Annotated in this window: 207 protein-coding genes, 3 tRNA genes and 2 pseudogenes (1 of these 212 cut by a window edge); 136 read left to right on the plus strand and 76 right to left on the minus strand. The window is 41.7% G+C overall.

The features are described 5' to 3' along the window. Positions 1-184 precede the first annotated feature (184 nt). Positions 185-697, plus strand: a complete 513-nt coding sequence (locus ACXJY6_RS10315) for a hypothetical protein (RefSeq protein ID WP_458768267.1) — start codon at positions 185-187, stop codon at positions 695-697. Positions 698-826: 129 nt separating this feature from the next. Next, positions 827-1,363 carry a HEPN domain-containing protein gene (locus ACXJY6_RS10320; protein ID WP_458768268.1) on the plus strand — a complete coding sequence of 179 codons (537 nt, stop codon included), beginning with the start codon at positions 827-829 and terminating at the stop codon, positions 1,361-1,363. Positions 1,364-1,628: 265 nt separating this feature from the next. Here the strand turns inward: ACXJY6_RS10320 and ACXJY6_RS10325 are convergent, their stop codons facing one another. Then, positions 1,629-1,874 (minus strand): transposase, encoded by a 246-nt coding sequence (locus tag ACXJY6_RS10325; RefSeq protein WP_458768269.1) that lies wholly within the window; start codon positions 1,872-1,874, stop codon positions 1,629-1,631. Between the two features lie 12 nt (positions 1,875-1,886). Further along, positions 1,887-2,105: pseudogene (locus tag ACXJY6_RS10330) on the minus strand (IS110 family transposase); the annotation flags it as partial. 113 nt (positions 2,106-2,218) lie between these two features. Between ACXJY6_RS10330 and ACXJY6_RS10335 the strand changes: the two are divergent. The 14 genes from ACXJY6_RS10335 (at position 2,219) to ACXJY6_RS10400 (ending at position 16,537) form a co-directional block, all read left to right on the plus strand. Then, a complete protein-coding gene (locus ACXJY6_RS10335) occupies positions 2,219-2,863 on the plus strand; it encodes a hypothetical protein (RefSeq protein WP_458768270.1) in 645 nt (214 codons plus the stop codon). A gap of 111 nt (positions 2,864-2,974) precedes the next feature. Further along, the gene (locus tag ACXJY6_RS10340; RefSeq protein WP_458768271.1) at positions 2,975-3,454 is read left to right on the plus strand and encodes a GNAT family N-acetyltransferase; all 480 of its coding nucleotides are present in this window, start codon (positions 2,975-2,977) and stop codon (positions 3,452-3,454) included. A 103-nt stretch (positions 3,455-3,557) separates the two neighbouring features. Continuing rightward, positions 3,558-3,971 carry a hypothetical protein gene (locus ACXJY6_RS10345; protein ID WP_456050142.1) on the plus strand — a complete coding sequence of 138 codons (414 nt, stop codon included), beginning with the start codon at positions 3,558-3,560 and terminating at the stop codon, positions 3,969-3,971. Positions 3,972-4,672: 701 nt separating this feature from the next. Continuing rightward, the gene (cyoA, locus tag ACXJY6_RS10350; protein WP_456050143.1) at positions 4,673-5,557 is read left to right on the plus strand and encodes a ubiquinol oxidase subunit II; all 885 of its coding nucleotides are present in this window, start codon (positions 4,673-4,675) and stop codon (positions 5,555-5,557) included. 28 nt (positions 5,558-5,585) lie between these two features. Further along, on the plus strand, positions 5,586-7,634 hold the full coding sequence (cyoB, locus tag ACXJY6_RS10355) for a cytochrome o ubiquinol oxidase subunit I (protein ID WP_458768452.1): 2,049 nt from the start codon (positions 5,586-5,588) through the stop codon (positions 7,632-7,634). Then, positions 7,635-8,270, plus strand: coding sequence for a cytochrome o ubiquinol oxidase subunit III (cyoC, locus tag ACXJY6_RS10360; RefSeq protein WP_456050144.1), 636 nt, complete (start codon positions 7,635-7,637; stop codon positions 8,268-8,270). After that, positions 8,270-8,608 (plus strand): cytochrome o ubiquinol oxidase subunit IV, encoded by a 339-nt coding sequence (gene cyoD, locus ACXJY6_RS10365; RefSeq protein WP_456050145.1) that lies wholly within the window; start codon positions 8,270-8,272, stop codon positions 8,606-8,608. Before cyoC ends, cyoD begins: the two co-directional genes overlap by 1 nt. A 13-nt stretch (positions 8,609-8,621) precedes the next feature. Next, on the plus strand, positions 8,622-9,536 hold the full coding sequence (gene cyoE / locus ACXJY6_RS10370) for a heme o synthase (RefSeq protein ID WP_458768272.1): 915 nt from the start codon (positions 8,622-8,624) through the stop codon (positions 9,534-9,536). After that, positions 9,536-10,165: an SCO family protein gene (locus ACXJY6_RS10375; protein ID WP_456050147.1), complete on the plus strand. Its 630-nt coding sequence runs from the start codon at positions 9,536-9,538 to the stop codon at positions 10,163-10,165. Before cyoE ends, ACXJY6_RS10375 begins: the two co-directional genes overlap by 1 nt. Next, positions 10,165-10,683, plus strand: a complete 519-nt coding sequence (locus ACXJY6_RS10380) for a copper chaperone PCu(A)C (RefSeq protein WP_458768273.1) — start codon at positions 10,165-10,167, stop codon at positions 10,681-10,683. The genes ACXJY6_RS10375 and ACXJY6_RS10380 overlap by 1 nt, the downstream gene beginning before the upstream one ends. Positions 10,684-10,762: 79 nt before the next feature. Then, a complete protein-coding gene (locus ACXJY6_RS10385; protein ID WP_458768274.1) occupies positions 10,763-11,260 on the plus strand; it encodes a hypothetical protein in 498 nt (165 codons plus the stop codon). Positions 11,261-11,322: 62 nt separating this feature from the next. Beyond that, positions 11,323-11,676, plus strand: coding sequence for a DUF6787 family protein (locus tag ACXJY6_RS10390; protein WP_458768275.1), 354 nt, complete (start codon positions 11,323-11,325; stop codon positions 11,674-11,676). 1,061 nt (positions 11,677-12,737) lie between these two features. After that, positions 12,738-14,336, plus strand: a complete 1,599-nt coding sequence (locus tag ACXJY6_RS10395; protein ID WP_458768276.1) for a dsDNA nuclease domain-containing protein — start codon at positions 12,738-12,740, stop codon at positions 14,334-14,336. Beyond that, entirely contained in the window at positions 14,333-16,537 is a 2,205-nt protein-coding gene (locus tag ACXJY6_RS10400) for a DEAD/DEAH box helicase (protein ID WP_458768277.1), read from the plus strand. Before ACXJY6_RS10395 ends, ACXJY6_RS10400 begins: the two co-directional genes overlap by 4 nt. Before the next feature lie 120 nt (positions 16,538-16,657). Here the strand turns inward: ACXJY6_RS10400 and gcvP are convergent, their stop codons facing one another. Together gcvP and gcvH are read right to left on the minus strand one after the other, a co-directional pair. Then, positions 16,658-19,522: an aminomethyl-transferring glycine dehydrogenase gene (gene gcvP, locus ACXJY6_RS10405; protein WP_458768278.1), complete on the minus strand. Its 2,865-nt coding sequence runs from the start codon at positions 19,520-19,522 to the stop codon at positions 16,658-16,660. A 124-nt stretch (positions 19,523-19,646) separates the two neighbouring features. Further along, a complete protein-coding gene (gene gcvH / locus ACXJY6_RS10410; protein WP_456050152.1) occupies positions 19,647-20,027 on the minus strand; it encodes a glycine cleavage system protein GcvH in 381 nt (126 codons plus the stop codon). 243 nt (positions 20,028-20,270) lie between these two features. Between gcvH and ACXJY6_RS10415 the strand changes: the two genes are divergently transcribed. From ACXJY6_RS10415 to ACXJY6_RS10430, 4 genes are all read left to right on the plus strand, one after another. After that, the gene (locus ACXJY6_RS10415; RefSeq protein ID WP_458768279.1) at positions 20,271-20,894 is read left to right on the plus strand and encodes a helix-turn-helix domain-containing protein; all 624 of its coding nucleotides are present in this window, start codon (positions 20,271-20,273) and stop codon (positions 20,892-20,894) included. A gap of 241 nt (positions 20,895-21,135) precedes the next feature. Next, the gene (gcvT, locus tag ACXJY6_RS10420) at positions 21,136-22,269 is read left to right on the plus strand and encodes a glycine cleavage system aminomethyltransferase GcvT (protein WP_458768280.1); all 1,134 of its coding nucleotides are present in this window, start codon (positions 21,136-21,138) and stop codon (positions 22,267-22,269) included. Positions 22,270-22,372: 103 nt separating this feature from the next. Continuing rightward, positions 22,373-23,479, plus strand: coding sequence for a S1 family peptidase (locus ACXJY6_RS10425; RefSeq protein ID WP_458768281.1), 1,107 nt, complete (start codon positions 22,373-22,375; stop codon positions 23,477-23,479). Between the two features lie 171 nt (positions 23,480-23,650). Then, complete coding sequence (locus ACXJY6_RS10430; RefSeq protein WP_458768282.1) at positions 23,651-25,087, plus strand: S1 family peptidase; 1,437 nt, start codon at positions 23,651-23,653, stop codon at positions 25,085-25,087. Positions 25,088-25,193: 106 nt separating this feature from the next. On the opposite strand, the gene ACXJY6_RS10435 is transcribed toward ACXJY6_RS10430, so the two are convergent. Then, positions 25,194-25,664: a CreA family protein gene (locus ACXJY6_RS10435; RefSeq protein WP_456050156.1), complete on the minus strand. Its 471-nt coding sequence runs from the start codon at positions 25,662-25,664 to the stop codon at positions 25,194-25,196. A gap of 122 nt (positions 25,665-25,786) precedes the next feature. Between ACXJY6_RS10435 and ACXJY6_RS10440 the strand changes: the two genes are divergently transcribed. From ACXJY6_RS10440 to ACXJY6_RS10450, 3 genes are all read left to right on the plus strand, one after another. After that, entirely contained in the window at positions 25,787-26,290 is a 504-nt protein-coding gene (locus tag ACXJY6_RS10440; protein ID WP_456050157.1) for a hypothetical protein, read from the plus strand. Positions 26,291-26,397: 107 nt separating this feature from the next. Then, the gene (locus tag ACXJY6_RS10445; protein ID WP_456050158.1) at positions 26,398-26,559 is read left to right on the plus strand and encodes a hypothetical protein; all 162 of its coding nucleotides are present in this window, start codon (positions 26,398-26,400) and stop codon (positions 26,557-26,559) included. 366 nt (positions 26,560-26,925) lie between these two features. Then, the gene (locus ACXJY6_RS10450; RefSeq protein ID WP_456050159.1) at positions 26,926-28,119 is read left to right on the plus strand and encodes an acetate/propionate family kinase; all 1,194 of its coding nucleotides are present in this window, start codon (positions 26,926-26,928) and stop codon (positions 28,117-28,119) included. A gap of 88 nt (positions 28,120-28,207) precedes the next feature. Here the strand turns inward: ACXJY6_RS10450 and ACXJY6_RS10455 are convergent, their stop codons facing one another. Continuing rightward, positions 28,208-28,837 carry a DUF2238 domain-containing protein gene (locus ACXJY6_RS10455; protein WP_456050160.1) on the minus strand — a complete coding sequence of 210 codons (630 nt, stop codon included), beginning with the start codon at positions 28,835-28,837 and terminating at the stop codon, positions 28,208-28,210. 163 nt (positions 28,838-29,000) lie between these two features. Between ACXJY6_RS10455 and ACXJY6_RS10460 the strand changes: the two genes are divergently transcribed. Continuing rightward, positions 29,001-29,639, plus strand: coding sequence for a DNA-J related domain-containing protein (locus ACXJY6_RS10460; RefSeq protein WP_458768283.1), 639 nt, complete (start codon positions 29,001-29,003; stop codon positions 29,637-29,639). Positions 29,640-29,686: 47 nt separating this feature from the next. Here ACXJY6_RS10460 and ACXJY6_RS10465 read toward each other — a convergent pair whose 3' ends face one another. From ACXJY6_RS10465 to ACXJY6_RS10475, 3 genes are all read right to left on the minus strand, one after another. After that, a complete protein-coding gene (locus ACXJY6_RS10465; RefSeq protein ID WP_458768284.1) occupies positions 29,687-31,336 on the minus strand; it encodes a P-loop domain-containing protein in 1,650 nt (549 codons plus the stop codon). 109 nt (positions 31,337-31,445) lie between these two features. Next, positions 31,446-33,305: a putative bifunctional diguanylate cyclase/phosphodiesterase gene (locus ACXJY6_RS10470; protein WP_458768285.1), complete on the minus strand. Its 1,860-nt coding sequence runs from the start codon at positions 33,303-33,305 to the stop codon at positions 31,446-31,448. Between the two features lie 475 nt (positions 33,306-33,780). Continuing rightward, the gene (locus tag ACXJY6_RS10475) at positions 33,781-34,398 is read right to left on the minus strand and encodes an arylesterase (protein ID WP_458768286.1); all 618 of its coding nucleotides are present in this window, start codon (positions 34,396-34,398) and stop codon (positions 33,781-33,783) included. Between ACXJY6_RS10475 and ACXJY6_RS10480 the strand changes: the two genes are divergently transcribed. The 6 genes from ACXJY6_RS10480 (at position 34,397) to ACXJY6_RS10505 (ending at position 41,952) form a co-directional block, all read left to right on the plus strand. After that, positions 34,397-35,074, plus strand: a complete 678-nt coding sequence (locus tag ACXJY6_RS10480; protein ID WP_456050165.1) for an ABC transporter ATP-binding protein — start codon at positions 34,397-34,399, stop codon at positions 35,072-35,074. The genes ACXJY6_RS10475 and ACXJY6_RS10480 overlap by 2 nt on opposite strands. Further along, positions 35,075-37,501: an ABC transporter permease gene (locus tag ACXJY6_RS10485; protein ID WP_458768287.1), complete on the plus strand. Its 2,427-nt coding sequence runs from the start codon at positions 35,075-35,077 to the stop codon at positions 37,499-37,501. Between the two features lie 304 nt (positions 37,502-37,805). Further along, positions 37,806-39,257, plus strand: coding sequence for an FAD-dependent oxidoreductase (locus ACXJY6_RS10490; RefSeq protein WP_458768288.1), 1,452 nt, complete (start codon positions 37,806-37,808; stop codon positions 39,255-39,257). 81 nt (positions 39,258-39,338) lie between these two features. After that, the gene (locus ACXJY6_RS10495) at positions 39,339-40,172 is read left to right on the plus strand and encodes an HAD family hydrolase (RefSeq protein ID WP_458768289.1); all 834 of its coding nucleotides are present in this window, start codon (positions 39,339-39,341) and stop codon (positions 40,170-40,172) included. Positions 40,173-40,292: 120 nt separating this feature from the next. After that, positions 40,293-41,309, plus strand: coding sequence for a UDP-glucose 4-epimerase GalE (galE, locus tag ACXJY6_RS10500; protein WP_458768290.1), 1,017 nt, complete (start codon positions 40,293-40,295; stop codon positions 41,307-41,309). A 46-nt stretch (positions 41,310-41,355) separates the two neighbouring features. After that, complete coding sequence (locus ACXJY6_RS10505; RefSeq protein ID WP_458768291.1) at positions 41,356-41,952, plus strand: acyl carrier protein phosphodiesterase; 597 nt, start codon at positions 41,356-41,358, stop codon at positions 41,950-41,952. Here the strand turns inward: ACXJY6_RS10505 and ACXJY6_RS10510 are convergent. Both ACXJY6_RS10510 and ACXJY6_RS10515 read right to left on the minus strand, forming a co-directional pair. Further along, entirely contained in the window at positions 41,931-42,668 is a 738-nt protein-coding gene (locus ACXJY6_RS10510) for a TetR/AcrR family transcriptional regulator (protein WP_458768292.1), read from the minus strand. The genes ACXJY6_RS10505 and ACXJY6_RS10510 overlap by 22 nt on opposite strands. A gap of 77 nt (positions 42,669-42,745) precedes the next feature. Beyond that, positions 42,746-43,264, minus strand: coding sequence for an NUDIX hydrolase (locus tag ACXJY6_RS10515; RefSeq protein WP_456050195.1), 519 nt, complete (start codon positions 43,262-43,264; stop codon positions 42,746-42,748). Between the two features lie 245 nt (positions 43,265-43,509). Between ACXJY6_RS10515 and ACXJY6_RS10520 the strand changes: the two genes are divergently transcribed. The 5 genes from ACXJY6_RS10520 (at position 43,510) to ACXJY6_RS10540 (ending at position 48,921) form a co-directional block, all read left to right on the plus strand. Next, positions 43,510-45,177: an ATPase RavA domain-containing protein gene (locus ACXJY6_RS10520; protein ID WP_458768293.1), complete on the plus strand. Its 1,668-nt coding sequence runs from the start codon at positions 43,510-43,512 to the stop codon at positions 45,175-45,177. 11 nt (positions 45,178-45,188) lie between these two features. Then, positions 45,189-46,634: an ATPase RavA stimulator ViaA gene (viaA, locus tag ACXJY6_RS10525; protein ID WP_458768294.1), complete on the plus strand. Its 1,446-nt coding sequence runs from the start codon at positions 45,189-45,191 to the stop codon at positions 46,632-46,634. 238 nt (positions 46,635-46,872) lie between these two features. Further along, positions 46,873-46,959: transfer RNA gene (locus tag ACXJY6_RS10530), tRNA-Leu, on the plus strand. A gap of 14 nt (positions 46,960-46,973) precedes the next feature. Next, positions 46,974-47,047: transfer RNA gene (locus ACXJY6_RS10535), tRNA-Cys, on the plus strand. Between the two features lie 335 nt (positions 47,048-47,382). Then, positions 47,383-48,921: a methyl-accepting chemotaxis protein gene (locus ACXJY6_RS10540; protein WP_458768295.1), complete on the plus strand. Its 1,539-nt coding sequence runs from the start codon at positions 47,383-47,385 to the stop codon at positions 48,919-48,921. Between the two features lie 122 nt (positions 48,922-49,043). Here the strand turns inward: ACXJY6_RS10540 and trxC are convergent, their stop codons facing one another. Both trxC and ACXJY6_RS10550 read right to left on the minus strand, forming a co-directional pair. After that, on the minus strand, positions 49,044-49,487 hold the full coding sequence (trxC, locus tag ACXJY6_RS10545; protein WP_458768296.1) for a thioredoxin TrxC: 444 nt from the start codon (positions 49,485-49,487) through the stop codon (positions 49,044-49,046). 89 nt (positions 49,488-49,576) lie between these two features. Continuing rightward, complete coding sequence (locus ACXJY6_RS10550; protein ID WP_456050200.1) at positions 49,577-49,894, minus strand: DUF496 family protein; 318 nt, start codon at positions 49,892-49,894, stop codon at positions 49,577-49,579. Between the two features lie 187 nt (positions 49,895-50,081). Between ACXJY6_RS10550 and ACXJY6_RS10555 the strand changes: the two genes are divergently transcribed. The 4 genes from ACXJY6_RS10555 to ACXJY6_RS10570 are packed head-to-tail and all read left to right on the plus strand — an operon-like array spanning position 50,082 to position 52,484. Continuing rightward, on the plus strand, positions 50,082-50,282 hold the full coding sequence (locus ACXJY6_RS10555; RefSeq protein WP_458768297.1) for a hypothetical protein: 201 nt from the start codon (positions 50,082-50,084) through the stop codon (positions 50,280-50,282). 21 nt (positions 50,283-50,303) lie between these two features. After that, on the plus strand, positions 50,304-50,951 hold the full coding sequence (locus tag ACXJY6_RS10560; RefSeq protein WP_458768298.1) for a YceH family protein: 648 nt from the start codon (positions 50,304-50,306) through the stop codon (positions 50,949-50,951). A gap of 3 nt (positions 50,952-50,954) precedes the next feature. Beyond that, positions 50,955-51,254 (plus strand): GIY-YIG nuclease family protein, encoded by a 300-nt coding sequence (locus ACXJY6_RS10565; protein ID WP_456050203.1) that lies wholly within the window; start codon positions 50,955-50,957, stop codon positions 51,252-51,254. A gap of 57 nt (positions 51,255-51,311) precedes the next feature. Then, the gene (locus tag ACXJY6_RS10570) at positions 51,312-52,484 is read left to right on the plus strand and encodes a conjugal transfer protein TraF (RefSeq protein WP_458768299.1); all 1,173 of its coding nucleotides are present in this window, start codon (positions 51,312-51,314) and stop codon (positions 52,482-52,484) included. A gap of 115 nt (positions 52,485-52,599) precedes the next feature. On the opposite strand, the gene ACXJY6_RS10575 is transcribed toward ACXJY6_RS10570, so the two are convergent. Together ACXJY6_RS10575 and ACXJY6_RS10580 are read right to left on the minus strand one after the other, a co-directional pair. Further along, positions 52,600-53,295 (minus strand): flagellar brake domain-containing protein, encoded by a 696-nt coding sequence (locus tag ACXJY6_RS10575; RefSeq protein WP_456050205.1) that lies wholly within the window; start codon positions 53,293-53,295, stop codon positions 52,600-52,602. Between the two features lie 8 nt (positions 53,296-53,303). Beyond that, positions 53,304-53,825 carry a hypothetical protein gene (locus ACXJY6_RS10580; protein WP_458768300.1) on the minus strand — a complete coding sequence of 174 codons (522 nt, stop codon included), beginning with the start codon at positions 53,823-53,825 and terminating at the stop codon, positions 53,304-53,306. Positions 53,826-54,027: 202 nt separating this feature from the next. Between ACXJY6_RS10580 and ACXJY6_RS10585 the strand changes: the two genes are divergently transcribed. Beyond that, a complete protein-coding gene (locus ACXJY6_RS10585) occupies positions 54,028-55,506 on the plus strand; it encodes a cobyric acid synthase (RefSeq protein WP_456050207.1) in 1,479 nt (492 codons plus the stop codon). 71 nt (positions 55,507-55,577) lie between these two features. Here the strand turns inward: ACXJY6_RS10585 and ACXJY6_RS10590 are convergent, their stop codons facing one another. Then, positions 55,578-56,828 carry a hydroxymethylglutaryl-CoA reductase gene (locus tag ACXJY6_RS10590; RefSeq protein WP_458768301.1) on the minus strand — a complete coding sequence of 417 codons (1,251 nt, stop codon included), beginning with the start codon at positions 56,826-56,828 and terminating at the stop codon, positions 55,578-55,580. Between the two features lie 161 nt (positions 56,829-56,989). Continuing rightward, positions 56,990-59,155, minus strand: coding sequence for a YccS family putative transporter (gene yccS / locus ACXJY6_RS10595; RefSeq protein ID WP_458768302.1), 2,166 nt, complete (start codon positions 59,153-59,155; stop codon positions 56,990-56,992). Between the two features lie 177 nt (positions 59,156-59,332). Here yccS and helD point away from each other — a divergent pair, with 177 nt between their 5' ends. Continuing rightward, entirely contained in the window at positions 59,333-61,396 is a 2,064-nt protein-coding gene (helD, locus tag ACXJY6_RS10600; protein ID WP_458768303.1) for a DNA helicase IV, read from the plus strand. A 6-nt stretch (positions 61,397-61,402) separates the two neighbouring features. Here the strand turns inward: helD and ACXJY6_RS10605 are convergent, their stop codons facing one another. Both ACXJY6_RS10605 and glgC read right to left on the minus strand, forming a co-directional pair. Further along, positions 61,403-61,858 (minus strand): methylglyoxal synthase, encoded by a 456-nt coding sequence (locus ACXJY6_RS10605; protein ID WP_456050211.1) that lies wholly within the window; start codon positions 61,856-61,858, stop codon positions 61,403-61,405. Between the two features lie 171 nt (positions 61,859-62,029). After that, positions 62,030-63,244, minus strand: coding sequence for a glucose-1-phosphate adenylyltransferase (gene glgC / locus ACXJY6_RS10610; RefSeq protein ID WP_458768304.1), 1,215 nt, complete (start codon positions 63,242-63,244; stop codon positions 62,030-62,032). A gap of 405 nt (positions 63,245-63,649) precedes the next feature. Here glgC and ACXJY6_RS10615 point away from each other — a divergent pair, with 405 nt between their 5' ends. Beyond that, entirely contained in the window at positions 63,650-64,330 is a 681-nt protein-coding gene (locus tag ACXJY6_RS10615) for a hypothetical protein (protein ID WP_456050213.1), read from the plus strand. A 99-nt stretch (positions 64,331-64,429) separates the two neighbouring features. Here ACXJY6_RS10615 and ACXJY6_RS10620 read toward each other — a convergent pair whose 3' ends face one another. The 5 genes from ACXJY6_RS10620 to ACXJY6_RS10640 form a co-directional block, all read right to left on the minus strand. Next, entirely contained in the window at positions 64,430-65,062 is a 633-nt protein-coding gene (locus ACXJY6_RS10620; protein WP_456050214.1) for a LysE family translocator, read from the minus strand. Positions 65,063-65,182: 120 nt separating this feature from the next. Continuing rightward, positions 65,183-66,580, minus strand: a complete 1,398-nt coding sequence (locus ACXJY6_RS10625) for an efflux transporter outer membrane subunit (protein ID WP_458768305.1) — start codon at positions 66,578-66,580, stop codon at positions 65,183-65,185. A gap of 3 nt (positions 66,581-66,583) precedes the next feature. Further along, positions 66,584-68,530, minus strand: coding sequence for a MacB family efflux pump subunit (locus ACXJY6_RS10630; protein ID WP_458768306.1), 1,947 nt, complete (start codon positions 68,528-68,530; stop codon positions 66,584-66,586). A 3-nt stretch (positions 68,531-68,533) separates the two neighbouring features. Continuing rightward, a complete protein-coding gene (locus ACXJY6_RS10635) occupies positions 68,534-69,715 on the minus strand; it encodes an efflux RND transporter periplasmic adaptor subunit (protein WP_458768307.1) in 1,182 nt (393 codons plus the stop codon). A 296-nt stretch (positions 69,716-70,011) separates the two neighbouring features. Next, positions 70,012-71,163 (minus strand): alanine racemase, encoded by a 1,152-nt coding sequence (locus ACXJY6_RS10640; protein WP_458768308.1) that lies wholly within the window; start codon positions 71,161-71,163, stop codon positions 70,012-70,014. 350 nt (positions 71,164-71,513) lie between these two features. Here ACXJY6_RS10640 and ACXJY6_RS10645 point away from each other — a divergent pair, with 350 nt between their 5' ends. The 5 genes from ACXJY6_RS10645 (at position 71,514) to ACXJY6_RS10665 (ending at position 77,867) form a co-directional block, all read left to right on the plus strand. After that, on the plus strand, positions 71,514-73,667 hold the full coding sequence (locus ACXJY6_RS10645; protein ID WP_458768309.1) for a dihydrolipoyl dehydrogenase family protein: 2,154 nt from the start codon (positions 71,514-71,516) through the stop codon (positions 73,665-73,667). 2 nt (positions 73,668-73,669) lie between these two features. Further along, the gene (locus ACXJY6_RS10650; RefSeq protein ID WP_458768310.1) at positions 73,670-74,437 is read left to right on the plus strand and encodes a DUF547 domain-containing protein; all 768 of its coding nucleotides are present in this window, start codon (positions 73,670-73,672) and stop codon (positions 74,435-74,437) included. 201 nt (positions 74,438-74,638) lie between these two features. Beyond that, the gene (locus ACXJY6_RS10655) at positions 74,639-75,262 is read left to right on the plus strand and encodes a CDP-alcohol phosphatidyltransferase family protein (protein WP_458768311.1); all 624 of its coding nucleotides are present in this window, start codon (positions 74,639-74,641) and stop codon (positions 75,260-75,262) included. Beyond that, entirely contained in the window at positions 75,259-76,053 is a 795-nt protein-coding gene (locus ACXJY6_RS10660) for a sterol desaturase family protein (RefSeq protein ID WP_456050222.1), read from the plus strand. Before ACXJY6_RS10655 ends, ACXJY6_RS10660 begins: the two co-directional genes overlap by 4 nt. 212 nt (positions 76,054-76,265) lie before the next feature. Beyond that, the gene (locus ACXJY6_RS10665; RefSeq protein WP_458768312.1) at positions 76,266-77,867 is read left to right on the plus strand and encodes a diguanylate cyclase domain-containing protein; all 1,602 of its coding nucleotides are present in this window, start codon (positions 76,266-76,268) and stop codon (positions 77,865-77,867) included. 61 nt (positions 77,868-77,928) lie between these two features. Here ACXJY6_RS10665 and ACXJY6_RS10670 read toward each other — a convergent pair whose 3' ends face one another. Continuing rightward, positions 77,929-79,131, minus strand: coding sequence for a putative manganese transporter (locus ACXJY6_RS10670; protein WP_458768313.1), 1,203 nt, complete (start codon positions 79,129-79,131; stop codon positions 77,929-77,931). 450 nt (positions 79,132-79,581) lie between these two features. Here ACXJY6_RS10670 and ACXJY6_RS10675 point away from each other — a divergent pair, with 450 nt between their 5' ends. The 6 genes from ACXJY6_RS10675 to ACXJY6_RS10700 all read left to right on the plus strand — a co-directional run bounded on the left by ACXJY6_RS10675 (position 79,582) and on the right by ACXJY6_RS10700 (position 89,418). After that, complete coding sequence (locus ACXJY6_RS10675) at positions 79,582-81,489, plus strand: methyl-accepting chemotaxis protein (protein WP_458768314.1); 1,908 nt, start codon at positions 79,582-79,584, stop codon at positions 81,487-81,489. A gap of 159 nt (positions 81,490-81,648) precedes the next feature. Further along, positions 81,649-83,409 (plus strand): sensor domain-containing diguanylate cyclase, encoded by a 1,761-nt coding sequence (locus ACXJY6_RS10680; protein ID WP_458768315.1) that lies wholly within the window; start codon positions 81,649-81,651, stop codon positions 83,407-83,409. A gap of 244 nt (positions 83,410-83,653) precedes the next feature. Continuing rightward, the gene (locus ACXJY6_RS10685; protein ID WP_458768316.1) at positions 83,654-84,961 is read left to right on the plus strand and encodes a malonyl-CoA decarboxylase domain-containing protein; all 1,308 of its coding nucleotides are present in this window, start codon (positions 83,654-83,656) and stop codon (positions 84,959-84,961) included. 5 nt (positions 84,962-84,966) lie between these two features. After that, positions 84,967-86,499 (plus strand): AMP-binding protein, encoded by a 1,533-nt coding sequence (locus ACXJY6_RS10690; protein WP_458768317.1) that lies wholly within the window; start codon positions 84,967-84,969, stop codon positions 86,497-86,499. A 153-nt stretch (positions 86,500-86,652) separates the two neighbouring features. Further along, positions 86,653-87,330: a GntR family transcriptional regulator gene (locus ACXJY6_RS10695; RefSeq protein WP_456050229.1), complete on the plus strand. Its 678-nt coding sequence runs from the start codon at positions 86,653-86,655 to the stop codon at positions 87,328-87,330. 411 nt (positions 87,331-87,741) lie between these two features. Then, entirely contained in the window at positions 87,742-89,418 is a 1,677-nt protein-coding gene (locus ACXJY6_RS10700) for a methyl-accepting chemotaxis protein (RefSeq protein ID WP_458768318.1), read from the plus strand. A 133-nt stretch (positions 89,419-89,551) separates the two neighbouring features. On the opposite strand, the gene ACXJY6_RS10705 is transcribed toward ACXJY6_RS10700, so the two are convergent. The 3 genes from ACXJY6_RS10705 to ACXJY6_RS10715 form a co-directional block, all read right to left on the minus strand. Continuing rightward, positions 89,552-90,841: a diguanylate cyclase domain-containing protein gene (locus tag ACXJY6_RS10705; protein WP_458768453.1), complete on the minus strand. Its 1,290-nt coding sequence runs from the start codon at positions 90,839-90,841 to the stop codon at positions 89,552-89,554. Next, positions 90,822-91,532, minus strand: coding sequence for a PDC sensor domain-containing protein (locus ACXJY6_RS10710; RefSeq protein WP_458768319.1), 711 nt, complete (start codon positions 91,530-91,532; stop codon positions 90,822-90,824). The genes ACXJY6_RS10705 and ACXJY6_RS10710 overlap by 20 nt, the downstream gene beginning before the upstream one ends. A gap of 258 nt (positions 91,533-91,790) precedes the next feature. After that, positions 91,791-92,060 carry a hypothetical protein gene (locus ACXJY6_RS10715; RefSeq protein ID WP_458768320.1) on the minus strand — a complete coding sequence of 90 codons (270 nt, stop codon included), beginning with the start codon at positions 92,058-92,060 and terminating at the stop codon, positions 91,791-91,793. Between the two features lie 372 nt (positions 92,061-92,432). On the opposite strand from ACXJY6_RS10715, the gene ACXJY6_RS10720 reads away from it, so the two are divergent. The 9 genes from ACXJY6_RS10720 to ACXJY6_RS10760 all read left to right on the plus strand — a co-directional run bounded on the left by ACXJY6_RS10720 (position 92,433) and on the right by ACXJY6_RS10760 (position 99,738). Further along, a complete protein-coding gene (locus ACXJY6_RS10720) occupies positions 92,433-92,738 on the plus strand; it encodes a FeoA family protein (RefSeq protein WP_458768321.1) in 306 nt (101 codons plus the stop codon). A gap of 63 nt (positions 92,739-92,801) precedes the next feature. Then, positions 92,802-94,808 (plus strand): ferrous iron transporter B, encoded by a 2,007-nt coding sequence (gene feoB, locus ACXJY6_RS10725; RefSeq protein WP_458768322.1) that lies wholly within the window; start codon positions 92,802-92,804, stop codon positions 94,806-94,808. A 9-nt stretch (positions 94,809-94,817) separates the two neighbouring features. Further along, the gene (locus tag ACXJY6_RS10730) at positions 94,818-94,991 is read left to right on the plus strand and encodes a FeoB-associated Cys-rich membrane protein (RefSeq protein ID WP_456050235.1); all 174 of its coding nucleotides are present in this window, start codon (positions 94,818-94,820) and stop codon (positions 94,989-94,991) included. A gap of 302 nt (positions 94,992-95,293) precedes the next feature. Continuing rightward, positions 95,294-95,749 (plus strand): BLUF domain-containing protein, encoded by a 456-nt coding sequence (locus ACXJY6_RS10735; RefSeq protein WP_458768323.1) that lies wholly within the window; start codon positions 95,294-95,296, stop codon positions 95,747-95,749. Positions 95,750-95,788: 39 nt separating this feature from the next. Further along, a complete protein-coding gene (locus ACXJY6_RS10740; protein WP_458768324.1) occupies positions 95,789-96,508 on the plus strand; it encodes a DUF7847 domain-containing protein in 720 nt (239 codons plus the stop codon). A gap of 43 nt (positions 96,509-96,551) precedes the next feature. Further along, positions 96,552-96,920 carry a DUF1304 domain-containing protein gene (locus tag ACXJY6_RS10745; RefSeq protein WP_458768325.1) on the plus strand — a complete coding sequence of 123 codons (369 nt, stop codon included), beginning with the start codon at positions 96,552-96,554 and terminating at the stop codon, positions 96,918-96,920. A 66-nt stretch (positions 96,921-96,986) separates the two neighbouring features. Then, positions 96,987-97,295 carry a hypothetical protein gene (locus ACXJY6_RS10750; protein ID WP_458768326.1) on the plus strand — a complete coding sequence of 103 codons (309 nt, stop codon included), beginning with the start codon at positions 96,987-96,989 and terminating at the stop codon, positions 97,293-97,295. A gap of 128 nt (positions 97,296-97,423) precedes the next feature. Further along, the gene (locus ACXJY6_RS10755; protein ID WP_458768327.1) at positions 97,424-99,022 is read left to right on the plus strand and encodes a methyl-accepting chemotaxis protein; all 1,599 of its coding nucleotides are present in this window, start codon (positions 97,424-97,426) and stop codon (positions 99,020-99,022) included. 224 nt (positions 99,023-99,246) lie between these two features. Beyond that, entirely contained in the window at positions 99,247-99,738 is a 492-nt protein-coding gene (locus ACXJY6_RS10760; protein ID WP_456050241.1) for a cupin domain-containing protein, read from the plus strand. 67 nt (positions 99,739-99,805) lie between these two features. Here the strand turns inward: ACXJY6_RS10760 and ACXJY6_RS10765 are convergent, their stop codons facing one another. Continuing rightward, positions 99,806-100,960 (minus strand): winged helix-turn-helix domain-containing protein, encoded by a 1,155-nt coding sequence (locus ACXJY6_RS10765; RefSeq protein WP_456050242.1) that lies wholly within the window; start codon positions 100,958-100,960, stop codon positions 99,806-99,808. A 225-nt stretch (positions 100,961-101,185) separates the two neighbouring features. On the opposite strand from ACXJY6_RS10765, the gene ACXJY6_RS10770 reads away from it, so the two are divergent. Both ACXJY6_RS10770 and ACXJY6_RS10775 read left to right on the plus strand, forming a co-directional pair. After that, positions 101,186-102,208 carry a polyamine ABC transporter substrate-binding protein gene (locus tag ACXJY6_RS10770; protein WP_456050243.1) on the plus strand — a complete coding sequence of 341 codons (1,023 nt, stop codon included), beginning with the start codon at positions 101,186-101,188 and terminating at the stop codon, positions 102,206-102,208. A 14-nt stretch (positions 102,209-102,222) separates the two neighbouring features. Further along, entirely contained in the window at positions 102,223-105,051 is a 2,829-nt protein-coding gene (locus ACXJY6_RS10775) for a bifunctional diguanylate cyclase/phosphodiesterase (protein WP_456050244.1), read from the plus strand. A 404-nt stretch (positions 105,052-105,455) separates the two neighbouring features. Here the strand turns inward: ACXJY6_RS10775 and ACXJY6_RS10780 are convergent, their stop codons facing one another. Next, on the minus strand, positions 105,456-107,315 hold the full coding sequence (locus tag ACXJY6_RS10780) for a methyl-accepting chemotaxis protein (RefSeq protein WP_458768328.1): 1,860 nt from the start codon (positions 107,313-107,315) through the stop codon (positions 105,456-105,458). Positions 107,316-107,647: 332 nt separating this feature from the next. Continuing rightward, a complete protein-coding gene (locus ACXJY6_RS10785) occupies positions 107,648-108,307 on the minus strand; it encodes a pyridoxamine 5'-phosphate oxidase family protein (RefSeq protein ID WP_456050246.1) in 660 nt (219 codons plus the stop codon). A 126-nt stretch (positions 108,308-108,433) separates the two neighbouring features. Between ACXJY6_RS10785 and pdxR the strand changes: the two genes are divergently transcribed. Continuing rightward, positions 108,434-109,855, plus strand: coding sequence for a MocR-like pyridoxine biosynthesis transcription factor PdxR (gene pdxR, locus ACXJY6_RS10790; protein WP_458768329.1), 1,422 nt, complete (start codon positions 108,434-108,436; stop codon positions 109,853-109,855). A gap of 23 nt (positions 109,856-109,878) precedes the next feature. Here pdxR and ACXJY6_RS10795 read toward each other — a convergent pair whose 3' ends face one another. From ACXJY6_RS10795 to ACXJY6_RS10820, 6 genes are all read right to left on the minus strand, one after another. Then, complete coding sequence (locus ACXJY6_RS10795; RefSeq protein ID WP_458768330.1) at positions 109,879-111,072, minus strand: multidrug effflux MFS transporter; 1,194 nt, start codon at positions 111,070-111,072, stop codon at positions 109,879-109,881. Between the two features lie 140 nt (positions 111,073-111,212). Continuing rightward, complete coding sequence (gene argE, locus ACXJY6_RS10800; protein ID WP_458768331.1) at positions 111,213-112,355, minus strand: acetylornithine deacetylase; 1,143 nt, start codon at positions 112,353-112,355, stop codon at positions 111,213-111,215. Between the two features lie 13 nt (positions 112,356-112,368). Continuing rightward, positions 112,369-113,862: a tripartite tricarboxylate transporter permease gene (locus tag ACXJY6_RS10805; RefSeq protein ID WP_458768332.1), complete on the minus strand. Its 1,494-nt coding sequence runs from the start codon at positions 113,860-113,862 to the stop codon at positions 112,369-112,371. 9 nt (positions 113,863-113,871) lie between these two features. Continuing rightward, entirely contained in the window at positions 113,872-114,291 is a 420-nt protein-coding gene (locus tag ACXJY6_RS10810; RefSeq protein ID WP_458768333.1) for a tripartite tricarboxylate transporter TctB family protein, read from the minus strand. Between the two features lie 62 nt (positions 114,292-114,353). After that, complete coding sequence (locus tag ACXJY6_RS10815; protein ID WP_458768334.1) at positions 114,354-115,301, minus strand: tripartite tricarboxylate transporter substrate binding protein; 948 nt, start codon at positions 115,299-115,301, stop codon at positions 114,354-114,356. A 62-nt stretch (positions 115,302-115,363) separates the two neighbouring features. Then, complete coding sequence (locus tag ACXJY6_RS10820) at positions 115,364-115,861, minus strand: MarR family winged helix-turn-helix transcriptional regulator (protein ID WP_458768335.1); 498 nt, start codon at positions 115,859-115,861, stop codon at positions 115,364-115,366. A 618-nt stretch (positions 115,862-116,479) separates the two neighbouring features. Here ACXJY6_RS10820 and hisC point away from each other — a divergent pair. Further along, positions 116,480-117,556 (plus strand): histidinol-phosphate transaminase, encoded by a 1,077-nt coding sequence (gene hisC, locus ACXJY6_RS10825; RefSeq protein ID WP_458768336.1) that lies wholly within the window; start codon positions 116,480-116,482, stop codon positions 117,554-117,556. Further along, positions 117,553-118,536 (plus strand): NAD(P)-dependent oxidoreductase, encoded by a 984-nt coding sequence (locus tag ACXJY6_RS10830; protein ID WP_458768337.1) that lies wholly within the window; start codon positions 117,553-117,555, stop codon positions 118,534-118,536. The genes hisC and ACXJY6_RS10830 overlap by 4 nt, the downstream gene beginning before the upstream one ends. Before the next feature lie 110 nt (positions 118,537-118,646). Here the strand turns inward: ACXJY6_RS10830 and ACXJY6_RS10835 are convergent, their stop codons facing one another. The 3 genes from ACXJY6_RS10835 to ACXJY6_RS10845 are packed head-to-tail and all read right to left on the minus strand — an operon-like array spanning position 118,647 to position 120,093. Then, positions 118,647-118,997, minus strand: coding sequence for a hypothetical protein (locus ACXJY6_RS10835; RefSeq protein ID WP_458768338.1), 351 nt, complete (start codon positions 118,995-118,997; stop codon positions 118,647-118,649). 32 nt (positions 118,998-119,029) lie between these two features. Then, complete coding sequence (locus ACXJY6_RS10840; protein ID WP_458768339.1) at positions 119,030-119,701, minus strand: RES family NAD+ phosphorylase; 672 nt, start codon at positions 119,699-119,701, stop codon at positions 119,030-119,032. Continuing rightward, the gene (locus ACXJY6_RS10845) at positions 119,692-120,093 is read right to left on the minus strand and encodes an MbcA/ParS/Xre antitoxin family protein (RefSeq protein ID WP_456050258.1); all 402 of its coding nucleotides are present in this window, start codon (positions 120,091-120,093) and stop codon (positions 119,692-119,694) included. The genes ACXJY6_RS10840 and ACXJY6_RS10845 overlap by 10 nt, the downstream gene beginning before the upstream one ends. A 207-nt stretch (positions 120,094-120,300) precedes the next feature. Here ACXJY6_RS10845 and ACXJY6_RS10850 point away from each other — a divergent pair, with 207 nt between their 5' ends. Beyond that, positions 120,301-121,044, plus strand: coding sequence for a DUF4931 domain-containing protein (locus ACXJY6_RS10850; RefSeq protein ID WP_458768340.1), 744 nt, complete (start codon positions 120,301-120,303; stop codon positions 121,042-121,044). A 91-nt stretch (positions 121,045-121,135) separates the two neighbouring features. Here the strand turns inward: ACXJY6_RS10850 and leuA are convergent, their stop codons facing one another. Further along, the gene (gene leuA, locus ACXJY6_RS10855; protein WP_458768341.1) at positions 121,136-122,800 is read right to left on the minus strand and encodes a 2-isopropylmalate synthase; all 1,665 of its coding nucleotides are present in this window, start codon (positions 122,798-122,800) and stop codon (positions 121,136-121,138) included. A 223-nt stretch (positions 122,801-123,023) separates the two neighbouring features. Here leuA and ACXJY6_RS10860 point away from each other — a divergent pair, with 223 nt between their 5' ends. Beyond that, positions 123,024-123,500 carry an Lrp/AsnC family transcriptional regulator gene (locus ACXJY6_RS10860; protein WP_458768342.1) on the plus strand — a complete coding sequence of 159 codons (477 nt, stop codon included), beginning with the start codon at positions 123,024-123,026 and terminating at the stop codon, positions 123,498-123,500. A gap of 246 nt (positions 123,501-123,746) precedes the next feature. On the opposite strand, the gene ACXJY6_RS10865 is transcribed toward ACXJY6_RS10860, so the two are convergent. Next, positions 123,747-124,034, minus strand: coding sequence for a hypothetical protein (locus tag ACXJY6_RS10865; protein ID WP_458768343.1), 288 nt, complete (start codon positions 124,032-124,034; stop codon positions 123,747-123,749). 634 nt (positions 124,035-124,668) lie between these two features. Next, entirely contained in the window at positions 124,669-124,938 is a 270-nt protein-coding gene (locus ACXJY6_RS10870; protein WP_458768344.1) for a hypothetical protein, read from the minus strand. 1,095 nt (positions 124,939-126,033) lie between these two features. On the opposite strand from ACXJY6_RS10870, the gene ACXJY6_RS10875 reads away from it, so the two are divergent. From ACXJY6_RS10875 to ACXJY6_RS10885, 3 genes are all read left to right on the plus strand, one after another. Next, positions 126,034-127,116, plus strand: a complete 1,083-nt coding sequence (locus ACXJY6_RS10875; RefSeq protein WP_458768345.1) for an SH3 domain-containing protein — start codon at positions 126,034-126,036, stop codon at positions 127,114-127,116. Positions 127,117-127,257: 141 nt separating this feature from the next. Further along, positions 127,258-127,629, plus strand: coding sequence for a hypothetical protein (locus ACXJY6_RS10880; RefSeq protein WP_458768346.1), 372 nt, complete (start codon positions 127,258-127,260; stop codon positions 127,627-127,629). 276 nt (positions 127,630-127,905) lie between these two features. Further along, a complete protein-coding gene (locus ACXJY6_RS10885) occupies positions 127,906-130,386 on the plus strand; it encodes a DEAD/DEAH box helicase family protein (protein ID WP_458768347.1) in 2,481 nt (826 codons plus the stop codon). A gap of 285 nt (positions 130,387-130,671) precedes the next feature. Here the strand turns inward: ACXJY6_RS10885 and ACXJY6_RS10890 are convergent, their stop codons facing one another. From ACXJY6_RS10890 to ACXJY6_RS10910, 5 genes are all read right to left on the minus strand, one after another. After that, on the minus strand, positions 130,672-130,818 hold the full coding sequence (locus ACXJY6_RS10890) for a hypothetical protein (protein WP_458768348.1): 147 nt from the start codon (positions 130,816-130,818) through the stop codon (positions 130,672-130,674). A gap of 40 nt (positions 130,819-130,858) precedes the next feature. Next, the gene (locus ACXJY6_RS10895; RefSeq protein WP_458768349.1) at positions 130,859-131,377 is read right to left on the minus strand and encodes a hypothetical protein; all 519 of its coding nucleotides are present in this window, start codon (positions 131,375-131,377) and stop codon (positions 130,859-130,861) included. After that, a complete protein-coding gene (locus ACXJY6_RS10900; protein ID WP_458768350.1) occupies positions 131,361-131,495 on the minus strand; it encodes a hypothetical protein in 135 nt (44 codons plus the stop codon). The genes ACXJY6_RS10895 and ACXJY6_RS10900 overlap by 17 nt, the downstream gene beginning before the upstream one ends. 209 nt (positions 131,496-131,704) lie before the next feature. Further along, a complete protein-coding gene (locus ACXJY6_RS10905; protein WP_458768351.1) occupies positions 131,705-132,061 on the minus strand; it encodes a hypothetical protein in 357 nt (118 codons plus the stop codon). A gap of 83 nt (positions 132,062-132,144) precedes the next feature. After that, positions 132,145-132,232 (minus strand) — tRNA-Ser (locus tag ACXJY6_RS10910). Between the two features lie 330 nt (positions 132,233-132,562). Here ACXJY6_RS10910 and ACXJY6_RS10915 point away from each other — a divergent pair. Both ACXJY6_RS10915 and yghU read left to right on the plus strand, forming a co-directional pair. After that, a complete protein-coding gene (locus ACXJY6_RS10915) occupies positions 132,563-133,243 on the plus strand; it encodes a MaoC family dehydratase (protein ID WP_458768352.1) in 681 nt (226 codons plus the stop codon). 213 nt (positions 133,244-133,456) lie between these two features. After that, positions 133,457-134,317 carry a glutathione-dependent disulfide-bond oxidoreductase gene (gene yghU / locus ACXJY6_RS10920; RefSeq protein WP_456050270.1) on the plus strand — a complete coding sequence of 287 codons (861 nt, stop codon included), beginning with the start codon at positions 133,457-133,459 and terminating at the stop codon, positions 134,315-134,317. Positions 134,318-134,429: 112 nt separating this feature from the next. Here yghU and ACXJY6_RS10925 read toward each other — a convergent pair whose 3' ends face one another. Continuing rightward, positions 134,430-135,716: a hypothetical protein gene (locus tag ACXJY6_RS10925; protein ID WP_456050271.1), complete on the minus strand. Its 1,287-nt coding sequence runs from the start codon at positions 135,714-135,716 to the stop codon at positions 134,430-134,432. A 311-nt stretch (positions 135,717-136,027) separates the two neighbouring features. Here ACXJY6_RS10925 and ACXJY6_RS10930 point away from each other — a divergent pair, with 311 nt between their 5' ends. Continuing rightward, the gene (locus ACXJY6_RS10930; RefSeq protein ID WP_456050272.1) at positions 136,028-136,372 is read left to right on the plus strand and encodes a DUF3024 domain-containing protein; all 345 of its coding nucleotides are present in this window, start codon (positions 136,028-136,030) and stop codon (positions 136,370-136,372) included. 82 nt (positions 136,373-136,454) lie between these two features. Here the strand turns inward: ACXJY6_RS10930 and rnb are convergent, their stop codons facing one another. Then, positions 136,455-138,455, minus strand: coding sequence for an exoribonuclease II (gene rnb / locus ACXJY6_RS10935; protein ID WP_458768353.1), 2,001 nt, complete (start codon positions 138,453-138,455; stop codon positions 136,455-136,457). 544 nt (positions 138,456-138,999) lie between these two features. On the opposite strand from rnb, the gene ACXJY6_RS10940 reads away from it, so the two are divergent. From ACXJY6_RS10940 to ACXJY6_RS10970, 7 genes are all read left to right on the plus strand, one after another. Next, complete coding sequence (locus ACXJY6_RS10940) at positions 139,000-140,859, plus strand: DEAD/DEAH box helicase (protein WP_456050274.1); 1,860 nt, start codon at positions 139,000-139,002, stop codon at positions 140,857-140,859. Between the two features lie 232 nt (positions 140,860-141,091). After that, positions 141,092-143,020, plus strand: coding sequence for a threonine--tRNA ligase (thrS, locus tag ACXJY6_RS10945; protein WP_456050275.1), 1,929 nt, complete (start codon positions 141,092-141,094; stop codon positions 143,018-143,020). A gap of 27 nt (positions 143,021-143,047) precedes the next feature. After that, positions 143,048-143,581, plus strand: coding sequence for a translation initiation factor IF-3 (gene infC / locus ACXJY6_RS10950; protein ID WP_456050276.1), 534 nt, complete (start codon positions 143,048-143,050; stop codon positions 143,579-143,581). Positions 143,582-143,699: 118 nt separating this feature from the next. Next, positions 143,700-143,894 carry a 50S ribosomal protein L35 gene (gene rpmI, locus ACXJY6_RS10955; RefSeq protein WP_456050277.1) on the plus strand — a complete coding sequence of 65 codons (195 nt, stop codon included), beginning with the start codon at positions 143,700-143,702 and terminating at the stop codon, positions 143,892-143,894. A gap of 42 nt (positions 143,895-143,936) precedes the next feature. Then, a complete protein-coding gene (gene rplT, locus ACXJY6_RS10960) occupies positions 143,937-144,290 on the plus strand; it encodes a 50S ribosomal protein L20 (protein WP_456050278.1) in 354 nt (117 codons plus the stop codon). A gap of 71 nt (positions 144,291-144,361) precedes the next feature. Continuing rightward, positions 144,362-145,558 carry a sugar efflux transporter gene (locus ACXJY6_RS10965; RefSeq protein ID WP_458768354.1) on the plus strand — a complete coding sequence of 399 codons (1,197 nt, stop codon included), beginning with the start codon at positions 144,362-144,364 and terminating at the stop codon, positions 145,556-145,558. A gap of 273 nt (positions 145,559-145,831) precedes the next feature. Beyond that, positions 145,832-146,365: a GNAT family N-acetyltransferase gene (locus tag ACXJY6_RS10970; RefSeq protein WP_458768355.1), complete on the plus strand. Its 534-nt coding sequence runs from the start codon at positions 145,832-145,834 to the stop codon at positions 146,363-146,365. Between the two features lie 102 nt (positions 146,366-146,467). Here the strand turns inward: ACXJY6_RS10970 and ACXJY6_RS10975 are convergent, their stop codons facing one another. Further along, a complete protein-coding gene (locus ACXJY6_RS10975; protein WP_456050281.1) occupies positions 146,468-146,944 on the minus strand; it encodes a BamJ family beta-barrel-assembly machinery protein in 477 nt (158 codons plus the stop codon). Positions 146,945-147,173: 229 nt separating this feature from the next. On the opposite strand from ACXJY6_RS10975, the gene ACXJY6_RS10980 reads away from it, so the two are divergent. Next, positions 147,174-147,797 carry an OmpA family protein gene (locus ACXJY6_RS10980; protein WP_456050282.1) on the plus strand — a complete coding sequence of 208 codons (624 nt, stop codon included), beginning with the start codon at positions 147,174-147,176 and terminating at the stop codon, positions 147,795-147,797. Positions 147,798-147,880: 83 nt separating this feature from the next. Here the strand turns inward: ACXJY6_RS10980 and tal are convergent, their stop codons facing one another. After that, complete coding sequence (tal, locus tag ACXJY6_RS10985; protein ID WP_456050283.1) at positions 147,881-148,831, minus strand: transaldolase; 951 nt, start codon at positions 148,829-148,831, stop codon at positions 147,881-147,883. 429 nt (positions 148,832-149,260) lie between these two features. Between tal and ACXJY6_RS10990 the strand changes: the two genes are divergently transcribed. Continuing rightward, positions 149,261-150,244, plus strand: coding sequence for a sugar-binding transcriptional regulator (locus ACXJY6_RS10990; protein WP_456050284.1), 984 nt, complete (start codon positions 149,261-149,263; stop codon positions 150,242-150,244). Positions 150,245-150,250: 6 nt separating this feature from the next. Here ACXJY6_RS10990 and ACXJY6_RS10995 read toward each other — a convergent pair whose 3' ends face one another. Genes ACXJY6_RS10995 through moeA form a run of 3 tightly spaced genes read right to left on the minus strand, consistent with a single transcriptional unit; the run spans position 150,251 to position 153,130 of the window. Continuing rightward, positions 150,251-151,087 (minus strand): sulfurtransferase, encoded by an 837-nt coding sequence (locus ACXJY6_RS10995; protein WP_458768356.1) that lies wholly within the window; start codon positions 151,085-151,087, stop codon positions 150,251-150,253. 21 nt (positions 151,088-151,108) lie between these two features. Next, the gene (gene moeB, locus ACXJY6_RS11000) at positions 151,109-151,870 is read right to left on the minus strand and encodes a molybdopterin-synthase adenylyltransferase MoeB (protein WP_456050286.1); all 762 of its coding nucleotides are present in this window, start codon (positions 151,868-151,870) and stop codon (positions 151,109-151,111) included. A gap of 18 nt (positions 151,871-151,888) precedes the next feature. Beyond that, positions 151,889-153,130, minus strand: a complete 1,242-nt coding sequence (gene moeA, locus ACXJY6_RS11005; RefSeq protein ID WP_458768454.1) for a molybdopterin molybdotransferase MoeA — start codon at positions 153,128-153,130, stop codon at positions 151,889-151,891. Positions 153,131-153,406: 276 nt separating this feature from the next. Between moeA and folE the strand changes: the two genes are divergently transcribed. Next, a complete protein-coding gene (gene folE / locus ACXJY6_RS11010) occupies positions 153,407-154,060 on the plus strand; it encodes a GTP cyclohydrolase I FolE (protein ID WP_456050287.1) in 654 nt (217 codons plus the stop codon). A 109-nt stretch (positions 154,061-154,169) separates the two neighbouring features. On the opposite strand, the gene eutC is transcribed toward folE, so the two are convergent. Next, complete coding sequence (eutC, locus tag ACXJY6_RS11015) at positions 154,170-155,018, minus strand: ethanolamine ammonia-lyase subunit EutC (protein ID WP_458768357.1); 849 nt, start codon at positions 155,016-155,018, stop codon at positions 154,170-154,172. After that, complete coding sequence (locus ACXJY6_RS11020; RefSeq protein ID WP_456050289.1) at positions 155,015-156,415, minus strand: ethanolamine ammonia-lyase subunit EutB; 1,401 nt, start codon at positions 156,413-156,415, stop codon at positions 155,015-155,017. Before ACXJY6_RS11020 ends, eutC begins: the two co-directional genes overlap by 4 nt. Before the next feature lie 190 nt (positions 156,416-156,605). Here ACXJY6_RS11020 and ACXJY6_RS11025 point away from each other — a divergent pair, with 190 nt between their 5' ends. The 7 genes from ACXJY6_RS11025 (at position 156,606) to ACXJY6_RS11055 (ending at position 164,741) form a co-directional block, all read left to right on the plus strand. Next, positions 156,606-157,622 (plus strand): helix-turn-helix domain-containing protein, encoded by a 1,017-nt coding sequence (locus ACXJY6_RS11025; protein WP_458768358.1) that lies wholly within the window; start codon positions 156,606-156,608, stop codon positions 157,620-157,622. Positions 157,623-157,744: 122 nt separating this feature from the next. After that, entirely contained in the window at positions 157,745-158,443 is a 699-nt protein-coding gene (locus ACXJY6_RS11030) for a UTRA domain-containing protein (protein WP_458768359.1), read from the plus strand. An 89-nt stretch (positions 158,444-158,532) separates the two neighbouring features. Beyond that, complete coding sequence (locus ACXJY6_RS11035) at positions 158,533-159,054, plus strand: NUDIX hydrolase (protein ID WP_458768360.1); 522 nt, start codon at positions 158,533-158,535, stop codon at positions 159,052-159,054. A gap of 128 nt (positions 159,055-159,182) precedes the next feature. Beyond that, entirely contained in the window at positions 159,183-161,000 is a 1,818-nt protein-coding gene (locus ACXJY6_RS11040; protein WP_458768361.1) for an extracellular solute-binding protein, read from the plus strand. Between the two features lie 13 nt (positions 161,001-161,013). Continuing rightward, entirely contained in the window at positions 161,014-162,102 is a 1,089-nt protein-coding gene (locus tag ACXJY6_RS11045) for a microcin C ABC transporter permease YejB (protein WP_456050294.1), read from the plus strand. Then, positions 162,103-163,149, plus strand: coding sequence for an ABC transporter permease (locus ACXJY6_RS11050; protein WP_458768362.1), 1,047 nt, complete (start codon positions 162,103-162,105; stop codon positions 163,147-163,149). Continuing rightward, entirely contained in the window at positions 163,149-164,741 is a 1,593-nt protein-coding gene (locus tag ACXJY6_RS11055) for an ABC transporter ATP-binding protein (RefSeq protein ID WP_456050296.1), read from the plus strand. Before ACXJY6_RS11050 ends, ACXJY6_RS11055 begins: the two co-directional genes overlap by 1 nt. A gap of 50 nt (positions 164,742-164,791) precedes the next feature. Here ACXJY6_RS11055 and ACXJY6_RS11060 read toward each other — a convergent pair whose 3' ends face one another. Then, complete coding sequence (locus ACXJY6_RS11060) at positions 164,792-165,373, minus strand: TetR/AcrR family transcriptional regulator (protein ID WP_456050297.1); 582 nt, start codon at positions 165,371-165,373, stop codon at positions 164,792-164,794. Between the two features lie 299 nt (positions 165,374-165,672). On the opposite strand from ACXJY6_RS11060, the gene ACXJY6_RS11065 reads away from it, so the two are divergent. The 7 genes from ACXJY6_RS11065 (at position 165,673) to ACXJY6_RS11095 (ending at position 171,305) form a co-directional block, all read left to right on the plus strand. After that, a complete protein-coding gene (locus tag ACXJY6_RS11065; protein WP_458768363.1) occupies positions 165,673-166,113 on the plus strand; it encodes an RNA-binding S4 domain-containing protein in 441 nt (146 codons plus the stop codon). Between the two features lie 121 nt (positions 166,114-166,234). After that, positions 166,235-167,209 carry a response regulator gene (locus ACXJY6_RS11070; RefSeq protein ID WP_458768364.1) on the plus strand — a complete coding sequence of 325 codons (975 nt, stop codon included), beginning with the start codon at positions 166,235-166,237 and terminating at the stop codon, positions 167,207-167,209. Then, on the plus strand, positions 167,206-168,177 hold the full coding sequence (locus ACXJY6_RS11075; RefSeq protein WP_456050300.1) for a GGDEF domain-containing protein: 972 nt from the start codon (positions 167,206-167,208) through the stop codon (positions 168,175-168,177). Before ACXJY6_RS11070 ends, ACXJY6_RS11075 begins: the two co-directional genes overlap by 4 nt. Before the next feature lie 131 nt (positions 168,178-168,308). Beyond that, positions 168,309-168,665 (plus strand): DUF805 domain-containing protein, encoded by a 357-nt coding sequence (locus ACXJY6_RS11080; RefSeq protein ID WP_456050301.1) that lies wholly within the window; start codon positions 168,309-168,311, stop codon positions 168,663-168,665. 32 nt (positions 168,666-168,697) lie between these two features. Next, complete coding sequence (locus ACXJY6_RS11085) at positions 168,698-169,522, plus strand: DUF4197 domain-containing protein (RefSeq protein WP_456050302.1); 825 nt, start codon at positions 168,698-168,700, stop codon at positions 169,520-169,522. Between the two features lie 320 nt (positions 169,523-169,842). Then, positions 169,843-170,670 carry an AraC family transcriptional regulator gene (locus tag ACXJY6_RS11090; protein ID WP_458768365.1) on the plus strand — a complete coding sequence of 276 codons (828 nt, stop codon included), beginning with the start codon at positions 169,843-169,845 and terminating at the stop codon, positions 170,668-170,670. A gap of 14 nt (positions 170,671-170,684) precedes the next feature. Continuing rightward, the gene (locus ACXJY6_RS11095) at positions 170,685-171,305 is read left to right on the plus strand and encodes a LysE family translocator (RefSeq protein WP_458768366.1); all 621 of its coding nucleotides are present in this window, start codon (positions 170,685-170,687) and stop codon (positions 171,303-171,305) included. On the opposite strand, the gene ACXJY6_RS11100 is transcribed toward ACXJY6_RS11095, so the two are convergent. Then, positions 171,302-172,318, minus strand: coding sequence for an SDR family oxidoreductase (locus ACXJY6_RS11100; RefSeq protein WP_458768367.1), 1,017 nt, complete (start codon positions 172,316-172,318; stop codon positions 171,302-171,304). The two genes, ACXJY6_RS11095 and ACXJY6_RS11100, sit on opposite strands and share 4 nt — an antisense overlap. Positions 172,319-172,390: 72 nt before the next feature. Here ACXJY6_RS11100 and ACXJY6_RS11105 point away from each other — a divergent pair, with 72 nt between their 5' ends. Beyond that, positions 172,391-173,041: a TetR/AcrR family transcriptional regulator gene (locus ACXJY6_RS11105; protein WP_456050306.1), complete on the plus strand. Its 651-nt coding sequence runs from the start codon at positions 172,391-172,393 to the stop codon at positions 173,039-173,041. Positions 173,042-173,225: 184 nt separating this feature from the next. Here ACXJY6_RS11105 and ACXJY6_RS11110 read toward each other — a convergent pair whose 3' ends face one another. From ACXJY6_RS11110 to zwf, 5 genes are all read right to left on the minus strand, one after another. Beyond that, positions 173,226-173,480 (minus strand): EF-hand domain-containing protein, encoded by a 255-nt coding sequence (locus ACXJY6_RS11110; RefSeq protein WP_456050307.1) that lies wholly within the window; start codon positions 173,478-173,480, stop codon positions 173,226-173,228. Positions 173,481-173,988: 508 nt separating this feature from the next. Then, on the minus strand, positions 173,989-174,174 hold the full coding sequence (locus ACXJY6_RS11115; RefSeq protein WP_458768368.1) for a hypothetical protein: 186 nt from the start codon (positions 174,172-174,174) through the stop codon (positions 173,989-173,991). 153 nt (positions 174,175-174,327) lie between these two features. Next, complete coding sequence (gene gnd, locus ACXJY6_RS11120; protein ID WP_458768369.1) at positions 174,328-175,776, minus strand: decarboxylating NADP(+)-dependent phosphogluconate dehydrogenase; 1,449 nt, start codon at positions 175,774-175,776, stop codon at positions 174,328-174,330. 13 nt (positions 175,777-175,789) lie between these two features. Then, on the minus strand, positions 175,790-176,506 hold the full coding sequence (gene pgl, locus ACXJY6_RS11125) for a 6-phosphogluconolactonase (RefSeq protein WP_458768370.1): 717 nt from the start codon (positions 176,504-176,506) through the stop codon (positions 175,790-175,792). Then, positions 176,503-178,005 carry a glucose-6-phosphate dehydrogenase gene (zwf, locus tag ACXJY6_RS11130; protein ID WP_458768371.1) on the minus strand — a complete coding sequence of 501 codons (1,503 nt, stop codon included), beginning with the start codon at positions 178,003-178,005 and terminating at the stop codon, positions 176,503-176,505. Before zwf ends, pgl begins: the two co-directional genes overlap by 4 nt. A 417-nt stretch (positions 178,006-178,422) precedes the next feature. Between zwf and ACXJY6_RS11135 the strand changes: the two genes are divergently transcribed. Continuing rightward, a complete protein-coding gene (locus ACXJY6_RS11135; RefSeq protein WP_456050312.1) occupies positions 178,423-179,169 on the plus strand; it encodes a phosphatase in 747 nt (248 codons plus the stop codon). Positions 179,170-179,273: 104 nt separating this feature from the next. Continuing rightward, a complete protein-coding gene (locus tag ACXJY6_RS11140; protein WP_456050313.1) occupies positions 179,274-179,642 on the plus strand; it encodes a cytochrome b562 in 369 nt (122 codons plus the stop codon). A 216-nt stretch (positions 179,643-179,858) separates the two neighbouring features. Here the strand turns inward: ACXJY6_RS11140 and ACXJY6_RS11145 are convergent, their stop codons facing one another. From ACXJY6_RS11145 to ACXJY6_RS11165, 5 genes are all read right to left on the minus strand, one after another. Further along, positions 179,859-180,005 carry a hypothetical protein gene (locus ACXJY6_RS11145; protein ID WP_456050314.1) on the minus strand — a complete coding sequence of 49 codons (147 nt, stop codon included), beginning with the start codon at positions 180,003-180,005 and terminating at the stop codon, positions 179,859-179,861. A 299-nt stretch (positions 180,006-180,304) separates the two neighbouring features. Then, positions 180,305-181,387 carry a BMP family ABC transporter substrate-binding protein gene (locus ACXJY6_RS11150; RefSeq protein ID WP_458768372.1) on the minus strand — a complete coding sequence of 361 codons (1,083 nt, stop codon included), beginning with the start codon at positions 181,385-181,387 and terminating at the stop codon, positions 180,305-180,307. A gap of 254 nt (positions 181,388-181,641) precedes the next feature. Next, positions 181,642-182,571, minus strand: a complete 930-nt coding sequence (locus ACXJY6_RS11155) for an ABC transporter permease (RefSeq protein WP_456050316.1) — start codon at positions 182,569-182,571, stop codon at positions 181,642-181,644. After that, positions 182,571-183,680 carry an ABC transporter permease gene (locus ACXJY6_RS11160; protein ID WP_458768373.1) on the minus strand — a complete coding sequence of 370 codons (1,110 nt, stop codon included), beginning with the start codon at positions 183,678-183,680 and terminating at the stop codon, positions 182,571-182,573. Before ACXJY6_RS11160 ends, ACXJY6_RS11155 begins: the two co-directional genes overlap by 1 nt. After that, on the minus strand, positions 183,673-185,205 hold the full coding sequence (locus ACXJY6_RS11165) for an ABC transporter ATP-binding protein (protein WP_458768374.1): 1,533 nt from the start codon (positions 185,203-185,205) through the stop codon (positions 183,673-183,675). Before ACXJY6_RS11165 ends, ACXJY6_RS11160 begins: the two co-directional genes overlap by 8 nt. A gap of 337 nt (positions 185,206-185,542) precedes the next feature. On the opposite strand from ACXJY6_RS11165, the gene narQ reads away from it, so the two are divergent. The 3 genes from narQ (at position 185,543) to ACXJY6_RS11180 (ending at position 188,860) form a co-directional block, all read left to right on the plus strand. Beyond that, the gene (gene narQ / locus ACXJY6_RS11170) at positions 185,543-187,288 is read left to right on the plus strand and encodes a nitrate/nitrite two-component system sensor histidine kinase NarQ (RefSeq protein ID WP_456050319.1); all 1,746 of its coding nucleotides are present in this window, start codon (positions 185,543-185,545) and stop codon (positions 187,286-187,288) included. Then, positions 187,278-187,907, plus strand: a complete 630-nt coding sequence (locus ACXJY6_RS11175) for a response regulator (RefSeq protein WP_456050320.1) — start codon at positions 187,278-187,280, stop codon at positions 187,905-187,907. The genes narQ and ACXJY6_RS11175 overlap by 11 nt, the downstream gene beginning before the upstream one ends. Positions 187,908-188,080: 173 nt before the next feature. Further along, complete coding sequence (locus ACXJY6_RS11180) at positions 188,081-188,860, plus strand: EAL domain-containing protein (protein WP_456050321.1); 780 nt, start codon at positions 188,081-188,083, stop codon at positions 188,858-188,860. A gap of 47 nt (positions 188,861-188,907) precedes the next feature. Here ACXJY6_RS11180 and ACXJY6_RS11185 read toward each other — a convergent pair whose 3' ends face one another. After that, positions 188,908-189,348, minus strand: a complete 441-nt coding sequence (locus ACXJY6_RS11185) for a DUF3069 domain-containing protein (protein ID WP_456050322.1) — start codon at positions 189,346-189,348, stop codon at positions 188,908-188,910. 152 nt (positions 189,349-189,500) lie between these two features. Here ACXJY6_RS11185 and ACXJY6_RS11190 point away from each other — a divergent pair, with 152 nt between their 5' ends. Further along, positions 189,501-190,478: a diguanylate cyclase domain-containing protein gene (locus tag ACXJY6_RS11190; RefSeq protein WP_458768375.1), complete on the plus strand. Its 978-nt coding sequence runs from the start codon at positions 189,501-189,503 to the stop codon at positions 190,476-190,478. Between the two features lie 92 nt (positions 190,479-190,570). On the opposite strand, the gene ACXJY6_RS11195 is transcribed toward ACXJY6_RS11190, so the two are convergent. Further along, the gene (locus ACXJY6_RS11195) at positions 190,571-191,203 is read right to left on the minus strand and encodes a hypothetical protein (protein ID WP_456050324.1); all 633 of its coding nucleotides are present in this window, start codon (positions 191,201-191,203) and stop codon (positions 190,571-190,573) included. Positions 191,204-191,744: 541 nt separating this feature from the next. On the opposite strand from ACXJY6_RS11195, the pseudogene ACXJY6_RS11200 reads away from it, so the two are divergent. The 8 genes and pseudogenes from ACXJY6_RS11200 to ACXJY6_RS11235 form a co-directional block, all read left to right on the plus strand. Then, positions 191,745-192,566 (plus strand): annotated as a pseudogene (locus ACXJY6_RS11200) (discoidin domain-containing protein); the annotation flags it as partial. Positions 192,567-192,623: 57 nt separating this feature from the next. Continuing rightward, entirely contained in the window at positions 192,624-194,504 is a 1,881-nt protein-coding gene (locus ACXJY6_RS11205) for a polysaccharide lyase family 7 protein (protein WP_458768455.1), read from the plus strand. Positions 194,505-194,841: 337 nt separating this feature from the next. After that, complete coding sequence (locus ACXJY6_RS11210) at positions 194,842-195,423, plus strand: DedA family protein (protein ID WP_456050325.1); 582 nt, start codon at positions 194,842-194,844, stop codon at positions 195,421-195,423. Next, positions 195,420-196,553 (plus strand): ATP-grasp domain-containing protein, encoded by a 1,134-nt coding sequence (locus tag ACXJY6_RS11215; protein WP_456050326.1) that lies wholly within the window; start codon positions 195,420-195,422, stop codon positions 196,551-196,553. The genes ACXJY6_RS11210 and ACXJY6_RS11215 overlap by 4 nt, the downstream gene beginning before the upstream one ends. Before the next feature lie 42 nt (positions 196,554-196,595). Next, positions 196,596-197,171, plus strand: a complete 576-nt coding sequence (locus ACXJY6_RS11220; RefSeq protein WP_458768376.1) for a DinB family protein — start codon at positions 196,596-196,598, stop codon at positions 197,169-197,171. 2 nt (positions 197,172-197,173) lie between these two features. Further along, a complete protein-coding gene (locus tag ACXJY6_RS11225) occupies positions 197,174-197,929 on the plus strand; it encodes a hypothetical protein (RefSeq protein ID WP_458768377.1) in 756 nt (251 codons plus the stop codon). A gap of 10 nt (positions 197,930-197,939) precedes the next feature. Then, a complete protein-coding gene (locus tag ACXJY6_RS11230) occupies positions 197,940-198,377 on the plus strand; it encodes a YHS domain-containing (seleno)protein (RefSeq protein ID WP_456050329.1) in 438 nt (145 codons plus the stop codon). A gap of 23 nt (positions 198,378-198,400) precedes the next feature. Then, positions 198,401-200,158 carry a bifunctional lysophospholipid acyltransferase family protein/GNAT family N-acetyltransferase gene (locus ACXJY6_RS11235; RefSeq protein ID WP_458768378.1) on the plus strand — a complete coding sequence of 586 codons (1,758 nt, stop codon included), beginning with the start codon at positions 198,401-198,403 and terminating at the stop codon, positions 200,156-200,158. Between the two features lie 78 nt (positions 200,159-200,236). Here the strand turns inward: ACXJY6_RS11235 and ACXJY6_RS11240 are convergent, their stop codons facing one another. Both ACXJY6_RS11240 and ACXJY6_RS11245 read right to left on the minus strand, forming a co-directional pair. Further along, on the minus strand, positions 200,237-201,148 hold the full coding sequence (locus ACXJY6_RS11240; protein ID WP_458768379.1) for a LysR family transcriptional regulator: 912 nt from the start codon (positions 201,146-201,148) through the stop codon (positions 200,237-200,239). Positions 201,149-201,335: 187 nt separating this feature from the next. After that, positions 201,336-202,595, minus strand: coding sequence for a flavin-containing monooxygenase (locus ACXJY6_RS11245; protein WP_458768380.1), 1,260 nt, complete (start codon positions 202,593-202,595; stop codon positions 201,336-201,338). A 405-nt stretch (positions 202,596-203,000) separates the two neighbouring features. Between ACXJY6_RS11245 and ACXJY6_RS11250 the strand changes: the two genes are divergently transcribed. From ACXJY6_RS11250 to ACXJY6_RS11275, 6 genes are all read left to right on the plus strand, one after another. Next, a complete protein-coding gene (locus ACXJY6_RS11250; protein WP_458768381.1) occupies positions 203,001-204,536 on the plus strand; it encodes a 4-hydroxyphenylacetate 3-hydroxylase family protein in 1,536 nt (511 codons plus the stop codon). A gap of 313 nt (positions 204,537-204,849) precedes the next feature. Next, on the plus strand, positions 204,850-205,971 hold the full coding sequence (gene ald, locus ACXJY6_RS11255) for an alanine dehydrogenase (protein WP_458768382.1): 1,122 nt from the start codon (positions 204,850-204,852) through the stop codon (positions 205,969-205,971). A gap of 465 nt (positions 205,972-206,436) precedes the next feature. Further along, a complete protein-coding gene (gene argE / locus ACXJY6_RS11260; protein WP_458768383.1) occupies positions 206,437-207,618 on the plus strand; it encodes an acetylornithine deacetylase in 1,182 nt (393 codons plus the stop codon). A 59-nt stretch (positions 207,619-207,677) separates the two neighbouring features. Further along, positions 207,678-209,105 carry an APC family permease gene (locus tag ACXJY6_RS11265; RefSeq protein ID WP_458768384.1) on the plus strand — a complete coding sequence of 476 codons (1,428 nt, stop codon included), beginning with the start codon at positions 207,678-207,680 and terminating at the stop codon, positions 209,103-209,105. 144 nt (positions 209,106-209,249) lie between these two features. Further along, positions 209,250-210,641, plus strand: a complete 1,392-nt coding sequence (locus tag ACXJY6_RS11270) for an aminotransferase (protein WP_458768385.1) — start codon at positions 209,250-209,252, stop codon at positions 210,639-210,641. Positions 210,642-210,816: 175 nt separating this feature from the next. Then, the gene (locus ACXJY6_RS11275) at positions 210,817-212,304 is read left to right on the plus strand and encodes an aldehyde dehydrogenase (protein WP_458768386.1); all 1,488 of its coding nucleotides are present in this window, start codon (positions 210,817-210,819) and stop codon (positions 212,302-212,304) included. A 111-nt stretch (positions 212,305-212,415) separates the two neighbouring features. Here the strand turns inward: ACXJY6_RS11275 and ACXJY6_RS11280 are convergent, their stop codons facing one another. Continuing rightward, positions 212,416-212,601: a YgaP family membrane protein gene (locus ACXJY6_RS11280; RefSeq protein WP_458768387.1), complete on the minus strand. Its 186-nt coding sequence runs from the start codon at positions 212,599-212,601 to the stop codon at positions 212,416-212,418. A 158-nt stretch (positions 212,602-212,759) separates the two neighbouring features. Here ACXJY6_RS11280 and ACXJY6_RS11285 point away from each other — a divergent pair, with 158 nt between their 5' ends. Genes ACXJY6_RS11285 through ACXJY6_RS11295 form a run of 3 tightly spaced genes read left to right on the plus strand, consistent with a single transcriptional unit; the run spans position 212,760 to position 217,294 of the window. Beyond that, positions 212,760-213,068 carry an ArsR/SmtB family transcription factor gene (locus ACXJY6_RS11285; RefSeq protein WP_456050341.1) on the plus strand — a complete coding sequence of 103 codons (309 nt, stop codon included), beginning with the start codon at positions 212,760-212,762 and terminating at the stop codon, positions 213,066-213,068. A 55-nt stretch (positions 213,069-213,123) separates the two neighbouring features. Then, positions 213,124-214,128 (plus strand): efflux RND transporter periplasmic adaptor subunit, encoded by a 1,005-nt coding sequence (locus ACXJY6_RS11290; RefSeq protein WP_458768388.1) that lies wholly within the window; start codon positions 213,124-213,126, stop codon positions 214,126-214,128. 1 nt (position 214,129) lies between these two features. Beyond that, positions 214,130-217,294, plus strand: a complete 3,165-nt coding sequence (locus ACXJY6_RS11295; protein WP_458768389.1) for an efflux RND transporter permease subunit — start codon at positions 214,130-214,132, stop codon at positions 217,292-217,294. A 79-nt stretch (positions 217,295-217,373) separates the two neighbouring features. Here the strand turns inward: ACXJY6_RS11295 and ACXJY6_RS11300 are convergent, their stop codons facing one another. After that, a complete protein-coding gene (locus ACXJY6_RS11300; protein ID WP_458768390.1) occupies positions 217,374-218,474 on the minus strand; it encodes a zinc ABC transporter substrate-binding protein in 1,101 nt (366 codons plus the stop codon). A gap of 164 nt (positions 218,475-218,638) precedes the next feature. On the opposite strand from ACXJY6_RS11300, the gene ACXJY6_RS11305 reads away from it, so the two are divergent. From ACXJY6_RS11305 to ACXJY6_RS11335, 7 genes are all read left to right on the plus strand, one after another. Continuing rightward, entirely contained in the window at positions 218,639-219,364 is a 726-nt protein-coding gene (locus ACXJY6_RS11305; RefSeq protein ID WP_456050345.1) for a metal ABC transporter ATP-binding protein, read from the plus strand. Then, complete coding sequence (locus tag ACXJY6_RS11310; RefSeq protein ID WP_458768391.1) at positions 219,358-220,167, plus strand: metal ABC transporter permease; 810 nt, start codon at positions 219,358-219,360, stop codon at positions 220,165-220,167. Before ACXJY6_RS11305 ends, ACXJY6_RS11310 begins: the two co-directional genes overlap by 7 nt. Before the next feature lie 92 nt (positions 220,168-220,259). Beyond that, positions 220,260-220,925, plus strand: a complete 666-nt coding sequence (locus ACXJY6_RS11315) for a DUF1826 domain-containing protein (protein WP_458768392.1) — start codon at positions 220,260-220,262, stop codon at positions 220,923-220,925. A gap of 59 nt (positions 220,926-220,984) precedes the next feature. Further along, complete coding sequence (locus tag ACXJY6_RS11320; protein WP_458768393.1) at positions 220,985-222,319, plus strand: dihydroorotase; 1,335 nt, start codon at positions 220,985-220,987, stop codon at positions 222,317-222,319. A 35-nt stretch (positions 222,320-222,354) separates the two neighbouring features. Beyond that, the gene (locus ACXJY6_RS11325; protein ID WP_458768394.1) at positions 222,355-222,915 is read left to right on the plus strand and encodes an LbetaH domain-containing protein; all 561 of its coding nucleotides are present in this window, start codon (positions 222,355-222,357) and stop codon (positions 222,913-222,915) included. Between the two features lie 22 nt (positions 222,916-222,937). After that, complete coding sequence (locus ACXJY6_RS11330) at positions 222,938-223,552, plus strand: DUF1007 family protein (protein WP_458768456.1); 615 nt, start codon at positions 222,938-222,940, stop codon at positions 223,550-223,552. A 19-nt stretch (positions 223,553-223,571) separates the two neighbouring features. After that, the gene (locus ACXJY6_RS11335) at positions 223,572-224,663 is read left to right on the plus strand and encodes a nickel/cobalt transporter (protein ID WP_458768457.1); all 1,092 of its coding nucleotides are present in this window, start codon (positions 223,572-223,574) and stop codon (positions 224,661-224,663) included. A gap of 67 nt (positions 224,664-224,730) precedes the next feature. Here the strand turns inward: ACXJY6_RS11335 and ACXJY6_RS11340 are convergent, their stop codons facing one another. Then, entirely contained in the window at positions 224,731-225,606 is an 876-nt protein-coding gene (locus tag ACXJY6_RS11340; RefSeq protein ID WP_458768395.1) for an aspartoacylase, read from the minus strand. A 210-nt stretch (positions 225,607-225,816) separates the two neighbouring features. Between ACXJY6_RS11340 and ACXJY6_RS11345 the strand changes: the two genes are divergently transcribed. From ACXJY6_RS11345 to ACXJY6_RS11370, 6 genes are all read left to right on the plus strand, one after another. After that, the gene (locus ACXJY6_RS11345; RefSeq protein WP_458768396.1) at positions 225,817-226,563 is read left to right on the plus strand and encodes a LysR family transcriptional regulator; all 747 of its coding nucleotides are present in this window, start codon (positions 225,817-225,819) and stop codon (positions 226,561-226,563) included. Beyond that, complete coding sequence (locus tag ACXJY6_RS11350) at positions 226,547-226,744, plus strand: hypothetical protein (RefSeq protein WP_458768397.1); 198 nt, start codon at positions 226,547-226,549, stop codon at positions 226,742-226,744. Before ACXJY6_RS11345 ends, ACXJY6_RS11350 begins: the two co-directional genes overlap by 17 nt. A gap of 215 nt (positions 226,745-226,959) precedes the next feature. Beyond that, entirely contained in the window at positions 226,960-228,450 is a 1,491-nt protein-coding gene (locus ACXJY6_RS11355; protein WP_458768398.1) for an ABC transporter substrate-binding protein, read from the plus strand. A 66-nt stretch (positions 228,451-228,516) separates the two neighbouring features. Continuing rightward, positions 228,517-229,461, plus strand: a complete 945-nt coding sequence (locus ACXJY6_RS11360; RefSeq protein WP_456050353.1) for an ABC transporter permease — start codon at positions 228,517-228,519, stop codon at positions 229,459-229,461. Further along, positions 229,458-230,276, plus strand: coding sequence for an ABC transporter permease (locus ACXJY6_RS11365; RefSeq protein WP_458768399.1), 819 nt, complete (start codon positions 229,458-229,460; stop codon positions 230,274-230,276). Before ACXJY6_RS11360 ends, ACXJY6_RS11365 begins: the two co-directional genes overlap by 4 nt. Further along, a protein-coding gene (locus tag ACXJY6_RS11370) for an ATP-binding cassette domain-containing protein (protein WP_456050355.1) crosses the window boundary here: on the plus strand, positions 230,273-230,686 show its 5' end (the start). The gene runs 414 nt beyond the window's last position; only the first 414 of its 828 coding nucleotides appear in the window; it begins with the start codon at positions 230,273-230,275; the stop codon falls past the right edge of the window. Before ACXJY6_RS11365 ends, ACXJY6_RS11370 begins: the two co-directional genes overlap by 4 nt.

Raw genomic sequence — 230,686 nt, forward strand, 5'->3', positions numbered from 1 at the left:
GTCGTTTGATGAAAATGACGAACCATATATCTATAATCAAGAGCGTTGGACTTTAGGTGAAAGTACCTTATAACAAGTCACTTAAGTAGGACAAAAAACAGCTGGTTTTTGCTCGTGCCTCGCTAATTTTAACCAGCTATTTTATTGCCTCTTAATGAGGCGTTATGCATAAAAAGGAATCTAAATGTTTGTAACTCAATCATATATCGGTTCATCAGACCCTAGAGCCAATATTCATATCTATTACATATTTCAAGCATACGATGAGCAAAACGAATTCTCTCGTAATGTCCAGCTTGAATTGGAAAAGCTTGGCGAAATGTACGAAGAGAAAGTGGCGCTATATATGCCAAATCCAAGGAGTGCAAATAAGATAGCTGGTCAAATATTGGGTGTGTGTTTAAAACTAGAAAACAGCTTTCCAGGCCTTCTCATCACAAAAGACCCAATTGATCAGATTGAAGAGTCGTCAGATGACTGTATTTATATTCCATTTGATAGTGAAACTGCTGAAACTGCTGCTTCAATAATTTCTCAAGTTAGAACTTTGTGCTGGGAACAGCTTAGCTGGGATCATAGCCAACCTAAAAAGGTAGTGAAAATGGGTGTTATCGCTAGGTTAGGAGACGCAATGGAAGTAAAGCCAGGAGTATTTGGGATAAGGCTGGACTTGAAAAAGTTTTTCAATAAAAAATGAGCATAACAAGGCCAAGCAGTCGGACTGCTTTTCCGTTGCTTGGTTTATGTGCTTTGACGCTACGCTAGCGCACACCAATCAACTACAAGGCAGCCGCTGTTGGCGGCGTTATGTGAATATGGAGAGTTTATGTCAATCGCTAAAGATGCGTTCAATTTTGCTATATCTGATTCTGAAGAATTAATTTCATGCTACGACGCTATGAATGCGGGCGGTTGTACTGACCAACCACCGGAAGTACTAAAACGAGCAACATTAATAATGACCTTAACTGCATGGGAAACGTATGTTGAAGATGTCGCAAGTGAGTTAATTGAAGCTAAGTACGGCATGGTTATGGGATCACAAGTTGGCAATATCATTAACAATAGGCTTCGAGACCATTTAAAAATTTTTAATAATCCTGATTCTAAAAAAACAAAAGACCTATTTTTAGAGTTTTTCGGAATTGACGTAACAGAGAGCTGGATTTGGGGTAATTACCAAACAGCAAAGGATGCCAGAACAGCATTGAATTCTTGGTTAAAGAAAAGAGGCGAAGCTGTTCATCGAGCTCAAACTGACAAACAATCTACGCATATTGTTAAACGTGATGAACTTGATAAATGTATTCGTTTTTTTCGAGAGTTAGTTGATGTAACCGACCGTACATTGATGGCTTTATAATTCACATAACAGATAAGGATAGATGTCGCGCAGCCGGCATCTTATCTGGGTGTTGAACAAGCCCGAAGCCACTCTTTATAGTAAATTGTACGATTGGATTTTATGGGTGACTTAACCTTGGTTCTTTTCTCAAGGCGAGCGGTATCAAGATAAGGTTACGAAGGTAACTTTATCAATGGGTTAGCATTATTTTTTGCTTGTTAGTGTTGTGCTGACTCCTTTCGTTCTAGTGAATGCCATTATCCTTATAAGGTTTGCCTTTCGGCTAAGTCGGTCGGCTGATTCCGACACAGTTCATCTCGTGCTGACAGCACGGGCAGGCTCTGGTTGGTTTGCTCCTTACCTGCGTGGCTTTAGTCGGTATTTGATAAAACAGCGGCAGCAATAACATTTGTATCCGTTGTCGCAGCGTTTTGGCATTTCCTCGTAAAAACCCGTAATCTCTCACTCGCTGAAGCCCTTTTTTTAACACATGCTGCAAGATAAGGATCAAGAACTTGAATGGGGGCAAAGTTCGTGTCTACCATAATTTGGTTTGGCTGTCTTTATAGCGGAAGTTGACAGTGTTGGTATTGGGATACTTGGATTGAAATTGCCGAGCAAATTTTGTTATGGATGCTTTCGCACTAGAAACTCTGCCGTAATGAACTGGAAGTGCTCCACGTTATTCTTCGATATAAGCGATTTCAACAAATTCTTTATGGGCATCAAGGACGATGAAAAGTATGTTATGTTTTGACATGCTGATCTCCAATTTTTAGTTTCATTTACAAAAACTATTATGGCTCTAGCGTTCAGCTAATCCACGATTGATTGGAGATGGGGAGTAATTATGTCTATGAGTAAAGGATTAGCATGTCGATAACTAATGAAGAAAATAGTCTTTTTGGTGAATGGAAAGGAAATCGAAAAGGTTTTGTTTCTGATGGCTTAGTTTCGGAACAGGATTACTTAAATTCCGAGAAAAAAATATGCATAGTATTAAAAGAAGTTAATGATCCCGATGGAGGTGGTTGGGATTTAAGAGGATTTCTAGCTGAAGGGGCTAGATCTCAGACATGGAATAATGTTACCCGCTGGGTAAAGGGAATCAGGAGTATAAATCGCGATATACCCTGGAAAGAGTTTGATGAAATTAATGAAATAGACAGACAGACTTCTTTAAAATCAATATGTGCAATGAATTTAAAAAAATCACCAGGTACGCACACCACAGATAAAGCTTCTCTTAATAAAGTAGCTAATGAAGACCGTAACTTTATTGAGCAACAGTTTTCTCTTTATAATCCCGATATAACAATATGTGGAGGTACAGGTGACCTGTTTAAGGATACTTCAGGGCATAATGAATATGAATGGAAGAGGACTAATCGCGGAATTTGGTGGTATGAGAGAGCACCAAGGAAGTATGTCATTGCATATTGCCACCCAGAAGCACGAGTAGATAACCCACTAATTGTATACGGCTTAATTGATGCCATACGAGAAATTTACTCATAACAAGAATCTAAAATCGCAACAAAAACATCGGGCTATGTTTCGTGCCTCAATAAATTTTAGCCCACAATTTTTGTCCAATTAAGTGGGCGTTAGTTTCTATACGGAGTATCAATGTCAATTATAATACGCAAAGCAAAGAGAGAAGATTCAACTCTAATCCTTCGGTTTGTTAAAGAACTCGCAAGATATGAAAAAGCTGAACATGAGGTTTTAGCTACAGAATCTTCAATTGAAAACTCAATTTTTGGTAAAGATTCGTCTACTAAAGCCATCATTTGCGAAAAAGATGGTGAGCCTATTGGTTTTGCCGTCTACTTTTTCAATTATTCTACTTGGTTAGGTAAAAACGGTCTTTATCTTGAAGACTTGTATGTCAGTCACTCTGAACGAGGTAGTGGTGCGGGGAAACTACTTTTAAAACATTTAGCAAAGATTGCGGTAGAAAAAGACTGTGGCAGATTTGAATGGAGTGTGCTTGATTGGAATGAACCAGCAATTAAATTTTATGAATCCTTGGGCGCTAAACCCAAAAGTGAATGGCTAGGTTATCAATTAACAGGAGCAAACTTGCAAGCTTTTGCAGAGTCTTAAACATCAAGCCGGATTCGTCACAGTTGGCTCGAATTCACTTCGTTCAAAAAGTTTAGTCAACTGCTTCTCACCTTTTAACGCGCGTCAAACTCAAGGAGAATAAATGGGACTCATAATCGGGCCAGTCGTGATCTTTTGGATTGTTTCTTTCTTTTATACTTGGCGTATGGGATACGTTTTGTTTACAGGTAAGGCATTCTTCCCCTATATATTATCAGTAATCTTCATTGGGTTGCTCGGAGCATTAATATATGTCTTTGGCGGCTTGTCTACGTTTATAGGCCGCAGTGAGCTTTGGGCTTTTGAGATTCCTTGGTTCTTTCTTTTGAATAAGTATGCGTTTATTGGGTTTGCTGTCTCTATGCTGAGCTACTTTTTTGGAGGCAGTATCTTTAGTGGGGACATATCCAAGGCAGTCATTTTTATTCTTGCATTTTCAATATCATTAGGAAGTTTAGTCGGGTGTTTTAGTTCTAGTGCATTTATGCAAAAGTACGATATATCTGAGACGTACTAATAAATTTAACCAACCCACCTCCGAATAAAAACAAAAAGCGAACCAAATGGCTCGCTTCTATGTCTATCGATAACCTTACCACAAACAGTATCGTGGCTATACCAATCTCTACTCTTCGTAACTCTCAATACTCGGGGATGAACAAATCAAATTACGGTCACCGTAGACATTATCGACACGGTTCACGGTTGGCCAGTACTTCGACGCCTTGGTTTGTTTGGTTCAGCGATCAGATCTCTCGACTAAAAAACCCGCTATTCGTAAACTTGTTACTTATATTGCCATGTCGATGACGTTTGTAAGGCTTTGTAACCTAATTCGGTTATAAAGATTAACCTCTAAGAAGCAATTTATTTTCATTCTGATTACACTCCTGCCCATTATTCTTTTAAATTTTAGTAATAAAATTCAATAATATAGACTAAATCCTAACTAGTAAGTCTAGATATATAAACAAAGCAAAACCCAATATATTAGTAATTAATATTATAGATATTAGCCACTTAGCCCTATTAAAAGTATGGTTTTAAAGCTTGATTTATCTATGGATTTGATGAACTAACCTGTCATAATATAGAGTAGAGTTAATTAATTTAATTAAATGTCCATTAAAAACATTTTAAGTACCTGGACGCCCATAAACACTACGCATTGTTAACAAATAGTTTACACAGTGTTAAATATGTTAAATCGGAGAGGCAATGAAAATAAGGGTTAGCAAGAAAACAGCGCTGGCACTGGTGGCTTTAGCCATAGTTGGCTTTTTTCTTATATTGTTCAGTAGTCACATGGTGCTATTTGACCCTAAAGGAAGCACTGGAGAAGCGCAAAGCGATCTGATAATCACGTCGGTTTTGCTTATGGGTATTATTATTGTTCCAGTGATATTTATGGTGTTTTATTTTCCTTACAAATATCGCCATAGCAATACAGATGCAGAATATAAGCCCGACTGGGAGCATTCGACTTCGATTGAAATCGTTGTTTGGACCGTACCATGTCTAATCATTCTTGCATTGGGTTGGGTGACTTACAAAACATCTTATTCTTTAGATCCCCGACAAACAATCGAATCTGAAAAGCCGCCATTGACCATTCAGGTTGTTGCGATGAATTGGAAATGGTTGTTTATTTATCCAGAGCAAAATATTGCTACGGTAAACGAAGTCGCGTTTCCTGTTGACCGACCGGTAGAATTTTTAATTACCTCTGACGCCACCATGAATTCATTCTTCATACCTCAATTAGGTAGTCAGGTTTATGCCATGGCAGGTATGGAAAACCGCCTCAATCTGATGGCGTCGGAAATCGGTGTCTACCGAGGTATTTCTGCAAACTACAGTGGTTTTGGGTTCGCAAACATGCGCTTCCAAGCTCACGTAAAAGACAATTCTTCATTTAATCAATGGGTTGAGAACATTCAGTCCACAGAGAATATTTTAGACGATACAACGTACGCTGCGTTGGAGGCGAACTCGAAAGAGCAGATTAAGACGCCTCACCCCGTAACGTACTATCAATCCATTGAACCGCTTAGATTCAAGGACATCATCGAGAAACATTCAGGAGTAATCAATGGCTTATAAAGGTGATGTTTATGCTGCACCCGATCCGATCTTCGGTAAGCTAAACTGGGACGTCATTCCCTACACAGATCCCGTTATTTTACCAGTAATGATAATTGCTGTTTTAGGCGGAATAGGTCTATTCGGCCTCATTACCTATCTAGGTAAATGGAAGTATTTATGGAGCGAGTGGTTTACCTCAGTTGACCACAAGAAAATCGGCGTGATGTATATGATCGTGGCATTGGTAATGATGCTACGGGGATTTGCTGATGCCTTTATGATGCGAACCCAACAAGCGGCCGCGACTGTTGATGCCTCATATTTACCGCCGGAACATTACGATCAAATTTTCACCGCTCATGGTGTAATTATGATTTTCTTCGTCGCGATGCCTTTAGTTGTTGGTCTGATGAATGTCATCGTTCCACTGCAAATTGGTGCGCGAGATGTTGCCTTTCCGTTTTTAAACTCATTGAGTTTCTGGCTATTCGTCGTTGGTGCCATATTAATTAATGCATCACTTTTCATCGGTGAATTTGCAGCAACTGGATGGTTGGCTTATCCGCCACTTTCAGGAATGGAGTATAGCCCCTGGGTTGGTGTCGATTATTGGCTCTGGTCATTGCAGATATCCGGTATTGGTACTTTGCTAACTGGTGTTAACTTTGTCGTTACCATCATTAGAATGCGTGCTCCAGGCATGAAATTGATGCAAATGCCGGTGTTCACTTGGACATCACTTTGTGCAAACGCATTGATCGTTTTAGCCTTCCCAATCCTAACGGTAACCTTGGTGTTACTAACTTTAGATCGTTACATCGGCACCCATTTCTTTACCAATGATATGGGCGGTAATCAGATGATGTACGTGAATCTGATTTGGGCTTGGGGTCACCCTGAAGTTTACATTCTGATCTTGCCGGCATTCGGTATTTTCTCCGAGATTACCGCTACCTTCTCACGTAAACGCCTATTTGGTTACACCTCTCTGGTTTGGGCGACTGCCGTTATTATGGTGCTGTCGTTTATCGTGTGGCTTCATCACTTCTTTACGATGGGGGCAGGAGCAAGTGTAAACGCGTTCTTTGGTATTGCGACCATGATTATTTCGATACCCACCGGGGTTAAAATATTCAACTGGTTGTTCACCATGTACAAAGGGCGAGTCGAATTTACCGCCAGCATGTGGTGGACCATTTCGTTCCTATTCACCTTTACTATCGGTGGTATGACGGGCGTAATGTTAGCCGTACCTGCAGCCAACTTCTTACTGCACAACAGCTTATTCGTTATTGCCCATTTCCATAACGTTATTATTGGTGGCGCAGTATTTGGATACTTTGCCGGTTTCACTTACTGGTTCCCTAAAGCGACTGGCTTTAAGTTAAACGAAAAGTGGGGAAAAATCTCGTGTTCATTATGGACACTCGGTTTCTTTGTTACCTTCATGCCGATCTACGTACTTGGTTTCAGTGGTATGACTCGTCGATTAAACGTCGCTGATAACCCTGATTGGGCGCCTCTATTATGGTTGTCTGCACTCGGTGTAATGATCATTGCTTCAGGCATCGCCTCACAGGTGTATCAGGTGTATATCAGTATTCGAGATAGAAAACAGAACCTCGATACCACTGGCGACCCATGGAATGCGCGTACTTTAGAGTGGGCGACCTCGTCACCACCTCCATTTTACAACTTTGCTGTGTTACCAAAAATTCATGATCGCGATGAGCACTTTTACCAAAAAGAGAACGGCACTGCTTATCAAAAACCAGAACGCTATAAGCGTATCCACATGCCGAAAAATACTTGGGCAGGTGTTGTGATTAGTTTGTTTTCCTTAACACTTGGTTTTGGCTTTGTTTGGTACATATGGTGGTTGGTAGCCGTTAGTTTTGTCGGAATTTTAGCGTCTTGGATAATCTACAGCTTCCAACGTAGTAAAGACTATTACGTGGAAATTGCCGAAGTTGAAGAAATTGAAGGTCGCCACTTAGAGCGTGTTGCTCAAGCAAAACAAGAAGCCAGCGATTCTGAAGAAAAAAACAACTCGGGTAATACCGATGCCTTCAATACCGCTAAGGAGGGAGTATAGATGACCGTTACAAATGAATTACTCGATACTGACTCGGTAAACACTCAACAAGACAGTCATGATGATCACGATCATCATGACTATGCTGGAGACACCCTGTTTGGCTTTTGGATTTATATCCTGAGCGACTGTCTTCTATTTGGAACACTTTTCGCGACTTTTGCTGTGTTTTCTAACAGCTTCGCGGGTCAAGTCGATCCGCAAACGCTATTTAACTTGCCATTTGTCATGGCAGAAACCGCACTGTTGCTTGCGAGTAGCTTTACCTTTGGCATCGCGATGTTGAAAGCAAACGCTGAAGATATGCGCGGTCTCGTAAAATGGTTACTGATTACGTTTGCGCTCGGCTTTGCTTTCTTAGTCATGGAACTCTATGAGTTTTATCACTTTAGCCATGAAGGGGCGACTTTCCACAGTAGCGCTTACTGGTCTTCTTTCTATACGCTAGTGGGTACGCACGGACTCCACGTCTTAGCGGGCCTAGTATGGATGTTAGTACTGTTTGCTCACTTTAAACGTGATGGTTTTACAACCGAAAACAAAACCCGCTTGGCTTGTTTAAGCTTATTCTGGCACTTCTTAGATGTTATCTGGATTTGTGTCTTTAGCGTTGTTTACCTGATGGGGGTCATCTAATGAGTCAATCTTCTGAACAGCACCATGGCGGTCAAGCACATGGTAGCGTTAAAGAGTATAAGATGGGACTAATTCTGTCCGTCATACTCACCCTAATTCCATTTATTCTGGTTGGAGCTGAATTAGGTTCTCCACAGTTCCTAATTCCTGTCATTCTAGTGTGTGCTGTGGCCCAAATACTTGTACAACTAGTGTTCTTTCTTCATATGAACACATCATCTGATCAGATGTGGAACACCACTTCTGCTGTATTTGTTGTGGTTATTGTTGCCATTATTCTGATCGGTTCACTTTGGATCATGCAGCATTTGAATCACAACATGTTGATGGGACACTAAACGGATGTTCTCTATGTGGAAACACTATATAAGCTTGACGAAACCCGGCATTATTCGTGGCAATTTAATTGCCACTGCTGGCGGGTTTTTCTTAGCTTCACAGGGACATATTGACTGGCAACTGTTTCTTGCAGTTTCAATCGGTGTGGTTTGTATCGTCGCATCAGGCTGTGTGTTCAATAATTATATTGACCAAGACATTGACGCGCTGATGAAGCGAACGTGCGAACGTGAGTTAGTACAGAAAATTGTTCCAGCATCGCACGCTCTAATCTATGCCGTAATACTCGGTATTATTGGTTTTGCTGTACTGTCAATTTATACCACACCATTAGCAATTGTCTTCGGTGTATTAGGAGTGCTAATTTACGTAGGGTTTTATTCGCTCTACTACAAACGTCATTCTGTTCATGGCACCTTGATTGGTGGTTTATCTGGAGCGTGTCCACCAGTCATTGGTTATTGTGCGGTAAGTAATCAGTTTGATGCTGGTGCGGCAATCCTGTTTTTGACATTCTGTATTTGGCAAGTTCCTCACTCATATGCCATTGCGATATATCGATTCAATGACTACAAAGCTGCTTCGATTCCTGTATTACCGATTCAATCTGGAATCTTGAAAGCACGCACACATATCATTGCTTATATTGTCGCCTTTGCACTTGCAGCAATGGCACTCACCTATATGGGGTATGTCGGTAGCTGGTACGCATTAGGAATGGGTTTGGTTAGTCTTTATTGGCTCTATATTGCAAAAGTACGGTTCGAGAAAATGCCTGCTCAACAATGGGGTAAGCAATTAACGATTTTTTCTATCGTCAGTATTTTTGTATTTTGTATCTTAATCTCGCTCGATTTTTCAACATTAAATAGTGTCGAACAAACTGTGGCAAGCTTGGTGCAACCAATTCCTACTGGAAACAGCTAATGAGCATGAACCCTTCACGTTGGGCGATAGCCGTTGGTTTGCTCATATTGTTAGGCTTATTGTCTTTGTATTTCAACAATACGACGGTTCCCATCGGCGAAACACCAAGGTCTATCGATGAGCTTGGTGGTCGGTTTGAACTAACCAGTCTAAATGGTCCCGTTGATTCAGATGATTATAAAGGTCAAACCGTCGTCCTTTATTTCGGATTTCTAAATTGCAGCGAAGTCTGTCCTTCTTCAATGGGTGTTATGTCTGCGGCATTTAGTTTACTTAAACCAAGTAGTTATGAACAAGTCCAAGGCTTTTTTATCAGTGTTGACCCTAGCCGGGATGATTATGAATCCCTATATCAATTCTCTCAGTATTTTGACAAACGGATACTCGGGTTAACTGGCACTCAGGAAGAAGTTGATGTGGTAACTGATAATTATGGGGTCTATGTTGATATCGTAAGTATGGAATCATCAGTACTCGATTATACAGTTGATCACTCTTCACGCTTTTTTGTGCTCGATCCAAATGGCGGGCTAGTTGATGCAATGAGTCACAGTACTACTCCTACTGAGTTAGCCTCCCGTATTGAAAGAGTCGTTAAACAGTACACGGTTTCAAAAGGAAACGAATAATGAAATCCATGGTTCTTAGCTTCGCTATTGTATTTGGATCTATCCACTTTCCGGTCATTGCGGATGACCATTCAGCGCATCATGCTCATGAGCCCACGACAACCAAGTCGATGGTAGCCACTCACAATACGACTAGTGAAGTCAGATCAGGTTTAGCGATTAGCCATGTGGTGGCAAAACCGACCATTCCCGGTGTAAAAGTCAGTTCTGGTTATTTGAGGATCACCAATGAAAGCAAAGCACCAATACGATTGGTCGGTGCGGAAACTCCAGTAGCCAGCCATACTGAGCTTCATCGAATGTTTATGAGAGAGAACAAAATGGCAATGCGTAAGGTCGACGTCATTGAATTGGCCCCTAATGAGTCGCTTGAATTCGGTCCTCATGGCTACCATTTAATGTTTATATCTATAAAAGAACCCTTCAAGGAAGGACAGTCTTTTCCTTTAGCATTGATAAGTGAAGATGGCGCCCGTTATGAGACAATCATGAAAGTGGCTCCAACGCCTTCTCATTAATAATTAAAGACGATAGCTCTAATTCAAGATATCGTCTCTCTCCTAATGGTGTTACGCTCGTTGTTTATTTGGAGCTAGTATGAAAACAAAATCTACTTCCTTGGTATGTTTGCTCTCGATCGGTTTTTCTACGCTCACATACGCTCAAGAAACCTCGATGGAGCATATTGCTGCTGAGCAGGCTATCCCGTGTTCTGAAGAGTTAATAGATCTTGCTCGAGTCAGCCTTAAAGAAAACCCTCATCGGATGCTAGAGCAGAAAACTGGTATTGATGATGTTCACCTATTTAATGCTCTAGCGGTGACCAGTTATCGCGATCGAGATAGCCATGTTACCTTTCATGGTGTTCGAAATTCACTGGGAAAATGCGATACGTCGGTAACAGAAAGTTACGTACTGCAAACTCCCTGCTCGGATGCCAGACATGAAGCGTTCAGTAAGTGGACATTTGAAGGCAAGTTAAACGAGCGCACCGTCGTACTAGAGAGTAAAAGAACGCCCGGGAAAGAAGCCTTTTTAACCGATCAGTTTTCGACATTGTGCTTGGTTACAACTCGGCAAGTTGTGAACAACTAACGATTGATTAACGGATACTATTCATGTTGTAAACAAGTGTCCCAAAACAAAGATGAATCTATATGAATAGTGAACCCAAACTCGCCTCAAAACCCGAAAGTAATGGTTGGGCAGCAAAGCTCAAAACCAAGTGGGGAGTCGAAAGTCACCTTCAATTTTGTATTATTTTAATTGTATTTTCGATTACCGGATCCGTTACTGGTTGGTGCGTCGTTCAGTACTTTTCCTGGTTTGGGATTGAGAGTGAGTCGCACACACTTTTAAAAGTAATCCCGTATGTTTTGGGCTTTTTCACCTATCAATTACTGCTGCTGATTTTTGGGTCTATTAGTGGTCAGTTTCGTTTTTTCTGGAAGTTTCAAAAAAAAACAATTGGCCGTATCGCTCAACTCGTCTTGCGCTTTAAAAGAAAATAATAGGGGAGTGCTCGCTAGCTAGCGACACACTTGCAAACCAAACGGTTCGCTTTTATGTCTATCGCTAGTCTCACCACACCGTGTTGTGGCGTTACTGATCACAGATAACTAAGATTTAAACTTGCTAACTTTCTGTATCAATCGTTTGGAAATCACGTTAAGGATAACCAAGTTGGAAACTTTTGGTAATTTGGGTATCTGGTTGAACTTCGTAGCGATAACTAAAATGGAAACTAAGAGGGAGTAGTGATTAGTCTGTTTTAGCTTCCATACAGCGAAACCGACACTGTTTGATATAGTTAAGTTAATGAGAACATTATTGAGAATTGGCCTGCTAGAGTTTCACTTTTTGTGGCACTCTCTTTCAAACCACTTATTCTGATGTTTTTCGCAAACTAGCTTCTTAATCTGATACTTTTCCCTTTAGCTACATTTACTCTGATGTTTTTCTCAGGTAAGCGCAGAAAGATTTATCAGTATGGCATGGGAACTAGAGTTTACTATCTGCTCATTGATAACTGAGCATACATCAGAGGGCTACTTGGATGTGTGTAGAGACCGAGCTAAGAGTAGAGGCATAGATGTCTTTAATCTGAACTTTAATGAGTATGAATCCCCCCTAGCTGCTTTCGCAGCAGAAGAGAATCGAGAACTGGTTGCTACTTTGGAAGGTTGTAGACGCAAGACACTTGTCATCTTTGAAGGAGCTGACGCGCTGGCACCTTTGGAGTGTAATGAAACATTTTGGTTAAGATCTTTACTGATCAATAGTAATGTTATTGGGCTTGTTGTTGTTTTCTTGGTTACGAATGAGGGGAAGGTAAGGTTATTTCAGAATAGTGAGGGAGCGTTCTATCTAGATTGCCTGCACTTGGACTAGAAATCGCTCTTGTAGATCTATCCAATCGAAGCGGATGAAAGTTACGCATATTGATGTGTAGTAATTTGATTTATGAGAAGAACACATTCTTACTTTATACATCTGTATGCATTAACAAATAGACTTATCAAATATAAGGGATAAAATGAGTCAAACTGGTAAATGACAGCAGAATACCTTTATGTATCAGATGGATGAGAATAATGGCGGTGGAGTCGGGGCTAAGAAAGGTTTTTTCTTTCAAGACTACGTAGCAACTTTGTTTGCTTCGGAGATGCTCCTTGATAATCGAATTAGTGGAGTTGGCTGTGAAGTCGGAGATGACATAGAACTTTTTCACCCAAAGAACATTGTCACACACGTACAGGTAAAAACAGGTACTGTAGACAACGGGTGGAATTTGAAAGAGTTAAAAGAGTGTCGCAACTTCACTCAAGATAAGAAACCAAAACGTTACTCATCTGTATTACACAAGAGCTTGGAGCTAGACAAAGATACTAACCTAGTAAGCAAGTTTATGATGGTCACTGATCGTGTAGTAAAAGGGCCTTTAAGCTTTTTAGAGATACCTTTAGAGAACAGAGCGGCTAAGACTGGGCGGGAACAATTAGTTAAGTCAATCAACTCAGCATTAGGAAAAAACTTTACCTCTAAGAATGGTAATAGAGGTGATTATTGGGTTGATAACACGGTATGGCGCGTATTTTGTTCTACAGAGCTGGTTGTCCTGCAAGTTGAGCACAATTTACGAGCTGCAAGTGAAGAGTTATTAAACTGCGTACTTACAAATGAATCAGTGAGACAACTCGGTGAAATCTTATGCAATAGAATTTATGGAAAGAGTCAATTGTGTAAGAAAACTTGTTCAGTCCAAGATAAGACTCTATCTCGAAATGAGGCTATCGACTTATTACGCGATTTTGCTTTGAAGAATGCTTTATTACCCAAAGCTTATCCTGACATCGACTTGCCAGATATAGTTACTCCGTTGTTTGATGAACGTGTTGAGAATCGAAGAAAGCGAGGATTCGTACAAGGATTCAATTTTAATGCATATAGGTATGACCATGTGGTAGACATGCTTGTCGATTGGGTTGACGAAGTATTTCTCAGGCCGTCGGAACTTACGGCTAATTCTCAAGCAATAAGCAAGTCGATTGATCTTCGCTCTAGGATTGCGCAGTTCGATTTAAAAGTCGTTACGTCTAGAACAATCTTGAACAGCATTATGAGAAAGCAGCATGTCTCACAGCCAATACCCATGGTGATGTTTGCTGCAAATAATGCTAAATGCCTGAAGTTTGACTCTGTACATATAGTGCGTGGAAATGATAACAACCATGAACTGTGGATAGGCGTCACTGAATTTATAGAGAATAGCGATGACATTTTTGAAGTCATCGAACGATTGTGTGAGAAGATGAATGAACTAGTGTTTATTGATATGGACAAAGACCGACAAATAATTTTGGAAGGTAAAGATGATAAGTATCTGTTTAAGCATGATATTGATACCATTCTAGATACTTCAAATAGTTTCTCTTCTCATCTAGAACGATTCAAGTTTGTTGTTTTTATTTCTTACAGGTTGCCTTCATATGACTACACAACTAGTGAGGGCGATTTAACCCAAGAAATAAAAGACAAAATCAAATATATGTATGATTCAATGATTTCCAAGAATGCTTTCTTCAATCAAATTCGTCTAGGGTTCTATGTTTTCCCGACCCCGTGTAACGATACGATATTAAGCAAATTGAAAGGCAAGATATCTTCATGAGCATTGATGTTAAAGATAGTATCAACCCAATTGTTTACCTAAAAACTGCTTCAGAGCTCCTATCTAATCCAATAAGTACTGCAAGTGGCCGTGATATGGTGATAAGAGCCTTAGATGAGAGGAAGAAGTATCACCGCTACGACTCAATTCTTAAGCATCTAGTTAAGAAAGCAGGATTGTTTCCTTACCTTCAGAGTGAATTTGATGAGCATGATCTTGAAGACATTGTAACAATCGAAGCAAACAAACCTGTAGCAGGGAATGATATTGTGTTTCATGCTACTCAGACACGGGTTTTCAATCAGTTGCGTGATGGTAAAAACGTTGTGCTGAGTGCTCCTACAAGTATGGGTAAAAGTGAAATACTAGCAAATATGCTCAGTAATGATAGATATCATACGGTTGTTCTAATAGTCCCTACTATTGCGCTCATTGATGAGACAAGAAAAAAGTTGGCAACCTCATTGGATGGTCTATATCGGATTATTCACCATAACAGTCAACACTATGATGATACCGTACCTACAATTTTCGTTCTGACTCAGGAGAGAGCCAACCAAAGGGGTGATATCGAGAATGTGGATCTTTTCATCATTGATGAGTTCTATAAGTTGGGCTTTAAGTACAATAGTGAAGGCTTTCTGAAGTATGACGAACGAGCCATATCTCTAAATATTTCTCTGTCTCAGCTACTTAAGAAGTCTAAGCAGTGGTTCTTTATTGGGCCTAATATAACGAACGTTAGAGGCTTATCGCGTTTAGTTGGAGACTTTACTTTTATTTGTAGCGACTTTCGGACTGTGTCAGTGGATGTTAAGGACTATGATATTGCTGCAAGCGATGCCGAAATGAAGAAAAAAGTACTGCTACAGATTTTAAAAGAGTGCGAGGGAGAAAAGACGATAGTCTACTGCCGTTCTCCAAAATCCGCCAATAAACTAGCTCAGTTATTGATGACTGAAGGAGAATTTGAAGAACAGTTCGAGGGTGAGTTTATCGATTGGTTGTCGAAAACTTATGACTCTAGATGGAACTATTGTAAAGCTCTGAAGCATGGAGTTGTATTACATCATGGTGTATTGCCACGAGCGTTGCAGCACTTCTCTGTTGATATTTTTAATCGGTCAAGAAGGCACAATGTCTTAATCTGCACTTCAACAATAATAGAAGGAGTAAACACCCGAGCTAAGAATGTTGTTATATACGAAAACTATAACGGGCTTGAGAGCATAGATAAATTTACGCATAACAACATCAAAGGCAGAGCTGGGAGGATGTATAAGCATTTTGTGGGTAGAGTTTATTGTCTGCAATCTCAACCAGACGATGACGCCTCTGACGAGTTGGTTATTCCAATTGGAGATGAGGACAGTGAATGCCCGTTGAACTTATTGGGTTCAATAGATCGTGAGCACTTATCTTCTGGAGGTTTAGAAGCATGGGAACGTTTCAGTCAAGAAACCGATATTCCTACAGAGATAATCCGCAACAATTCTTCATTTGAGGTAGAGAAGATAGAGTGCTTGTTAAGGGCTATAGAGAATGTTCAGCTCTCTGATTTTGAACTGTATAAGCAGTTGAATTTTTTTAAGCTACCAACCACAGATGCTTTGTACTTTATTATGGAACAGTTTATTGAAGCTAGGAAAAAAGTACTTACAAGGAATGGTTTTTCCGTAACGCCAAAAGACGGAAAAGATCCTGTAACAAGTATTTGTGGGAAGTTTCGTGCATTTTTAGCGGCTGACTCCGTTGAGCATTACCTCAAGCAACAAATGGAATGGATACACAAACAACTCCTAGAAGATGATTGTCCTCAAAATGAGTTTGATGAGCAAATGTCAGGTGTAATTGATGATGAGCTCAAAATAATCTCAAATGTCTATGGGTTTAGCTTCCCGAACTTTTTGTCATTATTTGCTGATATTTTGTATTTCTTGAATAAGAAAGAAAGTACAGGCTTAACCTTTGATTACAGTCACATAATCAGTGACATGGAAAATCAGAAGCTTACGGCGGGCTATGCAGCTATTCATGAAATGGGTGTACCCCATCAAACACTCAAACTTCTTCGGGAAAAGTTGATAGATGTAGATGAGGCATCTGTGGATGATATTAGTCTTGCAATTAAAACAGCCCAGCCCTTAATCGAGTCTTTCAGCCGAGTAGATAGATACTTCATTAAAGCAGCAAAGTTGTAGTAAAAGCAGAGCTACAAATTTAGTTTAGAAAGAACTTTTGCGTTCGCCTTTTTACTTAAGTTAGTTTTCAACTCGGTTATCACAGTTTCCAACTTGGTTATCTGTGATCATCACTGATCTCTACTCTTCGTAATTCTCAATACTCGGGCATGAACAAATCAAGTTACGGTCACCATAGACATTATCGACACGGTTCACGGTTGGCCAGTACTTCGACGCCTTAGTTTGTTTGGTTGGGAAGCACGCATTTTCACGAGAATAAGGGCACTCCCAGGTCTCGGATGATAAATCAACTTGAGTGTGAGGCGCGTTAACCAATGGGTTATTTTCGATTGGCCATTCACCGGCTTCCACTTTGTCGATCTCGGCACGAATGGCGATCATCGCGTCACAGAAACGATCGATCTCTTCAAGATCTTCAGATTCCGTTGGTTCAATCATCAACGTACCCGCAACTGGGAACGACATGGTTGGCGCGTGGAAACCAAAATCCATCAAACGTTTTGCAATATCTTCTTCGCTGATGCCGCTGCTTTCTTTCAACGGACGAATATCGATAATACATTCATGAGCAACACGCCCATTGCTGCCACGGTAAAGAACCGGGTAGTGTGGCAATAAACGCTCCATCATGTAATTGGCGTTTAAAATCGCGACTTGTGTGGCTTCGGTGAGACCTTGTTCACCCATCATAGCGATGTACGCCCAAGAGATTGGAAGAATGGATGCACTGCCTAGATCTGCTGCTGATACTGCGTAATCGCTTCCTTCTACACCATTTTCAATGTGACCCGGTAAGAAAGGCGCAAGGTGAGATTTCACCCCAATTGGGCCCATTCCCGGACCGCCGCCACCATGAGGAATACAGAAAGTTTTGTGTAGGTTTAAATGCGACACATCTGAACCAATAAACCCAGGCGACGTAAGGCCGACTTGCGCGTTCATATTAGCGCCATCAAGGTAGACTTGGCCGCCAGCAGCATGAACTAAATCGCATACTTCGCGAACGTGCTCTTCGTACACGCCATGTGTCGATGGATAGGTGATCATGATGCTCGCAAGATTGTCTTTGTGTTTCTCAATCTTCGCGGTTAAATCATCAATATCGATGTTGCCATCGGCATCACACTTAACCACGACCACTTTCATCGACACCATAGAGGCTGTCGCTGGGTTAGTTCCGTGTGCAGAACTCGGAATTAGACACACATTACGATGGCCTTCACCTCGGCTTTGGTGATAACGCTGAATCGCAATCAGTCCCGCGTATTCGCCCGATGCCCCTGAATTTGGCTGTAGAGAAAAATCGTCGTAGCCGGTAATTTCACACAGCTTCTCTTTTAAATCTTTTGCTAATGCGGTGTAACCCGCCGCTTGCTCAAGGGGAGCAAATGGGTGAATCGCACCGAACTCAGGCCAAGTAACAGGAATCATCTCTGCCGCGGCATTGAGCTTCATGGTACAGCTGCCCAGTGGAATCATGCCGTGGGTCAGCGAGAAGTCTTTGTTCTCAAGCTGTTTTAGATAACGCATCATTTGGGTTTCGCTGTGATGCGTGTTGAATACGGGGTGAGTTAAGTACTTAGATTCGCGGCGACAGGCTTCAGGAATCGCGGCAAACTCATTGTCGGCAATCGCTGAAGACAACGCTTCGATGTTTTCCTTCACGTCGAAGATAGCAAACAACGCCGCGATATCCTCGGTAGTGGTGGTTTCATCTAAGCTGATGCCAAGTTTACCCGGTAGCAAACGTAAATTGATGTCGGCGGCTTGTGATTTTGCATAGAGCGCATCGGTGTTGTTCGCTGTGTTTAGCGTAATAGTATCGAAGAAGCTGTTGTACTCGAGTTCGTAACCAGACTTTGTTAAGCCAGCCGCCAAAATTGCGGTCATATGATGAGTACGACGAGCAATGGTACGTAATCCTTCTGCGCCGTGGAATACCGCGTAGAAAGAGGCCATATTTGCCAGCAACGCCTGCGCGGTACAAATGTTCGAGGTCGCTTTCTCACGGCGAATGTGCTGTTCGCGAGTCTGCATCGCCATGCGCAGCGCTGGGTTACCGTGAGTATCGATAGACACACCAATTACTCGGCCGGGCATGGTACGTTTATGTTTATCACGTGTCGCCATAAATGCGGCGTGTGGACCACCATAACCAACGGGGACACCAAAACGTTGCGCCGAACCAATCACGACATCAGCGCCCATTTCTCCCGCAGGCTTAAGCAGTGCGCAGGCCAGTAAATCAGTCGCAACGGCAACAAGGGTTTTGTTGGCTTGGGCTTTTGCAATCACATCCGTAAGGTCACGAACCTGACCTGTGGTGCCAGGATATTGAATCAAAGCGCCGAACACATCCTGTTCAGGAAGCGAGTCGAGTTCGCCAACAATGACCTCAAACCCAATGTATTCGGCACGAGTTTTCACCACTTCTAGAGTTTGCGGATGAACATCGTCGGCAACGAAGAATACTTTGCTCTTACTTTTACCAGCGCGCTTACACAAGGTCATGGCTTCTGCTGCCGCTGTAGCTTCATCAAGCAGCGATGCGTTGGCGATTTCCATGCCGGTAAGATCCATCACCATTTGTTGATAGTTCAGTAACGCTTCGAGTCGGCCTTGAGATATTTCTGGTTGATACGGCGTATAAGCAGTATACCAACCTGGGTTTTCCAGCACGTTCCGTAAAATTACGTTGGGTGTGAACGTGTTGTAATATCCTTGACCGATAAAGGTACGCTTAATTTGATTTTGCTGAGCAATGGCTTTCAGCTCGCTCAGCATCTGAGATTCACTCATAGGTGCGGCTAATGACATTGGCTGCTCTAGACGAATCGACTGAGGCACTGTTTGAGCAATGAGCGCATCTAGGCTATCAACGTTAAGCGTTTCAAGCATGGATTGCTGATCCGCTGAATTAGGGCCATTGTGGCGTGAGACGAACTCATTTTGAGTCGAAAGACGATTCAGTAACTGTGTCATTATTCCGGTACCTTGGTAAATCTAGCGTTGCACTTCAACCACCGTAATAGGTTGGTGGTTGACGATATTGAAAACAGCAAAAACTACTTTTACGTTAAAAGCAGTGTTCACCACCTCGAAATTATTACTCGTCTTCGATAGCGGCGAAGTAATCTTCAGCCGATTTTAGGCCATCAAGTTCTGCAAGGTCTGCTGCTTTGATTTTTACAATCCAACCGCCTTCGTATGGTTCTTCGTTGATAAGCTCTGGGCTGCCTTCGAGATCTTCATTAACTTCGATAATCGTGCCATTGATAGGCATGTAAATTTCAGACGCTGCTTTTACAGATTCAACAAGTGAGAAGTTATCGCCGGCTTCTGGCTCGGCATCGACTTCTGGTAATTCAACAAATACCACGTCGCCAAGCATTTCTTGAGCATGCTCGGAAATACCCACCGTGACAGTACCATCGCCATTATCGCGAACCCATTCGTGGCTTTCAGTAAACTTCAACGTATTGTCCATGACAAATTCTCCAAATAATCAAATCAAAAATAAGGGGTAATAAACGCACAACTATAGGCGTACTCAACATGTCGATAACATACCTTTTCAACCTGCAATATTCAATTAAAATTTCCAATAGGAAACTATGTTTCTCTTGCGTTTATGGGTTAGGTGCATTTTTCACGCCAAGCCGTTATGATATAGGGGAGTGTGACTCGTATGATTTACCGTATAAAAATGACTAAGGTCGAGGATGGTAGAATGCAAGATGAAATATTTGATGATTATCCTTCATTGTTGCTAGAAAAAGATTCAGCAGAGGAGAATATTCAGCCTCTAAAACTCGGCCAACGAATTAAAGATATTCGGTTGAATCTTGGCCTTACTTTGGAAGAAGCAAGCCAGAAGACGGGTTTGGCACGCTCTACGTTAAGTAAAATAGAGAATGAGCAAATATCACCAACGTTTCAGGCTATGCAAAAACTCGCCAATGGGCTAGCGATAAATATGCCTCAACTATTTGAACCGCCTAAGAAAATCATTGCAACTGGACGCAGAGATGTCACCCGTTCTATGCAAGGGAAACCGCATCCTACTCCAACGTACGAACATGAGTTACTTGCTACTCAATTATCGAACAAAAAAATGATGCCATTTAAAACACAGGTGCGTTCGCGAACTTTTGAAGAGTATGGTGATTGGGTTCGTCATGATGGTGAAGAATTTCTTCTAATCTTAGAAGGAGAGGTGACTTTTTATTCTGAGTTTTACGAACCCGTAAACCTCACGAAAGGCGACAGTGTTTATTACGATGCAAATATGGGACACATGTTGATTTCTGTCAGTGAAAAAGATGCAGAAATCCTCTGGGTGACGGCTAAATAATTCGTTTCTTATAAGATACTTTTCTAATAAATCACTATTTCAGTGCTTGAATTGCCCTGTTTTCGCACTCTTCTTCTTTAAATATCTTACCTATTGCTATGTATTAGCGGTTTTTAAGTAGAAAAATGGTTAAATAGTTTCAATTTTCTCATTCTTGTTTATTATTGGAAACACACAACATCTTAAGTTGGTCATCTATTGTGGCCAGTCTTAACCCATTTCATTGGTATGGAGAATTGTCATGGCTAACGAGCAGCAACCGAGTACGTTGTTAAAGACCCCGTTATATGATTTACATGTTGAAGAGGGCGCGAGAATAGTGCCGTTTGCGGGCTACGAAATGCCAGTGCAGTATAAATTAGGTGTAAAGAAAGAACATTTACACACTCGTGATGCTGCTGGTTTATTTGATGTTTCCCATATGGGGCAATTAACGTTGACCGGTGAAAACGCTGCGGCAATGCTCGAAAGTTTGGTTCCCGTTGATGTGATTGATCTTCCATCGGGTAAACAGCGCTATGCTTTTTTTACCAATGAACAGGGTGGCATTCTCGATGATTTAATGGTGGCGAATCTAGGCGATTGTTTGTTTGTCGTGGTGAATGCAGCGTGCAAAGAAGCTGATATCGCTCATTTGAAAGCAAACCTAAAGCCAGGCGTTACTTTAACCGAATTGGATGATCGTGCTTTAATTGCTCTGCAAGGTCCTCAAGCTGCTTCGGTACTTGGAACTCTAGCACCTCAAGTATCCGATATGGTGTTTATGGATATCGCACGAGTGACGCTTGAAGGAATTGACTGCATTGTCAGTAGAAGCGGCTATACTGGTGAAGACGGTTATGAGATTTCGGTTCCTAGCCAAGATGCAGTTGCACTTGCTAAATGTTTAACAGCGTTCGAGCAAGTGGAATGGATCGGTTTAGGCGCTCGAGATTCACTGCGCCTAGAGTGCGGTTTGTGCTTGTATGGTCATGATCTTGATGAAACGACAACACCGATCGAAGCGAGCCTGATTTGGGCTCTAAGCCCAGCTAGGCGCGCAGGTGGTGTACGTGCCGGTGGTTATCCCGGGGCATCGATTATTCATGATCAACACGCAAATAAATCTGCGGCTCGCAAGCGTGTAGGACTGATAGGTGAGACTAAAGCACCGGTTCGAGAAGGAACGCCATTGTTTGATCAAGAGGGTCAAGCTATCGGAATGGTGACCAGTGGGACGACTGGACCAAATGCAGGTGTACCTGTATCGATGGCGTATGTGAAGAGTGATTTCTCAGCTGTTGGAACCAAAATTCAAGCGGAAGTTCGGGGGAAAATGTTACCGATGACCGTAAGTAAGATGCCTTTTGTACCGCAGAGTTACTATCGCGGGTAAGACACGTATCATGCAATTCTGTTGATAAAGGGGAACATGATATGTTCCCCTTTTCTATAGGGTATCGTATTATGACAAGAGTTAATTTCGCTAGGACGAATCTATGATAAAACGTCATTTATTGACTTTGGTAGCCGCGCTTTGTTTTGTAAATACGACAACCGCAAATGACCTCTCCACGTATATTGTGAATGGAGAAAGCACATCGCTTACCGAGCATCCTGATTTCGCGAGTTTGTTTTTCGATAGTATTGATTATGATGGGCTCTATGCTGGTCCATATTGTGGTGCGACAGTACTAAGCCAGACTTTTATTTTGACCGCGGCGCACTGTATTTTTGATGGGGATGAACCTAACGAATACAGCATGTTGTTTACTACCGTTGGACAAACTAATGATGCATCGAATTTTCCTGACTCGGTGACGACAGTTCGTGCCAAAAAGTTTTACTATTACAGCTCCTTTAGTGGAACAGATTCTGACTTATGGGCTGATGATATTGCCATCATTGAATTGGAGAGTAGCTTAAATAGCAATGCGACTGTAAGCACGCCATCAGATGAGTCTTACCGCAATACGAGTAATAATTTTGTCACTATTGGATTAGGCAAAACCGATGATAATGATGATATTGATGACAATACTTTATTATCTGCCAACATGACGTATATCACTAATGCAGCCTGCCAAGACGCATTATTCGCAGATTATAGCGCGGGGTATAGTGGCTTGTTTACCAACAAGCAAATTTGTTTTGAGGGAGCTGACTCGAGTAGCACTACAAATGGCCTCGTTGCTGGTGTTTGTTCAGGCGATTCAGGTGGCCCTATATATTACGAAAATGGTGGTAGCTTTACTCAGGTTGGAATTACCAGTTTTGGACCTAGTGAATGTGGTTCGACAACGGTGACGTCATACTACACAGAAGTGGCGGATTACACTGGATGGATAACAAGTGTTATGAATGGAAGTTACGATTCCAGCACAACGAGTGTGTTTACCGCAACAGATAATAAACGTTCGGCGTATTTATCCTTCGGCTTTTCCGGTGGTTCATCTGGTGGTTCAGATGGTTCTTTTCAAGTGATCTCTTCGTCATCAGCGAGCTCTGGTAGTATCAATACTCTAGGGTTATTACTTATGGCATGCATTGCATTAATACGCCGTTTCAACATATTTTCTTGCTTCTCAAAAGGTAAAGGTAAATAAGGTTAGTTATTATTGGAAGTCATAAAATTGACTTTCGACTCGTTTTTATAATGGTATGTTAGCCGTGCGATGTTTTTGAGGCTTGATATGGTAAGGGGATCACTAGGTGTTCCCCTTTTATTTTGTCTAGAGTATGATGGTGTCAATATTTTAGCGTGGGGACATGCCATCATGAAACGCCAGTTAACGACTCTACTTTCAACGTTCAGTTGCTTACCAGCTGTAATGGCAATGGATCTTTCGACCTATATCGTAAATGGTGATGAAACGTCACTTACCTCATATCCCAACTTCGCCAGCCTATTTTGGGACAGTGTTGAATACGATGGAACATATCGTAGTGCATCGTTTTGTGGTGCTACCGTCCTAAGTGATACTTTCGTTTTAACGGCTGCACATTGTATTTTTGATGACGAAGATATTGATCAAGAATATATGCTCTTTACTGCCGTTGGACAAACTGATGACATGTCTAACTGGTTAGATACCGTAGATACCGTCCGCGCTTCAAAGTTTTATTATTTCACTTCTTTTGATAATTCTGGCTCAGATTTATGGGCTAATGATATTGCTATTATTGAGCTTGAGAGCAGCTTAAACAGTGCAGGAATTGTAACCATGCCTGCTGATGAATCATATCGTGACGAAGAAAATAGCACTTATGTGACTATCGGATTAGGTAAAACTGATGACGATGATTTAACGTCTGACAATACCTTGCTCTCAGCAAATATGAACTATATAGACAATGACGGATGTAAGTCATCTCTCGCGTCGGATTATGGCACGAATTACAGTGATAGATTTACCGATAAACAGATATGTTTTGAAGGTTCAGATAAAGATACAACAACCAATAATCTAGTGGCTGGAATTTGTTCTGGAGACTCTGGTGGCCCTATCTATCATGTTAGTGGTAGCACATATACTCAAGTCGGGATTACGAGCTTTGGTCCATCAAGATGTGGTAGTAAAGACGTGACTTCCTACTATACTGAGCTAGCTGACTATATTGGTTGGATAGAAGGCGTAATGGCCGGCACTTACGATTCAAGCGTTACATCAGTCTATGTTGCAACGGAAGCAAAACGAGAAGCGTTTGTTAACGGTGAACCACTAGATGATGTTTCAGCGATTGATGATTCTTCGGATACATCAGATGAAAACACGTCAGATGATGGTGCTTCGAGTGATGACACTTCAGGTGACAATACATCAGATGATGGGGCTTCGAGTGATGACACTTCAGATGACAGTACATCAGATGACGGGGCTTCGAGTGATGACACTTCAGATGACGATACATCAGATGACGGGGCTTCGAATGATGAAACTTCAGATGATAATACGTCAGATGATGAGGCTTCGGGTGATAACACTTCAGATGACAATACGTCGGATGACAATGCTTCGGACGAAGATACATCGGAGAGCACTTCAGATGAAGACCCTGCAGATGAAGACTTTACCGGTGACGAATCATTAGATAACGATATCGTAGCCGCATCGGCAAGTGGCGCTGCTGCTGGTGCTATTCACGAGGTTGGTTTATTGCTGATGGCGTTGGTTGCTGTTATTCGTCGCGTGAGAATGCGCTCAGTTCGTTAACGAGCGCACAAAGTTACAGGCATATCTAAATGAAAAGGGATCTAGAGCGGCCTGAAGTAATATTGTCGCTCTAAATCTTTACTGCTTGTGTTGGCTTTCGATTTCGTTATGGTTTTGGCTGTGGCTCAGTATAAGCAGGAGTACCCCAAAGCGGAACCGTCGACAAACTGTGCTTGAAGCTACCAGAGGTTTCTTTGGTTGAGTATGAAACATACAACAAAGTTTGCGTATCAGCGTCTAAAATTCTACGAATCTTCATTGTCTTAAAGAAAATACTTTTCGATTTTTTAAAGACCACATCACCTGAATTAGACTTGTCAATTTTAGCAATCATTTCAGCGGTAATCGGACCGGTTTGACGACAAGCGATTGAAGAATCTGATGGATCTGCAAGACTTAAATCCGCCTCAATACTCGCCACGTGACAAGTCACGCCTGTTACTATGGGATCAACAAGGTTATTAATTTTAATATCTTGAGTTGTGAACAAGCCAAGACTCACATCACCTACTTCACTGTTATCACAAGCGCTTAGCATTGTTGCGAGAAGAGGAGCAAGCAGTAAAGTTTTTTTCATAACAATTTCCAACTAACTGAAGTAAAGGTCATAATAGCAATATCACTGACTGAATGAAACGTGACTTATTTAAGTCTGACCTTTGTTGAGTAATATTTTTAACCAATATTATACGGAACAATATGAGAGATAGTGCTAATGCCATTGTAAAACTAAAAAATCAATGGCTACGTCAGCAAGTCGAGGTAGAGCATCCAACCAAAGAAAGCCTTGCTGGATGTGATTTATATATGGAACAAGAGAAGCATTATTTGTGTGAAGCATGGTGCCCGTTACCAATATTACCACAGTACCTTGACGACATTTACTTGGTTGATTTTCATCGATTAACAGTGACATTTGCGCTATTGCAAGCAGAAAAATATGATAGTGATTTAGATAAAGGCCACATTATCGAGTTTCTTACTCAAGTTATCTATTCCGAGCCATGTGAGTTATATCTTGGTTATGAAAATGGTGATCCTGTCGCTTGTGCCATAGTGACATTGAAAGACAATGATCTACTAGTATCAGATGTTGTAGTAAAGGCAAACAGTCAGTTTGGTGATATAAATAATTTTGTTGCGCAGCTTCATGCAAAACTGAACGTCTCTTCAGAACAACTCCAGTGCTATATCCAATACTAAGAATGTTGAGACTTAATGTAAATTTAAGTAATTGGAGTAGCGCTGATTCTTAAATTTTAGTAAATTTAATGAACAGCGTTCAATTAGATTCTTAATAAGGGGATTAGATGCTTAGATTTATTGCTGTTGGAGTATTGGTGACGATACTATCGGGTTGTGTTGGACATTGGGGGCCAACGCATGGTCGAGGTGGTGGTAAGCCAGTGTACCACGATACTGGGCATCATAATGTTCAGAAGAAAGGGGTTCGAGAGCGTCGATACCGCTAGCCTCTGCAAATCAATTGAGTTGTGCTGTAATTGCATATGTATTCTTTGCAGCATTTCTTCTTTTATCACTTCCTTATTTTCAAACCTTAAAGTTATAACGATCATATTAAAATATTTTTGAATGTGATAATTCTCATATTTTTCTAGATTTAACATTTCAGTAATGAACGGTGTGTTCTTTGTACTATTTATTTACTTTTAGCCAAAAAATAATTAATTTTTTGAGTTAGATCATACAAATGATTATAAAAAAAATGAATAGATTAAAAAAAAGTTGAGTATTTCAAAAGATATTGAATAATGGGGTATGTAAGATGGAGAAGCGGAGCGCTTCTTAATTAATCCGCAAACAGGAATGTACCCCCCATGTCAAATTCGTATGTATTGGTTATCAACTCTGGTAGTTCATCGCTAAAATTTGCTGTCATCGATTCAAATTCTGGTGATGCAATTGTGAGTGGTTTAGGTGAATGTTTTGGTTTACCTGAAGCTGTAGTGAGCTGGAAATATCAAGGTGAGAAAACAGAAGAAGCTATCTCTCATCCAGACAGTCATCACCAGCATGCCATAAATCGTATTGTTGCTCTTGTTGAAAGTTTAGGGTTTGATAAAGATATTGTTGCGGTAGGACACCGTATTGTTCATGGTGGAGAGAAATTCACATCTTCAGTTCGAATTGATAACACGGTACTTGAAGAAATTGAAAGCCTAAGTGATTTAGCGCCGCTGCATAACCCCGCTGGTGCTATTGGTGTTCGTGCCGCTATGGAGGCATTTCCTAGCTTACCTCAATTTGCTGTATTTGATACTGCATTCCACCAAACCATGCCAAAACGCGCTTTCACTGGTGCGATTGCCAATGAGCTTTACACTGAATATGGTATTCGTCGCTATGGCTTCCATGGCACTAGCCACTACTTTGTCAGCCGTGAAGCTGCAAAAATGCTGAACAAGCCCGCAGAAGAGTGTAACTTAATTACTGTTCACTTAGGTAATGGCGCATCAGTGTGTGCCGTGAGAAATGGACAGAGCTACGATACTTCAATGGGCTTCACTCCGCTTGCTGGTTTGATGATGGGCACGCGTTCAGGAGATTTAGATCCAGGTATTATTGAGTTTCTATTGAAGAAAGGCTGGGAACCTGAAAAAGTTTTTGAAGTGTTGAATAAAAAGTCCGGCTTCTTGGGTGTATCAGGCCTAACCTCTGATGCTCGAGGTATTCAAGATGCAATGGCCGAAGGTCACGAAGGAGCAACGTTAGCATTTGAAGTCTTTACTTATCGTGTTGCTAAATACATTGGTTCTTATTTAATTCCACTAGATAGCTTAGATGCAATCGTATTTACTGGCGGCATCGGTGAGAATGCATTGCCTATTCGCCGTGAAATTTTGAAAAAGCTTAAAATTCTTGGATTTGTCGAAGATGAAGCTGGAGACGAACAGGCTAGATTTGGTGAATCTGGCGTGATTGCTCGGTCGGAAATGCTTGGTGCGGTTGCATTAGTTATTCCTACCAATGAAGAGTTGGTCATTGCTCAAGATTGTATCAATCTTCTGTAAGTTCATTTAGAACATTGACGTCATTAAGAAGCCCGCAGTTATCGCGGGCTTTTTTACGTTCTATTAGAGCGATAGTTAATTGTGACTCTTATTTTAGGAATAATGAAACATAATCTCTTGTCCAAAAGTTGGCTTTAACGGCAAACGGGATGAAAGCAAGAGCTAAGACTGCCCCCAGTGTATCGCATAGCATGTCTTTTTGTGCATCCCAAATATCCCCCTGAGAGCCCAAAAAAGCTATCCCAGCATCTCCGCCAGCAAGTACCGCATACCACCATTCAATAATCTCGTAGCCAGCGGCAAGGCTCATAATGGACAACAAACCCACAAGAGTGGCTAATTGTGTATTACAGTATTGTTTTCTGATTAAATATTCAGCGATGGGGAAGGCATAAAGCCCGATAGAAAAGTGCGCGACGCGGTCAAAATTGTTTCGCTCTGACCCTATTAGATTGTTGAACCAATCAAACGGCACTTCCGCAAAGGTATATCGAGCACCAATGGTATGTAAAGTAAGCCAAGCAAACATAAATAAGTAACTTGCGATACTAAATTTGAATGAGAAGCTGATTACCCAAACTAAAGAGAGTATGGCGAAAACAGGTATCATTTCAGCAAGCCAAACTTCCATCGATGCTGGACGCCAAAGTGAAAAAAGCACTAGCAACAGGAAACAACATGAGAAAATCGACAGTGGTTTGGGGACTCGTGAGAACATAATTCATCCAGCTACATCATTAAAATCTCATTATGCTACCCAATCGAACAATGTACAATTAATTTTTTGATCTTAACCTCAGATATTGCGTGTTATTGATTTGAACAGTCGACAAACTTAGACGATTGCAGTTCAATAGTGGGATTGCTAGGAGGCAATGTTGATGAGTTCGATCCAAGATACGATAGTGACAGAACAAGCGTTGATGGATAATCCTTTAGTTTGGCCTATCTTTGACGTGCTGCGTAGTGAGCCGAAAATTTGGAAAGTGCATACGCTCGCAGCGAAACTAAATGAACAGGGTTATATTTCCGATCTTGATGCGTCACCAAACCGAGATATGTTTAAGCGAAACTTTCTCATCATGAATGGCTTATACCAGCTTCAAGAGGCGCTGTTACCCGACAACTGGCTGCAAGTTAACTCGATGAATATTGTATTGTCATCTCAAGAATCTGCTACAGATAGTCAACGGATGGGTATTGATGTTGAAGACCCTTTACGTAGCTACTATACCGATTGGGCCAACTACGAAACATCAGATACAGAAGTAAAGCGTTTGTTGAATCAATTTTGGCAGCAGTACCGTGATTATGTTGGCTGTGGTCCAGCGCTCAATATGGACCGGACTCATGCGCTGAATCTTTTTCAGTTATCTTCCGACGCGAGTTTCTCAGATATTCGAAAACGTTGGCGAAAACTCGCTTTACGTTGGCATCCTGATAGAGATGATGGTGATGTTGAGCAGTTTAGGCTTATGTGTGAAGCTTGGCATGTGTTAAGACACAATGACCAAGCTTAATTCGCATTTGTACTCTGTCTATAGGCTCGTTGATAGAGAGGCATAGTTTAATTTGATAAGAACTGCGCTTTTCTCAATCGATTAAGCGCCGCTAAAATATCGATGCTTCTAGGTTTGGCAAGATCGCCATGTGGCGGCATTCTAGCGTACCAATCATCGTCAAGCATGGCTTCAAAGCAAGAAGTTGGTACAATATTTTGACCTTGTTGTACTAACTGGAACCATAGCCAACCTATTGCGTTAATTTCTTGGTTAGATTCAAGCTGCTCTAGTGCGGTTAAATCAATAGATTCAGCACCAAAACGGAGAAACTTCTCTCCTTTTGAAGATACGCGATATTTACCTTCCTTGAGCAACTTCTCTAGAGGATTAACTCGAATCGAACGGGCATTTGGAAAAGAGAGTTTCGCTTCACTTTCATTGGTACGCGTTGAAGGATGAAGCGCGACCACTTGTTTCGCTTTATCAGTGAGATCCAGCGCATTGTAGTCATGCATTTGAATGACACAATCTGCAAGATCCAAATAATCTCCCGACCCACCCATAACGATAATTGTCGATATATCTGCTTCTTCTTTTAGTTGACCGATTCTATCGACTAAAGGAGTAATGGGCTCGTCACCTTTGTTGACCAAAGCCTGCATTCTCTCATCACGGATCATAAAGTTGGTTGCTGAGGTATCTTCGTCGATCAAAAGTGTTTTTGAGTTTGCCTCTAACGCTTCTTGCAGCCAAGCAGCTTGCGACGTTGAGCCAGAAGCATCTTGTGTGCTAAAGCAGTGAGTATCACGCTTTAGTGGTAAATGATTGATATAATTTGAAATATCAAGCTCATGAACGCAGCGTCCATCTTCAGCTCGGATTTTTACAGCACTTTCATCTGTGACTACAAATTCACGACCATCTCCGGGAATGTGGTTGTAGATGCCTTTTTGTAACGCAGTGAGAAGTGTAGATTTTCCATGGAAACCGCCACCAACGATCAAGGTTATCCCTTTCTTTAACCCCATTCCGCTAATTTTGCCATGATAAATAGAGTCGAGATCTATTTGCATTGATTCAGGCGATTGAAAAAGGATAGCCTCTTTCATTGGCGTGTCACTGTTACCCGATGTTCGCGGTAATAGACTTCCATTGGCGACAAAGGCAACTAGCTCATGTTGAGCAAGTTGCTCTCTTAGATAGGCCTGATCTTCAATGACTTCGCAGTGACGTTTGAGGGCTTCAATGTCCAATTCACGTTCGGAAGTACTACGGCGAATATATTTTGGTAAGTGAAAGGTGAGGAGGTTGACGGCTTTTTTACCTAAAATATCTCGTCCTTCAGCAGGCAGGTTTACGCGAAATCTAAGTTCGATACCTTCTTCAGTAAAAACGACAGAGGTACTATTTAGCACTACTTGTCCGCTGCTTGCCATTTGCAATGCATTGTCTCTATGGGCCAATTGAGCAAAATGACGAGCGATGTAATCTCGAGCTGCGATTTGGTACTGTTGCGATTTTTCTCTCAACCATCCAAGTCCACTCGGAGCCCATGGCTTTATGCTACGAAACCTCGATGATGAGGCATAAGGGTCTGCTTGGACATGATCAATGATTAGGGAGAAATCTCCAAATTCATACTGGCCTTTTATCTTCTGATAGGCGCGAAAGTTCTGTTTTTCTAATGGTTTAAGAATTGAGATTAAATGATCCATGGAGCCTTTCGCTGTTGTTGAACAAAAAAATTAGAGTAAATGAATACTCTAATTTTAAATTTGAACTGATTATAGCGAATGCAATGGAACTGGGGTAGTACAAACGTACTCAGTGACGCGTCCATGTTTGGCTAAAAGACGGATATTGATTGATTAAGCCATTTTCAAAATCGTCAGCGGGCATTGGATGACCATATAAGAAACCTTGGTTATAGTCACAGCCTTCTCCCATAAGAAAGGCTTCTTGTTCTTTCGTTTCGACTCCTTCAATAATCACCTTCAGCTTTAGAATTTTCGCAATTTGGATTATTGAACGCACAATTTCCCGATCGTCTTCACTATGTTCAAGTGGATGAATAAAGCTTTTGTCGATTTTTATGCAGTCAAACGGAAACTTTTTTAAATAGTTGAACGAAGCATATCCAGTACCAAAGTCGTCGAGTGATATTGTAACGCCAAGTTTGTGCAATACTTTTAGAGTGTCAGACGCTATATGTTCATCTGTGATTAAGCTGCTTTCGGTCACTTCAATCTCGAGGAAATGAGGTGGCAGTTTGTAATCCTTAAGTAGCTGCTTAACTTGCTCAACAAATCGAACATCTTTTAACTGTTTAGCCGAAATATTGACAGCCATCTTAAAGTCATTAATGTGGCCAACCCATTGGCTCGCTTTTTCTATCGCAGTTCTTAGAACAAAGCTCCCGACTTCAAAAATAAGACCATTTTTTTCCGCCATATGGATTAATGTTTCAGTGGATATATCGCCTAATGTAGGGTGACTCCAACGTAACAGGGCTTCTGCACCAGTCCAGCGTTTACTTTTCGCACAAACCTTAGGCTGAAAATAAAGCATGAGATCTTCATTGCGAACCGCTTGCAGCAAGTAATCTTCCAATTGATGGTGGTGAGATTGGGAGTCAGATAGTGCTTGAGAATGATAACAGTGACTCAATCCGGAATCTCGACATGACAACATTGCAGAGGATGCTTGATCAAGTATCTCATCGACGGATGAACTGTTATGTGATGTAGAAATCCCAATATAGCTGTGTAAATGGGTTACTTGATTATGAATATTAAAAACAGACTTGTTAATTGCTAGAAGCTGGGAACAAATTGACTCAACCTGATGATGGAGATTGTGAGAACGAACCAACAGCGCAAGATCGATGGAATTTGGGCGTGCTATTTTTATACCAGTGGTATTTTCCAGTATTTTTAGGCGATCGTGGTATTGAGTTAATACCGTTTCCCATTCTTTATAGCCAAATCGCGTTTGTAGGCTTTTGGCATTGCTAAATCCAATATGAATAAGTGCAAATGGTTGCACATTTTTTGTGTTGGAAAAGTGATTTTTTAACTCAACTTCTAAAGCGAATCGATTAAGAAACCCTGTCCCTGTATCGTAATATCGATGGTAATTGAGTTCTTCTTCGACACTTTTTCGTTTAATAATCTCTTGATTTAGCGCGTCGGTGACTAAGTTACATGGTGTATCTAGCGCCGTTGACAGCTCTTGCCCGCAACTAATCTTAAGTTGATTAATTTCTATCTCTTGTATTTCCATTTTCAATTGAGCTTCAATAATCAACTTATAGCTATTGAGAAGTAGGTAATGCGAATCTTGTAGTTGGTGCGGTTTATTATCAGCAATCAGTAGTAAACCAAATGGTTTTAGTTGAGGATCACACAAGGCTATGCCGCAATACCAAATGGATTCAGACTTTTGAATTATTTGACCTTCCATGAATTCGTTGCAGGAAGTTGGCGTTAGCGAATGGAAAAGAGCGTTTTTAATGCTCTCAACATCAATATGGTTAGTATCGCCGACTTGGTTAAGATTTTTACTGCGACAAATGATCTCTGTGCGTTCGTCTTGGCAGAGAACGATTTCGATCGTTGAAACATCCAAATAATCAGATATTGAATCGACAATAATGCGCCAGTTACCAAATAGTTTCTTCATCATGATTCGGTCACTGAATTATAACTAAAGCACGAAGTGAACCTCTGAGAGCGTTTGCCTCAGAATAATGTACACCAGTAACTAAAGTGCCTGTTTTTGTTTCTATTACCTTCATCTTGCTCGAAATGTTTCTTTGAAAAATAAGTGGAAATATTAGCAAATATTCACATTTTAAACATCGCATATAAACATGATTATTAATAACCTCTCAAAAATGAGATGTATTTTTCATTTGCTACTTTGGAGAGAATAAGTCTTTCAGACGAGACATGAGGATATATATAATTTTGTTCAAGCTGATTTAAATAAAATATTATAATTTTCAGCTCGTTATGTTTAGAGATAATAAGTTACTTAATATGGTAGAACTCAGTCTGCGTTAACACTATTGTAAATCTTGGTAAATATCATTGAGTTAACGCAGTAAATATATTGTTGTAAACACTAGTAAATGCAAACAATTCCTATTGTCGTATAATTAATTAGTTGTCGAACTTTGGATTATAGGCGCAAGGTGTGTTGCCATAAATTGAGCAATCCATGGTTGGGCAAGCTCATTCGGGTGAATGCCATCTTGTTTCATCCAGTCAGGTTTTGTAATCACACCTTCAAGGAAAAATGGTATTAGGTTGATACTATTTTCTTTGGCCAATTCTGGGTAAAGATTCTTGATAGAGTCGCTGTAGCGTTGACCATAGTTGGTTGGAATTCGGATTTGCATCAGAATTGGGGTTGCACCTGATTGCGCTACAAGGTCAATGATTTTCTGCAGGTTGTTTCGAGCAATCGAAGGGTTAAAACCTTGCAAACCATCATTAGCACCGAGCTCTATCAAAACAAATTGGGGTTGGTGATGACTGAGCAAAGAAGGCAGACGGATCACCCCATTGGCAGTGGTGTCGCCTGATACGCTACCATTGATGACAGTAACAGGAGTATCGAGTTGTTCCATTTCTTCAATTAATAATGTTGGCCATGCTTTTTCAAATGCCATTTGGTAGCCGGCGCTTAAGCTATCACCAAGAATGAGAAGCGACGAACAGTGCGCTTGTGCTGATAAAATAAATAATGACATAAAGGAAATCAGTCGAATCATGAATTCTCCAATTATTGCAGTAAATTCAGTAAAAAAAATAGTCTCTACTAATGAAGAACAATTAACAATCATTTCTGATGCAAATTTTGAGATTTTTGCTGGAGAGAGTGTGGCGATAGTTGGGACTTCAGGGGCAGGTAAGTCGACATTAATGACGTTAATCTCCGGATTGGATACCGCGAGTGAAGGAGACGTCGCGATTATGGGTAAGTCGATGAATGCGATGGACGATGAACAACGTGCTCAGTTAAGAAGTCAGTCAATAGGGTTTGTTTTCCAAAGCTTTTTACTTATCCCTACCTTAAGTGCGTTAGAAAATGTGACATTGCCTTCACTTTTACGAGGAGATAATGAAGATCCAGTGCGAGCAACAAAATTGCTTGAACAGGTGGGCTTAGGTAAACGTATTCACCATTTACCTTCTCAATTATCTGGTGGTGAACAACAACGCGTAGCTATTGCTCGTGCTTTTATGCTTAATCCACAAATCTTATTCGCTGATGAGCCTACAGGAAACCTAGATAGCGCTACTTCAGACAAAATCATAGAGTTACTGTTCTCACTCAATCAGTCAAATGGAACAACCCTCGTGTTGGTGACTCACGATCTTGCGCTTGCTGCTCGCTGTGATCGACGATTACATATGGAATCTGGTGTATTGCGGGAGGTCGAATAGATGAACGCTTCACTAGCAAAAGCTTTATTCCGATGGAGTTGGAAAGAAGTACGCCAAGGTGACTTATGGCCTGTTTTAATGGCGATGATTTTGGTTGTCGCGAGTGTATTTGCACTTTCGTCGTTAGCGTACAGGATGGAGCAAGTCGTCATCAAACAAGGCAAAGATGCGTTGATGGCCGACATCGTTTTTGTTTCATCGAACCCTATTCCTGCAACACTGCTCGATCAGCTAGAAGAAAGGGACTTAACTTCAAGCTTAATGACTCGCTTCACCAGCATGATGTTTGTGGGTGATGAAATGAAGCTCGTGACGGTAAAAGCGGTAGAAAATCTTTTTCCGTTGCAAGGGAATTTAGTTCTTGATCAAAATGGGACGGAATTTTCTTCTGTTTCCTCAAGTCAGTTATGGCTAGATCCTGAACTAGCCGCGTCTTTAAAGGCTAAAACGGGAGAAGAAGCAGCCGTTGGGGATTTTGCCGCGAAGGTTTCCGGTGTCATTAGCGAGGAGCCTGGATTAAATTTCAATCCTTTCCGTCAACGACCCACCGTATTTATGCACGCAAGCGACATTGATAAAACTGGGGCAACACAAATTGGCAGCCGTGTTCAATACCGCCTTTTTATTGATGGTGATGCCGAGCAAATAGCATTACTCAAGCAGGGGGTGGAATTAGGACCGGGAGATGAATGGCGAGATACTGATCGGCGCAGTCGTACCACGGATATTTTTACCAAGACGCAGCAATACCTATCGTTGGTGGTCGTTATTGTCGTTCTCATGGCAAGTGCAACGCAGTTTTTAACCTGTCATCACTATGCGCAATCTCGTCGTAAAACAATCGCAATGCTGAAAAGCTTGGGAGCAAACAAACGTTGGCTTTCAGCGTGGTTATTCACACAAATTGCAATACTTCTTTCTGTGGCCATGGTTATTGGTGTCGCACTTGGGTTGGGTTTTGAATATATCTTACGGATTCCTATGGCGGATCTTCTTCCCGATCCATTACCTTCTCTTGGTAGCCAACCATTCACAGTGGCGATATTGACTTGTATTGCAGTCTCTATACCGGCAATGGGGATACCTATTTTACGTTTGATCAATCTACCTGCAATGGCGGTTATTCAAACGGTGCAGAATACACGATTTGATCCGAAGTGGTGGCTATTGTTGCTACCTACGATTGTGGTTGGATTGGTCGCTTACGGCAATAACCCAATAATATGGTTAATTATTCTCGCTATTGTCCTGCTGATTGTGTTGCTAGGGTGTATTAGTTTGGGCTTGTTTAAACTGATGGGTTATGTGACCGTGAGAGCTCCTCTAAAACTAGCACTTAGCCGTATAAACCGAACCCCCGTAACTTCGGGGATGCAATTGGGATCATTGACCTTATCTTTGTTGCTCCTAACAACATTGTGGTTAGTAAAAAGTGATCTACTTTCTGATTGGAATCGTGTCATTCCTGAAAATGCGCCGAATGTTTTCGCATTTAATATTGCCGATCAGGACAAAGACGCGTACCAAGCGAAGTTACAAGGATTGGATTCTTCTCCGATGTTTCCTATCGCTCGCGGTCGTGTCACTCAAATTAATGGTTCCGATGCCAAAGAATACGCGGGAGGAGAACAAACTAGTGACTCTTTGAGGCGTGAAGTCAACTTTACTTGGGCAAATGACCTTCCCGAATATAATGAGGTATTAGAAGGCGAGTGGGTTGGAAATGGTGGGGTTTCTGTTGAATCTGAAGTCGCATCAGATCTTGGCCTAAAACTGGGTGATCGTTTAACTTTTGCGATCAATGGTCGCGATTTTAGTGCTAAGGTCAATTCTATTCGTCAGGTCGAATGGCGTGAAATGAAACCTAATTTCTACTTTATTTTTACGCCCGATGTGATGGCTGAGTTTCCAGCTACCTGGCTGGTGAGCTATCGAATCAGCGATCAGGAAAAAGAACGGCTGAACGAATTGTCAAAGATGTATCCTACTGTGAGTGTTGTGGATATGTCGTCGATGTTGGAGAAAATTCAAGGCTTGCTGAATCAGATAGTCTCCGCCGTTTCCATTTTGGCATTATTTGGTGTCGCTGCAGGGGTTCTGTTAATTGCGACATTACTGAAGCTAAGTTTGGCCCAACGAACTCAAGAGATGTCACTCTATAGAATCTTAGGATCGAGCCGTAAAACCATCACCATGACGCTATGGGCCGAGTTCGGTGTAATGGCGCTTGTCGCAGGATTGGTTTCCAGTATGATCTCTGACTTACTCAGTTCATTGATTATGCTACAAGTGTTTGACAGTGATCCTCAATGGCATATTGATCTTTGGCTTATAACACCTGTAATAACATTTATCTTATTGATTTTAGTAGTTAAAAATAGTATTTATAAGATGGTTTCATCAAGATATCAACAGCCTTCGATCTAATCGTTCTGGATCTTTTCTCAGTTATCCACAAAATCAGTGGATAAAGTTTGGGATAACTGAAGCAGTGAAAAGATCCAGAATTCAGATAGGCTAAGCGGGGTAACGCTTTGCGACTTGTTAGTATCTTAAGGAAGGTTAAATTCGCTGTTTTATCTACCCCTAGTCAAGGTTTTTTTTAAAAAATTATCTTCTCAGAAATGGGATTATAGTGTTCGATAAAGATAAGTATAAAATGTGATTCAGCTCCCACGTTTTAGACACTATACTAGAGTGATTATCGTTAACGAGGTTGAAGGTTAAGCTATTGAAAACCAAGAATACAAGCGTTACTAATGTCGCTATTGTTGGTGGTGGAATTGCTGGTGCGACAGCTGCGGTGCACCTTAGTGCGATTGGCGTTGATGTGACACTTTTAGAGCGAGGTTCTGGCTTAGTGGATGGGCCACCAATTTGTCACTTACATGCTGGTGGAAATTTGTATCGTGATATATCGCCTCAGCAATGTATTAAATTACTCAAGCAGTCGATCGATTCAGTCCGACTGTTTCCTCATACTATCAATAAACGTCCAACGGTTCTTGCAATACCAAAGTACGATCCCGGTTCTCCCAATTCTATCATTGAACGTCTTGAAACGATCGTCGCGGCGTATCGAGAATTAGTCGCGAATGATGAAAAAAATAATGTGCTTGGTGATGCTGACGATTACTATAAAGTCTACTATCGTACTGATATTGAAAAGTTTTTGAGTCAAGATCTTTGCACTTCACCATCGAAACTTGATGAGTGGATGATCCCTTTCGCCAAGTTTACGGATTTGGAGAAGATCAAGTATCCGGTTGTTATCGTTCAAGAATATGGTTGGAGTGTATTTCGATTAGCGGCTTCCATTGGTCTTGCATTAGAAGAATTTAGTAATTGCCAAGTATTGGTGAATTCTAACGTTATTGATACAAAATTTAATAACGAACACTCTGAATGGGATATTGAGTATGAAAATGCCGAAGGAGAGGTTTGCCATCTTCGATCTCAGTATTTGATTAATGCTTGTGGGTACGAAACCGGTAACATCGATGATCATATCAAGGCTAAACGGAAACGGATGGTTGAATTTAAATCGGCTTATGTCGCACGATGGGTTGATCATAGTGTTGAATGGCCTGAAGTTGTTTTTCATGGTGAACGTGGTACACCAACTGGAATGGCTCAGTTTACGCCGTATGGAAACGGGGTATTTCAACTGCATGGTATGACACATGGAATTACACTGTTTGAAAAAGGTTTGGTTGCTTCATCTGACCAATCATCCCAGCCTGTCTTACCTGATTATTTGCAGGCTAAGTTAAGCGACGGATGGAAAGATATTGCGATTGAAAAGCACACAGAGCGAGCGATTGATTATTTAAGCCAATTTATCCCTCAGTTTGATTCGGCTGTAGTAGAATCGAAACCGTTATTTGGAGCACAACAAATACCGGGTGATGATGAAAGTTTACGTACAGCAGATGTATCATTTGAAGCAAATAATTATGCTCGAATGGAAGTGGTCAAGGGCTCGTCGGCCTTGGAAGCAGCAGTGAAAATTGTTGAGCAATGGTCACTGGTACCCAAACAGGATTATGGGCAAAAATCAATTGAAGAACTTCACCCGATTTCAATCGGTCTTAGTTCAGAAGTCATAGAACAGTACGCAATTCAGTTAGCGAAGCAGCGCAATTATCCAATCGAACTCGCTCAAGTGAGTGGGCAAGACTAACCTGCAAGATATTGTGTCACTTGTATCGCCTCTGAACCTATATTTTACGCTCTTTGTGAGCATATGTTTAAGGACATTCTTTTGGACGAGTTATTAGTATTTGATTTAGATGGCACATTATTAAATGAAGATGAAAAGCTATCTCCTGCGACATTGAAAGCGTTGGCAAACTTGGATCGTCTTGGTGTTGCTTGGACCGTTGCGACAGGAAGAATGCCACATGGAGCACGCGCTGCTCTGCCTGATGTCGTTTTTAAGTATCCTCAAGCATATAAAAATGGGGTGTTATTGTGGGACCTAAATGAAGACACGGTAATTAGCAAATTACCAATGGATCCAGATGAGGTGCAAGAAGTGTGTCGTTGTTTACACCAAAAAGGGATCAAAGCGTGGATAAACACGATAGATCATGAAAACAACGTCAGTGCCATTATTTCAGGAATTACATCGCAAAGAGAGAAGAAGTGGGCAGAGTTTCTCGTTTCTCAAGGTGTAAAAATTCAAGAAAAACAAGACCATACTAATATTTCTGACCATACGTTGAATATATTTTCAGCATCGACCAATCCGGCTGTAATGGAAGTGGCTGAAGCATTGGCGCATTTAAAAGGTGTTGAAGTTTTTGCGGGTCATGACATGTATCACCAAGGCGGGTATTGGCTTGATATCCATCATTCTAGTGGAACCAAAGGTGACGCTGCAAAGATTATTCAAAAGCAAATCGGAGCGAAGAGAATGGTTTGTTTTGGCGATTCAGACAATGATATCTCTATGTTTGAGCAGGCAGATGAAAGTTATGCCATGGGGCAAGGTTTAGACGAGCTTAAAGCCATTGCAACGGCAACCATTGGATCAAATAAAGATGATGGTATTGCGCACTTTTTGGCTGACCGCTATGGTTTTTCTTTGAGTTAATGTCGAATTATACAAGTTACGAAAAGCATTGTTCAGCGTTTAGAGATTAATATAGAGTTATCAATTATAGGTTTGGAAGCTGTGTAGGTTTACACTCGTGCCAAATTTCAGGAGAGTTAAATGAACGTACTAATTACTGGCGGCATGGGCTATATCGGCAGTCATACATGTATTCAAATGATCGAAGCAGGTATGAATCCTGTGATTCTCGATAATTTATATAACAGTAAATCGTCAGTTATCGCACGAATTGAGAAGGTTTCAGGTAAGCGACCAGAATTTATCAATGCTGATATTCGAGATAAAGCGGCACTGGTTGAAGTAATGAAATCACATCAGATAGAGTCAGTAATTCACTTTGCAGGTTTAAAAGCCGTTGGGGAGTCTGTCGCTAAGCCTTTGGAATATTATGATAACAATGTAAACGGTACATTGGTTTTAGTTGATGCGATGCGTGATGCAGGGGTGAGCTCGCTAGTATTTAGCTCTTCAGCAACGGTGTACGGTGATCCTGTATCAGTACCCATTACCGAGTCGTTCCCAACAAGTGCAACCAACCCATATGGTCGCAGTAAGTTGATGGTGGAAGAGTGTCTTACCGACTTTCAAAACGCGAATCCGGATTGGAGTATTACTCTGTTACGTTACTTTAATCCAGTGGGTTCACATCCAAGTGGGGAACTGGGTGAAGATCCTCAAGGAATTCCGAATAATTTAATGCCGTTTGTATCCCAAGTTGCTGTTGGGCGTCGTGAGTTCTTGTCGGTGTTTGGCAACGATTATCCAACCAAAGATGGAACCGGAGTGAGAGACTACATACATGTGGTTGATTTAGCCGATGGTCATATTGCAGCTTTGAATCGAGTTGGTTTGAAGCCTGGGTTACATGTTTATAATTTAGGTACGGGCAATGGCTATAGCGTCTTGGAGATGGTCGAGGCGTTTGCGAAGGCCAGCAATAAACCGATTCCATACCAATTGGTCGAGCGTCGTCCTGGTGATATAGCTGAATGTTGGGCTGATCCAGAGAAAGCTCAGCGCGAGCTAGGTTGGAAAGCAAAACGTTCATTAGAAGAGATGACACAAGACACGTGGCGCTGGCAGTCAAATAATCCTAATGGATACCCAGAAGAGTAACTAAAGAAGCCAACTTAACAAAGTTGGCTTCTTAATAGAGAAACCTATGAATTATCTTGCCCACCTTCATATTGCTCAACAGGTTAACAGTAGTTTACTGGGTAACTTGCTTGGCGATTTTGTGAAGGGTGCTCCACCAGAGCAATTGGGGAGCTCGGTTCAACGCGGTATCTTCTTACATCGTCGTGTGGATCAGTTTACTGATAGCCATCCGATTTCGAAAGAACTGAAATTGCTTTTTAAACCTACATCAAGGCGTTTTGTTCCTATAGCATTGGATATGTTTTGGGATCACTGCCTTGCTAAGCATTGGACGCAATATAACTCTACCGAGCTACTTAGGTTCGTGGCTCAATCTGAGAAAACGATAATGCTGGAAAGTGAACATTTAGAATTACCTCTTTCTTTTCAGCAAGTGAGTCAAAAGTTATGGTCACAACAATGGTTGGTGTCTTATCAATCTTTCGACAATATCACATATGCCCTTGAGCGAATTAGCACACGTCGGCCGCGGTTGGCTGGGTTAACTCAATGTATTTCTGGCTTGGAACAGCACTACGATGAACTAAATAGTCAATTTTCGCATTTTTATCCCAAGGTACTTGAAGAAGCGAAAGCCTATCAATCTCGATTTAATGAATGATACGTGCACTCACGACAGTAAGGGTCAATTGAGTAGACAATTTCATTAAGTGATTTTGGCTTTAGAATATCGCTCTCAGGAATAGAAAATTTATGACTTATCCATTGATTAAACATGGACCAGTGCAACAATAAATACTGTTCATCATCGCTGGTTTGATCTGTCCAGATTCTATTCATCATTGGTCGCATTGTCGCTGCACTCTGAGCGAATATTATGGTTTGCCATTTTATTTCAGCGATTTCAGTTTGAGACAGACCAAGCTCATTTTCGGTATCCACAATAGAGATGATTTCAGCCTGACGTGATCCCATTTTTTCCATGAAGTGATTAAAGCGCTCGGACTCTTCTCGAGCGACATCTGATAATAGTTGGATAGAAGATGGATAGACAAGATGAAATGCTAAAAGCCGAGCAACAAATTGATAAACACGGTGGGTCGGAGGCAAGTCAGAGGATAAATTATCAACAATCTTGATCGCATATTTTCCGATCAATTCGTCTGCCATATTGCAAATAGAAAACCAAATTTGCTCCTTGCTGCCGAAGTGGTGACGGATCAGGCTGTGAGAGATTCCTGCTTTATCACTAATATTTCTTAGAGATACACCTGCGTAACCGAACTCGCAAAAAAGATCATGAGCGACCTTTAGGATCAGTAATTGTGTTTGTTCAGCATCTTCAGCGCTGCGACGACCTTGTTTTTTTGCCTGCATGTTTGATATCAATATTTAGCTTTTTCTAATTAGTCTTATTTTACTATAAAACGAAGTGTTATATCGGTAATTTAAGTTTAGCTTATTAGGCCGCACAACTTCGCCTTACTTAAACATGCAATGGTTTTTGCATCGTTAATTTCTCCAGCGATTATTTGTTGTTCAATGTCTTTTGGTGAAAGGAAAATGACTTCAATTACTTCATCTTCATCGCATTGACGTTTGAGGCTTGGTGATATTCCTTTTGCAATGTAAAGGTGTTGTATTTCATCGCAAAATCCTGCCAATGGCGTGAGCTTACCCAGGGGCAGTAGCTGATCTGCGCTATAGCCGGTTTCTTCCTCTAGTTCCCGAAGTGCACATGTTTCTGGTGATTCATTCTCTTCAATCGTTCCGGCCGGAAGTTCTATTAACCATTTATTTAGCGATGGTCTAAACTGACGAATAAGCAAAATAGAGCCATTTTCATGGATCGGTAATATGACTGCTGCTCCCGGGTGATCAATTGTAGTGTGATTAATGCTCTGACCGGTTGGAAGAGTGACTTTTTTCTCAACTAATTGAATATTCTTCCACTGATGGATTAGCGTCGTCATTGAGAGCTCTTTTTAATAGGCGAATTTATTAATCACAATACCTTAACTTTGAACGAAAGAGTACTGCCCATAACTTACCGTATGACCGATTTATAAAAAGGTGATATATATCTCATTCTTGGAATCATAGTTTACAGTTGTTAAGTTAGCGAAGAGATCTGATATAAGAAATAGTAACAAGACAGAGTATGTTGAAACATTTGGTCAACATTTAGGTCGTTAATAAATAATGGTATTGAGTAAAAATGATTTCAGCTGTAACTGCAGACCACACTCACAAAGCACTTTTGTCGGAGCGAATCAATAACCTAGCGAGTGCGCTTGCTGATGGGGTATATGAACGTGAACATACCATTAAGATATGTTTGTTATCCGCATTAGCCGGAGAAAGTGTATTTTTACTTGGTCCTCCGGGAATTGCGAAAAGCATGATTGCCAAGAGATTGATTCAAGCATTTGATAATAGTAGTTATTTTGAATACCTAATGACGCGCTTTTCTACACCAGAAGAGGTGTTTGGCCCACTCAGTATCAAAGAGCTTAAAGATAATGGTCGCTACGTCCGCCTAACAGATGGGTACTTGCCGACGGCACAAGTCGTGTTTCTTGACGAAATATGGAAGGCTGGCCCTGCGATTTTAAATACACTACTCACGGTGGTAAACGAAAAGACGTTTAAGAATGGCAACAAGCAAGAACCAGTGCCGATGCGGTTACTTATTTCTGCATCTAACGAGCTCCCCGATGAGGATAGTGGGTTAGATGCACTATATGACCGTATGTTAGTTAGAGTGTTTGTAAATCGAATTCAAAATAAACAAAATTTTAAGTCGATGCTAACAGTGGGTACGTCGCAAGAGGCTCATATTCCAGAAGGACTTGCGATCACTAACGAAGAGTATCAAACATGGCAACATCAGTTGGATAAACTCTCGTTAAGTAGTGAAATGTTTGAAAAGCTATATGGCTTAAAAATGAAATTGGAACGAGCTGCGGAAGACAAATTGCCTGGGCGTGTTGATGAGTTGTATGTTTCCGATCGTCGCTGGAAGAAAGCACTACGTTTGTTAAAAGCGAGTGCTTTTTTTAATGGCCGTGATGAAATGAATCCGTTGGATTTGCTCTTGCTACAAGATTGTCTTTGGAACAGTCCTGAATCGAGGTTGATAGTGCAAGAGGTGATAAGACATTTCGCATTGTATGAGGCTTTTGACCAACAAAAAGTGCGAACTCAAGTCGAAATTTGCCAAGAAGAGCTAGCTGAAATTCAGGTTGAACTTGAGGCCTATCTCGGGCTAGAGCTCTCACAAGAGACGACGAGTGGTTTGATTAAAAAGCAGGTTATGCAAGCGGATTTATCTACGGTAAAACTGTATAAGAAAGGCAATTCATCCGATCTGGTGAGATTAGTATTGCTTCAGAGTGAAATCACAGTAACCGATACTGAAAACACGGATAAGTTCTGCCGCTGGGTTTCTGTCTCTAAATCGGATCTTGAGCGTATCATCCGAGAAAGTGGCGGTGATGCATACGGCTACGTAAACCAAAATTCAGCATTATGTATGCTGCATTTTGATCTTGATTCATCAAAACGTTTAGTTATCCGAGATATCGCTAACCGTTCAGTATTGGTGACTCCTATTACCAATACTAGCTTTGGAGAAGTGGCATTTGTCGGATGGAAAAAGCGAATTGAAACCGCGCAGCAGCAATTGAAAGAAGCCGACGCCCACTTACGTTTGGTCAAAAATACATTCCACGATGCGTTGCCGCATAATTTTATCGACCCTTCGTTGCCTATTGCGATGGAGACGACGATACAACAACTGCAACATGAGCTTGAAAGCTCCATTGCTTCCGCAGAATCGTCGATTACGCGTTTTAATAATTTAAGCAGCTATTTTGCAGAGTAAGGGTGGTTACGATGTTGGGTGTTGATGGTATAAATTTAGCGATGATGGTTGCAGAGTCTGGGATCATTGATTCTGCGGTCAATGAATTAATGTCAAAGCCGCAGTTAATGTTAATTGCGGAAAATAAAAATGTGAATCGTTCTGTCCGACAGCAACTGCTTAAGTGGCAGAGTCATGTAAAAATGAAAATGACTAAGGTTTCAGAAACCGATAGATTTAAGCAAGAGTTAGCATTATATCAAGAGGTTATACATTGGAGTGAAGCAACGTTTTATGCGCAAATTGATGAAGCACTAACGTCACTCGAATGGCATTCAGCATTTTATCTCGAAGCTCGATGTTTACTCGGTAACGAGAAAAGCAGACTTAATCCGATGTTTCCTCACTACTTTTGTGACCAATGGTATCAGAGCTTATTAACGGCCGTGCAAGAGGCTCAATTGAATGAGTTGGAGTCCAATAAAGAGAGAATATTAGACGATCTTTATCAACGCATTGAGACGATGCGAACCATGGATACTGTAACCAATAGTGATGATGCTCAAAGTGTATTACGGTTATGGAACATGGCTTCGGCAAAGTTAAGCAAAGGCGATGTTTCAGTAATGAAGAAGCACGCGGAATTCTTAAAGAAGCATAAAGGGATTCAAGACATTGCTGAGCAGCTTGGCCGCATGGCTCAAAACCTTGATTGTGATGATGATCATCAATCTCAGGTTGAAGAATTGCAGCTAGTAGAGGAGCATTCACAATTTGCTACCGACGATATTGTTGGAGTTGAAGAAGGTGACGACCTCAATAAGATGCTGCCAAATGAGACCTTGTTTCTTTCTCACCCAGAGCTAGAAGTTGTATTTTACAAGCACTTAATTGATAAGCAGTTAATGAATTATCATATGCAAGGTAAGTCGAGACGTGTGAGAAAAGTAACCACGACGAAAGTGGCTTCTAAGCAGAATGAATTGGATAAAGGCCCTTTCATTGTTTGCATTGATGCGTCTGGCTCTATGCGAGGCTTTCCTGAGCAATGTGCAAAAGCGACGGCTTATGCATTGATGCAAATAGCGCTAGCAGAAAACCGAGATTGTTATGTGATGATCTTTTCTACTCAAATTATCACTTATCAACTAACCAAACAAGACGGCCTACGCGAGGCGAGTGATTTCTTAAGTTACACCTTTAAAGGCGGAACCGATTTAGAGCCTGCACTTAGCCATTCAGTAGAATTAATGAAGCATGATCGCTATGCAAATGCGGATCTCGTGGTTATTTCTGATTTTATAGCACCTAAACAGTCGCCGGAGGTTCTTGCAGAGGTGAAGAGCTTGAAGCAGAAAAATAATCGTTTTCATGCGGTGAGTTTATCGAAATATGGAAATCCACAACTTATGGCAATGTTTGATCACTGCTGGTCTTATAACCCAAGTTTGATGGGAAGGCTGGTTAAAAAGTGTTAGGCGTATCAATGCGAGGTGTCGGTTAGAGCTTACTAACGTGCTCAATGCTATTTTTGTCATTCTTCATTGTGCAATTAATCAACAAATTAGATAAGTTATCGACATAGACGCATGCTTTTTAATCATTTGAATAAAAAAGCAAATTTTATTATTGATCTATTGGGTAAATCGGTTAAAGTACGCCTCGTTCTCACGAAGAAATTCTTCGTTGATGGTGTCTCCATCGCAATATTGCGTTGCCCTGGTGGTGGAATTGGTAGACACAAGGGATTTAAAATCCCTCGGCGTTCGCGCTGTGCCGGTTCAAGTCCGGCCCGGGGCACCATTTGAGAATGATTAGGCGTGTTGGCAGAGTGGCCATGCAGCGGATTGCAAATCCGTGGACCTCGGTTCGACTCCGGGACGCGCCTCCATTAAGTATCTCACTTCCCCTCTATTCTCTATTTCAAATCGACTCTGAGCATCACGTCTCATGTTTCTAATTTAGAACGCTAACGTTATTGTCGTCATCATTTAGTTGCCGTGTAACCTTCAGTCGTAAATTCCAATGTGCAACATATACCAAACCTTCAGAACAATTTGACACAGTTAACAGAATACGCTGATGTTAAACGATACCTCGTTGCATAACATGCACACTCCTAAGCTATGGACTATCTTTATTGAGCTTTCAGTAAAAAATAGCCAATCAAAACAATCGACATACTATGTAAACAACCAAAGTTTATATAGTCTGCAAGGACTCCCTATGAGCGATGAACGTGTACAATATTCCGATAGTGATAGCTTAATTTCGACGACGACGCCAAGTAGTCATATTACTTCCTGCAATGAAGACTTTTGTCAGGTTTCAGGGTATGAAGAAGAAGAGTTACTCGATCATCCACACAACGTGATTCGTCACAGTGATATGCCGAAAGAAGCATTTGCTCAGTTATGGCAATATCTTCAGGCAGGCAATAGCTGGATGGGTCTTGTTAAGAATCGATGTAAAGGGAGTGGACACTATTGGGTTTCGGCATTTGTGACGCCAATCAAGGGCGCAGATGGCTCAATTCATGAGTATCAGTCAGTAAGGACAAAACCTACCGACGAACAGATCAACCGTGCAACCGCGCTGTATAAGAAGATGAAGTCTGGCACAGTGACGGTACGGCGAAAAAATTGGTTAACTTGGACCATGATACTTGTCGGTGTACAGATGGCCGCAATGGCATTGTTATTGACCAACATTATTTCCAACCAAGTCGGATTCTCGTTATTGTCTTTAGCTTTTGTTGGGCAGCTATTCACTTTGTTTAATTTACATTCACGATTTAAAGCCGTCCAATCTATCGCTTCAGAGGGGTATGATAACCCTCTAATGGAGTATCCCTATACTGGGTATTGTGACGACGTTTCGTCTATCGAACTCGCCTTGATTATGAAGAAAGCGGAGCTACGAGCTGTAACCGCACGAGCACACGATACGACGAGTTATCTTTTGACTTCTGCCGAAGATGAATCAGCGAGCAGCAAATCAATAGAACGTGAATTAGCAGAACAATATCATGCTACAGAAGCGATTGCAGAATCTTCTGATCAAATGTTACAGGCGATAGATGAGGTTGCTGAACAAGCTCGTCAAAGCTCTGAATTCGCGAGTAAAGCTCGTCAAATGGGCATATCAGGAGTTGAAACGATCAACGATGCAGTGAAAACTGTAGAAGATTTAAGTGCAGAGCTTTCAGAGTCTCAGCAAGCACTTGAGCAACTGTATGCCGACGTTGGTGGTATTGAAGCTATTTTGGGGATGATCCAAGGTATTGCTGAGCAAACGAATTTATTGGCATTAAATGCCGCAATAGAGGCTGCTAGAGCGGGTGAAACAGGAAGAGGCTTTGCGGTCGTTGCAGATGAAGTGCGAGCATTGTCTGAGAAAACCAGTTCATCGGTTGGAGATATTCGAGATAAAATTGAAGTGTTGCAAACAACGGTCAATTCTACCGGAAATCTAATGAAATCGGCACAAGAAGCATCGGGAAGCAGCGTTCTTAAGTCCCAAGAAGGTAAAGCTGTATGCGAGGCGATTGTAGATGACTTGAAGAAGATGGGTGAGCAAAGCAACGAAACCTATAAAGCTATTTCAGATCAAGTTCAAGTAACTCAGGGAATGGTGGATCATGTTCACCGAATGAAAACTGCTTTAGATGCGACTCAATCTTTGTCTGAAAGTTCAGTTTCGCGTACAGATGGATTGGTGAGTCGGCTTGAAAGTTTGCAACGCCTGGTGGTTGGTTTTAAGTAAGTCGGCCATTTCTTAAAAGAGAGTGTTGATTGATAAAAATGCGCCTTCACGTTGCTTTACGTTAAGGCGCATTTTATTTCTATATGTTTTATGAAGAGCCGTCTTCTGCGTGGCGAATTAATTTAGATTGGCTGTTTAGATAAGGCCTGAACAAGCCACTGAGAAAACTGAGATTTCGGTAAAGCACCATTAATCATGTCAAGTTGCTTTCCATTTTTGAAGACCATTATGGTGGGAATACTTCGAATTTGGTAACGAGCTCCAAGCGCCTGCTGAGCTTCGGTATCTATTTTGACGAAGCGGGCCTTACCTTCCATTTCTTTTGCCATATCTTGAAATACAGGAGCAAAGCCAATACAAGGATTACACCATGGTGCCCAAAAATCGATAACAACAGGAAGATGTCCAGATAGTATCGCCGATAGGTTACTCTCTGTTCCTTCGAATGCATCACCATCAATTAATGGATGTTGACACTTTCCACACAGAGGGCGATTTTCTAAACGTTCTATAGGCAAGCGATTCATGCCCTTACAGTTCGGGCAGCGTGTTGTAAAGGTAGACATAATCCATCTCTTTTTTGCGGTTTGTGTACAATAAAAATGCCCAGAATTTGGGCACTTTATGTATTCCGCTTGTTAGAATTTATTGCTCACTATTTTTTAGGGTGAGTTTGTTGCTTGTCTTGCTCTGTTAGTTGAGCAATGCGGCGACTGATATCACGGCGTTCTTTAGATATTTCTGCACTTTTTATAATATGATCATCGACACGGTCTTCGTAATCAGATTTCATATTTTTTATGATGGCATTCACTTGTTCGAGCGTCATTTCTGGTTTGATGTAATCTAAAAGGTTATCAAGTAAGTCAACACGCTTGTTGTTATCACGAACTTTCTTTTCATTATCAATAAGCTCGCGCTTTAATCTGTTCTTACGACGTGCGAGTGACACTATTTCAAATACGCTATTCATAAACTATTCCTAGTTGTTATTTAAAGAGATTATCTTGATTAAATCACATCATTGGCGTCACGAATAGTCTTTACATCAATCAAAATGTTGCTTGTCTAGGAAATGGGCTTCACATCAATACTTCTATTTATCGTTATAAAAGTTTTATACTGTGCCCACTAAAATTTCGGCTGGACACGGTGTATTGATGATGAAGCCTTCCAACATCATTTTTCCTAAAGTAAAAGGCTTACCAAAAGCATTACCCAAAAAAAATATGCTTGCTAAAGCGTATCTTACTGCTCGAGAGCAAGAGTTAATCACTGATATTGAATTACAACGATCAAATGTTATTGTTATGGATAATGCAGGTAATGTGATTAAGATTAAACTGCAACAAGAACATTAATATAGCTGAAAGGAGCGAAGTATGCCGCAAGCGTTAACCAAAATAGAATCAAGAGTTATTGGTTGTCTATTAGAAAAGGAAGTCACAACGCCAGATTACTATCCTCTTACTCTCAATAGTTTGACATCAGCATGCAATCAAAAAAGTAACCGTGATCCTGTTATGGACTTGTCAGATGCAGAAGTATTAGATGCCCTACAAGGCTTAATTTCTCGTCGACTTGTCAGTGATGAGAGCAGTTTTAATAGTCGTACCAGTAAGTACCAACACCGTTTTTGCAATACTGAATTTGGCGACTTACAACTCAGTGAACAAGAGCTAGGGATTGTGAGTTGTTTGTTGCTACGTGGCCCACAGACTCCCGGAGAACTGCGTACTCGAACAAATCGGATGTGCCAGTTTGCCGATGTTAAGGAAACAGAGTCTGTGCTCGAAGAGCTGCTTACAAAAGAGTATGTGGTGAAATTAGAGCGTGAGCCTGGAAAGCGTGAATCTCGTTTTATGCAATGCTTTTCTGATGACGATATATCACATTACCAATCGGAAAATGTGAGTGGAGCGCTATTGGATACAAAAGACTCTGATCGAGTATTCGCACTTGAACAAGATGTCGCGGAACTAAAAATTCAGGTAGCGCGATTAACTGAACAGCTAGACCAACTTATCTAACCTATGCCGAACCAATCGATATGGTCGGTATATTTTATTCGAACGCCAGATCAACGTTTGTACTGTGGGATCAGTGTTGATGTTGCACGACGCCTTCGGCAACATCAAAATGGAACTGGCGCGAAAGCACTGCGAGGAAAAACACCCCTTGAACTCGTTTGGACGATGGAGATAGGGGATCATTCTGTGGCCTTACAGGTTGAGTATCGTCTGAAAAAGTTGCCGAAGATCAAAAAAGAAGCAATTGTAAGAGATGAATATTCAAAAAAGCGGCTATTTGAATATATAAACATTAGCAATTAGATAATTTGTACTATTCTTAACCTTGAGATGATATTTCAGCAAATAAGGTTAAAAAGTATGAATCAATACACAAAAATAGCAGTGCTGGTTGCTGGGTTTATTGCAAGTTCTTCAGTGTACTCAGCGACATGGGTTGCTGATGCGCGTGGTAACGCAATGGGTAATACTGGGGTAACCAGCGCCGATTTCGTTGTTGCTCCTTTCTATAACCCTGCATTGACAGCAGTGTATCGTGATGATCAAAACATTGGCGTACTTCTTGGCTTGAACGTGAATGCTAATGATCCCGATGAATCTTTATCTAATATTGATGATATTCAAACTCTTATCGATGACTTTAACGAAGCTGTAGACAATTCAAACTTTGCGAGTATCGATGCGAATACAGTTTCTGAGTTGAACACTCAACTTGATGATCTGGTTGATAATAGCGCAATCGGAGTCACAGCTGGTGCTGGCTTGGCAGTCGCGTTACCAGTTAAATCTGTCTCGGTAAATCTTTTTGCTCGCGCCTATATGGAATTGGTCGCTGATGTGAATGAAAGCAATTACGCGACAGGTGCAAATGATGCCGAAACGTTAGATAACCGAATAAATGCTTCTTCTGTCGATCTTGTTGCATTCGGCTACAGTGAAGTGGGTCTTGCGTTAGCGAAAATGGCTATGATAAATGGCGAACGTTTCTCATTCGGTGTTAGCCCTAAAATTCAGAGTTTAAGAACCTATAAACAAACCGTCACAGTTGAAGAGTTTGATGTTGAAGATTTCGATGAAAGTGAAGTGTCAAAGAGTGCATTTAACCTTGATTTGGGTGCTGTGTGGTTAAAAGGTGACTATCGTGTTGGGCTTGCAGTTAAAGATATGTTTAAGCAAGAAATTAAGACTTATGACAACCAAGATAGCTACACCTTAGATCCTCAGCTTGTGGTGTCTGGTGCTTATGTGTCAGACTTTTTCACTGCGGCCGTTGATTTAGACCTCACAGAGCAAGAACGCTTCGCGACAAGTGAAGATAATACGCAATTTGCTCGTTTTGGTATTGAAGGAAATGCATGGGGTTGGGCACAGCTACGAGCTGGCTACGAAATCGATATGGTTGGTTCGATGGAAAATAGTGTTACTGCCGGCATAGGATTTAGTCCGTTTAATGTCGTTAGTTTTGATCTTGGCGCATCGTATGCCGGTGAGAATCAATTCGGCGCTTCAACTAATTTAGAAGTTAAGTTCTAAATAACGAGTCCTAATTTAATAAGTAATAAATAGAGCCCAAATTAACAGTTGTTGATTTGGGCTCTAACTATTTGAGTTCATTGAACAGGTATATTGAAGGAATCAACTACAGCGATTAATGCGTTAGGTTATCCAAAACAGTGTGTTCAAATAGTACGTCTTTAAGCTCTTCATTGATGGTCAATGGAGGGAAGAAACGAAGTCCCACAAAGTGGCCGTTAGGCTGTTTTACCATATTGGCTACACGTGTATCGATGTGAGCACCTAAAACGGTCGTGAGAGGACTGTGTATTGATACTGAAAGATCTTTCTGTAAAAAATTATCGCTTGTTACTGCATCATCGCCGCTCACTAGTACGCCACACCCTGACACGGAGAAATCGACCAGCGTACCGTCGATCTTTCGATATCCATCTTGGTGATTAATGGTTGCCGGTAGCGATAGTTTAATTCGTTTATGCTGACGAATGGGCTTAGTCACGAAATGATGAGGCATGCGGACAAAAAGCATTGGAAAAGGTTGTAATGTACTTTGCAGAATCGAAGTCTCAAAAGCGACAATATGACCGAGTTCAGTATCACACATACCACGAAGCACAACGGTACTATTACTGAGCGTACGAACCAGCAGTGCTTCGTGTACTGAACGAGGGTAATCGAGCGCTAAATATTGATGGGCTTTGTAACCGATTAAACGCGTAGTGAATTGATAAGTGTCATGTGGACCAAACTCTATTTTTACGCGAAGCTTCATTTCAGAGGATAAATACCGACAGATATCCTTGCTTTTGTTGATTGGTGTAGCTGCCATTTTTATCCTTAAAATTCGAAACGAACACCGAGTGTTGTTTGTGGGCCCCATAACCCATTATTTCTAATTTGTGCGCCAAAGGTAAGTTGCGATGTTGAGTGGAAACGAACCCCACCTTCGATCAATCCGCCTTCATTTATTTGGCCTAACTTTCCATGAATTTCAAGAGTTTGTGTTAACCAAGCTCGCGCGCCGACATTGAGTTCTAGCATCATGCCATCGTCATGGTCGTTTTTATTTGCTTTGGTATAGTGAACAAGAAGTTGCCCATTAACATCCACAAAGGGACCGGCTGGTCCATTAAACCCGACTCCTCCTGCGAGATCGAATGCTTCGTTAAAGCGCTTATCAAGTCGACCGACGGTGTGAAAGTTTTCTTGAATGTAAGTAGTAAACTCTGCGCCAATAGATTGTGGTCCCGAAGAGGCTCGGAATTCGAAAAAGTTGTAGTTAAAATTGTTCGCAAACGCTGTTGATGAAAACAGACATAACATTCCGGAGAAAGCGATATTCCACGCGCGACAAGTCATCTTTATTCCTATTTTCTATAACAGTATTAATTTGATAAAACATTGGTTTATACATTATAGGATAGCCACAAATACACGAAACGTTTAGGATTAGGCCCAATATTTATAAATATTCATCGATTTAGTGTTAAATTCATCCAAAATGTGCCGTCTATTGAGGCTGGTAACAACGAATATTGAGTGGGTTCGTAAGGATTTTCATATGGAACAAAGCTCTAAAGCCTTAATGGTTCAAGGTACAACTTCCGATGCTGGGAAAAGCGTCTTAGTCGCGGGTTTGTGTCGTGTATTAGCACGTCGAAATATTAAGGTTGCTCCCTTCAAGCCACAGAATATGGCTTTAAATAGTGCAGTGACAGCAGATGGTGGAGAAATTGGTCGAGCACAGGCGGTACAAGCATTAGCCTGTGGTATTGAACCGAATGTGCATATGAATCCGGTGCTGCTAAAGCCTAATAGTGATACTGGTGCGCAAGTGATCCTACAAGGTCGAGCATTGAGTAATATGGAAGCGACCAGTTATCACGATTATAAAAAGGTTGCGATGGAAACGGTGATAGATTCGTTTTCGCAACTCTCTGAACAATTTGACAGTATTATGATTGAAGGTGCTGGAAGCCCCGCGGAAATTAACCTAAGAGCCAATGATATTGCCAATATGGGGTTTGCTGAGCGAGCTGATATTCCGGTTATTATCGTGGCAGATATAGATCGAGGTGGCGTTTTTGCTCATTTATATGGCACGCTAGAATTGTTATCACCTTCCGAGCAAAATCGTGTGGTTGGCTTCGTGATAAACCGTTTCAGGGGAGATATTGCGTTATTGCAATCGGGTTTAGATTGGTTGGAAGAAAAGACCAACAAGCCAGTGTTGGGTGTGATTCCCTTTTTACATGGGTTGGATATCGAAGCAGAGGATGCCATCAACTCCAGTCAAAACTTGGAAGGTGAAGCAAAACTTAATGTTGTCGTGCCAGTGTTTACTCGTATTAGCAACCATACCGATTTTGATGTGCTCCGCAATCACCCTCAAGTATCACTGCGGTACGTTGGTAAGGGCGAGCGATTAGATAATGCCGATTTGATTATATTGCCAGGCAGTAAATCGACTCGCGCAGATCTTGAATACCTTTTTCAACAAGGTTGGGATCGCGATATTAAACGTCATCTTCGCTATGGCGGAAAAGTACTCGGTATCTGTGGTGGGTTTCAGATGTTGGGGCATAAGGTTGATGATCCTAGCGGTGTAGAAAGTGCCGCGGGAAGCAGTTCAGGTTTATCCTTATTGGATATGGATACTGAACTGACCGAGCAAAAACAATTGGCGAATGTATCGGGTACGCTCGTCATTGGCACATCAGAGGCCTTGGTTTCGGGGTATGAAATTCATTCTGGTGTCAGTTGTGCCCATGAGCAAAGCTCACTTCAACATTTGATTACCTTATCAAATGGGCAACACGATGGATATATCAGCGAATGTGGCCAGATAGCGGGAACCTATTTGCATGGAGTGTTAGATAATCCTGACGTAATCGGTTTGATCGCCAATTGGGTAAATGGAACGACATTGACCGGTTATAACCACAAGAACAAACAGCTTGAGGCGATTGATCGTTTAGCTGATGCCCTAGAAGAGTGTATGGATTTTAAAACGCTATGGCCCGATTTAGCGATGGATTAAAAGTAACGTGCCAAACGGCCTTGTGTCGTTTGGCTTTGTAAGCTTTAGGGCTAGGTATTGAGCGCTACGTATTAGATGTGAGTGTTTTTTCCACGAGCTAGCTTTTGATGTGCCCTTGAAAAATGCCCCGCACAAAATGCTCCGACAATCGATAATTCGCCCGCTAAACATGTCGCTGCAGTAATTTCTGCCAACGCTTTTGCTCCGCCTGAGCCATATACGCCCAGAATGTCGAGACACGCTTTTTGTGTTGGTAGTCCGGTTCCACCGCCAACGGTACCCACCATAATGTTTGGCATGGTAATGGTGACATACAGATCACCTTGTTCATTTAAAACCATTCGAGTGACACCAATCGCTGACTCAGCAACACACGCCGCATCTTGGCCACACGCGATATACAGTGCAGCAAGGCCGTTTGCATAATGTGCATTCACTCCAACAGAGCCATTGAGCATCGCTCCTAAGGTTGAGATCTCAGCAAACTTAACCATTTCCTCAGGTGTGGTATGAAGGTATTTCTCGACAAGTGCTCGAGGAATGGAGATATCAGAAATCACTTTCTTTCCACGCACCTTAAGAAGGGTATTGGTGTTGGACTTTTTGTCTCCTGAAAGGTTGCCGTCTAGATACGCATGTTTTATGGCAACAGGTGAGTTCTGCTTAATGTAATCGAAGACCGCGTTGGTGGCGATGGTCACCATATTTTGTCCAGATGCATCACCGGTTAAATATTCAAATACTAAGAAGACATAGTTTCCCTCAATTTGAACATCGATCTTTTTAACTTTACCGTGTGACGTAGTTTGTTCTGCAATTGAAGTGAAGCGATTAAACTCGCTACTTGCCCAAGTGACGAAATGCGCTGCTTCGATAACGTCGTTGAACACAAAACAAGGAGTGCGGGAGACACCTTCATCTACGATAATACATTGAACTCCGCCCGCGGCATGGATAAGGCTTGCGCCACGATCATAGGAGGCGACCAATGCCGCTTCTGTGGTCGCTAGTGGGACAAGGTATTCTCCAGAAGCATACTGACCATTCACGAGTAGTGGTCCGGCTAAGCCTATCGGCAGGTTTGCAGTGCCGATAAAGTGCTCAATATTTTGCCGATAACACGCCATGTTATTTTGGGTATAGGAATCGAATAGAGCGTTTTTGATTGCCTCATCATCAATTGAATTCCAGCGCTTATCCACGAGTTTTTCGTTAAGTGATCCACTTTTTGGCAATGATGCCGCGACCTGACTCGACGAAGGGCTCGACGCGCAAGTTTCTTGCTCATTTACTAAGTTATTTTTCTTTAAATGGTGAGGCATGAATTAAACCAGAATCAAATTGAAGCTGGCATTTTACTGATTCATTCACCAAACACAATGTTAATAAGCATTTGGGAATTGCGAATTTGTAACGAGGTTTGGTCTTGTCCACAAAGTGTCAATCTTCTGAAAGTCAATTTGGAATTCCCTAATCGCTGGTATTAGCGTGTACGAGCCGCCAACTTAGATGCAAGAGAGTGAAGCTCAGGCAGTGCTTGATAAATAAGGTGCAATTGTTGTAACACTAACTTAGCGGAGCTGTCATCGTCATCACGCCAACTGGCAAGTCGTTGTTGCAGTCCTTTACTGTCAATCTCTCTCGTGTCGCAGGTGGGAGATTGCTGTTGTAGCTGCTGGTGCACAAGAGCTAAATGTTGATGAATAACTCGATGCGAGTCCAAAATTAGCTTGTGGACAGATTCATCTTCCAGACGGTCTCTGTGTGCTCCTAGGGCGGAGATATAACTAAGTAAGGCATGATTGAGAGTTAGAAAGCGAAAGCTCTCGTCAGTCGCAGTATGGTAACGTCCCGGTTCTGCAAGCATGTTATTGATTGCCGCCGTTAACGCCGCATCTTGATTGTGTGCTTCGCGTCGGGCAATTCGATAGGATAAGCTGTCTTTTTTTCCAATGCGATACTGACCAATGATCTGTGCAAGATACACTCTATTTTTTTCTATCGCTTCTGCCATTACGATGTGTAACCTTCGTGCATGCCAATCGGGTAAAATAAACGCGACCGCAAGTACGGCGAGAACACAGCCAATAATGGTGTCAAATAATCGCGGGATAATAATATTGAAACCCGCTCCAAGCTGGCTAAAGCAAAACAGGACTAAAATGGTGATAAAGCCTGTTGCAAAAGCGTAGTTGTTAATTCTAAATGAAAAGAAAAGTACGCCAGACACGACAATAAAAGTAACCTGGCTTTCTTGTGAAGGAAACAGAGAAAGCAACACGCTTCCGATAATCAGCCCGGAAATTGTCCCAATTATGCGCAGCGTAATACGCTGCTTTGTCGCGGCATAGTTCGGTTGGCAGACAAATAATGTAGTGAGTAATATCCAATACCCGAGTGATAAGTCTAATCCTTGAATTACCCCGTATCCAGTGGTTAGCGCAACAGACATTCTTATTGCATGTCGAAATAATAGTGATTCACGCGTTAAGTTGCTTTTAACGCGTCGCCACATATTTTCTAAGTTGTGGACATTGTGATCATCTAAATCTCTTTCATCCAATGCTTCAATTGTAGGTTGACTAATATTGTCGAGTTGCTTCGCGACGGTCGCTAAATTGTCGAATAAATAGCCCAGCTGGCTAAGTAGAGAATGCCACTCAGGATTTGACTGTTGTTTTAAATGGTCGAGAGAACGCTGCAATTCAGTCAGTGCTTTCGTTACGTTAGCATCATGTTGGTAAGCGTGATCCAATTTGATGGATTTGCTTACGTCTCGGCAAGAACTGGCGAGGGATTCAATGACATATTTAAAGCGAAATAGCACATCACTGCGTTCAAATTGAGCGGCGAGATCTTGATAGCGGTAATGAGTGGAGCTTACACGTTCATGAATATCTTGTGCGAGAAAATAAATATTGAGAAAGCGGTTTTGACTGGTGTGGATATTGCCACGTTTGGAACGCGTTAAAAACGTTGTTTTACAGTTATTTAATGCAATTACAGTGGTAGCATTAAGGTTTGCTTCTTTGATGCGATAAGGTTGAGGTGAAAAATCATCCGATGGGTGAAATAACTCGGCTTTGAGATCGAGGTAATTGGCGATATTTTCGAAAACCAACGATAGACTGTGGCGCATAGGCTGGCGAGGTGCGACCACAGCCCAAATCGTCGAGACAATGAAATACCAAATAGCGCCTGTAAGCAGCAATATAGGCTGAAGCCAATCGCTGCCATTTTGGTTGGCTCCAATCATGGTGTAGATTGCGATCAACAATGATCCGAAGGAGATGCTGGCATAACGACTGCCGATCGCGCCAAGCATGGTGAAGCCAAAAGTGGAAATAAATAACCCAATGGCAAAATAAACTGGATAGTCGAACAATATTTCAATGGAATAGGTCGCAATGGCAAAGCAGGGAAGTGTGAATGAAATTGCTTTAAATCGCCCAATCAGGCCATCATCTTGTTCTGCCAGCGCTGCGGCAATAACGCCTAAGATTAGCGGTGTAATCCAAACATGAGCTTGATAAAACCAAGTGGGGATGACGACACCCAATAGAGCAACTAAAATCATTAGTGCGTAGTTAATGGTTTTGTTGTTCAAATAGCTTCGTAGATGATGTGTGAATGAATTTAGGAGAGACACTGGAAGTCAACAGTTAAGAAAGAACAATAGTATATTAGAATAAAACAAGATAGGTCGGATTGAAATAGCGCAGCAAGACTATTTACATGAGAATTGTTCCAAGAAAACAATCACATTTTTTGGTCGTTTTTTTCGTTTGAGTTAACATACCCCCAAATACAGAAGAGAGTTTTCAGCATGCAGCTACAGGCAAATCAGACTGCAAAATATTTTATAAATGATGAATATTGTCAGGTTGAACTCGACAATGACACGGTCATTGTCAGTTCAGCCTTGATAGAAGAGCAAATTCCATTCAGCGTGTGGGATGGTTCCATTCATATTCAACGTGGCATTTTTTGGGGGCAGTTGGTCTTTTATTCTCAGCCTAAAGATGGGAGTCGATATGCATGGGTAGTGCAAGGCTTACCTTGGTCAAAATGTCGAGAATTTGCAAAAAATGCAATTACGTCTTACGAACAGTGGCACGAAGACCAATGCCAAAAATTACGCGAATTTTATCCTCGCTGGCGTAAGCAGTTACATCAACTTGAATTCAATTCAGGCTTTTTACGTCACTCAATGCTGATGGAATGGAGTGCATCAGTTGCCAAGGACCTCGAGTCACTTGAGATGTCGATGGAAGAAATACAACAACGCATTCCCGATTTAATGAGTAACATTAGTGAATGGTTTGATCACTCAGCATCGAAATTAGATGTACGAAACCAAAATTGGTTAGTCCAAGAGAGCCCAAAATGGAGTACGTTGTTTTCAGAGTTTGAGAGTTCTCCATTAAATACTTCTCAACAGAAAGCAATTTTGATGAATGACGATCACAACTTGATATTGGCTGGGGCTGGCTCGGGAAAAACCAGTGTGTTGACTGCTCGAGTTGCGTATTTACTGGAATCCGATCTCGCCACTGGCGATGATATTTTATTGCTCGCATTTGGGCGAGATGCGGCAAAAGAGATGGAAACTCGTATTCGTGGGAAAGTGGGACCAGCTGCGAATCATGTGCAAATTAATACCTTTCATCAGTTAGGGTTGGCGATTATTAATCAGGTCGAAGAGCAGCGTGTACAGATCTCTTCAATTGCTACGGATGCAAAGAAAAAAACGAAATGGTGTGCAGAATGGCTTAAGAAGCATTGGATGACACCAACTAATTTTAAACGCTGGCAGAAACACCTTGGGCAGTGGCCGATTGCGTATATTAAAGGTGATGAAGAGCTAGGAAGTCATGTAGAAGATCCGAAACTAATTCAGTGGCTACTTAGGCAGTTAGAGCAATTGGCGATGCTAGGTAAAGGTAAAAAGGCGCTGCAAGAGCAGATCATTGACCATGCTGATTATACTCGTCTAAACAGCGAATTGGCTCTATGCTGGCCTTGTTATAAAGCTTGGAAAGAGATGCTAGAGGAAAGTGGTGAGTTAGATTTTGACAGCATGATCAGTAAAGCGACTCGTTATATTAAAAAAGGAAAATTTAAATCTCCTTGGCGCTTTATTATGGTGGATGAATATCAAGATATCTCTCCGGCTAGACTCGAGCTTATTGATGCCTTATGTCGTCAAGACAAAGGAAAAGCAACGCTTTTTGCCGTTGGTGATGACTGGCAATCGATTTACCAATTTGCGGGCTCAAATGTTTCTTTGACCACTGAGTTTAAAGAGCGTTTTGCTAATTCAACGATCAGTGAGCTCGATACGACGTATCGCTTTAATAACAAGATTGGTGAAGTGGCTAATCAGTTTGTGCAGCGAAATCCGAATCAATTAATCAAGACATTAAACAGTGTGGTTGAGCGTAAACGTAACAGTGTCTTTGTTGCGCCGCAAACGAGCATTGAAAAAATACTTGATCAAATTAATCGAGGTGCTGATGTCAGAAAGTCAGTCCTGTTTTTAGCTCGCACCAATAGTCAGCGTCCGGAGTTACTCTCTGATTGGGAAGAGACATATCGACAATTGAACCTGAGCTTTATGACATGCCATGGAAGCAAAGGCGCTGAAGCTGACTATGTTATTGTTGTTAATGTCGATGAAGGGCAGTTTCCACTGCGAAACAAGACTCAATCTTTAGACGCTGTTTTGGTGGATAATGGTGACGACTATCCCGACTCTGAAGAGAGGCGGTTATTCTATGTCGCACTCACTCGAGCTCGAGAGAAGGTGTGGGTGACTCATACCACCGGAGGCTCAAGCTTTGTTAAAGAGCTATTATCCGGTGATTATGATGTCTCAAAATCGAAGTAATGTGCGTTATTTTCTCTCTTCGAGATAAGCCTGATAATCGGGAATTTCAATGGTAACTTCTTGGTCTAGTAAATCAGACGCGAACATAAAGTCTGCAGAGGCTTCATTAGTTGCAATTGGAATATTCCAAACACTGGCAATACGTAATAGTGCTTTAACATCCGGATCATGCGGAACGGCATTTAGGGGATCCCAAAAGAAGATAAGGATATCTATTTTCCCCTCTGCAATAAGAGCGCCAAGCTGCTGATCTCCCCCCATTGGTCCGCTGATTAACGATTTTATAGCGAGACCCATTTTTTGGCTTAAAATATGTCCAGTTGTTCCAGTGGCATAAAGAAAATGCTTTTGCAGTTCGCTTTTATTGTTGCCAACCCAGCGGAGTAAATCCTTTTTGCAGTGATCGTGTGCAACCAGTGCAACGTGTTTGTTTGCAGGAAGGATTCGTGTTGTTTTTTGCATTGTTCAATTTCCTAGATTGATGACGTATTCAACGTTATATACGATATGTAGGACGGTAATCAAATAATTAGCCCAATTATTTGAGACGCCGTTTTGAAATCATTGCGAATGTCTGATAATTGCCAGTGAAACACCGTAACAACATCATACGGTGTTTGCTGAGAAAGGAGTTTAGAATTCGTAACCTTCTGGAACGACGACGATGCCTTTTTCAGAAATATGAAAGCGTTTCGCGTCTTCTGCGTTATCGATTCCAATCTGAGTGTGAGCGGGGACGCGAACGTGTTTATCAATAATACAGTTGATCAACTGGCATCCTTCGTTTATTTCGACATCATCGAAAATAATACAATTCATCAAGGTGGCGCTGTCTTTGATGACGACGTTTGACGAAATAATACTATGCTGAACCGAACCACCCGAATTAATGACACCGTTAGCGATGATTGAATTAATGAAAATGCCCTCGTTTCCTGTAACAGACGAAACCGTACGAGCGGGTGGAAACTGCGGTTCATAAGTGCGAATTGCCCAATCGCGTTGATAAAGGTTCATCGGTGGAACAGGTTCTAGAAGATCCATATTGGCATCATAGAAAGAGTCGATAGTGCCGACATCACGCCAGTAATTATCTTTTGCTACACGCCCCTTATCGCCGCAGAAGTTGTAGGCAAAAACAGACTGTGTATCAATCAACTGAGGGATAATATCTTTACCAAAGTCGTGATTTGACCCTTCGTCCAGAGAATCTTTTTCCAAAGCCTGTTTTAAGATTTCCATATTGAAAATATAGATTCCCATTGACGCGAGACTTTTATCAGGATCGCCAGGGATGGAAGGTGGATCGATAGGCTTTTCGACAAAAGAAGTAATATGTTCATCGCCATCAACTCCGACGATGCCAAATGCTGATGCCTCATTCCTAGGGACTGTCATACATGCAACGGTTAACAATGCATTGCTTTGTTTGTGTTCTTCTAACATCGCGGCGTAATCCATCTTATAGATATGATCGCCGGACAGTACCACCACGTAGTTTGCGTCGCTGCGTTCTAGTAACCATAGGTTGTGATATATAGCATCTGCAGTGCCTTCATACCATGCACCACCTTTGCGCATTTGTGGGGGTACGACAGTGACATATTCGCCTAATTCAGGGTTGAAAATGGACCACCCATCACGGAGGTGTTTTTGGAGCGAGTGTGATTTGTATTGCGTTAGCACTAATATTTTTCGTAAACCCGAATGAAGGCAGTTAGTAAGAGTGAAATCGATAATTCGATACTTGCCCCCGAAAGGAACCGCGGGTTTTGCTCTATCATCAGTTAATGGTGCGAGACGAGATCCCATACCTCCAGCTAACACAATAGTTAATGTGTCTTGCATCTATTCAATCTCCTAAATGTCCGATATTTCAGCGAGGGTTACTTTGGAACTACAAGTTTCAAGCCAAGTTCGCATTCCCCACCACGACTGGCATTGCTACCGTGACAACACCGTATTAGCACTACACTTGTGCATCGAGTCGTATAATGCGTTTTATTGGTGCGGCAGATGGCACAATATGATTCATCATCCTACAGTGTATATAAACAAGGTGGAATAGCCTCTATTTCTATAGGGATAGTTTTTTAGAATTCGTTTTGAAAAATAACATCGATAATAGGATGAGACTTTGTGTCGACTTCTCTAAGGGGCGAGAGCATGGCCATGAGATTTGAGGGTTTTGAGAATAGGTTAAGCTTTTTCTTTCGCTGCCGATATAAAGCCATGAAGCTATAAGGATGAAATATGAAAAAGGTATTGATGGTTGTGTTGCTCTTATTAGGGTTAGGAGCTGCTGGTGCCGGTTATTATTTGTTTGTGAAGAAACCCCAGCAAGAGGCTATAGCGGCAGCAGAATTGGCAGCGAAAGAGGCTCAAAAACTAGAAGAAGCTAACGCTCAAGCGAACCAAGCTCCGCAAGAGCCTGCTGTTTCAACACGTGTAAATACGTATTATTTTGTCAATCAGAGGCGTTTGCCAGTGCGAAATCAGCCTGATGACAAAGTTTACCCAGACCGTTATCTCTATAAGAGTGAATCAATTAATGTCATCGAAATTAAAGACGGTTGGGGGCGAATTTCGGGTTACTACACTTTAAATGATGGGGATAAAGAGTACGCAGAATGGATCAAAATGGATGGTGTTGTTGATTGGGTGCCGATAATAACCAAAGAAGAACGAGATGAAATGCTCACCAGTTACATAGGAAAATCCGATAATTTTCATATGTATAAAGAAAAATTCTTTACGATCACAGACAGTTTGATCAAAGAGAAAATATGCACTCCAGAAGACTTTGAAGAGGTACAAGGGTGGATGCGTTCGATAAACTACAAGGAACGAAATGTGTATTTTGTTTATTGTGGAGGATTGCGCGTCAGCGATAAGATCTATTTTGATGTCGATAGTGGAGAAATGTTTTACTGAGGCCTTTCTTGTCCAGATGCAGATGCTAGTTTCCAAAAGCAGCTAGAAATATGACCATAGGGTATTTTCTAGCTGCGTTAGTCTATAGTTCCCTAAGACTTACCCTAATGCCAGCCACACACCAACGCCCATCATTAACGTTCCTGAAATTCGATTCATCAATACAACGTTATTTTTGTTGAGAAGTGCTTTTCGTAAGGTTTGTCCACCTGTGGCATAAAGCATTAAACAGATGAATTCAAACAACAGAATAATACTAATTAATATGCTGGCTTGAGGTAGTAACGCACGATCTGTTTGGATAAAGGGAGGTAATAGTGCAATAAAAAATGCCCACCCTTTCGGGTTTGCAATCGCAGTAATAAAACCTTGATTCGCTAAGCTATAGAAAGAGGGCTCGAGTTTTGCGTCTAAATCTTCTGGGATCGCCAGTTTTCCTCGTGAACGCCACATTTGAGTGCCAAGGTAAAATAGATACGCTGCGCCAGCCGTTTTTAATAGCAGAAATATTTGCGGGTGGTTTAACAAGATAGCGGCAACGCCAATAATGGCGGCACTTGCGACGAGTCCAACACCAATAAGCTCACCGGCCATCATATACATACTTTTACGCACACCAATGGTCATCCCTAGTGTGAGAGCAAGAGTCATGCACATTCCTGGAGTGGCAGAAACAAAGAAAAAGGTTGGTATAAAGACCAATAAAACAGATATATCCATATATACGTTCATCGTGTGAAAACCGAACTCTATTTATACGTACAAAGTGTGATCTAAATCAAGCACTTAATTGTGAATTCGAAAAATAAGATAAAAGGGAAGCCGAAAGTGGTGTTCGGCTGAGGCGATCGTTTACTCGGTGGAGACTTGTGGAGCGATATCCCTTCCGCCAAGGGCTTGATACAAAGTTGCTTGAACATTGTATTGATTATAGTGGTTTTCAAGTAGGCTTTCTTCCGCTTCACGTAATGTTTCTTGGGCATCTAACCAATCTTGAATACTGACTGCCCCGTGCCGATATTGACTTGCGTAGATCCGCTCGGCGGCCTGCGCAGCTTGGTATTGTTCATCAAGTTTTATCCCTTGATATTGATAGTGTGAACGAGCAGACAATGCATTATTCACATCTTCAAAGGCACTGTAGAGCGTTTGACGATAAGTGATCAAAGCCGCTTGAGTTTCTAACTGGCTGATTTCTTGATTGAGCTTCAGTTCATTCCATTGTAAGAATGGCAACGCCAAGCTGGCCCCTAATGTTCCGAGTGGATCCGTCAACAGTTCACTAAGACTTGTGCTGCTATCACTGATTGAGCCCGTCAATGTCAGGGTTGGGAAATAGGCGGTTGTTGTCGCTTTTTCATCGGAAAGTGCCGACTTTAATTCGTAAAGTGCCGCTTTTACATCCGGGCGACGAGCTAGAATATCCGCGGGTAATCCAGCTGTTATTTCGGGTAACTCAGCCGTCGACAAAGTATCGACAAACTGTAATGTGTTTTCTGGCGTCTGTTTAAGTAGGAAAGCCAATGAGTTAGAGGCTTCAACACGTTGTTGAAGCAGTTCACTATGGTTGGCTTCTTGTCCCGCTAGATTACGTTTGGACTCCAATACATTAAGTTGGGAAACGGCACCCGAGCGGTATTGTTTTTCCGTGAGAGCGAGCGTTTGACGTGCGTAATCTACGCTTTTATCGCTCAGTGTAATTCGAGTGTTTAAATAGCCAATTTGCCAGTACAGAGATGCACTGGTTGCAACGAGTGATTGAGCGGTACTTTCTCTATCCTCGGCACTTGCCATTGCTAACCATTGATCGGCTTCTATTTCTGAGGACACTCGTCCCCAAAGATCGAGTTCATAGCTCAGTGATACATCGGCGGCATAGCGATTTGATGTATTGCCAGAACTTAATCCGATGCTTTTGGACCCATCGATGCTGGATGAAATCTGCGGGTATTTATCACTCGAGGTTAAACCGGCATTCAATCGTGCTATTCGCAATGTCAGTGTCGCAAGGGCAAGGTCATCATTTTCCTTGAGTACTGTGTTAATCAATTCTGTTAATTTGGGATCGTTGAACTTCAGCCACCAAGGGTCGATATGTGTTACAGGGTTACTTTCAACGGCCCAATGCTCTGGTATTGTCGTGACTTCTTCCACTGTCATGTGTTCGGGAGTTGAGCTGCACCCAATCATGAGAATCGAACTTAAGCCGACTAAACCTAACTTTATCGTAAGCTTGTTATTTTTATTCATGGGTTAATCTCTTGATAATGCTTCTACCGGATCGAGTCGAGCGGCGCTTCGTGCAGGTAAGAAGCCAAATAGAACACCAATAAGCGTCGAACATAAGAATGCCACAACGATAGAAGTGGTTGAGTAAATCATTTGGAAACTGCCACCGGTATATTGGAATATCATGCCAATGAGGTACGCAAGGCCGATGCCCAATACTCCTCCGCATAAACAGACTAAAACGGCTTCGATGAGAAATTGACGTAAGATGTCACTTTGTCTCGCACCCACTGCCATTCGCACGCCAATTTCTTTGGTGCGTTCTGTTACTGATACCAACATAATATTCATTACACCAATCCCGCCGACAATCAAAGAAATTACCGCAATTGCAGAGATAAGCAGCGTCATCGTTGCGGTGGTTTTTTCAATATTTTGGCGGATAGTATCGGTATTGATGGTAAAGAAATCTTGTATGCCATGACGCATTTTGAGCAAGTTAACAAGGGCTTGTTCCGAGGCGCTGCTTGATGATTGGTCATCGACACGAACGGTAATGCTATCGAGATAGTGTTGCCCCATCATACGTCCCGATACCGTAGTATAGGGCACCCAAACCCGCAAAGAATCGTTACTGCCAAAGGTACTTTCATACTTTTTTGTCACGCCGATAATACGTACAGGTAGGTCGCCAAGGAAAATGATTTCACCAATCGCGTTACTTTTTGGAAAGAGCTCTTTATTGGTGTTGTAGTCAATCACAACTTGCTGGGCTAGTGTTTCGACGCTGGAATCATCAAAATATTGTCCACTGGCTAACGTATAACCCTTAACCCGGAAGTAGTCAGGGCCGACGCCATTCACACCTGCGGTAACCGCTTGATTGGTATAACGGATAGTCACATTGGTACTCACTGACGGAGTGACACTATCGACGAAGGGCAGTGATGTGAGAGCCGTTGCGTCACTGGGTAATAATGTTTTTACCCGTCCAGAGCGCCGATCACCAAACCCTTTCCCCGGTCGTATATCAATGGTGTTGGTGCCCATAGAACTGATGTTTTTTAAAATTGCTTGCTGCGAGCCTTCACCCAAAGCTACTACAGACACCACCGACGCAATACCAATGATAATGCCTAACATGGTGAGAAATGTTCGCAATCGATGGCTGGACATGGCTAATAGCGCCATTTTTAGCGCTTCTAGGTAGCGATCCCACCCAAAACGGGTGTTATTTGTTGTAGTTTGGTTAGTAGGCTTGGAAACGTTGGTTAGCTCAGTATCTTCTTTTTGGGTGTCACTAATGATTAACCCGTCTTTGATTTCGATAACTCGATCAGCAAATTCCGCTACGTGTTTATCGTGCGTGACGATAATAATGGTGTGACCTTCATTATTGAGTTCTTGAAGCAATTGCAGCATTTCTTCGCCGCTCTTGCTGTCTAATGCTCCTGTTGGTTCATCAGCAAGGATTACATCGCCGCCATTGATAAGTGCGCGTGCGACACTGACTCGTTGCTGTTGACCACCACTAAGCTCACTAGGGCGATGGTCTAAGCGATCGGCTAACCCAAGGCGACTTAGTAAGTGCTTGGATCTTCCCCTTCGATTGGCACTGTCTTCGCCGGTATAAATGGCAGGAACTTCGACATTACCAATTGCATCGAGATCGCTCAGCAGGTGATAACGTTGAAATATAAAGCCGAAGTATTCACGACGTAGTTTGGCGAGTGCATCGTTTTCCATCGTGGACGTATCTTGACCATTGATAAAGTAGCGCCCTTTAGACGGTTTATCGAGGCAGCCTAGAATGTTCATCAGTGTCGACTTTCCTGACCCTGATGTACCAATGATGGCAACCATTTCGCCGCGTCTAATTGAGAGATCTACGTCATTCAATACCGTAAGTTCTTGGTCTCCGGCGAGGAATGAACGGCATACACCTTTGAGTTCTAATAGCGTGTCAGACATGGGTTAGATTCCCATCGGTGAACGTTTGAAACGTCTAGGCACGGTGGTACTTCCATTCGAATCACCAAGAACAATTTCGTCACCTTCGGACAAGCCTTCGATAATTTCAGCATTCACTTTGTTGTTGATTCCGACTTTTACCTCTTTATATTCGACTTGGTCGTTGACGAGGATCGGTACACGGTAGTACCCACGCTTAGGAATTTTTTGAAGAACTTGTGCTGGGATGACTAATGCACCTTTTGATTGGTCAACGATGATCGAGACTTGAGCGGTCATGCCAATACGCAGCTTTCCTCTTGGGTTCTCAATATCGAATAATCCATTGTAATAAATGGCATCTGAATCATCGGATGTCATATCACTGTCGTCCCCATCCATCGAGGTAGGGCCAGGCTCAATGGCACGAAGCGTCGCTTTGTACTTGTGATTCGGTTGCCCCAGAATTGTAAACTCGACGGGTTGACCGGGTTCGACATTGATCACATCCGCTTCGGAGATTTCAGACTTTACGGTCATCATATTAAGCTCAGCGAGTTCAACAATTGTTGGAGTGTTTTGACTGGCGTTTACGGTTTGACCAGCTTCGACAGCAATATAGACGACAGTACCATCCATTGGAGCAATGATAGTGGTGTAGCTCAGATCCAATTTGGCCGAGTCAACACTGATTATTGCTTGGTCGATTTGGGCGGCAAGTTGCTTGAGTTCAGCTTTAGATATCGCCAAATTAGACTGGGCAGATTCATAATCGGATAGAGAGCTCGCATTATCCGCAAACATGGCTTTTTGACGATTGAAGGTTTGTTGATACTGGTGAATCTCAGCTTGTTTTGCTTCATATTGCGCTCGCAAACTGGCAAGTGAGGCTTGAGCTTCTTTGAGTTCATTTTCTTGGGTCAAACTATCGATTTGAGCAAGAATGTCTCCTTTCTTGACCCCATCTCCTAATGAAGGGTTAATTTTTAGAATTTGACCCGACACTTGGGAGCCAACGCTTACGAGTTTGGACGCTTGCAACATGCCATTAGCCAGCACCGTGTTTTGTATATCGTCTTTTCGTACGATATCGGTGGCGAATGAAATAGGCGGTTCGGATTTTGAACTGTACCAATAAGCTCCTCCGCCTCCGAGAAGAGCGACGACAATGGCAACGGTAAGAATACGTTTAGTTGTTTTTTTCATGATCAGTTTTTTTTCCGAATTTTTTTGCGAGTCAATGACACCAAATTAGGACATGAAAATGAATGCTTCTGCCAAACTGGGTTAATAGCAGTAACGTCTTCATTTTGAAACCTATATCATAAGTGAGAATTCATAAAAACAGCATGCGATTAAATAGTGATCGACACAAGGCTCACTTGAGCAATTTACTTATCTTTACGAAGGTTATGTATTCATAATCTCCTTGCTGGTTTTCAAGATATCGCGTGAATGTTTCATGTGACCAGGATTGTTCTTTATTTGTCAGTAAGTCAATATCACCAACCTTGTATGCGAGGCCATACCTCAAATTGGGTTGAGTTATGATCTGTGACTATGTAATGAGTGTGCATGGTCGCCATTGAGCAAGCATGATTGGGTAAAATAGACAGCCGGCTTCCAATTGGAAAATCACTGAATGAGATAGCATCACCATGAATATTGGTAATGATGCCATGTTCTTGACTTAATTTTGTTACTCTTAAGTCGGGGTATATATGACCGAGCTGATCAACAACGACGCCAAAGCCTTGAATGTCGGAACTTCCAGCATCAGAAGATAATGCAGTCCAACCAGCATCGACGATCAGCCATCCTTTTCGTTGATTGTGACCGATGATCGATGTGGTTACGCTTAATGCGATATCATCAAGCTGACAAACACCCAAATCGGCCATGACTAAGTCGAAGAAATGATATACCCCAGCACGTACTTCACTCACGCCTTCGAAATGTTCAGCAAAATAGGCTGTTGGGGTAGAACCTACGCTAACGATTTCACACGAAAAACCCGAATGTTTGAGAATATTGACGGCGGCGACAACGGCTTCAATCTCTTGATGAGCGATGGCCGTGATTTCTTCAGCAGATTTGCATTTATAGGATCCTCCTGCATGGGTAAGAACACCACGGAGCAATGGCTGAGTTTGATTGAGTTGACTCGCAATTGAGAGCAACATAGGGTCATCGTGACGAATGCCAGCTCTAACATCATCACTATCAATTTCAATGAGACAAGGGAGTTGGCAATGGTGAACGTTACAATATTGGGCAACAAGTTGAGCTTGTTCAATGCTATCGAGTAACAATGTAATATCAATGCCTTTCGCGCGTAACGCCTCGATTCTATTGAGCTTTGTTGGAGAAATACCTACCGCATAGACCTGATTAGAGTATCCAGATGCCGCAAAACTTTCTGCTTCTGCGAGAGTTGAGACGGTAATGGGGTCAGTTTTGTGTTTCAAAATGCAATTTGCGGCATCAATACTTCGAACCGTTTTTAGATGAGGACGAAGTGTTACACCAAAACGTTTCAGACGAAGATCCAGCCTTTGTATATTGGCTAAAAATTTAATTTTATTTAGAGCTAGAAACGGGGTATCTAATTGATTTATATCTAAATTAGGTGTGTCGATTTGGCGCTTGTCCATCTACTTTCCTTTTAAAGTCAATTAAGTGTTAGTCGGTCTGTCATTGGAGGTTTTCGATGTGATTTAGCATGAGGCTACAATTATTCATCTTACTTATTTGTGGTAAATACTCTTATTGTCAATATTATCAACATATTGCAGCTATACTTCATATGGAACTTTTCGCTATAACAGTACCAAAATGTAAAGCATTTATGTTGATGATGTTTTGAATTTATATGATTTGTAAAAATAATTTTTAATTAACTGTAATAAACATCGTTCTTCACCGTCTAATTGAAAGCAACGTAAAAAATAGAGAATTTATATTACGTTTCACTTTAACCCATTTTTAATAGAAGAGTCATTTTATGAACAAGAAAATATTGATACTGGGCCTAGCTATCGCGTTAATCGCGGTGTTTTTTGGTCTCGATCTTCACCATTATTTAACGTTATCAGGACTGAAAGGCTCGATGAGTACGTTAGAACAAGGAATAGAGAATTCTCCATTCTTGAGTGCGGTGTTGTTCTTTGTGGTTTATGTCGCTGTGACGGCACTTTCCTTGCCAGGAGCTGCGATTTTGACGTTAGCCGCTGGAGCGTTATTTGGTTTATGGAAAGGGCTGTTGTTGGCGTCCTTTGCTTCAAGTGTCGGCGCTACACTTGCTTTCTTGGTTGCGCGTTATGTATTACGTGACTGGGTAACGACTCGTTTCGGTGACAAACTCCATAATATTAATGCGGGCGTTGAAAAGCAGGGTGCGTTTTACCTCTTTACGTTGCGTTTAGTACCAATATTTCCATTCTTCCTGATTAACTTATTGATGGGTTTAACCTCTATCAAAGTTCGTACTTTCTACTGGGTTAGCCAAGTAGGGATGCTAGCAGGAACATTCGTGTTCGTTAACACAGGGACACAACTTGCTCAAATCGACAGCCTATCGGGGATTCTATCTCCAGGGCTATTATTCTCATTCGCCCTACTGGGCATTTTCCCATGGATTGCCAAAATGATTGTAGATGCTATTCAAAGTAGACGTGTATACCAAGGTTACACAAAACCTGAAAAATTTGACCGTGACATGGTTGTTCTCGGTGGTGGTGCTGGTGGTCTAGTATCGAGTTATATTGCCGCTGCTGTAAAAGCAAAGGTGACATTACTCGAAGCTGGAGAGATGGGCGGTGACTGTTTGAACTACGGTTGCGTACCATCAAAGGCACTAATTAAGAGTGCTAAGGTTGCTCAGCAGGTTCGCCACGCCAGTCGCTATGGTTTGGAAGATACTGAACCTAAGCTGAACTTCAAAAAGGTATTTGCTCGAGTACACCAAGTTATTGCAGATATCGCTCCTCACGACAGTGTTGAACGTTATGAAGGTTTAGGTGTTGAAGTATTGAAAGGGTACGGGAAAATTCTTGACCCGTGGACAGTAGAAGTCACATTAAATACGGGTGAAGTTCAGCGTTTAACGACTCGTACTATCGTTATCGCAACAGGTGCTCGTCCATTTGTTCCACCTCTACAAGGAATCGAAGACAGTGGCTATGTTACCTCTGATACTTTATGGAATGAATTTGCCAAGCTTGATGAAGCACCTAAACGTCTAGTGGTATTGGGTGGTGGTCCTATCGGGTGTGAACTTGCACAAAGCTTCGCTCGTCTAGGTTCAAATGTAGACATGGTTGAAATGGGCCCTCAAATTATGGGGCGTGAAGATGATGATGTCGCTGCACTCGCACTATCGACGTTACAAGCTAGTGGTGTCAACGTACGTACGAGCACTAAAGCATTGCGCTTTGAAACTGCAGGTGACCAAAAGCAATTGATCGTGGAAGTGGATGGTGTTGAACAAGCATTAGAGTATGACCAAATCATCTGTGCAGTGGGACGTGCAGCACGCTTAACGGGCTACGGTCTTGAAGAGTTAGGTATTGAAACGGGTCGTACACTTGAAACCAATGAATATCTACAAACGAAATTCCCGAATATTTTAGCTGCTGGCGATGTTGTTGGACCTTATCAGTTCACTCACGTGGCTGCACACCAAGCATGGTATGCCGCAGTAAATGGTTTATTTGGAACCTTCAAAAAGTTCAAAGTAGATTACCGAGTGATTCCATGGACAACCTTTATTGACCCAGAAGTGGCACGTGTTGGGATCAATGAGCGTGAAGCTAAGGAGAAAGGAATCGACTACGAAGTGACGACATTCCAATTCGAAGAACTTGACCGAGCAATTGCTGAAAGTGCGACAACCGGATTCATCCGAGTTATCACACCAAAAGGCAAAGATAAAATCTTGGGTGTTACGATTGTATCAGAACACGCTGGTGATTTAATTGCTGAGTTCGTATTAGCCATGAAACATGGTCTTGGAATGAATAAAATATTAGGAACGATTCACGCGTATCCAACATGGGCAGAAGGTGCAAAATACACAGCAGGTGAGTGGAAACGCGCACATGCTCCAGAAAAAGTACTTGAATGGCTTGAGAAGTTCCATACGTGGCGTCGAGGTTAATTATGTTGAAGAAAATTTTAGTAATGAGCGTGCTGGCTTTTGCCAGCAATGCTCAAGCAATGCACGAACAGTGGGATTCTCTACTGAATAAACATATCAAAGAGATAAATAATGGTGCGAGTACTGCGGTAGATTATAAAGGGTTTGCAAATGACAAAGCTGAGCTAAATTCTTATATCGACTCGTTAGCAGCCGTTAGTCAAGAACAATACCAAGCTTGGAATAAAGACAAACAGTTGGCATTTTTAATTAACAGCTATAACGCCAATACAGTGTCATTTATTCTAACGAAATACCCTGATCTTGATTCAATCAAAGATCTTGGGAATGTATTTTCATCTCCTTGGAGTAAAGATGTGGTTTCTTTACTTGGAGAAAAGCGTTCCCTTGATGACGTTGAACATGGTTTGATTCGCGAAGCTGGGGTCTTCGACGAGCCGCGGATTCATTTTGCGGTAAATTGCGCCAGTATTGGATGCCCTGCATTACGAAATGAAGCATACAATGAGCAAGAGTTGTCCGCACAATTGGAGGAACAAACACACTCCTTTCTATCGGACAGCAGCCGTAACTATCTCGATGGAAATACCTTACACCTATCATCAATTTTTAAATGGTATGGTAAAGACTTTGCCGACAAAAGCGGATCGCTACAGGTATTTCTAGCGGATTATGCAAAGGATCTTGGCGCTGATTCAGCGGCACTCAACGAGCAAAAGTATAAAATAAAATACCTTGATTATGATTGGGGATTAAATGACGTTAAATAAGCAGTTATTACTTGTTTGCATGGTAGCTACTAGCGCTACTGTGCAAGCAAATTATACTGTCCATTTTTATGCCTGGAGAGTAAGATCAGGCATAAATAAATACTTTCAATGGTTTAGAGACCAAGTCGATGCTTGCTACGGCATCGACTTTAACCGACTAAGGGTAAATGAAGAGCACTTTGCTTCTATGGAGGTTAGTCAATGTTAGATGCGAGAATAACGCCGTTACTCAACCCATTTCTGGTTAGGATTGTTCAACCTGTCGATAAGGCCGGTATCAGCCCAAATCAAGTATCGGTTGTTGGCTTTGCATTTGGGTTGATAGCAATTCCGCTGTTGGCGATGCAAATGTGGTATAGCGCACTGCTATTCATCGTTCTCAATCGAATATTCGATGGTTTAGATGGCGCGTTAGCTCGAACTCAAAAATCCGCTACCTCTTCCGGGGGGTATTTGGATATTTGTTTAGATTTTCTGTTTTATTCGTTTGTGCCATTGGGCTTTGCTTTGGCAGATCCGGCTCAGTTTGCTCTGCCTGCTTTGGTTCTTGTGGTAAGTTTTGTTGGGACTGGTTCAAGCTTTTTAGCGTTCGCGATTGTTGCGCAGAAATTTAATATCGAAAAAGTTCAGTTTAAGCACAAGAGCTTTTATTACATGCAAGGGCTGACAGAAGGATTTGAAACCATCATGCTGTTTGTGCTTTGCTGTTTATTTCCTCAATATTTTTCCATTTTTGCGTATGTATTTGCGTCGTTGTGTGCATTTACCACAGTAACGCGTATTTACGGTGGATTTAACACGATAAAAGAGCAAGAAAATCAATGATGTTAGAGTCTCAGCAATCGATACGTTTGGGTGTGTTTTTGACCGTTCTTGTAGTGATGATGGTTATAGAGGCGTGGCGACCAGCACGCCAATCCAAGCTTTCAGCATCGACTCGTTGGCTGGGAAACTTTTCACTTATTTTTGTTGCTTCGTTTGTCGCTAAATTTGCCCTGCCTGCTGGTGCGGTTGGTGCTGCTCTTTTCGCAGCACAAAATGGGTGGGGGCTATTCAATGTTATGTCTCTACCTTTTTGGTTTATATGCTTAGTCTCAGTGGTTCTTTTAGATATGGCTATCTATTGGCAGCACAGAGTGTTCCATACCAACCCTGTATTATGGCGGTTACATAAAGTCCATCATGCGGACAGTCATATCGATGTAAGTTCAGGGTTACGTTTCCATCCAATTGAAATTACCCTAAGTGTATTTTATAAAGCGATATTGGTTTTACTGCTTGGTATTCCGTGGGAAGCCGTATTGATCTTTGAAGTGATGCTTAATGGTTTTGCTTTATTTAATCATGCAAATATTCGCTTAGCGCCTGCGATTGAGCGCCCATTAAGCTGGCTGATCATTACTCAAAAAGTACATCGCATCCATCATAGTCAGCTGCGTAAGGAAAGTGATTCTAATTTTGGATTCAGTATTAGTGCTTGGGATCGTATTTTTGGTAGCTATTGTGATAAAGCGGAGCTGGATGATGAGCATCTAGAAATTGGTCAACGAGATATTCCTGATAATAAAGAACATGCATCCTTATGGTACTTATTGATTATGCCGTTTAAAAAGTAATAATCAAAAAGACTGGTTGACCCCTCATTTAACTAAGCTTTCAACATTGAAATAGTTCTCCTTGTTTTAATTGTTCCCGTTTCTCGCTATTCTACTACTAAGGTCTACTATTATAGTATTCTGCACAAATAATCCATCAATTTCATATGGATGGCGTGACATTAGCTAATAATAATATCGGCTGAGATGTGTTTTTAGGAAAGGTAATTAAAATGAAGCTCCGGTACATGTTCGTTTTTATTTTTATTTTAATTGCCATAGTTCCGACCACTCTATTTTGGATGTGGCCATATTCAAAGGCGCTTGAATCTGAAATAGATGATGTTAAAGATCGACACTTAGTTATCGCGAAAAATCTCTCTACGGCATTTGAACGCTATTATCAAGATGTGACAAGTGTATTTGAAATTCTTGATCCTGAATCAGATGAAAAACTAGGGAAAGAAGGCTTGAATAATCTTCTTTCTGGTTTTGAGTTTACCATGGTTGCGGTTGTCGATTCCCAAGGAAAAGTCGATCACTGTGTATTCCATCCCAACCTTGAATGCCCAGCTACTATCAGCAATGACATTCTGCTTCTTGCTCAAAATACCGCTGAAGAACAAGGGGTTAAAGTCTCTACTGTTACAGAAGATCCCAGTATTGATAGCGGCCCAATTTTCCTCGTAGTAAAGCATCAAGAAGATAAATTGATGCTAGCGTATTTGTCCACAAAATACGTTGTTGCCATGGGTAAGAAAGTGGCGTTTGGTGAGAAAGGCCATGCTGCAATTGTAGACCAAGCAGGAAATGTATTAGCTCATCCGCTCGACTCTTGGATAAAAGAACGCAAGAACATTTCAATGATCAGCTCAGTGCAGAAGATGTTGGAAGGTAAAACGGGTGTGGAGTTGTTTTATTCTCCTGCTCTAAAGGGCGATATGATAGCCGGATATACCACAGTCGCGAATGCTAAGTGGGGCGTGATGGTACCTCAGCCAATCTTGGAATTGGAAAACAAAGCCCAAAATATCGATGAAACAGCGATTTTCGTGATGCTATTGGGGCTAGGTCTTGCTTTATTGATTACGATCCCTGTTTCAATGATATTGATCAAACCGCTTGAGCAGCTAATCACAACGATTAAACGTATCGAGAGAGGCGATTCCAAAACGGCTCTGAACGTAGATACCTCGAGTATCATGCCAGTTGAAATACGAGATCTAAAAAGTTCTTTCATTTTGATGATGAATAACATTGAGGTAAAAGAGCGCGAGATTTCAAAATTGGCCTATTTTGACGGCCAGACCAACCTTCCAAATAGAAATTACTTCCGTCAACTCTCTGAACAAGCACTTTCTAAGATGACAGAATCGAAGTCGAGTGGAGCTTTTGTTTTTATCGATTTTGATGATTTCAAGCTGGTGAATGATAACTATGGTCATAAAATTGGTGATGATTTGTTGTCTAAATTCGCCATGCGCTTGTCTGAGTATTTTTCTATTCAGAGTGATGATGATGATCTTCTTAGTTATTTCAATGCGTTACCTGATATTATTCCTGCAAGGTTAGGTGGTGATGAATTTGTTATATTGATACAGAACATATCAAGTATTAATGATGTTGAGAACATGATTAAAGGTCTATTTGATGAGGTATTCTCGACGTATTCATTTCAAGGTAATGTTGAACTGTCGTTAACCGGTAGTGCTGGGATTGCAATATTCCCTGCTCATGGAATGCAAGTGGATGAGATTATGAAGTCCGCTGATATGGCGATGTATAAAGCCAAAGCGCTAGGCAAAAATAGAATTTATTTTTCATCAATAGAATAACAATTTTGTCTGAGTTAATTAATGCTCACTATGATAAATCACCATAGTGAGCGTCTCTAAATTAAAGCTCAAACAAAAAATAATACCCGTAACCGACAATAAAGGCTGGGATCGCAGAGTAGAACGTTGCATATAGTGCTGCTTTTGGTGCAAGAGCAATGGCGGGAAAAAGAGCATCGCCATCATTTGATATTGAATTCGACAGTTGTGTCGACATTGGTACAGCACCAGATAGATACATACTGGTTACCAAAATCTGAGGACCACACCCCGGTAATAACCCCACGAGTAATCCAATCATTGGCATCCACATTCCCCAACCGGAAAACAGTTCTGCAAGATCAAGGTGCAAAAAGGCGGTTGTTAATTCGAACGCAAGAAAAGCCCCAATGACCCACGCACTTATAAAATTTGTATCTTGAGCTGTTTTTTGTATCGGGTGTGACGACGTCCCTTTTTTATCTTCTGAAACACTTGATTCATAATCTTTAATTTCTTTTGTTAACGCCCAAAAAACCATGCACATAATAATGGCTATAGCACCTATCCATTCCATTGTTTGCCCGGGTAAGTGCAATTCTTCATTGAGATCAATTTGAAATGACCCTAGAAAAGCGACGACAGTTGCGGGAACAAGCATGAATTGCCAAAACTTGCCTTGAAGATTCATTGCTGATTTCTCTAATGCATTCTGGCTAACATTTGTCTTGATGCACTGGACATCTACTTTTTGGAGTGGTCTTAAAAAGTCATCTTGGTGTATTGCATTAACAGCAAAACCAGAAAGAGCACCGACAATCACACCGAGAGCAATAACTGCTAGACCAGTTTTAGGTTCACTTGCAACAAGAAGAAAGGCAGCGTCGCCCATGGTTGAGGTGAGAACGGCAACAATAGCGCCAAACCCAACTCGGCCGCTAACAAATTGAGTCGTCACTATTATAGCGCCACCACAACCTGGAAGAGCGCCTAAAAGTGCGGAGAATAGCACTTGGTAACGGCGAGAGCGGTTGTATAGACGAATGATACGGTTGTCTTGGCTGATATAAGCTGAAAGGTAGTGGTAAATCGCCAAAGTAAACGCAACATAAGCTGAAACGGCCCAAAATGCATCGGCTAACGTATTTATGATGATGTCACGAGTGGGATCAGCGATAAGTAGAGCGATCAATAATATGGGCAAAATAGATCGTTTATAACGCAAATGTATTTGAGAATTTTTTGCCCATTGTTTTGTTACTTCGGAAAAAGATGTCGAGATCATAATATCGCCAATGCAAATGATAATTATTATCATTTTAGAGTAAGGAGTTAGAACTGCAAGTACTATCTGTACTTATTTCATATTAATTTACACATATCTAGAGAAGAGCGTGGTGGTGACGGAATTTAATGAGAATTTGCAATCTAGATCTGAAAATCAACCTCAAAATTGATCGAGAACAATTTAAGTGTTGACTGGGGTAATTAGTGATCTCAGAAATGTGACTGGCGTTGTTCATTCTGTAGATAGACCTACTATGATTTTAATTCTTGGTTATTTGAGAGCTGGTTATCGTTAACGTTGGAATAGTCAGCCTTATAAATCAGAAGGAGTGATGTACTCGTTGAGAGAGCATTAATTGTTCTATCTCAACCATGTCAACATCGCAGTTAGTGACTATTCAATTAATGTTAATACTTGTTAGATTGAAGTAAACAAGGACTACTTGAAATGAAATATCTTGGTTTTAAAAACCTTTTGCTAATATCCATTTTGGCGCTTGTCGCTATTTCTCTCTCAATATATAGCTACTTTTCCTATTCGAATGAATCGAAGCTATTAACTCGGATGATAACCGAGAACACACAAACCTACGCGATTAATCAGGGAGAAAAAATAGAGGCTTATTTACAAGATAAGATCGATTCTGTTAGTAATATCGTCGATGAATTACCACACAATGCTGCAGAACAAAGCGCTGAACTCAATATAGAGCGCATCATGCTGATAGGTGGGTCTCTAAATATGGCAACGGCTCTGATTGGGTTTAGCAATGGTGATGGTTACGCGACATTTAGTAACCCAGCATGGATAAATCATCGAGCGGCAAGTGATGCGACACTAGCGCCCTGGTATCAATTGGCATTAAAAAGCAATAACGTTCAGCTTAGTAACCCTCATACGCCACCTGGCGAGGATTACACGCTTGTTTCAATCACCAAGCAGTTTCAAGGTGGCGTGTTTAATGCTGACCTCAATTTAGACTTTCTTTCATCGTTGGTTAACGACCCGAAAGCCCTTGCTGGCTCAGTATCATTAGTTATGGATGAACACTCTCAAATACTGGCCTCTTCTTCACCTTCCTTAAAAGTTGGGGAGTTTGGAGCGAAACATGAACTTATCAAATCTGAGCTCTTGAATACGTTAAAAGAAGACGTACTCGTTCAAGAGTATACACTTGATGGTATCGGTAAGTTGATGTTCTCAAAAAGAATCATGGTCGGAGGTAAGATTTGGAGCTATACGGTTGGCTTGGATAAATCCGTTGCATTTGCTTCATTAGAAGATGCTAGAAATGGCGCCATTATATTTACAGTAAGTGCTTGTATCATCAGTGTGCTTGTTGCCTTTTTCATTATTCAGCTTCTTTATCGCCCCATTTTAGAGTTAAAGCGTATGGTGTTAGGGCTTTCACGTGGTGATGGTGACCTGACGTTACGTTTGAATGTTGAGACAAACGATGACCTTGGTGAGATTGCTGGGGGCATTAATGTGTTTATCGAAAGTCTTCAGTCGATGATGCACGAAATCCAGGCCGCGTCTAATCTCCTACAGGAGAGCGTGGACGAGCTGAATCTTAAATCAACGCATAATGCTGATATTTTGCAAAAACATGCGAGAGAAACAGAGCAAATTGTGACTGCAATTGAGGAATTGAATTCGACAGCAGAATCGATGACAACCGATGCCGTCAATACCGCCCATATAACTGAGAAAGCCAACGAATCGGGTAAGTTGTCACAAGAGACGATGAGTCAGGCACAACAATCGGTCACCACGCTCGTGGATGATGTGGATAGCACGGCAGTAAGTGTGCAAACGATGAGTGATGAAACGAAAGGAATCAACACAATATTGAGTGTGATTGAGTCTATTGCTGAGCAAACCAACCTACTGGCGTTAAATGCGGCAATCGAAGCGGCCCGCGCCGGAGAGCATGGGCGTGGTTTCGCTGTTGTCGCTGATGAAGTGAGAAACTTAGCGAGTCGAACTAAAGACAGTACATTGGAGATTGAGACCTCATTGGGCGCGTTGCTTAAAGGAAATCAATCTGTGGTGAATGCGATGGATGGAACAAAAGAGCGTTGTCAGAAAACGGTTAGTGACATATCTCAGGTGTCGAGTAACTTAAGTACCATGACGAGTTTAATCGTTGATATTAATGAGTTGAGTTCACAAATCGCAACAGCATCTGAGCAACAAAGTAGTGTTACGCTTGAAACCAGTAAGAATATGACAGCAATTAATGACATGGTCAGTGAGCTTGAAAGCAATGGCCAAGATGCGCTTTCAGAAGCCACTAATATTGCGAGTGTTAACCATCAATTAGTTGAAATTGTGGGAAAATTTAAACTTTAGCATCGAGAGGGAATAGACTTTCGAAAACAACAGCCACTGAGATTTTCATTTCAGTGGCTGTTTAAAAATAAGCATCTTTTTAACGTTTAGCTTAGTCTCCATTTAGTTTTCCTAATTACAGACTAGACTTATAAGAGCGTAAGTTAAAAAGGTGAATGTATGCTAGCTCGTCCCGTTAGCAAGTTTCAATATATACCTGTTGTAGCGTTAGGCCTTTCCATATTGGTAGGTGGCTATGTATACAATAGGACGCTTGACGACTGGATAACCGATATTGTTAGCGAATATATGCTCGGATTGCTTAACGATGTGAATCACGAGATTAAAGAACACAAATACCATTTTTATGATCTTACACCCGCGGAAGTCGACAGCTTCTTAGGTGATCTATCCCAATCCTCTACCCAGCGCCGATTTACGATTATCCACGAAAGTGGAAAGGTACTTGGCGATTCAAAATTGACCAAACGAGAAGTGTACAATTTAGATAATTATGGTCAACGTCCTGAGATAGTTTTAGCACTGTCAGACGGGAAAGGTATCGCTAAGCGTTTTAGTAGCATTAGTCGCCAAGAGACTCTTTATGTGGCTGCTCGCATAGAAATAGACGATCCTGAGCATGATACGATTAACTATTCTGGAATCGAAAAACATGGGCATGATCATGAAGGCCCCCATCGAGATGTGTTGCCAAGTAATACAAGCTTAACCGAATTCGATCATCATGAAGAGCACAGTTCAGTTTATATACTGAGACTCGCAATGCCAATGACGTCAATCCATAACATGTCTCAGGATTTACGGGGCATTGTTTATCTATTGATGATTTGTTCAATGGGAGTGTTGATAGCCTCATCTTGGTATAGCCAGAGAAAGATAACTCAAGTTATTAATGAAGAGAGGAAACTGCAAGAGGTTCGAATTAACAAGAGCACTCGAGAAATAGAGCTATTGCGGCAACTCGCCAATATGTTGGCTGCATGTACCACAATTAGTGAGGCTCAGCAGGTGGTAGAAGATATCGTGCCTCGAATATTGGGAGATATTAACGGCTGTGTCTCTATCATGCGAGAGTCTCGCAATTTGTTGGAAATCGAAATTGATTGGGGTGGGCCTTGGCCAGCGGCAACATCTTTTTCACCGGATGATTGCTGGGCAATGAGAAAAGGGCAATCTCACCTTTCAAGAGATGATAACCACAGTCTTAGCTGCCATCATATGTGTGAAGCTGATGAACAAAATATGACTCTGTGTATACCACTTACGGCCCATGGCAATACGGTAGGAATATTCCACTTATATTTTGACTCCCCACATAATCTGATATCCGAGGACATTAAGCAGCTCGCTTACACTCTAGCTGAACATTTAGGGTTGGCACTTTCCAACCTCCGCTTGCAGGACAAACTTCGCTCTCAAGCACTTCGAGATCCACTCACTGGTTTATATAATCGACGTTATTTTGAGAATAAGCTCGAAAGTGAATGGCTAATTGCAAGTCAAGACTCCATGCCTTTGTCGATAATCATGCTCGATCTCGATCATTTTAAGCAGTTTAACGATAACTTTGGCCATGACGCCGGTGATTATGTCTTAAAAGAATTGGGAAGCTTGCTTAAATCCATCTGCAACGTACGAAATGAAGTATGTCGTTTAGGTGGTGAAGAGTTTGCGGTTATTTGTCCTAATCTTTCTAAAGAGAAAACGATAGAGTTAACCAATAGAATTATCGAAAGTGTTAGAGAGCTTCATCTTGAAGTTCGTGGCTTGTCTCTTGGTCAACTAGGCATTTCTGCTGGTGTTTCTACGTATCCAGATATTGACGTTTCACATAAAGAAATGGTGAAAATAGCGGATGCGGCACTTTATAAAGCCAAAGAAAATGGGCGTTCTCAAGCAATGCATGCCTCCGATACCTAAGCTCGTGAATAACTCACATCCTCGATATAACTCTTCAATCAAAAAGCTCGGCACTTTAGAAGTCATAAGTGCCGCTTACTTCCTCTCTTCATTCAAATAGTAAACTTTGTCGCTTGTCATTTTTATTGGCTTTATTTGTTACATTCCTGTTTACATAAAATTAACACTTGCATAGTTTTTAGCGATGATTTAGTGTTATTACTAATAATATCGATATTATTACGTTTGATAGATGAGGTATGTTATGCCCAACTGGACAAATATGATCGGAGATTTAGTGGTTCGCGTTACCGAAATAGGTAGCACCATGATCTCAAATAATGTTGAACTTCCTCTCGCGGATAAATGTGAACAGTTGTTAAATAATACCGGTGAAGCAACGAGTTTGGCGCTTTCACGTGAGATCCTCGACAATTATCAATCTTTGACTGATGAAGAAAAGCTCGTTTTTTTTCAAGCACTCTTCTCTGATTTTGGTGTTGACGTTGTAGCGTTAGAAGCGGCATTTGCTAAATGGAGAGAAACGGCGGGCAATAGGGAAGCACGAAGTATTCATTTTGCTTCTGAGCCTCGTTCACAAGAGCTTATTCGGATATTGAATCGAGCACCAGGCGGCACGGCAGCGCTTGTTAGTATGCGTGAGGATTTGATTCGGTTAAGTAAACAAGAACCTAATTTAGCCAGTTTGGATCATGATCTAAACCATTTATTTAATTCCTGGTTTAATCGTGGCTTTTTAAGCATGGAAGTGATCAATTGGTCGACTCCAGCAGTAATTCTCGAAAAAATAATCTCTTACGAAGCGGTTCATGAAATCAAGGGTTGGGACGATCTCCGTTTGCGAGTTGCAGAACAGGATCGTCGACTTTATGGTTTTTTTCACGCTTCTATGCGCTCAGAGCCGCTAATTTTCGTCGAAGTTGCGTTAACGACTCACACTCCCATAACGATCGAATCCATATTATCTGGTGACAGAGACATATTAGAGCCAAATGAAGCAACGACTGCGGTTTTCTATTCGATTTCTAATTGCCAAGCCGGGTTGAGAGGCATTTCATTCGGGAACTTTTTAATCAAGCAGGTCGTGGAAGAGTTGAAACGTGAGTTACCTAACTTAAAACGCTTTATCACGATGTCTCCGGTTCCTGGGCTAAGGAAATGGATCGCAACTAACCCCGAATTAGACGAAGCAAGCACGACTCTTGTCCAATCCTTAACCGATAGTAACACTCTATTTGATGAAGAATTTAAAGCTCAAAACAGTAGTCAGTTGAATCGATTAGCATGCCAGTACCTACTCGATGCGAAACATAAGAACGGTGGCCCATTTGACCCTGTTTCGCGTTTCCATTTGGGAAATGGAGCCCATCTTGAGCAGATTAATTTATGGGCGAACTCTTCAAGTAAAGGTATTTCCGATTCTTGGGGGTTGATGGTTAATTATGAATATGACTTGAAATCAATCGAACGAAATCACGAGGAATTTTTGTCTGAAGGTAAAATAAATACGTCGGCAGCCATTAAGAAATTCCACAAAAAATCAATAGGATGATAAACATGTACCATGCAAATTATTTAGCACATACCCTGCGTAAAGCAAGTGTAGGGTACGAAGACAATCTGTTTGCAACCTTGCTCGACGACAGCCATGTGAGTTACAAGACATTGTTTGATAACGCTGAGAAAATGGCAGCGGTTTTACAACAAAATGGTGTTAAAGCTGGGGATCGAGTAGCGGTTCAAGTGGGTAAATCGATTACGACCATCGAGTTATATTTAGGAACAATACTCGCGGGCGGTGTCTTTTTGCCATTGAATACGGATTATATGGCGAGCGAAATTGAGTATTTTTTGAGTGATGCTCAACCTACGGTATTTGTCTGTGATCCCACTTTAGAAAAGACCCTTAAATCGGTTGCCGATAGGGCAAATGTGCACGCATTGCTTACTTTGTCATCCAACGGCACCGAAGGCTCTTTATTTGACCAACGAAATACGGTTGAGTCGGCATACGTTGAGGTAAAACGAAATAAAGATGACTTAGCTGCGATCTTATATACATCGGGAACCACGGGCCGATCCAAAGGCGCGATGTTGTCTCATGGTGCGCTCTCTTCAAATGCATTGACTTTGGCTGACTATTGGCAATTTACTCGCGAGGATACGCTTATTCATGCTCTGCCAATATTCCATATTCACGGGTTATTTGTTGCCATCAATATAACATTGTGTGCCGGTTCGAAACTTCAATTCTTACCTCGTTTTGATGCAGATAAAATTATGGAGAAAATGTCTACATCAACGGTATTAATGGGTGTTCCAACTTTTTACGTACGCTTGTTGCAACAGCCTAATTTAAGTAAAGAGTCGGTATCGTCAATGCGGCTTTTTGTTTCAGGTTCCGCTCCTTTGTTGAGTGAAACTCATCAGCTTTGGCAAGAGAAAACTGGACATGCGATCCTCGAACGTTATGGTATGACGGAAACCAATATGAATACGTCTAACCCTTATGATGGCGATAGACGACCTGGAACGGTTGGCTTTCCTCTTCCTGGTGTTGATATTAAGATCTGTGATGCAACGACAGGCGAAGAGTTGGCGAACGGTGAGATTGGTCAAATTGAAGTGAAAGGGCCGAACCTCTTTTCTGGCTACTGGAAGATGCCAGAGAAAACCGCTGAAGAACTGCGAGATTCAGGATGGTTTTTGACTGGTGATCTCGGTGTACGTGATGATGATGGTTACATTTCAATCGTTGGTCGTTCGAAGGATTTGATTATTTCCGGTGGTTACAATGTTTACCCTAAAGAGATTGAAGCTGTCATTGATGATATTCCCGGTGTACAAGAATCAGCAGTGATTGGGTTACCACACCCAGATTTTGGTGAAGCTGTCGTTGCTGTTGTCGTGGCAGAAACAGAGACCACGACACTACTTGATGACATTACGAGGCAAACGCAAGCTGTGCTTGCTAAATTTAAGCGTCCAAAAAAAGTGTATTTTGTCGATGAACTACCGAGAAACACAATGGGTAAGGTACAAAAAGCTCAGTTGAGAGAGAATTATAGTGATACCTTTGCCAGTAGTTGATAATTTAACTGAGGCAATTGAACCAAACTTATTGAATCTATAAAATTGCACTACGCAAAGTCAAACCGGTGGCTTTGCTATGCTATCAGTGTTGTGCTGAGAATCGTCGCTAACCCGCGTTATTATTATTCGAGATATTGAAGCAGTGATTTTATGAATGAAGAAATGAACAGTCAGAATGGCAAAACAGCGATTAATCGGGTCTATCATCAGCTAAGAATTCGCATTCTAAAATGCGAGTTTTCCCCAAGTGAAAAGCTGAAGATTGAGTCGCTCAAAGAGCTTTTGGATATTGGTGCTTCTCCGATTCGCGAAGCATTGAGTTTGCTGACATCCGATGGATTAGTTGAGCGTATCGATCAACGAGGCTTTCGGGTTGCGCCGATGAGTAGAGACAATTTTAATGAAATCCTAATGCTCAGATGTGATTTGGATAGTTTAGCACTACGTAAAAGCATCGAACTTGGTGACAGTGATTGGGAAGAAAACCTTGTAATCTTACATCATCGCCTAAGTCGCGCAGACATTTCAGACTTTGATTCATGGGAATCTAAACACAAGTCTTTTCATATTGAGTTGATCGGGCAATGTCAAAGCCCGATACTCTTGGGCTATTCTAAGCAGCTCTATGATCAAAATATTCGATATCGATTTTTGGCTGAAAGAACAACAAATTATAAGTCCAGGAATGTATCGGATGAACATAAAAAATTGTTGGATGCCACAATAGAGCGTAATGCCGATCTTGCTTCACAACTGTTGGTTAAACATTATCATTCGACTGGCAAGTTTTTAGCATCGCTATTAGATAAAAACGACTTTAACGTGTAGTGAGCCTTTAAAAAGGCTCATACGTTTTCGGTAATCTCGAGATCAAAACAAAGTTATTGCGGTAACGACAACTTATTATCCATTTGGGGCGTTATCGTTGTTCACTCACTCTTCTTGAATACACTTTCCTTATTTTTCCCTTCACTTTAACTTAGCCACTAATTCTTTTTGCATTGTGAGAATACTCATTTTTTTGAGCGAGTAACATGCTTCCTACAACACAAAATGCCGTTGCAGTAAAAAGGTGCAACTATGTTTATATCACTTTTAATCTATGACTCCTCTTTGATCAATTAGTTGCTAAAAACGTATTCTAGGTCACGTCTTGAATCAGTGAAACTGCGTCTTTGCTGCTATGTTTTTAAGAGGGTAAGTAACTGCAAATTAAGTTAGAAACAAGGCTGAGTAAAAATGATGAACTTAAAAAGTCGTGGAAAGCTACTGGTTATTACAATAGTTCCACTTATTGTGGTCACACTGTTAGTGACGGGCGTATTTTATTGGAATGGACTAAGAGACATCGAACAACAGTCTATTTTATACCGAGAAGAGTTGATTGAAGCGCGAAAAACAGAATTAAAAGCTCATATGAGAATGGGGCGAACGGCGATTAAAGCACTTTATGATGCTGATGTGAACGGAGAAAATATAGCACAAGCTAAGCAAATCTTAGGTAACATGCGCTTTGCAGACGACGGCTATTTCTTTGCTTATGATTCTCAGGGTGTCAATGTGATGCATCCAATTAAACCGCAACTTGAAGGCAAAAACCTATATGGTTTTAAAGACGATAATGGTGTTCCCATCATTGCAGGTTTGATTGATGCTTCTAAACAAGGTGACGGCTTTCTTTATTTTTCTTGGAACAAACCTTCTATCGATGCACTCGCGCCTAAATTGGGTTATGCGGAACATCTTTCAAAGTGGGATTGGGTGTTAGGGACCGGTGTGTATATTGATGATGTCGATGTTGCGGTGAATGCTTATCGTGATCATCGGAGTGAGACCATTCTAAGTGACGCTCGTTTTGCAATGTTAATCTCGGCCATTGGTTTATTGGTTACCGTCTTTATCGTTGGTGTAATTATTAATAGAGCACTGATTCCATTAAGAAATATGTCTGATAAGCTCAACGATATTGCGCAAGGTGGGGGAGATTTAACCAGTCGTTTAGAAACCAAAGGTAATGATGAATTGGCAGCCCTCGGTCAGGCTTTTAATACCTTAATGAACAAAATGCAGCCTTTAATGAGTGAAGTGAAAGACAGCTCGATCGCGGTGATGCAAGCGGCTAAAGATTTGGATCAACAAACCGCTCAATCAAATCAGACAATGCAGAATCATAGCCAAGAGACAGATAGTGTGGTGACTGCGGTGACAGAAATGGCCGCAACGTCTCGCGAAGTTGCGAACAACACCAACGCCACGTCAGAAGCGATTAATGAAGCCAATCAATTGATTCTCGAAGCACAAAAAGATGTCACTTCGGCAATGACCGGTATCAATCAGTTGGTTGATGAAGTTAATGTCACATCTGGTGCGATTGAATCTCTAAATGACCAAACCAACAAAATTACCAACGTGATCGAAGTGATCGGAGGTATTGCTGAGCAGACAAACTTGTTGGCACTCAATGCGGCCATCGAAGCGGCGCGAGCGGGTGAACAAGGGCGAGGCTTTGCTGTTGTTGCCGATGAAGTGCGTTCATTAGCAAGTAGGACTCAACAAAGCACGGAAGAGATTGGTGAAATGCTGTCATCACTTCAAGCAGGGGTTAAATTGGCAGTGACAACGATGGCGGCTGGCCAAGCAAGAGGCGAACAAACCCTTAATGACTCTTCTGTTATTCAGGATAGGCTTTCTGGAATAGAAAGTGCGGTTAGCTCTATCTATGATATGGGGACTCAAACAGCATCTGCGGCGGAGGAACAAAGCTCTGTTGCAGAAGATATTAATCAGAATTTGGTGACAATCCAGCAGATGGTGAATACTTTAAGTGACGACTTACAAAAAGCAGGTCAAATAAGCGCTTCTTTGGCAGCATCTGGCGCGAAAGTGAATGATTTAACTGGACACTTTAAAGTTTAGCTTTGTTCTTAGAATAGACAGAGGAGCTGAACCTCTGTCTATTCAGCTCAAATAACGAAATCTTATATTCCTCGTTGGCGCAACCAAGTTAGATGTTGGACATCAAACCAATAATAGTAGGCTTTCTCGGTTGTTAACGAGTAGTGATCTCGCAAAACGTTTGAGTAAACTCTCCATTGTCGTCGTATTTTGACGTGCCATTTAGTGTCGTTGGAATGATTGTTCCATCTTTACGCCTCATCATCAGGGCGACATTATTTACATAGCCATACCCTTTGATGCGAGGGAAGTTTTCTTTAACACAATTTTGGGATTCTTGGTCAAGAAAATAGGTAAAATGCTTTCCTATCGCCTCTTCTCTAGTGTAACCCGTTAAGATTAACCATTCTGGGCTGATATCAATCACATGCCCATTTTGGTCTAAGGACTGCACAGATTGCGTTACACTGTCTAAGTCCATACTGTGAGTTCTGATATGAATGAGATCTTTTTTATCTACTTGTAAATTGACATTATCTTGTGCGTGTTTCCTTTGCTCTTTCTGAGCGTACATTTTCTTATCTGCACGTTCGATCATTGCTTCAGGTGTGTCGTCACCTTCCCGCATTTGCGAGCAACCGTAGCACAAGCTCCAGCTTTTCCCGATATCTTTTCCTAATTGTTGATAATTTTTTTGAATTCGCAGCATCGTTGCCTCGGCATTATCTCTATTACAATCAATAAATATAATGAGAAACTCATCACCGCCGATACGAGCAGCGAAGTCGGATTGCCTGATAGAGGTATTAATGGCTTTAGATACGCCTCTTATTAATTCATCACCAGCTTCATGGCCTTCTATATCATTGATTTTTTTTAAATCATTCACATCAACAAAACCAATAGAGATTGGAGTACTTTTACGGCGGCTAATTAGGAGATTTTTGCTCAGAAAATCAAAGATAGCTTGTCGATTATAGAGACCAGTTAAAGAATCGTTATAAGCTTGAAAATTTAGCTTTTCAATCAGTTTATCTTGTTCATTTCTCGAAATTGCAAGTTTATATATTAAAAATAAAATTAATGGGTATATGAGAGATATGCCTATGAACAACCCGGTGTTTAATATTTGATCTTCTTTAAAAATACTAGCTTTAGGGACATGCATAATAATAAATAATTTTTCATGATTAATAACATGATTCGAAGGGAAGTCAGTTAGATTAAAAGTGGTAAAGTAATATTCATCGTTATTATGTATAATGTTTCCTGTACCATTTCGTATTACTTCTGCCCATACCTCTGGATACTCAGACGCAAAAGATGTTTGTGTTTTTTCAGGAAAAATAAACGTCCAGTTTTTATCTTTATTTTCATTGTTTAAGTAATAACCTGCACCATTTAATAGATAGGCGATGTCTCCATCATGTATATTGAATGATATCGTTTAGGCGTAATCCAAGATAATTTATAATACCGACACCAAGAAATTGACCATGTTCATTATGTATGGCCATTGCGAAGCGAATCATTGGTTTTACAGAAGCTTCAAGTTTACCAGTTTCGATACTAACATCGTATTTTGATATGTATATCTCACCTGGGTTTAAACTAGACGCTATTTTAAAAAAGTAGCGCTCACTTTGATCTTGAAGTTGATGATTGGGTACTGTTGAAAATGTGTGGTCTGGGTTTTGCCTTACGCTAAGTACCTCTTGCCCTTGGGCATCTAATAATTTTATTTGGTCATAAGTATTTTCAAAACTTCCAATGTTTATTAATAAGGATGTTAAATGGCGTATTTCATGTTGGCTTTTCGTTAACAATACGGTTTTTGCTATATCACTCTGAGAAAAATAAAATAAATCGCTACTGGCGGATTTATATTCAGCCATAAGTCTATTTTTCATTGTATGAACTTCTGAAGTCTGAAGAACTATTCTTTTTTCAACAATGTTTTGATGTGATATTGAATAAATAGTGAGGACTATAAGAGAGATAAATAAAGTAGCATAGATAGCATAGCGGACTAATCGAAAATTTTTTAATATATATTTTAGAGTTGTAATTTTACCGAAAATAATATTTTTTCCAAATATTCTTCGTCGCTCTTTGATGTACATCATTTCTTCCATTATTACGTAGCTCAAACTATCTGAAATATCCTTGATAATTGTAGCAGTATGAATCGAGTTTCACCAGTTGAGCTAGATAACATTAATAGAAACTTCTAAGCTGATTGATTATTAAGTTAATAGTAAGTTATTGAATTAAACTACTTGTTTAGTCTTTAATTACAGTTTCATTAATAGCGGTTCACTTCCCAAATTTATCGAATTTGTGATTGGAGAAGGATTATCTATTCTATTTTTTGAAAGAGTTTATTGATGAATTTAACGTGCGATCTTAAATTTCTTAACCGCGCACTTACACAAGCCAAGTTTTAATGCTGGGCACTTTTTACATGGTGGGTTTTTGATAGGTATCGTCGCGATATTCTTCATTGCGATATCAGGCGACACTACCATATTGTCGTCAATTATTGTTTTTTCTTTACGCTGGGCTTTTTTCAACCCTTTCATTTTCTTTGGTGAAAGAGTCGTTACTTTACTGGCCTTCTTTTCCAGCTTCTTCTGTTGCTTTTTTAATTTCGCTGAATTCAAACGCTCACCTAGTTTAGTAATGATATTGATTGTTATTTGTATTCAATATTACTAAACCAGCCAAGTTATGTCCATTGCTTGATTGCTCGGCTGAACGTCAGTCGGGCACTTGCTCAATTCGTCGTATTCTTTGGCCATTTTATAGAACGAAAACGGTAGTAAAGGCGTTTAATGTTTGATTTATGTCAATCAAACATTAAACACTTATTCTCATTAACCCTAATTATGACATGGACTATTGTCGTGATAATAATTTTCATTTAACGTGCTTATGAAATGAAAATTATTGTTATTTAGATTTATATGAGAGTGACCTCAGGCTGTGATTACACGCAAGTCCAATGTTACTTCTAACTGCTTGGAGATAATATTTTGAACAAAGCTATGACGTTCCCATTTCCTGAAAAAATACTCTCCTTTTTATTTGGAAAGCAACTAAGCAACGAAGACGTTATCACGGTTAAAAATCTCTCACATGCTGAGTTAAATGTGGAATATGAGATAAAAGAGGTTATTCAAGATAACGAAGAAATTGTGCAGTTTTTGTTTACTTTAGGCTGCTTTAAAGGTGAATCGATAACACTAGTATCGGTCCTTTCAGACACCTACGTTATCAGCATTAAAGATGCTCGATATAGCATCGATTTAGATTTAGCCAGAATGGTCCAATTGGTTTAACGCGACGCACCGAATAAGTAGGGCTTACTTATTCGGCGATTGAATGAAAGAGAGAGAAAGGCGATGAAAATTGCATTAGCAGGTAACCCCAACAGCGGCAAAACGACACTCTTTAATGCTCTTACGGGGAAGATAGAGCGAGTCGGCAACTGGGCCGGTGTCACGATTAGTAAGAAGGAAGGGTTGGTTAAACCTACGATTAGTCAATCTGACCGCGAGATCAAAGTGGTCGATTTGCCTGGCGCATACTCGATGTCTCCTTTTACATCTGAAGAAACGATCACTCGAAACTATATTCTCAATGAACAACCCGATGTGATTCTAAATATTGTTGATTCAACCAATTTAAGTCGCAGCCTTTTCTTTACAACACAATTGCTTGAACTTGGCATCCCCGTTGTCGTTGCGTTAAACAAAAGTGATTTAAACCAAGCGCGACAAACAGTCGTTGATGTTGCTCGATTGAGCGAAAAGCTCGGCTGTCCTATCGTTGAAACTGCGTCGATAAAGAGCCGCAATAATGGGTTGGATAACGTTATTGAAAGCGCAATTTCCATTGGGGGGCATTCACAGGTTGCTCCTTTTGATGGGAATAAAGGGACGGAGCTAAAAGATGTCGACTCGGTGAAAGCATTGGATGCTAAGCGATTCGATTTTGTAAAAACACTGGTTCAAGACGTTGAAAGTCGCCAAGTAAAAAGTTCGCTAAAGACTCGTCACGATCACGCAGACAGTATCTTGGCACACAAATGGTTTGGACTTCCAATTTTTGCTGTTGTGATGTGGTGCGTTTTTTCATTATCTCAAACCCATATTGGTCCGTTGCTTGCCGATCTTCTCGTCGGTTGGATAGATGCGTTATATAGCATGGTTGAAGGCTTATTAGGGGACAACGTGTCTCCGTTACTCAGTGCTCTATTATTGGATGGTATCATTGGTGGTGTTGGAGCGGTTATTGGGTTTCTTCCATTAATTATGGTTCTTTTCTTCTTGCTAGCTTTATTAGAAGACAGTGGTTATATGGCACGAGTCGCTGTCATCATGGACCGGTTTTTTAAGAAAGTTGGGTTGTCTGGAAAATCGATCATTCCAATGGTTATCGGGACTGGGTGCGCTATCCCAGGCATCATGTCGACCAGAACGATTCAAAATGAAAGACAGCGCAGAACAACGGCAATGCTTACTCCATTTATGCCTTGTGGAGCAAAACTCCCTGTCATCGCACTGTTCGCTGGCGTCTTTTTCCAAGATGCAGCATGGGTCGGAACAAGCATGTATTTTGCCGGAATAGGGCTCATCATCGTGGGTGCTTTGTTAATCGTACGCATCACTGGTGAAAAACATACACGGTCGTTCTTTATCCTTGAATTGCCAGAATATCGTTTTCCGAGTATTTCTCGAGCCATCGTGTCAACCTTCTCGCGTGCAAAAGCCTTCATTATCAAAGCGGGTACGATTATCTTGTTGTGCAACGCTGTGGTGCAAGTTATGCAAACATTCAATTGGCAGCTTCAAATTGTTGCCGAAGGTGCCGAGCATACGAGTATTTTAGCTGGCCTTGCTTCTCCGTTTGCCTTTATCTTAATTCCATTAGGTTTTGGAGTATGGCAACTTGCTGCAGCCGCGATTACTGGCTTTATTGCGAAGGAAAATGTCGTTGGTACATTGGCTGTTGTGTACGGCATTACGAACTTCATCGATACCGAGGAACTTGCTTTGGTATCCGGTGGCGCCGATGTCGCAAGTGTTATGGGGCTCTCTTCTGTCGCTGCATTTGCGTATCTTGTGTTTAATCTATTTACACCACCTTGTTTCGCCGCTATTGGTGCGATGAACGCAGAGCTAGAAAATAAGAAGTGGTTGCTTGGTGGCATTGCGTTCCAATTTGGTGTTGGCTATGTGGCAGCTTTTTTAACCTATCAAATCGGCACGTATTTAACGACTGGTGCGGTCGGGCAGGGCTTTGTATATGGCTTAGTTGCTTGTTTAGTCTTGGTTGGCATTGTTATGCATTTAGTTAAGAAAGGCTCTGTGAAAGAAGCAAAACAAATCAGCTTATGCGCATCATAGGAGAGAGTTATGGAAAATGTCATTGTCGCACTCGTAATTTTATTCATTTTAGGGCTTTCTCTAGCAAAAGTTGTTTTAGATAAGAAGAAAGGGGTGAAATGTATGGGTTGTTCACATGGAGCCGCTTGTTCCTCGAGTAAAAAAAATAAATCGGCCATCAATGTTGGTGAACGAATTATTTAGAATCACTCACTGATAATAAAAAAATTAGAAAGAGTCGTTGAGAAATTAGCGGCTCTTTTTTCTTTTATGCTGCTCTAGAATTTGAAGGGTTTTTCATCGTATTGCTTGAATTTTTCGTCGTATTTCCACCTATAAAATCGCAGTTTTGCTGTCAGATCATTGAAGTAGAACTCATTTTTATTAAATTCTGATCGTCACATTAATGTGAATATAGAGATCCCAGCTATTATTTTATGATACGTTCTTGGTGATTATGTGAACCGTATTTATATTCACATTTATAAGCTTTGGAGGAGTTGAATATGAGCGATAGTGTAAGTGGAATAGAGTTAATCCGTTGTATCTATTCTAGCTCTGCAACCGAACAATTTACTCATGACGACATTACCGCGTTATTGGAAAAAGCTCGTAAGCATAATGCGAGTATCAATGTGACTGGGATGTTACTTTACGACGCAGGATCATTTTTCCAAGTATTAGAGGGCGATCGTCAAGTTGTCGAAGCGCTTTATGAGAAGATAGCCAAAGACCCACTGCATGATAATGTCAAAAAGGTTATTGTGGAATTAGTTGAAGAACGAGATTTCTCTGAGTGGACGATGGGATATTCCGGTGTCACGCGACAAGACTTGAGAAACATAGAAGGATTGAATGACTTCTTTTCGACCAAGCGCTGTTTTACCGAATTGGATGAAGGTCGTGCTAAAACACTTTTGGCTGCATTTAAAGATGGTCGCTGGAGAAATACGTTGAAGTAAGCGCGGCTGTTCAAAATAAACAAAAAGAGTCAGTATTTGATGTGGCTTATAGGCGATATCCGTACATTCAGTATACTGATACCAAATAAATCGAGTCAGTTGGCGAAAATGAAAGAACTGTTTAACGAAAGTTTTTATTTTTTAAAGATGAACTGGTGGTCTGTCTTTAAAATTTTTGGCCCCTTCATTATTATCACTAGCGCTGGATCCCCTCTTATCGAGTATATCGGTTCTCAGTATCCTTCGTATTGGAACGGCTTATTATACTTTTTTCTTACTGGGATGATTCATACTTACTTGATGGTGCGCTTCATTAAATTTATGGCGTCTGTTGCATCCGGTCGAGAAATAGAATTGACGGTTTCATTATCAGAGTGGCATAACTTATTTATCTCTTACATTATGTATGGGGTCGTTGTGGTGGTGGGGCTTATTGTCTTTATTATTCCTGGCTGTATTTATGGCGCTCGCCTCGCTTTTTCAGAATTTGAAATCGTGTTAAATGGTAAATCTCCTATTAAAGCATTTGGTGTTAGCTGGAAGGAAACAAAAGGCCTAACACTCAAACTTTTCTTCATACTGTTTATTATTGTTTGTATTCAGTTCGTAATACTTGGGCTTTTAGATTTAGTAGCAATCTTCTTTCCGTTCGCTCAATTAATCTGTAGCATGCTGTCTGAAGCATTAATGTCTGTGACAATGATCTATTCAACCATCATCTTCTTCAGAGCGTATGTGATGAACTCTCCCAGTCATTAATGAAACTAAAATCGATGGCTCTGGCGATACAAGGATTATTTAAATGAGTTTACTGCCTCAAGTATTAGTTGCGTTGGTTGCAATTGAACATGCTTATATATTGGTTCTCGAGATGTTTCTTTGGACTAAGCCAAGAACGCGACGAGTGTTTGGTTTATCACAAGAAGAAGCTGAGCAGACTACGGTTTTTGCCGCAAATCAAGGCTTATACAATGGCTTTCTATCAGCTGGCTTGCTCTGGGGGTTGTTTCATTCAAACACAGCCTTTGGCGAGCAGATACAACTTTTCTTTTTGAGTTGCGTCGTTGTCGCTGCATTGTATGGAAGCTATTCGGTTAAACGCTCAATTATAGTGGTCCAAGGGTTACCCGCTTTACTTGCACTTTTGTCTGTGTTGTTTTTGGGACAGTAACTGGGCATTCGTTTTCAGGTAAATAGCGTAATAATACGTAGTGCCAGAATAAATAGGAGTTAGGTTTTGTCAGATCTTAGAGAAATTCAACGTAGAATTGTCGATACTCGCAAACAGCGCGGATTTGTAACCGACCCGATCAAAATTCAGATATTACTGACCGAAGAAGTGGGGGAAATATCGGCGGAGTTGAAACGGCTCTGGTCAAAAAACTACGACGCATTTTCACAAGAGCGAGTCGCGAATGAGATCGCCGATACCTTCGTCTTACTTTCAGCGTTAGCGTCTGAATTTAATATTGACTTAGAACACGCGGTAGAACATAAATTTTTCCAGTCAGACAGTAAGCGACACTGGGCCAGCGCTGAATCTTAGAGCACCAAGTGCACATGCATGCTTACTAATTAACATATTTTCTTACATAAATTCACATTTCCCCTACAATAAATAAAGTAACTAATTCCCTGCGCTTTAGTTTTATATTTATATTTTGTGAGGTATTTATGTTTGTTTGGAGCATTAAGAAAAAGCTATCAGTTCTATTAATAAGCTTAATAACCCTTATTATGATTAATATTTTTGGTATGTTTGAAATCGCTAAAACGGGTTATTTTACTTATTTAGAGCGTGAATACCTTATAGGTGTTGAATCGATACAGCTTAATTTAGACAGAATGTCAGTGCCGAATCAAAGTTTAAATGAGATTAAAAGTTATATTGATAAAGAAAACACTAATTTTAGACAACAAGGCATTGTGCAAGGATTACACACTACAACTCTGCAATCTGAATTATGCTTAGGAGCGGTAAATTTTGCAGAAGACATAATTTTTAGGGTATTAGGATTTGGCAAAGCCATCGATGTATGTACTGAAGCAATTGATACAAATCAACAATTTAAGTCGTTAGTGCTCGCTTTTCAACAAGATAATTTAACCTTCAGTGAGTTTTTATCACAAATAGAGTCGCCTTTCGCGCGCTTAAAGAATCATTCTGAGGAATTTTCTGTATTAATTCCTGAGATTAGAACCTTTATGGTCAACCTGATAGTAACCATGACAATCGTATTATCGTTAGGGTTAATAGTTGCATTTATCTTTACGATAAAAGGTATTCAATCTAGTCTTAAAACGCTTCGTGTAGATATTCATGAAGTAGAGAAGCACAACCAACTTGATTACACCGTTAGATCAACAAAAAATGATGAAATTGGACAAGTCGGTAAATCATTTAAAAGTTTACTTAAAAAATTTCAACACATTATTATTCAATTATCTCAATCTAATCACTTGTTGCTTGATGAAAGTTCCAAATTAAAAGTGCTTTCAGAACAGTCGAATGAAAGTGTTTGCGAACAGTTTCAAATGACGAGTCAAGTATCGAGTTCAATCGCACACATGACCTCAGCGTTAGATCAGGTCTCAGCCAATATTAATCAGGTCGCGTCAAATGCTGGTGATGTCAATCAATCTGCGGAAAAAGGGAAAGAAGTCGTCAGTTTTGCAATAGCAAAACTACAAGAGCTTGTTTCTGAGATATCAACCGCGACCACCGTCGTAAATGACTTAGCGGAAAGTAGTGAAAAAGTAAGTAAAGCACTAGAAGTGATTACCCAAATAGCTGAACAAACGAATCTATTAGCACTGAATGCTGCGATAGAGGCGGCGAGAGCTGGCGAGCATGGTAGAGGGTTCGCAGTTGTTTCTGATGAAGTAAGAACACTCGCAACTAGAACCCAAGAATCAACTAAAGAAATTGGCGATATTATTCAACAACTAAGAACGGGCTCTGAAAATGCAATTTCAGCCATGGCTAAAAGTCAGCAGCAAGCTGAAGATACCATGACGACTACCGAAGGGGCAGGAGACAGCCTTAACGAGATAACGGAGCTTTCAAAAGATATCACTGAAGCCACCGGTCAAGTTGCCGTTGCAGCACAAGGCCAAATCGAAGTACTAAAAGATATTAATAGTAATGTTGATACTTTAAGTCAATCTGCAGACTCAGCTAAAGCAATAGCAGAGCGAACGCAGCAATCTGCATTAATATTGAGTGATAATGTAGATTCAACCGCCAAGCTTGTTAACACATTTAAAGTATAGTTTGCTGAAAGGGCAACAATTCTAACGAGTATTTGAGCAAGGAACATGCATAAACTGCTATGGTTGTGATTCCTACCCAAGGAACACCACCTAGCGGTTCAGAACCATAAATACCAGAAATAAACAGCCGTTTTAGCATCACAATTTAGTCTTCAATACCAAGAGTCGGATAAAAGATGCGGTACTCTTTATAGACAAAATAAAACCTATGGAGAGGTATTTCCGTGTCAGATGATAAATATGTACTAAAGAAAGCAGAAATTGATGCAATGGAAGCACAGAAAAAGACGCACTTCTTGAATCCCAATGCTCAATGCACGAATAAATCTTTGGGTGACCGTGTTGGATTGACGGGTTTTGGTTTTCATATTATGGAAGTTCAACCGGGCCATGACTCCACCGAGCACCATTTCCACTATAACGAAGATGAATGCCTTTACGTTCTTTCAGGAGAAGGCGTCGCGATCGTTGGACAGGATAAATTCCCAATTTCAGAAGGTGATTTCTTAGGATATCGCAAAGGTGGATTCCCTCATTCCCTGATTAATACGGGGAATTCTGTTCTTAAATGTATTGCCGTCGGTCAGCGCTTAGAAAGCGATGTTGTCGATTACCCAAATCAGGAAAAACGTATTTTTAGAACCAAAGGTCTTAGCTGGAAAGTCGTCGAATTTTCCGACGTACAAGAAAGGCCAATCATTAAAAGTGACAAGTAGGCCATTACATTAATAGATGTTGCTCACCAATTTTCTTTGGCTCGGCGTTTTGTTTGATAAGCTGACCTTATCGAAGTGGTCGAATGTGGTAGTTTGAAACAGTTTCAACCTGATTAAATGCAGCAAATTTCACTAATTCAAGGTCGAATTCGGCTCTAAATTCATCGATATTTTTTAGTAAAGGATCGATAAATATATTGATCACCTCTAGGTGAGATCGGGCTTTGTGAGTTTTACAGTCAATCATGCCGACTAGGGTTCCATCCCATAAAATGGGCAAACAAAAGTAACCAAATTTTCTTTTGACCGCAGGCGTATAACATTCAAGTAAATAATCAAAGTTGAACAGTCGCTTGGTTTTTGCTCGCTGGATCACCAGATTGTCGAAAGGGGAAAGGATATTGACTTGTTTGCGCTTTAGTTGCTTATTTAACAGGGCTAATGAGTTGGCCGATGTAAAATAGAATTCGCCGTTGACTTCAACCTGTTCAATCAGACCTTGTTCACCCATCTCATTTAGCGCGGTTTTTACGTGAGCCTTAACGCCTTTCAACAAGTAAACCATCTCATTGAGTTGACCAATACCGTGTTCAGCCAGATAACGTTGAACAAGAAATTTGGCATGTTCTTCTGGAGTGGGCTGTGTTGTATCAACGTGATCAGGTAATACACGTTCTGTGATGTCATAAACCTTATGAAAATTTTTACGCTCAGTAATCATCAGATCGCCCTGCATGTAGAGCGTTTCTAGAGCTTGTTTACTGGGTTTGGTCTCCCATCCCGTTTTCTTTGTGACATCAGAGGCAAAGTCTTTTGCCATCAGTGGTCCTTCATCTTTAATGCGTTCGAGTACCGAGGCCATTAGCTTTAAATCTTTACGAAACCAATGCTGTTGTTGACCGGATTTAAGTGCGAGTTTACGTGGCAAAGAAAATCGAAAATCTTTCATCGCTAAATAAGAGGCGGCATGCGACCAGTATTCATAAACTTGCTTTTCTTTAACCATTTTATCTAAGTGATCGGTTTGGTAATCAGGATTTCGATTCCATAAGGTATGGTGGTGGGCGCGTTGAACCACAGAAATGGTATCGATTTGTACATACCCTAACGCTGTCATCGCTTTAACCGTTCGCTGGTACGGGGTTCCTGTGAGTTGCTGCGCATGTAATCCTTGCGACAGTAACGTGACTTTTCGAGCTTGAGCTAATGAGAGTGATTCCATGTGCAGACATATCTTCTAGGTATAGTGGTCTAACTTTAACAGATACCTTGTTTTGTTTCATAAATAGACTACTAAAACCAGATGCAAATGCCTTGTATTTAAAGGCTTTCAGCTCACTAATCCATGAAATTAATAGGGTTTCAACTTCGCGAAATCTCGATTTATAACTTAAAATAAAGTAACGGTATTACGTTGAAGTGCGTACTTTCGCTGGGGGATATAAAATTGAGAATCTATTTAGGATGTTTGCTTGCTTTAACCTGTTTTCAGGCGAAATCGGATAACGTGCGGATTTATACGTGGGAAGAGTATCTTTCCGAAGATGTTATTGAGTTATTCGAAGAACAAACGGGCCATAGCATTACTCAAATCTACTTTGAAAATGAACAACTTAGAGATGAAGTCATCACCACCGACCGAGCGTTAGCGTATGATTTGTTCATTATGGATGGGTATACTCTTAACGCGTATAGCGCGGCTGGAATGGCAAAAAACCTCAGCTCTGTCTCGATTCCCAATTTAAAACACATTAACCAAATTGCGTCATCGGTCTGTGGCGATTGGGGAGTCCCTTACTCTTGGGGAACGATGGGGATTGGTTATCGAGAAAGTTTGATAACGCAACCAGTCACTTCTTGGTCTCAGGTGTTCTCTTTATCTAAAAAAGGAACCAACATTGTTATCCCATCTGATGATTTAGATACGGTGGGCTTTGCGCTACTGAGTCTTGGTTTAAACCCTATGACCAATGATGAGAATGAATTACGACAAGCATATAAGTTACTGGCTAATAGCAAAAAAGACATCTTAGCGTTTCGCTCAGCAGTAGGATACTCATTAGAAATGATGGCGACGTCATCGATGGAGATGGCGGTGATGTATAGCGGCGAAACGTATACGATCCGTGAGGCAACAGGTCAGGACGATTGGCACTATGTCGTTCCACAAGAAGGCACGTTAATGTGGTATGAGTGTTTCGCCGTACCTTCTGAAAAACCGTTGAGTGATGCAACCATTGCGTTTCTTAACTTTATCAATGAGCCGAAAATTGCCGCGATGAATGCGGAAGATCTTTGGATAGCAACGGCGAATGAATCTGCCTTGAATTTTGTTAGTGATGAATATTTAAACGATCGCGAGCTCTTTCCCGAAACGGAAGTCCTTGATCGAAGTTTCCAATACACACGTTTAGATCAAGTTTCTTCTAAAACGAGAGCTAGAATGATATCTGCTTTGAATAATAAATAATTACTGGAAAAAGCATGAAGCTATCGCGCAGAATCACGTACATATTATTACCCGTAATATTCGCTATTTTTTCAGTGGCGGGGATGTATGCCTATTCTAATCAAAAGAACCTGATTATCAGCACTGTCGCGGATAAATTGAAATATACCGGGCAACACACGATTAGTGATATCCATAAAAATGTTGAAGAGTTATTGAGCCTCACTGAAGTGTTTCTTAATAGCGCAGAACTCACTCGGTATCTTAATCGTGATGTTTCTGATGGCAGTGCGATGATTTCAGAAAATCATCTTATTCGGTATTTAGGCCGTTTTCATCTTTCGTATGGGCAGTTTAGAAAAGTGAGCTTATTGGATGAAAGCAATAGGTTTATTTTTCATTTCGATGCCAATGATCCTTTTTCGAGTCCTGAGTTGGATAACGACTTGATGGAACATCAGTCTGTTATTACAAAACAATTAAAAGCAGCAGGTTCTACTTATCTTGATACGACTTCATATCTCATAAGAAAAGGCGAAGGTAATACTTTGAAGTTGATTGTCTTTCGTACTTTTTCTCCACAACATCTTATCGCAGACAATACATTTTCAGGGAGTATGAAGTTTGCCACAGCGATTACGGAAACGACATTGGATGTGGTTGCCCGCTACCAAGATCCGATGCGAATCAGTTTCCACGAAGGTATTCACATCACAATAGACCCTGTTTCTAGAGTCATGGTTCTGCCTAATACATTGCAATTAAATGAAGTACGAGAGAAGGAATCCGTTCTAACGGTACGCTCGAAAAGTGAATTGGCTATGTTAGAAATATCTCTTCCAGCAAGTTATTTAAAAGATCTTTTAAGGCCTTACTGGAACAATATAATCAGCCTTATTTTTAGTGTCAGTATACTGACTTTTTTAATCCTAAAGTTCTTGATTCAAAAACAGATTATCTCGCCGGTTGTACGATTAACCAAGCAAGTAGCGAATGCTCGAACAGGTGATGATTCTCAGCTAAAAAAAATTGATCGGCAAGATGAAATAGCCTTATTGAATAATAACTATGTGCTTCTCTTCGATGAGTTAAATAAGTTGGCCAAAGTTGATAGTTTAACCGGACTATCGAATCGAGTTTTATTCAGTTCCGCTTTAAAGCGAACAGTGAGCCGTAGTATTCGGCATGAATTGCAATGTGCGCTACTTTATATTGATTTAGATAATTTTAAATATGTGAATGATCATTATGGCCATCATGTCGGCGATGATTTATTGCAAGCCTTTGCTCAGAGCCTGATTGATATTTTTGCACAAATTCATCATTTAGGGCTGGTCGACAGTGATTATGAGATTGCTCGATTAGCAGGTGATGAATTCGCCGTACTTATCAGTAACGTCCCCAATAGTGATGCGGTTGCTATGGTTGCGAGAAAAACAACGGATTTATGTTCGCATGGTTTTAAAGTCAAAGACCAATATTTTGATATTAACGTTAGTATTGGTATCGCAATGTGTCCGAGTGATTCGATGTTGCCAGATGAATTACTCAAACATGCAGATTCGGCGATGTACCAAGTCAAAAACAGTGGCAAAAATGGATATCAATTTTATTCGAAAGCACTGGAGAATCAAATAAATCAACATGCGCGAATTGAAGAGGAAATTAAGAAAGCACTCGAAGGTGACAACTTTTATTTGGTCTGGATGCCTATATATGATTGCCGAAGCGGCAAAATAACCGGAGCAGAAGCACTACTGAGATGTGACTCTGTCTGTTTGAAAGCGGCGGGTCCAAGTGAGTTTATTCCTATTGCCGAAACAACGGGTTTGATCAAAGCTATCGACTATTGGGTGATTGAATCGGCCATTATTAAACTTAAAGAATTGATAGATAACTATGAATTTTCTGGCGTATTGTCGGTTAACTTTTCAGCGTGGCAACTGAAAAATCAACACTTCGCGTATCATGTCGCACTGCTTATCGATAATTACCAAGTGCCGGCAGAACAGATCGAGTTAGAGATTACCGAAACGTGTCTGATAGCCGATGATATTCTCGCCAATACCATCTTAAAAGAATTGAAAGCTGTTGGAGTACGGCTGTCTCTAGATGACTTTGGTACGGGTTATACAGCCTTCAATCAGCTTGCCGAATACACCGTCGATATTCTTAAAGTAGACCGATCATTTATTAGTTCGATTTTTGAAACTAAAAATGTAAGCAGTAAACCCTTAATTGATATTATTGTTGAACTTGCCTCTTTGTATTCGCTCGATGTTGTTGCTGAGGGCATCGAAACCAAAGAACAATTAGAATACGTGAGAAAGCTAGGGTGTGATCGGGCACAGGGTTTCTATCTATCAAAACCTATTTCCTGGGAGGCGTTTACTCTTCTTATTGAAAATGACTTAGAGAGCGCGAAATTTAGGTTGGAAAGTTACGATAACGATCACCAACTAGAATTTAAGTGTGTAACCGGCAGTGTTAAAGTCATTATCTCAACCGAAGTCGTGACATTACTATACAAGGGAATCATTGACTATGAGTTGCTAGACTTTGTTATGCAATCTTTATCGCCATTCATGGACCGCTTGAGCGAACGTAAATGGGGTATTATTACGGTGGCCGACGATGAATATGAATTGTCGGCAGAGACACGTGATAAGCTCGCTGAGCTTGTACAGTACTGTTATGACCATGGCTGTGTTGATGGGGCGTATGTCATGACGAAACCGAAGATCATTGAACAGATTGAGTCATTCAGACGAAGCTTGAATTTAAGCGGTGATTTTAATGATAAAAACTTTGCCTCACAAGCAAAAGCCGCTGAGTATATTAAGCAAGCCATTAAAAATAGTTGAACATGAAAAGTGAGCCATGCCCACGTTAATTGCGGTAACGGTAGTGATGGACGGCTATTTGAGCGCATTTTTCAACCGCTTTATAATGACTCGTGGCACAGGTTACTGAATGAAGAAGGCGCAGAACTGATCCAACGTGTATTGCACTGAAATTCCTTATTGTAGCCATACATGTTCATTGTTTGTATTAGGTGATGCCTTCACATCTCATCGGTGCAGTTGAAACAAGAATGAAAGTTCTGAGTATCGCGTATTTATTGCCAGCGATGCTCATGTCATGTATAGAAATGGGAAAGGTAAGGTAAGTTTCTAAGGCGTGGTTATATAGCTTGTAGGTTGAATTCTTTAACTAAAAATGAACAAGGAAACACATAGCGTGTTTCCTTGTTCTGTTTAGACTTTAATTAAACAATAAATCGATTAAGAATTTCGTTTTGCTTGATCGATCTTTCACTCTGTTGAGCCATTATGTTGTTGGTTTCATTCGCACTCGACGAGACCTCTTCTGATAGCTCTTTTATCTTAGTTGTGTTGGCGTTTATCTCTTCAGCCACCAAGCTTTGCTCTTCTGCCGCCGACGCGATCTGGATGTTCATATCGGCAATTTGCTGGATTGTATCTCTTATTTTAGTTAAAGATTCATCGGCTTCTCGCGCCTTATTGACTGAATCGTTTGCGGTTTCTTTGCTGCTGGACATGGCATGTGCGACGGTTTTTGCCCCTGATTGAAGTTGTTCAATCATCTCTTTAATTTCGGTTGTTGAAACTTGAGTTCTTTGCGCTAACGTTCGTACTTCATCGGCAACCACTGCGAATCCTCGGCCGTGATCTCCCGCCCTCGCAGCTTCAATTGCAGCATTTAATGCAAGCAAGTTTGTCTGATCGGCGATCTCATTGATGACCTGTAACACAGACTCAATGCTATTGGTCGCGTTTTCAAGTGTTTCGATTTGAGCCACCGCGTCGTCGATACTCGATGCTAAGTTATCAATTGAATTTCGAGTGTAAGAAACAACATGCACACCTTCTTGAGATGCATCATCCGCTTCTTTTACTAAGCTCGCGGCACTTTGTGCATTACCAGCGACATCTGAAGACGTCGCCGCCATTTCATTCATAGCGGTAGCCAGTTGTTCTAGTTCCGCCACCTGATTATTAAGCGCGTGGGTTGAGCTTGTTGAGCGTTGTGAAGCTTGATTTGCACCATCAAGTATATTATCTGCAATACTGCGAAGCTCTGTTACTTCCCCTTGAAGGTTTTCAGTGAAGGTATTAAATCCGCCAGCAAGTTCTGCGAACTCAGTATCTGTTTTTGTGCTCAACCTTTTGGTTAAATCGCCCTGGCCAGAAGAGATATCCTGAATGGCAGTATTTAATAATCTTATTGGATTCATTAGCTTACCAACTAAGAATAGGAAAATCACAATACTGATGATCAATGCGAGTACCGACATTATGATGGCATCTGTTTTTGTATCATTGATTGCTTTAAATGCGATGGTGTGATTGAGCACAGAACTGACATACCAGTCTTCGTTTGGTATTTGGAAGAAGTTAAATCCAAATTCAACACCATCAATAAATTTAATCTGCAACTGTTGAGCAACTTTGATATCTGGGTGGTTAGTACTGAGCTTTTTGCCGTCCATTTTTTTATCTGGATGGACGACAATGGTACCTGATGAAGTGACCAATTGAATGTACCCAGCGCCAAACATATTGACTCTGTTGGTTAATTCCGCAAGTCGTACAAGGTCGATATTAAAATTCAGTGCACCGATAAAGGTTCCTTCAGTCCACAGAGGTGTCACAATAGATACGGCCACTTGCTGGGTCATTGGATCGGTATAGGGGTCGGTAACAAATAAATCTTGGTTGGTCTTCGCTTTTTGATACCAACCAATGTTGTTCACACTTGTTTCTGTACCGTCATTACTAACACGAAGTTTTCCGGTGGATTCTAGGGAAACCCCCGTTTGCACGAAGGCGGTTTTTACAACCTGCGAATCTAATAGCCCTTGGATCGAATCAATAGAGCTGCCTTCGTTACTAACACGTTCAGCAATGAATTTAGCGAGCTGTTTCTTACCTTCCAATTCGCCGACAATGCTATTTGTTACGTTGCCAATAATGTCATCGAGGCTTTGATCGATAGTAGAAAACAGGTTTGATTTCACTGTCATGTATTGCCTAACAGATAGTGTGCCGACTGTAATCATTATCAATACAGCGACAACAATTGTTAGTTTATGGGCAAATTTCATTCGGAAAACCTTTCCAATAATTAATAGTTAAATCAATTATTGCAGAAAATATCGCAATTGCGAGAAACGGTCTGCAAAACAATATCATTAAAGAAAGTAAGTGGATATTGATCACATTTATCTTCCTATTTTCCATTGAAAAGTGATTTTCATTGAAGAGCTGAATACTTCAATTTATTTTATTATCATTGGTGTATATCTTTCACGGAGAAATAAAAAGCCTTTGATTATAAAGACTTTTTTTGTTTTTCTTTTTTGATCGGTATTTTCCTATAAATAGTCTATCTACCCGGCTTTCTCTCGTTACTTGAAAATAGAAACACCTAATTAATTTACTGCTCGTGCCAGCGCGTACCATACGCGGCACTATAGTCTGGCACTGCGATATCATTACTTAGGTCATCAACGGATTGTAACGGGCCAACCTTGGTTTGGTAGGGGAGATAGCCCGCCCAAACTGGAAGTGTTAAATCGTCCACATCATCGTTGACTTGTCCGTTACTTACTTTTACCGATGCTTCCGTGAGAGGAAGGCGTAATAGCATGGTGGCAGCGAGTTCTTTGTCACTGCCGAGTCGCACATCTTGTGTTCTTCCTGGCGCAATATGTTCAACAAATTGATTGAGAATCGTATCTTTGCTTTGTTTATCGCTCACTTCTTCGAACGCACCAAAAACCACAGCAGAGCGATAGTGAGCGCTATGATGCATCGCCGAGCGTGCTAACACCCAACCGTCAAAAAGTGTGAATGTCAGACATGTTTGCACTCCGGCTTTTAGTTTGCGCAGTAGGCGGCTGTTGTTTGCACCATGAATGTAGACGAAATCATCGACCCGCCATGCCAGCATAGGAATGACAACAGGACCAGACTCTTCGACTATGGCGATATGCGCTATCAAACTTTCATCAATGATCTTATAAAGAGTTTCTTTTTCAAAGACCGCTTTATGACTGCCTTTTTTAACTTCTGTTCTCTTTGAATTGGATAGCATGATTTCTCGAATTCCTATTTACTGTGGTTATTGATAGATGTTATTGACAAGAGCTTGTGAGTGGTAATATAAAGTTGAACTGGTACATTTTTTAGAGCCAGTTTTAACTAAAGGATGGATCCGGTTATGCAGCAAATAGACATTGGCGATTTGACGCTTGTTGATGGTAAAGGTTCGAGGCAAGAAAGGCTCTTTCATGCGATTCGTGAGAAAATCGTATTCAGTCTGTGGCGTAAAGGTGGAAAACTGCCCTCAACACGAAAGCTGGCGCAAGAATTACACATTAGCCGAAATACCGTGATTGGGGCTTATGAACAGTTGGTCACCGAAGGGTATATCGAGAGTCACCAAGGTTCCGGTTTTTATGTCGCGATAGAGCTTCCCGAGCAATATTTGCCTGTGAACATTGAGCAACGTTCTAAGCCAAAACCGAACACAACATTGCCGGTTAACAGCCCATTTGCAGCAGGCGTTCCTGATTTTGCTCAGTTTCCCTTGAGTAAATGGAATAAACTTATTCAACGACATTCCTCTCGTCTCTCTCTGCTTGGAAATCAGGATATTCAAGGCAGCATTGAGCTAAGATCGGCACTGACCGATTACCTTGCGACCAGTCGTTCGGTTCAGTGTAGCGCCGACCGAATTATTATTACCAGTGGGGCTCAGCAAGCCTTAACCATCGCATTGATGGCGACGCTTACACAGTCGGACCCGATTTTAATGGAGCAACCGGGTTATTCTCAAATGCGCAAAATCATCGATTTACTCGGGCTAGAATATCGAACAGTTCAGGTTAAACCCTATTCTGGAGTTGAGCTTAGCGAAATATTATCCAGCGATGCCAAAGCACTCTACATTACCCCAAGCAACCAGTATCCCATGGGCACCACACTCAACACCGAACAACGCTTAAAACTTATCGAGTGGGCAGCAGAACAAAAGAGCTGGATTATTGAAGACGATTACGACAGTGAATTTCAGTTTGCTCATCGCCCATACACCAGCCTACAGGGACTGGCCGAACAGACTGGGGTGACGGATCGGATAATGTATGTGGGCTCTTTCAGCAAAGTGATGTTCAACGGGTTACGAACCGGTTATTTGGTTGTTCCGCATTCGTTAGTGCCTAAGTGTCTGGCGATCAAAGATGCCTTGAGCGGAGATTCTCCGACTCATACGCAGTCAGCATTGGCCGATTTTATCGTTGAAGGGGACTTACTTCGTCATATTAGAAAGATGCGTCTGTTATATAAAACCAAACACCAACGGATGATTGATGCAATTGAGCGCCATTTTGGCTCTGATGTAGAAGTCATTAGTCAGGCGGCTGGGCTGCATATTACTTTGAGCTGGGTGGACGGTATCGATGAGGCGACCTGGAGTCAGAGAGCGTTGGATGCCGGTATTCGCACGCGACCACTCCAATTTTATGAAAAGCCCAACAACATAGAAAGAGAGTGGCAGGGGATAATACTCGGCTATGGCAATACGGCGCTTGAAGAGATAGACAGCAAGATAGAACAGCTCGCTGAGTTATTTTATGCGTAGGCCTTCTTATTCAGTTTTAACATTTATTCAGCGTAACGATACTTAAATCGTATAGCTACAATGCTGAGTAAAGGGATTATTGATAACAGCCCAATCATCGATGTCATGGGGATCGCACTAGCGTTATATAGCAATCCCACAACATAGCCACATAAAGACCCTAATGCAGCCTGACAACATCCTATCCAAGCGGCAGCAGCACCCGCTTTTTTAGGGAAAGGCATAATGGCCAATGACATCGCCGTTGGCATCACGATTCCATTCCCCAACGCGTAGATGAACATGGGACCAACGATTGTTGCAACTGATACCACTCCTAGCCATGGCAATACGGCCATTATAATACCACCAAGGGCGAGTATTTTCGCGCCATACAAAACGGTAGATGCACTGCCGAAATGACTATTAAGTCTAGCGGCAATGATACTGCCTAATAACATTCCAAAAGCACTGACGCTAAATAACAAACCATAAGCCGTTACGGGTACCGCTAGCAATTCAATCAGAACAAAACTTGAAGCAGAGGTGTAAGTTAAAACACCTGCGATAGAACAACACACGGCTAACGAATATCCTACAAACGAAGGCTCTTTCATTAAGGCGGCATAATTTCCAACTAAATGATTTATTCGTGTCGCATCTGGGTTGAGATTTGTATTTGATTCTTTATAACCGAACATTGTCCATAAAATTAATACGACACCAAATAGCGATAAAATATAAAACAAGCTCCGCCAACCAAACTCAACACCAACAAAGCCACCAATCATTGGAGCCAATAAAGGCGCCATTGAAAAGCCTGTTGTCATATAAGACATGACTTTGCCCATTTCCTCTGGAGGGTAAACGTCTTTAACTATCACACGGCTGATCAGGACTCCAGCGCACCCGCCTAACGATTGTACAAATCTTGCTCCAATCAGGAATGTGACGTCTGTTGCCAGGGCACAAACCAAAGAGGCGACGACAAAAACGCTATAACATACCAATAATATGACTTTACGGCCGAATCGATCAGACAACGGTCCGATAATTAATTGAGCACCAGCAAAGCCCATTAAATAAAGGGTTACCGTTTGCTGAATCAAAACGGCACTAGTTGAAAAGTCCTCCGCCATATTAGGCAATAATGCCAAGTAGAAATTAATGGCTAATGGCCCCGAGATACTCAGAATTAATAAAAAGCCTAAAAATGCAACTGAGTGACGACTGTTCATATGAATCCTTTTAGAAGATAAGCACTTTTAACAAAGCTGCGACCGCTCACTTAACTGATGAGTTTGTGGCGTTAATACCACCGCAAACCCCAATAAGTTATGCTTGAAAAGGGAGTCTATTGGTTCAATTAAGAATCAAGTTACCTTTGTAAGTCGACCAGTTTATTCAAACAGTCGTCAATCTGCTTCATTTGGTCAATTTCAATAAACTCGTTGGGTTGGTGTGCTTGATTAATACTTCCCGGACCAAGAACAATGGTTGGGAACCCTGCTTGTTGAAAGTGTCCAGCTTCGGTACCAAAACCAACTGCGCCTAGTGTTTTAGGACCAAGTAACTCTTCACAAAGCTTTACCGCCTCGCTGTCTGGTTCTGGTTTAAAGGCGGGAATGCTGCCTTCAACAACGACATTAGCTGAGCATTCAGGCGCATGCTTTTGCATACGGTCTTCCACCTCGGCAACGATATGTTTAAAGCAACCCAAATGCATATCAACGGTTTGCGAAGGCATAAAGCGAGTAGACAAGGTCATTTCACAGTCTTGTGCGATGATGTTTGGTGCCACTCCACCAGAAATTAACCCGGTATTGATAACGGTATAGTTTGGGCTTAGAGCACTTTGAGGATCACAATTCGCTTTTTGTGTATCCGCATATTCAGAAAGCCCCTGTAATACTTTACCTGCATAATGAATTGCACTCACTCCAAGGCTTGGATCGCTAGAGTGACCGGCTTTACCTGTTAAGCTAATCTTGCTGCGAAATGCTCCTTTATGCTGATTTATGGGGCGCATTTCAGTGGGTTCTCCTACGATGACAGCTCGAAGGGGCGGGACAATATCGACGATATCATTAATTAAACGCGGCACCCCAAGACAGCCAATCTCTTCATCGTAAGACAAAGCAAGATACAGCGGCTTAGACAATTTTTCGGAATTGGCCTTGATCAACGCAACGAGTGCGGCGGCGATAAAGCCTTTCATATCGCAACTGCCACGTCCATAAAGGCGACTACCTCGTTCAGTTAATGTGAACGGGTCAGAGTCCCAAACTTGCCCAGTTACAGGAACGACATCGGTGTGGCCACTAAGAATAATCCCCCCTTCCACTTGAGGACCGATCATTGCAAAGATGTTCTGCTTTGTGCCCTCATCATTTGACGTTAGGCGATAAGGAATATCATGTTGATCCAGTAGATCTGTCACCCATGAAACCAGTGCCAAATTAGATTGACTGCTGACGGTATCAAATGCGATAAGCTTGCGCAAAATTTCGATGCTGTTCAATTAAATATCCTCATTAGGTGTTCTTTTTACGTATATTGAGCCAGTAAATAACAAAGATGGACATTGCAAATAATACTAGTGCTACAGGGTGATGGATTAAGCGAAGCGGGTCACCTCGTAAAATAGTGGCAGATTGACCCAGCGAGAGTTCAAACCGTGGCGCCAAAAAGAAAGCGATAATAAAGACAACTACTGGGTAATTTAACGCCGTCATAATAAGCCCAAGTCCAGCGAAGAGAAACATGACATAGATACCAAACATGCTACCCGTAGAGAGGTAAACCCCAGCTACGCAGAGCACGAGAGCGGCGGAAAACACCAAAGATTCAGGAGCCGAAATGAGTTTAGACCAAACGCGTAAGCCAAAGAATCCGATAATAAAGTTACATATATTGGCCATCAGCATCGCACCGAACAGACCGTAAATAAGCTGCCCCTGTGATTCAAACAACAATGGCCCCGGCTGAATACCTTGAATAAGAAACGCACCAATTAACATCGCCGATGAGGCTGAACCAGGTAATCCTAGAGTCAATAACGGGATCATATCAGCGCCGGCAACAGAGCTATTCGCACTCTCTGTCGCCGCAATGCCACGGATTTCACCAGTGCCAAATTTCTCGGGATTTTTCGATGATTGTTTTGTCGCTGAATAGCTCATAAACGCTGCCGCTGTCGAGCCCATTCCTGGCACCGCGCCAATGCCTGTGCCAATAAGTGCCCCGCGCAGCAGCACAAACTTACAACTCAAATATTCTTTTAGGCTAATATTTTTATCTTCATTTGGTTGTATTTTCGGAAAATACACCGCAGGACGAATTTCTCCAGTCATTGCAACCAAACGTCGTATGATTTCAGCCACAGCCAGTGTACCAATTGCAATCGCAGGTAGCGGAAATCCATCATAAAGGTCGTAAAAACCGAACAGAAATCGTGGAGTCGAATGTTCGGGGTCTAATCCAACTGTTGCCACTAAAAGCCCAAGTGCAGTTGCAATAATGCCTCGTGTAACAGAACTCCCAATCAAACCAGAAATCAGCGAGAATGCAAAAACCATCAATGCAAAGACCTCTACTGGTCCCATTTGCAAGGCAACAATGGCTAATGGAGCAGCGATGGTGATGAGTACGATGTCGCTAAAACTGTCTCCAGTAACAGAAGAATACAACGCCATTTTCAACGCCTTTAACGGTTTACCTCTTTTAGTCAGAGGGTATCCATCAATTGCGGTTGCCGCTGCATCTGGTGTTCCGGGAGTGTTGATTAAAATAGCGGGTATCGCACCGCCGACAAGCCCACCTTTGTTTATTCCTATTAAAAGACCAATCGCCGGTAAAGGGTTTAAAACAAACGTAAACGGTACGGCAATGGCCATTGTCATCACGGGTCCAATACCAGGCATAGCGCCCACAAACTGACCGATAATTACACCCGAGACTACGTACAACAGATTGGTTAGCGTGAAAGCATCGGCAAACCCAGCGAGAATCGTAGATAAATCAACCATGATGAACTCCTAAGGTAAATACCGATTTAGTACCTGCTCTACAAGTAGCCAAACACCAATAGGGATTACGAAAGCACCTAAGAACAACCAATGTAACCTTCGTTCACCAATCAACAACATGACACCAAGCGCTAATAGGGGGGCCCCAAATTCAAATCCAAAATGCCCCATTATTGAGATGGATGTAATCACATAGGCGACACAGGCAACTGTGCGAAGACACAAGGTTGGATTAAAGTTGATGGTCGCTTTGTTTGAAATAAACTGAAAAATTGCCGTAACAATGATGATCCAAATAGCAATCGTTGGGACCGTTGTGGGAACAATACGAGCATTCTCAATGTGGTCGACTTGTCCTGGCATGATGACAAAATAGAAAAAGATCATCCCAAGAATAAGTATGCCTGTTTGCAATCGTTCTAATGACATTTAACACTACCTCCGGAAAAGTGATACGACTGTGCAATTAAACACAGCCGTATGGTTCTACTCTATTTCATCAACAAGCTTTTCGTATCTGTTAAATTGTTTTTTAGGCTTGCTTCTGTTCCGTCTGGGCCAAGGTTGTGAGTGCTTGTTTTCATTGTATTTTCAACCAGATTTACCACTGATTCTGACTTTAGTGCTGTGTCAAAAGCCGATGCTAGGGCTGTTTTAGCTTCCGTAGAAAGGCCCTTTGGTGTTGTAAGGTAAAAATAGGGATTCAGCGAGTAATTAAAGCCTTGTTCAATCAACGTTGAGGTTTCAGGAGAATAATTTTGGCGAGTGTCTGTTACCACGGCGAGCATTTTTAAGTCACCTGAATTGATGTACTCAATATGTGCACCTGCGCCAAAGCCAGCTTGTAATTGTCCACCTAATAGGCCTTGAATTTGCTCTGCGCCACTTTTATGACTGACGGTTTCTATACCGGCATTTGTGTCGGCGTTGATAGCGTTAATAACCATACGCTGAGGGCCACCATCAAAACCAATTAAATATCCGCCATTGGCTTTTGATTGCTCCACAAACTCAGCGAAAGTGTTATAAGGAGCATCGGTTGGAGCAATAATGGCCAAAGGTGCAACTGCAATCGTCCCTAGATAATCGAAGCTATCAAGGTTAAATGGCAAACTCTCTCCTCGAGTTGCAATATTCATTAGTGTGGCCAGTGTTACACCGAGACCGATATTGGTGCCATCTGGATCATCGTGTGCCAAGCCAGATAGCATTGCAACACCACCGCCACCAGGTTTGTTTTGAACAATAACGTTCCAGCCTTCGTTTTCTTCAATGGCAGAAGCAATGGCTCGACCCATCACATCTGTTGCCCCACCAGGGCCAAAGCCAATTTTTAATGTAATTGAACCATTAGGTTCCCAATCACTGGCCATTGTGGTGGTCGAAATCAAAAGTGATGTGGTTAGAACTACGTTCTTTATAAAACGATTAATTTTCATCTTGTATTCCTTCATTTCTTTAGATGGCTAATGGGCACTGCCTTGTGCCAAAATCACGACTTTTAATTATCTGAGTATTTTTCCGTTACAATATCAGCGACTCTTGCGCTCAAACGAACGAATGTTTCAAGCTCCGAGTCAGTGAGCGAGTCAGTTAATTCTTGATGGAAGTTGTCGACCAAAGGGCTAAGTTGTTGATAATAAGACTTACCCTCGGTAGTAATAGAGAAACGCCAACTGCGTTTGTCTTCTTTAGATCGTTGTAGTGATACAAAGCCTTTCTTCTCTAAATCAGTGAGCGCTCGACTCATTTGACCTTGATCGATATTGGCAAATTTAACTAACTCTTTTTGAGAGGAACTGTCTATTTCTGACAGTCCTCGTAGAGCTCGCCAGCTGGCAAGATTTAAACTGGAGTTTTCTTTAATAAGCCGTTCAAGTTCTACCAACAATAGACTCGATAATTTACGAGAAACATGCGCAACGATGCTGCTTCCCGATGTGTAACCTTCGCCAATCGATGGGGTCTCTTGCAGAATGTGTTTGGTGGATTCGTTCATAAGTAGCTTCGCATAAATACATGACTAGACATATAATGTTATGACATCATTGCGAAACTCATGCCAAAACATTAAATTACTTTAAAAACAAATAGTTAATTATATTTTTCAATCCAAACCTTCGAGAGGTTACTCACAAATCAGTAGATTTTGATGCAACTAGAGCAACTTTGGTGCACCGTTAATCAAATAATTTTACGCTCAAATTACTCCATTAATGCGAGGGAATGGCATGCGAACACCATCGGAAATGTTTCATGTCTCTATACCGTCTTCTACTTGTTTATCGTGGCTGTGATTACATTTTTCTTCGGCCAAATCTGTTTTGGTCCACTAATAGGTTTGTATCTATTTATCGCCCCAAGAAAGATCAAACGCACCAAAGCAACACGGGTATCGTACTTACATTAATAATAAATCATTGATATTTATTGCTTATTTAAATTGGCACGATTTTTCCATCTTTCATTGAAAATATATGTTTAGACATACAAAGTGAAATGAAAGAAAACCGAATTCACCGAATTACTCGTATTGTTGTTAAAGACTCGATGATAAATCTGATCTAATAAAAAACGGACTGTGAAGCAGCCACAAAATAAAGGGAAAAAAGTCAGTATGATTTCAAATAAAACCAACCGTGCTTTTAGTAAAGTTCGACCGTATATACCGGGTGCCAATATTGAAGAAATGAAAGACGAATATGGTATCGAGACGCTAATTAAATTGGCATCAAATGAAAATCCATTGGGCGTTTCTCCAAAGGGAATAGAAGCATTAAACGCAGCCTCAATTTCAGTCAATATTTATCCAGATCCGAGTGCGATATCGTTGCGAAAAGCCATTGCTTGCAAACTTGGAATATCGATGGAACAGCTCATCGTTTCGAATGGAGCTAGTGGGGTTCTAAGGCTGGTAACAGAAATCCTGATCGAAGAGGGTGACGAAGTGATCTACAGCAAGCCAACGTTTCCTGCCTATTACAATAATACCGTTAGGCATGGTGGTGTCCCTGTTGAAGTTCCGTTGGCGGATGGCTACAAATATAATTTAGATGGGATGCTCGAAGCGATAAGCGACAAAACTAAATTAATGATTATCTGTAACCCCAATAATCCAACGGGAACGATTTTGTCCTATCAGGAGATCGCTACATTTTTAGCTCAGGTTCCTGATGATATTTTGGTCATTGTTGATGAAGCCTATATTGAATTTGTAGAAAATAGAGATCAAGCAGATTCACTCCAAGGCCTAAATATGCATCCTAATCTTATGATTGTCCGAACATTTTCTAAGATCTATGGTCTTGCTGGGTTGCGTATTGGTTACGGTATTGCTTCAGAAGAGATCATCGACGTACTTAACAAAGCTCATCAAACATTTGTGACCAGTTCACCCGCTTTAGCTGCGGCTGAGGCTGCAATTGATGATGATGCTTTTTTAGAAACAGTAAAAAGTAACAACCAAATTGGAAAAGAATATCTATTTGAAGAATTTACCAAGATGGGATTTGATGTTGTTCCCTCGGAGGCCAATTTCCTTTTCGTCGATATGAAAATGGACACTAAATATATTTACGAAGAGTTGCTAAAAAGTGGCTGCATTATACGACCTATGGGCAAATTTGTGCGTGTTACGATTGGCACCGAAAGTGAAAATAGAACGTTAATCACGGCACTAAAGGGGTTGAAATGAAAATCCTTTTTTATAGTGTATTTAAAAACCAAGTCGCCGGCGTGGAAAGTGTTTCAGCTGAACGCGGTGTTGATGTCGTTATCGTGAATCAACCTCTTAGTATGGAGAATGTACACCTTGCTAAAGGATACGAAGCAATATCATGTGCCGGAAAATGTACGCTGAACAGGGAAGTGTTAACTCAGTTAAAAGCATTTGGAGTTAAACATATTTCAACGAAAGCCATCGGGTATGAAAATTTGGATCTTGAGGCATGTCAGGAACTAGGCCTTAAGTTTAGTAATTCTTCTTATTCTCCTCATTCGGTTGGCGAATTTACAATAATGTCGATTTTAACTTGTTTAAGAAAGTTGTCGTATTCTCAAAGTAAGTTAAGAAAAAAGGACTTTACCTTGTTGGGTTTGCAGGGAAGAGAGTTACATAATCAAACTATCGGCGTGATTGGCACAGGCAGAATTGGGCAGAGCGTGATCAAAGGGCTTTCCGGATTTGGCTGTAGAATCATTGCTCATGATATCTATGAAAACAAAGAGATAAACACGAAGGTGGAATACCTGCCACTGGAAGAGGTATTCAAACAGTCTGACGTGATAACGTTGCATGCTCCATTGCTTGAATCAAGTTACCATTTACTTGATGAACACGCGTTTCAACTAATGAAAGAGGATGTATGCATTGTTAATAATGCGCGAGGAGAATTAATTGATACTGAGGCATTAATTAGCGCCCTGAAAAGTGGAAAAGTTTCCGCTGCTGCATTGGATGTTGTAGAGGGTGAACAGGACTACTATAGGTATGATTTTAGTGACAAAGAGATCACAAATAAAAATCTCAATACTTTGTTAAGCATGGATAATGTTCAAATTACCACTCATCATTCCTTTAATACGCGACAAGCGGAATACGATATGGTGAATTCGGCAATTAAGTCGCTACAACAGTTTAAAACAGATGGATATGCGACTAATGAAATTTGTTAGTATCTAGCGGAATTTAGAGCTCTATTACAATCTTCAGGTCGATAAATTGAGCTCTTAACCCCATCACTTCACGCTTTTGATAGACAAGAATATATGAACATCGTGCCCGATTAAAACACCATTACGTGGTCACATTTATACTGGCCATCGATGTTCACTAATACCATTTCGGCGACAAACTCACCTTTGGCTTTAGTGAAATACTGCTTCCAAATAATGGCTGCTGAGTCTGGTCGTTTAAAAACCGCGACAACCTCTCGCTGGGAAAAGTAACCTTTCTCCGACTGGTAATGCTCACACACCATTTGGAGATGTTCCGTTGTGACAATGGCTTTCAAACGATCAGTAAAATCGACGACGTGCTTCTGATGATCAATCTCGGTCGATGCTTGCATTAGGTTATCCATGATTGGATTTGCAATCGATAAAATCTTCTCATCTGACATCTGTTCGAAACTCATACTTTCTCCAAATTTTTTTACACGGGTTAAGCTTAGCTAATCTTACTCACTTTATTGACCTCGGAGATTTTTTCCCCGTCCCAAATCATTTCCAGTAAGTAACTCTGTACAATATCAGTAACGGGTTTAGGTGTTAATAATGCCCAGCAAATACCATGGTTTGACCTAACAGACGGGTACTGGATGCATTGTACTTTCTTGGTCTTTAGTTCACGAGCCAGTTGTTGCGATGCAGCGTAAAAGTCGGGGTCTAAGATAGAGGTATCGGAGTCCTGAACAATATGCACTGATTTTGGCTCAGACTCAATTCGCAAGCCACGAAACAAAAATCGGTCATATTTTAGTCCTACCACACCAGACCAATATTGCTGTTGGTGATGCCTTACTTCTACAACGGCGGTTTCGTCATTGGAAGCAAAATAGAGCGCGCCAAACAGACCATCATTAAAGCGACCACCGACGGGATTAATGTGCGTAAATGGCGCAACGGCGTAGCTTCGATTGCGTTTACAGTGAAACGGAATCTCTTGTTTATCGATGAGAGAAATATCTCCAACTTGGTCTTTGAGACGCGGATTTGTGATTGCTTGGATGGCATAAAGCGCGTCAAACTCTTCTTTGTCGGCAACATCGTCGAAAATGGCGATGGCAGGGTATTGCGTATTGATCAGCCGGAATCCCTTTACCACTTTCGTTATCCCCACAATCCGCCTCTTAGAGCATCGACTCTTTTCGCCACCTCATACAAATCCCCAAACTTGCCAGAGCAAATAATCTCTAGGGGTGTTTTACCGGCAAAGTAATCGTTGTGATTTTCCATACTCATAAAGCCACTGACGTTCGCTGGGTTGCTAAATACAATCCGAAGCCCTTGATGTATGTTGAGAATATAGCTGATGCGTTCCAACTGATCGTCGGTTAGATTAGCGGTGTCAGGCGATGATTTAAATTTATGATACGAAGACTTTGATACCTTTAGAATTGTTTGTGCTTGCTGAGCGGAGCAGCCCCATTTAGAAAGGATATTATCGGCGGCTTTGAAGCCAGCAATAGACATGGTTTTATGGTCAATTTGGCTGTCGTTCGCTAATTTCATAATAAATCCTCATGAGGAGTATTTGTTAATAATATTCTCTATAGAGACTATTGTAAAGATTAGGTGTGCGCCGGGATGGCGTTAATGGCCTGAAGTCATATGTGATATGAGCAGTGGGTTAGGTCGCTGAACGCACTATTGAACAAATCGCTATTAATATCCATATGAAAAACTTAGAATAATTATAATTGATAGATAGGAATAGTTATGATCAACAAGCACCTTCATTTTCGTAGCGACATCGGTAGAAAGAAGTTTGAACATCAAAAAGGCGAGGTTAACTGCCCATTTTGCAGCCGAGATCAGCTCGCGACGATTATTGATACCGCTGGCTCGATCCTATTGGTTGAGAACAAGTTTCCGACTATCGAGCACACCTACCAAACGGTATTGATTGAGACCGATCAATGTGGGGAAGATATCTCAAGCTACAGTGCGAGCCATATGCATAAGCTGATCACCTTTGGCATTAATCATTGGTTTAGCATGTTAGAGAGCGACCGATTTGCTTCCGTCTTATTTTACAAGAATCATGGGCCACTCTCTGGCGGCAGTGTCGATCACGCTCATATGCAAATTGTGGGGTTACAAGATGTGGATTACCAACAGTTAATCTGTGAAGAGAGTTTTGATGGCGTTGAGATATACAGAGAGGGTAACTGCGTTGTGAATATGTCGACCAAGCCCAACGCGAGCGCGGCAGAATTCAATGTTATTACCGATCAACGCAATGATCGCTTTCTCGCGACTCATATCCAAAAACTGGTTCGTTATGTCACCAGCTATTGCAACAGTTATAACTTGTTCTTTTATCAGTGGAATGGGGGTATCGTCTGTAAAGTGGTACCTAGATACGTCACCTCTCCATTTTTGATCGGATTTTCTATCTCCCAAGTGACCAACAGTGTTGAGCAGGTTGTAGAGAAGGTGAAGAGTGGCTATTACAAGTAACCGCCGTTTGCTCTTCACCTTTGTCTGTGCTTTCACCATTCATATTGACGAGTTAAGTTGGTAAACCGTTTTCGTTAAAGAAAGCACATGTCTATGCGGCTATCTGCTTTGCCTTTTGACTGCGAGAAAAAGCGCTAAGAACAGCTTGCAGTACGGCCGCTGAAGTATCTTCTCCTATGGTGACACTGCAATAGGTTTGACCTGAAACAGTCAGGGCAATGCATGCTTGTGCTTTCGACATCGTTCCTTCAGTGAGTGCGCTTTCTTCTAAGTGAGTAACAACGATTTCTGTAGCAAAACGTTTCTCCAAAGCATTCACTAAAGCCTCTATTGAACCCTTGCCTTCACCTTTAAGCGATTGTTGAAGACTCGGAATTCTAAATAGCCCAGTCACCATTTCTTGCTCGGTATGCACATCGTATTCTTGAAGCTTCCACTGTTGATTTTGAACCATAAAGTTCTGCTCAAAAATCGATTTGATCTCTAGAGAGGTGATTTCTGAACCGCTACTTTCTGATGCCTTCTGCACAATACGGCTAATCTCTGCGTGCATCCATTTTGGGAGGTTAATGTTGTAATCTCTTTCTAAAATCAACGCCACGCCACCTTTGCCGCTCTGACTATTGATGCGGACTACCGCCTCGTAATCTAGACCGATATCTCTGGGATCAATGGGCAAATACGCGACCTGCCAATGGGAGAGTTGGTGTTTTTCGTGGTACTGCATCGATTTACGGATGGCGTCTTGATGACTACCTGAAAACGCCGTATAAACCAGTTCTCCAACCCAAGGGTGACGAGCAGGCACCGGCAGTTGAGTACAATACTCCACGACATCGATAATCTCCGTAATGTTTGAGAAATCTAATTGCGGATCGATACCTTGAGAGTAAAGGTTCATCCCCATCGTAACGATATCCATATTGCCTGTACGCTCACCATTGCCTAACAAAGTTCCTTCGATTCTATCTGCCCCAGCCATAACGCCCAATTCCGCTGCTGCTACACCGCAACCTCGGTCGTTATGCGTGTGCAAACTTATCTCAACATGCTGTCTATGGTTGATATGGCGACAAAAGTATTCGATTTGATCCGCATAAATATTAGGTGTCGACACTTCTACCGTTGCGGGTAAATTTAGAATCACTCTACGCCCAGTTTGTGGCTGCCATTGTTCCAAAATCGCATTACACACTTCTAGCGCATAGTCCATTTCGGTTCCGGTAAAGCTCTCAGGTGAATACTGGAATGCCCACTCTGTTTCAGAATTCTGTGCCGCATATTCTGCAACCCAACGCGCTCCTTGAACAGCGATAGCTTTTATCCCTGCTTGATCTTTCGCAAAGACTTGCTGGCGCTGTACGGTAGAGGTGGAGTTGTATACGTGAACGATGGCTCTTTTCACCCCTTTTAATGCTTGATATGAGCGAGCAATTAGATCTTCACGAGCTTGGGTTAGAACCTGAATAGTGACATCATCAGGGATCAAGTTATTGTCAATTAATGAACGAACAAAATCGAAATCAGGTTGAGAAGCGGCAGGAAATCCGACTTCTATTTCTTTAAAGCCAAGTTTTACTAATAGAGTGAACAAACGCGTTTTCTTTTCCACATCCATAGGGTTAATCAGCGCTTGATTACCATCACGTAGATCAACACTACACCAGTTCGGTGCTTGCTCAATAACGTGATCTGGCCATGTTCGGTCAGTTAAACGAATAGGCTCAAAAGCGCGGTATTTGTGAAAGTCATACATTTTGGACATTCCTCTACTAGGGATATGGTTGTCACTGCTGCCACGGTGAAAAGTTGATGAACAAACCAGAGCAACACGTCTTTACTATCATCTAGTTTAATGGATTATCTAAACAACAGGCTTGCGTAGTTTTGTTATATTAGTAATAATTGTTTGATAAAATTGCGCAGTAAGTAAGAAATAGTAATTATTATTTCTTTGATGGAACAAGCAGGGAAATTTAATGCAACTTGATAAGTTTGATATAAAGATACTGCAAGAGCTTCAAAAAGACGGTTCTCTTTCTAACCAAGACTTAGCGGACCGTATAGGCCTCACTGCCGCCCCTTGTTCTCGCAGAGTCAAACAGTTACAAGATAGTGGTGTTATCGATCACTATGTGGCCCGTATTAATGAGCGACAGATAGGGCTTAATCTAATTGCGCTTGTTTCTATCAGTATGGATAAGCATATCCCAGCACGATTTTCCAGCTTTGAACAAGCGGTAATCGAAATCCCAGAAGTAATGGAGTGTTATTTAATTGCAGGCAATGATGCTGACTATCAACTGAAAGTCGCTGTCGCAGATATGGACAGTTATCACGATATTTTACTCGGAAAAATTACCCGAATTCCCGGTGTCGCAGGGGTTAACTCTTGTTTTGTGTTACGCAAAGTACTCGATTCAACATCATTGCCACTACACTATATAAAAACGTAAAGCGGATGTTTGATTCTCTTCTTAACAATGCAGCCCAATTTTTGTCATGCTCAGAGGTGTTTTGGGTCTAGTAAGAGCCAGTACGTTATGGAGTAGGATAGGGGACCTTTGCATCCCCTAAAATGGGGGAAGACTACTATGTGTCATGTCCTACTTTAAAGGCTCGCTAAATTCTTCATTTTCTAAGCGAAGAAGACGTTAGTTCAATAGATTTTCAAAGTCAGCTTGTTGAGTTAATTGTAACGGTCAAGCCTTGTCGTTCCACGTATTGTAGCGTGAAATTAAATCACCCTCGCAGCATTTAAAGCCAAGGTATAGGAAAAGTGACATGATGCCGACAGCAGCAAGCTCAATAGTTTGAATCAGAGCGCCAGCCATGATCGCAGTGAAGCCATGCTCTTGTATGAATTCGATATTTGCCATCGACATCTGGAAAAGATTAACAGACAGTAATACAAAGCCAATAAAAAAGAGACCACAAAGAAAGAATACGACTGTCCAGTGATACGTACTGAGTTTTAATATTTGTTTCATACGTGCTTACCCTTAGTGCTTTAGATAGAGTTTAGCTCGGAAAATATGCATTAGAAAGATGATAATATTAAGTTTTCTATTGACGACACACTCTCAAGTCATGTTTATAACTTCGATGTATTTAAAAAATGCTTAGTGCAGTTCTTCTCTCGTCATTATGGTTCGAATTAGACAGAGTCTACTTTCAATAAGTGGAAAAGCTTCCAACAAAGGCATTATTCCGGCAACTTCCCTTGCTACTCATACTTTGTTTTATAAGTGTTTTAGGTGTGCATACACGTGAGAAATATAAGCCGTTTGTAGATTTTAGTAGGTGCATTGTATCTCCTTATCGGACTAGATAGGGAGATACAATGTTCAGAAACAAAAAAACCGCTGAATAATCAGCGGTTTTTTTAGAATGTGGCGGAGAGATAGGGATTTGAAACCAACCTCTAAAAATTCGCTTTAACCTAACCCTTTATATAATAAAGAGAAAATTCGATTTTCCATTGCAAATCTGTGAACAAATGGATATCTAAAACGACCCTAACCCTAGAGCTAACGGATGTCAATATTTTTGTGGAGTTTATGTACGATTAGGATGGGGAAGTCACCAATAAATAAGAAGTATCGGTGACGTTGGCGTATCTTGTTATTTAGGCTGATTGTTTTGACTATTGTGTAATAGCCATTCATTTTCTGCGACTGAAATAGCCATTTTTTTCATCAGATCAATTGGAAATTTGTGATCAGAACGACGATTCAACATTTCCTGTTGGTACGTGTACCAGGCGTGAGGATGTGTCGTATTTCCCTCAAAATAGTGATAGATAGCTTCCGCCCTATCAAGTCCAGTTAGACCCTTCGCTACTTTTCGAGCTGCATGGATGTGTTTGTTATAGAAGTATTCAATGGTTTTCATAAAAATCCTACTGTTAGTTAATTAAAATCTGTAAATATTCATTTTTGTTACATCAAGGCTGTAACCTGCTCAGACGACGGTGTTGTCCGTATGTCTTTATTTATTATGAATATTATTATTATCTTAATTACCTACCTCATAGGATTCTGTATAGCACCTGATTACAAGGTATCGATTCAGGCTCTTCAATAGCAGATGTGCTCACTATAACGATCGATGGTAAGCTTTTCTATAGTAAGTCGACATTATATGCCCCAAAATGCCTTATTTTCTAATGTAAATATATCTAAGAGAAATATCACAGGATAATAATCCAATAAGAGAGCTCTAATGCCTAAGAAATCACTAATTCGCACCATTAATACTGAATAGGCAGCAAAGTCCTTGCACACCTGATTTATTGTTTATCGCTAAATCTAGTCACGGAGCGGTTTGATTTCTCTTCAGAATTGCTTTTTCTCCACCGTGTGTTATCCCGCATTTCTTGAAGTCTATCAATTTTTACAAATATGCATTAAGTGTATTATTTGAATATATAGTTTGATGTAGTGCAATTTAACACATATTAATTTAAGACAATATTATCTACTTGACAATGTCCACAAAATAACTGTTATGTTGATATCTGACTATCGAGTTTTTCCTCAAGTTTCGATTGTATCTATTTGATTAATTATCTAATCCAAGCTAGCCTGATCATGCTTCTGATCTTCTAAGTCTAAATGTTTCGGAAAGTCCCCCCTTGTAGGTGGTATCTGCAAGGGCAATAGCGCAGTGGGCAAGCACTCTACGCTGGACACTTCGTCGGTTAGTCCGAGGATTAATCAGTCCATACTTTAGAGAAACACTTGGGAGCTGTGATGATTATTCAATTGACCATCAGAATACACCCTAGATTGGTTGTGCTGGCTATGAATTTAGCTTGGTATTTTCTGATTTAGGCAGTGGGTTATAGGGGCTAGACACAGCCCCTAAAATTTCTACAATCTTCATGAGGTTATGTAACATAACAAAAAAATTAAATGGATAGCAAACTCTTTGAAGCTTTTGGTGCAAGCTACTTGGGCGTTAGCTTCACTCTCGAGATCAGTGATTATGAAAGGTAAGGTTAAATTCTCAAACTTGGAAAAAACACTAAGTATCACCAGTGCCTCATCTGCTATTGAACAGGCAATGAAACCCTTCGAATCGCAACAATCATTAATGGATAAAGCGTTAAGTATCACCAGTGCCTCATCTGCTATTGAACAGGCAATGAAACCCTTCGAATCACAACAATCATTAATGGATAAAGCGTTAGGTATCACCAGTGCCTCATCTGCTATTGAACAGGCAATGAAACCCTTCGAATCACAACAATCATTAATGGATACAGCGTTAAGTATCACCAGTGCCTCATCTGCTATTGAACAGGCAATGAAATCTTTCGAGTCGCAACAATCATTAATGGATAAAGCGTTGAGCATTACCAGCGGCTCTTCTGCTGTAGCAAAAGCTATGAAACTTTTTGACACTAAAAGCTATCTAACTGAAGAAACTATGTCAGTAATATCAGGCTCCTCTTCTGTATTTAACGCTTTAGCTGAGTTAGAGCAGGCAAGTGTGATTAAACAATTAACCCCTGATTTTCTAAATTGTGCTGCTAGCTCTATTTCCGAATCAAGTTTTACTGAATACTTTCCTCTAGATGAAGAAACTATAGAACTTGATTTTCAATCGGCAGCTAATCAGTTATCTGACACATCTGATTCAAATAATTTTGTTAAAACGTTTAAGCAATTACCTCCATTTATTCAAATAATATTGGCTGCGTTCTTCTTACATATATTTCTCCCTCAATTAAATAGCATTTCAGCAAATTTGTTAACTCCTGCTGTCACAGATTACTTATCTCAAAGTGATAAATCAGCAAGAGATAAAGTTAAAGATATTAAGGTGTTACCAAGAAGAATTGCTGACTTTGACACTACAAACCTTCGTTTTATTACTGGCAATAATGTTAGGTTAAGAGCCGAGGCAACGACTAATTCACCGATCTTGGACGAAATGATCTTTGGACAAGTTGTAACTATTCATTCTAAAAATAAAAACTGGATTGAGATTTCATATGAATATGAAGGCGGCACATTGCTACAAGGTTGGGTGTTTACTAGGTATACCGAACGTTTTGTAAAATAGTAAAGCTAACAACACCAACCTATGCACTGTTGTTTGCAGTGTTATGTTTAAAATTTAATTAGAGGATTTAGGGCTCGACGACAAATCGACGGAGCAGAATCACTATGCCACTACACCAAATGAAAAAAAACTTGAATCACTTTGCTTGTTCTTTCTAGTAACGCATTTGCGGATGAAACTCTAAACAACAATTTCGTTGTTTCATATGATTTCGGCTCTATTTCTGGCTCTGGCGTGATGGATGCTGAGCCTGATTTTGAAAGAATCGATAAAATCTTAGCACCCACCGTTACTGTAGAAATTGGAGATACTAAGTTAACAAATCCAACTTACTACTTCGGAAATTCTCAAAAAACCGATAATTCAAGCACCTGTGTCGTAAGTGGTGCTGGTGAATTCGAAGAGTTTGTATGGCTGGTAGGCAATAATGGATGCTCAGAGATAGAGATGCACCCATTATCGAAAGATGAACTGAATATTTGTGGTGTATCAATCAAACTTCTGAAGCGTTGATACGAAAATCATGAGGATATGACCTCATAGGCAGGTTTGTAGTGGATGACAGTTTTTTGGCCTGCCGATTATAGATTTTGCTATACCTCAGAAGTGCCCCAAAGTTAGCTTCGACTATCAGGGTTAGTTCATCTAGTCAGGTAGCTTTAGAATAGCTTTGTTATCGTAATTTTTTTAGATCTCACATTAATTGGAGTTATTGTGAAATAGGTCGTTGTATAAATGCATATACACACATATAGTCGGCTAAACACTTAACTATAATTAGGATAATAAATGCTAGATTTTAGTCAGCTTGGTGGAACCAACCCTGTTGATAGTTCTTTCAAGCCAAGGGAGATTTTTCAGGCTCTTCCTAAGGTTAGCGGGAAGTTTCAGTATCCACGTGATGTCCAAAGTCAAGTTTGGGCGAAATGGTACGAAAGAAGGGATACGAACAACTTAGTGATCAAGATGAATACTGGTGGTGGTAAAACGTCAGTAGGTTTACTCGTGTTAAAGAGTTGCTTGAATGAAAAGAAAGGACCTGCAGTTTACGTAGTACCTGATAACTACCTTGTAGACCAAGTTATATTGGAAGCCAAAGAACTTGGAATTGAAACCACTAAAAACCCGCATGATCATCGATACTTATCAGGTAATAGTATACTTGTTATCAATATCCATAAGCTTGTTAATGGTCGGTCTGTTTTTGGTGTGGATGATGAGGGTATCAAAGTGCCTATTGGAAGCATTATCATTGACGATGCTCATGCGTGTTTAGACACCGTAGATCAACAGTTTACAATGGAAGTTCCCAGCACATCTCCTCTATATAACGAACTTCGCTCTACTTTTGACAGCGTGCTAGAAAAGCAGAGTTATGCCAAATACCATGAGATCTTAAGCGGTGATACAAGTGCTTTCTTACAAGTGCCGTTCTGGAGTTGGCAAAAACAACAAGCAGTGGTGACACAAACGCTTGTGAAATACAAAAGTGACCGTGTTATCGAGTTCTCATACCCGTTACTTAAGAGTCACCTACAGTTAGCAAACTGTGTGTTTAGTGCAAGTAAAGTAGAGATCTCTCCTCATTTCATCCCCATTTCTGTAATACCTGCACTGGGACAAGCAACACGTAAAATCTTTATGACTGCAACACTTGCAGACGATAGCATCCTTTCTAGCCATTTTGGTGTGAACCCTAATGAACTATCTAACCCGATAACTCCCGATACTGCTGGAGATGTCGGTGATCGTATGATCTTACTACCTCAGGTTATTAACCCACAAATAACAGACAAAGATATCCAACAGCTATGCAAAATCGTGTCTAAAAAACATAATGTAGTAGTTATAACTCCATCTACATATCGAGCTAAGCAGTGGGAAAACGTATCCGACCTCACATTAAACTCAAGTAATATTAGTGAAGGTGTTGCCCGTTTGAAAGCTCAACATGTTGGCTTAGTCGTGTTAAATAATCGTTATGATGGTATTGATTTACCTCAAACAGCATGTAGGCTCCTAGTTATCGATGGATTACCCGATGCTAGAAACTTGATCGATCGAGTAAAGCAATCTTCGCTGATGTCGAGCAACTATGACAATGTCGAGAAAATCCAACGGATTGAGCAAGGCATGGGACGTGGTGTTCGTTCAAGCGATGACTATTGCGTAGTTCTACTTACAGGAAAGGGGCTAACAAGCACTATCTATACAGATAACGCTATTGAAAACTTTTCACCAGCTACACGTGCGCAAATGAATACATCGGAACGCGTGACTGCACAAGTAACAGATAAACCTGCTTCAGAGTTAGAGCAGTTGATGGACTACTGTTTACTTCAAAATCCACAGTGGGTAGCGTTTAGCAAAGGTCAACTCGCCCAGTTGACTTATGATGAGCGAACCGACAGTAAACCAATTAAGCTTTCACTTTACGATGCTTATCTGTCGGCTATTCGTGGTGATGTAAATAATGCATGTCGTATCATTGAAGCTACAGCGAATGCTTGTGACGATAACGCATTAAAAGGATATCTAAAGCAAGTATTAGCTGAATATACAAATATCAACGATGAAACTCAGGCCCAATTGATATTGCTAAATGCAAATACATATAACCAGAGGCTTTTAAAGCCATTGTCTGGGCTGAACTACTCTAAAATTAACAACTTAACTCAAGAGCAGGCTGAGCAATGCTCAAGCTACTTGAATAGTAAGTTCTTGGTAAAAAACAAGATGATCATTGCTGCAAATGCCATGATCGACGACTTATTTTTCAAGCCTAAGTCAGCAAACAAGTTTGAAGCAGCAATGAATGATTTAGCAAAAATGTTGGGCTTCAATAGTCAACGACCAGAACTTGCGTATAACAAGGGGCCAGATAACCTTTGGTCTATTGGCAATCAACAATATTTGGTTATTGAGTGTAAAAATGAAGCTACCTCTGACACAATCAATAAAAGCTACTGTAACCAGCTAAATGGTTCCTCTACTTGGTTTGAAAACCAGTATGATTTTACAAGTCAGCACACTCCTATAATGGTTCATCCTTCTGTGAAGTTTGAATACGCATCTTCACCTAAGCCGACTATTCGTATTATCAATGAGCAAAAGCTGCAGGAGCTTCGTCAAAATGCTCTTAGCTTCTTTGAAGCTATCTCTACAAGTAACGAAATAAATAATGTCGATGCGATACGTGAGAAGTTAGCAACTTACAAGCTTCGAGGACAGGATATAGTGGAATGCTACACTGTGCCTTTTAAAACATAACATCCACGTATTTAAGGGGAGCAATAACTCTCTTTTTTGTATCATTCGTGAGGCTTCTGATACAGGATTGTCCAAAATAGCTTTAGACAAAACAATACCGCACGTCAGTGCGGTAGCTTTGAAATTACTTTCTCTTGTCAGGAGTTTTCGAAGTGTCTTTTTTCGGGCGAACCCCATTCATTTTGTCTATGACATCGTCAATAGTCAGAGGTTTGTGGGAGTTCAATTTGCTATTTTTCGGCTTCAGCTCTTCTCGTATTTTGTATAGAAGAGTCGGCTTTTGAATCAAGGCAACAGTTGTTCTGACAATGTTTTCACGGATTGCTCTAATTCGTTGAAGGAGGTTTCCAGCATCGTTAATCTGTGCTGGAACTTCACTATTAATGACTCTGCTGAAATCAATTGCTGATCGGCATCTTTGGATAGCTGCATTAACTCGTTTAGAGAGTCTCGGTACTCTTGTGTCAATGTTTCATGGAGATCTTTCAGCTTGTCTAGAATTTCCGTCCGCTCTTCCTGATACTGGGACATTAGGAGATTGATTTTCGCTTCGTATTTCTCTGACTGAGACCGAAGATCGTTCTGGTGCTGCATCAGGAGATCCCTGATATTGTTTTCGTAACTCTGTGATTGTTGCTGTTGTTCGTTTTGGTATTGCTTGATTAACTTTAGGTAATCTTCGTTTAGTCTCGTTATGCACTGGCTCATTTGTAGTTCTAGGTGATTCATTTATATTCTCTTTGTTGTGGTTATTTTCGATAGCTTCTCCTTTGAGTCGCGGTTCGATAGCGGTTAGTTCTCGATTAATTTTCTCAGAGAGGAACTGTATATTCTCTACCTGTCTCATATGAGGAAGGTTCTCTATGTTTGATTTTTTTGGCTCAGGTAGTTGTAGTTGAATGTCCTGTTTAATCTCGATGGTTTTGTGCTTCTTAGAGGATAGATACCGCTTACGGTTAAACTCAGCGCGTTTTTCAATAGCGGCATTCATATTCTCTACCAGAATTTTCACCTGTTAGCGCGCAGTGAGTACCATATAGATAGTCAGATGCGGCAGTAGGGTTGCTGGATTGGCTACCATCAGTTCGAAAAATGGAAATTACCGTCATTTATCTAGCTCCTCATCGAATTGTTCTGGAGTTAGTCCAAAGCGAATCTAGTTGAAATGACGATCTTGAAACAAGATTTTCATGACACGTCTATCGTGTCGCTCAAATTCTGAAGAGATTCTTTCCAACCCACCTAGGATGGTTAATGTATCTGCGGAGGTTTTATATGTGTTCGCCCATTTTGCAAGTTGGTTGATTAGAGAATTGAATCATACTCGTTCGTTAACAACCTGGTTCAGTTCTTCTACGCGCGGCACAATCACTTTCAAGTCTTTCAGGGTATGCGATATTAACTTTGAAACGCTGGTTTTTGCTTGGATGGCTTTGTGTTGCCAAAGTTTCTTTTCAACGATTGTGCATTGCATTTCTATCCGAGCATTTTTACGCTCGGCGAAGTAGGGGTAGACTAAATCCAGAGTGCTTTGATCGACATCAATCCGTTCGGAAATCGTTTTTTTAAAGTTCTGGAAAGGAATAGAGCGTTGGGATTGAAGTGAGGTGGAACACTGGGCTGAAGTGAACGCCTGCTTGATGCACGCAGTTATCTCAAAATTTACTAGGTACATTGTATCTCCTTATCGGATTAGATAGGGATCTGCAATGTTCAGAAACAAAAAACCGCTGAATAATCAGCGGTTTTTTTTGAATGTGGCGGAGAGATAGGGATTTGAACCCTAGGAGGGTCGCCCCTCGCCTGATTTCAAGTCAGGTGCTTTCGGCCACTCAGCCATCTCTCCGTGAGCGGTATAATATTTTAGTTCGGGATTCGTTGTAAAGTTATTTTTTCATTGTTTTGAATTGTTTGCACATTTTATCGCCAACTTTGTATTCAGGGCTATAGAGTTTTAATTGGGCAGATAGATATTCACATAACAGGCAAATAAATTAGATTAAAAACTCTAATTGATAAGTTTTTAATAAAATAGTGTTTTATTTCTAATTGTATGATTTTAAAGGATAAGAAAGGTTTCAGTTAACGCTTGTAAGCCATAAAGTGTTTGCGTCTTGGTGTGAACTGCTTCAAAATTATGAATAGATAATTCTTAATCATGAGACTGGAGTTAATTATGAGTGTCGTGGATCTTTTAAAACAGCGTAGTGAAGTTCTTAGCAAGCAGCATGATGTGTTGATGCAACGGATGCCGCCTGCAGTAAAGGAATATTGGGAAGAGCTTTTAACGAAGACCAACAACTTCCACCTCTTTACATGGTTGAAAGATACTCATAGCCCAGTGATTCACGAAACCACTATTAAAGTTAAACCGGCTATCGAGCTTAAACCAGCAGCTCAGGTGTTGTTCGACCAACTACAAAGTCAAATTGGTGAAGAAATTCATATCGGTGATTGGTTAGAAGTAGAGCAGGGCAGAATCAATCAATTTGGCTCGGTTACAGAAGACACACAATGGATTCACACTGATCCAGAACGAGCCAAAGTTGAATCGCCTTATAAATCGACCATCGCACACGGTTTCTTAACGCTTGCGCTATTGCCGAGGTTGACGGAGTCGGTTAACCCAGAGAATCCATTGTTTCCAACCGCAAAGCTCGTGGTCAACATTGGTTTGAATCAAGTGCGTTTCCCTTATCCAATTAAAGCAGGTGATAACGTTCGTGCTCGAAGTCGTTTAGTCAGCGTAACGCCGATTAGAAAAGGTCTCGAAGTGGTTCGTGAAATTCGCGTCGAAATTGAAGGTGTGCGCCGTGCTGGATGCGTGGTGGAATCGGTTATCCAACTACATTTCTAATGGCTTGCTATTTCGTTACTTGATCTGGTGACTGCGGTTCAGATCAAGTAGCCTGTTTTACTCACTTTCCTAGCTTTATTAATCATTTCTAATTCTTTCTTATAACAATACGTATCAATAATTCTCTCCAAGATTCGTTGTAATCCATTCAAAATAGTATCACTATCATTATCAACGTTTATTTCAGTCAGTGACTAAATCCGAGGAAAGACGATGAGCAAAGAATATGTACCACCAAAAGTTTGGGTCAACGATACCGCGGGCGGCAATCAGTGGGCAAATATCAATAGTCCAGAAGCGGGCGCTCGATTTGAGCGAGATCTGCCAGTCGGTGAGCATCCATTACAGCTTTATTCACTTGGCACGCCAAATGGTCAAAAAGTGACGATCCTTTTGGAAGAACTGTTAGCGTTAGGCATTAAAGAAGCCGAATACGATGCGTTTATTATTAAGATTGGCGAATCCGATCAGTTCTCTTCGGGGTTTGTTGGCGTGAACCCTAACTCTAAGATTCCAGCATTGGTCGATAAATCCGGTGATGAAGATGTGAACGTGTTCGAATCTGCTTCGATTTTGCTTCATTTGGCAGAGAAGTTCGGTCATTTCATGCCAAAAGAAGGCAATGCTCGAATCCAAACCTTTAACTGGCTGTTTTGGGTTCAAGGCTCAGCACCATTCTTAGGCGGTGGATTTGGTCACTTTTATGCTTATGCTGATACCAAGTATGAATACCCAATCAACCGTTTTGCGATGGAAGTAAAACGTCAGCTCGATGTACTCGACAAACAACTTGCCGACAATACTTATATTGCCGGTGAAGAGTATACGATCGCCGATATCGCGATGTGGCCATGGTACGGAAATTTAGTACTGGGTAGAGCGTATGATGCAGGAGAGTTTTTGCAAGTCGATACGTACACCAATGTCGTTCGCTGGGCGAAACAGATCGAAGCTCGTGAAGCGGTACAGCGTGGACGAATTGTGAATAAACCGTTTGGTGAAGAGTGGGAAAAACTGCTCGAACGCCATTCAGCCGCGGATATTGATGAGGTTTTGAAGTTACGTCCTGAGTAACCTCAATCATACAGAAACGCCCTGTTTCCCTAGATGTATAAATAGCATCGTGGAAAGCAGGGCGTTTTTTGTTATCAGAGGGTCGCTATCACTGAGTTAATAACGACTCGATCTAAGCGAACCACAACCAATTGATCAATCCAGAACTCAGCCACATCAGTACCATGTAATGCCATTGCAGTTTTAAAATTTGCTTCGGCGTTGCTTGATAGCGGCTAATCATCGCAAGGCCAACACCCGAAAGTGGACTTGAAGCGGTGGCTATTCCCCAAACGGTTAAGAATAGAAACGCGAGTTGATTTGGATTTGCGCCGAGTGGAATCAAGAACGGGCTTGCAATCGCAACGGTGACGACCGGGTGTACGCCGACTAACGCAAAGCCAATCATAATGGCACTGCAGATGATAAACATTAATGGTGAGAACGACGCGATCTCAAGCTGCATTAACTCTGGGTAACAGCTAATCACAGTACTAATGCCGGTCGAAAAGACGCCTGCTGCGAGAAATAAGGCAAATTGACTGCTTACATTGGCTTGCTTCTCATTGAAGTAGTTAAGCAATATCTCTTTACGTGGCCGCCCTTTCATAAATATCAAGGCTCCCATTGGCGCGAGCACAGTAATAATCGTCAGAATACTGATGTCAGGATAAATTTCATGGGTGACAAGTACGCCAACGGCTAAGACTAGGGGCATGATCAAACTGTCTTTTTTCAGTGGGTAGCCTTCAAACTCGCTAAATTTTGCTAACCGAGTATCACGATAGTTTATCAACATCATCGGGATAACCATTAACAGTCCCGGAATGAACGCTTGCTTCCACTCGGCACCTGGAGCGTAGGTTAACGCAACACCGGTGGCGACAAAAAAAGGTGACCAGAAAGCCGCGGCGCAAAAACTTCGCATCAACACCTGAATTTGGCTATCGCTAAGGCGTCCATTTCGCAACAATCTGTCACCGACAACGAAAACGATCGAGAGGTTGATGACAGCGCCGAGTATGTGGCTACTTAATAGTGTTGACCAGAACCCAGACTTTCCCCTAGGCAGTTGTTTGGCTTCCTCGGTAGGGTTTGCTAATGAAAGCAATGAAACCGCCACAAACATGGTAAGTAGAGGCATATTTCTAGAGGCAAGCTTGACCCAATCTGGGCTCGCACCTAAACCAAGCGACCAGACGATGAGCAAAATGCCGATGATCAACAATATTGCAGCTTGGCGCTGAGCCGAACGTCCGAGCGCAGTCCAAAATAGACCAACACTGAGCCACGAAAATAGAGCGGGAATCACGGGTGAAACTGGAAGCCATTGACTGACGAGAAATAAGATGGCGCTTGTTAATATTAACCAGCCAACAATCATTCGTTGTTTGCTCGGCTGGGGAAGGGCTGTGCTCATTAAAAGTGCCTATTGTTCAGATAAAAGGTCATAAAGTGTTGGAAGATGTCGCGATATCACGTCTACCATGGCGATAGCGTAATGTAATCCTATTAGTATGACAATAAGATCGATCACTTATCATTAAGGTTGATTAAATTCGGTGTATTTTAAGAAAGAGGCTTGGAGTGGCGAATTATCTGGATTTCATAAATAAGATGTTGAAATGTGAGGCGAGCTATTATCTAATCAAGGTATAGGCGAGGTTTTTTCATTCATGATTATGGCATCCTCGTTAGAGTTCATTGTGATTCTTTGTGGTCGAGGTGTAAATGTCAGTTGTGAATTTGCTACAACGTCAAGTTGAACGACGTGCTGAATTGTTATGTCATAGCCGAAATAAAGGCATGCCGGTTGCCCTTGGTAAGTCTTGCTTCGAACCTTTATCAAATGGAGTCCAGTTTAATAAGCAGTGTTATAAGCTCGATTCACATCATGTTGAATACTTAAGCCCTGTGGCAAAAATCGAATGGGATAGTGATGAAGGCATGTGGGCGCTGTTTGTTGCCGACCAAGAAAATGAGTGGATGCCATATCCTTATCTTCAGCGCAGTGGTGATCTTACCGCAGTGATTCGTGAAGTGGAAAAAGACCCTAAGTCCTATTTTTGGTCGTGATTGTTAGATAAATTGGAATAAAAGAAAACAAAATAAAAAAGGAGGCAAGTAAGCCTCCTTTATTGATCTTAGCGTTCTAAATTTAGTCGGCTGGTGTTTCTGTCGCGACTACTGGTTCTGGGAAAGCTTGCGTTGGTTTGGCAACGAGATTTCGGTTCTCTTGGTTCACTTCGGTTAGTACCACCTCAAGTGTCCCGCCTAGCTTATACACGACCTCTTTATCGATGGATATAGTGCCAATTTCGTTGTTGCATTCGATTCTCTTCTTGTTGTCCACAATGAGAGAGCCAGGAATAAAGGCTGCCGCACCATTTTCGAGAAGTCGTACGCGCATCCCTGCTCGATTGATATCAAAGATTTCAGCGGTATATCGTGTTTCATTAGCTGGCTCTTCGGCAAGAGTACGAGCGTATAACCAATCACTCACATTGCGTTCTGCCATTCTGTGATGTTTACGGTGTAAAGCTAACTCTTCACCCACGGTTTCATCAGGTACTTGGACAGGCTCTTTACCTAAAATGTGCGCTTTCAGCATTCGATGATTGATCATGTCACCGTATTTACGAATCGGAGAAGTCCAAGTGGCATACACATCTAAGCCCATCGCAAAATGGGGTAGCGGTTGATTTCCGACCTCACTGTAGGCTTGGTACTTACGAATGCGATTATCCAAGTAGCTTGTCTCTTGCTTGGATAAACTGCGGCGAAGCTTGGCAAAACCTTCTACCGTCACTAATGACTCTTCGGTGTGACCTTCTACGCCATTGTCGGACAGCATAGTAAGTAAGTCCGCCATCTTTTCTGTTTTAACGCCGGCATGAGTATTAAATACACCTAAATCGAAGCTCTGTTTTAAGATTCGGCCAGCACAAATATTCGCGGTTACCATCGCTTCTTCAACCAAACGATTAGCACTGCGGCGAAGATCGGCATGGATGGCGACGACATCATTGTCTTCACTGAGCTCAAAACGATAATCAGGACGATCAGGGAACACAACTGCATTGGTCTCTCGCCATTGCGCTCGTGCCAGTGATAGGTCATATAGATCGTTAATAACACCTGCAATATCTTCACTTGGTGCCCAGTGTTCACATTTTCCGTTTTCTAAATAATCGGAGACGTGATCGTAAACCAAGCGTGCATGAGACTTTATGTTCGCAGCAAAAAAGCGAATATCATCACCAATCACACCATCTTTGGCGATGGTAACAGTGCAGCATAGTGTTGGACGCAACGTGTCTTCGATAAGAGAACAAAGCTCATCGGCTAAATCTCTAGGCAGCATCGGAATATTTCGACCGGGTAGATAAATGGTGTAGCCACGTTCGCGCGCGACTTTATCCATAGCATCATCTGGAGTGATATACGCAGTTGGATCGGCTATCGCGATCGTCAGTTCGTAATCACCAGAATCGAGTTTCTTAGCATAGAGAGCGTCGTCCATATCTTTGGTTGATGCGCCATCGATGGTGACAAAGGGAATATGAGTTAGGTCTTCGCGAACCAGAGCATCATCATCTTTGAGTTGCCAATCATCGATGCCTTCTGGTTCTTTATTTGGCAAGTCGTTTTGTGCCAATGTTACCCACCAAGGCGCAATCTTATCGTCGGCATCGGTGATTTTTTCCGTGATTTCGACAAAGAAATGATCATCCTCTTTTTTGAGAGGGTGACGAATCAATTGACCAACAATCCAGTCATTATCTTGGAAATGGGTTGGATTCTGCCCTTTGGCTATTTTTGCTCGTAATGGGAGCTTCTTTAGTTGTGGATGATCGACCACAACATTGAGTTTGCCTTTTGTTAGCTTTACTCGTCCTATAAATCGAGACAGAAAGGGTTCAATCAATGTTTCTGGTTCGGCTACTTCTCGCTCTTTCTCTGTGCGAATGATCGCCGTCACTTTATCGCCATGCATGCATTTTTTCATGTACGGCGGCGGGATAAAGAAGCTGGTTTTGTTGTCCACTTCGAGGAAACCAAACCCTTTATCAGTTGCCTTAACGGTTCCTTCTTTCTTGGGTAGGGTTTCTTGAATTTGCTGTTTGAGTTGTGCGAGTAGCGGGTTGTCTTGAAACATTAGTGTATTGTATGCCTTTGATTTTTTATGAGGAGTAATCTTTCCCCAAAAACGAAAATTTACCCGGTTAGGACAATTTACCCGGTTAGGGCAATAACCTTGCGAAGTACATCTATCTAAACGGTTACTGAGTCACATGTTACTAGCTAATCGGCGAAAAGTGTACTTATCAGGTGTTTGATTTGTGCTTATGAAAAAGGTCGTCAACTAATGATAGTAAGAATGTCGATTTATTCACACGTTGATCTGGGTCTTTTGAGCAATTAAGTTACCCGAAAGAGGTAGGCGGTACCTGTCGCAACTGGGCATCGGGGGCTTTTTCGCTGATATAACAACTAAAAAGTAAAAATATGTGACGGAATTCAATTTTTTCTGGCTTTTTAAGGGCAATTAGGGAATAATCCGCGTCCTTTGAGACGTCCCTAGCCGCTTTGGAGTATTTCAGTAAGTAGCTTTGCATCTTAGAATAGTATCTTTCCCAGTTTAAATGGGGAATGGTGAAGCGCATGGGACCTGATATTTACGTATAGTTAGTGGGGACCCCATGCCAGAAGAAGTAACAATCCAATTTAGTGAATTAGCGTTAAACAAAGATGTCCTATCTGCATTAGATGCAATGGGATTTGTAAACCCAACGCCAATTCAAGCCGCTGCCATTCCTTTTCTTTTAGAAGGGCGTGATGCTCTCGGTAAAGCACAAACCGGTACTGGTAAAACAGCTGCATTTTCGCTTCCTTTATTGAACAAAATCAATCTTGCTCAACATAAACCTCAAGCGATCGTTCTTGCTCCAACTCGCGAACTTGCGATTCAGGTTGCAGCAGAAATTAAATTACTTGGTAAAAACATCAAGGGTTTAAAAGTTCTTGAGATTTACGGTGGGGCTTCAATCGTTGATCAAATGCGTGCTCTACGCGCAGGTGCTCACATTGTTGTTGGTACACCGGGTCGAGTTAAAGATTTGATCACTCGTGACCGTCTACACCTTGATGAAGTTACAACGTTCATCTTGGATGAAGCCGATGAAATGTTAAAAATGGGCTTCGTTGACGACGTAACGTGGATTTTGGAAAAAGCGCCAGAAACTGCACAGCGTGTACTATTCTCTGCGACCATGCCACCAATGGTTAAAACCATCGTTGATCGTTTCTTACGTAACCCAGCTCGTGTAGATGTGGCTGGAACAAACCAAACTGTTGCGAAAGTAGAGCAGCAATTCTGGGTTGTTAAAGGCGTAGAGAAAGACGAAGCAATGATGCGTTTGCTTGAAACCGAAGAAACCGATGCGTCAATCGTATTCGTTCGTACTCGTCAAGACACCGAACGTTTGGCAGATTGGTTAGGTGAGCGTGGCTTTAAAGCTGCAGCTCTGCACGGTGACATTCCTCAATCTTTGCGTGAGCGCACTGTTGATCATATTAAAAATGGCGTTATCGATATTCTTGTTGCAACCGACGTCGTTGCTCGTGGACTTGATGTGCCTCGTATCACTCACGTATTTAACTACGATATTCCGTTTGATGCAGAATCTTACGTTCACCGTATTGGTCGTACTGGCCGTGCTGGACGTAAAGGTAAAGCGATTCTGTTGGTTCGCACCAACCAAATTCGTATGCTGCGTACTATTGAACGTGTTACTCGTTCGTCAATGGAAGAGATTCAACTTCCAGCTCGTGACAAAGTTGCTGAAGCGCGTCTCATTAAGTTAGGCGAAGAACTTGCGTCAGAAACCGGTCACAAAGCATTAGACAAATTCTCTGAGTTGGTTGAAAAGCTGCAAACATCTTTAGAGATCGATGCAACAACTCTAGCGGCGATTTTGCTTAAGCGTCAACAAGGTAAACGTCCACTATTTTATGTGGGTGAGGATCCAATGATTGCGCAAATCGCTCGTGATAAAGCACGTCGTAGCGAACGTCGTGATTCTCGCGATTCTGGTGGCTATTCACGTGACCGTAATCAAGATTGGGAAACCTATCAATTACAAGTGGGTCGTGAACAAGGCGTACAAGTTAAAGATATCGTTGGTGCGTTGGCCAATGAACTTGGTTTAACCAAAGGATCGATCGGTGCAATTAAACTTGCTCCAGGCCATACCTTTGTTCAGTTACCAAAATCCATGTCTGCTGATGTAACTCGTAAACTCAGCAAGCTACGCATTCGCCAAAAAGACGTAAGCGCAGTGGTTAGTGACTTTAGTGACTTCCGTGAAAACCGAGCTCCTCGTGGTGGCAACGGCGGTGGTGGTAATCGTGGCGGCAACCGTGACAATAACCGTCGTGGCGGTAATGGTGGTAACGGCGGAGAGCGTCGTTTTGACCGTAACCGTGGTGGTGATAGCCGTGGTAGTTACCGTGGTGAACGTGGTCATAACCCAAACAGAACTCGTCGCGCAGACGCTTAATTTAAGCAATTGAGTGACAAATAAAACCCATGATTCGTCATGGGTTTTGTGTATTTGGGTGAAATAAGATTTATCCATTGTCATTTAAACCATTTGCTTTAAAATACCTCTTCGTTTATCGGAGGGCATTCGTATTTGTTCTCCTTTTTTTATTATTGGTTGGTTCTACCAACTGTATTTACTTTTAAATGCAAGTGTTGCTTAGTGTGCAACACCACTGTAAGGATTCCACATGCCTATTATTACTCTTCCCGACGGTAGTCAACGTCAATTCGATGCTCCTGTTTCTGTTTTAGAAGTCGCTCAATCTATTGGTCCTGGTCTTGCGAAAGCAACCATAGCTGGACGAGTAGACGGTGTTCGCGCTGACGCGTGTGATGTCATCGAGCAAGATGCTGCACTGGAAATTATTACCAATAAAGATGACGTCGATGGACTTGAAATTGTTCGTCACTCATGTGCGCACTTGTTGGGGCATGCAATTAAGCAGTTATACCCTGATGCAAAGATGGCGATTGGTCCTACAATCGATAACGGTTTTTACTACGATATCGACCTAGAAGAGTCACTGACCGACGAAGATCTAGAGAAGATCGAAGCTCGTATGAAAGCATTGGCGAAAACCAAATATGCTGTCGTTAAGAAAAATGTAAGTTGGCAAGAAGCTCGCGATGCTTTTGACGCTCGTGGAGAATCCTACAAAATTGAAATCCTAGACGAAAATGTGTCTCGTGATGATCGTCCAGGCTTATACCACCACGAAGAATATATCGATATGTGTCGTGGTCCACACGTACCACATATGGGCTTTTGTCAGCACTTTACGTTGCTTAATGTGGCTGGTGCATACTGGCGCGGTAATAGCGATAACAAGATGCTGCAACGTATTTATGGCACAGCATTCCATGATAAGAAAGCACTTAAGGCGCACTTAACTCGCTTAGAAGAAGCGGCCAAACGCGATCACCGTAAATTGGGTAAACAACTTGATTTATTCCATATGCAGCAAGAAGCGCCAGGTATGGTGTTTTGGCACAATCACGGTTGGACTGTCTATAAAGAGCTCGAAAACTTTATGCGCCAGCAGTTGGTTAAGTTTAACTATGAAGAGGTTCGAGCACCGCTTATCCTTGATGTGAGTATGTGGGAGAAATCCGGTCACTGGGATAAGTATGGTGATATGATCTTTGCAACTGAGTCGGAAAAGCGGACTTACGCGGTTAAACCGATGAATTGCCCAGGTCACTTACAGATTTTTAACCAAGGTCTTAAATCCTATCGCGATCTTCCTTATCGTATGGCGGAATTTGGCCTTGTGCATCGTAACGAGCCGTCTGGCTCATTGCACGGTTTGATGCGAGTTCGTTCATTTACACAGGATGACGCTCACGTATTCTGTACCGAAGACCAAATTTTGCAGGAAGTCTCTTCTTGTATTGAAATGGTGTTTGATACTTACGGTACTTTCGGCTTTGAAAATATTGATATTAAGTTATCAACCCGTCCAGAGCAGCGTGTTGGTTCCGATGAAACTTGGGATAAAGCAGAAAAAGCACTTGAAGAGGCTCTCGAAGCCAATAACTTGAGCTATGAATTGCAGCCGGGTGAAGGGGCATTTTACGGACCGAAAATTGAATTTACGCTCTATGATTGTCTCGATCGTGCGTGGCAGTGTGGTACTATTCAGCTCGACTTTTCAATGCCGGGCCGTTTAGGTGCGACTTATATCGATGAAAACAACGAACGCCAAGTTCCGGTGATGATTCACCGAGCAATTTTAGGGTCGTTAGAACGCTTTATTGGTATTTTAGTTGAAGAATATGCTGGTTTCTTCCCAACGTGGTTGGCACCAGAACAAGTTGTTGTCATGAATATTACGGACAAACAATCTGATTATGCTCAAGAAGTTGCACAAAAACTGCAAAAAAGTGGTATTAGAGCAAAAGCGGACTTGAGAAATGAGAAGATTGGCTTTAAAATTCGCGAACATACTTTGAAACGTGTACCTTATATGCTCGTTTGTGGTGACCAAGAAATGGAAGCCGGCGAAATTGCTGTTCGTACACGCAAGGGCAAGGACTTAGGTAAATTTAAATTGGACGACTTTATTTCATACGTTCAAACCGAAGTTTCTAGCCGTAAGCTTAATCTGGAGGAATAAACTATTAAAGGTGGAAGACGTGGCCAAGTGCCAGCTAAACAATCACTGCATCGTATTAACAACGATATCCGTGGCGTTAGCGAAGTTCGCTTAAGTGGAAGTGGCACCGACGGTGATGATTCAAAAATTGTTTCACTTGATGAAGCAATGGATATCGCTGCAGAGGCCGGAATGGATCTAGTTGAGATCAGCCCTAATGCGGAACCACCAGTCTGTCGTGTGATGGACTATGGTAAGTTTATTTTTGAGAAGGCTAAAGCAGCTAAAGATCAAAAGAAAAAGCAAAAACAGGTTCAGATTAAGGAAGTTAAATTCCGTCCTGGAACTGATGTAGGAGACTATCAGGTAAAACTACGCAACCTGACTGGTTTCCTTGAAGACGGCAACAAGGTGAAGGTAACAATTCGCTTCCGTGGCCGAGAGATGGCTCACCAACAGATCGGTGTGGACGTTCTTAATCGTTTGAAAGAAGATACGGCTGAATTTGCAGTTGTTGAATCTTTCCCAACGAGAATTGAAGGCCGCCAAATGATCATGGTTTTAGCCCCTAAGAAGAAGTAATTAACGGCTTACAAGTAATAGAACCTTGCTGTTCCTTTTATAAAAAGGAGCACGGCGGGGTTTTTATTCGCCCTAATTACACGTTTATTAACTTAACTACAATGCGGAGTTATTCATCATGTCTAAGATGAAATCCAATAAAGGCGCTGCGAAGCGTTTCAAAAAAACTGGTGGCGGTTTTAAATTTAAGCACGCTACTAAACGTCACATCTTGACTAAACGTACGACTAAGAACAAGCGTCAGCTACGTCCAAATGCCATTCTTCCTAAATGTGAAGTTGCTGGTGTTGTTCGTATGTTGCCATACGCTTAATTCTTTTTTGTATATTTATTCGTTTAGTTTAGGAGAAGCATAATGCCTCGCGTAAAACGTGGTGTACAAGCTCGTGCACGTCATAAGAAAGTTCTAAAACAAGCTAAAGGTTACTACGGAGCACGTTCACGTGTTTACCGCGTAGCTTTCCAAGCTGTAACTAAAGCTGGTCAATACGCATACCGTGACCGTCGCAATAAGAAACGTCAATTCCGTCAACTATGGATTGCACGTATCAATGCAGCATCTCGCCAAAATGGTCTATCTTACAGCCGTTTCATCAACGGTCTTAAGAAAGCATCTATCGAGATCGATCGTAAGATCCTTGCAGACATCGCAGTATTCGATAAAACAGCATTTGCTGTGCTTGTAGAGAAAGCAAAAGCTGCACTTTAATTAGTAAGCAGTTCCCGTTTTCTGAAAAGGAGAGCTTCGGCTCTCCTTTTTGTTTTTCTAAAAGAGAAACTATGAATTCTAAATTGTTCAGAGGGGAGTCGGGAGTCTACTTCGCCATTATTGGTTTAACGGGATTGTCATTCGCTTTCATCATTCCAATTATGGCTCTCTTCTTAGTCAAAGAGCTCCAGATCGAACCCAGTTATATTGGTTTATATACGGTTAGTACTGCATTATCTACCATGGTAATTAGTCAGTTACTGGGTAACATGAGCGATCGCGGTGTCGATAGCAAATATCTCTTTCTTCTTAGTGCTGCTGCTATGGCACTTGGAGGTTTTTCATTCGCAATATTGACGCAATTTTGGCAAGCACTGATTGTTGGTGTGTGTTTTATGTCATTTGGTGGTGCGTCAATGTCACTGTTGTTTGCTATGATTCGTCGCTATTCTGAACGTAGTGGACAAAATAGCACTCGTATTAGCTCTCAGATGCGGGCTGCAATGTCCTTAGTTTGGGTGGTAGGGCCAACGTTGGCTTTTGCTTCAATGGAGTACTTAGGGACACGAAGCAACTTTATCTTGGCTTCGGTCATTAGTGTTACCGTGTTTATTTTTGCGGCACTGAAACTGACACCTGAAACTAAATCAGATAACCATGTGACTTCCCATGAAGCAATCAAGAAAAGAGTAGCGATACCTTTTTCGGTTTGGGCTTTGGGAACCGGGATATTCTTCGCCAGCTTAGCCAATTCGGTCTATTTGAATTCGATGCCGATTTTTATGATTGACGAGTTAGATATGCCTGTGTCCTTACCAGGAATACTGTTAGGTCTAACCGCAGGGCTCGAAATTCCCGTAATGCTCGTTGCCGCGCATTGGTCTGCACAAGTCGGTAAAATAAGAATGATGCGAATAAGTTTTTTATTTGGTCTGTTATTTTACATAGGGATGGAATGGCTTGACGGCTATGGGAGCTTTATCGCTTTGCAATTGTTAAATGGTTTATTCTATGGGACGTTTGCCGGTTTAGGTGTCACGGTACTACAAGATTTTGCACCTCATATAGTAGGGAAATTATCGGCCTTTTATACCAACTGTATGACGATTGGAAATATGTGTGGTACGTCAATATTAGGCCTAGTTGCACAATACCATGGTTTTAGAAACACATTGTACGTGTCGATGGTGGCAATATTTCTCTCATTTTCTATCTTTTTAGTGTTTGAATGGCGTTCTAAAGCGAAAAACACCGAAGCTGGATATTAGAATAAAACCCATGTAACACCAGATCAGGACAAGGTGATTGTGCCTTTATCTTGAAAGCGACGTATTTATACATAACAATGGACTGAATAAAAGAGTAATATATTATATATTCCACCACATTTGATGTCTTGTGTGTTGTAAATAACACGTAGACACAGTATTTTTAAGCAACTTCTTTTGATTTGCATTGATGGTAAAGTCATAAGGTTGCATTACCTTTATCAAGATATTCGAATTATCACAGGCTAACAGGACGTTAGAAGGACAAGAAAAATGGATTTTAGAGTCGCGCAGTATAGCGATTATGAACAGATAGCTCGCATGCAAGCTGAGAATTGGAAAAACTATTATCGTGACATTATGAGTGCTGACTACTTACTCAAAGAAGTCGAAGATGATAGGAAGATGATTTGGCAAACTCGCTTAACAAATCAATCAATGAATCAGCATGTTATTGTTTTTGAAGACAATGGCTCCCTATGTGGGTTTGTTTGTGCATTCGGTAATCATGATTTTGAAAAAGGCTCAATTATCGAATCTCTTAATGTGGCTCCAGAGTATCAAAGCCAAGGTTGCCGCCAGCGTCTTTTGGTCGAGATGACTAAATGGATCGGGCGTTATTTCCCAGATTCCGGAATCTATGTCGAAATAGGCGAGCAAAATACCGAAGCTTTAGCATACTACAGCGGACTTGGCGGTATTAGTACATCGAAAAAGGTTTGGGATACACCTTGTGGCGCAAGTATTACTGAACGTGTCTTTACATGGGAGACACCTCAGACGCTTCTTGATGCTATTGGTGACTAGAGTTTTTGTTAAAAGATAGATAAAAAAAAGAGCGATAGCCAGTTATATGGACATCGCTCTTTTTTTGATATGACAGCAATACGATGAATTAACCGTCGCAGATTACTGTACGTTGATAAGTAACACATCGAAGATGAGTACGGAACCTGGTGGTACTTTTCCTACACCACGTTTGCCATAAGCAAGGTTATGTGGCACATAGAGGCGTATCTTTTGTCCGGCTACCATCAGTTGTAAGCCTTCTTGCCACCCTTTGATTACTTGTCTCACCTTAAAAATAATTGCATCACCACGTTCAACAGAACTATCAAATACACTCCCGTCGATCAACGTCCCGTGATAATGAACGGTGACTTTTGAAGCGCTGCTTGGGTGAACCTCACCAGTGCCTTCTTCGACAATCTCATACTGCAAACCACTTTTTGTCGTAATGACGCCGTCACGTTGGCCATTTTCTGCAAGAAAACGTGTACCTGCTTCGATATGTTCAACGGCTGCTCGACTTGCTTTCCAGTTACGATAAAAAAGTATTATGCCCATAGCGAGCAAAATACCCGCGAAAATCTGGTTATTATCCATAAAGTGTCCTTAAATTATACTCATGGCTATTTGACTAAAAAGCGTGGTGTGAAGCAATCCCTATATGTTAACAAATAGGAAGGTTTTACAAAATTTAACTATAAAGTTTTCGAAATTTTGCCGATACAGCATAAGACGAAGAAATGAAGAGTGCACGATAATGAAGTACATGGTTTGCTTAATGATAGTGTTATTGACTGGTTGCAGTTCAATGAAGAACTCAAGCTATATGAGGAAAAGTAAACTTGATGTCGCGCCTAAGTTTGATCATGAGGTTGCTCATCCAGAGTGGGGGCGAGTGGCTAGAGTTGCATCGAACGACCAAATGGGATTAAAAAAAATCTCTAGTACGCCGCTTCCTAGAACCGCGCAAGCAACGTCAACAAGTCGAAACAATACCACGCATCAATCTAAAGCCAGTCATGATGTCAAAGGGTCGCTCAAGGTTCTTATGAATTATTTTGAGCGCAACAGTATTCGTTACGAGCTTATCCCTGGCAAACATGCCATGCTGCGTCTATTACAACCAATATACTTTCAACTTGATTCGATGAAAATGACAGACCAATCGCGAGACTTTTTAGACCATGTCGCTCGTTATCTGGCAAATTATCAAGGTGTTGAAATGGTCATCGAAGGGCATACTGATAATACTGGTGCTTCGGCCTACAATGATACGTTATCGTTAAAGCGAGCCAACGCGGTCAAACAATGGGTGGTTGGACGCTTTAGTCATTTGAAAAATATTTACGTCCGTGGCTACGGCAGTGCGGTACCCGCATGTGAAAATACCACCCAGAGTGGCAAGGCGTGTAATCGTCGAGTGGAAGTCTTTTTTATCCTTCCTTCCTAATACCTATCTACTATGATGAAATTGAAAAAAAATGCCAATCTAGATTGGCATTTTTTATTTGAGTGGTTTTTGAAAGTTACCGATTAAAGCTGAGCTTTAAGCATTGCTTCTAACTTACCTTGGTCAATGGCAAAGTTACGGATTCCTTCTGCAAGTTTCTCAACTGCCATTGGATCTTGGTTGTGATCCCATAGGAATTCTGGATGTGTTAGAGCAGCAGGCGCGGGCTTGGTATCGCTTACCGGGCTAAGTTTCAGCTCTAATTCACCGCTTGAATCTTCTAACTCTTGAAGTAAACTTGGCGCGATTGTTAGACGATCACAGCCTGCTAATTCAAGAATCTCGCCGATGTTACGGAAACTTGCTCCCATAACAACCGTCGGGTAACCATACTCTTTGTAATAGTTATAGATTTTACTTACTGAGACAACGCCAGGATCTTCACTGCTCGTAAACTCTTTGCCTTCTTTGGCTTTATACCAATCAAGAATACGTCCAACAAATGGTGAGATAAGGAAAACACCCGCTTCCGCACACGCACGAGCCTGAGCGAAAGAGAAGAGTAAAGTTAGGTTACAATTGATCCCTTCTTTCTCTAGTACTTCGGCAGCACGAATCCCTTCCCAAGTTGCAGCGACTTTAATTAGGATACGGTCATTAGTGATACCAGCATCATTGTACAAGCCAATAAGCTTACGTGCTTTCGCGATGGTTTGTTCTGTGTCGTAAGAAAGACGAGCATCGACTTCAGTTGAAATTCGACCAGGGATCGTTTTTAGAATTTCTTTACCGATGATAACGGTAAGCATGTCGCCAGTATCAATCAATTGTTGCGCTTTATCGTCACTTTGGCTTTTTGCATAAGTAATGGCTTGATCAATAAACGTGCTGTATTCAGGAATCTGAGCCGCTTTTAGGATGAGTGATGGGTTGGTTGTCGCATCTTCTGGCTGATACTTTTTGATCATATCGATTTCACCAGTATCTGCAACTACCGTGGTGACTTTACGCAGTTGCTCTAATTTATTGTTCATATCATCTCTTCTCATTTCGTTTAGGCAGTTGTTTAACGTGCGGCAACGATTCAAGTACTTCCGTACGGCCGTCACTCAATTATAATCAGTTACTCTCATCATGTGAGCATATGTTTGGTTGTTGAGTAAATGATATGGGTATAATTATCCTAACAGCTGGGAATGTCAATTCTATCTTTACTTATATCGTAAAATGAAGACATACATGGTGAAATTCCTTACTTAGTAGCAAATAGTAGCAAAATGACGATTGCTGATAGAGTCAGACGTGCAGGTGTTTGGTGAATTTAGACTGACCATATTTCTTGAGCATATGTAATGGTAGAGAGAAATTGCTCGCAGAATAAAAGGTAATAACATATGCTAGGGGAGTGTACATTTGCTCAACAATGATAATTGCTCATTGGGAGGCTATAAGTAGGAATGGAAATGGCTAGTTCAAAACTCAGTTCGACTTCGAACGATACGGATTTATTGACGGAAATCGCCGTAGCTTATTATCAAGATGGAGCGACACAAGAAGAAATTTCTCGAAAGTTCAACGTATCGCGGGCTAAAGTGGGGCGGATGCTAAAACAAGCTCGAGATGAAGGTATCGTGGAAATTACCGTGAAATACCACCCTGTATTTAGTACCAAAGTTGAGCAACGGCTTATGGAAAGGTTTGGTATTAAACGCGCGTTAATAGCCCTCGATCAGCCAAATGAAGATCTCCAGCGTAAGCAAGTCGCGGGTTTAGTCTCCAATTACTTATCAAGCAGTTTACGCAGCGGTATGGTCGTTTCGGTTGGTCAAGGACGCAATGTTTCTGAGGTGGCACATCATGTCGGGGTTATCACACCAAGAGATGTAAAGTTTGTATGCAGTATTGGTGGTATTCACCCTAGAGGTGGTGCGTTCAATGCTGATCATATATGCCGGCAACTTGCGAAGAAGTATGGTGGTACGTCGGAGACATTGTACGCGCCAGCATACGCAGTGAATCGGGAGCAACGGCTAGCCTTTATGCAAAACGAAACCGTCAAGCAAACATTAGATTTAGCTCGAAAAGCCGATGTCGCCCTAGTGGGAATCGGTGATATGAGTGAAAACAGTTATATGGTTGATTTGGGATGGTTTACCGCTGAAGAAGTTTTGTTATCGAGATCTCAGCAAGGGGTTGTTGGTGATTTTGCTGGCTATGATTTCTTCGATATCCAAGGAAAAGAGGCAAAAACGGTAATGAGTGATCGTATCATCGGTTTGAGTATTAACGAGTTCAGACCGATTTCAGAAGTGATTGCGATTGCATCGGAAAATACCAAACCATTGGCGTTACTTGGGGCACTTCGCACTGGCACTATTGATATCTTAGCGACCAGTGTCAGTAACGCCTTAACCATATTGAATCTAGACGAACAACTAGTATCCTAGTTAGCGCTATTTCTCGATAGGCAGTTTGAGATCGGCTCCCCAATCTGTCCATGAGCCATCATAAACCTTCATTGTCGATTCGGGGACACCTGATAGCAAGGCAGCGAGCAGAACAATACAAGCAGTAACACCAGAACCACAACTGAAAATAAGTTCATTGGGTTGCTCGTTTAGAATCGTTTTGAAGTAAGGAGCGAGTTGTTCGGGTGACTTCATCTGATGCTGATCCATGAGCTCAAGAAACGGAATACATACAGATTGAGGTATATGGCCGCTGCGTATTCCCGCTCGTGGCTCGGGTACTTCAGCATTAAATCTTTCCAAGCTTCTAACATCAATTGTGACGCTGTTATTGTTGTCTATCTGTGCGAGCACATACTGGCTATCAATGAAAGAATTTCCGTTGAGCTTGCCATTGAAATCACCTGGTGTCGACGTTTGGTGATATTCGGTTTCAAGTGGGTAATTGTTAGCTTTCCAAGAGGTCAGTCCGCCATCTAAAACCGCAACATTTTTGTGTCCCATTGCTTTCAACATCCACCAAGCCCGTGGTGACGCAAATGTGCCAGTGTTGTCGTAAACGATGATGGTGGAATCATTATTGAGGCCAAGCTCTTGAGCTAATTGATTAAACCTTCCCTCAGTCGGCATCATATGAGGCAGTGTCGCGTCTAACTCGCAGAAGACATTATCGTAGTCAAAACGGCGAGCGCCCGGAATCACATTGGTTGTATCTTTTTCAATTTCTCCGGGGATCTGGAATGCCATACTGCAATCTAAAATGACAACCGATGGGTCAGCTAACCGTTGGCGTAACCATTGAGCAGAAACTAATGGACTCATAGTGAGACTTCCTTGTTTAGGTTAATCGGATTGAATATCACCACATACTGCGCAACTATCTAGTTTACTTAGTTTGAGTTCGCGCCAGTTTGCGTATAAGGCATCAAATAACATGACTTTACTTTGTGCGACTTCGCCATAGCCAGTAAGCATTTTAATGGTTTCGATCGCCTGCATGGACCCAATAACACCAACGACCGGGGCTAAAATTCCACTGGTCACACAGGAAAGGTTTTGCTCACCAAAGCGTTGACTAAAACACTGGTAGCAAGGTGTATCAGGTTGATAAGTATACACACTCACCTGGCCTTCCATACGAATTGCAGCTCCAGAAACTAACGGTGTTTTGTTGCTGTGGCAAAGTTTATTTAGTTGATTTCGAGTCGCCAAGTTATCACAGCAATCGACCACGATATCGTGCTGTTTAATGAGGGTCATCATCGGGCCATCATGAAGCCGTTGCGCAATCGCGCTTATTGATACGCTGTTATTAATTTGAAGTAAACTGTCGCGGGCAGATTCGACCTTGTCTCGTCCCACATCCTGATCACCATGAAGAACTTGACGCTGTAAGTTGTGAAACTCGACTTGGTCATCGTCGACGATGGTCAAGTGACCAATACCCGCACTGACCAAATAAGGCGTCGTTGCACACCCTAATCCCCCAACGCCAACGACAAGGACTCTGGCCGACTTAAGGGCTTCTTGTCCCTCAAAATCAAAACCCGTTAGGTTTATTTGGCGGCTGTAACGCAACATCTCTGAATCGGTTAACGTGCTCATTGGTCTATCTCAAATCGGTTAGTACAGCGAAGAATTAAACGGTTCAATATTAACCGATTCACCCATTTCTACTTTGCCGCGCTCTTGCTCTAGCACGATAAAGCAGTTAGCCGCGCTCATTGCGGTAAAGGCTCCAGAACTTTGATTTCCGGCAGTCTCAACAACCAGTTTTCCATCTTCGACCCAATAAACACCACGTTGGTAATCGGTGCGTCCTTTGCCTTTCTTAAAGTTAGACTTACTTGTCGCCGGTATTGATGGCGGAGCTTGCCAATCAATTTCTCCTGACAGTTTAGCGAGCAGTGGCTGAACAAGAACGTACATTGTGACCATAGCAGAAACTGGGTTTCCAGGCAGACCACAGAACAGTGCTCCATCTAATGCGCCAAAGGCAAAAGGCTTACCGGGTTTTATAGCCAATTTCCAAAAATTAATCGTTCCCAGTCGAGCAAGTATGTCTTTGGTATAATCCGCTTCGCCAACACTGACACCGCCAGAGGTTATGACAACATCGGCCATCGCTTGGGCTTTATCAAAGGCTTGTTCGATGGTTTCTTGAGAGTCAGGAATAATGCCTAGGTCAATTGCTTCGCATCCAAATCGGCTTAATAATGCTTCAATGCCATAGCGGTTACTGTCGTAAATATCCCCTTCATTTAATGTCGACCCTAAAGGCTTGAGCTCGTCTCCCGTGGAAAAAAAGGCGACCTTGGGACGCGAATAAACATCGAGAGTAGGGATCCCAAGAGAAGCGATGAGGGGTAAATCTCGAGGTGTAATACGATGCCCCTTACCTAAAACAATATCCCCGGAATGTAAGTCGTCACCAGTAGGGCGAATATTTGAAAGAGGTTTGAGTTGGGTGGCATCGAGTTCAAAAGTCACCTTATTATCTGTGACAGTGGTGTACTCTTGCATAATCACAGCATCACAACCCGACGGGATTTTAGCGCCAGTCATAATGCGTACCGCGCTCATTGCAGGCCATTTAGCTTGAAAAGGCTGTCCGGCGAATGCGCGGCCTGCAATTTCTAAGGTGAGGTTTTGTTTGAGATCATCGATGCGGACAGCATATCCATCCATCGCGGAGTTATCGAAAGGCGGAACATTAATTGGAGAGCAAATATCAAGCGCTAATACTCGGCCTAAGCACTCTTCAAGTGGTAAGTTTTCGCTTGTGTTTACTACAGACGTTGCCAGTAGTATCTGCTCGATGGCTTTGTCTATTGCCAGTAATCCAGGTGCATCACAGCTTCCCATATCCATTCCCTTCCTATCTATAATTAGTATGTGTTTCTTTTTTGTTTCGGGGTGTATTTATCGCAACGAGATTGAACCGGTGAACGAGGAAATACGTCGACAATATAGTACTGCAACAAATGCAATAGGCAAGTAACCTATGCGTTGCTTTCCATGACTAGATCAAATACCTGTCAGAATTTGTGGATGTAATTCCTCTAAATTGCGAGTATCCTTTACGCCATTCGGATGGGGGGCTAGGGCTAGTCTCTAAAAGAATTGTCGATGAGGAAGTGTATGACAGATCTAAGTGAATCAGCAATCAAGGTAAAACAAGCGCTTGAACAACGTGGCTTGGAAACGCCAATGAAGCTAAACAGTATCGGACGTGAAGAGAAAAAAGATCACATTGAACGTCATATGCATGAGATTTTAACCTTGCTTGGGCTTGATCTAACGGATGATAGTTTGGAAGAAACGCCTCGTCGAATTGCGAAAATGTATGTTGATGAAGTCTTTTCAGGTTTGGATTATAAAAACTTCCCCAAAATAACGATGATCGAAAACAAAATGAATGTGAGTGAAATGGTACGAGTAAAAGACATTACCGTCACCAGCACTTGTGAACATCATCTTGTCACGATTGATGGCAAAGCGGCCGTGGCGTATATTCCGCGCGGTAAGATCATTGGGCTTTCGAAAATCAATCGTATTGTGCGCTTCTTTGCGCAGCGTCCTCAAGTCCAAGAGCGTATGACACAACAGATACTGGTAGCGCTGCAAACCTTATTAGAATCTGATGATGTTGCGGTGACTATGGATGCTACTCACTACTGCGTTAAATCTCGTGGTGTTATGGACGCGACCAGCGAAACCACCACAACAGCATTAGGCGGTATTTTCAAATCTATTCCCGCCACTCGTGCGGAGTTTTTCTCTGGATTGCGTTAGTTCCTACAATCCTGACAATATGTAATTGATACTTTAATAGCCTCTACTTTAGAGGCTATTTTTGTTTCTATGGATATCTTGCAAAGAGTAGATAGGGCACATGAAAACGCTATGACACTGTAAGGCTAAATTGTGGTTTAGCTTGGCTTTCGAGTTGTATATCGTCGGAACGGTCTTTTAATTCAACCCCTGTGAGTTTACGCTGATGTGATTCACTCAAAAGATAAGAACATTTATGAGCCGCTGCGAGGTAATTAAGCCCTTGTGGCCGTACGTTTGAAATGCAATTGCGCAGTGAGTCTTCCGTACCTCGTTTGGGGTTCCAGGTCAGATATAATCCCATACTGTCTGGGGAACTTAAGCCCGGGCGCTCTCCGACAAGCAATAACACTTCTTTTGCTTTTAGTGCTTCTCCGACATCGTCTCCGACCGCGACTCTGGCTTGCTCCACAATGCTAATAGGCGCAATATTCCATTCTTTATTTTCGTCACAACGTAACTGATTAAGCAATGCTTCAATAAAAGGTTGTGCGTGATGAGTAATAGCATAGGATGAAAGTCCATCGGCGATAACGATGGCTAAGTCATACTGTTCGTCATTCGACTGTTCATTCTGAAAATTTTGTAAACGAAACAGAGAGGCATCATTCAATTGACGACCAAAATCAGGACGCTGCAAATACTCCATTCGGTTGTTGGCGCAGCTTTGTAACATAAAGGCCGGAAGCAAAGTGCGAATGGAATCACTCTGTTGAAAGCTCTTTATTAACGCGTCTGAATCGAGAGGTACGTGTACCGCATCCATTGCTTGAGCGTGAGACAGTTGAAACTTGAGTAGTTCATGTGTGGGAATACTGGTGCCTACTCGGCCTAGACCAATTCTAGCATCGGTAAATTGACGTAGCCTGTCCCAAGGATCTTGGTGTACCAATTGGTCATGCTGTGCTTTTTTCGTCATGATGCCACCTGGATTTTCTTAAGAGTGTCGGCGAACATGGATGGTAGTGCATCACTAAGTTGAGATTGTCTATTTTCTGGGGTAATCCGCATTGATTTTAACCATTGATCAAATTCAGGTGCGGGACGAGAACCTAATACTTGTCGCGCATACAAAGCATCATGAAAAGAGGTTGTCTGATAGTTCAACATGATGTCATCTGAACCGGGAATGCCCATAATAAACGTACATTCAGCCACACCTAATAGCGTGAGCAGGTTATCCATATCATTTTGGTCGGCGTAAGCGTGATTGGTGTAGCAAATGTCACATCCCATCGGTAACCCAAGTAGCTTGCCACAAAAATGATCTTCAAGTCCCGCGCGCATAATTTGTTTACCGTCAAAGAGATATTCGGGCCCAATAAATCCAACCACAGTGTTGACGAGTAATGGATTAAATTTACGTGCTAACGCATACGCTCGAGTTTCACAGGTTTGTTGGTCGACGCCATGGTGACCATTGGCAGATAACGCACTGCCTTGTCCCGTTTCGAAATACATCACATTATTGCCAACCGTACCTCGATTAAGTTGGAGTGCTGCGTCGTTCGCTTCCGCCAAGATATTTGCATTGACGCCAAACCCTTGGTTAGTGGCTTCTGTACCGCCAATCGATTGGAACACGAGATCGACAGGCGCGCCTTTTTCAATGCATTCGATTGTATTGGTTACGTGGGTTAAGACGCAGGATTGAGTCGGAATCTCATAGTGTTGAATAACATCGTCCATTAGTGTCATCAGCTTCATGGCTTGGCTAACACTGTCGGTTGCTGGGTTAATGCCTATTACAGCATCGCCATTGCCATACATTAAACCGTCAAAGATAGAAGCCGCAATGCCATTCATGTCATCGGTGGGATGATTTGGTTGCAAGCGAGTGGAAAGATGTTTAGGTAATCCAATGGTATTGCGAAATTTGGTGATCACTTGGCATTTTTTGGCGACCAAAATCAGATCTTGGTTGCGCATTATTTTCGAAACAGCGGCAGCCATCTCTGGTGTAACCCCAGCTCTTATACGAGCTAGTACGTTACTGGTAGTGGTTTCTTGGAGTAACCAATTGCGAAAATCCCCAACGGTTAAATGGGCAATTTCGAGAAATGCTTTAGCGCAATGCTCATCAATAATTAGGCGCGTGATTTCATCGATTTCGTAGGGAATCAGCGCCTCGTTCAAGAATGTTTTGAGTGGGAGATCGGCTAATACCATTTGTGCAACGGCTCTTTCTTCAGCGGACTCAGCACAGACGCCAGCAAGTTGGTCACCGGATCGAAGTGGAGTCGCTTTGGCCATTACTTCCTTAAGCGAGCTGAATTGATAGGTGTGAGTTCCCAGTTGATAACGATACTTTGCCATTGATGCCCCATGAACGAATTAAAACTAGGCGTAAACTTTGCTTATTTATGAATTCAGGTAAATACAGTCAATATGCGATTCACGTTCCGAGCAACTAACGTTATTACGCAATTGTATTTTTATTAATGATTTCATGTTCTTATTTTGTTGATGCGTCATGTTAATGCACGGCGTAAGGTAAGGAGTTAAAATGAGTTTTCCCCAAGTGCATTATGAAGAAAGTTCATTTGCGCCAAAGCGGTGCAAGTCGTATGCGTTCGATGTCAATCAACAGGCAGAAAGTCTGGTTAAGTGGGAGCAACGTTACGATCAACATGGCCAAGGAACATTTACAGGTTATCTTGATGAACTTTCGATGGGGGGAATACACCTCTTCGAAGAATATACCAATCAGACATTATTGCAGCAGTGCTGCGTTAATGAACAAAGCATATGGTTGGGTTTTTCATTGCAGAAGCAACGTCCTAAAATTAATGGTACTCAGATTAATGAAGGGCAGTTGATGATTCGTCCATCGGGTGTTGAATTCGAACTCATCACTCCCCAAGATTTTCATATTTTTGGCTTGGTATTGGATAGCGAAGTAATACAAAAAGAGCTGATTGGCTTGGATGCTGATTTATGGAGTGATCGCATTTCAAAAGTAATGGTCAGCGAATCGAACCCTAGAGTCAGTTTTGAGTTGGCGAAAATCATTCGAATGATGCTCAATAATCTAGATAGCATGCCATTGTCGTCTAATGAAAATATACAGCAAGCGAGAATTGAACGATTAACACCTATGGTGAGTTCTGCTATTGCTGATTTACTGGTTGAAACCGAATCTGGATTACGCGAGGTTCATTCATCTGCACCAACTCGGCGCAGAGTGTTGCAGCGAATTTACAACCATATTGATCAAACCGGAAATTATCCGCTAACCATTACCGAGTTATGCAATATCGCATTTGTAAGTCGAAGAACACTTCAATACTGTTTTGAACATGAGCTAGGGGTGTCACCGATTCAATACCTTCGCGATCGTCGACTAAATGAAATTCGTCGAATCCTGCTTAAAGATACACACCATCACAAAGTCATTTCCGACTTAGCGATAGAGTTCGGCTTTTATCACATCAGTACTTTTAACCAGCATTATAAGCAATTATTTGGCGAGACCCCTACTCAAACACGAGAGCGATCTCGAGTCTATCTTCATTGTCGTTAGGCTGTTTAGTGCTAATTCTTATTATCCGAAAACAAAGGTTCAATGCTATAGTAAGAGGCTAAGCACCCTGTTGGGCACGAGATTTAAACGCTGATTGGTTTGGTGAGAGTAAGGACTATTTTGTGCAGTATATAAAAATTAACCAAGTCATTGCGGAGCAAATTGAGCAAGGAATGTTGGAGTCTGGACAAAAGCTGCCATCTGAGCGTAAATTGGCGGAGTCTTTTGATACTACTCGAGTGACTTTGAGAGAAGCTCTCTCGTTACTTGAAGCGGACGGGTTGATTTATCGAGAAGATCGTAGAGGTTGGTTTATCTCTCACCCACGGCTGCGTGTGAACTTAAATTCAAAGCAGAGCTTTGTTACGTTAGCAAACGATCAACAACGCCAGCCACGAGCCGAAACCGTTGAGCAAAAAAGCTTAATGGCGAACAAATTAGCCACTCAGTTGCTGCAATTGGCTCCATTCAGTGAAGTACTTCAGTTAGATCAACTATTTTATCTCGAGCAACGTCCGGTCTGTTATTCAACTTGTTATATTAACCGCGAGCATTTTAGCGATCTTTTTCAACATTCGCTGGAGCATGGGATACTTGAATGCTGTGAGCAACACTATGGTGTCGAGGTGGTTAACATTCACCATGAGATCACAACTTGCGCTTTGTTGGGAGATATCTGTCAACAACTTCATGCAACGCCAGGTACGCCAGCTTTGGTGATTACACGGCGATTTTATAACTCTCAAGATCAGGTGTTGTTTGCAGAGGTCGCGTACTGGCGTCATAACACGCTTCAGCTCGAGGCGACAAATAGATTTTGATTACACTTCAATCACTTGCTAGAAGGACGCTGGCATGGGATTGTGTTAGCATTGAAACATTGCCACCTTGCTAAACACGCCAGAGACTAATGAGACATTTAAGAACAACAATTCATCCTGATATACCTTCTTTAGATAATCTAACCACTATAACTCGCCATGCAACCCGTGCGATCGTTATTGACCAGGCGAATATCCTACTGCTTTATACTGAGCGGTATGATGACTATACCTTACCGGGTGGTGGGCTTAACGAAGGCGAAGATCCGATTGAAGGGATGATTCGTGAGCTGCAAGAAGAAACCGGTGCGATGAATATATCGATGGTCGAGGACTTTGGTATTTATGAAGAATTTCGTCCTTGGGCTCGTGATAATGCTGAAGTGATGCATATGATTTCTCACTGTTACACCTGCAAAATTGATCGTGAACTTGGACAAACTCAATTAGAAGATCACGAAGTACGAAATGGTATGAGGCCAGTGTGGCTCGATATCCATCAAGCAATTAAACACAATGAAGAGACGATGGCGCACAGTGCAAAAAAGGGAATGAGTATTGAGCGCGAGACGTTTCTCTTACGTAAAATCGCCCAAGAACATGATTTATAAGTATTCTCAGCATAGATTCCATTATGGAACTAACATTATAGTTTGATGGTCTGTAGAAGAGTGTTCGCTTTACAATCGTTAGTCAGGGAGCTCTGACTAGGGACATAAGTTCATTACAAGGATTTAAGATGGGAAAACAACGTCTATTTTTATTGGGTCTACTGTTAGGTTCCGTGCATACAACTGCGCTGGCTGATGTCATTGAAACCACGAGCTTAGTGGGTTTTGGTTCAGCTAAATACCCAGCGGATTTTAAGCATTTTGACTATGTTAATCCAGAGGCTCCTAAATTTGGCGATGTGACTTATGGGCAAGTTGGGACTTACGATAATTTCAATCGTTACGCTTCTCGCGGTGTCGCCGCAGCAGGGTCTGGCGAACTTTATGATACCTTGATGTTCTCTCCTAATGATGAAATTGACTCATACTATCCGCTCATTAGCGAAAAAGTGCGATACTCCGACGATTACTCTTGGCTGGAAATCTCAATTAATCCAAAAGCGCGTTTTCATGATGGTGAGCCAATTACCGCTCACGATGTCGTGTTTACCTTCGACAAATTTATGACCGAAGGTGTGGCACAATATCGTGTCTACTACAAAGAGATTAAATCGGTTACCGCGCTTGATGATTTGACTGTGCGAATTGAGATGGAAACACCTAATAGAGAAAAACTGTTTAGCTTCGCAGAAACAACTCGAGTATTACCGGAACACTATTGGAAAGACAAAAATTTATCTGAACCGTTAACCGAACCGCCGGTCGGAAGCGGCCCCTACAAAATTGTCTCTTATAAACCGGGCCAAAGTGTCACCTTGGAACTTGACGACAACTACTGGGCAAAAGACTTCCCGGTTAACGTTGGTCGAAATAATTTTAAAACAGTTCAATATGATTATTATCGTGATGACACGGTGATGCTTGAAGCGTTTAAAGCTGGCGAGTTTGACTTACGTCGAGAATCTTCCGCAAAGTTTTGGGCCAATTCTTATACTGGTGCGAATTTTGATGCTGGCTACATAAAAAAAGAAGAAATTGCTCATCAAAACCCTGCGCCTACACAAGGGTTTGTATTCAACACCGAACGCAGTGTGTTTAGTGATCCTAAAGTCCGAGAAGCACTGAACTACGCAATGGACTTTGAGTGGATGAATAAGAATATGTTCTATAACCAATATTCTCGAACGCGCAGTTATTTTCAGAATACCGAATTTGAGGCTCAAGGTTTACCGACACAGAGTGAGCAAGAAATCTTAGAGCCGTTCAAAGATCAAATCCCATCACGTGTTTACACTGAATCGTATCAACCTACTGTAACCGATGGTTCAGGTCGAATTCGCAAACAACTAAGAACAGCTTTTGCATTGCTAAAAGAAGCCGGTTGGGAAGTCAAAGATAAAGTGATGACCAACATTGAAACCGGTGAACCGTTAACGTTTGAGTTAATGATATATAGCCCAACCACAGAACGCCTTGCTACGCCCCTGCAGAAAAACTTGAAGTTGCTTGGTGTTGATATGAAGATCCGCTCCATCGATGTGACGCAATACACTAAACGTCTACGTGACCGTGATTTCGATATGGTGTCGTCGTCCTTTGGTGCGAATCCTTATCCTAGCCCAAATCTACTGATTCAGTGGCATTCAAGTTATATCGATTCGACGTACAACACGGCAGGCGTGAAAAGCCCAGTGGTTGATGCGTTAACCGAACAGATTGCGAAAAGCCAAGAAGACACCGAAAAACTCACGGCATTAGGTCATGCATTGGATAGAGTGCTGACGTGGAATTTCTACATTATTCCGCAGTGGTACATTAGTCAGTACCGTGTTGCGACGTGGGATAAGTTTGAACGCCCAGATGTGATGCCAAAATACGATTTAGGTATTGATACGTGGTGGGTATCGCAAGAGAAAGCGGCAAAACTGCCTGAAAAACGTCGTTAACCGAGAGTAAGCTATGGCAGCGTATATATTCCGTCGTCTATTGTTGGTCATTCCTACTTTGTGGGCGATTATCACGATTAACTTTTTTATTATTCAGATTGCACCAGGCGGCCCCGTAGAACAGGCGATCGCCAATTTAGAAGGGCATTCCTCGGGAATTATGGAACGCTTTTCAGGTGGTGGCTCTGAAGTTGAACTCGCTGCTCTTGATAAAGGTGGCAGTTCTGGCTACAAGGGGTCACGCGGACTAGACCCTGAAGTTGTCGAAGACATAAAACGTCAGTTTGGGTTCGATAAACCGATTCTAGAACGCTATCTGGATATGCTTAAAAATTACATTACCTTTAACTTTGGAGAGAGCTTATTCAAAGGCGGTAACGTGATTGATTTAATCAAGGAACGTCTTCCTGTTTCTATCTCCCTAGGGTTGTGGAGTACCCTGATTATCTACCTTATTTCCATTCCTCTTGGGATTGTTAAGGCGATTCATCATGGTTCGCGTTTTGACGTGTGGTCAAGCGCATTGGTGATTGTGGGTTATGCGATCCCCGGTTTTCTGTTTGCTATTATTTTGATTATTTTATTTGCCAGTGGAAACTATTTTAGCTGGTTCCCATTGCGTGGACTGGTGTCGGATAACTTTGCGTCGTTGACTTGGTATCAACAGATCATTGATTACTTTTGGCATTTGGCGTTGCCGATTTTTGCCATGGTCATCGGTGGGTTTGCCACGTTAAGTATGCTCACGAAAAACTCGTTCCTCGACGAAATCAATAAGCAGTACGTGGTAACGGCTCGAGCCAAAGGCTTAGACGAAGGCAGTATCTTATATAAGCACGTATTTCGTAACGCGATGTTGATCATTATTGCAGGCTTTCCGAGCGCGTTTATCAGTATTTTCTTTACAGGTTCGATGTTGATTGAAGTGATGTTCTCTCTGAATGGCATTGGTTTGCTTGGCTTTGAATCGACAATTCAACGTGACTATCCGGTCGTGTTTAGCTCCTTGTACATTATGACGCTTTTGGGGCTTATTCTGAGTATTATTTCCGATTTAACCTATACGTGGGTTGATCCGCGCATTGATTTTGAGGCTCGCTAGATGTTGTTTAGTGTCGAAACGATGAAACCGATAAATGCCGCTCGCTGGCTACGTTTTAAGGCGAACCGTCGCGGTTTTTGGTCTCTCTGGATTTTTTCATTATTGTTCTTTTTCAGTTTATTTGCCGAATTTATCGCCAATGATAAGCCTTTACTTGTCTCTTATGAATCGCAGTGGTACTACCCAGTATTTTACGAATATCCAGAGACGCAATTTGGTGGTGAGTTTCCAACAGAAGCCGATTACACCGATCCCTATGTTACTGATTTAATTGAGGAGAATGGCTATATTATTTGGCCAATGATTCGGTTTAGTTATGACACCATAAATTATGATATTCAAGGTGGAAGCGTGCCTTCTGCTCCTGATGACACCAACTGGTTAGGGACCGATGATAAAGGGCGAGATGTCTTTGCAAGGATTATCTACGGTTTTAGAATTTCGGTGCTTTTTGGTTTTGTGTTAACCATCATATCATCGGCTATCGGTGGCGTTGTTGGTGCAACACAAGGTTACTATGGCGGTTGGATTGATTTAGCAGGGCAGCGATTCATTGAAGTTTGGTCTGGTATGCCAACGTTATTTCTTCTTATTATTCTCTCGAGTTTTATTGAGCCCAACTTTTGGTGGCTGTTAGGTATTATGGTGCTGTTTAGTTGGATGGGGCTGGTTGGCGTGGTTCGCGCCGAATTCTTACGCTGTCGAAATTTCGACTATGTCAAAGCGGCTCAGGCCATGGGTGTTTCCGATAGACGTATTATGCTGCGCCATATGCTGCCTAATGCCATGGTAGCGTCGTTAACCATGATGCCGTTTATTCTTTCAGGTTCGGTTACCACCTTAACGTCACTCGACTTTCTTGGCTTCGGTTTACCCGTTGGTTCTCCTTCTCTTGGAGAGCTGCTAGCGCAAGGCAAAGCTAACTTGCAAGCACCTTGGCTCGGTATTTCCGCGTTTGTTGTGTTGTCATTAATGTTAACGCTATTGGTTTTTGTCGGCGAAGCAGTACGTGATGCATTTGATCCGCATCAACAGGGGAGAGGCTAATGAGTACACCAGTATTAAATATTAGCGATCTTTCTATTGGCTTTGGACGAAAAGGGAGTGTCGAGGAAGTCACTCATAAGGTGTCGTTGTCGGTGGATAAGGGAGAAACGTTAGCGTTAGTGGGTGAAAGTGGTTCTGGGAAATCGGTAACCGCAAATGCCGTGTTGAAGTTACTTGAGAAAGGATCAGCGCACTATCTTAATGGTTCGATAAACTTTAATGGTACGAATACGTTAACCTGCTCTGAACGAGAGCTTCGAGGCATTCGAGGTGGGAGAATTGGCATGATTTTCCAAGAACCAATGGTATCGCTGAACCCACTGCATAAAATAGGACGCCAGCTGGTTGAAACTGCTGAAATTCACCGTGGTTTAAGAAAAACCAAAGCACAAGCGCTTGCGATTAGTTGGCTCGACAAGGTGGGAATTCGCCAACCGGAACAAAAAATCGAAGCCTATCCCCATGAACTATCCGGTGGAGAACGGCAGCGTGTGATGATCGCCATGGCGCTAATCAATGAACCGGAGCTATTGATTGCCGATGAGCCAACCACTGCATTGGATGTTTCCGTTCAGGCGCAAATTTTAGATTTGTTAAAAGCCCTTCAGCAAGAGCTGGGGATGGCGATGTTATTTATTACCCATGATCTAAGTATTGTTCGCCGCATCGCTGACAGAGTGGCGGTGATGCAAGATGGCAATCTGGTGGAAATCGCCGACTGTAAAACTTTGTTCGATACGCCCCAGCACTCCTATACTCGTAAACTCATTGATTCGGATCCGAGAGGGCGACCTGTAACCATAAATGCACAAACAGAATCATTGGTTAAAGTGGATGACTTAAAAGTATGGTTTCCTATTAAAGGTGGTCTATTTAAGAAAACAGTCGGCCACATCAAAGCCGTGACTGATATGGCGTTTGACTTAAGATCAGGACACTCGATTGGTTTAGTGGGAGAGAGTGGTTCAGGAAAATCTACCACGGGAATGGCTCTGTTAAAGTTAGTTAACTCTCAAGGTTCGATTCAATATCAAGGAACCGAACTTCAAGGTTTAGATCGCCGAGCCATGCTGCCATTTCGTAGTCGCATGCAAGTTGTGTTTCAAGACCCTTTTTCGGCACTTAACCCTCGAATGTCAGTTGCGCAAGTGATTGGAGAAGGAATGCGGGTTCACACTGAACTGAGTGACGATGACATTGATCGGCGGATTTGCGAAGTTATGCGAGAAGTTGATCTTGACCCCGAAACGCGTCACCGCTATCCCAATGAGTTTTCAGGAGGGCAGCGCCAGAGAATTGCGATTGCCAGAGCGTTAGTGCTGCAACCCGAGTTTATCTTACTCGATGAACCAACGTCCTCTCTCGATCGAACGGTTCAAGCTCAAGTTCTTGATTTACTTAAAGAGTTGCAGAAAAAGTATGGGTTGACTTATCTGTTTATTAGCCACGATCTTAACGTTGTAAAATCACTTTGTCATTTTACGATAGTGATGAAACAAGGTGTGATTATTGAGCAAGGTGAAACCCAACAACTGTTTTCTTCGCCACAGCAAGAGTACACGCAGCAACTCGTGGCATTGTCGACGTTTTAACAAGCGCAATCAGTGAGAGAGTGAAATGTGGGTCTCTCTCACTGATATTTCTATTTAGATGATTTTATCAACTCAATAAATGCATTGTTTGAAGCTTCTACATCTTGGTAGCGCTCAGCTTTTGTCATAACGCGGATGCCTTGCATTTGCACCAATATTGCTTTGGCGATTGCTCTCGGCTCTACCTTATCCGTGATTAAGTTCTCTTCTTGAGCACGTTTTATCGCCGAATATGCCGCTTCTTCGATGGACGCTAATATGTGGTCACAGGTTTTGCGAATATCTTCACTTTCATTAATGTTATCAAACAAACCATTGAGAATATAATACCCAAAGCTAGAGCTCGATTGACGCTCAGTAAAGTTGTTTAGAAAGAACTCTACCTCAGGCCAAGAGGCGGAGTCGCTACACAATTCTCTATATGCAGGCCAAGAGATCTTTTTAAAATAGTAAATTAGTGATTCAAAATAAAGTGTTTGTTTATCACCATAACTATCATAAAGAATAAATCGATTTATTTGTAACTTCGCGACTAAATCAGCGACAGAGGTATTTTCAAATCCTTTTTCCCAAAAAACTTCCATTGCAAGTTTTAGTTTTTCTTCCCTGTTAAAACTGCGGGCTCTTGCCATTTTTCCTTTTCACTCACATATAGTTATTAAGTAGGTATCTCATAAACGATACATTGTATTCTAAGTTAGCACGTCTATAAAGTCTTCTAAATAGTAAAGCAGTAAACCATATCGCCAATTGATGAGAATGCCCCGTTTAATAGTTAGAAGATTTTCCATTTGAAAAGTACGTGATAATGGGTGCATACAAGTTGCTATTATACGCGATAACATTGGAAATAACGTGACTCACCCATTCAAAATCGCTACCCTCAAATCTATATTTTAGTTGCGTTATATGACAGACAGTAGGAATGAGAATGAGTTCAGATCAACAAGAAATTGAAGTAGAAGCCATTGGTATTGAGGTCGATTCGCAACCCATTGAACTGTATAAAGTCTTAAAAATAGCGAATGCCGTTAGTGGCGGTGGAGAAGCTAAATATGCAATTTCAGAAGGATATGTAGCCGTTAATGGTGAATTAGAAATCCGTAAGCGTCGAAAATTATTCGATGGTGATTTGATAGAATTTAACCAAGAGTACTATTTGGTGATTTGTGATCAGCCCGTCGATAATACACCTAAGGAAAAGGTGCCAAGTGCCCCGCGAAAGAGCGCTCCAGTAAAAAATAGTAAGAAAGCAAAAAAGGCGTCGGCTTCAAAAAGTGACACGACGAATAAAAAAAGAAACCCTAAAGAGCAGGTAACGATTGAAGCCGCGACAGACGGTGGTCGATCGCGACTTCGGTTTGGTGAATAGCCTTAATCATTGATAAGTGTATATAGATAACTTGCTAAAATGAATATAGTTTTTTTGCAAACGCTAGATATTCAGCTAAACTAAAATTATTTTGAACTCTACTTAAAATGGCGTACTAAACATGCATGTAGTGATATGTGATGATTCTGCTCTTGCTCGAAAATCGTTACATCGTACGATCAGTGCTGTATTCGAATTTGATGTCGTTTTTTGTGAAAACGGTCAGCAAGCGTTAGATCATCTCGCAGCACACCCTGTTGATATCCTTTTTCTCGACCTTACTATGCCTATCGTTGATGGCTTTGGCGTACTCCAAGCGCTACCTGTTAACGATTATCCGACTCAAGTTATCGTTGTTTCAGGCGATGTTCAGCAAGAAGCGAAAAATCGTTGTTTGACATTAGGTGCAATCGATTTCATTGAAAAACCGTTTAATCGCGATATTGTATTTGATTTATTGTCGCAAATTGGTGTTACGAAAAAGGGTGAGAAGGTCGCATCTGATGTGGTCACAGCAGATGAAGACGCCATAGATCCTCAAGTTAAGTTCAAAGAATTGATTAACGTCGCTCTTGGTCTTGCTGCGGCTATTGTTTCGGATAAAATCGGAATATTTATCGAGCTTCCTATCCCGACTGTCGGCGTTTTGGAGACGAGCGAACTCAATATGGCGATTACCGATGCCCTCCAACGAGAGAACCTACATGGTGTTGCTCAGCGCTTCGTAGGCTCAGGCTTTCACGGTGAAGCACTTGTCTGCATGCGAGGTGAAGGGATTGATGGTATTGGCCGTTCTTTAGGGTTCTCTCCTGAACAAAGTAGTTTGAACGAAATTGTTTTAAACCTCTCAAACCTTTTGATTTCTACATTTCTTAATTCTCTATCAGATCAAATGGGAATCGACTTATCGCTACGCCAACCTGTCACGTTAAAAAATTCATATAGCGAAAGGTGTGTTGTTAAAGAGAGTAATGAAGCAGCGTTTGCTGTGGAGTTTACGTATTATGCTGAGAATACCGATTTTGAATGTGAAGTACTTCTTTTCTTTGATCAACAGTCTGTAGGTGCGATTAACTCTGTGATGGATACACTATGAAGCAAGGTGAATTAACGGTTGGAATGAGCGAATTCCATTGGGCTATGCAAGTCATGGACACGATCGATGTCGGACTTGTTGTTGTGGATCGTGAATACAATGTGTGCCTTTGGAACAGCTTTATGCAGGGTTATAGTGGTGTGCGTGCTGATAAGATCATGTCGAATAACCTGTTTTCTGTGATCGACGGTCTCCCGGAACAGTGGCTGAAATCCCAAATAGATAGCTGTGCTGAGTTGGGGAGCCGCAGCTTTTCAAATTGGGAAGACCGACCATTTATTTTCGAGTTTGTGAATTATTCTCCGATCTCAAATGGTATGGATGTGATGTACCAAAATTTGGTACTGACGCCATTGAAATCGTTAAATGGTGAAATTTCTCATGTTTGCCTAATGATCCAAGATGTTTCTGATATTGCGAAGAATAAGATAACACTACGTGAATCCAATGCGCATTTATCTGAAATCAGCCAACAAGATGGGTTAACCGGGTTATTTAACCGCTCATATTGGGAATCTCGATTTGCGGAAGAATATCAACGATCATCCATTACTGATCAGTGCTGTAGTGTGGTAGTTCTGGATATTGACCACTTTAAGAAAGTCAATGATAATTATGGTCATGCCGCAGGTGATGAAGTCATTCGTCAGACTGCCAAAGCGTTACTATTGACGGCCCGACGTACTGACGTATGTGGTCGATATGGTGGCGAAGAGTTCGTCGCACTGTTGCCTGATACAACCGCGGACCAAGCGAAGTATTTTGCTGAGCGAATGAGAAAGCGAATTGAAGCCTTAATCGTTAAAACTGAGACAGGAGATATTAGTTTTACAATAAGTCTTGGTATTGCTCAGCTGAATAGTGATATTCTTAGCCACCTTGAATGGTTCGAGTGTGCTGACAAAGCTTTGTATTTCTCTAAAGAGCATGGTCGAAATCAATCAAGTACTTATCAAGAGGGCGTTTAATCCTTTGGTTTAACTTAGCTTTTATATTTGTGTGATACGTATACTCATTAAAGTATAGACATGGCCGATTTATCGTTTCGTCAAACGCCGTGCCTCGATCACATCAAATAAATCGAATTACGGGAATTAATATGAGTTGGTATCTGTTGGTATTGAGTAAATACGCGGTATTCTCTGGTCGAGCAAGACGCCAAGAATATTGGATGTTCTTTCTCTTTAATCTGATATTCACAATCGCATTGGGTTTTGTTGACCGAATGTTTGGAACCGACGTCCTGAGTTTTGTCTACGGTGTATTTATCTTTATTCCTAATTTAGCTGTGTTAGTTCGTCGTTTACATGATACTGGGCGTTCAGGTTGGTGGGCTCTGTTATTATTGGTTCCCCTAATTGGTATATTGGTACTATTTATCTTTGCTATTCTTGATGGCCATACAAACGAAAATGAATATGGGCAAAACCCTAAACACATTGCTCCTCGTTATTAATTGTTTATCAGTTTTATTTATAGGAAGTTATTATGAAAAAAGTCGCTATTGTCTCTTCACTACTTTTATGTTCAACCTTTAGTCATGGGTTTGATTTGAAGAGCGTTGCTGAAAGTGTTGTGAGTAAAGTGTCAGAATCATCAGACAGCACGTCAGAGAGTAGTGCGACTGATTCATCATCGTCATCAGATCTTAGTAATTCAACGGTTTCCAGTGCGGTTAAAGAAGCGCTAACCCTCGGCGTTGATTATGCAGTAACCAGCTTAGGTGCTGATGATGGTTATTTAAATAATGATCTGGTGAAAATTGCGTTACCTGAAAACTTACAGTCAGTTGAGTCTTTGATTCGCAAAGCCGGTGGTGATGAAATTGCTGATAATTTGATCAACTCAATGAACAGCGCAGCTACCAAAGCCGCGCCTGAAACCGCGTCTATTTTTGTCGATGCAATCAATAATATGAGCCTTGATGACGCAAAAGCGATTCTCAATGGTGGTGATAATGCGGCAACAGAATACTTCTCGGCGAATACTACCGATTCGTTGACATCGTTAGTATCTCCAATTATTCAAGAAACAATGGAAGAGAATAAAGTTGCTGAATACTATGACACTTTCAATGATTACTATAAAGAATACGGTAGTGAATTGGTTGAGAGTGCGAATGTCTCTAGCTTAGCTAAGTCACTAGGTGTAGACAGTTATATTCCTTCATCAAGCGATCAAAATTTAGATGAATATGTAACCGAGCAGGCGATTGATGGTTTGTTTACAATGATTGCTGAAAAAGAAGCATCGATTCGTCAAGATCCAATTGCTCAAACGACTTCACTATTACAAAGTGTTTTTGGTGATTAGTTTCAGGTTTTTTTGTCACTAGGTGTTAAGCGATATTGCTTAGATGCACTAGCTTAGACGTATTTATATTGCAATTTAAGAGCACTTATCTCATATGAAGGTAAGTGCTTTTTTAATGACTATTTAATGGATAATCGATGATGACGTTCTTGATAGGTGTGGTCTATATCGAAGTTATCGCCTTTTGTTTCAGCGTTTGGTAGAACTGAAATTAAATAACTCAATTCAGCAATTTTGTTCAAGTTTTCTTATCTGTTCCTCATTATAATTATTTTATGGTAATCAACTGAACCGATTTATCTTGGAAAAGGAGAGGAGCGATGACGTCAAAGAATCAATTTCAGTTTGCTGCAAGTCGTCACCTCGCTGGAGTTACGGTCTTAGAAGCGAGCATGAGTGACTTTTCTTATGAGAAGCACGCTCATGAAGAGTATTCGCTAGGTGTTACGCTTCAGGGAAGACAAGATTTCTTCGCTCAACGAGCTTTTCATAAGAGTTCGCCCGGTAAGGTGATTATCTTTAATCCTGAAGATGTACACGATGGACACTCAGGAGGTGATGCGAATTTACACTATCAAATGTTGTATTTTCGTCCAGAAGAGATGCTGTGCCAATTTCGCGCACTCGGTGTGTCGAGTTCACATCCATTAAGAGTAAAAGGGTCAGTCTTTGATGACCCATTGTTAAAGCATCAGATTTTGAATCTTTCGAATCTAATCAGTACTGAACAAACGTCAAAATTAGAGGAAGAAGCGAGTATATTTCAAATTGCCCAGTCATTAGTCAGGCTTAATGGCAGTCTATCAGCTCCGATATTGGAGAGACGTAAAGATAAATTATTATTGAGAGCGAAGGAATATATTGCTGCTAATTTGAATAACGATATTAGCATTGATGATATTGCTAATGTTGCAAGCATGTCGAAGTTTCATTTTATACGTCTATTTCGATCCCAATTTGGTATCACACCTCATCAATATGTTCTTAATTGCCGAATTAACTTAGCCAAGAAAGCGCTCGATTCTGGTTTGTCTTCAGTCGAAGTCGCACAACTGTGTGGGTTTGCAGATAGCAGTCACTTAAATCGGCGATTTAAAAGCTATTTCGGTATGACACCCAAACAGTATCAACTGCAACTTACCCAATAAAAAAGAGCCTTTTTATGTTAGCCATATTCGCTTACGCATTTAGCGTAATGTACAGTCCTGGGCCAATGAATTTACTTGGCCTTCATCTCGGTTTTCAAGGTAGAGCAAAAGCCAATATTGGATTTTACGCCGGTATTAGTACTGCAATGCTGATCTTATTTATTTCGATTGCATTTCTTGGGTCTCAGATTATTAGCAAGTCATTACTTCCATACATCAGTATTATTGGGTGCAGTTATATGTTGGTGATCGCTTGGAAAATATCGCAAGCCAAAGTGAATATGAAGGATCAGAAAGTAGAGCAGGGTGATCTCACATTTCGAGATGGCTTGGTGATGCATATTCTTAACCCTAAGGCATTTATTGCCACGCTACCCATCGCGACCATTCAGTTTCCTGCAATGGGCATCGTTGGCCCTCAGATTATCCTATGGTCTATCGTCCTTTCGGTATTCTCATTTGGGGCCCCAGCAGGTTACGCGTTGGTCGGTTCTATACTAGGGAAACGAGTCCAACGTCAGCAGTACTTTGCTTATTTCAACGCGCTGATGTCGATTCTACTCGTATACGCCGCAACCACGATTGCTTATCAACATGCTTATTTGCCTTTGTTTGTTGATAGTAATCTTTTTTAGATTGCACCATGTTTAATGAGGCTTTGAGCCGTGGCCAGAATAGATTCACGCTCGGCTCTTGGCTGCCAGTTAAGTTTTTCTCTCGTTTTCGTATTGTCGACGTTATGTTTGTAGTTGAGATCTTCAACGACGGTTTTCAAGGCTGGATCAAAATAGGAAACCAGTCGAGCAACAGTGTTAGGTAATGCGTATTTTGGAATCTTATAATTTGGGTATTCAGAACGTAGCACCTCGGCAATATCACTCATCCACATGAAATCACCGGTTGCGAGGAAGCGCTCACCATTGGCAGCGTCTGAAGTCATTGCGAGGATATGAGCTTCTGCGACATCTCGAACATCTGAGATAGTAAACCCAAGTTTAGGGATCGCTGGGAGTGACTTATCCATTAGCTTTATGATGACTTCTGCAGACGTTCCGTAGTCAGACTCAAGAACAGGTCCTAGTATGATTCCTGGTAGCACCGTTGTTAGTTCTAGCCCTGATTGATTTGCGTAATCCCAAGCGGCGCGCTCAGCGAGTGTCTTGGATTTATAATAAGGGGTAACTCGTTTATTGTCTGGGTTGCTCCAACTCAGCTCGGTTTGAATATCTTGATCCTCACCATACAGCACCGTTGCGACAGAAGAGGTTAATACGACACGTTGAATTTGGTGCTTGTTTGCGGCTTTCAGCACTCGTAAAGTCCCATCAACCGCAGGCGTAATTAGCTCGTTTTCATCTTTGGGGACATAAGATAAAAATGGCGATGCACTGTGAATGACATAGTCGGCTCCTACCATTGCTGAGTCCCATCCATCATCCACCATCAAGTCACATTCAAAAAAACTCAGTGTTGCGTCAGAATTCGCAACATGACTATGAATAATTTTCTTTATGTCAGCTGAACGGTCAAGTGAACGCAGTGTTCCTCGTACATTAAATCCACGATTGAGTAACTGAATTGCGATATGGCTGCCGAGAAAACCGGTAATCCCCGTAACGACAACTGTTTTTGAGTTATTCGAGTTCATAAATCATTTCCTTTTAGGTGACACAAATTACGTTTTTTGTCAGAAATGTTATACTGACAAAAAGTGTAATTTATGTCAAGATGTTATTTTTACACCTCTAACCGTGACACATGGCATGTGTTACTTAACCTAAGGGTTACCAATATGTTAGCCGACGATAGAAAATTTCAGATCATTGAAGCTGCCATTGATGTCTTTGGCACTTATGGCTATAAAAAAACGTCAATGAAAGACATCGCTGATGCGCTCGATATCTCTCGACCAGCGCTCTACCAATACTATAAAAACAAAGAATCAATTTTTCTTGCTTTGGTCGATCATATGTTGGAATTAGGAGAACAAGCGGCTATTCGTGGGTTTGGCCGCTCAGATGATCATTTTGATTGTTTGCTCCATGGTGTTCAGGAAATGGAGAGAGTTATATTTTCTCCAATTTTTAGCAAACCAAATGGTAAAGAGCTGTTTCTTTTATCGAAGAAAATGGCACCTAACTTGATGGAAGAGTTTGAAGAAAGATTTTTGGCTCATATTGTTTTGAACCTTGAAAAAGCTCAAGAAGAGCAATTGATTAACTTTAGGGCACTTGATATCGGTTCACGAGAAGTCGCTCAACTTTTATTACTCGGTATCGACGGAATTAAGAGAGCGAGTCACTCACAAGACGAATTGGATCGTCAAACAGAATTATACATAACAATATTTTGGCGAGGGCTAAGATGTTAGGTGTTGAGTATATCACTCTGCAGCATTCACTAATTCGGAAGGTGGCGAATTTAAAACATGTCATACAGAACAAGAATGAATCATCTTCTAGAGTTGAGATGAAAAAAACAGTGAGACCATAACAGTCTCACTGTTTTACCCAGATGATAGGGGGATATCACCTGAATTCTTTGTATCTATGGGGTTAGTCCTTTGGAGGCGCTGGAAGTTCATTTTTAGATAACACGCCATCACCATTTTCATCAAAGTGGTCAAATTCGTCTACCAATGGTCCCTGAACTTCGTCTTTAGATAGTACCCCATCTCCGTTTGCGTCAAGTTGATCAAAAGATGGTGGTGGACCAGGGTGACCTTTTTGTTGGTCAGCAGCAAAGCTAGGTGCAGAGATTAAGAGAGATGTTGCACATAGTAGGCTTAGTAGGGATATGTTTCTTTTCATTATATTTATACCTTTTTGTTTATAGTGATTAAGCGAGTTATTGGTGTTGCTGTGTGTTCGAAATCGGCGATCAATAAACTGTATATACAGCTTACTTATTATATTTATTGCCCATTCCTTAAACAGAGAGGTCTCGTAGTGAATCGACAGTGTATGGCCCGTTTGGTCAAATATAGATATGGTCATCTACTTTCTAAGTGCGTACGCTAACTATTGTGATGTGTTTTTTCTTTTCGTTAGAGCTCAATCAGCGCGCTGATAACCATCAATGAGTACTCTACGGTCATATCTAAGAACATCAGAGTTTACAATGTGTGGTGATGTAAAATATTGAGCCTTGTTAATGTTTTCTCGTTAATGTTATAGACAGAAAAATACTTCTGATTGGAGTTGCACGGGAGTGAAGGATTGGCTTATTGTTTACGCTAGAGCGCGTAGAATGGTTGGACACTCGATTAAAAATGCCACATTTAATATGTGGCATTTTGATAAGGCTTAAATACTAAAATTAAGCGCACTTTTTATAAGCTGGCTCTGCGACTTCTGACTTTGGACATTCACGCAAAATAACTTGTGCTTCAGCAACAAGACGTCGGCGTTTCAGTTCTTCATCAGATATGGTCGTAGCATTGCTTAGTGGCGCTTGAGCAGTATCTAATTCGCTCGGAACAAACACATAATATTTGTTGAACATAATTATCTCTCCACTAAATGCAGTAAGTTTGAATCATAAATTGTTGATTCAAAAGGAAAATGAGATATTGACTATTCTAACATCTCATTTTCGCTGTAATTATAATACAAATATTGAGTAAATCTCGCTCAAAAGTGAGAACAAAGCGAATTGTTAAACATCATAAGTGGTTGACGCTGTGTCACCACCAGTTCCAGTCCAATTAGTATGGAAAAACTCACCGCGCGGTTTATCTGTGCGCTCATAGGTGTGAGCACCAAAGTAATCACGCTGAGCTTGCAGCAAGTTAGCAGGTAGTCGAGCAGTCGTATATCCATCAAGGAACGAAAGGGCAGATGTCGTACACGGCATTGGAATTCCAACTTCTAAGGATTTCGCTGCCACTTTACGCCATGCACTTAGGCAATTTTCTAAAATAGCTTTGAAGTAAGGGTCTGAACCTAAGAATGCTATTTCTGGGTCAGTATCAAATGCGTCACGAATGTTGCCCAAAAATGCTGAACGAATAATACAGCCTCCGCGCCACATTAACGCCACATTACCGTAGTTGAGATCCCAGCCGTTTTCATTTGATGCTTCACGCATCAGCATAAAACCTTGTGCGTAGGAAATGATCTTCGAAGCCAGAAGAGCTTGACGAAGCGCATCCACCCACTCTTGTTTGTCGCCTGCTACCGTTTCTACTTTTTTACCGAACAGTGCTTCTGCTGCAACACGTTGTTCTTTTAGTGAAGATAGGCAGCGAGAGAAGACTGATTCTGAGATCAAAGTTAGAGGAATACCAAGATCAAGTGCGTTGATACCGGTCCATTTTCCAGTCCCTTTTTGACCGGCCGTATCGAGAATCTTGTCAACGAGAGGAGCACCATCTTCATCTTTGTATTTAAGGATATCAGCAGTGATTTCGACAAGGTAGCTATCAAGCTCGGTCGTGTTCCAATCAGCAAAAACAGCCTGCATTTCATCTGCAGACATTTTAAGGCCATCTTGCATAAACTGATACGCTTCGCAGATAAGCTGCATATCACCGTATTCGATACCGTTGTGAACCATCTTCACGAAGTGGCCTGCACCATCGTTACCAACCCAATCACAACAAGGTTCGCCTTTATCTGTTTTCGCGGAAATACCTTGAAGAATCGGCTTAACTGTTTCCCAAGCTTCAGGAGACCCACCTGGCATAATTGAAGGTCCAAAACGCGCTCCTTCTTCACCACCTGAAACACCTGTTCCAATGAAGTTGATGCCTTTTTCTCGTAAATAGGCCACACGGCGGTTAGTATCTGGATAATTCGTATTACCACCATCAATGATAATGTCACCCTTATCGAGAAGTGGAATTAGCTGCTCAATAAAGTTATCAACGACCTCTCCAGCACGAACCATTAGCATCACTTTGCGTGGAGAAGCTAGCTTATCGACCATTTCTTGTAGCGAGTAAGCACCGACGATGTTTGTATCTTTTGCTGGACCTTCTAGAAATTGGTCAACTTTAGCCGCTGTACGGTTGTGAGCCACGACTTTAAAACCATGGTCATTCATATTTAGGATAAGGTTTTGACCCATAACCGCGAGTCCAACTACACCAATATCACCTTTCATTATTTCTGCTCCTTTATGCCATCTTTTCGGCGGCGGCTGAATCGAGATACCACTCGGTTTCACCATGAGTTGATTGTATTTTAGCGGCTGGGTATGGCAATTCATCTGCTGGTGTGGATGAAATTTCTTGGATAATTTCAACCTTACCCGAACCTAGCACTAAATAGCTGATACGTTTTGCTGCTTGTATAACCTTTGCTGTTTTTGATACTCGAAACTGTCCCGATTCTGGGTGAGTCGCAACGACAGATAGATTAGGATCCTGATAATTGGTCACGTTAGGGAAAAGAGATGCAGTATGGCCATCACCACCAATACCTAACAAAATCCAATCGAAAATGGGCGTGTCGTTCTCACATGGAATGACGGCTTTCATTTCATCAGCGAAACGCAATGCTTCTTTCTCAGGATCGGATTCTCCGCGAATGCGATGGATGTTTTCGGCTGGAATGTCGATTTGGCTAAACAACAGAGTATTGGCTTCACCATAATTACTTTCTGCATCTTCTGGAGCAACGCAACGTTCATCACCCCACCAGAAATGCAAATTCTGCCAATTAATCGTTGCAGCATATTCAGCTGTTGCTAATAGTTTGAACAACATTTTAGGGGTACTGCCGCCAGACAATGAAATGTGTACCGGCGTACCTTTCTGACTGTAAATGTTTAAATCATCGGCAAGTGATCGTACAACTTCATTAGATGTTGGAAATATTTTATGACTGATCATAGTTCGCAATAGTCCGTATTTGTTAAGTTCTTACATGGGAAACGCCATTCGCGGTTGTTTTTGTTCAATAATTTGTCCGCTTCTTTTGGCCCCCAAGTACCACACGCATAACCATAGAGAGATTTCGGGTCTTGTTTATAATCAATGATTGGTTGAACGAACTTCCAACAGGCTTCGACGGCATCTGTACGTGCAAATAATGTGGCATCGCCATTTAGTGCATCGAGCAATAGTCGTTCATAGGCGGTGAGCATCTTGGTTTCTTCCAACTCTGCATAATGGAAGTCCATCGATACTTCTTTAGCATTAAATCCAGCGCCTGGTTCTTTTAAGCCAAAACTCATAAGAATGCCTTCATCAGGCTGGATTCGAATGATAAGTTTGTTTTCAGGCGCGTTTTGACCAAATACAGGGTGAGGCGTACGCTTAAAGTGTATGACCACTTCTGTCACACGGGTAGGTAGGCGTTTACCAGAACGAACGTAAAAAGGAATTCCATTCCATCGCCAGTTATTGATGAACATTTTCAATGCGACATAGGTTTCGGTACGCGAATCATCAGCAACACCTGTTTCATCTCGATATCCGGGCAAGAATTCTCCACGCACACTGGATTCGGTGTATTGACCTAACACTAAGTTCTCGTCTAAGTCTTTGTCAGTTAATGGCTGTAAGCTTTGCAGCACCTTGTTGACTTCGTCTCGAATAGAGTCAGCAGTAATTGCTGCGGGAGGCTCCATCGCCATCATAGCAACAACTTGGAGCAAGTGGTTCTGAAACATATCACGTACAGCACCTGAACCGTCGTAATAGCCGCCTCGCTCTTCTACTCCAAGGAATTCAGCACCAGTAATTTCGATGTAATCGATAAAGTTACGATTCCATAAAGGTTCAAACATACCGTTGGCAAAACGTAAAACCAATAGATTTTGTACCGTCTCTTTACCAAGATAATGATCGATGCGGTAGATTTGGTGTTCCTTGAAGTTCTTATGAATTTCAATATCTAAGGCTCGTGCTGATTCAAGATCATACCCAAACGGTTTTTCGATAATCAGACGTTTCCAACCATCACTTTCATCATGAAGATTATGGGCAGCAAGGCAGGTTGGGATCACACCATACAGGCTTGGCGGCGTGGCTAAATAGAACATAGTATTACGTTGTTCTAATTGATATTGCTCAGCCAATTGATCCAAGCGAGTCGTTAACTTGTGGTAGTCATCGACATCAGCAGTATCAAGTGCTTGATAGTGTATATGTTGACAAAAACGATCAAGGACTTCCGGTTTGGTTTCCTCTAACTCTCGCATGGACTGAGCTAACTTCTCTCGATAAGAGTCATCAGTGTATACGGTTCTACTCACTCCAAGAATGGTAAACGATTTAGGCAGCTGATTACTTGCATATAAGTGATATAAAGCCGGAATAAGTTTGCGGTACGTAAGGTCACCAGAAGCACCAAAAATTACGATGCTACTATTTTCAGGTATAACCATTATTCTTCCCTTAAAGCGAGCTGACTAGTAATTTTGCTTAGACTATCAGCGCATTAGACTACTGAAAAATTGGTTTTCTCTATCATACTGATAGGCTGACGCTACTTGATGCTGAGATATCAACACGTAATATAGGGTCTTAACCAATTCTCTATTTTGTACGACAATTTAAATTTCATCAAGCAAGAACGTATTTTCGATAGCGTTTTTTCATGACTAAACGATAACTGGGTGACCTACTTGTAATCTAGAGTTTATCAGCTTCCCTACGAGTCATAAATAACGTGAGCTACGTCACTATAAGTAAGCGCAAGCCTGATTTCAACCATAAGGTAAGTGGGGAATTTAATTGGCATTTACATTGTTACTTATTTCATTGCACTGTTAGAATGTGATCTGGTTAACAAGGAGGAAGCAATGCACTTAGAAGTTGATACTCACACTCATACTATCGCGAGTGGGCACGCATACAGTACGCTTATCGAGAATGCGAAAGTCGCTCGTGAAAACGGATTAAAGATCATGTGTGCAACGGATCATGCTGAGTTAATGCCAGGCGCACCGCACCCTTGGTTTTTTGTTAATCAGAAAGTTCTCCCTCGATTTATCGAAAATGTTGCGATTATTAGGGGTGTTGAATCAAATATAATAGATGAAACCGGCAATATCGATATTCAGCCCTTTATGGATCAAAACCTTGATTGGATCATTGCCAGTTTCCATGAGCCGGTATTTGCGCCGAACAATACGAAAAATCACACTACCGCATTACTTAATGTGATTAAGAATGGGCGTGTTGATGCATTAGGGCATCTGGGAAATCCCCGGTTTGATTTTGATTTTGACGAAGTTATTTCATGCGCAGCGGAACATAATGTCGCGATAGAACTCAATAATAGTACCTTACTTGGGCATAGCCGCGTTGGAAGTATCGATCGTTGCTATAAAATTGGTGAAATCGCAAAACAATACAACGCATTTATAACCACAGGAAGTGATGCACATTTTTGTGATGCGATCGGTAAGCTCGATCTAGCCCAAGCATTAATAAACAAAGTTGGGATTGATTCACAACAGGTGATCACTCACCGTGCGTCGCAGTTTCTCTCATTTCTTGCATTACGCGGCCATCAGCCAATCGACGCATTTTCGACGCTTGGTTAAATTTTTATAAAACGATACACCTATTATAATTTGAAACAAATTTAGTGTGGTTAAAAGAGTGAGATTACATAAACTCACTTTAAATTAGGAAGCTGGAGATAAAAATGAAAAAAATAGTATTAGCATTAGTTGGTGTCGGACTCAGTTTTAATTTATTCGCTGCAGACATAGATCTTGAAGCAGTAATGAAAGAAATTAATTTAAATTATAAAAAAGCCGCTCGTGCAGAAACCGTTGAAGATATGCAGTCTCGAATCGATAACATTGATGTATTAATCGAAAAAGCGAAACAAGGCGATTATTCACCAGAACGTAATGAGTTATATCAAGAAGGATTTGAAAAGCTAACTGTTGCATTTGCTGAAATAGACGAAACACTTGCAAATGGCGATATCGATGCGGCACGTGGTCAACTTAAAGAGATAAATAGCCTGAAGAAAGAGTATCACAGAGCAAACAAGCAACTTGATTAAGAAGGCTTTTAGCTAGCTTTCAGTAATATAAAGTGCAGTCAGGTGAGGTTTTGCACTGAATGTAGAGAAGTGTTTTCGGTAGGCATAACGTTTTAGATAGAAAGCATAAGCTCGGCTTGTACAGGCGGTGAATCAGAAGTATCTGGTTCGCCGTTTTTTATTTGCAGTTGGGTGCTTGTAGCCGAGTAACATTTTCCATTGGTGGCTGAATGGGAATTAACCAGCCCACGTGAGTGATAAAAGTAGGATAGGAACTGCGACACATGCAAAAAGAGTTAAAACGCTAACGGCTTCTTTAGCGAAAGAAATAAATGCGTTTGTTTCCTGAGTAGTTTCTATTTGAGAAGCTAATGTTGAATTCATAGTGATATCCTTTATGTTGTTTAATTTGATTATTATTAAGTATCTGATCACATTATTGGTCAAAATGTGACCCATGTCAACTTATTTGGTAATTTAATTACATAAAAGTGGAAATTTAGTAACAAGTTGAGGGAGTGCTTAGCTAGATATGTCTCTGTGTTAGAAAGGTTTCATTGAATGACGGTAACGTGTAAGTTAGCAACAGCATTAAGATAAAAAACGCGCTACTCAGTAGCGCGTTTTTATTTTTAATCGTTCGCTAACACTATCTAAATGATATCGCGAGTGAACAATGTAGCTTAGTTGCTTGAAGGGATCGTTGCTTTGATGCCTTCAACATACCAGTTCATACCAACAAGTTCTGCATCAGGTGGTAAAACACCCGCAGCGATTTTCTCATTTCCTTGGTTGTCGTTTAGAGGACCAGCAAAAGGAACGATTTCACCTGATTTGATTTTATCGTGAGTTTCAGTGATCGCCGTTTTAACATCTTCAGGAAGGTTATCGTTTACCGATGCGATTTGAAGAATGTCATCTTGGAAGCCATTCCAGTAGTCTTCTGAAGTCCAAGTACCGTCGATAGTTGCTTGAACTGTTTTGATGTAGTAAGGAGCCCAGTGATCACGTATTGAGAACATATGAGCTTCAGGAGCGAAATGGCTCATATCTGATGCTTGACCAATTGCTTTCATGCCGCGCTTTTCAGCTGCGATAACAGGGGCAGGGCTATCTGTGTGTTGAAGTACCACGTCGACACCTTGGTCCATTAGCGCATTTGCTGCATCGTTTTCTTTGCCTGGATCATACCAAGTGTTAACCCATACAATTTTTAAATCGATATCAGGATTGACGCTTTTCGCACCTAAGTATACTGCGTTAATGTCGCGAATAACTTCAGGAATTGGAAATGATGCAATATAACCAATGGTATTTGTCTTGGTTGTCATCGCTGCAGCTACACCAGAAACGTAACGACCTTCATAGGTACGTAGAGCGTATGTACCAACGTTTTTAGAACGTTTAAAACCTGTAGCGTGCTCAAATTTCACTTTTGGAAAACGCTTTGCTACTTTAATCGTTGGATTCATAAAGCCAAATGAGGTGGTAAAAATTACGCTGTTACCGGCTTTTGCTAGCTGAGTGATAACACGTTCAGCATCCGCACCTTCCGCAACATTTTCAACGAATGTTGTTTCTACTTTTCCACCGAAATGTTTTTCCATTTCTAGACGGCCTTGGTCGTGCTCGTATGACCAACCATGATCACCGACAGAACCCACATATACAAAGCCTACTTTTACAGGATCTTCTGCAAGGGTTGAAGCAGAGAACATTGCTGACACAGAAAGTGCAGCCATGGACAACCACTGATTAATTTTCATGAAATACTCCGTTTCCAAAGGTTAATATTTGTATTAGTACCGACTTATAGCAAATTACTGACCAATTCGTGTATTTATTCATGAAATACGTCTGATTTAGCCATTGAGCCATAATACGGCTGATGTAGATCATTTATATGCCAAATCTACTTGGGCAGATTGTTTTCAACGTAAAAACAAATCGGTTGTTTTGCCTGATTTCTGGGCAAGTACTGCACTGAGATCAAGCAAAACGAAACTTCATAATTGCTTTATTAATGAGCTTTAGGATCGAAAGGTTTACCTAAACTCATTGGAGTTGCTAATTTTTGTCGTACTTTATTTGAGCTGATCAATACCATAACGACAATCGTTGATACGTATGGCGTCATTGCGAGCAAGTTTGGAGAGATATCAAAACCAAACCCTTGCATCATTAAATGCATTATCGATGTAAAGCCAAATAAATAGGCGCCCAATACGAGATACCCTATACGCCAGGAAGCAAAAACAACTAATGCTAGAGCGATCCAGCCTCGACCAGCGGTCATACTTTCCATCCACATTGGTGTATAAGAGAGAGACAAGTACGAACCTGCAAGCCCAGCCATTGCGCCGCCAAATAAAACGATGGCAAAGCGTAACGGGATAACCTTAATGCCTAAAGCGTTTGCTGAGTGTGGGTTTTCGCCAATTGCGCGTATGGTTAATCCAAGGCGTGTCTTGTGCATGATGTACCAAATAATGGCTACTGCACTAAAGCTGAGATATACCATGAAGTCATGTTGGAAAAGGACTGGGCCAATAAACGGGATATCACTTAACAGTGGAATATGAATTGTTTCAAACCCCGATATGGTAGAACCAACGAGGTTGCTGCCCAAGAACGCACTTAACCCAGTACCGAAAATGGTTAATGCGAGACCTGTTGCGACCTGATTAGAGTTCAGGAATAGTGTTAAACCGCCAAAAATCGCTGCCATTAACATACCTGCCAAAATGGCACAAAGCATTCCAACGGCCAAGCTTCCTGTGAAATATGTCCCGGCAAATCCTGCCATAGCACCCATCAACATCATGCCTTCCTGGCCGAGGTTAAGAACACCTGATTTTTCACACACCAACTCGCCGAGCGCAATTAATAATAAAGGCGTGCCGGTTTTTACAGCTGCGATAGCGATTTGTTGAATTAGTATAATATCCATTAGGCAGTCTCATCCTTGTCTAATGTTAACGTTTGTTCTGGAGATGTAGGTTTACGTTTTGTAGACACAAATTCGTAATAAATTAAGAAGTCACATGCTAATAGGAAGAACAACAACGTTCCCTGAAACAAGCCTGTAACGGCTGTGGGTAGTCCTAGTTCGATTTGAGCGAGATCACTTCCCATGTACAGCGTCCCCATAAACAAAGCGGATAAAACGATGCCAATAGGGTTAAGACGTCCTAAATATGCCACTATGATTGCGGCATAACCATATCCAGGAGAAACCGATGGTATAAGTTGACCAATTGGTCCAGTTACTTCGGCTGCGCCTGCAAAACCTGCGAGTGCACCTGCGAATAGCATGACGCCCCAAACGATTTTATTGCCATTAAAACCAGCGTAAGTTGCAGCGGAGGTATCTTCTCCAAACACTCTCAATTTAAATCCGGGGAGGGTTTTAAACAGAACAAAACTGGTGATGAATGCGATTATGATAGCGATAACGACACTAACAGTTGCACGGCTTTCTTCATTTAATAGAGGAAGCATTACACCATCAGGGAAAATCGCTGACTCAGGAAAACCATATCCATTAGGATCGCTGAGTGGGCCATGTACTGCCCAAAGCAGCAAATACAAGCCGATATAGTTGAGCATGATGGTGGTTAAGATGATATTGGTGTTGAAGATGCGGTATAGCAATGTGGGAATTGCTGCCCAGCCCATGCCAGCGACGATACCCGCCATTATAACAAGCAACTGAGATCCGAAACCTGCTTCTTCTCCCATTTGAATCGCCACAGCACTCGCCGCAACTGCACCGATCAGAAGTTGACCTTCTGCTCCAATATTCCAAATGTTCGCTCGATAGCACAAAGCTAAACCAATAGCACAAAGCATCAGAGGTGGCGCTTTTACCATTAGCTCGCCGATGTTGTAGCTGTCGCTAAATGGCTGAATAATAAATACTTCAAATGCCGAAAGTGGGCTGACATCAAGCCAAATGAACATCAGACTAGAGGTTAGCATAGTTAATGTTACCGCAATCAACGGCGATAACCATTTCATGACTTGAGAGCTTTCAATCCTTGGTTGAACTTTAAACATGAGTATTATTCTCCTGTTTAACAAAACCACCGGCTATCCATTGTCCGATTTCTTCGATATTGGTATCACCTGTTTTGACCATTGGCGATAATTTTCCTTCATAGAGTGCGGCGAGGCGGTCTGAGATAATAAATAGTTCATCAATGTCTTCTGAGATAACCACAATTGCAGCTCCGGCATCACGCAGTGCAATAAGCTTACGGTGAATTGAGCTAGCGGCACCAATATCAACACCCCATGTCGGGTGTGCACAAATCAGTACTTGAGGGTGTTGATGTATCTCACGACCAATAATGAATTTTTGTAAGTTGCCGCCTGATAAACTTTTTGCTTGAGAATGTTCGTTACGACATTTCACTTTATTTGACTTAATAAGGGAACGAGCAAGTTCCTTCAATCGGCGTGTATTAATCAAACCGTGGCGTGACATATCTGCACTAAATGTGAGCAGTGTGTTCTCTTCTAGTGTCATTTCTGGCACCGCACCCTGACCTAAACGGTTGGTAGGGACGTGCGCCATACCCATAAGTCTGCGAGCACCAGCATGAAGGTGTCCAATGGGTTGTTGGTTAAATAACACTGACGCCTTTGGAACTCGTGGATCTTCGCCGCTAAGTGCTTCGAGTAGATCTTCTTGCCCATTACCTGCTACACCGGCAATACCGAGGATTTCACCTGCACGAAGCTCGAGATCGATGTTTGAGATACCACATCCAAAAGGATGAGCAGGTGGAAGTGTCAAGTTATCTGTTTTCAGGGTTACGGTGTCACTATATGCTTTATCATAACTTTCTGATAACTCAGCATCACTGCCCACCATCAAACGTGCAATTGAATTTGGCGTTTCGTCTGCAGGAACACATGAACCACTGACAAGCCCCCCTCGTAAGATCACTGCGCGATCGCACAATTCGGTCACTTCCTTCAGCTTATGGCTAATAAACATAATACTACAGCCTTCACTAGCCAGCTTTTTTAGGACTCGGAAAAGGCCAGAGACTTCTTGTGGAGTCAATACAGACGTGGGTTCATCTAGGATCAGAAGTTTCACATCTTGAATTAAACAACGTAAAATTTCTAAACGCTGTCGTTCACCAATTGAGAGGGTGTGAACGTAGCGGTCGGGTTCAACATGTAGATCGTAACGACTACTCATCTCAACGATACGTTGATGTAAATTGCCCACTTGTTTGACAAACTCTTTATCTAAACCGAGCTCGATATTTTCCAATACGGTTAATGTTTCAAATACCGAAAAGTGTTGAAACACCATTCCAATTCCCATGGCACGAGCTTGATTTGGCGAAAGAATATTGATGGGTTGGCCATTCCAATAAATTTGACCTTCACTTGGCTTACTTACGCCATAGATCATTTTGACTAGGGTTGACTTACCCGCACCATTTTCGCCCAGCAATGCGAGAATTTCGCCAGAATACAGTTTTAAATCGACATTATTGTTGGCTATAACGCCGGGGTAAAACTTACTTACCTTCTTCAACTCTAATAGAGGAACAGTTGTCATGTTACGCGAATATCCTTTTGTATCTCTGCTAGCGTAATGCACGTAATGCAAAAAATTGACCAAGTGTTTAAGAGGCGCGATTGTATCTTGTTCTAGATGAAAATGGATCAGAAAATTTGACTAGTTGAATTAGATTTGTCTTTGATCAGTCTTAGACATAAGATTTAAATTCAACTGATTACGTATGTGTTTTGATAAATACCTCAATAAATCAAAGAAGTAACAGAATTTATTGGTAGTATGGCAATTCTTGCTATCGAAATTCATATTTTCGATGTTGAGAGTTATTCACATTTTTGAGTTGATGCTGTGGTTGTTGGACAGAGAGGTTAGCAGGTTGGTCACACAAGCGGAAAAATCAGTTACACGTACGATAGCCAAAGCAATGTTGCTAATTGTATTGCTTTCTATCGTTACGACGACGTTGGCAATCGTAACGCTGGCTTCATCGTTGAATGATGCTGAGGCGGTGAATGTTTCAGGTAGTATGCGAATGCAAAGCTACCGTTTATCGCATGATATTCAACAGCAGTCTCCAGAGTTTGAATCTCACTTAAAGATATTTGAACAATCACTCCTTTCACCTTCCATGCAAGCTCTTGAGTCGTGGGGCGTGCCTAAAGATATTACCAGTGACTATCGAGCTATTATCTCGCGTTGGGATGAATTAAAGCAGAACCTACTTAGCTCTAATCGTATGCAATATATTGATATTGTAGCTGATTTCGTAAGTCAGATAGATGGGTTTGTATATAAGTTACAGCGTCACTCGGAAAGAAAGCTTATCGCTCTTGCTTGGGTGGGAAGCCTTGGGTTAGGTGGAATTCTTATCGCTTCGATTTATGTGGTGCACTTTATCCGTAAAGAAGTAGTGAAACCATTAAAAGCTTTATTGGTTGCAAGCCGCAGAATTCAAAATCATTCGTTTGATGTGGTTTTGAATTCAAAAAGTCAAAATGAAATGGGAATATTGACCAACACATTTAATCATATGGCACAAGACCTAGGTAAGTTATACCGCGGTATGGAGTTGGCCGTATATGAGAAAACACGCGAGTTACAAAATGCAAATAACGCCTTGAAAGTGCTTTATGATTCATCGCAGCAGTTAACGGCTTCACGAATTGGAGAAGATAACTTTAAATCGATTATCGCCAATATGGTCAATATCGATGGTATTGCGGCTGTGCGCTTAGAAGTGGGTGAGAATAGTGAAACATCATGGAACTTAGAACATGGAGATATGACGGGTGCTTGCGAGAATAACGATTCAACTGAAACGGCTAGTTTGCCGCTTATTTTAGACAATCAAAAGCTCGGTGAACTTACTTGGTGCTACTTTCACCCTAATTATGACGCAGCATTGATAAGTAGTTTCGCACAAATGCTGGCGAGAGCGATTTACTTTAACCAAGCGCAAAGGCAAGCAGAACAAATTATTTTAATGGAAGAGAGGGCAACGATCGCTCGTGAACTGCACGATTCATTAGCTCAATCTCTATCTTATTTGAAAATTCAAATGTCGTTACTCAAACGTGGTTTAAAGACACAATCGATAACCTGTGATCAGTCACGAGTTCAACCTGTGATTGGCGATATTGATAAAGGGTTAAGTGACGCTTATATCCAATTACGCGAATTACTGACAACGTTCCGCTTAACAATTAAAGAAGGCAATTTTGATCAAGCACTTGAAGGAATGTTACAACAGTTGAACGATCAATCATCAGTCGCCATTAAACTGACCAGCTATTTTTCTACACAAACTCTAGATGCTCATCAGCAAGTGCATTTGTTGCAATTAATTAGAGAAGCCGTACTAAATGCGATAAAACATGCCGATGCGACTGAAATTAAGATAAACTGCATTGATAATCATGATAGTTTGGTTTTACAAGTCGTCGATGATGGTAAAGGTTTTGATAAGCAAGAAGCTGAGTTAAATCACTATGGTGTGGCGATAATGCGAGAACGAGCAGAAAGATTGGGCGGGGAATTGACCTTAGACTCTTCACCGAATCAAGGGTGTACAGTGACATTAACTTATAACAAACCACGGGAAGGTGTTAGCAATGATATATAACGTTGTACTCGTTGATGATCATCCATTAATGCGCAAAGGGATTGCTCAGTTACTTGATTTTGAACCCGAATTTAATGTGGTTGGCGAAGCAAGTAATGGTACTGATGCCGTTGCCTTAGTCCACGAAGTCGAACCTGATTTAGTGTTACTTGACCTTAATATGAAAGGAATGTCGGGGTTAGATACATTAAAAGCATTACGAGCAGATGGTTCTCAGGCGGCGATTGTCATATTGACCGTTTCTGATAACTCACTTGATATTGATAAACTAGTGAAGGCAGGAGCGGATGGGTATTTACTCAAGGATACGGAACCCGATGACTTAGTTACCTTGATTAAGGAAGCAGTTACTGGTGGTAAAGCGTACAGTGAATATGTCTCTCGATATTTACGCGAGCGTGGAGATCACGTAGATGGTTTTGAGCTTTTAACTGAGCGAGAAATGCAAATTCTGGCGCAAGTAGTAAAAGGGTATCGTAATAAACAGATTGCAGATCGACTTATGATTACAGAATCTACGGTCAAAGTTCACATGAAAAGTTTGCTGAAAAAGCTTTGTGTTCCATCACGTACTGCGGCGACCGTTTTATATTTAGAACGCTGTGGTGATGTTAAGTAATGCGATACATAAAAAATAAGGGTTGTTTTTACGGTGACAATTTTTTATCTTAAAATTGATACACAAGCCTGCTTTTTAAAATATTAATCATCTATATGCATACTGTTACTTGTGGCGTCAAGCTCTCAACGCTAAAGTTAAAACAGTGCTCTTGTATGAGGTGTCTGAAAATTATGATTAAACAATGTCGTTTGTTAGACAAGAGAGCAAAAGATCAATTTAAAGCGGTGGATGGGCAAGCAACGGACTTCTACATTGCTTTCCAACCAATAGTTGATTGTTTAGAGTCTAAGATATTTGGGTACGAAGCGTTGGTTCGTGGAGAAGACGAATTAGATGCAGAATCTGTGATTCATACAGTGGGTAGAGCAAACCGTTACGAGTTTGATCAGTTATGCCGTGAGCGTGCCATTGAAGTTGCCGCTGGTTTTAATATTCAAGATAAGTACTTGAGTATTAACTTCCTGCCAAACGCGATCAACTGCCCTGAGAAGAGTATTCTTTCGACGGTAAACGCCGCTAAAAATATGGGGTTTCCGATCGAAAAAATTATTCTCGAGTTTACCGAAGTAGAAAAAATTCATGATATTGGTGTGGTTAAACACGTACTGAATCTGTATAAAAAATTAGGATTCAAAACGGCGATTGATGACTTTGGAGCAGGGTATGCTGGTTTAGGGTTATTAGCTGACTTGCAAACCGATATTGTGAAGTTAGATATGGCCCTTGTTCGCAATATAGATCGTGATACCGTACGTCAAACTATCTTAACGCATTCATTAAGTATGCTAAATCAACTCAATATTGACGTTATTGCAGAAGGTGTGGAATCTCATCAGGAAATGCGTTGGCTGCGCTCAGCAGGAGTGCGTTACATGCAAGGGTTCTATTTTGCACGACCGCAAATAAACGGGTTACCTGAAGTTGACATTCGAGCATTCGAACTTCATTAAAAAAAGCCACCAAGTCGGTGGCTTTTTTGTGGCGTGTTGTAAAGAGATTAACCTCGTGTAAATACTTCCGTAAAATCACGTTTTAGGATTGGATCTCGACGAGCTTTTTTAATTTGCTTGACCATATCTTTTACGCAGTTGGTTAACACTTTGTTTAAGATTTCAGCTCTATAATCATTTAGTGCATCTTCATCCATATCCTGAGGCTGATTTACCGCTAATTCTTGCATTACGTTAACTCCCGCAAACCCTTGGCTTACTGAAATTAAAGCGTGAAATTGCTCGAAATTATCTAGGATATTTTGTGCGCTACCAGGTAGGTGGTCCCAAGCTTCTCGTACGACTTCTTCTGATATCTCGTGTAATGAGGCGACCATCGGAATTATGTCTTCTGAAACTTCGTCAAATTCGATAACTTGGCGAAGTTCAGGAGAAAGAGTGTCGAGATCGACTTCTGTTGTTTGATTCTCAGTTTCTTGTTGGCTCATGGTTTGCCTCTCATTATATTTTAAGAAGTGATCTAACTATCATTAATAATGTTAAGTCAATATAACTTAACTAATAAATCAGTGAAAGCCTAGAAATGTTGTGCTATATCTAACTATTATCATATAGTTACATTCGATATCTAAGGATGGGTATGGGAAAGATGAACTGTTCATTGAGAATTCTTCTTGTAGAAGATGTGCAACTTGATCGCATGCAACTTTCAATTAGATTGAAGCAGCTTGGGCATGTAGTTGAGGCAGTATCTAGTGGCTCAGCGGCGCTTAATTTGTTTTCGTCATTTGAACCAGATCTGGTGTTGCTTGATATTATAATGCCAGGTATGTCAGGTTTTGATGTCGCATCTGCTATTCGTTTAGAGCACGATGATTGGGTGCCAATTATCTTTTTGAGTAGTCATCATGAACCAGAGATGATTGCTAAAGCCATTGAAGCCGGTGGAGACGATTATTTAGTCAAACCCGTCGATAATCTGGTGCTGACGTCCAAACTGCTCGCTATGTCGCGTATTGCCGATATGCGTCGTGAACTGAAACGTACCAGTTCTCGGCTTACAGAACTCAACCATATCCTTCAACTTCAAGTTAACGAAGATAGCCTGACCCAGATCTTTAATCGCCGATATATGGATGAGAAAGTCGCGGAAATGATCAGTTGGCACGGGCGACATAAATTGCCACTCAGTCTCATTTTATTCGATGTTGATCAATTCAAAATATTTAATGATTTTTACGGACATACTGAAGGCGACAAATGCCTCTATACATTGAGTCAAACATTTAACCAGTTGTTCACGAGAAGTGGCGAGTATGTCGGACGCTATGGAGGAGAAGAGTTTATTGTTCTGTTAAGTCATTCTGATTTACAAATGGCTCAGCTCGCTGCGAAACGAATTATGAGCGCAATAAAGCTCTTAAATTACCCACATGAGAAAAGTAGCGTAGAGAAATATGTAACAGTATCTCTAGGGCTTGTTTCGATGGTCCCTAATGGTGATGAGTCGACCAGTTATTTATACAACCTTGCCGACAAAGCGATGTATCAAGCAAAGCAGGAAGGAAGAAACTGTTCGATCGTCTGTTCGGATCAACACTTTCTTGATGCGATGTAAACCGAGAATACTACTGCGTTAGCGATAACAGCTCTACCGAGTGCGATAGAGCTGCTTTAGATTTACTCTTTATTACTTACATACTGACTTAGTTACTTAGCTGTGATCGCAAATTCATCAACTCGAATTTCTGAATCTTTTGCCATATTGTTTCCATCACTTGGATCGGTTTCCAACAGAGCAAATATTTCGACACTTCCTGTGCTGCCAGAGTTGAAGTCAACGCTAATCTGTTTAAAGCAAGCTTTTACTTCAGCAACAGGTGCATCACCTAGATCTTTGACATGTGCACGAGCATCAGCAATGACAGCACCAGTGAGTGCTGCACCTTCCACAACTTCATTCACGCCATAGTGAAGTGTACTTGCTGACATTTCGCCTTTTTCATCACAGTAATATAAAGAAAATTGCATGTCGGCATTTTGTGGTAATCCAGACACTATTTGGCTTAAACCAGGTGTTGCTGTGTAATCATTAATTGCGACTTTTTGTTTAAAACGAAATCTTGAAGAACCTTCATCACCAAACGCGGTGTTGCCAGAACTGCCTACATCGCCTTTGCCTCCATCGGAATCTTCATGAGAAACCCATACTTCGCTTTCTCCTTTATTTGCACGGTATTCGCTTAACTGTGCATCTTGGATGTAAGCCGCTTGAGTTGAAAGTGCGAATGTTGAAACGAGAAGTCCGACGGTTGTCGCGACGGTTTTGGTTAGTTTAGTCATGTTGGGTTCATCCCTGTAAGGTTGTTATTGAAATAAAAATAGTTAGAAATTTTATTATTGTTAGAATTGTTACTGTGAACATAAGTAATATTAAATGATCATTGGTATGAGTTTTGTGACGAATTCCGTATTTGAGAACGGGGTAGGTCGATCAAGTTAACACTTTCATAACAGCTCATTGTTTGACCATGATTTTGTGTGATGTTAACCCTAATTTGAAGCAGAGATATTACGTTGTAGTTTAATAAGGAAGCCCAATTCTCTGCTTATTCAATAGCGAAATGAGATCAAGTTAACAAATATTTAATATTAAAATAATACTAATAATGTGCGCTAGAACACCACTGAGTTTATGAAACTGGGATCTAGCTTATAGTTCAGCGAACCTAATTGATAACAATGTTGTTACAGCTAGTTCGACAAGTTTACCCTTGGTTCAATTATCTCAGCTCTCACAATGAGACTTATATCGATTTTCTTGAGGTGGAAAATAGGTAGTATTTCATTTCTTAAATCATAATGTATGACTAAAGGTAACCAGATGACGAAGAAAATTCTTAGTTCAGTATTGACCGTATCGGTCTTGGCTGCACTGGGCGCATATGGCACTGCTTATGCTGCAGGCGTTCCAGAAAAGCCAGTCTTGATAAAAGCAAGTTCCGACGATGGCAACGTTCCGGACCGTCTTGTTGATGGAGATACCAACACACGCTGGTCAGCCAATGGCGTTGGTTCATGGGTTGAGTTTGATTACGGGGTCGTCTCGAAGATCAACGCAATAAAAGCCTCATTTCATAAAGGAGATGCTCGCACAACCACGTTTGACCTAGAAGTCAGCGTTGATGGCGAGACGTGGACAAAGGTTATTAGCCAGCAAGCAAGCAGTGGCTTAACAACCGATATAGAACGTTATGATTTTGATGAAATAGAAGCGCGTTACATTAAGTTAACGGGATATGGAAATACGTCCAATAAATGGACCAGTTTAACAGAATTACATGCGGTAGATTGTAACACCAGTGTGTGTAGTGATAGTGAAGTTCCATCGGCTCCTATTCTTAAACCTGTTGCGATTTCTGCAAGCAGCGATGACGGTAATACACCAGAACGCCTTTTCGATGACTCCCTTAAAACTCGTTGGTCAGCCAATGGCGATGGCGAGTGGGCAATGTATGATTACGGTAAAGCCGAGACCTTTGATGCGGTTCGCCTTGCTTTCCATAAAGGTGATGCACGCTCAACTAAGTTCGATATTGAAGTTAGCGAAGATGGCACAACCTGGACCAAAGTGGTCACCGGTGGAGCAAGCTCTGGCGCATTAACAACCTACGAACGTTTTGAATTTGAGCCCGTTACTGCACAATATATTCGATATGTTGGCTTTGGTAACACGTCGAATACTTGGAACAGTTTAACGGAAATGGCTGGACTGAACTGTAAAATCAATCTCTGTCCAGTGAATGAAGTTATTACCGAAGAAGTAATTAAAGCGGCGAAAATTGAAGCAGAGAAGCAAAAGCGCTTTATCAAACATGTTGGTAAGCAAACAACATTAGATGATTGGAAGCTGACTATTCCTGAGAATTACGGTGGTTTCTATAGCGGTGTATCCAAAGAACTGGCTAAAAATGAGATCGATGTTAATAAAGCAGCCGAAATCTTGCCTAGTGAATGCAGTGTTGATGGTTCTTCTTTAACAGCTGCAACGAAAAATGATTACTTCTGGGCAGACGAGAAAGGCTGGCATTTCCGTACTCCATTAGATGGTGGCGCAACGACGCCAAACTCAACCTATATTCGTTCAGAACTGCGTGAGTTAGCAGGTGATTGGGCACCTTGTGGTGATACCTCTCTTGCAAATTGGGAATACGGTGGCGAGCATACTTTGGTTGCGACATTAAGTTTGGATGAAATTCCACATCTTCCGCTGAAAAAAGATGGTATTACACCTACCGATCCTAAAGTGGTATTGGGTCAAATCCATGCTCACGACATAAGCGCAGCAACCGCTAAGCTTTTGTGGGAAGGTAACGATAAGCCAGTCCGCGTTATCCTAAATAAGTCGACAGAGAAGAGCGCATTCTCGGTTAAACTTGGCAAAATCGATGACCCAAGCCAGCCTTGGAGCTACAAAATTAAAATGACAGCCCGAGGCATCGAACTTAGTGCTGGTGGTGTGACTAAGAAGTTATCGTTTGGCAAAGAGCTGGATGGCGCATGGAAGAATGAAACCTTCTACTTCAAAGCTGGCCTTTATCCTCAAGTCTATAAAGAGTTTGGCGGTGCTTTTGAAGCTACGTTCTCTAAGTTGAGTATCGAACATAAAGCTCGTCCAGGTGATTTCGGAACAAAAGTTGCTCTTGAGTGTGACCCAGCTGTTTCGGATTGTTCTTGCCTAGAAGCGGATCCAAACTGTACGTGGTGGGATGTGCCATTAAAAGCCCCAACCATTCCAGCAACACCGCTTCCAGGGAATAAACCAGGCCAGAACTTTGACCTAACGACTTGGTATTTGTCTCAACCGTTTGACCATGACTTCAACGGCAGACCAGATGATGTATTTGAGCAACATTTGAACCAAGGCTATGAGCACCCAGAGCACTTCTATACTGCTGACGATGGTGGCATGGTATTTAAGTCGTTTATTAAAGGTGTTCGTACCTCTAAGAATACCAAATATGTCCGTACTGAATTACGTGAAATGCTTCGTGCCGGTGATATGTCAATCCCAACTAAAGGGGTGAACAAAAACAACTGGGTATTTAGTTCTGCTCCAGTTGAAGATCAAAAAGCTGCGGCTGCTATCGATGGTGTGATGAACGCCACGCTTAAGATTGATCACACAACAACAACGGGTGATCCTAGCCAAGTTGGACGCTTTATCATTGGTCAAATTCACGATAAAGATGACGAACCTATCCGCCTCTACTACCGTAAACTGCCAGATCAAGAGATGGGTACGGTTTACTTCGCACATGAAAATACAAATGAAGGCTCAGATAAGTTCTTTGACTTAGTGGGTGGCATGAAAGGTGTCACAAACGATGGTATTAAACTCGGTGAAGTCTTCTCTTACCAAATCAAAGTTGTGGGCAACACAATGACAGTAACGGTAATGCGTGAAGGCAAGCCTGACGCAGTTCAAGTCGTCGATATGAGTGAAAGTGGCTACGATCAAGGCGGAAGATACATGTACTTTAAAGCTGGGGTTTACAACCAGAATAACACTGGTGATCCAGATGATTATGTACAAGCAACCTTCTACAAACTTGAGAAATCACACAGTCAATATCAAGAATAATACGTGCTGATGTCACTGTAACTTGGTATCTACATTTCAAATCTAACTCAAAACCGTTCACTTTATGTGAGCGGTTTTTTTGTTCTAGCACTTAATTTTTCCCTATCTACGCTTTGGTTAGTTCAAGTTTTAGTTAAAATATTTAACTTTTATTACTATAAAATCAAAGTGTTAGTATTTAATTTGAACGTTTTAAAAAATATATTCAATTGCGGTGTAATATTTTGGCAGTCATTAGCGACTAATGTTTAAAGGTAAAATACTTGATTTGAATTACACTTTGTAGATGTCTATTTGAAATAACATCGCAATAACGAGAAGACGCAAGGAATTTAAATTGATCGATGAATTACAAGCATTTCTTTTAAGTGGTGAAACATCAAATGTACTGTTGTTTATCGGTATCATTTTACTGTCTTACTTATTAGAAGATTTAGCCATAGTGACGGCTGGCACGTTAGCCGCACAAGGCAGTATGCTGCCATCGGTTGCTCTATTTGCAATCTTCATTGGGATTGCGAGTGGCGATCTTGGGTTGTACTGTTTGGGACGAGTGGGGCGCAGAGTTCGTGTTTTGCGCTATAAGGCACTAACAAATCGCCACTTTAAAGTTATGCGAGCTCGTTTCCATCGTGGTGCTTTCTTCAATCTTTTTGTTATTCGTTTTATTCCGGGAATGAGAAGTGTTGGTTTTACTCTTAGTGGTTTTTTCACTATCCCATTGAGCATATTTTTATGCGCGGTCATTTCGGCTACCGCGATATGGACAACATTAGTCTTTTTCGCCATTTACTATTTAGGGAGTCAGGCATGGATGCAAGCGTCGCATTTACAATGGTTGATTGTACCGTTTGCTATCGCCCTATTATTTTTCGTTAATCGTTTTCTCAACCATTCACTATCAAAAGGTCATGCATGAGCTCGTTGACAGATGTTCGTTTAATTCCATCGCATAAAATTAATGCAGGTATGCCCGTTTTAGAGATTGATTCAGAGCAGAGTATTTCTCGATTTGAGTTTTTTCCAACGTGGTTTTTTTATACGCCAGTTGTTTTACAGAGTGTGGCACAAGGGCTGTATTATCGAGATTTTCGTTTACCGTTAGTCGTCAACCCAAGCATTAAATTAAGTGGCATGGTGGGTGAATCGAAACACGATATCATGCGCTTAGCTGGAGAGACGGCAATGCCTTGGATTTCGCCTTTCGTGACGTTGACGAAAACCCAATCTCCTGTAGACGAGCAGGTTGAAGATGCATTAGCTACGTTGCGCAGTGAAAACCTTGATTTTCCAATTGTTGGTAAGCCAGACCTCGGTTGTCGTGGGGTTGGGGTGAAGCTCCTTCGTGATTCTGGGCAGTTAAAAGATTACATTGCTAATTTTCCAAGCGATGCGCGCTTTTTACTTCAGCAAAAAGCTCCGTACCAGGCTGAGGCAGGGGTGTTTTATGTGCGCCATCCAAATGAATCTAAAGGGAAGATAATTTCAATTACTTTGAAATATTCACCGTCTGTTGTTGGAGATGGTCAAAGTACGTTGCAGCAGTTGATAGAGCGTTGTCCTCGTGCGGGTCAGTTGACTCATCTCTATTTTCCAAGGCATCTCGACAAATTAAATTGGGTTCCGGCAGAGAATGAAGAATTTCAACTCGCTTTTGCTGGAAGTCATAGCCGCGGCAGTATTTTCCGCGACGGTAATCAGTACATTACCAAAGAACTAACCGAGAAGCTGGATCTGATTCTTAAAGATGTTGAGGGATATCACTACGGTCGACTTGATATTAAGTTCGATAATCTCGACGACTTTATGAAAGGTGAACACTTTACCATTCTAGAACTCAATGGTGCGAGCAGCGAGGCCGCACATATTTGGGATAGAAATACGCCATTAATGTCCATTTTTGGGATGTTACTGAAGCAATATCGTTTGTTGTACTCAATCGGAGCAAAGCAGAAAAAACGGGGCTATACACCTCCTTCTTTTAGAGAGCTTTTGGGTGCTTGGCGAGAAGAAAAAAACTTAACCAAACAATATCCAAGTACCGATTAAATTTACGTCATTGTCTAAGGCAACAAAATTATAAGGAAGCTTATGTTATCGATAATTGCAAACAGTCAAGGCCAGTTGGTTGGGCGTGAATTGCCCGTAATTCAAGGTTGTATTGAAACGTTAGAACAAGGTTATGATTGTTTAGAGTTTTTAACTGATGAACAATATTTATGGTCAGCTAAACCACATGTTAACAGTAGTATTGGAGAGCATTTTCGTCATCTTCTTGACCTCTTTCATTCGGTAAATGTTGGTATGTCGGAGTCAGCAAAGAATAATGAACCACTGGTTATTGATTATAATTTGAGACGACGTGGACACATTGTTGAAACGTCACGAGAGCAGGCGCTAATGGAGTTATCTCAGTTAATCCAGTGGTTGGAAACACTTGGCGAGCAAGAACTCAAAACGTCGGTAGATGTCCTGACAGAAGTTTCTATTATTCACACCGACATGCATCTTATGACGTCGACACTAGAGCGAGAAATTACGTTCGCGGCGCTACATGCCACGCATCATTATGCGATGACAAAAGTAACAACCAGTTTATTAGACCTCAATGTGAGTGATGACTTTGGCTTCGCTCCAGCAACGTTGTCGTATTTAAGAGGTCAGTAACTATGTGTTCTGTTTCTTGGTTAGTCGATAAAGACGGCTATCAGATATTTTTTAACCGCGATGAACAAAAAACACGAGCAGACGCATTACCACCTCAGATACTTCACATCGATGGGGTTGATGTTGTGATGCCGATCGATCCTGTTGGTCAAGGAAGTTGGATCAGCACCAATGAAATGGGTTTGAGTTTGTGTTTGTTGAACAACTATCAAGCGAGTAACCCAAATGATGTGATATTAAGCCGTGGGTTATTGCTGAAGAGCTTGTCGAGTGAGAACAGTATTGAGAGCGTCCGTGAAGCTTTTTCTAAGCTTGCTTTGCCTCAGTTTGCTCCATTTAGTCTATTAGCATTTGATCGCAGTGTTAGCCAAGATGGAAACCCTGTTATGGCGTTTGAGTGGAATGGTGTGGAGTCCAATGTGCATCCAACAGACTCACCATTGTTTTCATCTGGCGTTGATTTACACAATGTTATTCATTATCGCAAAACGGCCTTTCAGAGCATTGTTGGGGAAGAGCGAACTCAGGAGAACTTATTGAAGTTTCATCGCCATCAGCATGCCGAACATTCACATATGTCGGTCTCTATGCATCGAGGCGATGCTAAGACCGTGAGTTTTACTCACATTGAGGTATCCAATGATTCGCAACAAATGAGATACGTTGCGGGGTCACCGAGCACACAGCTTACTTTACAAGCATTAACTAATAACACGACGGCGCTGCCGAATCGTAATTCTTTGGCATTAACCAATTAAGGAAATAATTATGAAATATATTATGGCAACAATGTTGTTCTTTTTTACTCATCTTAGTTTTGCAGCCGATGCAATTTCTACCAGCTTCTTGAGTAATAAGGCTGTCAGCGGTTATGACACGGTCGCTTATTTTACAGAGGGTAAGCCTGTGAAAGGAAGTTCGACATTTAAAACAGAATATATGGGTGCCGATTGGCTATTTGCTTCACAAGAGCATCTTGATCTGTTTCTAGCGGAACCAGAGAAGTATGCACCTCAATATGGTGGGTACTGTGCGTGGGCCGTTTCAGCTCAGAATGATTTCGCTCCATCAGACCCTACTAAGTGGGCAATTGTCGATGATAAGTTATACCTGAACTATAACGCATCGGTTAAAGAGAAATGGGATGCTGACCGCGCATTGCACATTACCCAAGCTGATACTAATTGGCCTGCTCTAATTAAGTAAGAAGTGATAGAAGGAGATACGCTATGATCGCAAGCCCATTTCGTTTACCTAGAGTAACCCCTTTTGGGTTGGGAGAGTCTGTTGTTGAATGGGCTACAGGATTGTCCAAGTTGGATCATTTGTATCAGCAACGACCTGAAACCAATACCTCGTTTGATTTTATGCGCTACACCTTAGATGCGCTAAACGTTGACTATGCGGTGAACCGAGGCTCTACCGACTCAATTCCAGTGGAAGGTGCGGTTGTTATCGTAGCAAACCATCCACTTGGTGCGATTGAAGGGGTTATTTTAGCGGACTTGGTTGGTCAGGTGAGGAAAGACGTTAAAGTTCTCGCGAACCAAATGCTAAAACGCCTTCCTGAAATTAGCGATCTGTTTATTGGTGTTGATGTTTTTGGTGGGGAAGGAGCAAAGCGAACCAATAGCAATGCTATTCGTGAAGCTAATCAACATCTTGCCGATGGTGGTGTTCTGGTTATCTTCCCTGCTGGGGAGGTATCGACCTATCCGAAAGGTGGCTCGTCTCTATCTGATATAGAGTGGCGTAACTCTGTTGCGAAGTTTATCAAGCACAGTGAAGCGACAACGGTACCTATCTTTATCAATGGAAAGAATAGCGATCTGTTTTATCGAGCTGGCCATGTTCACCCGTTACTTCGTACAGCGATGCTTGGGCGAGAGCTGCTTAATAAGCGATCAACTGAGATTAAAATTTCGATAGGCGATACGATTCCGTTTAGTGAGCTTTCAACCTTTGATAAAGACAAAGATATCGTTAATTATCTGCGTTTAAACACCTATTTGATGCGACCAGAAAGTGATCATTTTTCAATGCAAGGTGCTCCTAGTTATGGAACTGAAGTCATTGACTCCGTAGAGACGAGTTTACTTGAACAGGAATTAGTCACATTACCGTCTGATGCTGTGTTACACGAGCAAACCGACTTTATTGTGTACTATGCGTCGACCAGCCAGATCCCTAATATCATGCGGGAAATAGGGCGAATTCGAGAAAATAGTTTCCGTGCGGTTGGCGAAGGCTCTGGTCTTGAATGTGACATTGACGAGTTTGATAGCTACTACTTACAGTTGTTCGTGTGGCACAAGCAAGACAAACAGATTGTGGGTTCCTATCGTCTTTGTATGGTCGACGAACTGGTGAAAGAAAAAGGAATAGAAGGGCTTTATTCTCGTAGTCTATTTAACTATGACCAAACGTTTATTGATTCTCTCGATCATAGTATTGAAGTTGGGCGTTCTGTTGTCGCTGAACGTTACCAAAAGAATCTAAATTCATTGTTAATGCTGTGGAAAGGCTTGGCGAGTTTTGCTTCTCGTAACCCTAAATACACACACCTGTTTGGTCCAGTGAGCATTAGTAATGATTACAGTGACAGTGCACGACAGTTAATGGCAGCGACATTATCGGTTCATTATTACGATGACGAAAAAGCCGAATTGGTCAAACCACTCACACCATTGCGCGCGAGTAATTCTGTGTTTTGGCAACCTAATTTGCTGTCTGCACTTGCAAGCGTCTCCTTATTGTCTAAGGTGCTATCTCGCATGGAGCAAGGTAAGGGTTTGCCAGTATTGCTGCGTCAATACATAAAGATGAATGGTAAGCTGGTTTGCTTTAACGTTGACCCGGCGTTTCATGACACGTTAGACGGGTTAATCGTTGTCGACTTAAGAGAAGTGCCGTTAAAGACATTAGGTCGGTATATGGGGCGTGAACAAGCCGCGGAGTATCTAGAGAGCCATGACGTCACGTTATAGGTAATAGGTCAGAGAGCCTAAATACGCTTAAATCAATGAGCCGATGTAAATCACATCGGCTCTTTTGTATTTATTCGCTTATTTGGAATTATCGATATCAAAATTTGTGATACAAAATTCAAGAAATGTTTCGCACCGTTTTGGTAACTTTATTCCCGAAGCTTTAGAAATGACCAGTGAAATAGGAGTCGCGTAATCAGATAATGGAATACTAATAAGTTCTGATCCATCGAAACAACTATTTGATTTTATATGGGAATTCATTAACGCATAGCCTTCGCCATTTGCAACCAAACTGCGCAGCATCTCGATACTTTTAGTACGGTGCTTAATGATTGGATCTTTATCATATTGCTCAAATAACGACTGAAAATATTTATTTGAATGAGGTAAGTCTAATAAAACCAAAGGCTCATCTTTTAAGGTCATTAAATTGATTTGTTTTCTATTCGCCAATGGATGTTTCACCGATAACAGTACATGTGGACTGATCTTCGCAAGCTCCGTTGATTCAATTTGAGCGTTGTTATTTAAGTCATACATCAAAGCCATCTCGATTTTCCCGGTAAGAAGCGCTTCGTTTATCTCTTCGATATCTCCTTCGAATAACTTGAAGCTTACTTCTGGGTAGAGCTTGGTGAATCCTTGGATTAATTTAGGTGCATAAATCGGCCCTAAACTCGCGTAGCAGCCAACATTTATTACCCCAGAAATTAAGGTGCTATGTTGCGTCATATAGCCGTTAATTTCTTCAGCATGAGACAATAAAGTACGGCTATAAGAAAGCATCTCTTTCCCTGCCGGTGTTAGTGAAACCCCTTTAGCGTGGTGTCTTATCAGCAATTGAGTATTTAACGTTTCTTCGAGCTGAGAAATCGCGTTTGAAATTGCGGGTTGGGAGATGTAAAGCTTTTCACTCGCTTCTGTTACGTTGCCAGATTCGGCAACAACAACAAAATATTTGAGTTGTTTTAAAGTGTAATTAATCATCTCTAAGACCTACCATCAAATAAAATCTATCGGTGTTAGACATAGCATAACTTACTTTTATACAAAATAATGGGTTGAATTCTTAAGTATCCTAAATCAGTATAAATTTTAAGCGAGGGGTTCAATAAAAAAAGATAGACCATTTGGTCTATCTTTTTTTGTTTATACCTTAGCGAAAAGTGAGATTTTAGCGCTGTGAAGCATCCTTATAGGCAGAGTATGTGCGCTGCGTAGCAATATGCCCAGCGATATGCTTAGCATCATGCCATACTCCCCAGATAAAGGCTGAACCACGTCGTGATAACCACGCTTGACCAACAAAATACACACCTGGCTCGGTCGAGACACCACGTTGATGAGCAGGTTTGCCTTTTTCATCAAACGCATCGACTTTTAACCAGTTGTAATCGAGCGCGAAGCCCGTTGCCCAAACGATGGTTGTGATGCCTTCTTTCGCTAAATCAAACTCAAGAATAGGGTTTGTCATACACTCAGGATCGGTTAAAACTTTGCGAGCAGATGGTTCTTCAGGAAGATCTAGACCATTGCGTTCAATATATGCATCGGCAGAATCCAAGAAATCCATGTAATTCTTATTACCGCGCTCTACATTGTCATTAAGGTCATTTTGGAAAGTAACCTTACCGTTATTAAATTCCTTGGTCATACCAAGTAGGGTAATCCCTTGATGAGCGAGTGCGCGAAAATCAACAGTACCGTCCTTACCATGTGCGCCTGTTACAGCAATAGTTACATGTTCTGTTCCTGGCTCTAGAGACTCACGATCCCACTCTCCTAATACGCCTAACCACCAACAAAAATCGCGATTACGGTATGAACGAGGCGGACGATCATGTGGGCCAGCTGATAAGAAGACTTTTCGGCCTGAACGCTGAAGTTCGTCAGCGATTTGCACACCAGATGAACCAGCACCTACTACCAACACAGCGCCTTCTTCCAATTGCTGAGGGTTTTTGTAATCTGCAGAGTGTATTTGTGTAACGGATTCGTTTTTAGCAATAGGAGGAATAACCGGAGTTTGGAAAGGTCCGGTTGCCGAGACCACACGTTTGGCTTCTATTGTCCCTTGTGATGTTTCGATGATAAAGCCTTGAGCATTCACATTTCGCACAACGCTTTTAACTTCTACACCAGTGCGGATAGGGGCTTCAAACTTTTTCGCGTAATCCACTAGGTAATCAGCGACTTTTTCTTTAGGGATAAAAGAGTCAGGATCATGGCCTTCAAATTCTAATCCAGGAAAGCGGTCATGCCAAGCTGGACCATTCGCTACCAATGAATCCCATCGTCTGGTTCTCCATTGCTCGCCGATACGGTTACGCTCTAAAACAAGGTGTGGAATATCATGCTTGCTTAAATGCTCACTCATTGCAACACCGGCCTGACCAGCACCTATTACAAGCGTATCTATTTTTTCAATTGCCATTGTTGTTTCCTTATTATTTTTTATCAAGGCCAATGAATAAGCCAAGAGGGTTTCCATATCACGTAGACGATTTAGCCAGCTGTCAATTGGAAGTGAACCTATACAACCGTATTCTTTACTCTTTTAAGATTGAAAAAAGCATAATTAGGAAATGTGCATTGGTAAAATATTATTAATTTAACAATTAAATCAAAAAAAATTATTTAAACAATTTGGCTAGTGGTAGTTTGTGGGGGATATAAATGGCTAATTGTTTGAATGTGTTACTAAAGAGATCAAGCAAATGATTTCTCGTTTTTCTGTGAATAGAAATAAGTTATTTTGCTGATATATTTAAAAAATTTTCATTTCTAGAAAGTGATTATAGAATAAAAAGTAATAGCAAGATTAGACGGGACCAGATACATGATAAGAACAGGTGAAGAGTACCGTGAGTCAATAAAAGATAGCCGTGAAGTTTATATAGCAGGAGAAAAGGTAAAAGATGTTACTAGCCATCCTGCTTTTAAGCCGATCGTTGATGTAAAAGCGAAAATTTATGACATGCAGCATAGCGCTTCTACAAAAGATGTCATGACCTATCAAGCCGATAATAATGAAGTGTGTGCTATCGCCTTAAAGCTGCCGCAGAGTAAGCAAGATTGGTGGGATAAGAAAACAGCCACTAATTTGATGATGAATGAAGTTGGCGGTGTTGTTACCCGAGTCGGGGATGAGACGGTTGGCGAAATGTGGTCACTGTATGATTCACAAGAAGCGTTAAATGGCATCAATTCTGAATTTTCAGACAATATAAAAAATCACATTAATAACGTTATTATTAACGATACATTCCACTTAACGGCGAACACAGATCCAAAAGGCGATCGTTCTAAAGCGCCTCAATTACAAGATCCGGACATGCGCTTACATGTTGTGCGAGAAACGGATCGCGGCATTGTGGTTCGCGGAGCAAAATTTGAAACAGCCGCAGCTTACGCTAACCAAGCCTATACCAAGCCCACGATTGCTAATTGGGAGGCGGATACAAAATTTTCAGATTATGCATTAGGCTTTATTTGTAATTTTAGCTCTCCCGGTCTCAAAATTATTTGTCGCGATGGTTTTGCTGATAAAAATCCTTTGGATTATCCCATTGCGACAAAGTTTGATGAAATTGAAGCATTGGTCATTTTCGATGATGTTGAAATTCCATGGGAAGATGTGCTGTTCTATCGAAACACCCAAGCCGCGAAGTTTATTCACACTTCGCTACATCGATATTCTGCCTTTGCATTTATACAGCGTAATTTAAAAGTTGCTGAGTTATTAATTGGTGCATCAATACTGAATGTCCAGCAAACTGGCGTAGATAATCAAGTTGGTGTGCAGGAACGCTTATCTAAATTGGCATGCTATCGAGAAGGTATCGACGCTCATTTAATTTCATCTATTGCGATGGCTGAAAAAAGCCCGAGTGGTTTGGTTATGCCTAATCAGTCATTGCTTTATGCGGGCCGCGTTTTTGCTTGTTCTCAGCTTTATGAAATGGTCAACGTTGCGCGTGAATTAGGTGGTGGGCAAGTATGTTTAACACCTAATTACGATACGTTTAACCATGATGAAACTAAGCCATGGTTGGATAAATTTTACAACGTAAATGCTCAGTGGCCAGCTGAGGAAAGAAGAAAGTTGCTGGCGTACTCTCGTGATCTATGTAATTCAGACTACGCTGGTCACAGGTTAACATTCCAAGAATTTGCTCAATCACCGCGTTTTGCTCATCTAGCGTCGGTTTATCACCATTTTGATTTCGATGGGCCTGCTGAATTGGTTCGCCAAGCGGCAGGTTTAAGTCAAACAATACAGTCAACACAGCTCGAAAATACAGGTGTGGCGGGGGAACATGGCTCTTTCTTGAGCACTACGGCAGATATTTTAAATAATAAAACTCGCCTATAAACAACGAAAACTCCAATTTAATCATGTTTATACGAGTCACTTTCTATGAGCTATTCTTCTAGAAGTGGCTTGTTCGGCTCTCTATTTTTAACTAAAACCCAAGACATAATTTGATAAAAAGCATTGGATGAGCATCCACAATTATGAATAAATTTTAATTATCCAAGAACTTAAAAATTAATATTTTACTAATGTTTCGTGGAATCATAATGTCTGAAATTGAATAACGTGAAACATTAATCCAATGACTAAAGATAACTAATAAGTCGCTTACTTATGAGTGACTAAAACAAACGTGAAAAGAGATAATACTATGATTATTGGTGTACCTAAAGAAATTAAAAATCATGAATACCGTATTGGCTTAACGCCTGCTGGGGTTAAAGAGTTAGTTTTAAATGGTCATAATGTGATCGTTGAAAATAATGGCGGTGCCTCGATTGGTTTCGATAATGAACAGTATGTTACAGCGGGTGCAAAAATTATTGATAGCGCTGCGGAGATATTTGCTACTGCCGATATGATTATCAAGGTAAAAGAGCCACAACCTGTAGAATGTAAAATGCTTCGTCCAGGGCAAATACTGTTTACATATTTACATCTAGCACCTGATCCACAGCAAACTGAATTATTGGTTGCATCAGGCGCAACGTGTGTTGCCTATGAAACCGTGACTGCTGAAGAAGGTGGTTTGCCTTTATTAGCACCAATGTCTGAAGTAGCCGGTCGTATGTCGATTCAAGCAGGAGCTCACGCGTTAGAAAAAGCACAGGGTGGACTTGGTGCGTTACTTGGCGGCGTTCCGGGTGTTGCTCCAGCTAAAGTATTAATTGTTGGTGGTGGTGTTGTAGGAACTCAAGCTGCAAATATGGCAGTAGGTATGGGCGCTGATGTCACTATTTTAGACCGCTCTTTACCACGTTTACGTCAATTAGACGCAGAGTTTAAGGGTCGTTTGAAAACCGTTTATTCTACGGCTGATGCAATGGACCAACTTATCGTCGAAGCTGATTTAGTGATTGGTGCGGTATTAATCCCAGGTGCTGCTGCGCCGAAATTGGTGACAAAAGAGCACATCAAAATGATGAAGAAAGGCGCTGTTGTCGTCGATGTTGCCATTGATCAAGGTGGCTGTTTTGAAACATCAAAAGCAACGACACACCAAGATCCTACCTATATTGTTGATGATGTTGTTCATTACTGTGTTGCCAACATGCCTGGTGGCGTGGCTCGTACTTCAACAATGGCACTTACCAATGCAACGATGCCGTTTGCTGTAACACTTGCCAATAAAGGTGCTAAACAAGCGTTACTTGATGATAAGCATCTACTCGCGGGACTAAATGTTCTTGGCGGAAAAGTGACTTATAAACCTGTTGCCGATGTTTTAGGATATGAATACATATCCCCAGAAGTTGCTCTAGCCAGTTTGTAATGTTTAGCTAGATGCATATCTCACTGTATCTGAAAGAGTACAAATTTAACGTTTGTACTCTTTTTTATACGATTCGATAAGGCTTTTAAGCAGGCTGTAAACCTTACTGGTCCCTTAAAGCCGTTTCTTTTATGAATTCAAGTGAAATTATCCGGTTGCTTCACAGTTCTTTATTTTGCTTTCACTAAGCTTCTTGCCTTTTAAAGCAAGGAATTACAGGTCGTTTTATTCAATTTCTCTAGAATTCAGTATCTTTTTGAACGTTAACTTTGTTGAATAGATTTTTTTTATTCGATTGTAAGGTTAATAATATTTTAACAATTCATTAACGCTCCTTAATCTAGAGTGAGTAATCAAAGCGATACCGAAAAGCAATACCCGCAACGCTTTCGTATCGGATGTGGACATGACGAATAGATAATGAATACGCATGTTATCAGGGCGGGCAAGTAGAAAGAGCTGAAGATGAAAAAGTCACCCACTATAGATATGTTAAAACAACTCATTCATTTTGATACGACGAGCATTAACTCAAATTTGGAGTTGATGAATTACGTAACAGAATACCTAAATTCGTACGGTGTTGAGAGTACATTGATCTACGATGAGGATGGGAAGAAAGCCAACCTTTTTGCCACTATTGGCCCAGCAGGTATTTCAGGTGTTATGTTGTCGGGACATACTGATACTGTGCCCGTCACAGGACAGAATTGGACCAAAGAGCCTTTTACTCTGAGTGAAGAAAATGGTCGTTTTTATGGCCGTGGTACCAGTGACATGAAAGGCTTCGTTGCAACTGTTCTTGGTGCGGTGCCAAAGATGGTTGCTCAAGAGTTGCAGATACCTATACACCTCGCTTTTTCTTATGACGAGGAAATTGGTTGTATCGGCGTGCGTAGCTTGATTGATATGTTGAAGAATTCTCCTACCAAACCTGCTGTATGTATCATTGGTGAGCCGACATCAATGAATGTGGTGACTTCTCATAAAGGAAAGCTGGCCGCTAAAGTAACTGTTACAGGAAAAGAGTGCCACTCAGGTATGGCTCCCCAAGGCGTAAATGCGGTTAATTACGCTGCACGTTTGGTTTCTTGGTTAGAAAACGTTGCGATAGAAAAACAGACTAATGGCCCATTTGAAGAGGGCTACGAAATACCTTATAGCACAGTACATACTGGAGTTATTAATGGTGGGAACGCCTTAAATATTGTTCCCAAGCACTGCAGCTTTCTATTCGAAATTCGCAATATAGCCGCAGAAGATCCAAAAGAGATACTCGCCGAATTTAAAGCATACTGCTCAGAACTAACGAGTGAAATGCAAAAAACCGATGCCAATTGCAAGATTGATATCGAAATTACCACCGAATACCCAGGGTTAAATACACCTGAAAGCGACCAAGCGGTTGCCTTTGTCCGCAAGCTTGCCCAATCAACAAACCACGCCAGTATTAATTTTGGCACTGAAGGAGGGTTATTTAGTCACCATCTAGGTATTCCTACCGTTGTTTGTGGTCCCGGTAGCATGAATCAAGGGCATAAACCAGACGAATATATTCATGGAGAGCAGCTAGTTAAGTGTGAAGAATTTATAGATCGTCTAATCCTAGAGCTAAGTACCAATCGTGACATTCATCTAGACCTTTAGAGATGACGGGTTGGTATAGGTTCTAAAATAAACGTTAAACTAAAAAGGAAAGTTCAATTATGGAAATTAGTCAGAATCATCCACAAAGTTCAGCTGAACCGTCAGCTTCGACATCAACCTTTAAGAGGACACTCGGCCTTGGTTCGCTATTAGCGGTTTCCGTGGGTTTGGTTGTGTCACAAGGTGTAATGGTATTGATGCTTCAAGGCGCTGGTATTTCTGGATTAGGGTTTATCATACCGCTCATCATCGCTTACTTCTTGGCAATCACTTATATTTATTCTTTTTCTGAATTATCACTAATGATCCCTAAAGCAGGTGGTCTTGCAAGTTACACTGAGGTCGCAATTGGGCATTTCTCAGCCATACTCGCGGTCTTTTCTGGATACGTTGTGGTAACCATGTTCGCCGTCTCAGCCGAACTTTTATTAGTGGATTTTATCATTAATAAAATCTTCCCAGATATGTTCCCTAAATATGTCGTCGGCTTTGGGTTGCTTACTATCTTTACTCTTTTGAATTTAAAAGGTCTTGATGTATTTGCTAAATTACAGTCTGTTCTAGCTTTCGTCATGATTACGTTACTGCTTATTATCGCGCTAAGTGCTCTTGCTGGCCCTATGGATGCGAAACCGATAAGTCTTGATGCTCTGACGGCTGATTGGAACCCGTTGGGTCTCGGTGTAATCACGCTTGCAGCATTAGCGATATGGGGGTTTGTTGGCGCGGAATTCGTTTGTCCATTAGTTGAAAACGCGAAAGAACCAAACAAAAACATCCCTCGTTCAATGATTATTGGGATGACCATTATTTTTGTCACCATCTCTTTGTATTGTTTTGCTGCTTTACTGTATGTGCCAGCTGATCAGTTAGCAGGATCGACAGTACCTCACTATGATTTTGCACTTGCCGCTTTTGGTGATATTGGGCTTATTCTTATTGCAGTAATTTCAATAACGGCAACTTGCAGTACCGTGAATACTTGTCTTGCTGCTATACCTAGAATGCTTTACGGCATGGCTTTAAATGGACAAGTGTTCCCACAATTAAAAATTCTTTCAAAGAAAAACAAAACACCTTGGGTAGCAGTACTGTTTGTCGCAGTAATTACAGGTATTCCAATGGTATTGCTTGTTGATCAGCCTGAATCTATTGGCTTACTGCTTGTTTCGGCAGCAATCGCTTGGTTGATTTCTTACATCATCACGCATATCAATGTGATTGTATTACGTCGTCGTTACCCAAATCTAAACAGACCGTATAAAACGCCTTTTTATCCAATCCCACAGATTGTCGGGATCATTGGGATGATTTACTCAATCTACTATGCATCACCTGCACCAGAGCTTAGTTTTCAAATCTTCAGTTCTGCAGGCGTTGTGTTAGGGGTTGTCTCAATCATTGGTGTTATCTGGGTGAAGTTTGTGATGAAAAAAGGTCTATTCACTCCAGAACCGATTGAAAGTGTATTGGGTAAGGACAAATAAACGGGATAAGTTAATAGAAATATAAAAACAAAATTACATTTTAACGTTGTAAACAAAAATCTGTTTTTAGCTACATGTTATTGACCACTGTGTTGAAAAGTGTAGCTAAAAACTCTTGCACTACGATTGAGGAGTTCCCCTACAATGAACTATTTAGATAAAGAAATGCAAAACGTTTGGCAAAAAGATAAAGATCACCACATTCATCCTTGGACTGATTTTTCATCATTTAACGAAACGGGTGCCATGATTTTATCTGGTGGCGACAAAGCACATGTTACTGATGGCGCTGGTAAACGATATTTAGACGGTATCGGCGGATTGTGGTGTGTCAATATTGGTTATGGTCGTCAAGAGATTGCGCAAGCAATGGCCGAGCAGGTAATGAAAATACCTTATTACTCTGCATTTGGTCACCACACTACTCAGCCAGCTGCTGAATTGTCGGCAAAACTTGCAGAACTCGCACCTGGCGATCTCAATCACGTCTTCTATGGTTGTGGGGGCTCTGTTGCAAATGACACCGCTGTTCGTATGGTTCATTTTTATTTCAATCAATTAGGCAAAACTTCGAAGAAAAAAATCATTTCGCGTATTGATGGATACCATGGCAGTACTTACATGGCGATGTCAGTTACTGGCGTTAAATTCGATCATATCGGCTTTGACATCGAAGAAGAACTTGTTCACCACATTTCATGTCCTAACTCTTACCGTCGACCTGCAGATCAAAGCTTAGAAGACTTCTGTGATGAAAAAGTGCAAGAGCTTGAAGACAAGATTCTGGAACTTGGTCCTGATAATGTCGCGATGTTTTTTGCTGAGCCAATCATGGGTGCTGGTGGGGTAATTGTTCCGCCTCCTGGGTACCACAAAAGAACTTTGGATGTTTGCCACAAATACGACATTCTTTATATTTCTGATGAAGTGGTAACGGCTTTTGGACGATTAGGCCATATGTTTGCCTCCGAAGATGAGTTTGGTATTGTTCCAGACATCATTACTTGTGCAAAAGGTTTAACTTCTGGTTACATTCCTCTTGGTGCCACGATTATTTCAGATAAGATTTATGATGTAATCAGTAAGCCACAAGCTGAAGGTGCATTATTTACTCACGGTTACACCTATTCAGGTCACCCTGTGAGTTGTGCAGTTGCACTTAAAAACATTGAAATACTTGAAAGAGAAAATATTTGTGACAATGTAAAAGAAATGGGTAGTTACTTTGAAGAGCAGCTACGCACACTAAGTGATCTTTCTATCGTTGGGGATATTCGCGGTAAGAAATTCATGATTTGTATTGAGAATGTCGCGAATAAAGAAACAAAAGAGCTAATCGATGGTAAAGCTAAAGTAGGCAATAGAATCGCAGATTATTGTGAAGAACAAGGACTATTAGTTCGTCCTCTTGCTCACATGAATATCTTGTCACCGCCACTTATTTTGACAAAAGAAAACATCGACTTTCTTGTCAGTACATTAAGAGGTGCGATTGAAAACACTATTTCCGATTTAAAACAGGAAGGGTTTATTTAATAACCATTAGAATTAACGTTATAAGGTTTCCGCAAACCTTATAACGTATTCTTTATTGTAGGTTTACTTCTTGTGCTTAAATTTTTCAAAATCATAACTTATCATTTTATCTATTCAAATGTTAAATGTAGGTTTGTATAAAAATTAATTAACCATAGACAACAAAGGATTAAATATGTCTACAACTAATACTCAAGAAAGTTGGCTAAAGCTAAAAAATGAATTGGTCTACCAAAATCAAGCATGGATAGATGGTCAATGGCACACTCCCACAAATAGTGAAACCTATGCAGTAACTAACCCTGCAACGGGTGAAGTCATCGTGGATATGGCAGCCTGTCAGCAAGAGGATGTTGATGTAGCTGTTGCGGCAGCAAAACGTACCTTTGATGCTGGCGTTTGGAGCTCGACTTCACCTGCTCACCGTAAAGCTGTGTTAAAAAAATTAGCTCAATTAATTTCAGAAAATACCAATGAGCTCGCCCTTCTTGAGTCGTTGAATATGGGTAAGCCCGTTGCAGACGCAGTTAGTATAGATATCCCCGGTTCAGCTGCTTGCATCGAATGGTACGCAGAAGCCATTGATAAAGTTTACGGCGAAGTTGCCCCTACAGATGCAGATAATTTTGCCACTATTACGCGAGAGCCTATTGGTGTGATCGGTGCTGTTGTTCCTTGGAACTTTCCTTTAGATATTGCTGTTTGGAAGATAGCTCCAGCACTAATAACAGGGAACTCTATTGTCTTAAAGCCAGCGGAAGAGTCACCACATACTGTGTTAAAACTCGCAGAGTTAGCTAAAGAAGCAGGTCTCCCTGATGGCGTTTTAAATATTGTTACTGGTGTTGGTGCGGTAACTGGCCAAGCTTTAGGTCTACACAATGATGTTGATTGTCTTGTGTTTACTGGCTCAACAGCGACGGGTAAGCGCTTCTTAAAATATTCAGCAGAATCGAATATGAAGCCGGTTTGGCCTGAAACGGGCGGAAAAAGTCCAAATTTAATATTTGCCGATTGTGATTTAGAAAAAGCCGTTACTGGTGCTATAAACGGTATTTTCTTTAACCAAGGCGAAGTGTGTTCCGCTAACTCAAGAATTTTAGTTGATAACAAAATAAAAGCTGAGTTTATGGATGCGTTTATTAAGGCGGCCGAAAAACTCGTACTTGGTGACCCTCTAAATCCTGCAACTCAAGTTGGTGCAATTATCGACCAAGCTCAAGTAACACGTATGTTAGCAACGATTGAGAAAGCGAAAGAGCAGGGTGCCAAACTTGTTCTAGGCGGTAACGCCGATGAAACGAAGCGGTTTTTATTCCCTACGATTTTTGATGAAGTCACACCGTCGATGGAAGTTGCAACCGAAGAGATTTTCGGCCCTGTTGCTGCGGTCATCGGTTTTGATACCGAAGAAGAAGCTGTTCAGATTGCGAATGACTCAATTTATGGGCTAGCGGCTTCTATATGGAGTAATAACCTATCTCTTGTTCACCGTGTATCACGAAAATTACGCGCCGGAACAGTTTCAGTGAATACGGTTGATGCCTTAGACTTCTCAACACCTTTTGGTGGTTACAAGCAATCTGGTTTCGGACGTGATTTATCATTACACGCGTTAGATAAATTCACCCAGCTAAAAACCACTTGGATCAAACTAGTCTAGTGATTAAATGCTTGTAAAACTAAACCTTCTGAGACTATGCCTCAGAAGGTTTTTTATTACGAGAAAATGGCGTTAGGTAAGGTATACATACAATAACTATTCGCGCTTTAGTTACTTCAACCCAAGCTTTTTAAGAAAAAACACTGCCGGGCAGAATCCAGTAAACGCACTTTGAATTAGATTCACACCGATAAAGGCAGTAAACCAAACAAAATTCGCATGAACGAAATAGGTGAGAACCAAAGACACTAACACCATAACACCCGCAAAGACCTGAATACCTTTATCAATAGTCATAAAAACGTTCCTCAAGTAGTCGATAGTTCAAACTATAAATAATTATATTAGATAAGCCTAATTAAAGTTAAACTAAATTCATCTTATCTAAATAAGAATTGACTAATATAAAAACTGACGTATCATTCTTAGTACGAATATAAGTGGGTGAGGCAAGTATGAAACGATCAGATATCGATATTGAAAGCATGCAGAAGAATGCCAAAGAAGTGTCTGAATTGTTGAAAATAATGGCTCATCCTGAACGCCTGATTGTCTTGTGTCAATTGACTCAGGGAGAGGTCGGGGCCGGTCAACTGCAACAAGGATCGAGTTTGAGTCAGTCTGCTTTTTCTCAACACCTCGGTTTATTACGTAAGCATGGTTTGGTTGTGATTAGAAAGGAATCACAACAAGTTTACTACTCGCTTGCGGACCAACGTTCATCAAGAATCATAGAAAGCCTAGAACAGATCTTCTGTGAATAATATTGTTTTGCCAGTCAACGAATTAAAGTTCATGACCCATATAAGGGAGAATAAGATGAGAAACGCTTACTTAGCTACTGCTGTTACATTGTCGATGATGGGAGTGAGTTTGACGAGTTCCGCAGAGCAACTCTTTACCGTGAGTCGTGATTCGATTCCAAACCTTATTCAATTTGATGGTGTTGTTGAAGCAGTCAACCAAGGAACGGTAGCAGCACAAACCAACGGACGGATTGTGGGGATAAATGTTGACGTTAATGATCGAGTGAAAAAAGGTGATGTGTTGTTAGAAATTAGTGCAGCCCAGCAAAGTGCATCGCTCGATGCAGCACAAGCACAGCTGAGTAGCGCGAACGCTCAGAACCGAGATGCTCAGTCTCAAGTGAAACGCTATCGTTTGCTATTCCCGAAAGGCGCGATTTCTCGAGAGCAGATGGACAGTGCAGAAGCTCGAGCGAATAGCTCTGAAGCCGAGGTAAAGTCGGCACAAGCAAATGTGACTAAGGCAAAGGATGCATTAGGTTATACCCGTATTAAGGCACCTTATGACGGAGTTGTGACAGAGCGCTTCGTCGAGCTGGGAGAAACAGTCGCGCCTGGCTCTCCGCTGTTTAGTGGTTATGGGGTATCGCAGCTTCGAGTGAAAACTCATGTTCCGCAATATTATCAATCTCAAGTTAACGACGTCAGTCAATTCCAAGTGCATTCACCATCTGGTGCTTCTTTGACACCCACGTCGTACAACTTATTCAGTTATGCAGATCCTCAGACCCATACCTTTACCATTCGTCTAGAACTTTCTCAAGAAGCCAATGATCTACTGCCGGGCATGTGGGTTAAAACCGATTTTAATTATGGTGTTCATTCCGCTTTAGTTGTGCCAAAAGAAGCGGTGATTCGTCGTGGTGAATTGAGTTCGGTGTATCGTTGGGAGGATGAGCATTCGGTACTCAATCCAGTGCGCCTTGGACAAGTGTATGAAGGTTATATTGAAATACTTTCTGGGCTAGAAGTAGGTGATCAGGTTGTTAGTAAGGCTGTTACGCTGGAAGGTAAATAGTATGGATAAGCCATTAGGAGTTTCTGGCCGTATCGCGGCGATGTTCCAACATTCAGCAATTACACCACTACTTGCCATTGTTGGAATGTTAATGGGATTGTTCGCCGTAATGGTGACACCCAAAGAAGAAGAGCCACAAATTGATGTGACTTTTGCTGACATTTACATACCTTTTCCCGGAGCTTCACCGCAAGAAGTCGAAAGTTTGGTGACTAACCCTGCAGAACAGATCATTTCTGAAATGCAGGGAATTGATAAGATCTATTCGTTCTCTCGTCCAGATGGTGCGTTGATTATTGCGATCTTTGAAGTCGGGGTATCACGTAATGATGCCGTGGTGAGAACCTACAATAAACTCTATTCCAATAACGACTGGATGCCGCAAGGTGTCGGCGTTGGCCAACCGGTAATCAAACCGAAAGGTATTGAAGATGTCCCGATCGTGAGTATTACTTTAAGTGATAAAACCGGTCGTTTGGACAACGAGCAATTAACCCAAGTCGCTTCTGGTTTAGAGACTGAGTTAAAACGTATTCAAGGTACGCGTGATATATATACCATAGGCAAACATTCGACCATTGTTGACGTGCGTCTTGACCCAATAAAAATGAACGGATTTGGTATTACACTTGATCAACTTAATCAAACTTTGGTTGCGGCTAACGCGTCGTCTTCAACCCTTAAAATTACTCATGACAACCAGCAATTTCCTGTTCAAGTTGGGCAATTTTTAACTCGAGTTGAAGATGTAAAACAGCTGGTTATTGGGATGAACGAAAATCGCCCAGTTTATCTTTCTGATGTCGCGGAAATAAAAATAGGCGCCGATACACCAAGTCAGAATGTGTGGACCAGTAACAAAGAGAGTATTCACCCAGCGGTGACGATAGCCGTTGCAAAAAAGGCAGGGGAGAATGCAGTTGATGTTGCGAATCAGGTTGAAACTCGTTTAGAAGAGCTTAAAAATCAACTAATTCCAGAGAACATTAGTGTCGATATTACGCGAGATTATGGCCAAACTGCCGCCGAGAAAAGCAGTAAGTTAATTGGGAAATTAGCCTTTGCGACCGCTGCAGTAGTGTTGTTGGTGATTTTAGCCATGGGTTGGCGCGAAGCGATTGTGGTGGGTATTGCGATTGTGATTACCTTAATGATTACCTTGTTTGCATCGTGGGCGTGGGGATTTACCCTCAACCGAGTATCGTTATTTGCGTTAATCTTCTCGATAGGAATACTGGTGGATGATGCCATTGTGGTGGTTGAAAATATTCACAGGCATATGGCACTAGGAAAACGAAAACTCAAAGATCTGATACCAATAGCAGTCGATGAAGTGGGAGGGCCAACGATTTTAGCCACACTGACAGTCATTGCTGCACTTTTACCAATGGCATTTGTGTCGGGGTTGATGGGACCATACATGAGTCCAATTCCAATCAATGCCTCGATGGGAATGTTGATATCACTAGCGGTGGCGTTTGTGCTTTCTCCTTGGTTAGCGAGTCATTTGCTTAAAGATGCACACCACGAAGAGAAACCAGCCTCTAAAGGGGTGTTTTATAAGGTTATGGCTCCGTTTGTTTTATCCAAACGTCAGAGGCGCAATCGATGGTTCTTATTACTCGGTATTTTTGCATTAATTGCGGGATCATTGATCTTGCCGTTGACTAAGACTGTCGTAATGAAAATGCTGCCATTCGATAACAAGTCAGAGTTTCAAGTTGTTCTCGATATGCCAGACAATGCGTCATTAGAAAAAACACAGCGTTTGTTGTTCGACGTTGGCCGAGAACTTAGTAAAGTGCCAGAAGTTACGGATTACCAAATTTATGTGGGTACCGCAGCCCCGATTAACTTTAACGGTTTAGTACGTCACTACTTTACTCGAAGCGATGCAAATCAAGGGGATATTCAAGTTAACCTTGTTGATAAAAACCATCGTGATAAATCGAGTCACCAAATTGCCAGTGAAGTTCGTCCTGCCTTACATGCAATAGCAGAGAAATTCGGTGGAAAACTCAAAGTCGTTGAAGTGCCGCCGGGGCCACCAGTGTGGTCGCCAATTTTAGCGGAAGTCTATGGGCCAACGCATGAAATTCGTAAGCAAGCGGCTCGCGAAATTCGTGAAGTGTTCAAAGCAACCGATGATATTGTTGATGTCGACATCTATCTACCCGAGCCGTATAAAAAGTGGCAGGTAGTGATTGATCGCAACAAAGCCTCACTATTACAAGTTCCGTATAACAGTATTGTCGATGCGATTTCGACGGCTGTGGGTGGACAAGCCGTGACGTACTTACACAATGACTACAATAAATACCCGATTCCAGTACAGGTGCAGGCCAGTGAGTCAGCCAAGGTTCGTTTAGAACAAGTGATGAACATGATGGTGGGTAGTTCGAATGGCAGTCGATATCCTCTGTCTGACTTAGTGACTGTGCGCCAAACCGATATGGATGATTATATTGTTCACAAAAACTTGGTGCCGACGGTGATGGTCGTTGCGGATATGTCGGGTAGTACCGATAGCCCACTGTACGGGATGTTTGATGTCTATTCAGAGCTCGATAACCTTCCATTTAACATTGAGCAGAACTTGATCGAACAACCCTCTGGTATCGATAAAGTTGCGGTTCTTTGGGACGGTGAATGGACCATTACTTATGAAACGTTTCGAGATATGGGCATCGCATATGGTGTTGGAATGATTCTGATCTACTTGTTGGTGGTCGCACAGTTCCGTTCGTATTTGGTTCCGTTGATTATCATGGCACCTATTCCGCTCACGATCATTGGGGTTATGCCGGGTCATGCGATATTAGGAGCGCAGTTTACGGCGACCTCTATGATTGGCATGATCGCTTTAGCTGGAATTATTGTTCGTAATTCAATTTTGCTGGTGGACTTCATTAACCAACAAGTTGATGAAGGGATGGCATTTGCTGATGCCGTGATTAACTCTGCTTCAGTTCGAGCCAAACCAATTATGTTAACCGCATTAGCAGCGATGATTGGCGCGGTGTTTATCCTGGATGACCCAATATTTAATGGTCTAGCAATCAGTCTGATCTTCGGTATTTTTGTTTCGACCGTATTGACCTTGGTGGTGATTCCGGTGCTGTATTACGTGGCAATGAAGGAGCGGTTTACGCTTGAGGTAAGTTAGAAACTGATTCGGGCATTAATATAAAACCCTCTCTGTGAACTCGATGTTCGCAGAGAGGGTTTGTCATTTTTAATCGTGACTATTTACACTGTTCCAAGCTGCTTATTAGCGCAACAAGAAGTGAACTGTATTGCTCTTTTCCTATCGTAATATTGGCACCTAGTGGGTCCATAACACCAATCGTGTTTACTGTGGAATCTTCAAACACCGTTTGTACCATATCCGGATTATATTGTGGCTCGGTGAAGACACAGGTAACACCCAGATCGCTAACGGTTTGGCGAATTTCTGCAATACGAGCGGGACTTGGATCCGATGCATCTGAAATTGAAATCGCACCGCTTGCCAATAATCCAAAGCGTTGTTCAAAATATTGGTATGCATCATGGAATACGATGAATTTAGCGCCTTGTAATTCCTGTGCTTGTCGTTTTATATCAGCCGTCAGTTGATGTAAGCGTTCAATAGCCGCGCTCGCATTGTTCTGATATGCCCGAGCATTATCACTGTCTGCCTCAGAGAGTGTTTTGGCAATTGTGTTCACCCACGCTTCTGCGTTTTGAGGATCTAACCATACGTGAGGATCATGCCCTTCGTGATGATGGTCGTCATGACCTTTTTCATCATGGTGCTCGTCTTCATGATGGTCGTCGTGGCCTTTTTCATCATGGTGCTCGTCTTCATGATGGTCGTCGTCGTGGCCTTTTTCATCGTGGTGCTCGTCTTTATGATGGTCGTCGTCGTGGCCTTTTTCATCGTGGTGCTCGTCTTCATGATGGTCGTCGTCGTGACTTTCTTCGTCATGGTGAGCATGAGCTTCAAAGGTTGCGCTTTCACGAAAATCATAAAGAGTAACGCCTTCAGTTTCCATCATTTCAATTTTTGTTGCGCCACTTGCCAGAGTCTCTAACGGTTTTTCAAGCCAAGGTGTTAATCCTTCGCCGATCCAAAATACAATATTGGCATCAGACAGTGCTTTTGCCTCCGATGGACGCAAATTGTATTCATGTGGTGATGCTTCTGGGCGAATTAATAAGTTCGGTTCGCCAACACCATCCATAACTTGTGCCACCAATGAGTGTAGCGGCGCAATGTCTACGGCAACGCTAGGCACTTGGGCGTAAGCCTGAGAGGCGCTTGCCACGCTAAGGCAGACACCCAATACGGCTTTCTTAAACATGCTTTTCTCCTAGTAATGTCCAAATCAGTCACCAATATGAAGAGTGGTAACCTTTTCTATCTAATGTTGTTATGTTATAACATAACAACATTGAACAATGTCTGGCAACTGATTTTTGCTTTAGCCCATTTGCCTGACGAAATCCCGCTATTAAGAGAACGTAGATGTTAATTTCCTCACACGCATTGTCTGTGAAGTTCGGTAAACACGTGATATTGGATCGCGTAAATTTGTCAGTAAATCGAGGTGAAATCGTCACGATTGTCGGCCCTAATGGATCTGGAAAGTCGACCTTATTAAAAACCTTAATAGGGGCGGTTCCTCTTGCTGGTGGACATATTGATCGTGCTGACGATTTGAAAATTGGCTATGTTCCTCAACGCCTGCATATTGATGAAACCTTACCGATGACGGTCGTTCGATTTCTGACACTGCCAGTACGTCATTCAAAAGAAGCAATTGGTGATGCTTTAACGCGAGCAGGAGTCGCTGGTTTTGAAAAGCAGCAAATAATGTCATTGTCAGGAGGGCAACTTCAACGAGTTTTATTAGCGCGAGCGTTGTTAGAAGAACCTTCCCTTTTGATATTGGATGAAGCAACTCAAGGGCTCGATCAACGTGGAATGATCGATTTTTATCAACAGATAGATGCAATTCGCAAAGAAACCAATTGTGCCGTGATTATGGTAAGCCATGATCTTCATGTTGTGATGCGCCGAACTGACCGCGTGATTTGTCTCGACGGTCGCATATGCTGCCAAGGTGTACCAGATAAGGTGACGGAATCTCCAGAATATAAAGCGTTATTTGGTCTGGATGATGATGAGGTGCTTGGTGTTTACCGTCATCACCCGCATTCGCATCAGGGCCAAGGAGCATCGACATGTTAGATGACTTTCTTTGGCGTGCTGCGTTAGCTGGAATTGGAGTGACATTGGCCGCTGCGCCATTAGGCTGTTTTATTGTTTGGCGCCGTATGGCGTATTTTGGTGATGCCACTGCTCACGCGTCAATGTTAGGCGTTGCACTGTCACTTTCTTTCTCACTACCAATTCTTCCCGGCGTATTATTTATATCGCTTCTTATGGCGATCACCGTATCTTCATTCAGTGGGCGAGGATATGCGATGGATACCTTGCTGGGTGTGATGGCGCATTCTGCATTGGCGGTTGGACTGGTGGCGGTTTCGTTTTTGTCTGGTGTCCGGCTCGATCTTATGGCGTATCTGTTTGGGGATATTCTTGCTGTTAGCAAAACAGACTTGTTGGTGATTTGGGGAGGCACAATATTGGTCATAGGCCTGATTAGTCACCGCTGGTCTCGCTTACTGTTGTCAACGTTAAATAAAGATTTAGCTCTTGCCAGTGGTTTTTCGCCAAAACGCGAACAATTGATTCTTACCATTGCACTTGCCTTGGTGGTCGCCGTCGCCATAAAAGTGGTTGGTGTATTACTCATTGTCGCAATGTTGATTATTCCTGCTGCCACCGCACGCCCGTTTAGTCGAACTCCTGAAATGATGGTGGTGCTAGCAGCACTATTTGGTAGCGGATCCAGTGTCGTTGGTCTGCATTCTTCGTTTGTATTTGATACCCCTACCGGTCCCACCATAGTGTGTGTGGCTGCTGGATTCTTTTTAGTGTCGAGTGTGGTTTGGAAAATGACGAATAACACTCGCTCAATCAAGGAGTGAATACCCATGACAGAAATGGAAAATAAGGCTCGCATTGTTAGTGCGACTGTAGCGAGAGGTAAGGAATCGAGTGACATGTGGGAGGTTGAGCGATGAGTCTACAGCTGACGGCGGAACCAATGTCAATTCGTCCGATAACAACACCGGTATTCGGCTCTGAGCCGAAAGTCTTTGCAGATATTTACAAGCCAGATCATAACATCGCGATTTGGCAGCGTACGTTGTCGACGCAAATGACAGAGGATATTGATGCGCTGTTACAAGATGGGCAACTGGCGTTAGTTCGCAGTGTTACACCCAAAGATGCGGGTCTATGGCTTCGGAATAAGCTTGAAGGGTACGCTTGTGCAAAAGCGCTAAGTGAAGATATTGCGCTTATCGTTGATATGTTCTGCTGCTTGTTTGATCTAAAGGAAGCTGGCGTACGGCTAACAACACTCGACAGACCAATGTGCCCCAAATTTCATGTTGATCAGATTCCTTGTCGCCTCGTGACAACTTATGCGGGTACCGCGACTCAGTGGCTGGGAGATAATGATATCGATCGTTCAAAACTTGGGGCGGCTAGTGCGGGAATACCTGACCATCTCTCAGGGCTCGTTAAAAATAATATGGCGATTAATCAAATGGAGTCTGGTGATGTCGCTTTGCTCAAAGGTGGCGGCTGGGAGGGTAATGAAAGTACTGCGTTGGTGCATCGTTCACCCGAGCTGTCCCCTAATGAACGACGGTTATTACTCACATTGGATTTTATCTAGTTGCGTTTACAAGTATCAACACATCGGTTTTATAAATAAGAAGGAGAATTTGAACCATTATGCAGGCAACGCTGATTAAAAATGCGCTCGTTGTGAACGAAGGCATTGTAAAGGAAACGGATGTTCGTCTCGTCGGACAACGAATAGAAACCATTGCGACCCACCTCACCGCTAAACCGGAAGACATTATTGTCGATGCCAAGGGGCGTTACCTTCTTCCAGGAATGATCGACGATCAAGTCCATTTTCGCGAGCCCGGTTTAGTTCATAAAGGTTCCATTGCTACAGAATCACGTGCAGCGGTGGCGGGCGGTATAACCAGCTATATGGAAATGCCAAATGTAAACCCTGCGACCACAACCATCGAAGCATTAGAGCGTAAGTTTGCGATTGCCGCAGAGCGTTCGTTTGCTAACTACTCTTTCTACTTGGGTGCAACAGAGGGCAACCTCGACCAAATAAAAGCACTTGATCCTAAATGGCACTGTGGCGTAAAAGTGTTTATGGGAGCATCGACTGGTGACTTACTCGTAGAAGACCCGCAGGCGTTGGATGCAATATTTCGTGACTCTCCTGTCCTCATTGTCACGCACTGTGAAAGTGGCGCAGTCATTAACCAGAACCGAACACAGCTCATGAAAAGCGGAGCTCCTTTAACGATTGATGATCATCCTATTCTTCGAGATAAAGAAGCCTGTTATGCATCATCCTCATACGCGGTCGATCTGGCGAAGAAGCACGGCAGCCAGCTTCATGTTTTGCACATTACAACAGAAAAAGAATTAGCGTTATTTCAGCAAGGGCCGATTGAGGGTAAACGCATCACAGCAGAAGCGTGTGTGCATCATCTTTGGTTCAGCAATGAAGACTATGCTTTACTTGGGAATCAAATTAAATGTAACCCTGCAGTTAAATACGCCAGTGATCGCGAAGCATTATTGAATGCCTTGAAGACGGGACAAATCGATATCATCGCGACGGATCACGCTCCTCATACTTGGGAAGAAAAACAGACCGATTATGATGTGGCTCCAGCCGGCCTTCCTCTTGTGCAGCATGCCTTACTGAGTTTGTTCGACCACGTGAATAATGGAAAGATGACCCTTGCTCAAGTGGTGGAAAAAACCGCCCATAACCCAGCTATTCGGTATGCAATAGAAGACCGTGGCTATATACGCGAAGGTTATTTTGCGGACTTAGTGTTAGTGGATCTCGAGGTACCAACACAGGTTAGCCATGAGAACAGCTTGTACCATTGTGGTTGGACGCCTTTTGCGGGACACGAATTCTCAGCTCAGATTTCTCATACTTGGGTTAATGGATCGTTGGTCTACGCAAATAAAACTGTGAATGAAAAAGCCACTGCAGCCATGCGTCTATCGTTTAATCGCTAGCCTCGGGTTTAGTCTGGAAATAAAGAGAATTTAGTATGTTAAGAAGAAACCCTAGCGGTCATTTACCTCAGGTGTCGGAGACCGCATTCGTTGATCCGACAGCCATTATTTGTGGCAAAGTAGTGATTGAAGATAACGTGTTTATTGGGCCCTATGCCGTAATTCGCGCAGATGAAGTGAATGAGCAAGGTGATATGGAAGCCATAGTGATTAAGCGTGACACCAATATTCAAGATGGCGTTGTGATTCACTCTAAAGCTGGTGCTGCCGTGACAATTGGAGAGCGATCTTCGATTGCGCATCGTTCTATTATCCATGGCCCGTGTGAAGTCAGTGATGATGTTTTCATCGGCTTTAATTCCGTAGTGTTTAATGCTGTGATCGGTAAAGGCTGCGTTATCCGTCATAACTGTGTCGTTGACGGTTTGGATTTACCTGAGCATTTTCACGTACCACCTATGACCAATATTGGAGCAGAGTTTGACTTAAACAGTATTTCTAAAGTACCACCTGAGTATTCTGCATTTTCCGAGTCGGTTGTATCGGCAAACCATACCCTTGTCCAAGGTTACCGAAGAATTGCTAATGAGCTTTGATGGTATTGGTTTTCGGGTTGTGATGTTGTGGATGGCGATGATTATGGTTGCACCGAGCGTTCATGCTCATCCACACTCTTGGGTCGACTTGAAAACCACTGTTCAAGGTAAAAATGGGCTTATTACCGGCTTTAAGATGGAGTGGTCCTTTGATGCGATGACGTCGGCCTACATGCTTGATGGCGAGGGTATTACGCCTCAAAACGAGCAAGAAACGTTTCGACGGTTGTCTGCGTCGGTGATGGAAAATATGAAGTATGAGCATTATTTCACCTATTTTTACGATGGTGAAACGCCAATCAAATACCAGGTTGCACACAGTGATAGGTTGGTTCGTGATCGTTCGAAACTTGTTCTCAGTTTCACGCTTCCTTTATCTGAACCCAAATCTGTGACTCGCGAGGGTTTGAGTCTGTTGATCTTTGATCCAAGCTATTATGTCGATATGGCGTGGAAAGCAGACAATGACGTTGTGTTGTCACCAGAGTTGGCTAACGATTGTGGGTTAGAAATCCATGAGCCAAACCCGACACCTGAACAAGTAAGCTATGCTTTATCTCTACCTGCGGATGTCGATCCAGATGAAGCACTAGGGCAGTTATTTACTCAAAGTGTGCAAATCCACTGCGCTAATTGAGCATTCCTCAGAGAGCTATATAATGACAAATTCAATACGTAACACACGAACTATCACGCTTATTTCGATTGTATTGTTGATCGTATTCGGTGTTTATCAACTCTGGTTAATCTGGCCAACGATCATAGTCGCTAGTGCACAATGGCAGCGTGAGATTAACGCTGAAATTGCCGATTTACTCTATGAAGCGCAAACCAATCCGTTGGTGGCTGGGGGGTATTTAGCGGGACTGAGTTTTTTGTATGGCATGTTTCATTCATTGGGACCAGGGCACGGAAAAGTGATCGTGACCACCTACCTCGCGACACACCCAACTAAGGTGAAAACCAGCCTTATCTTAACCGTTGTTTCGGCGTTATGTCAGGCGCTCGTCGCGATTGTATTGGTGAGTATTCTTGTCTGGGGCTTTAGTATGTCGATGCGTGCGGTAAACGAAACCGCAATGCTTTTTGTATCAGTGAGCTTTGCCTTGGTTGCGATATTAGGTGTGTTGATATGTTGGAAAGCGACGAGAAAAATATATCGTTCTCTGAGCCCAGCAACCTTTCAAATACATGCTGCGATGCCATTAAATAACCCTTCATTAGCTGGACAAAAACCGATAATTTCGAATTCGGTGGTTAAGTCATCGATGCTCCTAAACAATGACATGACAAGATCCCAAACACATGTCGCACAGGATAATAGCCATCATCATGGCGAAACGTGTGGCTGTGGGCATCAACATGTAGCGGATGCCGATGCGATTAACCGAGCTTCTACACTGAAAGAATACATCGGTATTATTGCCACCATCGGGATTCGTCCATGCACGGGCGCGATAATGGTCTTGCTCTTTGCCAATGTCGTTGGGCTTTACTGGATGGGTGTGGTGAGTGCGATCGTGATGGCGGTTGGAACGGCATTTACGACGTCAGTTATCGCGATTCTAACCTTGACCGGGAAACAGTTAGTTCGACGTTACCTGGTAACAAGTGATCGAGATCGGAAGAGTGGCTGGAAGCTTGCCGGCTACTCGCTTCAATTGTTCGGAGGAGTATTTCTTATCGTCATTGGCTTAATCTTGCTAAGCGGCACCGAATACGGAATGTCACCTGTGTTTTCGCTGTAAAAAAAGGCCCTGATAGCATCGTCTATCAGGGCTTTAAAATATGGTTTTTATTTCATGTTAGGTGAGATTAGTCCACTGAGACGGTGCGTTTTTCAGCCAACGCCATAGCAATATTTGCCAGACTGTATGCGGCTTCGTTGATAAAGTGAGGGTAGATCTCTCCCTTTCCTTTCCAGCATATCTCTTTACCAGTAAAAGTAACCAAAAGAGGCTCACCAGACTTAACGGGTTCGAAGTCTTTTCCACAGATACTTGGATGAACGATTGCTTGACGCATGCCGTGTGTATCTAGGGGAATATGGACTTCTTCAGTAAAGTAAAACGCATTAAAATCGTTTAGTTTTGGTATTTGTTGTGTGTTGTGCTTTTCGACGTAATCGAGAACTAAAGTGAGCATACGCTTCATCAGATCTAACGTTTCATGTTTCAAGGCTCCGTGAGCTTGAGCACCGACTTCGATCATCACACCGTGTTGTCCAGCCGTACATAGATACGCTTGTTCTGACCAAGTAATGGTATCTTCGAATAGGATATTGGCTTCGGGCATGTATTGTTTTATGTATGCGCCCATCTTGAGGTAGAACGCATCTGAGGAAAGCAAGATTAACGTTGCTCCCATATTGCTGGTGGTATTGTGAAGATCGACGATCAATTGATTATCGGTCTGTGAATACTCTTCTATTATTTGACGAGCAATGGGGTGGCGTTCGCGGGTTGAGTCGCCTTCGTTGGAGTTTGAGAACTCGCGGTTTAAATCGGTTTCAATAAATCGAACGTTGCGTTTCATCGCTTCTTTATTCGCGATGATCGATACTGTGTCAAAGCTAGGACGTTTTGCATCATAAAGTCCATCGTTGATGAGTTTGTTCAGGTAAATGCCGGACAACTCATTTCCATGAGTTCCTGATACGATTAGTACGCTATTTAGATTATCAACTTTCATTTACATCACGTTCTTCGAATAATAATTACTGTTATGTTATAACAATTTTCAACGTAGTGGAATCTCGTGTCACAAGGTTTACTGCGTTTGCATTTACCTCTTTAGGACGGGTACGGTATCTAGATATGATGTACTGTAGAATCATATCTCGTTATTGCTGTTCAAGCTCTCGTGCTGTCATCTTATGCCTACAATTCAAGGAGTGAATTAATGAAGCTTCAAGCTATTACCTATTTTAATGAATTGGTGAGTTCCCGTTCTATCCGGCAAGCGGCGGAAAATTTAGGGGTTTCGCCGACGTCAGTGATTCGTCAGTTAGAAAACCTTGAGCACTATGTTGGAGCTGCACTCCTTATTCGGGGGGCGAGAGGGATTACGCTTACCGCTGCGGGAGAGTTATTAGCCGTTCGTTCAAAAGATATGATGCGTGACCTTGATAATGCGAGACAAGCAATTGATGACTTGCGTGGGTTAAAGAGGGGTAAGGTAGCAATTCATATTAATGGTGCGGCAATCAATACGATACTCGCTCCTGCATTGGCTGAGTTTTATAAGCTCTATCCTGCGGTGTCAATTGAGGTGACGGTTTCATCTGCGGAAGATGCGATTAACGCTGTTACTAATGGTCATACGGATATCGCTGCGACCATGTTTTCGTCTTCCGATCCACTATTGGATATCCGATTTAAGTTTCCGGTATATCATGACGTAGTCATGGCGGTTAATCATCCGTTAGCGACTTTAAAAGACATTACCCTAGAAGATATCCGGAAATACCCTGTGGCTATGCCTGATAAGTCATTTGGAATTCGACGCCGATTTGACCAGCGACAACGAGCAATAGGGCTAGTGCCATTAGAGCCTTCATTCACCACTTCTTCTCTGGAACTGCAAAAAAGAGTTGGCATTACGCCAAGCGGCAGTATTGATTCTTCCAGCCATGTCAGTGATTCGTGAAATTCAGTCGCAAGAGCTTGTCGTCAGACCTTTTCAGGCTCAATCGGCTATTCGATCAGAACTTCAAATTGGTCGTGCCAAAAATACCGAACCCAGTTTTGCTGCGGCACGTTTGACTGACTTTCTCGAAGAGTTTTTGCCTGCTCATGCTCAGAATATCTATCGCGAAGTTAAACAATAAGTTGGTCGCGATAGGTTTCTCTAAAAATCAATATGATAAGCTATTCCAACTTTCATTTATAATAAGACATCGCTCCCTCTGATACGCCGCAAAATCAGTGTTACGGTTTTAGTGTTACTGTGTGCTAATAAAACTGATTGCAATTACACTGAAATCTCAGGCATGGTAGGGATATTAAATAAAACCTTTTAAAACAACCGGAAAGGAATCCATGTATGACTTGTAAGATTCGTTCTTTTGTTGCTGCAACTGTTATCGCTATGCTCACTACAAGTTCGGTGCATGCGGCGGCACGCACCGATCTTGTTTTAGGTATGAGTATTGAACCATCAGGGCTTGATCCTACTTCTGCAGCTCCTGTTGCTATTGGCCAAGTGGTTTGGCAAAACCTATTCGAAGGATTAGTCACTATAGGAAAGGACGGGGACATTGAGCCTGAACTGGCGGAAAGCTGGTCAATTTCGGAAGATGGGCTGACTTATACGTTCGATCTGCAAGATGATGTTAGCTTTCAAAATGGGGTTGCGTTTGACGCAAAGACCGCGAAATATACCATTGACCGATTGCTTGCCGATGATTCAATCAACCCACAAAAATCCTTGTTTAAATCGATTGAAAGCGTTGCGGCACCTGATCTTGATACTTTGGTGTTAACGTTATCTAAGCCATCTTCTGATTTACTTTATTGGTTGGGTTTCCCAGCTGCGGTAATGATAGAGCCTTCAAGTGAAGCATCGAATTCAACCTCACCAATAGGAACTGGGCCATTTAAGTTCGATGAATGGAAGAAGGGTAATCAAGTCTCGTTGGTGAAAAACCCAGAGTATTGGGGAAAACCAGCACAACTGAATAAAGTGACGTTTCGTTTCATTGGTGATCCTCAAGCTCAAGCAGCGGCGCTCAACTCTGGTGGCATAGATGCGATGCCAGAATTTAGTGCACCGGAACTTGTTAGTCAGTTTAAATCCAACAGCGCATTTGACACCGTGATTGGAACGACGAGCATGGAAGTGATTGCTGGAATGAATAATAGCAAAAAGCCGTTTAATGATGTTCGTGTTCGTCAGGCTCTAATGATGGCTATTGATCGTCAGGCAATTATCGATGCAACAAGTGAAGGGTTAGGTAAGCAGATTGGAAGTCATTATTCTCCTTCAGATGCTGGTTACGAAGATTTGACCAAGATTTTCTCGTACGATCCAACTAAAGCGAAAGCACTACTGGCTGAAGCTGGGTATCCAAATGGTTTCGCTTTCACAATCAAAGTTCCCACTCGACCTTATACCGAGCGTGCAGCAGAAATAATGCAAGCATACTTTTCTATGATTGGTGTCACGATGAACATAGAGTCGTCGGAGTTTCCTGCTAAGTGGGTGCAAGATGTATTTAAGGATACGAACTATGATATGACGATCATTGGTCACGCAGAGCCGCTTGATATCGGAATTTATGCTCGAGATCCTTACTACTTCAATTATCAGAACCCTGAATTTAATCAAGCTATGGCTGATATCGCCGATGCAACTTCGGAAACGGATCGAATTACTGGCTATCAAAATGCTCAGAAAATTCTCGCGAATGATGTCCCTTCTCTCTTTTTATATGCCTTTCCTAAAATTGGTATTTGGAAAAAAGATCTCGTCGGGATGTGGACCAATGAGCCTGTTCCTTCTAACGATTTAACTGACGTGTATTGGAAAAACTGATGAACTAGGGTGCTTGCGATATTGTGCGAGCACCCAGTCTGATTGAAGGTTTAGGATAGAAAATATATGCGGCATATTCTCCACTCTTTTTCTAGGCTAGTCATAACGTTATTGATTGTGTCTTTTGTCATTTTTTTGGTTATGGAAGCTGTCCCCGGCGATCCTGCGGAAATTATTTTGGGTATGTCCGCCGAACCCGATACGTTGGCAGCACTAAGAGCGCAACTTGGATTGGACCAGCCGCTTTTGGCGCGCTATTTCATATGGCTAACTGGACTATTGCAGGGAGATTTGGGCAATTCTTATACCTATTCTACCGCTGTGTCGGAGCTTATTGGAGAACGTCTCGCGGTTACATTGCCTCTTACCTTAATTGCCGTCGTGCTTTCTGTTCTCATCTCTTTGCCATTAGGGGTGATGGCAGCGGCAAAACCAAATAGCCCTATTGATATGTTTGCTACGTTCTTTTCTCAAATAGGCATTGCAGTCCCTAATTTTTGGATAGGTTTACTGCTTATCTTGGGGATTTCATTAACGTTTGGCTGGTTTCCTTCAGGTGGCTTTCCTGGGTGGGAAGGGAATTTTTGGCTTGCTATACAAGCGTTGGTTTTGCCTTCTATCGCACTCGCCATTCCACAAGCGGCGGTATTAACTCGAGTGACTCGGGTAGCGGTTATTGAAGTTATCAATGAGGACTTTGTGCGTACGGCGAGAGCGAAAGGCGCAACTCCGAACTACGTGTTGTGGCGTCATGTAATGCCGAATGCTTTAATCCCAGTGGTGACAATGTTGGGGATGCAGATCTCTGTCTTAATCGCGGGTGCCGTTTTGGTCGAAAATGTTTTTAACTTACCCGGTATGGGGACGTTGGCGTATCAAGCTTTAGCACAACGTGATCTTATTGTAATTCAGAACGTTGTGTTGTTTTTTGCCGCTATTGTGATGATTGTGAACTTTGTTGTCGATGCCCTTTATACGGTTTTAGATCCACGTATCAGGAGCCGCCAATGAAACGCTACCCTTGGTCGCTCATGGTTGGTGGAAGCATCACCCTTGTGCTTGTTATTGCAGCGATATTGAGCCAATTTTGGACACCGTCGGATCCAACCGCAATTAATATTGTTAATCGATTAAAGCCACCGGGAGTCGGGGGGCTATTGGGCTCGGATCATTTTGGGCGTGATGAGCTCTCAATGATAATGAGTGGAGCGTGGGTTTCACTGGGTATTGCCTTTTCCGCTATCGCAATTGGCGGATTTATCGGTACTGTCCTTGGAGTGACAGCGGCCTCGAAAAGAGGGGTATTTGAGTCATTGGTGATGCGGGTAAATGATGTTCTTTTTGCATTTCCACCGGTGCTTTCAGCAATATTGCTGGCTGCAATTCTAGGCGGTGGGCCTGTTACGATTGTTATCGCGATCGCGTTGTTTATGATTCCCGTTTTTACCCGAGTGACACGTGGGGCAGCATTACAAATATGGGCCAGAGATTACATACTTGCGGCACGAATGGCAGGAAAGAGTCACGTTAGAATTACGATTGAACACATTATCCCAAATATTGCGGCCCAAATTATTGTACAGATTTCGATTCAAACAGGACTCGGAATTTTGACCGAAGCTGGCCTCTCTTTTCTTGGTCTTGGCGTCGCGCCACCGACACCGAGTTGGGGAAGAATGTTAGCCGATTCACAAACCTATCTTTCAGTTGCTCCCCACTTAGTCTTTGTTCCGGGCTTGATGATTTGTATTGCGGTTTTGGGGCTAAATTTATTAGGTGATGGGTTGCGAGACTTAACGGATCCGAGACGGAAACAATCCACATGATGCTTGAGATTAAAGACCTAAGAGTCAAGTTTAAAAATGAAAACGACCAAGAAGTCGAAGTTGTTCATGGTATTAACTTGTCTCTCGCGAAGGGTGAAACTCTTGGTATCGTTGGCGAGAGCGGCTCTGGGAAATCGGTTTTATCGTTAGCGACGATCGGACTATTGCCTAAAACAGCCAAGGCTACAGGCGAAATCCTGTTTAACGATGAAGATATTTTGTCTAAATCCGAACAGCAAATGTGCCGATTACGGGGTTCTAAAATCGGTATGATTTTTCAAGAGCCGATGACCGCATTAAATCCCGCGATGAAAGTGGGAGCGCAAATTGCCGAAGGGCTACGGCTACACCGTAAAATGAGTCGTTCAGACGCAAATGCGGAAGTGATCCGACTATTAGATATGGTAAAA

The sequence above is a fragment of the Vibrio phycocola genome (assembly GCF_054404255.1).

Bases quoted from the DNA above. Each gene is read 5' to 3' on its own strand.
- ACXJY6_RS10315 (WP_458768267.1), top strand. From the start codon at position 185: ATGTTTGTAACTCAATCATATATCGGTTCATCAGACCCTAGAGCCAAT.
- ACXJY6_RS10320 (WP_458768268.1), top strand. From the start codon at position 827: ATGTCAATCGCTAAAGATGCGTTCAATTTTGCTATATCTGATTCTGAA.
- ACXJY6_RS10335 (WP_458768270.1), top strand. From the start codon at position 2,219: ATGTCGATAACTAATGAAGAAAATAGTCTTTTTGGTGAATGGAAAGGA.
- ACXJY6_RS10340 (WP_458768271.1), top strand. From the start codon at position 2,975: ATGTCAATTATAATACGCAAAGCAAAGAGAGAAGATTCAACTCTAATC.
- ACXJY6_RS10345 (WP_456050142.1), top strand. From the start codon at position 3,558: ATGGGACTCATAATCGGGCCAGTCGTGATCTTTTGGATTGTTTCTTTC.
- cyoA (WP_456050143.1), top strand. From the start codon at position 4,673: ATGAAAATAAGGGTTAGCAAGAAAACAGCGCTGGCACTGGTGGCTTTA.
- cyoC (WP_456050144.1), top strand. From the start codon at position 7,635: ATGACCGTTACAAATGAATTACTCGATACTGACTCGGTAAACACTCAA.
- cyoD (WP_456050145.1), top strand. From the start codon at position 8,270: ATGAGTCAATCTTCTGAACAGCACCATGGCGGTCAAGCACATGGTAGC.
- cyoE (WP_458768272.1), top strand. From the start codon at position 8,622: ATGTGGAAACACTATATAAGCTTGACGAAACCCGGCATTATTCGTGGC.
- ACXJY6_RS10375 (WP_456050147.1), top strand. From the start codon at position 9,536: ATGAGCATGAACCCTTCACGTTGGGCGATAGCCGTTGGTTTGCTCATA.
- ACXJY6_RS10380 (WP_458768273.1), top strand. From the start codon at position 10,165: ATGAAATCCATGGTTCTTAGCTTCGCTATTGTATTTGGATCTATCCAC.
- ACXJY6_RS10385 (WP_458768274.1), top strand. From the start codon at position 10,763: ATGAAAACAAAATCTACTTCCTTGGTATGTTTGCTCTCGATCGGTTTT.
- ACXJY6_RS10390 (WP_458768275.1), top strand. From the start codon at position 11,323: ATGAATAGTGAACCCAAACTCGCCTCAAAACCCGAAAGTAATGGTTGG.
- ACXJY6_RS10395 (WP_458768276.1), top strand. From the start codon at position 12,738: ATGTATCAGATGGATGAGAATAATGGCGGTGGAGTCGGGGCTAAGAAA.
- ACXJY6_RS10400 (WP_458768277.1), top strand. From the start codon at position 14,333: ATGAGCATTGATGTTAAAGATAGTATCAACCCAATTGTTTACCTAAAA.
- gcvP (WP_458768278.1), bottom strand. From the start codon at position 19,522: ATGACACAGTTACTGAATCGTCTTTCGACTCAAAATGAGTTCGTCTCA.
- gcvH (WP_456050152.1), bottom strand. From the start codon at position 20,027: ATGGACAATACGTTGAAGTTTACTGAAAGCCACGAATGGGTTCGCGAT.
- ACXJY6_RS10415 (WP_458768279.1), top strand. From the start codon at position 20,271: ATGCAAGATGAAATATTTGATGATTATCCTTCATTGTTGCTAGAAAAA.
- gcvT (WP_458768280.1), top strand. From the start codon at position 21,136: ATGGCTAACGAGCAGCAACCGAGTACGTTGTTAAAGACCCCGTTATAT.
- ACXJY6_RS10425 (WP_458768281.1), top strand. From the start codon at position 22,373: ATGATAAAACGTCATTTATTGACTTTGGTAGCCGCGCTTTGTTTTGTA.
- ACXJY6_RS10430 (WP_458768282.1), top strand. From the start codon at position 23,651: ATGAAACGCCAGTTAACGACTCTACTTTCAACGTTCAGTTGCTTACCA.
- ACXJY6_RS10435 (WP_456050156.1), bottom strand. From the start codon at position 25,664: ATGAAAAAAACTTTACTGCTTGCTCCTCTTCTCGCAACAATGCTAAGC.
- ACXJY6_RS10440 (WP_456050157.1), top strand. From the start codon at position 25,787: ATGAGAGATAGTGCTAATGCCATTGTAAAACTAAAAAATCAATGGCTA.
- ACXJY6_RS10445 (WP_456050158.1), top strand. From the start codon at position 26,398: ATGCTTAGATTTATTGCTGTTGGAGTATTGGTGACGATACTATCGGGT.
- ACXJY6_RS10450 (WP_456050159.1), top strand. From the start codon at position 26,926: ATGTCAAATTCGTATGTATTGGTTATCAACTCTGGTAGTTCATCGCTA.
- ACXJY6_RS10455 (WP_456050160.1), bottom strand. From the start codon at position 28,837: ATGTTCTCACGAGTCCCCAAACCACTGTCGATTTTCTCATGTTGTTTC.
- ACXJY6_RS10460 (WP_458768283.1), top strand. From the start codon at position 29,001: ATGAGTTCGATCCAAGATACGATAGTGACAGAACAAGCGTTGATGGAT.
- ACXJY6_RS10465 (WP_458768284.1), bottom strand. From the start codon at position 31,336: ATGGATCATTTAATCTCAATTCTTAAACCATTAGAAAAACAGAACTTT.
- ACXJY6_RS10470 (WP_458768285.1), bottom strand. From the start codon at position 33,305: ATGATGAAGAAACTATTTGGTAACTGGCGCATTATTGTCGATTCAATA.
- ACXJY6_RS10480 (WP_456050165.1), top strand. From the start codon at position 34,397: ATGAATTCTCCAATTATTGCAGTAAATTCAGTAAAAAAAATAGTCTCT.
- ACXJY6_RS10475 (WP_458768286.1), bottom strand. From the start codon at position 34,398: ATGATTCGACTGATTTCCTTTATGTCATTATTTATTTTATCAGCACAA.
- ACXJY6_RS10485 (WP_458768287.1), top strand. From the start codon at position 35,075: ATGAACGCTTCACTAGCAAAAGCTTTATTCCGATGGAGTTGGAAAGAA.
- galE (WP_458768290.1), top strand. From the start codon at position 40,293: ATGAACGTACTAATTACTGGCGGCATGGGCTATATCGGCAGTCATACA.
- ACXJY6_RS10505 (WP_458768291.1), top strand. From the start codon at position 41,356: ATGAATTATCTTGCCCACCTTCATATTGCTCAACAGGTTAACAGTAGT.
- ACXJY6_RS10510 (WP_458768292.1), bottom strand. From the start codon at position 42,668: ATGCAGGCAAAAAAACAAGGTCGTCGCAGCGCTGAAGATGCTGAACAA.
- ACXJY6_RS10515 (WP_456050195.1), bottom strand. From the start codon at position 43,264: ATGACGACGCTAATCCATCAGTGGAAGAATATTCAATTAGTTGAGAAA.
- ACXJY6_RS10520 (WP_458768293.1), top strand. From the start codon at position 43,510: ATGATTTCAGCTGTAACTGCAGACCACACTCACAAAGCACTTTTGTCG.
- viaA (WP_458768294.1), top strand. From the start codon at position 45,189: ATGTTGGGTGTTGATGGTATAAATTTAGCGATGATGGTTGCAGAGTCT.
- ACXJY6_RS10540 (WP_458768295.1), top strand. From the start codon at position 47,383: ATGAGCGATGAACGTGTACAATATTCCGATAGTGATAGCTTAATTTCG.
- trxC (WP_458768296.1), bottom strand. From the start codon at position 49,487: ATGTCTACCTTTACAACACGCTGCCCGAACTGTAAGGGCATGAATCGC.
- ACXJY6_RS10550 (WP_456050200.1), bottom strand. From the start codon at position 49,894: ATGAATAGCGTATTTGAAATAGTGTCACTCGCACGTCGTAAGAACAGA.
- ACXJY6_RS10555 (WP_458768297.1), top strand. From the start codon at position 50,082: ATGATGAAGCCTTCCAACATCATTTTTCCTAAAGTAAAAGGCTTACCA.
- ACXJY6_RS10560 (WP_458768298.1), top strand. From the start codon at position 50,304: ATGCCGCAAGCGTTAACCAAAATAGAATCAAGAGTTATTGGTTGTCTA.
- ACXJY6_RS10565 (WP_456050203.1), top strand. From the start codon at position 50,955: ATGCCGAACCAATCGATATGGTCGGTATATTTTATTCGAACGCCAGAT.
- ACXJY6_RS10570 (WP_458768299.1), top strand. From the start codon at position 51,312: ATGAATCAATACACAAAAATAGCAGTGCTGGTTGCTGGGTTTATTGCA.
- ACXJY6_RS10575 (WP_456050205.1), bottom strand. From the start codon at position 53,295: ATGGCAGCTACACCAATCAACAAAAGCAAGGATATCTGTCGGTATTTA.
- ACXJY6_RS10580 (WP_458768300.1), bottom strand. From the start codon at position 53,825: ATGACTTGTCGCGCGTGGAATATCGCTTTCTCCGGAATGTTATGTCTG.
- ACXJY6_RS10585 (WP_456050207.1), top strand. From the start codon at position 54,028: ATGGAACAAAGCTCTAAAGCCTTAATGGTTCAAGGTACAACTTCCGAT.
- ACXJY6_RS10590 (WP_458768301.1), bottom strand. From the start codon at position 56,828: ATGCCTCACCATTTAAAGAAAAATAACTTAGTAAATGAGCAAGAAACT.
- helD (WP_458768303.1), top strand. From the start codon at position 59,333: ATGCAGCTACAGGCAAATCAGACTGCAAAATATTTTATAAATGATGAA.
- ACXJY6_RS10605 (WP_456050211.1), bottom strand. From the start codon at position 61,858: ATGCAAAAAACAACACGAATCCTTCCTGCAAACAAACACGTTGCACTG.
- glgC (WP_458768304.1), bottom strand. From the start codon at position 63,244: ATGCAAGACACATTAACTATTGTGTTAGCTGGAGGTATGGGATCTCGT.
- ACXJY6_RS10615 (WP_456050213.1), top strand. From the start codon at position 63,650: ATGAAAAAGGTATTGATGGTTGTGTTGCTCTTATTAGGGTTAGGAGCT.
- ACXJY6_RS10620 (WP_456050214.1), bottom strand. From the start codon at position 65,062: ATGAACGTATATATGGATATATCTGTTTTATTGGTCTTTATACCAACC.
- ACXJY6_RS10625 (WP_458768305.1), bottom strand. From the start codon at position 66,580: ATGAATAAAAATAACAAGCTTACGATAAAGTTAGGTTTAGTCGGCTTA.
- ACXJY6_RS10630 (WP_458768306.1), bottom strand. From the start codon at position 68,530: ATGTCTGACACGCTATTAGAACTCAAAGGTGTATGCCGTTCATTCCTC.
- ACXJY6_RS10635 (WP_458768307.1), bottom strand. From the start codon at position 69,715: ATGAAAAAAACAACTAAACGTATTCTTACCGTTGCCATTGTCGTCGCT.
- ACXJY6_RS10640 (WP_458768308.1), bottom strand. From the start codon at position 71,163: ATGGACAAGCGCCAAATCGACACACCTAATTTAGATATAAATCAATTA.
- ACXJY6_RS10645 (WP_458768309.1), top strand. From the start codon at position 71,514: ATGAACAAGAAAATATTGATACTGGGCCTAGCTATCGCGTTAATCGCG.
- ACXJY6_RS10650 (WP_458768310.1), top strand. From the start codon at position 73,670: ATGTTGAAGAAAATTTTAGTAATGAGCGTGCTGGCTTTTGCCAGCAAT.
- ACXJY6_RS10655 (WP_458768311.1), top strand. From the start codon at position 74,639: ATGTTAGATGCGAGAATAACGCCGTTACTCAACCCATTTCTGGTTAGG.
- ACXJY6_RS10660 (WP_456050222.1), top strand. From the start codon at position 75,259: ATGATGTTAGAGTCTCAGCAATCGATACGTTTGGGTGTGTTTTTGACC.
- ACXJY6_RS10665 (WP_458768312.1), top strand. From the start codon at position 76,266: ATGAAGCTCCGGTACATGTTCGTTTTTATTTTTATTTTAATTGCCATA.
- ACXJY6_RS10670 (WP_458768313.1), bottom strand. From the start codon at position 79,131: ATGATCTCGACATCTTTTTCCGAAGTAACAAAACAATGGGCAAAAAAT.
- ACXJY6_RS10675 (WP_458768314.1), top strand. From the start codon at position 79,582: ATGAAATATCTTGGTTTTAAAAACCTTTTGCTAATATCCATTTTGGCG.
- ACXJY6_RS10680 (WP_458768315.1), top strand. From the start codon at position 81,649: ATGCTAGCTCGTCCCGTTAGCAAGTTTCAATATATACCTGTTGTAGCG.
- ACXJY6_RS10685 (WP_458768316.1), top strand. From the start codon at position 83,654: ATGCCCAACTGGACAAATATGATCGGAGATTTAGTGGTTCGCGTTACC.
- ACXJY6_RS10690 (WP_458768317.1), top strand. From the start codon at position 84,967: ATGTACCATGCAAATTATTTAGCACATACCCTGCGTAAAGCAAGTGTA.
- ACXJY6_RS10695 (WP_456050229.1), top strand. From the start codon at position 86,653: ATGAATGAAGAAATGAACAGTCAGAATGGCAAAACAGCGATTAATCGG.
- ACXJY6_RS10700 (WP_458768318.1), top strand. From the start codon at position 87,742: ATGATGAACTTAAAAAGTCGTGGAAAGCTACTGGTTATTACAATAGTT.
- ACXJY6_RS10710 (WP_458768319.1), bottom strand. From the start codon at position 91,532: ATGGAAGAAATGATGTACATCAAAGAGCGACGAAGAATATTTGGAAAA.
- feoB (WP_458768322.1), top strand. From the start codon at position 92,802: ATGAAAATTGCATTAGCAGGTAACCCCAACAGCGGCAAAACGACACTC.
- ACXJY6_RS10730 (WP_456050235.1), top strand. From the start codon at position 94,818: ATGGAAAATGTCATTGTCGCACTCGTAATTTTATTCATTTTAGGGCTT.
- ACXJY6_RS10735 (WP_458768323.1), top strand. From the start codon at position 95,294: ATGAGCGATAGTGTAAGTGGAATAGAGTTAATCCGTTGTATCTATTCT.
- ACXJY6_RS10740 (WP_458768324.1), top strand. From the start codon at position 95,789: ATGTGGCTTATAGGCGATATCCGTACATTCAGTATACTGATACCAAAT.
- ACXJY6_RS10745 (WP_458768325.1), top strand. From the start codon at position 96,552: ATGAGTTTACTGCCTCAAGTATTAGTTGCGTTGGTTGCAATTGAACAT.
- ACXJY6_RS10755 (WP_458768327.1), top strand. From the start codon at position 97,424: ATGTTTGTTTGGAGCATTAAGAAAAAGCTATCAGTTCTATTAATAAGC.
- ACXJY6_RS10765 (WP_456050242.1), bottom strand. From the start codon at position 100,960: ATGGAATCACTCTCATTAGCTCAAGCTCGAAAAGTCACGTTACTGTCG.
- ACXJY6_RS10775 (WP_456050244.1), top strand. From the start codon at position 102,223: ATGAAGCTATCGCGCAGAATCACGTACATATTATTACCCGTAATATTC.
- ACXJY6_RS10780 (WP_458768328.1), bottom strand. From the start codon at position 107,315: ATGAAATTTGCCCATAAACTAACAATTGTTGTCGCTGTATTGATAATG.
- ACXJY6_RS10785 (WP_456050246.1), bottom strand. From the start codon at position 108,307: ATGCTATCCAATTCAAAGAGAACAGAAGTTAAAAAAGGCAGTCATAAA.
- pdxR (WP_458768329.1), top strand. From the start codon at position 108,434: ATGCAGCAAATAGACATTGGCGATTTGACGCTTGTTGATGGTAAAGGT.
- ACXJY6_RS10795 (WP_458768330.1), bottom strand. From the start codon at position 111,072: ATGAACAGTCGTCACTCAGTTGCATTTTTAGGCTTTTTATTAATTCTG.
- ACXJY6_RS10805 (WP_458768332.1), bottom strand. From the start codon at position 113,862: ATGGTTGATTTATCTACGATTCTCGCTGGGTTTGCCGATGCTTTCACG.
- ACXJY6_RS10810 (WP_458768333.1), bottom strand. From the start codon at position 114,291: ATGTCATTAGAACGATTGCAAACAGGCATACTTATTCTTGGGATGATC.
- ACXJY6_RS10815 (WP_458768334.1), bottom strand. From the start codon at position 115,301: ATGAAAATTAATCGTTTTATAAAGAACGTAGTTCTAACCACATCACTT.
- ACXJY6_RS10820 (WP_458768335.1), bottom strand. From the start codon at position 115,861: ATGAACGAATCCACCAAACACATTCTGCAAGAGACCCCATCGATTGGC.
- hisC (WP_458768336.1), top strand. From the start codon at position 116,480: ATGATTTCAAATAAAACCAACCGTGCTTTTAGTAAAGTTCGACCGTAT.
- ACXJY6_RS10830 (WP_458768337.1), top strand. From the start codon at position 117,553: ATGAAAATCCTTTTTTATAGTGTATTTAAAAACCAAGTCGCCGGCGTG.
- ACXJY6_RS10835 (WP_458768338.1), bottom strand. From the start codon at position 118,997: ATGAGTTTCGAACAGATGTCAGATGAGAAGATTTTATCGATTGCAAAT.
- ACXJY6_RS10845 (WP_456050258.1), bottom strand. From the start codon at position 120,093: ATGAAATTAGCGAACGACAGCCAAATTGACCATAAAACCATGTCTATT.
- ACXJY6_RS10850 (WP_458768340.1), top strand. From the start codon at position 120,301: ATGATCAACAAGCACCTTCATTTTCGTAGCGACATCGGTAGAAAGAAG.
- leuA (WP_458768341.1), bottom strand. From the start codon at position 122,800: ATGTATGACTTTCACAAATACCGCGCTTTTGAGCCTATTCGTTTAACT.
- ACXJY6_RS10860 (WP_458768342.1), top strand. From the start codon at position 123,024: ATGCAACTTGATAAGTTTGATATAAAGATACTGCAAGAGCTTCAAAAA.
- ACXJY6_RS10865 (WP_458768343.1), bottom strand. From the start codon at position 124,034: ATGAAACAAATATTAAAACTCAGTACGTATCACTGGACAGTCGTATTC.
- ACXJY6_RS10870 (WP_458768344.1), bottom strand. From the start codon at position 124,938: ATGAAAACCATTGAATACTTCTATAACAAACACATCCATGCAGCTCGA.
- ACXJY6_RS10875 (WP_458768345.1), top strand. From the start codon at position 126,034: ATGAAAGGTAAGGTTAAATTCTCAAACTTGGAAAAAACACTAAGTATC.
- ACXJY6_RS10885 (WP_458768347.1), top strand. From the start codon at position 127,906: ATGCTAGATTTTAGTCAGCTTGGTGGAACCAACCCTGTTGATAGTTCT.
- ACXJY6_RS10890 (WP_458768348.1), bottom strand. From the start codon at position 130,818: ATGCAGCTATCCAAAGATGCCGATCAGCAATTGATTTCAGCAGAGTCA.
- ACXJY6_RS10895 (WP_458768349.1), bottom strand. From the start codon at position 131,377: ATGAATGCCGCTATTGAAAAACGCGCTGAGTTTAACCGTAAGCGGTAT.
- ACXJY6_RS10900 (WP_458768350.1), bottom strand. From the start codon at position 131,495: ATGACGGTAATTTCCATTTTTCGAACTGATGGTAGCCAATCCAGCAAC.
- ACXJY6_RS10905 (WP_458768351.1), bottom strand. From the start codon at position 132,061: ATGTACCTAGTAAATTTTGAGATAACTGCGTGCATCAAGCAGGCGTTC.
- ACXJY6_RS10915 (WP_458768352.1), top strand. From the start codon at position 132,563: ATGAGTGTCGTGGATCTTTTAAAACAGCGTAGTGAAGTTCTTAGCAAG.
- yghU (WP_456050270.1), top strand. From the start codon at position 133,457: ATGAGCAAAGAATATGTACCACCAAAAGTTTGGGTCAACGATACCGCG.
- ACXJY6_RS10925 (WP_456050271.1), bottom strand. From the start codon at position 135,716: ATGAGCACAGCCCTTCCCCAGCCGAGCAAACAACGAATGATTGTTGGC.
- ACXJY6_RS10930 (WP_456050272.1), top strand. From the start codon at position 136,028: ATGTCAGTTGTGAATTTGCTACAACGTCAAGTTGAACGACGTGCTGAA.
- rnb (WP_458768353.1), bottom strand. From the start codon at position 138,455: ATGTTTCAAGACAACCCGCTACTCGCACAACTCAAACAGCAAATTCAA.
- ACXJY6_RS10940 (WP_456050274.1), top strand. From the start codon at position 139,000: ATGCCAGAAGAAGTAACAATCCAATTTAGTGAATTAGCGTTAAACAAA.
- thrS (WP_456050275.1), top strand. From the start codon at position 141,092: ATGCCTATTATTACTCTTCCCGACGGTAGTCAACGTCAATTCGATGCT.
- rpmI (WP_456050277.1), top strand. From the start codon at position 143,700: ATGTCTAAGATGAAATCCAATAAAGGCGCTGCGAAGCGTTTCAAAAAA.
- rplT (WP_456050278.1), top strand. From the start codon at position 143,937: ATGCCTCGCGTAAAACGTGGTGTACAAGCTCGTGCACGTCATAAGAAA.
- ACXJY6_RS10965 (WP_458768354.1), top strand. From the start codon at position 144,362: ATGAATTCTAAATTGTTCAGAGGGGAGTCGGGAGTCTACTTCGCCATT.
- ACXJY6_RS10970 (WP_458768355.1), top strand. From the start codon at position 145,832: ATGGATTTTAGAGTCGCGCAGTATAGCGATTATGAACAGATAGCTCGC.
- ACXJY6_RS10975 (WP_456050281.1), bottom strand. From the start codon at position 146,944: ATGGATAATAACCAGATTTTCGCGGGTATTTTGCTCGCTATGGGCATA.
- ACXJY6_RS10980 (WP_456050282.1), top strand. From the start codon at position 147,174: ATGAGGAAAAGTAAACTTGATGTCGCGCCTAAGTTTGATCATGAGGTT.
- tal (WP_456050283.1), bottom strand. From the start codon at position 148,831: ATGAACAATAAATTAGAGCAACTGCGTAAAGTCACCACGGTAGTTGCA.
- ACXJY6_RS10990 (WP_456050284.1), top strand. From the start codon at position 149,261: ATGGCTAGTTCAAAACTCAGTTCGACTTCGAACGATACGGATTTATTG.
- ACXJY6_RS10995 (WP_458768356.1), bottom strand. From the start codon at position 151,087: ATGAGTCCATTAGTTTCTGCTCAATGGTTACGCCAACGGTTAGCTGAC.
- moeB (WP_456050286.1), bottom strand. From the start codon at position 151,870: ATGAGCACGTTAACCGATTCAGAGATGTTGCGTTACAGCCGCCAAATA.
- moeA (WP_458768454.1), bottom strand. From the start codon at position 153,130: ATGGGAAGCTGTGATGCACCTGGATTACTGGCAATAGACAAAGCCATC.
- folE (WP_456050287.1), top strand. From the start codon at position 153,407: ATGACAGATCTAAGTGAATCAGCAATCAAGGTAAAACAAGCGCTTGAA.
- eutC (WP_458768357.1), bottom strand. From the start codon at position 155,018: ATGACGAAAAAAGCACAGCATGACCAATTGGTACACCAAGATCCTTGG.
- ACXJY6_RS11020 (WP_456050289.1), bottom strand. From the start codon at position 156,415: ATGGCAAAGTATCGTTATCAACTGGGAACTCACACCTATCAATTCAGC.
- ACXJY6_RS11025 (WP_458768358.1), top strand. From the start codon at position 156,606: ATGAGTTTTCCCCAAGTGCATTATGAAGAAAGTTCATTTGCGCCAAAG.
- ACXJY6_RS11035 (WP_458768360.1), top strand. From the start codon at position 158,533: ATGAGACATTTAAGAACAACAATTCATCCTGATATACCTTCTTTAGAT.
- ACXJY6_RS11040 (WP_458768361.1), top strand. From the start codon at position 159,183: ATGGGAAAACAACGTCTATTTTTATTGGGTCTACTGTTAGGTTCCGTG.
- ACXJY6_RS11045 (WP_456050294.1), top strand. From the start codon at position 161,014: ATGGCAGCGTATATATTCCGTCGTCTATTGTTGGTCATTCCTACTTTG.
- ACXJY6_RS11050 (WP_458768362.1), top strand. From the start codon at position 162,103: ATGTTGTTTAGTGTCGAAACGATGAAACCGATAAATGCCGCTCGCTGG.
- ACXJY6_RS11055 (WP_456050296.1), top strand. From the start codon at position 163,149: ATGAGTACACCAGTATTAAATATTAGCGATCTTTCTATTGGCTTTGGA.
- ACXJY6_RS11060 (WP_456050297.1), bottom strand. From the start codon at position 165,373: ATGGCAAGAGCCCGCAGTTTTAACAGGGAAGAAAAACTAAAACTTGCA.
- ACXJY6_RS11065 (WP_458768363.1), top strand. From the start codon at position 165,673: ATGAGTTCAGATCAACAAGAAATTGAAGTAGAAGCCATTGGTATTGAG.
- ACXJY6_RS11070 (WP_458768364.1), top strand. From the start codon at position 166,235: ATGCATGTAGTGATATGTGATGATTCTGCTCTTGCTCGAAAATCGTTA.
- ACXJY6_RS11075 (WP_456050300.1), top strand. From the start codon at position 167,206: ATGAAGCAAGGTGAATTAACGGTTGGAATGAGCGAATTCCATTGGGCT.
- ACXJY6_RS11080 (WP_456050301.1), top strand. From the start codon at position 168,309: ATGAGTTGGTATCTGTTGGTATTGAGTAAATACGCGGTATTCTCTGGT.
- ACXJY6_RS11085 (WP_456050302.1), top strand. From the start codon at position 168,698: ATGAAAAAAGTCGCTATTGTCTCTTCACTACTTTTATGTTCAACCTTT.
- ACXJY6_RS11090 (WP_458768365.1), top strand. From the start codon at position 169,843: ATGACGTCAAAGAATCAATTTCAGTTTGCTGCAAGTCGTCACCTCGCT.
- ACXJY6_RS11095 (WP_458768366.1), top strand. From the start codon at position 170,685: ATGTTAGCCATATTCGCTTACGCATTTAGCGTAATGTACAGTCCTGGG.
- ACXJY6_RS11100 (WP_458768367.1), bottom strand. From the start codon at position 172,318: ATGAACTCGAATAACTCAAAAACAGTTGTCGTTACGGGGATTACCGGT.
- ACXJY6_RS11105 (WP_456050306.1), top strand. From the start codon at position 172,391: ATGTCAAGATGTTATTTTTACACCTCTAACCGTGACACATGGCATGTG.
- ACXJY6_RS11110 (WP_456050307.1), bottom strand. From the start codon at position 173,480: ATGAAAAGAAACATATCCCTACTAAGCCTACTATGTGCAACATCTCTC.
- ACXJY6_RS11115 (WP_458768368.1), bottom strand. From the start codon at position 174,174: ATGTTCAACAAATATTATGTGTTTGTTCCGAGCGAATTAGATACTGCT.
- gnd (WP_458768369.1), bottom strand. From the start codon at position 175,776: ATGAAAGGTGATATTGGTGTAGTTGGACTCGCGGTTATGGGTCAAAAC.
- pgl (WP_458768370.1), bottom strand. From the start codon at position 176,506: ATGATCAGTCATAAAATATTTCCAACATCTAATGAAGTTGTACGATCA.
- zwf (WP_458768371.1), bottom strand. From the start codon at position 178,005: ATGGTTATACCTGAAAATAGTAGCATCGTAATTTTTGGTGCTTCTGGT.
- ACXJY6_RS11135 (WP_456050312.1), top strand. From the start codon at position 178,423: ATGCACTTAGAAGTTGATACTCACACTCATACTATCGCGAGTGGGCAC.
- ACXJY6_RS11140 (WP_456050313.1), top strand. From the start codon at position 179,274: ATGAAAAAAATAGTATTAGCATTAGTTGGTGTCGGACTCAGTTTTAAT.
- ACXJY6_RS11145 (WP_456050314.1), bottom strand. From the start codon at position 180,005: ATGAATTCAACATTAGCTTCTCAAATAGAAACTACTCAGGAAACAAAC.
- ACXJY6_RS11150 (WP_458768372.1), bottom strand. From the start codon at position 181,387: ATGAAAATTAATCAGTGGTTGTCCATGGCTGCACTTTCTGTGTCAGCA.
- ACXJY6_RS11155 (WP_456050316.1), bottom strand. From the start codon at position 182,571: ATGGATATTATACTAATTCAACAAATCGCTATCGCAGCTGTAAAAACC.
- ACXJY6_RS11160 (WP_458768373.1), bottom strand. From the start codon at position 183,680: ATGTTTAAAGTTCAACCAAGGATTGAAAGCTCTCAAGTCATGAAATGG.
- ACXJY6_RS11165 (WP_458768374.1), bottom strand. From the start codon at position 185,205: ATGACAACTGTTCCTCTATTAGAGTTGAAGAAGGTAAGTAAGTTTTAC.
- ACXJY6_RS11175 (WP_456050320.1), top strand. From the start codon at position 187,278: ATGATATATAACGTTGTACTCGTTGATGATCATCCATTAATGCGCAAA.
- ACXJY6_RS11180 (WP_456050321.1), top strand. From the start codon at position 188,081: ATGATTAAACAATGTCGTTTGTTAGACAAGAGAGCAAAAGATCAATTT.
- ACXJY6_RS11185 (WP_456050322.1), bottom strand. From the start codon at position 189,348: ATGAGCCAACAAGAAACTGAGAATCAAACAACAGAAGTCGATCTCGAC.
- ACXJY6_RS11190 (WP_458768375.1), top strand. From the start codon at position 189,501: ATGGGAAAGATGAACTGTTCATTGAGAATTCTTCTTGTAGAAGATGTG.
- ACXJY6_RS11195 (WP_456050324.1), bottom strand. From the start codon at position 191,203: ATGACTAAACTAACCAAAACCGTCGCGACAACCGTCGGACTTCTCGTT.
- ACXJY6_RS11205 (WP_458768455.1), top strand. From the start codon at position 192,624: ATGGCTGGACTGAACTGTAAAATCAATCTCTGTCCAGTGAATGAAGTT.
- ACXJY6_RS11215 (WP_456050326.1), top strand. From the start codon at position 195,420: ATGAGCTCGTTGACAGATGTTCGTTTAATTCCATCGCATAAAATTAAT.
- ACXJY6_RS11220 (WP_458768376.1), top strand. From the start codon at position 196,596: ATGTTATCGATAATTGCAAACAGTCAAGGCCAGTTGGTTGGGCGTGAA.
- ACXJY6_RS11225 (WP_458768377.1), top strand. From the start codon at position 197,174: ATGTGTTCTGTTTCTTGGTTAGTCGATAAAGACGGCTATCAGATATTT.
- ACXJY6_RS11230 (WP_456050329.1), top strand. From the start codon at position 197,940: ATGAAATATATTATGGCAACAATGTTGTTCTTTTTTACTCATCTTAGT.
- ACXJY6_RS11235 (WP_458768378.1), top strand. From the start codon at position 198,401: ATGATCGCAAGCCCATTTCGTTTACCTAGAGTAACCCCTTTTGGGTTG.
- ACXJY6_RS11240 (WP_458768379.1), bottom strand. From the start codon at position 201,148: ATGATTAATTACACTTTAAAACAACTCAAATATTTTGTTGTTGTTGCC.
- ACXJY6_RS11245 (WP_458768380.1), bottom strand. From the start codon at position 202,595: ATGGCAATTGAAAAAATAGATACGCTTGTAATAGGTGCTGGTCAGGCC.
- ACXJY6_RS11250 (WP_458768381.1), top strand. From the start codon at position 203,001: ATGATAAGAACAGGTGAAGAGTACCGTGAGTCAATAAAAGATAGCCGT.
- ald (WP_458768382.1), top strand. From the start codon at position 204,850: ATGATTATTGGTGTACCTAAAGAAATTAAAAATCATGAATACCGTATT.
- argE (WP_458768383.1), top strand. From the start codon at position 206,437: ATGAAAAAGTCACCCACTATAGATATGTTAAAACAACTCATTCATTTT.
- ACXJY6_RS11265 (WP_458768384.1), top strand. From the start codon at position 207,678: ATGGAAATTAGTCAGAATCATCCACAAAGTTCAGCTGAACCGTCAGCT.
- ACXJY6_RS11270 (WP_458768385.1), top strand. From the start codon at position 209,250: ATGAACTATTTAGATAAAGAAATGCAAAACGTTTGGCAAAAAGATAAA.
- ACXJY6_RS11275 (WP_458768386.1), top strand. From the start codon at position 210,817: ATGTCTACAACTAATACTCAAGAAAGTTGGCTAAAGCTAAAAAATGAA.
- ACXJY6_RS11280 (WP_458768387.1), bottom strand. From the start codon at position 212,601: ATGACTATTGATAAAGGTATTCAGGTCTTTGCGGGTGTTATGGTGTTA.
- ACXJY6_RS11285 (WP_456050341.1), top strand. From the start codon at position 212,760: ATGAAACGATCAGATATCGATATTGAAAGCATGCAGAAGAATGCCAAA.
- ACXJY6_RS11290 (WP_458768388.1), top strand. From the start codon at position 213,124: ATGAGAAACGCTTACTTAGCTACTGCTGTTACATTGTCGATGATGGGA.
- ACXJY6_RS11295 (WP_458768389.1), top strand. From the start codon at position 214,130: ATGGATAAGCCATTAGGAGTTTCTGGCCGTATCGCGGCGATGTTCCAA.
- ACXJY6_RS11300 (WP_458768390.1), bottom strand. From the start codon at position 218,474: ATGTTTAAGAAAGCCGTATTGGGTGTCTGCCTTAGCGTGGCAAGCGCC.
- ACXJY6_RS11305 (WP_456050345.1), top strand. From the start codon at position 218,639: ATGTTAATTTCCTCACACGCATTGTCTGTGAAGTTCGGTAAACACGTG.
- ACXJY6_RS11310 (WP_458768391.1), top strand. From the start codon at position 219,358: ATGTTAGATGACTTTCTTTGGCGTGCTGCGTTAGCTGGAATTGGAGTG.
- ACXJY6_RS11315 (WP_458768392.1), top strand. From the start codon at position 220,260: ATGAGTCTACAGCTGACGGCGGAACCAATGTCAATTCGTCCGATAACA.
- ACXJY6_RS11320 (WP_458768393.1), top strand. From the start codon at position 220,985: ATGCAGGCAACGCTGATTAAAAATGCGCTCGTTGTGAACGAAGGCATT.
- ACXJY6_RS11325 (WP_458768394.1), top strand. From the start codon at position 222,355: ATGTTAAGAAGAAACCCTAGCGGTCATTTACCTCAGGTGTCGGAGACC.
- ACXJY6_RS11330 (WP_458768456.1), top strand. From the start codon at position 222,938: ATGTTGTGGATGGCGATGATTATGGTTGCACCGAGCGTTCATGCTCAT.
- ACXJY6_RS11340 (WP_458768395.1), bottom strand. From the start codon at position 225,606: ATGAAAGTTGATAATCTAAATAGCGTACTAATCGTATCAGGAACTCAT.
- ACXJY6_RS11345 (WP_458768396.1), top strand. From the start codon at position 225,817: ATGAAGCTTCAAGCTATTACCTATTTTAATGAATTGGTGAGTTCCCGT.
- ACXJY6_RS11350 (WP_458768397.1), top strand. From the start codon at position 226,547: ATGTCAGTGATTCGTGAAATTCAGTCGCAAGAGCTTGTCGTCAGACCT.
- ACXJY6_RS11355 (WP_458768398.1), top strand. From the start codon at position 226,960: ATGACTTGTAAGATTCGTTCTTTTGTTGCTGCAACTGTTATCGCTATG.
- ACXJY6_RS11360 (WP_456050353.1), top strand. From the start codon at position 228,517: ATGCGGCATATTCTCCACTCTTTTTCTAGGCTAGTCATAACGTTATTG.
- ACXJY6_RS11365 (WP_458768399.1), top strand. From the start codon at position 229,458: ATGAAACGCTACCCTTGGTCGCTCATGGTTGGTGGAAGCATCACCCTT.